206 protein-coding genes, 8 tRNA genes, 1 other RNA gene and 5 pseudogenes (2 of these 220 running past the window's edge) are annotated in these 230,686 nt (G+C 41.9%); 106 read left to right on the forward strand and 114 right to left on the reverse strand.

Annotated elements, in window-relative coordinates; genetic code table 11:
* The 4 genes from E0H77_RS01360 to E0H77_RS01375 form a co-directional block, all read left to right on the forward strand.
* A protein-coding gene (locus E0H77_RS01360) for a hypothetical protein (protein ID WP_131374407.1) crosses the window boundary here: on the forward strand, window positions 1–202 show its 3' end. Its footprint begins 452 nt before the window's first position; 202 of the gene's 654 nt are visible here — the last part of the coding sequence; the start codon falls outside the window, past its left edge; it ends in the stop codon at window positions 200–202.
* A gap of 131 nt (window positions 203–333) precedes the next feature.
* Complete coding sequence (gene rodA, locus E0H77_RS01365) at window positions 334–1,476, forward strand: rod shape-determining protein RodA (protein ID WP_131374409.1); 1,143 nt, start codon at window positions 334–336, stop codon at window positions 1,474–1,476.
* A gap of 14 nt (window positions 1,477–1,490) precedes the next feature.
* Window positions 1,491–2,492 carry a lytic murein transglycosylase B gene (gene mltB / locus E0H77_RS01370; protein WP_131374411.1) on the forward strand — a complete coding sequence of 334 codons (1,002 nt, stop codon included), beginning with the start codon at window positions 1,491–1,493 and terminating at the stop codon, window positions 2,490–2,492.
* Window positions 2,493–2,781: 289 nt separating this feature from the next.
* A complete protein-coding gene (locus tag E0H77_RS01375; RefSeq protein ID WP_131374413.1) occupies window positions 2,782–3,390 on the forward strand; it encodes a septal ring lytic transglycosylase RlpA family protein in 609 nt (202 codons plus the stop codon).
* Window positions 3,391–3,789: 399 nt separating this feature from the next.
* Here E0H77_RS01375 and tsf read toward each other — a convergent pair whose 3' ends face one another.
* Entirely contained in the window at window positions 3,790–4,665 is an 876-nt protein-coding gene (gene tsf, locus E0H77_RS01380; RefSeq protein ID WP_131313784.1) for a translation elongation factor Ts, read from the reverse strand.
* 144 nt (window positions 4,666–4,809) lie between these two features.
* Window positions 4,810–5,562 carry a 30S ribosomal protein S2 gene (gene rpsB / locus E0H77_RS01385; protein ID WP_131313785.1) on the reverse strand — a complete coding sequence of 251 codons (753 nt, stop codon included), beginning with the start codon at window positions 5,560–5,562 and terminating at the stop codon, window positions 4,810–4,812.
* A 207-nt stretch (window positions 5,563–5,769) separates the two neighbouring features.
* Here rpsB and map point away from each other — a divergent pair, with 207 nt between their 5' ends.
* Window positions 5,770–6,600, forward strand: coding sequence for a type I methionyl aminopeptidase (map, locus tag E0H77_RS01390; RefSeq protein WP_131374414.1), 831 nt, complete (start codon window positions 5,770–5,772; stop codon window positions 6,598–6,600).
* Window positions 6,601–6,855: 255 nt separating this feature from the next.
* A complete protein-coding gene (locus E0H77_RS01395; protein ID WP_131374416.1) occupies window positions 6,856–7,161 on the forward strand; it encodes a hypothetical protein in 306 nt (101 codons plus the stop codon).
* Window positions 7,162–7,366: 205 nt separating this feature from the next.
* On the opposite strand, the gene E0H77_RS01400 is transcribed toward E0H77_RS01395, so the two are convergent.
* Window positions 7,367–8,971 carry an isocitrate lyase gene (locus tag E0H77_RS01400; protein ID WP_131374417.1) on the reverse strand — a complete coding sequence of 535 codons (1,605 nt, stop codon included), beginning with the start codon at window positions 8,969–8,971 and terminating at the stop codon, window positions 7,367–7,369.
* Window positions 8,972–9,492: 521 nt separating this feature from the next.
* On the opposite strand from E0H77_RS01400, the gene E0H77_RS01405 reads away from it, so the two are divergent.
* Window positions 9,493–10,482: a LysR family transcriptional regulator gene (locus tag E0H77_RS01405; protein ID WP_131313789.1), complete on the forward strand. Its 990-nt coding sequence runs from the start codon at window positions 9,493–9,495 to the stop codon at window positions 10,480–10,482.
* Between the two features lie 119 nt (window positions 10,483–10,601).
* Window positions 10,602–11,927 carry a polyamine export protein PaeA gene (gene paeA / locus E0H77_RS01410; protein WP_131313790.1) on the forward strand — a complete coding sequence of 442 codons (1,326 nt, stop codon included), beginning with the start codon at window positions 10,602–10,604 and terminating at the stop codon, window positions 11,925–11,927.
* A gap of 32 nt (window positions 11,928–11,959) precedes the next feature.
* Here paeA and E0H77_RS01415 read toward each other — a convergent pair whose 3' ends face one another.
* Window positions 11,960–12,436 carry a hypothetical protein gene (locus tag E0H77_RS01415; protein WP_131374419.1) on the reverse strand — a complete coding sequence of 159 codons (477 nt, stop codon included), beginning with the start codon at window positions 12,434–12,436 and terminating at the stop codon, window positions 11,960–11,962.
* Between the two features lie 339 nt (window positions 12,437–12,775).
* Entirely contained in the window at window positions 12,776–14,305 is a 1,530-nt protein-coding gene (gene lysS / locus E0H77_RS01420; protein ID WP_131374421.1) for a lysine--tRNA ligase, read from the reverse strand.
* A gap of 262 nt (window positions 14,306–14,567) precedes the next feature.
* On the opposite strand from lysS, the gene E0H77_RS01425 reads away from it, so the two are divergent.
* The gene (locus E0H77_RS01425; protein WP_165491472.1) at window positions 14,568–15,080 is read left to right on the forward strand and encodes a YqiA/YcfP family alpha/beta fold hydrolase; all 513 of its coding nucleotides are present in this window, start codon (window positions 14,568–14,570) and stop codon (window positions 15,078–15,080) included.
* A 49-nt stretch (window positions 15,081–15,129) separates the two neighbouring features.
* Here E0H77_RS01425 and E0H77_RS01430 read toward each other — a convergent pair whose 3' ends face one another.
* Window positions 15,130–15,681, reverse strand: a complete 552-nt coding sequence (locus E0H77_RS01430; protein WP_131374425.1) for an adenine phosphoribosyltransferase — start codon at window positions 15,679–15,681, stop codon at window positions 15,130–15,132.
* A gap of 401 nt (window positions 15,682–16,082) precedes the next feature.
* Here E0H77_RS01430 and rubA point away from each other — a divergent pair, with 401 nt between their 5' ends.
* From rubA to E0H77_RS01470, 8 genes are all read left to right on the forward strand, one after another.
* Window positions 16,083–16,247 (forward strand): rubredoxin RubA, encoded by a 165-nt coding sequence (gene rubA, locus E0H77_RS01435; protein WP_131313795.1) that lies wholly within the window; start codon window positions 16,083–16,085, stop codon window positions 16,245–16,247.
* Window positions 16,248–16,310: 63 nt separating this feature from the next.
* Window positions 16,311–17,486 (forward strand): NAD(P)/FAD-dependent oxidoreductase, encoded by a 1,176-nt coding sequence (locus E0H77_RS01440; protein WP_131374427.1) that lies wholly within the window; start codon window positions 16,311–16,313, stop codon window positions 17,484–17,486.
* Window positions 17,487–17,508: 22 nt separating this feature from the next.
* Window positions 17,509–18,447, forward strand: coding sequence for an alpha/beta fold hydrolase (locus tag E0H77_RS01445; protein ID WP_131374429.1), 939 nt, complete (start codon window positions 17,509–17,511; stop codon window positions 18,445–18,447).
* A 15-nt stretch (window positions 18,448–18,462) separates the two neighbouring features.
* The gene (oxyR, locus tag E0H77_RS01450; protein ID WP_131374431.1) at window positions 18,463–19,365 is read left to right on the forward strand and encodes a LysR family transcriptional regulator OxyR; all 903 of its coding nucleotides are present in this window, start codon (window positions 18,463–18,465) and stop codon (window positions 19,363–19,365) included.
* Between the two features lie 242 nt (window positions 19,366–19,607).
* Window positions 19,608–20,402 carry a ChbG/HpnK family deacetylase gene (locus E0H77_RS01455; RefSeq protein WP_131374813.1) on the forward strand — a complete coding sequence of 265 codons (795 nt, stop codon included), beginning with the start codon at window positions 19,608–19,610 and terminating at the stop codon, window positions 20,400–20,402.
* Window positions 20,399–21,370: a glycosyltransferase family 2 protein gene (locus E0H77_RS01460; RefSeq protein ID WP_131374433.1), complete on the forward strand. Its 972-nt coding sequence runs from the start codon at window positions 20,399–20,401 to the stop codon at window positions 21,368–21,370. Before E0H77_RS01455 ends, E0H77_RS01460 begins: the two co-directional genes overlap by 4 nt.
* Window positions 21,370–21,753: a GtrA family protein gene (locus tag E0H77_RS01465; RefSeq protein WP_131374435.1), complete on the forward strand. Its 384-nt coding sequence runs from the start codon at window positions 21,370–21,372 to the stop codon at window positions 21,751–21,753. Before E0H77_RS01460 ends, E0H77_RS01465 begins: the two co-directional genes overlap by 1 nt.
* 9 nt (window positions 21,754–21,762) lie before the next feature.
* Window positions 21,763–23,400 carry a glycosyltransferase family 39 protein gene (locus tag E0H77_RS01470; protein ID WP_131374437.1) on the forward strand — a complete coding sequence of 546 codons (1,638 nt, stop codon included), beginning with the start codon at window positions 21,763–21,765 and terminating at the stop codon, window positions 23,398–23,400.
* Window positions 23,401–23,498: 98 nt separating this feature from the next.
* On the opposite strand, the gene gyrA is transcribed toward E0H77_RS01470, so the two are convergent.
* From gyrA to E0H77_RS01490, 4 genes are all read right to left on the reverse strand, one after another.
* The gene (gene gyrA / locus E0H77_RS01475; protein ID WP_131374438.1) at window positions 23,499–26,195 is read right to left on the reverse strand and encodes a DNA gyrase subunit A; all 2,697 of its coding nucleotides are present in this window, start codon (window positions 26,193–26,195) and stop codon (window positions 23,499–23,501) included.
* Window positions 26,196–26,587: 392 nt separating this feature from the next.
* The gene (locus tag E0H77_RS01480; RefSeq protein ID WP_131374440.1) at window positions 26,588–27,520 is read right to left on the reverse strand and encodes an FAD-binding protein; all 933 of its coding nucleotides are present in this window, start codon (window positions 27,518–27,520) and stop codon (window positions 26,588–26,590) included.
* 17 nt (window positions 27,521–27,537) lie between these two features.
* Complete coding sequence (locus E0H77_RS01485) at window positions 27,538–28,287, reverse strand: electron transfer flavoprotein subunit beta/FixA family protein (protein ID WP_004903756.1); 750 nt, start codon at window positions 28,285–28,287, stop codon at window positions 27,538–27,540.
* A 406-nt stretch (window positions 28,288–28,693) separates the two neighbouring features.
* Window positions 28,694–29,299 carry a LysE family translocator gene (locus E0H77_RS01490; protein WP_131374442.1) on the reverse strand — a complete coding sequence of 202 codons (606 nt, stop codon included), beginning with the start codon at window positions 29,297–29,299 and terminating at the stop codon, window positions 28,694–28,696.
* A 114-nt stretch (window positions 29,300–29,413) separates the two neighbouring features.
* On the opposite strand from E0H77_RS01490, the pseudogene E0H77_RS01495 reads away from it, so the two are divergent.
* Window positions 29,414–29,909: pseudogene (locus E0H77_RS01495) on the forward strand (Lrp/AsnC family transcriptional regulator).
* 3 nt (window positions 29,910–29,912) lie between these two features.
* Here the strand turns inward: E0H77_RS01495 and xerC are convergent.
* From xerC to E0H77_RS01530, 7 genes are all read right to left on the reverse strand, one after another.
* On the reverse strand, window positions 29,913–30,824 hold the full coding sequence (xerC, locus tag E0H77_RS01500) for a tyrosine recombinase XerC (RefSeq protein WP_131374444.1): 912 nt from the start codon (window positions 30,822–30,824) through the stop codon (window positions 29,913–29,915).
* Window positions 30,825–30,840: 16 nt separating this feature from the next.
* Window positions 30,841–31,662, reverse strand: a complete 822-nt coding sequence (locus E0H77_RS01505) for an enhanced serine sensitivity protein SseB C-terminal domain-containing protein (protein ID WP_131374446.1) — start codon at window positions 31,660–31,662, stop codon at window positions 30,841–30,843.
* 248 nt (window positions 31,663–31,910) lie between these two features.
* A complete protein-coding gene (gene dapF, locus E0H77_RS01510; protein ID WP_131374448.1) occupies window positions 31,911–32,756 on the reverse strand; it encodes a diaminopimelate epimerase in 846 nt (281 codons plus the stop codon).
* Between the two features lie 6 nt (window positions 32,757–32,762).
* Window positions 32,763–34,013 carry a diaminopimelate decarboxylase gene (lysA, locus tag E0H77_RS01515; protein ID WP_131374450.1) on the reverse strand — a complete coding sequence of 417 codons (1,251 nt, stop codon included), beginning with the start codon at window positions 34,011–34,013 and terminating at the stop codon, window positions 32,763–32,765.
* A gap of 15 nt (window positions 34,014–34,028) precedes the next feature.
* Window positions 34,029–34,235: an LPS translocon maturation chaperone LptM gene (gene lptM, locus E0H77_RS01520; RefSeq protein WP_131374452.1), complete on the reverse strand. Its 207-nt coding sequence runs from the start codon at window positions 34,233–34,235 to the stop codon at window positions 34,029–34,031.
* A gap of 103 nt (window positions 34,236–34,338) precedes the next feature.
* A complete protein-coding gene (locus E0H77_RS01525; protein WP_131374454.1) occupies window positions 34,339–35,736 on the reverse strand; it encodes an amino acid permease in 1,398 nt (465 codons plus the stop codon).
* A 322-nt stretch (window positions 35,737–36,058) separates the two neighbouring features.
* A complete protein-coding gene (locus tag E0H77_RS01530) occupies window positions 36,059–37,471 on the reverse strand; it encodes an amino acid permease (protein WP_131374455.1) in 1,413 nt (470 codons plus the stop codon).
* Window positions 37,472–37,696: 225 nt separating this feature from the next.
* On the opposite strand from E0H77_RS01530, the gene radA reads away from it, so the two are divergent.
* Window positions 37,697–39,082 carry a DNA repair protein RadA gene (radA, locus tag E0H77_RS01535; RefSeq protein WP_131374457.1) on the forward strand — a complete coding sequence of 462 codons (1,386 nt, stop codon included), beginning with the start codon at window positions 37,697–37,699 and terminating at the stop codon, window positions 39,080–39,082.
* A 170-nt stretch (window positions 39,083–39,252) separates the two neighbouring features.
* Entirely contained in the window at window positions 39,253–40,206 is a 954-nt protein-coding gene (locus tag E0H77_RS01540; protein ID WP_131374459.1) for a Tim44 domain-containing protein, read from the forward strand.
* A gap of 53 nt (window positions 40,207–40,259) precedes the next feature.
* On the opposite strand, the gene E0H77_RS01545 is transcribed toward E0H77_RS01540, so the two are convergent.
* The gene (locus E0H77_RS01545; RefSeq protein ID WP_131374461.1) at window positions 40,260–41,444 is read right to left on the reverse strand and encodes a S1C family serine protease; all 1,185 of its coding nucleotides are present in this window, start codon (window positions 41,442–41,444) and stop codon (window positions 40,260–40,262) included.
* A gap of 188 nt (window positions 41,445–41,632) precedes the next feature.
* Here E0H77_RS01545 and E0H77_RS01550 point away from each other — a divergent pair, with 188 nt between their 5' ends.
* The 4 genes from E0H77_RS01550 to E0H77_RS01565 all read left to right on the forward strand — a co-directional run bounded on the left by E0H77_RS01550 (window position 41,633) and on the right by E0H77_RS01565 (window position 43,493).
* Window positions 41,633–42,391, forward strand: a complete 759-nt coding sequence (locus E0H77_RS01550) for a Nif3-like dinuclear metal center hexameric protein (RefSeq protein ID WP_131374464.1) — start codon at window positions 41,633–41,635, stop codon at window positions 42,389–42,391.
* Between the two features lie 150 nt (window positions 42,392–42,541).
* Entirely contained in the window at window positions 42,542–43,168 is a 627-nt protein-coding gene (locus E0H77_RS01555) for a superoxide dismutase (RefSeq protein WP_131374466.1), read from the forward strand.
* A 169-nt stretch (window positions 43,169–43,337) separates the two neighbouring features.
* A tRNA-Asn gene (locus tag E0H77_RS01560) sits at window positions 43,338–43,413 on the forward strand.
* Between the two features lie 4 nt (window positions 43,414–43,417).
* A tRNA-Asn gene (locus tag E0H77_RS01565) sits at window positions 43,418–43,493 on the forward strand.
* 344 nt (window positions 43,494–43,837) lie between these two features.
* Here the strand turns inward: E0H77_RS01565 and phoA are convergent.
* A complete protein-coding gene (gene phoA / locus E0H77_RS01570) occupies window positions 43,838–45,256 on the reverse strand; it encodes an alkaline phosphatase (RefSeq protein ID WP_131374468.1) in 1,419 nt (472 codons plus the stop codon).
* A gap of 195 nt (window positions 45,257–45,451) precedes the next feature.
* On the opposite strand from phoA, the gene E0H77_RS01575 reads away from it, so the two are divergent.
* Together E0H77_RS01575 and E0H77_RS01580 are read left to right on the forward strand one after the other, a co-directional pair.
* Window positions 45,452–45,527 (forward strand) — tRNA-Asn (locus tag E0H77_RS01575).
* A 153-nt stretch (window positions 45,528–45,680) separates the two neighbouring features.
* Complete coding sequence (locus tag E0H77_RS01580) at window positions 45,681–45,950, forward strand: hypothetical protein (protein WP_131374470.1); 270 nt, start codon at window positions 45,681–45,683, stop codon at window positions 45,948–45,950.
* 48 nt (window positions 45,951–45,998) lie between these two features.
* Here the strand turns inward: E0H77_RS01580 and E0H77_RS01585 are convergent, their stop codons facing one another.
* The 3 genes from E0H77_RS01585 to glnA form a co-directional block, all read right to left on the reverse strand.
* Window positions 45,999–46,427 (reverse strand): organic hydroperoxide resistance protein, encoded by a 429-nt coding sequence (locus tag E0H77_RS01585; protein ID WP_131313820.1) that lies wholly within the window; start codon window positions 46,425–46,427, stop codon window positions 45,999–46,001.
* 88 nt (window positions 46,428–46,515) lie between these two features.
* On the reverse strand, window positions 46,516–46,950 hold the full coding sequence (locus E0H77_RS01590) for a MarR family winged helix-turn-helix transcriptional regulator (protein WP_131374472.1): 435 nt from the start codon (window positions 46,948–46,950) through the stop codon (window positions 46,516–46,518).
* A 107-nt stretch (window positions 46,951–47,057) separates the two neighbouring features.
* Complete coding sequence (gene glnA / locus E0H77_RS01595) at window positions 47,058–48,467, reverse strand: type I glutamate--ammonia ligase (RefSeq protein ID WP_131313822.1); 1,410 nt, start codon at window positions 48,465–48,467, stop codon at window positions 47,058–47,060.
* 767 nt (window positions 48,468–49,234) lie between these two features.
* On the opposite strand from glnA, the gene E0H77_RS01600 reads away from it, so the two are divergent.
* The 5 genes from E0H77_RS01600 (at window position 49,235) to folE (ending at window position 53,230) form a co-directional block, all read left to right on the forward strand.
* On the forward strand, window positions 49,235–49,819 hold the full coding sequence (locus tag E0H77_RS01600) for an anthranilate synthase component II (RefSeq protein ID WP_131374475.1): 585 nt from the start codon (window positions 49,235–49,237) through the stop codon (window positions 49,817–49,819).
* Between the two features lie 8 nt (window positions 49,820–49,827).
* Window positions 49,828–50,877, forward strand: coding sequence for an anthranilate phosphoribosyltransferase (gene trpD / locus E0H77_RS01605; RefSeq protein ID WP_131374477.1), 1,050 nt, complete (start codon window positions 49,828–49,830; stop codon window positions 50,875–50,877).
* Between the two features lie 9 nt (window positions 50,878–50,886).
* Entirely contained in the window at window positions 50,887–51,693 is an 807-nt protein-coding gene (trpC, locus tag E0H77_RS01610; protein WP_131374479.1) for an indole-3-glycerol phosphate synthase TrpC, read from the forward strand.
* 210 nt (window positions 51,694–51,903) lie between these two features.
* A complete protein-coding gene (locus E0H77_RS01615; RefSeq protein ID WP_131374481.1) occupies window positions 51,904–52,590 on the forward strand; it encodes a Smr/MutS family protein in 687 nt (228 codons plus the stop codon).
* A gap of 91 nt (window positions 52,591–52,681) precedes the next feature.
* On the forward strand, window positions 52,682–53,230 hold the full coding sequence (gene folE / locus E0H77_RS01620) for a GTP cyclohydrolase I FolE (protein ID WP_171063183.1): 549 nt from the start codon (window positions 52,682–52,684) through the stop codon (window positions 53,228–53,230).
* A 23-nt stretch (window positions 53,231–53,253) separates the two neighbouring features.
* Here folE and E0H77_RS01625 read toward each other — a convergent pair whose 3' ends face one another.
* Window positions 53,254–54,036, reverse strand: coding sequence for a DUF817 family protein (locus E0H77_RS01625; RefSeq protein ID WP_171478298.1), 783 nt, complete (start codon window positions 54,034–54,036; stop codon window positions 53,254–53,256).
* A gap of 51 nt (window positions 54,037–54,087) precedes the next feature.
* On the reverse strand, window positions 54,088–55,161 hold the full coding sequence (hemE, locus tag E0H77_RS01630; RefSeq protein ID WP_116728408.1) for a uroporphyrinogen decarboxylase: 1,074 nt from the start codon (window positions 55,159–55,161) through the stop codon (window positions 54,088–54,090).
* A 186-nt stretch (window positions 55,162–55,347) separates the two neighbouring features.
* Here hemE and E0H77_RS01635 point away from each other — a divergent pair, with 186 nt between their 5' ends.
* Together E0H77_RS01635 and E0H77_RS01640 are read left to right on the forward strand one after the other, a co-directional pair.
* Complete coding sequence (locus tag E0H77_RS01635; protein WP_131374485.1) at window positions 55,348–56,598, forward strand: L,D-transpeptidase family protein; 1,251 nt, start codon at window positions 55,348–55,350, stop codon at window positions 56,596–56,598.
* Between the two features lie 78 nt (window positions 56,599–56,676).
* Window positions 56,677–57,297, forward strand: coding sequence for an alpha/beta fold hydrolase (locus E0H77_RS01640; protein WP_131374487.1), 621 nt, complete (start codon window positions 56,677–56,679; stop codon window positions 57,295–57,297).
* Between the two features lie 21 nt (window positions 57,298–57,318).
* Here E0H77_RS01640 and sohB read toward each other — a convergent pair whose 3' ends face one another.
* From sohB to E0H77_RS01675, 7 genes are all read right to left on the reverse strand, one after another.
* Complete coding sequence (gene sohB, locus E0H77_RS01645; RefSeq protein WP_131374490.1) at window positions 57,319–58,281, reverse strand: protease SohB; 963 nt, start codon at window positions 58,279–58,281, stop codon at window positions 57,319–57,321.
* A 146-nt stretch (window positions 58,282–58,427) separates the two neighbouring features.
* Entirely contained in the window at window positions 58,428–59,243 is an 816-nt protein-coding gene (gene pstB / locus E0H77_RS01650; protein ID WP_171478299.1) for a phosphate ABC transporter ATP-binding protein PstB, read from the reverse strand.
* Window positions 59,244–59,351: 108 nt separating this feature from the next.
* Window positions 59,352–60,743, reverse strand: coding sequence for a phosphate ABC transporter permease PstA (gene pstA, locus E0H77_RS01655; protein ID WP_416240498.1), 1,392 nt, complete (start codon window positions 60,741–60,743; stop codon window positions 59,352–59,354).
* Window positions 60,734–62,113: a phosphate ABC transporter permease subunit PstC gene (gene pstC, locus E0H77_RS01660; RefSeq protein WP_131374496.1), complete on the reverse strand. Its 1,380-nt coding sequence runs from the start codon at window positions 62,111–62,113 to the stop codon at window positions 60,734–60,736. Before pstC ends, pstA begins: the two co-directional genes overlap by 10 nt.
* A gap of 85 nt (window positions 62,114–62,198) precedes the next feature.
* Window positions 62,199–63,230 (reverse strand): substrate-binding domain-containing protein, encoded by a 1,032-nt coding sequence (locus E0H77_RS01665; protein WP_131374498.1) that lies wholly within the window; start codon window positions 63,228–63,230, stop codon window positions 62,199–62,201.
* A 323-nt stretch (window positions 63,231–63,553) separates the two neighbouring features.
* A complete protein-coding gene (locus E0H77_RS01670; protein ID WP_131374500.1) occupies window positions 63,554–65,086 on the reverse strand; it encodes a pyridoxal phosphate-dependent decarboxylase family protein in 1,533 nt (510 codons plus the stop codon).
* The gene (locus tag E0H77_RS01675) at window positions 65,086–66,459 is read right to left on the reverse strand and encodes a diaminobutyrate--2-oxoglutarate transaminase (RefSeq protein WP_131313913.1); all 1,374 of its coding nucleotides are present in this window, start codon (window positions 66,457–66,459) and stop codon (window positions 65,086–65,088) included. The genes E0H77_RS01670 and E0H77_RS01675 overlap by 1 nt, the downstream gene beginning before the upstream one ends.
* Before the next feature lie 462 nt (window positions 66,460–66,921).
* Here E0H77_RS01675 and E0H77_RS01680 point away from each other — a divergent pair, with 462 nt between their 5' ends.
* Both E0H77_RS01680 and E0H77_RS01685 read left to right on the forward strand, forming a co-directional pair.
* Entirely contained in the window at window positions 66,922–67,623 is a 702-nt protein-coding gene (locus E0H77_RS01680) for an SIMPL domain-containing protein (protein WP_131374502.1), read from the forward strand.
* Window positions 67,624–67,654: 31 nt separating this feature from the next.
* Window positions 67,655–68,020 carry a hypothetical protein gene (locus E0H77_RS01685; protein ID WP_131374504.1) on the forward strand — a complete coding sequence of 122 codons (366 nt, stop codon included), beginning with the start codon at window positions 67,655–67,657 and terminating at the stop codon, window positions 68,018–68,020.
* 43 nt (window positions 68,021–68,063) lie between these two features.
* Here E0H77_RS01685 and E0H77_RS01690 read toward each other — a convergent pair whose 3' ends face one another.
* On the reverse strand, window positions 68,064–69,158 hold the full coding sequence (locus tag E0H77_RS01690) for a fatty acid desaturase family protein (protein WP_131374506.1): 1,095 nt from the start codon (window positions 69,156–69,158) through the stop codon (window positions 68,064–68,066).
* Between the two features lie 14 nt (window positions 69,159–69,172).
* Window positions 69,173–70,243: a ferredoxin reductase gene (locus E0H77_RS01695; protein ID WP_131374508.1), complete on the reverse strand. Its 1,071-nt coding sequence runs from the start codon at window positions 70,241–70,243 to the stop codon at window positions 69,173–69,175.
* 160 nt (window positions 70,244–70,403) lie between these two features.
* Here E0H77_RS01695 and fabR point away from each other — a divergent pair, with 160 nt between their 5' ends.
* From fabR to E0H77_RS01740, 9 genes are all read left to right on the forward strand, one after another.
* Window positions 70,404–71,090: an HTH-type transcriptional repressor FabR gene (gene fabR, locus E0H77_RS01700; RefSeq protein WP_131374510.1), complete on the forward strand. Its 687-nt coding sequence runs from the start codon at window positions 70,404–70,406 to the stop codon at window positions 71,088–71,090.
* Between the two features lie 151 nt (window positions 71,091–71,241).
* Entirely contained in the window at window positions 71,242–72,258 is a 1,017-nt protein-coding gene (locus tag E0H77_RS01705) for an AI-2E family transporter (protein ID WP_131313925.1), read from the forward strand.
* Window positions 72,259–72,411: 153 nt separating this feature from the next.
* A complete protein-coding gene (locus tag E0H77_RS01710) occupies window positions 72,412–72,801 on the forward strand; it encodes a carboxymuconolactone decarboxylase family protein (RefSeq protein WP_131374512.1) in 390 nt (129 codons plus the stop codon).
* A gap of 646 nt (window positions 72,802–73,447) precedes the next feature.
* Window positions 73,448–74,830 carry an adenosylhomocysteinase gene (gene ahcY / locus E0H77_RS01715; RefSeq protein WP_131374514.1) on the forward strand — a complete coding sequence of 461 codons (1,383 nt, stop codon included), beginning with the start codon at window positions 73,448–73,450 and terminating at the stop codon, window positions 74,828–74,830.
* Between the two features lie 163 nt (window positions 74,831–74,993).
* Window positions 74,994–75,830, forward strand: coding sequence for a methylenetetrahydrofolate reductase [NAD(P)H] (metF, locus tag E0H77_RS01720; protein ID WP_131374516.1), 837 nt, complete (start codon window positions 74,994–74,996; stop codon window positions 75,828–75,830).
* Window positions 75,831–75,852: 22 nt separating this feature from the next.
* On the forward strand, window positions 75,853–76,566 hold the full coding sequence (locus E0H77_RS01725) for a 16S rRNA (uracil(1498)-N(3))-methyltransferase (protein ID WP_131374518.1): 714 nt from the start codon (window positions 75,853–75,855) through the stop codon (window positions 76,564–76,566).
* Window positions 76,567–77,078: 512 nt separating this feature from the next.
* On the forward strand, window positions 77,079–79,514 hold the full coding sequence (locus E0H77_RS01730; RefSeq protein WP_228258275.1) for a bifunctional diguanylate cyclase/phosphodiesterase: 2,436 nt from the start codon (window positions 77,079–77,081) through the stop codon (window positions 79,512–79,514).
* Window positions 79,515–79,661: 147 nt separating this feature from the next.
* Window positions 79,662–81,935: an NADP-dependent malic enzyme gene (locus E0H77_RS01735; protein ID WP_131374522.1), complete on the forward strand. Its 2,274-nt coding sequence runs from the start codon at window positions 79,662–79,664 to the stop codon at window positions 81,933–81,935.
* Window positions 81,936–82,015: 80 nt separating this feature from the next.
* Window positions 82,016–83,260, forward strand: a complete 1,245-nt coding sequence (locus E0H77_RS01740) for a multifunctional CCA addition/repair protein (RefSeq protein WP_131374524.1) — start codon at window positions 82,016–82,018, stop codon at window positions 83,258–83,260.
* A gap of 308 nt (window positions 83,261–83,568) precedes the next feature.
* Here the strand turns inward: E0H77_RS01740 and epmA are convergent, their stop codons facing one another.
* Together epmA and E0H77_RS01750 are read right to left on the reverse strand one after the other, a co-directional pair.
* Window positions 83,569–84,543, reverse strand: coding sequence for an EF-P lysine aminoacylase EpmA (epmA, locus tag E0H77_RS01745; RefSeq protein ID WP_131374526.1), 975 nt, complete (start codon window positions 84,541–84,543; stop codon window positions 83,569–83,571).
* On the reverse strand, window positions 84,540–85,607 hold the full coding sequence (locus E0H77_RS01750; RefSeq protein ID WP_131374528.1) for a 4-phosphoerythronate dehydrogenase: 1,068 nt from the start codon (window positions 85,605–85,607) through the stop codon (window positions 84,540–84,542). Before E0H77_RS01750 ends, epmA begins: the two co-directional genes overlap by 4 nt.
* A gap of 423 nt (window positions 85,608–86,030) precedes the next feature.
* On the opposite strand from E0H77_RS01750, the gene E0H77_RS01755 reads away from it, so the two are divergent.
* Window positions 86,031–87,032 carry an MBL fold metallo-hydrolase gene (locus E0H77_RS01755; RefSeq protein WP_131374530.1) on the forward strand — a complete coding sequence of 334 codons (1,002 nt, stop codon included), beginning with the start codon at window positions 86,031–86,033 and terminating at the stop codon, window positions 87,030–87,032.
* Window positions 87,033–87,266: 234 nt separating this feature from the next.
* Here the strand turns inward: E0H77_RS01755 and E0H77_RS01760 are convergent.
* Together E0H77_RS01760 and E0H77_RS01765 are read right to left on the reverse strand one after the other, a co-directional pair.
* Window positions 87,267–87,356, reverse strand: a tRNA-Ser gene (locus tag E0H77_RS01760).
* A gap of 230 nt (window positions 87,357–87,586) precedes the next feature.
* Window positions 87,587–88,510 (reverse strand): annotated as a pseudogene (locus E0H77_RS01765) (LysR family transcriptional regulator).
* Window positions 88,511–88,618: 108 nt separating this feature from the next.
* Here E0H77_RS01765 and E0H77_RS13975 point away from each other — a divergent pair.
* The 4 genes from E0H77_RS13975 to argG all read left to right on the forward strand — a co-directional run bounded on the left by E0H77_RS13975 (window position 88,619) and on the right by argG (window position 92,449).
* On the forward strand, window positions 88,619–88,747 hold the full coding sequence (locus E0H77_RS13975; RefSeq protein ID WP_265937307.1) for a hypothetical protein: 129 nt from the start codon (window positions 88,619–88,621) through the stop codon (window positions 88,745–88,747).
* A 43-nt stretch (window positions 88,748–88,790) separates the two neighbouring features.
* On the forward strand, window positions 88,791–89,765 hold the full coding sequence (locus E0H77_RS01770) for a PDR/VanB family oxidoreductase (RefSeq protein WP_131374532.1): 975 nt from the start codon (window positions 88,791–88,793) through the stop codon (window positions 89,763–89,765).
* Window positions 89,766–89,795: 30 nt separating this feature from the next.
* Entirely contained in the window at window positions 89,796–90,851 is a 1,056-nt protein-coding gene (locus E0H77_RS01775) for an aromatic ring-hydroxylating oxygenase subunit alpha (RefSeq protein WP_131374534.1), read from the forward strand.
* Window positions 90,852–91,105: 254 nt separating this feature from the next.
* Window positions 91,106–92,449, forward strand: a complete 1,344-nt coding sequence (argG, locus tag E0H77_RS01780) for an argininosuccinate synthase (RefSeq protein WP_131374536.1) — start codon at window positions 91,106–91,108, stop codon at window positions 92,447–92,449.
* A 33-nt stretch (window positions 92,450–92,482) separates the two neighbouring features.
* On the opposite strand, the gene E0H77_RS01785 is transcribed toward argG, so the two are convergent.
* Window positions 92,483–93,742, reverse strand: a complete 1,260-nt coding sequence (locus E0H77_RS01785) for a GGDEF domain-containing protein (protein WP_228258276.1) — start codon at window positions 93,740–93,742, stop codon at window positions 92,483–92,485.
* 171 nt (window positions 93,743–93,913) lie between these two features.
* On the opposite strand from E0H77_RS01785, the gene pyrC reads away from it, so the two are divergent.
* The 3 genes from pyrC to E0H77_RS01800 all read left to right on the forward strand — a co-directional run bounded on the left by pyrC (window position 93,914) and on the right by E0H77_RS01800 (window position 95,686).
* On the forward strand, window positions 93,914–94,948 hold the full coding sequence (gene pyrC / locus E0H77_RS01790; protein WP_131374540.1) for a dihydroorotase: 1,035 nt from the start codon (window positions 93,914–93,916) through the stop codon (window positions 94,946–94,948).
* Window positions 94,933–95,592, forward strand: coding sequence for a ribonuclease T (gene rnt / locus E0H77_RS01795; protein WP_131374542.1), 660 nt, complete (start codon window positions 94,933–94,935; stop codon window positions 95,590–95,592). The genes pyrC and rnt overlap by 16 nt, the downstream gene beginning before the upstream one ends.
* An 18-nt stretch (window positions 95,593–95,610) precedes the next feature.
* A tRNA-Glu gene (locus tag E0H77_RS01800) sits at window positions 95,611–95,686 on the forward strand.
* 20 nt (window positions 95,687–95,706) lie between these two features.
* Here E0H77_RS01800 and E0H77_RS14020 read toward each other — a convergent pair.
* Complete coding sequence (locus E0H77_RS14020; RefSeq protein WP_416240499.1) at window positions 95,707–95,784, reverse strand: hypothetical protein; 78 nt, start codon at window positions 95,782–95,784, stop codon at window positions 95,707–95,709.
* 860 nt (window positions 95,785–96,644) lie between these two features.
* Between E0H77_RS14020 and E0H77_RS01810 the strand changes: the two genes are divergently transcribed.
* The 4 genes from E0H77_RS01810 to E0H77_RS01825 all read left to right on the forward strand — a co-directional run bounded on the left by E0H77_RS01810 (window position 96,645) and on the right by E0H77_RS01825 (window position 99,424).
* Entirely contained in the window at window positions 96,645–98,063 is a 1,419-nt protein-coding gene (locus tag E0H77_RS01810) for an amino acid permease (RefSeq protein WP_131374544.1), read from the forward strand.
* 107 nt (window positions 98,064–98,170) lie between these two features.
* Window positions 98,171–99,085 carry a lipase family protein gene (locus E0H77_RS01815; RefSeq protein WP_131374546.1) on the forward strand — a complete coding sequence of 305 codons (915 nt, stop codon included), beginning with the start codon at window positions 98,171–98,173 and terminating at the stop codon, window positions 99,083–99,085.
* Window positions 99,086–99,249: 164 nt separating this feature from the next.
* A tRNA-Glu gene (locus E0H77_RS01820) sits at window positions 99,250–99,325 on the forward strand.
* A 23-nt stretch (window positions 99,326–99,348) separates the two neighbouring features.
* Window positions 99,349–99,424 (forward strand) — tRNA-Glu (locus E0H77_RS01825).
* An 84-nt stretch (window positions 99,425–99,508) separates the two neighbouring features.
* Here E0H77_RS01825 and E0H77_RS01830 read toward each other — a convergent pair.
* The 6 genes from E0H77_RS01830 to E0H77_RS01855 form a co-directional block, all read right to left on the reverse strand.
* Window positions 99,509–99,931, reverse strand: a complete 423-nt coding sequence (locus E0H77_RS01830) for a DUF2726 domain-containing protein (RefSeq protein WP_416240500.1) — start codon at window positions 99,929–99,931, stop codon at window positions 99,509–99,511.
* Between the two features lie 230 nt (window positions 99,932–100,161).
* The gene (locus E0H77_RS01835) at window positions 100,162–101,745 is read right to left on the reverse strand and encodes a dipeptide ABC transporter ATP-binding protein (RefSeq protein WP_131374815.1); all 1,584 of its coding nucleotides are present in this window, start codon (window positions 101,743–101,745) and stop codon (window positions 100,162–100,164) included.
* The gene (locus tag E0H77_RS01840; RefSeq protein WP_131374550.1) at window positions 101,720–102,736 is read right to left on the reverse strand and encodes an ABC transporter permease; all 1,017 of its coding nucleotides are present in this window, start codon (window positions 102,734–102,736) and stop codon (window positions 101,720–101,722) included. Before E0H77_RS01840 ends, E0H77_RS01835 begins: the two co-directional genes overlap by 26 nt.
* Window positions 102,737–102,738: 2 nt before the next feature.
* Window positions 102,739–103,809 carry a microcin C ABC transporter permease YejB gene (yejB, locus tag E0H77_RS01845; protein WP_131374551.1) on the reverse strand — a complete coding sequence of 357 codons (1,071 nt, stop codon included), beginning with the start codon at window positions 103,807–103,809 and terminating at the stop codon, window positions 102,739–102,741.
* A 15-nt stretch (window positions 103,810–103,824) separates the two neighbouring features.
* A complete protein-coding gene (locus E0H77_RS01850; RefSeq protein WP_131374553.1) occupies window positions 103,825–105,645 on the reverse strand; it encodes an extracellular solute-binding protein in 1,821 nt (606 codons plus the stop codon).
* Window positions 105,646–105,736: 91 nt separating this feature from the next.
* Entirely contained in the window at window positions 105,737–109,216 is a 3,480-nt protein-coding gene (locus tag E0H77_RS01855; RefSeq protein WP_131374555.1) for a lytic transglycosylase, read from the reverse strand.
* 204 nt (window positions 109,217–109,420) lie between these two features.
* Between E0H77_RS01855 and dnaQ the strand changes: the two genes are divergently transcribed.
* The 3 genes from dnaQ (at window position 109,421) to nudC (ending at window position 113,279) form a co-directional block, all read left to right on the forward strand.
* Complete coding sequence (gene dnaQ, locus E0H77_RS01860) at window positions 109,421–110,758, forward strand: DNA polymerase III subunit epsilon (RefSeq protein ID WP_131374558.1); 1,338 nt, start codon at window positions 109,421–109,423, stop codon at window positions 110,756–110,758.
* A gap of 127 nt (window positions 110,759–110,885) precedes the next feature.
* Window positions 110,886–112,532, forward strand: a complete 1,647-nt coding sequence (locus E0H77_RS01865; RefSeq protein ID WP_131374560.1) for a chemotaxis protein — start codon at window positions 110,886–110,888, stop codon at window positions 112,530–112,532.
* Window positions 112,533–113,279 carry an NAD(+) diphosphatase gene (nudC, locus tag E0H77_RS01870; protein WP_131313996.1) on the forward strand — a complete coding sequence of 249 codons (747 nt, stop codon included), beginning with the start codon at window positions 112,533–112,535 and terminating at the stop codon, window positions 113,277–113,279.
* Here the strand turns inward: nudC and E0H77_RS01875 are convergent.
* The 3 genes from E0H77_RS01875 to E0H77_RS01885 form a co-directional block, all read right to left on the reverse strand.
* Window positions 113,276–114,166 (reverse strand): alpha/beta hydrolase, encoded by an 891-nt coding sequence (locus tag E0H77_RS01875; RefSeq protein WP_131374562.1) that lies wholly within the window; start codon window positions 114,164–114,166, stop codon window positions 113,276–113,278. The two genes, nudC and E0H77_RS01875, sit on opposite strands and share 4 nt — an antisense overlap.
* Before the next feature lie 9 nt (window positions 114,167–114,175).
* A complete protein-coding gene (locus E0H77_RS01880; protein ID WP_004753470.1) occupies window positions 114,176–114,844 on the reverse strand; it encodes a BON domain-containing protein in 669 nt (222 codons plus the stop codon).
* A 79-nt stretch (window positions 114,845–114,923) separates the two neighbouring features.
* Window positions 114,924–115,325, reverse strand: a complete 402-nt coding sequence (locus tag E0H77_RS01885; protein WP_131314001.1) for a YraN family protein — start codon at window positions 115,323–115,325, stop codon at window positions 114,924–114,926.
* 90 nt (window positions 115,326–115,415) lie between these two features.
* Between E0H77_RS01885 and rsmI the strand changes: the two genes are divergently transcribed.
* Window positions 115,416–116,258 carry a 16S rRNA (cytidine(1402)-2'-O)-methyltransferase gene (gene rsmI / locus E0H77_RS01890; RefSeq protein ID WP_131374564.1) on the forward strand — a complete coding sequence of 281 codons (843 nt, stop codon included), beginning with the start codon at window positions 115,416–115,418 and terminating at the stop codon, window positions 116,256–116,258.
* Between the two features lie 28 nt (window positions 116,259–116,286).
* On the opposite strand, the gene E0H77_RS01895 is transcribed toward rsmI, so the two are convergent.
* The 6 genes from E0H77_RS01895 to E0H77_RS01920 all read right to left on the reverse strand — a co-directional run bounded on the left by E0H77_RS01895 (window position 116,287) and on the right by E0H77_RS01920 (window position 122,494).
* Window positions 116,287–117,570: an MgtC/SapB family protein gene (locus tag E0H77_RS01895; protein ID WP_131374566.1), complete on the reverse strand. Its 1,284-nt coding sequence runs from the start codon at window positions 117,568–117,570 to the stop codon at window positions 116,287–116,289.
* Window positions 117,571–117,671: 101 nt separating this feature from the next.
* On the reverse strand, window positions 117,672–117,923 hold the full coding sequence (locus E0H77_RS01900) for a hypothetical protein (protein ID WP_131314007.1): 252 nt from the start codon (window positions 117,921–117,923) through the stop codon (window positions 117,672–117,674).
* Between the two features lie 140 nt (window positions 117,924–118,063).
* Window positions 118,064–119,296 carry an FAD-dependent monooxygenase gene (locus tag E0H77_RS01905; RefSeq protein ID WP_131374568.1) on the reverse strand — a complete coding sequence of 411 codons (1,233 nt, stop codon included), beginning with the start codon at window positions 119,294–119,296 and terminating at the stop codon, window positions 118,064–118,066.
* Window positions 119,293–120,501 (reverse strand): 2-octaprenyl-6-methoxyphenyl hydroxylase, encoded by a 1,209-nt coding sequence (gene ubiH / locus E0H77_RS01910; protein WP_131374571.1) that lies wholly within the window; start codon window positions 120,499–120,501, stop codon window positions 119,293–119,295. The genes E0H77_RS01905 and ubiH overlap by 4 nt, the downstream gene beginning before the upstream one ends.
* Window positions 120,502–120,520: 19 nt before the next feature.
* Window positions 120,521–121,843: a Xaa-Pro aminopeptidase gene (gene pepP, locus E0H77_RS01915; RefSeq protein ID WP_131374574.1), complete on the reverse strand. Its 1,323-nt coding sequence runs from the start codon at window positions 121,841–121,843 to the stop codon at window positions 120,521–120,523.
* 45 nt (window positions 121,844–121,888) lie between these two features.
* A complete protein-coding gene (locus E0H77_RS01920) occupies window positions 121,889–122,494 on the reverse strand; it encodes a UPF0149 family protein (RefSeq protein WP_131374576.1) in 606 nt (201 codons plus the stop codon).
* A 64-nt stretch (window positions 122,495–122,558) separates the two neighbouring features.
* Between E0H77_RS01920 and E0H77_RS01925 the strand changes: the two genes are divergently transcribed.
* The 4 genes from E0H77_RS01925 to E0H77_RS01940 all read left to right on the forward strand — a co-directional run bounded on the left by E0H77_RS01925 (window position 122,559) and on the right by E0H77_RS01940 (window position 125,526).
* A complete protein-coding gene (locus E0H77_RS01925) occupies window positions 122,559–123,116 on the forward strand; it encodes a hypothetical protein (RefSeq protein ID WP_131374578.1) in 558 nt (185 codons plus the stop codon).
* Complete coding sequence (locus tag E0H77_RS01930; protein ID WP_131374580.1) at window positions 123,113–123,400, forward strand: cell division protein ZapA; 288 nt, start codon at window positions 123,113–123,115, stop codon at window positions 123,398–123,400. Before E0H77_RS01925 ends, E0H77_RS01930 begins: the two co-directional genes overlap by 4 nt.
* An 89-nt stretch (window positions 123,401–123,489) precedes the next feature.
* A non-coding RNA gene (gene ssrS / locus E0H77_RS01935) (6S RNA) lies at window positions 123,490–123,675 on the forward strand.
* 495 nt (window positions 123,676–124,170) lie between these two features.
* A complete protein-coding gene (locus E0H77_RS01940; RefSeq protein ID WP_131374582.1) occupies window positions 124,171–125,526 on the forward strand; it encodes an amidohydrolase in 1,356 nt (451 codons plus the stop codon).
* Window positions 125,527–126,003: 477 nt separating this feature from the next.
* Here the strand turns inward: E0H77_RS01940 and E0H77_RS01945 are convergent, their stop codons facing one another.
* Window positions 126,004–127,410, reverse strand: a complete 1,407-nt coding sequence (locus E0H77_RS01945; RefSeq protein WP_131374584.1) for a DcaP family trimeric outer membrane transporter — start codon at window positions 127,408–127,410, stop codon at window positions 126,004–126,006.
* A 586-nt stretch (window positions 127,411–127,996) separates the two neighbouring features.
* On the opposite strand from E0H77_RS01945, the pseudogene E0H77_RS01950 reads away from it, so the two are divergent.
* The 4 genes and pseudogenes from E0H77_RS01950 to E0H77_RS01965 all read left to right on the forward strand — a co-directional run bounded on the left by E0H77_RS01950 (window position 127,997) and on the right by E0H77_RS01965 (window position 131,058).
* Window positions 127,997–128,616 (forward strand): annotated as a pseudogene (locus E0H77_RS01950) (1-acyl-sn-glycerol-3-phosphate acyltransferase).
* A 73-nt stretch (window positions 128,617–128,689) separates the two neighbouring features.
* Entirely contained in the window at window positions 128,690–129,616 is a 927-nt protein-coding gene (locus E0H77_RS01955) for a patatin-like phospholipase family protein (RefSeq protein WP_131374586.1), read from the forward strand.
* A 99-nt stretch (window positions 129,617–129,715) separates the two neighbouring features.
* Window positions 129,716–130,189, forward strand: coding sequence for an NfeD family protein (locus E0H77_RS01960; RefSeq protein ID WP_131314519.1), 474 nt, complete (start codon window positions 129,716–129,718; stop codon window positions 130,187–130,189).
* Window positions 130,190–130,203: 14 nt separating this feature from the next.
* The gene (locus E0H77_RS01965; protein ID WP_413773080.1) at window positions 130,204–131,058 is read left to right on the forward strand and encodes an SPFH domain-containing protein; all 855 of its coding nucleotides are present in this window, start codon (window positions 130,204–130,206) and stop codon (window positions 131,056–131,058) included.
* Window positions 131,059–131,096: 38 nt separating this feature from the next.
* On the opposite strand, the gene E0H77_RS01970 is transcribed toward E0H77_RS01965, so the two are convergent.
* Together E0H77_RS01970 and E0H77_RS01975 are read right to left on the reverse strand one after the other, a co-directional pair.
* Window positions 131,097–132,005 carry a polyprenyl synthetase family protein gene (locus tag E0H77_RS01970; protein ID WP_131374588.1) on the reverse strand — a complete coding sequence of 303 codons (909 nt, stop codon included), beginning with the start codon at window positions 132,003–132,005 and terminating at the stop codon, window positions 131,097–131,099.
* A gap of 22 nt (window positions 132,006–132,027) precedes the next feature.
* Entirely contained in the window at window positions 132,028–132,369 is a 342-nt protein-coding gene (locus tag E0H77_RS01975) for a zinc ribbon domain-containing protein YjdM (protein WP_131374590.1), read from the reverse strand.
* A 244-nt stretch (window positions 132,370–132,613) separates the two neighbouring features.
* Between E0H77_RS01975 and E0H77_RS01980 the strand changes: the two genes are divergently transcribed.
* The 3 genes and pseudogenes from E0H77_RS01980 to E0H77_RS01990 all read left to right on the forward strand — a co-directional run.
* Complete coding sequence (locus tag E0H77_RS01980; RefSeq protein ID WP_131374592.1) at window positions 132,614–133,969, forward strand: amino acid permease; 1,356 nt, start codon at window positions 132,614–132,616, stop codon at window positions 133,967–133,969.
* A gap of 122 nt (window positions 133,970–134,091) precedes the next feature.
* Window positions 134,092–134,167: transfer RNA gene (locus E0H77_RS01985), tRNA-Arg, on the forward strand.
* A 163-nt stretch (window positions 134,168–134,330) separates the two neighbouring features.
* Window positions 134,331–134,495, forward strand: a pseudogene (locus E0H77_RS01990) (Arm DNA-binding domain-containing protein); the annotation flags it as partial.
* Between the two features lie 55 nt (window positions 134,496–134,550).
* On the opposite strand, the gene E0H77_RS01995 reads toward E0H77_RS01990, so the two are convergent.
* From E0H77_RS01995 to mtgA, 4 genes are all read right to left on the reverse strand, one after another.
* Window positions 134,551–135,618 (reverse strand): ArsO family NAD(P)H-dependent flavin-containing monooxygenase, encoded by a 1,068-nt coding sequence (locus E0H77_RS01995; protein WP_131374594.1) that lies wholly within the window; start codon window positions 135,616–135,618, stop codon window positions 134,551–134,553.
* 193 nt (window positions 135,619–135,811) lie between these two features.
* The gene (arsH, locus tag E0H77_RS02000) at window positions 135,812–136,516 is read right to left on the reverse strand and encodes an arsenical resistance protein ArsH (protein WP_131374817.1); all 705 of its coding nucleotides are present in this window, start codon (window positions 136,514–136,516) and stop codon (window positions 135,812–135,814) included.
* Window positions 136,517–136,895: 379 nt separating this feature from the next.
* Complete coding sequence (gene ppk1 / locus E0H77_RS02005) at window positions 136,896–139,004, reverse strand: polyphosphate kinase 1 (protein ID WP_131374596.1); 2,109 nt, start codon at window positions 139,002–139,004, stop codon at window positions 136,896–136,898.
* Window positions 139,005–139,103: 99 nt separating this feature from the next.
* Window positions 139,104–139,781: a monofunctional biosynthetic peptidoglycan transglycosylase gene (gene mtgA / locus E0H77_RS02010; RefSeq protein ID WP_004899794.1), complete on the reverse strand. Its 678-nt coding sequence runs from the start codon at window positions 139,779–139,781 to the stop codon at window positions 139,104–139,106.
* A 69-nt stretch (window positions 139,782–139,850) separates the two neighbouring features.
* Between mtgA and E0H77_RS02015 the strand changes: the two genes are divergently transcribed.
* The gene (locus tag E0H77_RS02015) at window positions 139,851–140,663 is read left to right on the forward strand and encodes a rhomboid family intramembrane serine protease (RefSeq protein WP_131374597.1); all 813 of its coding nucleotides are present in this window, start codon (window positions 139,851–139,853) and stop codon (window positions 140,661–140,663) included.
* Here E0H77_RS02015 and E0H77_RS02020 read toward each other — a convergent pair.
* On the reverse strand, window positions 140,660–143,128 hold the full coding sequence (locus tag E0H77_RS02020) for an ABC transporter permease (protein WP_131374599.1): 2,469 nt from the start codon (window positions 143,126–143,128) through the stop codon (window positions 140,660–140,662). The two genes, E0H77_RS02015 and E0H77_RS02020, sit on opposite strands and share 4 nt — an antisense overlap.
* A gap of 2 nt (window positions 143,129–143,130) precedes the next feature.
* Entirely contained in the window at window positions 143,131–143,820 is a 690-nt protein-coding gene (locus E0H77_RS02025; protein WP_131374601.1) for an ABC transporter ATP-binding protein, read from the reverse strand.
* A 71-nt stretch (window positions 143,821–143,891) separates the two neighbouring features.
* Between E0H77_RS02025 and E0H77_RS02030 the strand changes: the two genes are divergently transcribed.
* Entirely contained in the window at window positions 143,892–144,491 is a 600-nt protein-coding gene (locus E0H77_RS02030; RefSeq protein ID WP_228258283.1) for an arylesterase, read from the forward strand.
* A 383-nt stretch (window positions 144,492–144,874) separates the two neighbouring features.
* Here E0H77_RS02030 and E0H77_RS02035 read toward each other — a convergent pair whose 3' ends face one another.
* Window positions 144,875–145,786: a DMT family transporter gene (locus tag E0H77_RS02035; RefSeq protein WP_131374606.1), complete on the reverse strand. Its 912-nt coding sequence runs from the start codon at window positions 145,784–145,786 to the stop codon at window positions 144,875–144,877.
* A gap of 121 nt (window positions 145,787–145,907) precedes the next feature.
* On the opposite strand from E0H77_RS02035, the gene E0H77_RS02040 reads away from it, so the two are divergent.
* Window positions 145,908–146,456 (forward strand): helix-turn-helix domain-containing protein, encoded by a 549-nt coding sequence (locus E0H77_RS02040; RefSeq protein ID WP_131374608.1) that lies wholly within the window; start codon window positions 145,908–145,910, stop codon window positions 146,454–146,456.
* On the opposite strand, the gene E0H77_RS02045 is transcribed toward E0H77_RS02040, so the two are convergent.
* Window positions 146,457–147,650, reverse strand: coding sequence for a sugar transporter (locus E0H77_RS02045; protein WP_131374610.1), 1,194 nt, complete (start codon window positions 147,648–147,650; stop codon window positions 146,457–146,459). It lies immediately after the preceding gene.
* 606 nt (window positions 147,651–148,256) lie between these two features.
* Here E0H77_RS02045 and E0H77_RS02050 point away from each other — a divergent pair.
* Together E0H77_RS02050 and E0H77_RS02055 are read left to right on the forward strand one after the other, a co-directional pair.
* The gene (locus E0H77_RS02050; protein WP_131374612.1) at window positions 148,257–148,994 is read left to right on the forward strand and encodes a phosphoadenylyl-sulfate reductase; all 738 of its coding nucleotides are present in this window, start codon (window positions 148,257–148,259) and stop codon (window positions 148,992–148,994) included.
* A gap of 173 nt (window positions 148,995–149,167) precedes the next feature.
* Entirely contained in the window at window positions 149,168–150,565 is a 1,398-nt protein-coding gene (locus E0H77_RS02055; protein WP_131374615.1) for a WS/DGAT/MGAT family O-acyltransferase, read from the forward strand.
* 58 nt (window positions 150,566–150,623) lie between these two features.
* On the opposite strand, the gene E0H77_RS02060 is transcribed toward E0H77_RS02055, so the two are convergent.
* From E0H77_RS02060 to E0H77_RS02085, 6 genes are all read right to left on the reverse strand, one after another.
* Entirely contained in the window at window positions 150,624–150,803 is a 180-nt protein-coding gene (locus tag E0H77_RS02060; RefSeq protein ID WP_004899765.1) for a PA1571 family protein, read from the reverse strand.
* Between the two features lie 128 nt (window positions 150,804–150,931).
* Window positions 150,932–152,386, reverse strand: coding sequence for a ribonuclease G (gene rng, locus E0H77_RS02065; protein WP_131314551.1), 1,455 nt, complete (start codon window positions 152,384–152,386; stop codon window positions 150,932–150,934).
* A gap of 38 nt (window positions 152,387–152,424) precedes the next feature.
* Window positions 152,425–152,991 (reverse strand): Maf family nucleotide pyrophosphatase, encoded by a 567-nt coding sequence (locus tag E0H77_RS02070; protein ID WP_131374617.1) that lies wholly within the window; start codon window positions 152,989–152,991, stop codon window positions 152,425–152,427.
* The gene (mreD, locus tag E0H77_RS02075; RefSeq protein WP_131374619.1) at window positions 152,979–153,470 is read right to left on the reverse strand and encodes a rod shape-determining protein MreD; all 492 of its coding nucleotides are present in this window, start codon (window positions 153,468–153,470) and stop codon (window positions 152,979–152,981) included. The genes E0H77_RS02070 and mreD overlap by 13 nt, the downstream gene beginning before the upstream one ends.
* Entirely contained in the window at window positions 153,457–154,314 is an 858-nt protein-coding gene (mreC, locus tag E0H77_RS02080) for a rod shape-determining protein MreC (RefSeq protein ID WP_131314554.1), read from the reverse strand. Before mreC ends, mreD begins: the two co-directional genes overlap by 14 nt.
* Before the next feature lie 14 nt (window positions 154,315–154,328).
* Window positions 154,329–155,375, reverse strand: a complete 1,047-nt coding sequence (locus tag E0H77_RS02085; RefSeq protein WP_004750884.1) for a rod shape-determining protein — start codon at window positions 155,373–155,375, stop codon at window positions 154,329–154,331.
* 131 nt (window positions 155,376–155,506) lie between these two features.
* Between E0H77_RS02085 and gatC the strand changes: the two genes are divergently transcribed.
* The 3 genes from gatC to gatB all read left to right on the forward strand — a co-directional run bounded on the left by gatC (window position 155,507) and on the right by gatB (window position 158,864).
* Window positions 155,507–155,818, forward strand: a complete 312-nt coding sequence (gene gatC, locus E0H77_RS02090; RefSeq protein ID WP_131374621.1) for an Asp-tRNA(Asn)/Glu-tRNA(Gln) amidotransferase subunit GatC — start codon at window positions 155,507–155,509, stop codon at window positions 155,816–155,818.
* Between the two features lie 92 nt (window positions 155,819–155,910).
* Window positions 155,911–157,389, forward strand: a complete 1,479-nt coding sequence (gene gatA, locus E0H77_RS02095) for an Asp-tRNA(Asn)/Glu-tRNA(Gln) amidotransferase subunit GatA (protein WP_131374623.1) — start codon at window positions 155,911–155,913, stop codon at window positions 157,387–157,389.
* Window positions 157,389–158,864, forward strand: a complete 1,476-nt coding sequence (gene gatB, locus E0H77_RS02100) for an Asp-tRNA(Asn)/Glu-tRNA(Gln) amidotransferase subunit GatB (RefSeq protein WP_131374625.1) — start codon at window positions 157,389–157,391, stop codon at window positions 158,862–158,864. Before gatA ends, gatB begins: the two co-directional genes overlap by 1 nt.
* Window positions 158,865–158,895: 31 nt before the next feature.
* Here the strand turns inward: gatB and E0H77_RS02105 are convergent, their stop codons facing one another.
* The 3 genes and pseudogenes from E0H77_RS02105 to E0H77_RS02115 all read right to left on the reverse strand — a co-directional run.
* On the reverse strand, window positions 158,896–160,071 hold the full coding sequence (locus E0H77_RS02105; RefSeq protein ID WP_131374627.1) for a hypothetical protein: 1,176 nt from the start codon (window positions 160,069–160,071) through the stop codon (window positions 158,896–158,898).
* Window positions 160,072–160,325: 254 nt separating this feature from the next.
* A complete protein-coding gene (locus E0H77_RS02110; RefSeq protein ID WP_131374629.1) occupies window positions 160,326–160,832 on the reverse strand; it encodes a hypothetical protein in 507 nt (168 codons plus the stop codon).
* Between the two features lie 50 nt (window positions 160,833–160,882).
* Window positions 160,883–161,248, reverse strand: a pseudogene (locus tag E0H77_RS02115) (LysR substrate-binding domain-containing protein); the annotation flags it as partial.
* A gap of 166 nt (window positions 161,249–161,414) precedes the next feature.
* Between E0H77_RS02115 and E0H77_RS02120 the strand changes: the two are divergent.
* The 3 genes from E0H77_RS02120 to E0H77_RS13720 all read left to right on the forward strand — a co-directional run bounded on the left by E0H77_RS02120 (window position 161,415) and on the right by E0H77_RS13720 (window position 162,714).
* Entirely contained in the window at window positions 161,415–161,969 is a 555-nt protein-coding gene (locus tag E0H77_RS02120; protein WP_004899739.1) for a chromate transporter, read from the forward strand.
* Window positions 161,966–162,487: a chromate transporter gene (locus tag E0H77_RS02125; protein ID WP_131374631.1), complete on the forward strand. Its 522-nt coding sequence runs from the start codon at window positions 161,966–161,968 to the stop codon at window positions 162,485–162,487. The genes E0H77_RS02120 and E0H77_RS02125 overlap by 4 nt, the downstream gene beginning before the upstream one ends.
* Before the next feature lie 65 nt (window positions 162,488–162,552).
* Window positions 162,553–162,714, forward strand: coding sequence for a hypothetical protein (locus E0H77_RS13720; RefSeq protein WP_165491474.1), 162 nt, complete (start codon window positions 162,553–162,555; stop codon window positions 162,712–162,714).
* 77 nt (window positions 162,715–162,791) lie between these two features.
* Here the strand turns inward: E0H77_RS13720 and sbmA are convergent, their stop codons facing one another.
* Window positions 162,792–163,988 (reverse strand): peptide antibiotic transporter SbmA, encoded by a 1,197-nt coding sequence (gene sbmA / locus E0H77_RS02130; protein ID WP_131374633.1) that lies wholly within the window; start codon window positions 163,986–163,988, stop codon window positions 162,792–162,794.
* Window positions 163,989–164,653: 665 nt separating this feature from the next.
* Between sbmA and lpxO the strand changes: the two genes are divergently transcribed.
* Window positions 164,654–165,559: a lipid A hydroxylase LpxO gene (gene lpxO, locus E0H77_RS02135; RefSeq protein WP_131374635.1), complete on the forward strand. Its 906-nt coding sequence runs from the start codon at window positions 164,654–164,656 to the stop codon at window positions 165,557–165,559.
* Window positions 165,560–165,710: 151 nt separating this feature from the next.
* On the forward strand, window positions 165,711–166,376 hold the full coding sequence (locus E0H77_RS02140; RefSeq protein WP_131374637.1) for a YajG family lipoprotein: 666 nt from the start codon (window positions 165,711–165,713) through the stop codon (window positions 166,374–166,376).
* A gap of 86 nt (window positions 166,377–166,462) precedes the next feature.
* On the opposite strand, the gene E0H77_RS02145 is transcribed toward E0H77_RS02140, so the two are convergent.
* Window positions 166,463–167,041, reverse strand: coding sequence for a DJ-1/PfpI family protein (locus E0H77_RS02145; RefSeq protein ID WP_131374639.1), 579 nt, complete (start codon window positions 167,039–167,041; stop codon window positions 166,463–166,465).
* A gap of 189 nt (window positions 167,042–167,230) precedes the next feature.
* Here E0H77_RS02145 and E0H77_RS02150 point away from each other — a divergent pair, with 189 nt between their 5' ends.
* Window positions 167,231–168,409: a YbfB/YjiJ family MFS transporter gene (locus tag E0H77_RS02150; RefSeq protein WP_131374641.1), complete on the forward strand. Its 1,179-nt coding sequence runs from the start codon at window positions 167,231–167,233 to the stop codon at window positions 168,407–168,409.
* Window positions 168,410–168,758: 349 nt separating this feature from the next.
* Here E0H77_RS02150 and E0H77_RS02155 read toward each other — a convergent pair whose 3' ends face one another.
* The 3 genes from E0H77_RS02155 to E0H77_RS02165 form a co-directional block, all read right to left on the reverse strand.
* Complete coding sequence (locus tag E0H77_RS02155; protein WP_131374643.1) at window positions 168,759–169,958, reverse strand: amino acid aminotransferase; 1,200 nt, start codon at window positions 169,956–169,958, stop codon at window positions 168,759–168,761.
* A gap of 79 nt (window positions 169,959–170,037) precedes the next feature.
* Complete coding sequence (gene cueR / locus E0H77_RS02160) at window positions 170,038–170,436, reverse strand: Cu(I)-responsive transcriptional regulator (protein WP_131374645.1); 399 nt, start codon at window positions 170,434–170,436, stop codon at window positions 170,038–170,040.
* Window positions 170,433–172,910, reverse strand: a complete 2,478-nt coding sequence (locus E0H77_RS02165; protein WP_131374647.1) for a heavy metal translocating P-type ATPase — start codon at window positions 172,908–172,910, stop codon at window positions 170,433–170,435. Before E0H77_RS02165 ends, cueR begins: the two co-directional genes overlap by 4 nt.
* 182 nt (window positions 172,911–173,092) lie before the next feature.
* Between E0H77_RS02165 and E0H77_RS02170 the strand changes: the two genes are divergently transcribed.
* Window positions 173,093–173,290 (forward strand): heavy-metal-associated domain-containing protein, encoded by a 198-nt coding sequence (locus tag E0H77_RS02170; protein ID WP_131374649.1) that lies wholly within the window; start codon window positions 173,093–173,095, stop codon window positions 173,288–173,290.
* A 388-nt stretch (window positions 173,291–173,678) separates the two neighbouring features.
* Here E0H77_RS02170 and E0H77_RS02175 read toward each other — a convergent pair whose 3' ends face one another.
* The 13 genes from E0H77_RS02175 to E0H77_RS02235 all read right to left on the reverse strand — a co-directional run bounded on the left by E0H77_RS02175 (window position 173,679) and on the right by E0H77_RS02235 (window position 188,264).
* Complete coding sequence (locus tag E0H77_RS02175; RefSeq protein WP_131374651.1) at window positions 173,679–176,114, reverse strand: glucose/quinate/shikimate family membrane-bound PQQ-dependent dehydrogenase; 2,436 nt, start codon at window positions 176,112–176,114, stop codon at window positions 173,679–173,681.
* 360 nt (window positions 176,115–176,474) lie between these two features.
* Complete coding sequence (locus E0H77_RS02180) at window positions 176,475–177,791, reverse strand: carbohydrate porin (protein WP_131374653.1); 1,317 nt, start codon at window positions 177,789–177,791, stop codon at window positions 176,475–176,477.
* A 65-nt stretch (window positions 177,792–177,856) separates the two neighbouring features.
* Entirely contained in the window at window positions 177,857–179,317 is a 1,461-nt protein-coding gene (locus tag E0H77_RS02185; RefSeq protein WP_131374655.1) for a right-handed parallel beta-helix repeat-containing protein, read from the reverse strand.
* 28 nt (window positions 179,318–179,345) lie between these two features.
* Window positions 179,346–180,197 (reverse strand): type I 3-dehydroquinate dehydratase, encoded by an 852-nt coding sequence (gene aroD / locus E0H77_RS02190; protein ID WP_131374657.1) that lies wholly within the window; start codon window positions 180,195–180,197, stop codon window positions 179,346–179,348.
* 51 nt (window positions 180,198–180,248) lie between these two features.
* The gene (pcaG, locus tag E0H77_RS02195; RefSeq protein ID WP_131374659.1) at window positions 180,249–180,878 is read right to left on the reverse strand and encodes a protocatechuate 3,4-dioxygenase subunit alpha; all 630 of its coding nucleotides are present in this window, start codon (window positions 180,876–180,878) and stop codon (window positions 180,249–180,251) included.
* A 17-nt stretch (window positions 180,879–180,895) separates the two neighbouring features.
* Entirely contained in the window at window positions 180,896–181,621 is a 726-nt protein-coding gene (pcaH, locus tag E0H77_RS02200) for a protocatechuate 3,4-dioxygenase subunit beta (RefSeq protein ID WP_131314575.1), read from the reverse strand.
* A 37-nt stretch (window positions 181,622–181,658) separates the two neighbouring features.
* Window positions 181,659–182,057, reverse strand: coding sequence for a 4-carboxymuconolactone decarboxylase (gene pcaC, locus E0H77_RS02205; protein ID WP_131374661.1), 399 nt, complete (start codon window positions 182,055–182,057; stop codon window positions 181,659–181,661).
* A 13-nt stretch (window positions 182,058–182,070) separates the two neighbouring features.
* The gene (gene pcaK / locus E0H77_RS02210; RefSeq protein ID WP_131374663.1) at window positions 182,071–183,426 is read right to left on the reverse strand and encodes a 4-hydroxybenzoate transporter PcaK; all 1,356 of its coding nucleotides are present in this window, start codon (window positions 183,424–183,426) and stop codon (window positions 182,071–182,073) included.
* Between the two features lie 41 nt (window positions 183,427–183,467).
* Window positions 183,468–184,253 (reverse strand): 3-oxoadipate enol-lactonase, encoded by a 786-nt coding sequence (gene pcaD, locus E0H77_RS02215; RefSeq protein ID WP_131374819.1) that lies wholly within the window; start codon window positions 184,251–184,253, stop codon window positions 183,468–183,470.
* Window positions 184,253–185,614, reverse strand: a complete 1,362-nt coding sequence (locus E0H77_RS02220) for a 3-carboxy-cis,cis-muconate cycloisomerase (RefSeq protein WP_131374665.1) — start codon at window positions 185,612–185,614, stop codon at window positions 184,253–184,255. Before E0H77_RS02220 ends, pcaD begins: the two co-directional genes overlap by 1 nt.
* A 2-nt stretch (window positions 185,615–185,616) precedes the next feature.
* A complete protein-coding gene (gene pcaF / locus E0H77_RS02225; RefSeq protein ID WP_131374667.1) occupies window positions 185,617–186,822 on the reverse strand; it encodes a 3-oxoadipyl-CoA thiolase in 1,206 nt (401 codons plus the stop codon).
* A gap of 91 nt (window positions 186,823–186,913) precedes the next feature.
* A complete protein-coding gene (locus tag E0H77_RS02230) occupies window positions 186,914–187,567 on the reverse strand; it encodes a 3-oxoacid CoA-transferase subunit B (RefSeq protein WP_004750828.1) in 654 nt (217 codons plus the stop codon).
* Between the two features lie 10 nt (window positions 187,568–187,577).
* Window positions 187,578–188,264 carry a 3-oxoacid CoA-transferase subunit A gene (locus E0H77_RS02235; RefSeq protein ID WP_131374669.1) on the reverse strand — a complete coding sequence of 229 codons (687 nt, stop codon included), beginning with the start codon at window positions 188,262–188,264 and terminating at the stop codon, window positions 187,578–187,580.
* Between the two features lie 276 nt (window positions 188,265–188,540).
* On the opposite strand from E0H77_RS02235, the gene pcaU reads away from it, so the two are divergent.
* Complete coding sequence (gene pcaU / locus E0H77_RS02240; RefSeq protein ID WP_131374671.1) at window positions 188,541–189,365, forward strand: IclR family transcriptional regulator PcaU; 825 nt, start codon at window positions 188,541–188,543, stop codon at window positions 189,363–189,365.
* Between the two features lie 437 nt (window positions 189,366–189,802).
* Here the strand turns inward: pcaU and E0H77_RS02245 are convergent, their stop codons facing one another.
* A complete protein-coding gene (locus E0H77_RS02245; protein ID WP_131374673.1) occupies window positions 189,803–190,162 on the reverse strand; it encodes a COG3415 family protein in 360 nt (119 codons plus the stop codon).
* Between the two features lie 103 nt (window positions 190,163–190,265).
* On the opposite strand from E0H77_RS02245, the gene E0H77_RS02250 reads away from it, so the two are divergent.
* Both E0H77_RS02250 and E0H77_RS02255 read left to right on the forward strand, forming a co-directional pair.
* A complete protein-coding gene (locus tag E0H77_RS02250) occupies window positions 190,266–191,597 on the forward strand; it encodes an APC family permease (RefSeq protein WP_131374675.1) in 1,332 nt (443 codons plus the stop codon).
* Window positions 191,598–191,618: 21 nt separating this feature from the next.
* Window positions 191,619–193,037: an NAD(P)/FAD-dependent oxidoreductase gene (locus E0H77_RS02255; RefSeq protein WP_131374677.1), complete on the forward strand. Its 1,419-nt coding sequence runs from the start codon at window positions 191,619–191,621 to the stop codon at window positions 193,035–193,037.
* Window positions 193,038–193,106: 69 nt separating this feature from the next.
* Here E0H77_RS02255 and acpP read toward each other — a convergent pair whose 3' ends face one another.
* From acpP to E0H77_RS02280, 5 genes are all read right to left on the reverse strand, one after another.
* The gene (acpP, locus tag E0H77_RS02260) at window positions 193,107–193,343 is read right to left on the reverse strand and encodes an acyl carrier protein (protein WP_004750816.1); all 237 of its coding nucleotides are present in this window, start codon (window positions 193,341–193,343) and stop codon (window positions 193,107–193,109) included.
* Window positions 193,344–193,434: 91 nt separating this feature from the next.
* Complete coding sequence (gene fabG / locus E0H77_RS02265; protein WP_131314923.1) at window positions 193,435–194,169, reverse strand: 3-oxoacyl-ACP reductase FabG; 735 nt, start codon at window positions 194,167–194,169, stop codon at window positions 193,435–193,437.
* Window positions 194,166–195,152: an ACP S-malonyltransferase gene (fabD, locus tag E0H77_RS02270; RefSeq protein ID WP_131314924.1), complete on the reverse strand. Its 987-nt coding sequence runs from the start codon at window positions 195,150–195,152 to the stop codon at window positions 194,166–194,168. The genes fabG and fabD overlap by 4 nt, the downstream gene beginning before the upstream one ends.
* Before the next feature lie 155 nt (window positions 195,153–195,307).
* Window positions 195,308–195,490, reverse strand: coding sequence for a 50S ribosomal protein L32 (gene rpmF, locus E0H77_RS02275; protein ID WP_004750811.1), 183 nt, complete (start codon window positions 195,488–195,490; stop codon window positions 195,308–195,310).
* Window positions 195,491–195,567: 77 nt separating this feature from the next.
* Window positions 195,568–196,125 (reverse strand): YceD family protein, encoded by a 558-nt coding sequence (locus E0H77_RS02280; protein WP_004901751.1) that lies wholly within the window; start codon window positions 196,123–196,125, stop codon window positions 195,568–195,570.
* A 95-nt stretch (window positions 196,126–196,220) separates the two neighbouring features.
* On the opposite strand from E0H77_RS02280, the gene E0H77_RS02285 reads away from it, so the two are divergent.
* The 5 genes from E0H77_RS02285 (at window position 196,221) to rluB (ending at window position 200,129) form a co-directional block, all read left to right on the forward strand.
* Complete coding sequence (locus E0H77_RS02285; protein WP_131374679.1) at window positions 196,221–196,883, forward strand: elongation factor P hydroxylase; 663 nt, start codon at window positions 196,221–196,223, stop codon at window positions 196,881–196,883.
* Window positions 196,884–196,967: 84 nt separating this feature from the next.
* Window positions 196,968–197,585 (forward strand): L-threonylcarbamoyladenylate synthase, encoded by a 618-nt coding sequence (locus tag E0H77_RS02290; protein WP_131374680.1) that lies wholly within the window; start codon window positions 196,968–196,970, stop codon window positions 197,583–197,585.
* A 181-nt stretch (window positions 197,586–197,766) separates the two neighbouring features.
* Complete coding sequence (locus tag E0H77_RS02295) at window positions 197,767–198,558, forward strand: segregation and condensation protein A (protein ID WP_131374682.1); 792 nt, start codon at window positions 197,767–197,769, stop codon at window positions 198,556–198,558.
* Window positions 198,555–199,142: an SMC-Scp complex subunit ScpB gene (scpB, locus tag E0H77_RS02300; protein ID WP_004901766.1), complete on the forward strand. Its 588-nt coding sequence runs from the start codon at window positions 198,555–198,557 to the stop codon at window positions 199,140–199,142. The genes E0H77_RS02295 and scpB overlap by 4 nt, the downstream gene beginning before the upstream one ends.
* A gap of 42 nt (window positions 199,143–199,184) precedes the next feature.
* The gene (gene rluB, locus E0H77_RS02305; RefSeq protein ID WP_131314929.1) at window positions 199,185–200,129 is read left to right on the forward strand and encodes a 23S rRNA pseudouridine(2605) synthase RluB; all 945 of its coding nucleotides are present in this window, start codon (window positions 199,185–199,187) and stop codon (window positions 200,127–200,129) included.
* Window positions 200,130–200,470: 341 nt separating this feature from the next.
* On the opposite strand, the gene bioD is transcribed toward rluB, so the two are convergent.
* The 7 genes from bioD to nadA form a co-directional block, all read right to left on the reverse strand.
* Window positions 200,471–201,118 carry a dethiobiotin synthase gene (gene bioD / locus E0H77_RS02310; RefSeq protein WP_004901772.1) on the reverse strand — a complete coding sequence of 216 codons (648 nt, stop codon included), beginning with the start codon at window positions 201,116–201,118 and terminating at the stop codon, window positions 200,471–200,473.
* Window positions 201,115–201,891, reverse strand: a complete 777-nt coding sequence (gene bioC, locus E0H77_RS02315) for a malonyl-ACP O-methyltransferase BioC (protein ID WP_131374684.1) — start codon at window positions 201,889–201,891, stop codon at window positions 201,115–201,117. Before bioC ends, bioD begins: the two co-directional genes overlap by 4 nt.
* A complete protein-coding gene (locus E0H77_RS02320) occupies window positions 201,882–203,039 on the reverse strand; it encodes an 8-amino-7-oxononanoate synthase (protein WP_131374686.1) in 1,158 nt (385 codons plus the stop codon). The genes bioC and E0H77_RS02320 overlap by 10 nt, the downstream gene beginning before the upstream one ends.
* The gene (gene bioA / locus E0H77_RS02325) at window positions 203,026–204,321 is read right to left on the reverse strand and encodes an adenosylmethionine--8-amino-7-oxononanoate transaminase (protein WP_131374688.1); all 1,296 of its coding nucleotides are present in this window, start codon (window positions 204,319–204,321) and stop codon (window positions 203,026–203,028) included. Before bioA ends, E0H77_RS02320 begins: the two co-directional genes overlap by 14 nt.
* A gap of 80 nt (window positions 204,322–204,401) precedes the next feature.
* Entirely contained in the window at window positions 204,402–205,130 is a 729-nt protein-coding gene (locus E0H77_RS02330) for an alpha/beta fold hydrolase (protein WP_131374690.1), read from the reverse strand.
* Between the two features lie 88 nt (window positions 205,131–205,218).
* Window positions 205,219–206,790: an L-aspartate oxidase gene (nadB, locus tag E0H77_RS02335; protein ID WP_131374692.1), complete on the reverse strand. Its 1,572-nt coding sequence runs from the start codon at window positions 206,788–206,790 to the stop codon at window positions 205,219–205,221.
* Window positions 206,765–207,916: a quinolinate synthase NadA gene (gene nadA, locus E0H77_RS02340; protein ID WP_165491483.1), complete on the reverse strand. Its 1,152-nt coding sequence runs from the start codon at window positions 207,914–207,916 to the stop codon at window positions 206,765–206,767. The genes nadB and nadA overlap by 26 nt, the downstream gene beginning before the upstream one ends.
* 271 nt (window positions 207,917–208,187) lie before the next feature.
* Between nadA and E0H77_RS02345 the strand changes: the two genes are divergently transcribed.
* The 3 genes from E0H77_RS02345 to E0H77_RS02355 all read left to right on the forward strand — a co-directional run bounded on the left by E0H77_RS02345 (window position 208,188) and on the right by E0H77_RS02355 (window position 210,940).
* Window positions 208,188–209,138 carry an NUDIX hydrolase gene (locus tag E0H77_RS02345; protein ID WP_131374694.1) on the forward strand — a complete coding sequence of 317 codons (951 nt, stop codon included), beginning with the start codon at window positions 208,188–208,190 and terminating at the stop codon, window positions 209,136–209,138.
* Between the two features lie 296 nt (window positions 209,139–209,434).
* On the forward strand, window positions 209,435–210,283 hold the full coding sequence (nadC, locus tag E0H77_RS02350) for a carboxylating nicotinate-nucleotide diphosphorylase (RefSeq protein WP_131314938.1): 849 nt from the start codon (window positions 209,435–209,437) through the stop codon (window positions 210,281–210,283).
* Window positions 210,284–210,376: 93 nt separating this feature from the next.
* A complete protein-coding gene (locus E0H77_RS02355) occupies window positions 210,377–210,940 on the forward strand; it encodes a peroxiredoxin (protein WP_131374696.1) in 564 nt (187 codons plus the stop codon).
* Between the two features lie 43 nt (window positions 210,941–210,983).
* Here E0H77_RS02355 and ftn read toward each other — a convergent pair whose 3' ends face one another.
* From ftn to E0H77_RS02385, 6 genes are all read right to left on the reverse strand, one after another.
* Complete coding sequence (gene ftn / locus E0H77_RS02360; protein WP_004901792.1) at window positions 210,984–211,448, reverse strand: heteropolymeric bacterioferritin subunit Ftn; 465 nt, start codon at window positions 211,446–211,448, stop codon at window positions 210,984–210,986.
* Window positions 211,449–211,688: 240 nt separating this feature from the next.
* Complete coding sequence (gene ligA / locus E0H77_RS02365; protein ID WP_416240501.1) at window positions 211,689–213,734, reverse strand: NAD-dependent DNA ligase LigA; 2,046 nt, start codon at window positions 213,732–213,734, stop codon at window positions 211,689–211,691.
* Window positions 213,735–213,794: 60 nt separating this feature from the next.
* Window positions 213,795–214,760: a cell division protein ZipA C-terminal FtsZ-binding domain-containing protein gene (locus tag E0H77_RS02370; protein ID WP_131374698.1), complete on the reverse strand. Its 966-nt coding sequence runs from the start codon at window positions 214,758–214,760 to the stop codon at window positions 213,795–213,797.
* 1 nt (window position 214,761) lies between these two features.
* The gene (smc, locus tag E0H77_RS02375) at window positions 214,762–218,214 is read right to left on the reverse strand and encodes a chromosome segregation protein SMC (protein ID WP_131374700.1); all 3,453 of its coding nucleotides are present in this window, start codon (window positions 218,212–218,214) and stop codon (window positions 214,762–214,764) included.
* A gap of 11 nt (window positions 218,215–218,225) precedes the next feature.
* Window positions 218,226–218,921 carry a GntR family transcriptional regulator gene (locus tag E0H77_RS02380; RefSeq protein ID WP_131374702.1) on the reverse strand — a complete coding sequence of 232 codons (696 nt, stop codon included), beginning with the start codon at window positions 218,919–218,921 and terminating at the stop codon, window positions 218,226–218,228.
* A 29-nt stretch (window positions 218,922–218,950) separates the two neighbouring features.
* Complete coding sequence (locus E0H77_RS02385; RefSeq protein ID WP_131374704.1) at window positions 218,951–219,772, reverse strand: sulfite exporter TauE/SafE family protein; 822 nt, start codon at window positions 219,770–219,772, stop codon at window positions 218,951–218,953.
* A gap of 27 nt (window positions 219,773–219,799) precedes the next feature.
* Between E0H77_RS02385 and E0H77_RS02390 the strand changes: the two genes are divergently transcribed.
* From E0H77_RS02390 to E0H77_RS02405, 4 genes are all read left to right on the forward strand, one after another.
* Window positions 219,800–220,561, forward strand: a complete 762-nt coding sequence (locus tag E0H77_RS02390; RefSeq protein ID WP_165491475.1) for a biotin--[acetyl-CoA-carboxylase] ligase — start codon at window positions 219,800–219,802, stop codon at window positions 220,559–220,561.
* A gap of 12 nt (window positions 220,562–220,573) precedes the next feature.
* Window positions 220,574–221,326: a type III pantothenate kinase gene (locus tag E0H77_RS02395; RefSeq protein WP_131374708.1), complete on the forward strand. Its 753-nt coding sequence runs from the start codon at window positions 220,574–220,576 to the stop codon at window positions 221,324–221,326.
* Window positions 221,326–222,030, forward strand: a complete 705-nt coding sequence (locus E0H77_RS02400; protein WP_131374710.1) for a toxin-antitoxin system YwqK family antitoxin — start codon at window positions 221,326–221,328, stop codon at window positions 222,028–222,030. The genes E0H77_RS02395 and E0H77_RS02400 overlap by 1 nt, the downstream gene beginning before the upstream one ends.
* Window positions 222,031–222,095: 65 nt before the next feature.
* Window positions 222,096–222,794, forward strand: coding sequence for a hypothetical protein (locus E0H77_RS02405; protein ID WP_131374711.1), 699 nt, complete (start codon window positions 222,096–222,098; stop codon window positions 222,792–222,794).
* 40 nt (window positions 222,795–222,834) lie between these two features.
* Here the strand turns inward: E0H77_RS02405 and ffh are convergent, their stop codons facing one another.
* Window positions 222,835–224,247: a signal recognition particle protein gene (gene ffh / locus E0H77_RS02410; protein WP_131314949.1), complete on the reverse strand. Its 1,413-nt coding sequence runs from the start codon at window positions 224,245–224,247 to the stop codon at window positions 222,835–222,837.
* A gap of 145 nt (window positions 224,248–224,392) precedes the next feature.
* Here ffh and E0H77_RS02415 point away from each other — a divergent pair, with 145 nt between their 5' ends.
* Entirely contained in the window at window positions 224,393–225,199 is an 807-nt protein-coding gene (locus E0H77_RS02415; protein WP_131314950.1) for a cytochrome C assembly family protein, read from the forward strand.
* Window positions 225,200–225,270: 71 nt separating this feature from the next.
* On the forward strand, window positions 225,271–226,209 hold the full coding sequence (locus E0H77_RS02420; RefSeq protein WP_131374712.1) for a tRNA-dihydrouridine synthase: 939 nt from the start codon (window positions 225,271–225,273) through the stop codon (window positions 226,207–226,209).
* Here E0H77_RS02420 and E0H77_RS02425 read toward each other — a convergent pair.
* On the reverse strand, window positions 226,186–227,091 hold the full coding sequence (locus E0H77_RS02425) for a LysR substrate-binding domain-containing protein (RefSeq protein WP_131374713.1): 906 nt from the start codon (window positions 227,089–227,091) through the stop codon (window positions 226,186–226,188). The two genes, E0H77_RS02420 and E0H77_RS02425, sit on opposite strands and share 24 nt — an antisense overlap.
* A 96-nt stretch (window positions 227,092–227,187) precedes the next feature.
* Between E0H77_RS02425 and E0H77_RS02430 the strand changes: the two genes are divergently transcribed.
* The gene (locus tag E0H77_RS02430; RefSeq protein ID WP_131374714.1) at window positions 227,188–227,772 is read left to right on the forward strand and encodes a glutathione S-transferase family protein; all 585 of its coding nucleotides are present in this window, start codon (window positions 227,188–227,190) and stop codon (window positions 227,770–227,772) included.
* 42 nt (window positions 227,773–227,814) lie between these two features.
* Here E0H77_RS02430 and E0H77_RS02435 read toward each other — a convergent pair whose 3' ends face one another.
* A complete protein-coding gene (locus E0H77_RS02435) occupies window positions 227,815–228,819 on the reverse strand; it encodes a DUF1176 domain-containing protein (protein ID WP_228258278.1) in 1,005 nt (334 codons plus the stop codon).
* 136 nt (window positions 228,820–228,955) lie between these two features.
* Between E0H77_RS02435 and E0H77_RS02440 the strand changes: the two genes are divergently transcribed.
* Together E0H77_RS02440 and yccS are read left to right on the forward strand one after the other, a co-directional pair.
* Complete coding sequence (locus tag E0H77_RS02440; RefSeq protein ID WP_131374718.1) at window positions 228,956–229,750, forward strand: hypothetical protein; 795 nt, start codon at window positions 228,956–228,958, stop codon at window positions 229,748–229,750.
* Between the two features lie 151 nt (window positions 229,751–229,901).
* Window positions 229,902–230,686, forward strand: the 5' portion of a protein-coding gene (yccS, locus tag E0H77_RS02445; protein ID WP_131374720.1) for a YccS family putative transporter. It continues 1,396 nt past the right edge of the window; the window shows 785 of its 2,181 coding nt (coding positions 1–785); the start codon lies at window positions 229,902–229,904; the stop codon falls past the right edge of the window.

Here is a 230,686-nt window from a genome sequence, read left to right on the forward strand (position 1 = left end):
TGCCGAAGCGACTGTACGACATTATATGCATGACTTTAATCACACCCTCGATTTAGGCATGATTAAACGCAAAGCCTCAGATTTGGGCTGTGCTGCTGTCATTAAAGCTGTTCATATTGCAATTGATAAAATTATCCCACATTTAAATAAACATGAGCTCAAAGCACTCGCTGAATATCATAATGGTTTATTTTTCCACTAAGCTGACTGTTCAGCTATCGAAAACCTAGCTTAGGCTAGGTTTTTTTATTGCTAAATGTGCAAAGAGATTGCCTAAAAAGGCCAATATGTTAGCATTCGCACTTGCTGCTTATTACTCGTTTTTAATCCATTATGGCACCAAGTCCACAGTACAAATTTTTACGTCAAGCACCCCGTGATGGCTTAAGTACAGCCATGCAGCCTTCACGCTGGCAAAGGTTACATATCGACCCTTGGCTATGCTCATTTCTAATTCTTAATGCCCTGCTTGGACTCACTGTTTTATATAGTGCTTCTGCCCAAGATATCGGTATGGTTAGCAAGCAAGCATTGAGTTTTGGTTTAGGTTTTCTGGTAATGCTCGGCATAGCACAGATTCCACCCAAAGTGTTTCAATCTTTTTCCCCCTATTTTTACTTATTTGGTGTGCTTTGCTTGGCTGCGGTGAAGGTCGTCGGTGAAGTGCGTATGGGTGCCCAGCGCTGGATTGATATTCCAGGAATTGGCAGTGTGCAGCCAAGTGAATTTATGAAACTGGGTATGCCGATGATGGCTGCATGGTTTCTGACTCGTCAAGCATTACCTCCTAATATTAAAACGGTCATTATCACCTTAGTATTGATTGTCATTCCTTTTGTACTGATTGCTGAACAGCCCGACTTAGGTACCTCACTCTTAGTTCTAGGTAGTGGTGTTTTTGTTTTATTCCTCAGTGGTTTATCCTGGAAAATTATTGCTGCCGCATTTGTAGGAGCTGGGATATTTATTCCTGTTGCGTGGGAGTTCTTATTGCATGACTACCAACGTCAACGGGTACTGACCTTGCTCAACCCAGAAGCTGATGCGCTCGGCACAGGCTGGAACATTATTCAGTCGAAAACTGCGATTGGTTCGGGTGGTTTTTCGGGTAAAGGTTTTCTGCAAGGCACGCAATCACATTTGCACTTTTTACCTGAAGGTCATACCGACTTTATTATTGCCGCATATTCAGAAGAATTTGGCTTAATTGGCGTGATCATTTTGGTTTTATTGTATTTTGCGATTATCTGCCGCACATTCCAAATTGGGATGCAGTGCTTCCACAATTATGGTCGCTTACTTGCAGGTGCTTACGGATTGTCGTTTTTTATATATGTCTTTGTAAATGCAGGCATGGTCAGTGGTATTTTACCTGTAGTGGGCGTGCCTTTACCATTTATGAGTTATGGCGGCACCGCAATTATTACTTTAATGACAGCTTTTGGCATTGTCATGTCGATTCATACTCATCGTTAACTCGGATTCACATTATGTGGCAACAAAAATTACATAAAATTTGTCAGTTTCTTGCAATTGCAACTACAGCAGTATTTTCTACTTCATTTTGTCAGGCAAATGATTTTATTAACAATACCAATTATGAAAACTTCAAACTTAAAACCATGCAGCAATACGGTTTAAGTGCCGAACAAATCGATCGTGCCATGTTAGGTGCACAAAATCGCCCGAATATCTTAAAAATCATGGAGAGTCCTGGCGAGAGCAAACCATGGTATGCCTACCGCGAAATGTTCATGACTGAAGGCACTATTCAACGTGGGGTACGCTTTCGCGATCAATATTCAGATGTTCTCAACCGCGCTGAACAACAATTTGGTGTACCAAAAACCGTTATTTTGGGAATTTTGGGCGTGGAAACAGGTTTTGGCAATAACAAAGGTACAATCATCACACGTGACGCTTTAGCTACCCTTGCCTTTGGTTATCCACGTCGTGCCGATTACTTTACGAATGAACTAGGTTCCCTGATTGCATGGACATATAAAGAAGGCTATTCAATTACCAGCATTACAGGCTCATATGCAGGTGCAATTGGCTATCCGCAATTTATGCCAAGTAACATTGGTAAGTATGGCGTCGATTACGATGGTAACGGGCATATTGACCTACGTAACTCGCCTTCTGATGCCATTGGCTCAATCGCCAATTATCTTGCTCAGCAAGGTTGGCAACGTGACCAGCCGATTGGTTTTCAAGCACGCTATACAGGCAGCACACCAGATGTAGTGATTGCCAAAGATTTAACTCACCCTACCCCTTACGGTGCATTAAAACAACAAAATATCGCGCCATTGAATCCGCTCATAAAAATTGATGATTTAGAGCTCGTTAATGTCATTCAATTGCAAGATTATAATGCTGCAATCTACTATATTACCTATCCCAATTTTCAGGTCATTACGACCTATAACAAAAGCCGAATGTATGCAACAGCGGTGTGGCAATTGGGTACAGAAATCATGAATAGATAGCAACAAAATATTGCAAATTAAAATAGTCAAGTATTTTTTTGATAAAAATGCCTTAAATTTGGCTAATATTAATCAAATGTTACAATTCTGTTTATTTTTTAACCGCATAATGTAGCATTTCCACTGTTTTTGTAATTTTTCGCCACCCAACACTAGACACCTTACTGGTCACATGAATATTATCCCTAGCGTCGAATACAGTTGAACACATCAAGTTTTAGGCAGGTTGTATTGATTTTCAAGTAATTACTTGAAGATAACAATGCCTTAACTTAAGGAGATAATATTTATGCGCTTTCCAGTGAAATCACTGCTCGCTATTACATTTTGCGTATCGCTGACGCAAACGCATGCTGACATGGTACAGTCATCGTCTTTAAATAATGACAATGACAGCTCTAGCCTCGCAGCCCGCGTCATCAATAAAGATTCTACAAAAGCAATTTATCACCCTAACTTAAACGGTCTTTCAATTACTGAACGTTCTGGCGATAAAATCCGCCGCCAAACTCTGGCAGCAAAAGTTGAAGTACCAGAAGATGAACCTTCTGTGATTGATCGTTTAAACAATGTTGCTTCAAACACCGTACGTAAATTCACTCAAACAGGTATTGCCTCTTGGTATGGTCGCCAATTCCATGGTCGTAAAACTGCCAATGGTGATACTTTCGATATGAATGCAATGACTGCTGCTCACCGCAGCCTACCACTGAACTGCTATATCCGTGTGACCAACAAAGATAATGGTCGTAGTGTTGTGGTTAAAGTTAACGATCGTGGCCCTTTCCACGGCAACCGAGTTCTTGATTTATCTTATGCTGCAGCAAAACAAATTGGTGTTACAAATTCTGGTACAGCACGAGTTAGCATTGAGCGTGTAGACGGTCCAAATTCTTAAAAAATATCTCCTCACTGTTTTTGACATTCAAAGCCACAATCATGTGGCTTTTTTTATCGGCAAAATCGGGCTATTTTGCAGCTATCGGACTATTTATGTCCAACCCCTCACTTACTTATCTCTTATTTCGCCTTATTTTGCGTTTTTTACAGCAAAAAGCTTCTATTGCCTACAATCCTAGCTTAATTTTTTAAATCATCGAAATATGCGATTTTAAGCGCAAATAAATAGCATTGATTTTTTATGCCTTTTAATTGTATTTTTTTGATTGGTTTTTCCATATTTGAATTTCTGAAATTTATATCACATCACCTAGAAATTATGCTTTAACACGCATTTTTATTGCTTAATGCAGGCATAAAAAAAAGCCCCAAAAGGGGCTTTTTTGCGGCGCTAAAATTATTTAGCAGCAGCTTGAGCAGCAGCAACTTCTTCAGCGAAAGAAAGTTCAGCTTTTTTCTCAATACCTTCACCCACTTCAAAGCGAGTGAATTGAGCAATAACAGTACCAGTCGCTTTCAAGACTTCAGCAACTTTTTTGTCGTTGTCGATAACATACATTTGACGCTCAAGTACAACTTCGTTCAAGTATTTTTCAACTGAACCAGTTACCATTTTCTCAACGATGTTTGCTGGTTTGCCAGATTCGATTGCTTTTGCTTCAGCAATTTCTTTCTCTTTAGCAACAAGCTCAGCAGGAACAGCTTCAGCAGTTACTGCAACTGGGTTGAACGCAGCAACGTGCATTGCAACGCCTTTACCAGTTTCAGCTTCACCAGTGTAAGATACAACAACACCGATTTTTAAACCGTGTCTGTAAACTGCAAGGTTTTCACCTTCAACAATTGCAGCACGACGAACCTGAATATTTTCGCCAATTTTTTGAACAAGTGCAATACGTGCTTCTTCAACAGTTGCGCCATCTTCAAGTTTAAGTTCTGCAATTTTCGCAGCATCAGTTTCGCCAGCAGCAAGAGCAGCAACAGCAACACTTTTAGAGAAGTTTGCAAAGTTTTCATCTTTAGCAACAAAGTCAGTTTGACAGTTTACTTCTAAAAGAATTGCTTTATTGCCTTCTTGAGCAATTGTGATCGCACCATCAGCTGCAATGTTACCTGCTTTTTTAGCAGCTTTTGCTTGACCAGATTTACGTAGGTTATCAATCGCTAACTCGATATCACCATCCGCTTCAGTCAAAGCTTTTTTACATTCCATCATCGCAAGACCAGTACGGTCACGTAATTCTTTAACCATGCTTGCAGTAATTGCAGTCATGTTAATCTCCTAAATAAGGTAGAAAATAATAAATCTTTTTTTAACAAAAACGGCCCAAAGTGTTCTCTGGACCGTTTTGCTTTCTTGACGCTTAATTTGCCACGATTACATGTCGCAAAAATGACAAGCCTGCGTCAAAACGCATTAAGCCTCTGGAGCTTCTTTAGCAGCTTCTTCAACTTTAGCTTGAGCATTTGCTTGTGATTGAGCGTACTCTTTACCAGCAATGATCGCATCAGCCATAGAAGCCGCGTAAAGTGTAACCGCACGAATTGCATCGTCATTACCAGGAATAACGTAATCTACGTTGTCTGGGTTAGAGTTTGTATCAACGATACCAATTACAGGAATACCAAGATTTTTAGCTTCTTTAATCGCGATTGATTCGTGGTCAACGTCAATTACGAATAATGCGTCAGGTAAACCACCCATGTTTTTAACGCCGCCTAAAGCACGTTCAAGTTTTTCCATCTCGCGAGTACGCTCTAAAGCTTCACGTTTAGTAAGCTTAAGGAAAGTACCGTCTTGAGATTGAGTTTGAAGGTCTTTCAAACGGTTAATTGATTGACGAAGAGTTTTCCAGTTCGTCAACATACCACCTAACCAACGGTGATCAACATACGGCTGACCAGCACGTTGCGCTTGTTCACGGATGATGTTAGATGCAGCACGTTTAGTACCAACGAACAATACTTTGTTCTTTTTGCTAGCAAGATTGTTAACAAAGTTCAACGCATCATTTAACGCAGGAACTGTATGCTCAAGGTTGATGATATGAATTTTGTTACGCGCACCAAAGATGTATTGACGCATCTTTGGATTCCAGAAACGAGTTTGGTGACCAAAGTGCGCGCCAGCTTGTAGAAGGTCGCGCATGCTTACGTTGTAATCTGCCATTTTCTTTACCTTAAAGTTTGGGTTAAGCCTCCATATATCCGCATTCTCCACCTCGAAAGGCACCCAGAGAAATGTGTCGATATATGTGCGGATTTTGTTGCCCCATCCAACAAAGCCCGTGAAATTTATTCACGAAAAAGCATTTGATAAAATGGGCGGCTATTTATACCATAGTCACACATAAATTTCCAAAAGTTTTTAGAGATCATGAACAGTACTTACGAAGCTCCACGCCGCCTGATTAAAACACCTGACGAAATTGAAAAAATGCGTGTGGCGGGACGACTGGCGGCTGAAGTTTTGGATATGATCAAACCGCATATCCAACCTGGAGTAAGCACTCTAGAATTAGATACGATTTGTCATGATTATATTGTAAATGTTCAAAATGCGATTCCAGCATGTTTAGGATACGGCGCAGCACCTGGTCGTCCCGCTTTCCAACACACCATCTGTACTTCTGTGAATCATGTGGTGTGTCACGGTATTCCATCAACAGATAAAATTCTAAAGAAAGGCGATATTCTCAATATTGACGTGACTGTCATTAAAGATGGTTATCATGGCGACACCAATATGATGTATATCGTGGGTGGTGAAACATCTATTTTAGCCAACCGTTTATGTCATGTTGCACAAGAAGCGATGTATCGCGGTATTGAAGCAGTAAAACCTGGTGCCTATATTGGTGATGTTGGCGCGGCAATTCAAAAATATGTTGAATCTGAACGTTTTAGTGTTGTACGTGAATATTGTGGACATGGCATTGGTACAGTATTTCATGACGAACCACAAGTATTGCACTACGGTACAAAAAATACAGGCATGCGCTTAGAAGCTGGTATGACATTTACAATTGAGCCTATGGTGAATGCAGGTGTTTGGCAAACCAAAACTTTAGGTGACAAATGGACTGTCGTCACTAAAGATCATAAATTATCTGCTCAATATGAACATACAATTTTGGTCACACCAACAGGTGTAGAAATTTTAACTGCCCGCCCTGAAGAAAATTTATCGCGTTTTAACCAAGCGTAATTTTAAAATGAGCACAAAAGATGTCGATTCTCTTGTGCTCTTTATCTAAATAAAATCCGATAATATCAAATTTTATAAAAACAGGAACAAAGTCTCGTTTTTAAAATAAATTTATTACTTATTAACAGTATTATGTTTTAAATTACTTTTTGTTACTTTATTTAAACAAAAAACAGGTGATTTAAGAAATATGTCATATAATTACGTTATCTAGATATGCTTAGAATATTGCAGCCTTAAAATAACCCCTTCATCATGAAACTTTTATTAATACCGCTAATTTCTTTGTGCCTATCTGCCTGTTTATTTACCAACACCAATGAAGTCAAGCGCTCCGAGCTCCTGCTCTCGCATTTCAGTTGTCATAATTATGCAAACAGTATTAGTCCAATTAATAGCTTTCATGAACAGACATTAACCACAACCAAACAGAAAGCGACCGATTATATTCAGCATTATAAAGATGGTGACAAGCTATTTAATATTCCTTTAGATGATGTCATCAATCAGCAATACAAATTATATAAAGAAGCATGTCAATCTATCGGTGGCGTCTTATAAAACACCAATAAACTGAAATTAATTAATTCAGTTTTTAGAATATAAGACCTCTTGCATTATTGTGTACATTCTCTTTGCATTTCTCCCATAAGCTCAGGGATAAATCAAACGAGTTTATGAAAAGCTTAATATAAAATCAAAATCCTCAAATGATTCAAACCAAAATAAAAAACCCTGCATTTGCAGGGTTTTTTATTGTCAGCACTTAGTGAGCTGAGAATTGGTTCATTGTGTTTTTAGAATCATCACCAGCTTTAAGCGCGTTTTCACCAGCGAAGATTTCTTTATGGTCATCACCGATGTCCGAACCAGCCATTGCTTGGTGTTTTACACAAGCGATAGTGCCACGGATTTCTTTACGTTGTACGCCAGCAACATAAGCTAACATACCTTCGCTACCGAAGTAACCTTGCGCTAATTCATGAGTAGAAAGAGCAGCAGTGTGGTAAGTCGGAAGTGTGATCAAGTGATGGAACACACCTGCTTCACGAGAAGCATCAGCTTGGAACGTACGGATTTTCGCATCAGCATCAGCAGCTAATTCAGTTGCATCGTACTCAGCGCTCATTAATTTAGCACGGTCGTAAGCAGATACATCTTTACCTTCAGCAACCCAACGGTCATAAGACTGTTGACGGAAGTTTAAAGTCCAGTTGAATGATGGGCTATTGTTATAAACAAGCTTCGCATTTGGAACCACTTCTTTCACACGGTTCACCATGTGAGCGATTTCATCAACGTTTGGAGTTGCAGTTTCGATCCAAAGTAAGTCTGCACCGTTTTGCAAGCTAGTAATACAGTCAAGTACTACACGATCAATTTGAGTCCCTTCACGGAACTGATACAAACCAGAAGCTAAACGTTTAGGACGGTGTAATTTACCATCACGTTTGATCAGGATTTCATCATCAGTTGCTTCAGAAATATCAATTTCAGTTGTATCTAAGTAGCTGATGTACTGAGAAGCAATATCACCTGGCTCTTTAACCACTGGGATTTTTTGAGTCAAGTCAGCGCCTTCAGAGTCAGTACGCGCAACGATAATACCTTCATCAACACCCATTTCTAAGAATGCATAACGAAGTGCGTGGATCTTAGAGATAAAGTCTTCGTGTGGAACAGTTACTTTACCAGCTTGGTGACCACATTGTTTCGCATCAGATACTTGGTTTTCAATTTGAAGCGCACAAGCACCAGCTTCGATCATTTTCTTAGCAAGCAAGTAAGTTGCTTCTTCGTTACCGAAACCAGCATCGATGTCAGCAATAATTGGCACAACGTGAGTTTGGAAGCCATCAATTTGAGCAGTAATTTCTGCAACTTTAGCAGCATCACCAGCTTCTTTTGCTTTGTTCAAAGCACGGAACAAATCATTTAATTCTTTCGCGTCAGCTTGACGTAAGAAAGTGTAGATTTCTTCAATAAGCGCTGGAACTGAAGTTTTTTCGTGCATAGATTGGTCAGGAAGTGGACCAAACTCTGAGCGAAGTGCTGCAACCATCCAACCAGAAAGGTAGATATAACGTTTGCTAGTTGTACCGAAGTATTTTTTGTTAGCAATCATTTTTTGTTGTGCAATAAAACCATGCCAGCAACCTAATGATTGAGTGTATTTGCTAGAATCGGCATCGTATTCAGCCATATCACGACGCATAATTGCAGCTGTATATTTAGCAATATCCAAACCTGTTTTGAAACGGTTTTGCAGTTGCATGCGTGCTGCATCTTCTGGGCTGATATCTGCCCAAGTATTACCGAATTTTGCCTTCAATTCACGAATTGCATCAATCGCTGTTTGGTATGTAGTCATGATTGGTTCCTTTTAATTTTAGGATTTTCATAACGCATCATGATCAAATTCCGTCTTACTGGATTGTTTGGTTTTTGATCATTTCCGCCTGATGAACACAGATTAGAACGTAAAAAAAATTAAATCCAATATCCTTGACTGATCCCCACTATTTATTAAAAAAATACATAGATCAAAGTCGTATTATAATCGTAATGATTATTATCAAGTTATTGAAATAAAAAGAGTTAATAAAAAACACTTTTTATAAAAAATGATGATTTTTTAATCTTTTTAATCATTCGACTAAAGTATGGTAGCTTTGATAGATAGATTCAACCTGTATTTAAAAGCTTTTTGTTGCTGTTTTTTTCAGTAAAAATATCTTTATATGCCTTATTAAGAAGATTAAAAATAAAACTAAACTAAATCCTTTCACAATCATAAAGATTCAGCGTTTTTTTGGATATTTTCACACAAAAGCTTTTGCTTATGGCATAATTTACAACTAATTTCATACGGTTATATTCGGTATTTGTTCTATGAATTTGGAGCGGGTTGACCTTAATCTATTAATCTATCTTGACGTACTCTTACGTGAGAAAAATGTAACTCGTGCTGCTGAGCAACTTGGTGTTACCCAGCCCGCTATGAGTAATATTTTACGCAGATTAAGAACTCTATTTAATGATCCGTTGCTCATTCGCTCATCTGAAGGTATGACCCCCACAGAGCGCGCTTTGGAGCTGCAACCTCGTATTCGAGATGTGCTTTCTGATCTTTCCATGATTTTAGAGCCACGTACTGAATTTCGACCATATACGAGCAATCGCGTCTTTCGTATTATGACGTCTGACTATGCTGAAGCGACTTTAGTCCCCCGTTTAGTCAAAGCCTTACGTTCTGAAGCACCCAATGTCGTTCTTGACTTTCTTACTCCAAGCGATGTGTCTTACCGCGATATGGAACAAGGCAAGGTCGATCTGGCAATTAATCGCTTCAACGAAATCCCTCAAAGCTTCCATCAAGTCTTGGTTTGGCGCGATAGCTTTTCTTGTTTAGTCAATCCCAAACACCCGAATGCCAACAACCTCAACTTAAAAAACTATCTTGATGCACATCATATTTGGGTTTCTAAGACAGGTATGGGCATTGGTTTTGGTGTTAACCCTGACAAACAGGCAGGTTTGGGCTGGATTGATCAGGCTTTAGAACGTATTGGTCAAAAACGTAAAATTTCCGTCTTTACCCGTCATTATCAAATGCCTGCTTTGCTCGCTAAAAATGTTGACTTAATTGCAACACTACCAAGCCGCATTGCACGTTTACAAGCAAAAAGCCAGGAACTGGTGATTAAAGACCCTCCATTTTATATTCCAGAAATTGAATTAAAAATGGCATGGTGTCCTTTATTGCATCATCACCCTGCTCATCGCTGGTTACGCCAACTGATTCTTTATGTTGCTCGCCAAATGATTGAAGAAGAAAATCGTGAATTTCTTATGAACAATTCACAATTTTCACAGTATTAATCGCTGTTTATCATCTTATTCAACGATTTATTATGATCAGGTGATATTCCAGTATCACCTCTTCTATTTTTGTGTTAAAAAATATTTGATAATGAATAATCTATAATGACAGGTGCAATGTGAGTCTGTTTCAGAACATCATCATCATCATCCTATTAATTGCTGGTGCAGGTTTCCTTGCTCTAACCGAAATTGCTCTCGCGGCCGCACGTAAAGTTAAACTGAAAATTTTGGCTGAAGCTGGTGATGAACGCGCACAACAAGTTTTGGATTTACAAGAAAATTCCGCCGATTTTTTTGCCGCTTCTCAAATCGGTTTAAATGCCGTTGCAATTTTAGGTGGTATTTTAGGTGAAGGCGCTTTTCGTCCCTATTTCGTTAATCTGGTAACCCATTTTTATACAGGGCAATGGGCAGAAACCATTAGTTTCGCTCTATCCTTTACATTAGTTACTTCACTATTTATTTTATTTGCCGATCTTATGCCAAAACGCCTGGCAATGATTGCACCCGAAAAAATCTCGATTGCTCTAATTAATCCGATTCAGGTGTTTATTAAAGTCTGCAAACCATTGGCATGGGTGATTAATGCGATTGCCAATTTGTTGTTTCGCCTCTTTAAGGTCAACACCACGCGCGAAGACAACATTACTTTTGATGATATTTCTGCCGTAATGGATGCAGGCGCACAAGCAGGTGTCTTGCAAAAACAGGAACATCACTTTATTGAAAATGTTTTTGAGCTTGAAGAGCGTAATGTACATTCGAGCATGACAACTCGTGAAAATGTTGTGTTCTTTACCTTAAATGAGTCAGAAAACAGTATTCGACAAAAACTGGCAAAATATCCATTTTCCAAGTTTTTAGTCTGTAATGAAACCATTGATCAAGTGATTGGTTATGTCGATGCCAAGGATATTCTGGTTCGAATCCTCAACAATCAATCCATCAACCAGCTCAATGAATCTACCATCCGTACTGTTCCTACTCTCCCCGATTCGTTGACCCTCTCAGAAGTACTAGACCGTTTTCGTGCCAGCAAAGAGAAATTTGCAGTGGTGATTAACGAATATGCATTTGTGGTTGGGGTCATTACCCTGTCAGACATCATGATTACGGTTATGGGAGACTGGGTTACCACCATTGAGGAAGAGCAGCAAATTATTAAGCGCGATAATAATTCGTGGTTAATTGATGGTGGCACTCCGATTGAAGATATGAAACATGCGCTGGGTATCGATGACATGCCTGACGAAGAACATTATGAAACACTCGCAGGTTTTATGATGTATCAGCTCCGAAAAATTCCTCGACCTGCTGACAGCGTGGAATTTGGAGGCTATAAGTTCGAAGTTGTCGATGTTGACCACTTCAAGATTGACCAGCTTTTAGTGACTCGAATTATAGAAAAATCTGAATCACTGATCGAATCCGAAGAATCTTAAAAGAAAAACCGCCTCATTGTAGGCGGTTTTTTTCAGGCATGCAGTGCAATTAGAGCATCCAAAACCATCTCATAATGTAGCTGAATATCTTCTAGCAAAATTGTATAGGTATTATCAAATTGAACCATTGGGAAACCCTCTTTCCAAAATGGAAAAACGTTGTCCAAATCATGAGTTACAATCGCATCTTCATATACAATACTTTGTGCAATCCAAGATAAAATTTGTGCCGTTTCAGCTCCATCTATCGCTGTATAATCAATATCATGCTGTTTGAATACACGCACGCGGTCTTTTTTATAGCGTACTTTTTTTGCTTGCCCAGAATTCAAATCAAATGCCAACATCACCGCTTGTAATAGGTGATCTTCAAATGCCTGATTTAATTCAAGCAGAGCCTGTTTGTAACTTTCCTGACGTTGTGCTTTATTGCTACGCTGTAAGACTTGATTGGCTGATTTTGCCAAATCGACCTGTTTCAAGGAGATCAGTTGTTGCTGAAGGCTCATTTTATCTTTCCAAAAAATAAGCCATAAATTATACGTCGCATCGGGCTGACAAGCATCATGTATTTTTAAATTCTCGTTCCTTTTCTACTATAAACAAGCACGTACCTGTAAAAAATCCACCAATCTACAATCAAAAGCCAATTTGATTCTATTAATCCAAACCCATGAAATTAAATAAAAATCATTTAAAATTCCATGTACGCTAGCAAAATATTTTTATACATAACATCATGTCGCTACTAAAGAAAAATCCTGTCTGTTTATTCAAAAAACATGCTGAGCATCCATAAAAAATCCCCCTGATATGCAGGAGGATTTTGACGAGCGAATTAGCTAAAATTAAGCATCTTTACGGCGCATGTGCGGGAACAACAATACATCACGGATACTTGCAGCATTGGCGAATAGCATCACCAAACGGTCAATACCAATCCCTTCACCTGCTGTTGGTGGCAAACCATATTCTAATGCTTCAATGAAGTCAGCATCGTAATGCATTGCTTCATCATCACCTGCATCTTTTTCAGCCACCTGCGCTTGGAAACGCTCAGCTTGGTCAATCGGGTCATTTAACTCGCTAAAGCCATTTGCCAGCTCACGACCACCAATAAAGAACTCAAAACGGTCAGTAATATGTGGGTTATGGTCATTACGGCGTGCCAACGGAGAAGTTTCCGCAGGATATTCAGTAATGAAAGTCGGTTGACGCAATTGTGTTTCGACAGTTTCTTCAAACACGATGGTTTGCAATTTACCCAAACCAAAACCTGGTTTCACTTGTTCTTTCAACTCTTCACGCACAAAGTTTGCCAAGAATTCACGATCATTGACATTGTCTGGTGTAAATGTTGGATTGTGCTCAAGAATCGCATCAAACATTGAGATTTTCTTGAATGGGCCTTTGAAGCTATAAACTTCATCACCATACGGCACATCAGTTGAACCTAAAATATCAACTGCTAGTTTTTCTAGCATATTTTCAGTTAACTGCATCAAATCTTTATAATCTGCATACGCCTGATAGAATTCAATCATGGTGAATTCTGGGTTATGGCGAGTAGATACCCCTTCGTTACGGAAGTTACGGTTAATCTCAAATACACGCTCAAAACCACCCACAACAAGGCGTTTCAAATACAGCTCAGGCGCAACACGCAAATATAAATCCATATCCAACGCATTGTGATGAGTAACAAATGGACGAGCTGAAGCGCCACCTGGAATCACATGCATCATTGGTGTTTCAACTTCCATGAAACGCTGAGCTGCCAAGAAATTACGAATACCCGCCACAACTTGCGCACGAATCTCAAACGTTTTACGTGTTTCGTCATTGACGATCAGGTCAAGATAACGCTTACGATATTTCGCTTCAGTATCACTTAAACCATGAAATTTATCTGGAAGTGGGCGTAAAGATTTGGTTAATAGTTCAAATTCTTCCAAGTGAACATACAAATCGCCTTTACCCGAACGGCCAATGTAACCACTTGCCGCAACAATATCACCCAAATCCAAAGATTTAATGGTACTTAAAGTGTCTGCTGGCAAACCTTTACGGTCTACATAAAGCTGAATACGACCAGTCATGTCCTGCAATACAATGAATGAACCACGGTTCAACATCACACGACCTGCAACTTTCACATAAACGTGTTCACCCGCTTCAATCGCAGCTTTATCTAAATCTTTAAACTGCTCTTGTAAGTCGCCTGCATAATGCTCACGCTTAAAGGTATTTGGCCAAGGGCTTGTACCCGCCTCTTTAGCACTTTCCTTGATTTGCTTTAACTTGGCATGACGCTGTGCAATTAAATCGTTTTCGGAAATAATGGGTTCAGAAGTCGATTGAGCGTTGTGTTGCGTCATCTCTGCCTCGAAAAAGTAGTTGAAAAATGAAGTCCCATAGCATAGCAGAATTCACGCTTTTTTCGAAAGAATTCTTAAAAATCAGTTCAAAAAATCAGCCCAGTTATGCAACTTTAGTCTAAAACAAAATCTTTTTAGACCTTTCGCTAGCTCACAGAACTCCTCAAGCAACGTAAAATATGGCAGAAACCGCGAACATTTTAAGACCAAATGCATGTTTCTAGCTGACTTTTCTACATTATCCTGTGATGAAACCAACTCGATGAAGATGAATAATGCCAAAATTCTATTCCTGCACGGATTAGATTCATCTAAGGAATCCAATAAATTCCATGCAATTCAAGCAAAACAAAAATTTTGTATAGACGTAGATTATCGTAATTTAAGTTTTCAAACGGTTGAAATGCTCTATCGAAACATTATTGAAAAAATTAAACCTGATTTGTTGGTTGGACATGGCGTGGGAGGATATTGGGCACTGAGAATGTCTTATCAGTTTCATCTACCAGCAATTGTGGCTAACCCAAGTCTTGCACCAAAATTTCGCGATGATTACCCTGCGCTTGAAGAAAAAGATCTCGACCATGACATTCCACAGCTCGCCTATTTAGAACTGGGCGATGAAATGCTAGATATGTACCAAACACAGCAAATTCTAGAGCGTTTCATGATCGTACACACCTATGCAGGTGGTTATCATCGCCTTGAATGCCCAGAAAATATCAATATGCTCATTCAACAGTTTGAGCAAAGTTTTTACTTACCCCACAAATAAAAAATGCCGATCTCAAATCGGCATTTCTTGACATTTAAAGTCTGACTTCCTAAGCAACCGCTTCTTCTTGTTGCTCAGGTTTTTCACTTTCACGCACCACAGACCAAACATCCAGACCTATTTCTTTATGTTCGCTGTCCAAATCCAATAAAATGGTTGCACCCAAAACATTGAGCTGACATTTTTTTGCCAAAGTCTGCACTGCTTTTAATGTGCCACCTGTTGCCAGAATATCATCAACCAAAATCACATTTTGGTTCGGCTGAACATCGGCAGACATTTCAAGTTTATCTAAACCGTATTCTAGGCTATAGCCCACACCCACAACTGGCGGCGGTAATTTTCCTGCCTTACGCACTAAAATTAAACCTTTGTTTAAACGTTGCGCCAAGAAACTTGCCAACACGAAACCACGAGCTTCTACAGCAACAAAGCTGTCCACAGCTTCAATTTTGTCTGCTGGGATACTTGCAACCAAAGCATCAGACAATGCAGCAATTTGATTCACCAACAACGGTGTCAAATCATAAAAACAAATCCCAGTTTTTGGGAAATCTGGAATGGTACGAATATGAGACCAAAAAGTTTGAGCGAAGTTCATGGCAGGAGAATTTTAAGCTATCTATTTGAGCTAATTTTAACCAATTAAATCCAAAAAAACTATTATTTTTTATCCAATAAACTTTTTTAAGCAATAAACACAAAATAAGTTATTGATTTATATTTAAATTTATTTTTATATAAATAAAATCCCGATAATATTTTATGTATTTTTATTTTTTTTGCATTACAACCTTAGTCTATAACCTAAAAATAGACGTTTCATCCTGTTGTATCACCCATTTTTTAAAATGCAATCTTCCAAGAATTTCTTTACTTTACAGTATAACAAGGTAAAAATTTCAGGATAAGAACCTGTAAACTATAATGATCAGGCTTCCCCTTATAACAGTACCGCTGACAGGCATTTTTTGGTTACCCATCAGCATTTTGGAGATACTCATGAAAAAATATCAATGCATCGTTTGTGGATGGATTTACGACGAGGCAACAGGCTGGCCAGACGATGGCATCGCTCCTGGAACAAAGTGGGAAGATGTACCCAATGACTGGACTTGCCCAGACTGTGGAGTATCCAAAGCAGATTTTGAAATGATCGAAGTATAAAGCCGCTCAAGACCATGTTTGAACATGGTCTTTTTACTTAAGAAAAACATTTTGGAGAATATTATGCAGCCTATTGTCATTGTGGGTTCGGGTATGGCGGGTTATACCCTTGCACGTGAATACCGAAAATTAAACAAAGAACAAGAACTGATCATGATCTGTGCTGATGATGCAGCAAGTTATGCCAAGCCAACATTGTCAAATGCCTTGGCAGGCAATAAACAGCCCGCTCAAATCGCACTTGCAGATGCAACCAAAATGGCTGAGCAACTGAACATGCGTATTGAAACCCATGCTTGGGTGAATCATATTGATGCTGAACAGCATCAATTAAGCTATGTACAAAATCAGCAGACGGTTGAACTCAATTACAGCAAATTGATTTTAGCTGTGGGGGCAAATCCAATTCGTTTAGCAATTGCTGGCGATGGTAGTGATGATATTCATGTGGTGAATTCCCTCACCGATTACCGCACATTTCGCGAGCAACTTGACCAAAAACAAGATAAACGGATTGCCATTTTAGGTGCTGGGCTGATTGGCTGTGAATTTGCCAATGATTTACAGCATGCAGGCTATCAAACGACTGTCATTGATTTGGCGCCACAACCGCTTGGTCGCCTATTGCCACAATATGTTGCTGAAGAATTCCAAAAGAAATTACATGAGAGTGGTATTAAGTTTATTCTTGGTACAACCGTTGAGAAAATCAGCAAAGTTAAGCAACATTACGTCGTCACACTAGAAAATGGTCATAGCCTTGCAGCAGATCTCGTGTTGTGTGCGGTGGGCTTACAACCCAATATTGATATTGCCAAGCATGCCAAGATTGAAACCAGTCGCGGAATTCTGACCAATAGTCTAATGGAAACCAATCAGCCCGATATTTATGCTGTCGGTGACTGTGCCGAAGTGAACGGACTTTTATTGCCATATGTTATGCCAATTATGCAACAAGCACGTGCCTTGGCAAAAACTTTGGTGGGTCAGCATACTCATGTTCACTACCCTGCTATGCCAGTTGCAGTTAAAACGCCTGCCGCACCACTCACTGTATTGCCAGTCCCGCACAATGTCGACGTGAACTGGGAAACTGAACATTTTGAAGATGGCATGTTATCTAAAGCTGTCGATAGTGAAGGAACCATTCGTGGCTTTGTACTGCTTGGTGCAACCGCAGCCAAACAGCGTTTAGCGTTGACCAAACTGGTACCTGATTTAATTCCACCACAAGCATAATCAGACTTTATGGATGCTCACAATGAATCAGAATATTGTGTTTAGCCCATCACCATATAGTAAATATATGCGTGAAGCGCAAGTTGATCTCGGCAATTGCATACAATTGCACATTGAAATGGGTGGCAACCCCGAGCATCCATGTATTTTGCTGATTATGGGTTTAGGTGGACAACTGATTCTTTGGCCAGATTTTTTTTGCAAATCACTGATTGATCAAGGTTTCTGTGTCATTCGCTTTGATAACCGAGATATTGGTTTATCTAGCAAAATTACCACAGAGCCGCAAAACTCCCATCATTTACTCAGCATGATGGCACGTTTTAGTGTCGGACTTAAAAATCATGGTGCGCCATATACTTTGGAAGACATGGCCGATGATGTTGGTTTATTACTTGATAAACTGGAGATTACTCAATGCCACCTGATTGGAGCTTCGATGGGTGGCATGATTGCCCAGATTGTGGCAGCCAAATATCCAGAAAAAATTAGCAAGCTAGGGTTACTGTTTACCAGTAACAATCAACCACTTTTACCTGCGCCAGGGATCAGACAGCTTAAAATGATGATCAGTAAGCGCCCAACGCAAGAAGATGAAATCATTCGGCAGAATGTACAGCTTTACAAGATTATTGGGTCACCAAATTATATTAATGTCGAAGAAATCCGACTATTTGCACGCAAATCTTATTTTCGCAGTTACTACCCAAATGGTGTATTGCATCAATTACTGGCAATATTATGCACAGGGTCATTACTCAAATGGGATCAACAAATTCAACAACCTACGTTAGTCATACATGGTGCAAGTGATCATTTGCTCCCCCCTAAACATGGTCGAACTGTTGCAAAAGCAATTAAATCAGCAAAATTTGAATTAATTGCTGGAATGGGGCATGATATTCCACCACATTTTATCCCTCAATTGAGTGGTTTATTCGCACATCACTTTAAACCTTAAAAGTATCAGGACACTATGGCTGCATTACCCTCTTTAAGACAGCTTTCTTATTTAGTAACACTGTCTGAAACATTGCATTTTACCGAGGCAGCACGTCGCTCTTTTGTAACCCAGTCGACTTTATCTGGCGGCATTATGGAGTTAGAACGTTTACTTGGTGGTGTTTTGGTTGAACGCGATCGCCAAAATGTACGTTTAACACCTTTAGGGGAACAAGTGGTTGCGCGGGCCCGTGTTTTACTTGCCGATGCTCAAGATCTCATGCGGCTTAGCCGAGAAATGAGTGAACCACTCACTGGTGATTTACATTTAGGGATTATTCCAACCATTGCTCCCTTTATTTTGACGCAGTTGCTTGATGAAGTGCATCATTATTTACCCAAAATCCAGTTACATCTGCATGAAGCACAAAGTGAAAAGATTGTTGAAAAACTGGAACATGGTAACTTAGACATGATTGTCTTGGCACTGCCATTTGATACACGCGGGCTAAAAGTTGCCGAGATTGCCAAAGAAAATCTGGTCTTGGTACATCATAAAGCAGATCAGCAATGTATCCGCGCAAGTAACCTTGATGATCTTGACCTCTCTCGTTTGATGTTGCTTGAGGAAGGTCATTGCTTACGCGATCATGTCTTGAGTGCTTGCCCAATTGGTGAACGTAAAAATGACCACCGATTAAAAGCCAGTTCCCTGCCAACTTTAGTTGAAATGGTATCGTCGAACCTAGGTTATACCTTATTGCCTGAAATTGCCTTGCAACGTCCGATGTTACAATGCCATGCGGATTTGCAAGTCAAACATATTGAGGCAGCACCAGTGCGTACCATCGCATTAGTTACCCGTAAAAGCACACCATTACACAATGAATTTAATGTTTTGGTTGATGTTTTAAAGAAAATCGTACTGTCTCAATAATTCATATTCCCCATTCTAAGGTTACATGACTTTAGAATGGGACTATACAGTTCGGATTTCCAATCTGTTTAGGTCATCTAAGTTCATCACTTAAATCACTTTTTTCGCTCTGTAGCAACATTACTCAACATTTTCTCTAGTTTACACTTAAGTTGTTCTTAAGGGATACTGAGCATATTAGACACATCTTTTATTTTGTAGATATTTGATATGATTTATAATAATGCAAGCGAGTGTCTAAAATGACACATGTCTGCTACTGCGCCGATGATTTTGCTTTACATCCAAGTATTTCTACAGCAATCATTGAGTTGATTGCACAACAGCGGCTGCACGCGACATCTTGCATGACCCAATCATCTGACTGGTCACAAGCGGCACAGCAATTAAAACCTTATGCTGCTCAAGCTGATTTAGGGTTACACCTCAATTTTACTCATGCTTTTGATGACCATACTATGGCTTTTCCTTTAAATACCCTGATGGTGAAGGCATGGTTACGGTTACTTGACCGCCAACAGATTCGCGATAGCATCGCCCAACAATGGAACGCTTTTATCGAAGCACTAGGGCAAGCACCTGACTTTATTGATGGACATCAACATGTTCATCAGTTTCCAGTGATTCGCGAAGTACTGATAGAGTTTTTAAAAGAACAGAATTTTAAAGGCTGGGTGAGAAATCTTCGACATACGCTTGTGGTTTCGCCATATCAGTTTAAAACATATATGCTCATGCAATTAGGTTCAGTAACTCTTAATCACTTATGTATGCAAAATAAAATTAAACAAAATCAATTTTTTGCTGGAATTTATGATTTTCAGCAGATTGATTATGCTCATCTGAACCAAAAATGGTTAAGCCAAGCGCAAGACAATCTTTTAATTATGTGTCATCCTGCCCAGTATTTAATAAAAAATACTGATCCAATTACAATAGCACGGCTACAAGAATATCAGTATTTAACATCTGAACAATTTGCAATTGACTGTCAGACTTATCAAATTACTCTCTCACGTATCGGAGTAAGCGCATGAGAACAAATCCAGTTCTATCTTGTGTGATTCCTGCTTATAACGAAGCGGGAAATTTACCCCAGTTTATTCCAGCTTTGGCTGCTAAATTGGACCAGCTAGACCTTGCTGGTTATGAAATCATTGTGATTGATGACGGTAGTAAAGATAATACCTTAGCTGTTTTGTATAGTCTGGTTGAGAATTATCCTCTACGTGTACTGGAACTCTCTCGTAATTTTGGTAAAGAAGCTGCACTCAGTGCAGGTTTAGATCATGTTACAGGAGATATTGCATTATTGATTGATGCCGATTTTCAGCACCCGATTGACGAAATTCCGACCATGCTCAATTTATGGCGTAATGGCTATGACATGGTGTATGGTATTCGCAGCCGTAATACCGAATCTTGGCTCAAACGCCTTTTCACCCATGCTTATTATAAATTAATGAGTTTTAGCACTTCAGTTGAAATCCCTGAAAATGCAGGGGATTTTCGTCTGATTGACGCCAAGGTAGTCACTGCCATCCAAAATCTACCTGAAAAAAACCGTTATATGAAAGGTTTGTATGCATGGGTAGGTTTTAAAAGTATTGGACTACAATTTTCTGAACAAGAACGTCAGCATGGTACATCGAGTTTCAACTTCAAGTCCTTGTTTAACCTTGCCATCTCTGGATTAACAGGCTTTTCAGATTTACCGCTAAGAGTCAGTACTTATCTGGGCGCATTGCTCGCATTTATGGCGATGGCATATGGTATCTGGATTATTCTTGAAACACTCATCGAAGGCAGTAGTGTTCCAGGTTGGGCAACGCTAGTTGCAGGCATGACATTACTCGGTGGAATCCAGTTGCTATTTATTGGTATTCTTGGGGAATATATCGGACGTATTTATACTGAAGTCAAAAACCGCCCTAAATATATTGTTGCAGCAGAGTACTCTAAAGCCAAAAATTCATCATCCACATCTGATAATAAGACCCCCTAATGCTTGCTCATGTTCTTACATTTGCTCGTTTTGGTATCATTGGTGTGCTTGCGGCATTAACGCATTACGCTATTGTGATCCTACTGTTCGAGCGAGGGCATATTGCTTTAGCATATGCCAATCTGATTGCTTTTTGTCTTGCTTTTTGGGTGAGCTACTTCGGGCATCGACATTTTACATTTCAAGCCCAAGAACTTTCACATCGGCAAACCTTACCTAAATTTTTTATTGTTGCAACTTTAGGTTTTGTGTTTAATGAAAGTTTATTGCTTATTTCACATCACTATCTAAATATTTCACTATCCATTTTGGTCATTATTGCAATTTTTCTCACTGCAATTTTCACCTTTTTACTGAACCGATTTTTTGCATTCCAGCATTGAGGCTATGTTATGCAACCTTTACTTAGATCATCTAAATTATTACTGATTCTGCTACCGATCTGGCTCTTCATCACTTCAATCATCCGACCAATGTCTATACCAGATGAAGGGCGTTATGGTGATATCAGTCGTGCCATGTTTGAAACTGGTGACTGGCTCACCCCACGTATCAACGGCTTTCCATTTATGCATAAACCTCCTCTCTTACACTGGCTCAGTTCAGGTTTGATGGAAATTTTTGGTGTGCATTTATGGGTATTACGTTTAGTTCCTGTACTCGCTGGCACTCTGATGCTGGTCAGTTTATTTTTCTTTGTCCGCAAATATATCAATGAACGTGTTGCCCAACTCAGTGCATTGGTTTTAGCAACCAGCCTACTGTTTTTTGGCAGCAGTCAGTATGTTAACCACGATTTACTGGTTGCAACGTGGATGACACTGACCGTTTTCTGTTTTGCCGATTTTACTTTGTCTGGGAAAAAATCAATTTTATTTCTAGGCTATGTTGCCTGTGCTTGCGGCTTTTTGAGTAAAGGGCTGATTGGTGTACTGGTTCCAGGTATGGTGATTTTGCCGTGGGTAATTTATTGTAAAGAATGGAGAAAAATCCCATATTTACTTAACCCACTGGGTATTTTGCTCTTTATTTGCCTAGTCGGCCCATGGCTGTATTTTGCTCAACACCATTATCCAAATTTTTTAAACTATTTCTTTATTGACCAACAATTTAGCCGCTTTAGCTCATCAGGATTCAACAATAAACAACCTTGGTTTTTTTATCTGGTTATCTTATTGATCAGTTTCTTACCTTGGTTACTCGTGACAGGCTTTAAAGGTGCGAAACAACATATTCGTACTGTCGTTCCATCGCCAATTCTTGCTTTACTGCTCTGGTGGTTCGTTTCTGTCACAATCTTTTTTTCAATTCCGCCATCAAAATTAGCAGGTTATATTTTACCTGTCGTTGCCCCACTGACGATTCTCATCACAGCATGGGTTCAGCAGAACCTAACCCTACCTAAAAATAAATTACAGATTTTTGGTGTTTCAATTTTTGTATCCTTAATGGGACTCACTATATTGATTGCACCACATGTCATGAAAGGAAATCATGAATTTTACTTGCAACATATTGGCAGTATTTATTTACTCGGCACAATTTTAACAGCTAGCCCATGGGTGTTTCTGGCATGTTATAAAACCAAAAAGATCTCTTTTTTACAAGCGACGGTACTTAGTCTACTGGTGCTATGTTCAAGCGTTCCTTTTGCAGTTCGATTGTTCGATACGAAAACCAATTCTGACCAGTTACAATTTCAGCAATATTTACATGGCAAGACGCAGTTAGTGTTCTATCGCTACTACTTTTATGATGTGCCATTTTTACTGGATTGGAAATCACCTATATATTTGGTAAATAACTGGGATGCTGTTGGGGGAGATAATTCGGCTGTAGAAATTAAAGATGGCTTATTATTTGAACCCGAGTTAAAACGCAATTTATGGAACGATGCGACCTTTGAGCAGGCTTTAAAAAACAAACAGCCTTTGATTGTGATTAGTCGCCCAGGTGAGTTTAAATCGCCTGACCCTCAGGTTAAAGTATTGCATCAACGTAATTATGACGTGTTTATATTTAATCAATAATGAAAAAGAGGAAGCCTAGGCTTCCTCTTTTTATTTTGATCTGTATGTTTCATTCTGAAATAAGTGTCAACCTATTTCAGAACGGGACAGATCTGAATTTATTCTTCTGTGCTATCTACTTCTTCAGTTTCAACAGATTCATTCACTTCGCTGATGTCGAGTTCAATTTCTTCTTCAACTGCATCAATAGCTTCAACACCAACAAGTGTTTCATTTTCACCTAAACGAATCAAACGAACACCTTGTGCATTTCGTCCTGTGGTTGCCACTTCAGAAGCACGGGTACGCACTAAAGTACCACCATCAGAAATCAACATGAGCTCTTTGGTTTCATCAATTGCAACTACACCAACCAACTCACCATTACGCTCGGAAGTTTTAATGGCAATGACACCTTTACCACCACGTTTTTTGGTTGGGAAGTCATCGACTGGTGTACGCTTACCATAACCGTTTGCACTCGCACACAGCACTTCGCCTGTTTCAGGGACAACGACTAACGATACAATACGGCTGATAACATTCAAATCCGCACTGTCTTCAACATCATCCGTATCATCATTTTCGGTTTCAGTTTCATCCACCTCAAGTACAGTTGCCGCAAGAGCGACACGCATACCACGCACACCTTTTGCAGTACGTCCCATTGCTCGCACATCAGTTTCAGCAAAACGAATAGCTTTACCTTCATTTGAGAACAGCATAATTTGCTGATTACCATCAGTAATCGCAACACCAATTAAGGTATCTTCTTCATTGAGCTCAATGGCACGCAAACCATTGGCACGAATGTTTGCAAATTGTGCCAATTCCACACGTTTTACTGTACCTGACGCTGTTGCCATAAACACGTAGTGATTTTCTGGGAACTCGGTCAACGGTAGAATCGCGGTAATCGTCTCATTGGCGTCAAGTGGCAACAAGTTAACCATTGGACGACCTTTCGCCCCACGCGAAGCTTGTGGAACTTCAAATACTCTCAGACGATAAACTTTGCCAACATTGGTAAAGCACAACACAGTCGCATGGTTAGACGCTACAATCAGATGCTGAATATAATCATCTTCTTTCATGCTGGTTGCAGATTTACCACGACCACCACGACGTTGAGCCGCATAGTCAGAGAGTGGCTGAGTTTTTGCATAACCCGTTTTCGAAACAGTCAGTACGACTTGCTCTTCTGGAATAAGATCTTCACGGCAGAAATCAACGCGAGATTCCACAATTTCGGTACGACGACCATCACCATATTGTTGCAAAATCAGTGCTAATTCTTCACGAATAACATTCATCAACAAGTTAAAATCATTCAAAATAGCTGTAAATTCAGCAATCTGAGATAAAATCTCACTGTATTCTGCATGAAGTTTATCTTGTTCCAGACCTGTTAAACGATGCAAGCGCAACTCTAAAATTGCGTTGACTTGAGTCGGTGACAAACGATAACGTTGATCAATCAAACCAAATGGACGATTTAGATCTTCACCCTCAATTTCATCTGGACGAACTGAAATAGCACCTGCTTTTTCTAGCAAGCTCACTACACCACCCGCAGCCCACTCACCTGCTTGTAAACGTTCACGTGCTTCTGCTGGGTTGGCTGAAGTTTTAATGGCTTCAATGATGGCATCGATATTCGCCAATGCAACCGTCAAGCCTTCTAAGATGTGCCCACGTTCACGTGCTTTACGCAATTCGAACATGGTACGACGTGTCACTACTTCCTGACGGTGGCGAATAAACGCAGCAATGATATCTTTCAGATTCATTAACTTTGGTTGACCATTGTCGAGACAAACCATGTTAATGCTGAACGAGTTTTCAAGCTGTGTATTCAAGAACAGATTATTGACCACAACTTCAGCGTTTTCACCACGCTTTAAATCTATGGCAATACGCATACCGTCTTTATCAGACTCATCGCGCAGCTCTGAAATACCTTCAAGTTTCTTTTCTTTGACCAGTTCAGCAATACGCTCAATGACTCTCGCTTTGTTGACCTGATACGGAATTTCAGTAAATACAATCGTGATACGTCCTGTTTTCTCATCTTCTTCAAAATGATACTTACCACGAATATGCAAACGGCCTTTACCTGTACGGTAAGCATCGACAATGCCTGATTTACCGTAAATAATGCCACCTGTCGGGAAATCTGGACCAGAAATATAATCCATCAAACCTTCAATGGATATATTTGGGTTATCGGCATAAGCAAGGCAGGCATGAATCACTTCAGTCATGTTGTGTGGCGCCATATTGGTCGCCATACCTACGGCAATACCCGCAGCACCATTGATCAGTAAATTTGGAACACGTGTTGGTAAAACTTGAGGAATACGCTCAGAACCATCGTAGTTATCTTCCCAATCGACTGTATCTTTCTCAAGATCTGCCAAGAGTTCATGAGCAAGCTTAGTCATACGCACTTCGGTATAACGCATTGCCGCAGCACTATCGCCATCGATGGAACCAAAGTTACCCTGACCATCGACCAACTGATAACGCAGACTAAAGTCTTGCGCCATACGGACGATGGTTTCATATACCGCAGAGTCACCATGTGGGTGATATTTACCGATCACATCACCGACGACACGGGCAGATTTTTTGTAGGCCTTGTTATAATCATTGCCCAACTCATGCATCGCATATAGCACACGACGATGAACAGGTTTCAGACCATCTCTCACATCTGGCAATGCGCGAGAGACAATCACGCTCATCGCATAATCAAGATACGAGTGCTTGAGTTCATCCTCAATGGCAATCGGTCGGATTTCCGATACGCTCATGCATACTCCTTATTATATTGACCATTTATCACCGATAAACAGCCAAAAAACTTGAAAAAAATTCAGAAAAAATTAGTGAAAAATTTATCACTAAAACTGAAAAACATAACGCGATATTTTAGCATATTCACCCACGCTTTGTTGTGTTCAGAGCAAATAGAATCGTATTTCCCTTATAAAATCGTTGCTTTTTTACACATACTTTTTCGCATTTTTTTGATGATGATTTTTTTGTCAAATTCCTCTAATTTGGAATGATTTTTCTGGCTAAAATCGGCATTTTGTTATTCTTGCATTAGTCAACTTCAAGCTCAACATAAGCCCTCTGAACACAAATTTCAGACATAAAAAAAACCCTGCTCGAAGCAGAGTTTTTTTTAAGGATTATCGAATTAAAGCTTAGATACCAGTTCAGGTACAACTTCGTTCAAATCACCCACTAACCAGTAATCTGCAACTGCATTGATTGGCGCTTCTTCATCCTTGTTGATCGCAACGATCACTTTAGACTCTTTCATACCTGCCAAGTGCTGAATCGCACCAGAAATACCAACCGCAATATACAAATCAGGTGCAACGATTTTACCAGTTTGACCGACTTGCATGTCATTTGGAACAAAACCTGCATCAACTGCCGCACGTGATGCACCTTGTGCTGCACCCAGTTTGTCTGCCAATGGATCTAGGACTTTGTGGTAGTTTTCACCTGAACCCACACCACGACCACCAGACACTACAATACGTGCTGCCGAAAGCTCTGGACGTTCAGTTTTCACGATTTCTTCTGAAACGAATTTCGATACGCCTGCATCGTTAGCTTCGCTCACTGCTTCAACAGCTGCTGCGCCGCCTTCTGCTGCAACCGCATCAAAAGCAGTGGTACGTACAGTCGCAACAATGATTGCTTCTTCTGATTGTACAGTGGCAATTGCATTGCCTGCATAAATTGGACGTTTGAAAGTGTTGGCTGCTTCAACTGCAATTACATCACTCACCATGCTCACATCCAGCAAGGCTGCAACACGTGGCAAAATGTTTTTACCTGTCGTGGTTGCTGCTGCCAAAACGTGGCTATAGCCTTTACCCAAATCAGCAATTAATCCAGCAACGTTTTCTGCTAGTTGGTTGGCGTAGACTGCATTGTCAGCAAGTAGAACTTTGCTAACGCCTGCAACTTTTGCTGCTGCATCGGCAACAGCTTGTGCACCTGAACCCGCTACAAGAACAGTGATGTCGCCACCAATTTTTTGCGCTGCTGCAACAACGTTTAAGGTTGCGCCATTTAAAGTTTGGTTGTCGTGCTCAGCGATGACTAAAATACTCATGATGTTATCCCTGCCTTTTAGATCACTTTCGCTTCATTTTTAAGTTTATCAACAAGCTCATCTACAGATTTCACTTGTACGCCCGCTTGACGTTCTGCTGGTGCTTCAACTTTTAAAGTTTTCAGCTTGCTACCTGTAGCTACGCCATAGTCCGCAGGAGATTTTGTATCCAACGGTTTTTTACGAGCTTTCATAATGTTCGGTAAAGCTGCGTAACGTGGTTCATTCAAACGTAAGTCAGTGGTAATGATTGCAGGCAAGTTCAGTTCAATTGTTTGTAAACCACCGTCAATTTCACGGGTAACTTGAACTTTTTCACCTTCAACTTTCACTTCAGATGCAAATGTAGCCTGACCTACACCCAAAAGTGCTGCCAACATTTGACCAACTTGGTTAGAGTCATCATCAATAGCTTGTTTACCCAAAAGAATTAATTGTGGTTGTTCTTGTGCCACAACGCCTTTCAGGATTTTCGCAACTTCTAAAGCACCTAACTCATCGGCTGTTTCAACCAAAATGCCACGGTCAGCACCAAGTGCCATAGAAGAACGAATTTGTTCCTGAGCTTCTTTTGCACCTACTGAAACCACCACGATTTCAGAAACAATGCCTTTTTCTTTTAAGCGAACCGCTTCTTCCACTGCGATTTCACAAAATGGGTTAATTGACATTTTTACGTTGGTTAAATCAACACCACTATTGTCCGGCTTTACGCGAACTTTAACGTTAGCATCGACCACACGTTTGACAGCAACAAGAGCCTTCATGTATTCCTCGGCTGTAGTATCCAATGATCTAGAAGAAAAGTGCGATACTTTTCAAAAATTCGTTTCGTTGCCTATCTTGCAATGCGTTTGGCATTTCGGTCAAGTCACAATTTCTTGACAAATACTGAAATTGCACTAAAAACGTGAATTGACCAGTTCAAAGAAAAGCGTTACGTGGCATATTCTACCTGAGTTTTTGTTAGTTTTTAAGATAAAAAACAATGATTTAAAAAATTAAACTTGCAGGTCATTTTTATAAAAATCATCAATTTTACTCATGATCAACATCAGAAATACCTACATCTATTGATAATAGAGACTGTAAGCAAATCCTGTGATCACGTCATAAATACAATATGCACACGCATAAAAAAGCCAGCAAAAAGCTGGCATGGAAAAATCAAAATTAATGTGCGATGAGCCACGTTGCTGCCAACATAATCATGCTCGCTGAGCAAGCATCGATCCATTTTTGTTTACGCTGATCAAAACCTGCTTTTTCTGTCACTTTGACCACAATAAATGACAGCACTAAATATACGATAATACATGAACTTATAAAAATTAAAGACAAGAGTAAGCCTTCAACCACAGGATTGCCTTTGCTATGCATAAATTGCGGCAAGATTGCAAAATAAATCAGCATGACTTTTGGATTGAGTAGTGAAGTGACAAAACCTTTGCGAATGGGGTTATGGGTATGTGCCGCAGATAACCGAATACCTTTACTCTGAAATGCTGAACGAAATAACTGAATTGAGAGGTACACCAAATATGCAACCCCAAAAAATCGAATCGCATTAAATAGCATCGGATAGGACACTATAATCGCAGAAATTCCCAGTGCAACCAGTACCGAATGTACCAAATAGCCAGAACACACGCCAAAAGTTGCCATCATGCCTGACTTAAAATCTTTACCCATCGCCTGTGAAAGCACAAATAACATATCGGGCCCTGGCGTTAATACCAGCGAAATGATGGTGAGTGTAAATAATGTAAAGTCAGACATCGCTTTTGCCTTTAAAACAACAAAATAAAGTCTCTATATTGTCCAAAAAAACCAATCAAATAGGGTTGCAAATATTCTATAATCAAAACAATTTTTCAAATTTAATTCTAATTTATGAAACAAATTAATAATTCTATATCAATAAAACTCGATCGTATCGACAAAAATATTATTCTACATTTGCAACAGAATGGGCGTATTCAAAATAATGATCTTGCAAAACAAGTAGGATTGTCCCCTTCATCGTGTTTACGGCGAGTAAAACTACTTGAGGAAGCTGGCGTGATTCGAGGTTATACCACGCTCGTTGATCCACAAAAGGTGGGGCTTTCTTTAATTTTATTTTCTCGGATTTGGCTGATTGGACAGGATGCCGAAACCATTGACTGTTTTATTGAAGCCATGAAAGAGTTACCACAGGTCATGGAGTGCTACATCATATTAGGAGAATGTGATGCCATGCTCAAAGTTGTAGTTCCCGACTTGGAAAGTTATCGTAAGTTTCAGTCTAGCCATTTGACCAAAAAAAAATGGGATTACCAGTGTGAAAACTGATTTACCAAGTCAATTTATTAAACAAAGCTATCAATTACCTTTAGATGAGTACTAGACCCTACTTCTGCGCACGGGGATGTGCTTGATCATAAATTTTCGCCAAATGATCAAAATCAATATGGGTATAGATTTGTGTGGTGTTCAAGTTGCTATGCCCGAGCATTTCCTGAATGCTACGCAGGTCACCACTTGCAGAAAGTAAATGACTAGCAAAACAATGTCTAAGCAAATGTGGGTGTAAATCAACACTGACCCCTGCTCGTAATGCTTGGGCTTTGACACGATTTTCAATCTGGCGCGGTGTTAGGCGCGTACCGCGTTGAGAAATAAAAATTGCGCTGCTTGGTTGTAAAGTCTGTCCCATCCAAATTGCTGCCATTTGCAGCCAGCGATGTAAGCTCTGCTTAGCTTTTTGTCCAAAAGGTACAATACGGGTTTTATCACCTTTACCCGTTACACGCACTTGTTGTCGCTCAAAATCAAGATCTTGCAGATTCAAGCTTTGTAATTCTGCCAAGCGCAGGCCACTGGAATAAAGTAGTTCCAACATGGCTTTATCTCTAAGCCAGAGCTGTTGCTCTAAAGGCTTTTCAGGTGCAGGCTGTTCCAAAATTTGTAAAATGGTTTCAATATCCAGCATACCTGGCAGCGCCCGTGGTTGCCGCTTTAAACGGAAATCTTTGGTTGGGTTTTGTGCAATTTGCTGTTGCTGTTCCACCCACTGCATAAACTGGCGAATTGCACTTAAAGCACGCTGTAAACTACTGGTCGCCAGTTGTTGCCGTTCTACTTTTTCTGCCAAGTATTCACGTAGGTCTGCCGAGGCAATATTATTAAGGTCTAATTTCTTGCGCTGGCAAAAATTGAGAAAATCCCGAACATCACGCTCATAAGCTGACAATGTATGCTCGGACTGCTGCTGAATTTTACGAGAATTCAGCCATATATGAAGCAATTCGAACATATCCATGAGATCGGCCTATTTATTAAGAAAAAAATCGAGTTAGCATACCACGGCGTTTTTCAGGTTGTTCACGCTGATAAAATGGTGTGGTTTCTTCACGCATATAACGACTCAGACCATCACTTTTTTGATCATCAATAATCGTCAAATCTACAAGGCTTGGTTGATCTAGACTTTCAAAGGCAACTTGGCCAACCTGCTGAATCAACTGATCCAATTGCAATGGTTGCTGCATATCCAGTTGCAAGCCAATCATTAAAGTCGGTTCAGCATCGCGCTGTGGGTTATGCATCAGTGCCAAATACGCTGTTTGTACCTGAGGTTTGGTTTGCAAGAATTTTTGCAGTTGTGACACCATTTTATAAGGGTATTCTGTCGGCTGTCCGAGTAAAACCTCAGTGTCTTGCTGGACTTCATAACTTTCAACTTGCCCCATATCAATCTGTAAGAGCTGACGAATTTCACTTGGGCTAAATTCTTTACCATAAGGCGACATCGGGTTCAGTACCAGTGTGTCTCCAAGCGTCATTTCAAAAAACTGCTGTGTCGGAAGATATAAATACGAATGTTCTTCTTGAATGGACTGCTGCAAGGTTTCTAGGGACAAGAAAAATGGTAATGCTTCAGTACCATCCGCTTTTTTCCATTTTTGTAAATGCAGTTCATCACCTTGTTGTAGGTGAATTTGCTCGGTTTGCATCGGCTGAGTCGTTCGATCTGTGACACCTAAGCAGTAAATATGCCCAATTAATAATTGTTGTAAGAATTCTGGGCGGTATGCAGGTTCTTTGGCTGCTTTTTCTAATAATTGCTCAAGTTGCTGTTCCTGCGTTTGATTTGGCATAATTTTACTCTAGGCAGTATGATTTTTTTAATATTCATAGTATGAAAAACTTCCACTACATAATCAAGCAGCTTCAAGGTCAAAAGATCGACTCGATAGCACGAATGATGTTTAAAGCACTTACGCATAAGATGATTGATAAAATTTGAACAAAAAAAATAAAATACGAAATCTGCGACGTTTATAAAAATAAGGTGAAATTTTAAACAACCCCAAACCAGACCATCATCTGGTTTGGGGATAACAATTTAGCTTTGGAAATAACGTAAATCAAAACGTCCGTCATAAACATTGGCTGTTGGGCCTGTCATCCAGACCACTTCACCATCACGCCACGCAATATGTAATGAACCGCCTGCAAGCTGGATTTCGACTTCATTTGCAAGTAAGCCACGGCGCATAGCGCTGACTGCTGCCGCACATGCCCCCGTACCACACGCTAATGTTTCACCGACTCCACGCTCAAACACACGTAAACGCGCATGTTTTTCATCCACAATCTGCATAAAACCAGCATTAACACGCTCAGGGAAACGCACATGTGATTCAATTTGTGGTCCAAGGTTTGCAACATCTGCTGTCAAAACATCAGGCACAATGGTGACTGCATGTGGGTTGCCCATATTCACAACATCAATCAACAGGTTCTGACCATTTGCCAGATCAAGACGATAAAGTTCTTCTTGCTCATCGGCAACAAATGGAATTTCTTGCGGTAAGAATTTTGGATAACCCATATTCACCCGCACCCAACCATTTGGCCCCAATTCAGGCTCAACGATACCTGCCTTGGTCTGTACCTTCATTTTAGTCTTATGTGTCAATTGACGTTCGTGTACAAAGCGTGCAAAACAACGCACACCATTACCACATTGCTCAACCTCAGAACCATCTGCATTGAAAATACGATACTTAAAGTCGACGTTTGGAAAATCAGGTGGCTCAACAATCAAAAGTTGATCAAACCCAATACCAAAATGGCGATGTGCCATACGCTGAATGGTTAAAGCATCTAAATAGGCACGCTGGCGAATCAGATCAATCACCACAAAGTCATTGCCCAAACCATGCATTTTGGTAAATTCTAACAACATCAACTATTACTCCTGAGGCAATAAACGCTCTTTTTCCCATAAAGATTCTATGCTTTCACGTTCACGAATGACATATGCCCGATCACCATCGACCATCACTTCAGCGGCACGACCACGACTATTGTAATTCGAGCTCATGACAAAACCATACGCCCCTGCACCCAACACAGCCAAGGTATCATTTTCCTGTAGAGCCAACTCGCGGTCTTTACCTAAAAAGTCACCCGTTTCACAAATTGCACCAACGACATCCCATACTTTAACTTCTGTGTCTTGATGTGGTGTTACAGACTGGATATCCATCCACGCTTCATACAACGACGGACGAATCAGGTCGTTCATAGCAGCATCGACAATTGCAAAGTTGCGATGATTGGTTGGTTTCAACAAATCAACTTTGGTCAGTAGTACGCCAGCATTGGCACTAATGCTTCGACCTGGTTCCATATAGACTTTTAAGCCCAATTTTTCTAAAGCAGGGCGCAATGCATTGGCATATTCAACAACGCTTGGCGGCACTTCATCTTTATAAGTGACACCCAGACCACCACCGATATCGACATGCTTTAACTGAATACCCAGCGTTTTAAGCTGTTCGATCATCAGCATAACGCGATCCAGCGCATCGACAAACGGCTGAGTTTCTGTCAGCTGTGAACCAATATGACAGTCAATGCCAACAACATCTAAATGTTCCAGACTGTGCGCATATTGATACGTTTCGAACACGCTATCACTTGGAATACCAAATTTGTTTTCTTTTAAGCCTGTCGAAATATAAGGATGAGTTTTAGCATCCACATCGGGATTTACACGTAAAGAAATCGGGGCTTTTTTACCTAAACGTGCTGCCACTTTTTCAATACGATCTAGCTCAGCATGTGATTCCACATTGAAACATGCAATTCCAACATTCAAGGCTTTTTCAATATCTGCTTCAGATTTACCTAAACCTGAAAATACCACTTTACTTGGATCACCACCTGCCGCCAAAACACGTGCAAGTTCACCACCTGTGACAATATCAAATCCCGCACCCAATTTTGCCAAGACATTTAACACAGCTAAATTTGAGTTTGACTTCACCGCAAAGCAGATTTGATGATCAATAAAGCTAAATGCCTGATCCATATCTAAATAATGCTTTTCAAAGCTGGCTTTTGAATACACATAAAGCGGCGTAGAAAATTGCTGTGCAAGCTGTTCCAAAGAACATTGTTCAGCATGCAAAACCCCTTGAATGCGGGTAAAACTCATGATAAATCCTTAAAATTACTGAACTTTAGAAGATGGTGTAGGTGCCGAGGTATTGACTTCAGATGCAGCATCTGGCTGTTCATGATGATGGTAAAGCAGATACTTTGGACGAGTATCCAAATTTGGATCGTTTGGTAACTGTAAATCTCCAGCCTGCCCACAACCCACCAAGCTTAGACCTGTCGCCAGCAAGCTAATCACAGCAATCATTTGACGCATCATAGACATCACCTGTATGTAAACTGAAAAGCAGTATACCTTGAACCCTGTTCTGACCAAAGTATTTCTAAAATAAAAAACGCCAGTTTTAAACTGGCGTTTTGCTTTAGTCTTTAGTGATTTTTTTGGGCCTAAAAAAGAAATACCCGATCAGCAAAATCAAGAACCAAATTGGGCTCACCTTTAGAGCTTTTAAAGTATCTGGCTCCAAAGACAAGACATAAATCATACAGATGAAGAAAATGATCACCACCCAACACGTTACCAAACCACCAGGCAATTTAAACTTGGACTGTTGGTGTAACTCTGGACGCGTTTTATAGTAGTTGATGTAACTCCAAATAATAATCAGCCACACACAAATAAACAGTATCGTTGACAGGGTGGTTGCGAGCGTAAAGGCTTCAATCGTATTGGGTACAAAATACTGAAGTGCCGCGCCACCAAGTAAACAAAATGCCGAGAAATATAAAGCATTGGCAGGCACTAAACGCGGACTTAATTTACCAAACAGTTTTGGCCCTTGCCCTTCACGCGACAAACCAAAAAGCATACGGCTGGTCGAAAACACACCACTGTTCATAGAAGACATGACTGAAGACAGCACCACCAAATTCATAATAATAGCTGCCGCCGCAATACCCGCATGACTAAACAAATTTACGAATGGACTGACAGTTGGATTAATCTTGTCCCACGGCGTGACTGACATCACAATCACCAATGCAAAAACATAGAAAATAATAATCCGCACAGGAATCGAGTTGACCGCTTTAGGCAAGTTACGTTCTGGATCGCGGGTTTCTGCTGCGGTTGTACCAACCAACTCCACACCGACAAAAGCAAAAATGGCAATCTGAAAGCCTGCTAAAAAGCCCGTCGAACCTGTTGGAAAGAAACCACCATTTGCCCACAAATGAGTAAATGAAGCAACCTCACCTGTAGGTGAAGTAAATCCTGTAAAGATCATCCATAAACCAACAGCGATGAGTACAACAATCGCAATAATCTTGACCAAAGCAAACCAGAATTCCATCTCACCAAACAGTTTCACGGTGACCAGATTCAAACCCATAATAAAGAAAATCGAGGCGACACAAATCAGAGCACTGTCTCCAGGGCTAAATGGATGTCCACCATTAAAAAATTGCAAATAGTTAATAATCGCAGATAGGTCAGCAATCCCGATGGTGATCCAGCACAACCAGTATGTCCACCCCACAAAATAGCCTGCCCAAGGACCAATTAAGTCCGTAGAAAAGTCTATAAATGACTTATAATTTAAATTGGAGAGCAAGAGTTCACCCAAGGCTCGCATGACAAAAAACACCATCAAACCAATAATCATATAAATAAATACAATCGATGGCCCCGCCAAACTGATGGTTTTACCTGAACCCATAAACAAACCTGTTCCAATTGCACCGCCAATTGCGATCAACTGCAAATGGCGGTTGGACAGGCTTTTACTTAGCTCATTGTGTTCGACTGACTGTTGTTTCATGTCATATTACCTTTCATTTGTGTTCACTCCCCCTTTGATGCAATACAGTCAAAAAGACAATAGCCCCTTATAAGACTCTATTGCAGGAATCTGTCATAAGATGATTTTGATTTTTCTAAAAAAGAACCAAGTTAGAGCAACTTTATAAATATGTATGTAATAAAAAGACTTACAAATTAAAATCGCACTGTATTATAACAAAGCAAGACCCCATTTTTGATCATATTGAACCAAAGTAGTGCGAATAAGGTTTTGTAATTTATATTTCTTATAAAAACTTAAACTCCCCAAGATGGAGAGTTTAAGTTCACTTCATGACGAGTTAAGCTTTCTTTTTCTTAAACATATAGCCAATAGCTAAAATCAGCAACCACAATGGGCTGATCAATAGTGACTGGCGAGTATCTGGTTCAAGTACCAAAATACCAATGGTGAAAATAAAGAATGCAATCACAACATACGACATCAATACACCGCCAGGCATCTTAAATATCGATTTTTCATGCAGCTCAGGGCGTAATTTGCGGTAACGAATATAGTTCACCATAATCAGGATCCATACCGATACGAACAGAATTACAGACAAAGTTGTTGCCAAAGTAAATGCGGTAATGGTGTCTGGTACAAAGAACTGAAGTACTGCACCACCCATAATACATGCGCAAGAGAACATCAAACCATTTGCAGGTACAGCGCTTTTTGACAATTTACCCAATTTTTTCGGTGCCTGACCATCTTTTGCCAAACCGTACAACATACGGCTGGTTGAGAAGATCCCGCTGTTCATTGATGACATAACCGATGACAAGACCACCAAGTTCATGATCACCGCAGCAGTTGGAATACCTGCCATCAGGAACAATTCAACAAATGGGCTCTTGTTTGGAATCACATGATTCCAAGGAATCACAGACATCACGACAGTCAATGACAATACGTAGAATAAAATCACACGTACAGGAATTGCATTGACTGCTTTTGGCAAGTTGATGTGCGGATCTTTGGTTTCAGCAGCCGAAGTTCCGACAAGTTCCACCCCAACAAATGCGAAAATCGCAATCTGGAAGCCTGCCAAGAAACCTTCAACCCCTTTCGGGAAAATACCCCCATGCGACCAAATGTTGCTTAAAGCTGCCACATCACCATTTGATGAATGATAGCCTGTAAACACCATAAATGCGCCCGCACAGATTAAAGCAATAATTGCTACAATCTTAATGATTGCGAACCAGAATTCAGTTTCCCCAAATAAACGTACTGTCAACAGGTTCAGGAACATTAAGAAAAGTACACAACCCGCACTAATTAACGCTTGCCCCGCAGGTGTAAACTGCATATCTGGTGGGAGCCAGAAAGTGAGGTAGTTAATTACAGCAGTCAGGTCAGCCATACCCGTAAGTACCCAGCCAACCCAATACGTCCAACCCACATAAAAACCTGCTTTTGGACCAATCAAGTCATAAGACATGTCCACAAAAGATTTATAGTTCAGGTTAGACAGGAGAAGTTCACCTAATGCACGCATTAGGAAAAAAACCATAATTCCAATAATAAAATAAATTAATAAAATAGATGGGCCTGCCAATGAGATGGTTTTACCCGACCCCATAAACAAGCCAGTGCCAATGGCACCCCCAATAGCGATTAACTGCAAATGACGATTGTGTAAATTACGTTGTAATTCATGAATCGAATCGTCAGGTGCGTTAATATCATTTAGCTCGTTAAAACTCATTGATAATTATCCATAACAGAGTTGCTGCTAACAAATAGCAATTAGCATTCCAATTCTAAAATTAGATGCCTAAAAAAAAGACATACGGCACAGACGTCCCAAAGACAACGCTTATAAAGTATGAGCCATACAAGATCGATTCCATGATCTCTAGTGTTTTTATCAGATGAACATGTTAATGTTAAGCCCATTTTTTAATTTTTTTATATAAAAAAGCACTAAATCATGAGTAAAGTTAAAACGGTCTATCGCTGTGAACAATGCGGAGCAGATCACTCCAAATGGGCGGGACAATGTTCTGAATGTGGTGAATGGAATAGTCTAGTTGAAATTCGTATAGAACCGAGCATTACTCATCGAGCAAAACCGGGATCATTTTCAGGTGGCTATGCAGGACAGTTAGCGCAAATTACCACACTCAACCAAATTTCCATTTCACATGAAACACGACTTGCGACAGGGATTGGTGAATTTGACCGTGTTTTAGGTGGTGGTCTGGTTACAGGTTCAGTGGTTCTAATTGGCGGTGACCCAGGGATTGGTAAATCGACGATTTTATTACAAACTGCCACACATATGGCAAGCCATAAAAATTCAGCGCTGTATGTTACGGGTGAAGAATCGCTTTCTCAGGTGGCATTACGCGCCCAACGCCTCGAACTACCCACCGATCAGCTCAAGGTCATGGCCGAAACCTGTGTCGAACGGATTTGTGAAGTGTTGGCTCAACAGCGCCCTGCTGTCGCCATCCTTGATTCCATTCAAACCCTCTATACCGAAACCCTGCAATCTGCACCTGGTGGTGTCTCACAAATCCGTGAATCGGCAGCTTTACTCACCCGTTTTGCCAAAAATAGTGGTACAGCTTTATTTCTTGTTGGGCATGTCACCAAAGAAGGCGCTTTAGCAGGTCCACGTGTTCTCGAACATATGGTTGACTGTGTGTTGTATTTTGAAGGTCAATCCGACTCGCGTTATCGTATGATTCGTGCGGTAAAAAACCGCTTTGGCGCAGTAAATGAGCTTGGGGTTTTTGGTATGACCGACAAAGGGTTACGTGAAGTTGCCAACCCTTCTGCGATTTTTTTAAGCCGTTATGATGAAGCCATTCCTGGCTCAGTGGTCATGATCAGTCGCGAAGGCACTCGCCCATTACTCGTTGAAGTCCAAGCGCTGGTGGATGATGCTCAAGGACAACCTCGTCGTGTGGCACTCGGTCTAGAACAAAACCGCTTAAACATGTTACTTGCAGTCATGCACCGTCATGGTGGTGTACAAACCACGGGGCAAGATGTTTATGTCAATATTGTCGGTGGTTTAAAAATTACTGAAACAGGCTCAGACCTTGCAGTATTGTTGGCGTGCGCCTCTAGTTTACGTGGCAAAGCCTTCCCACAACAACTTGCAGTTTTTGGTGAAGTTGGATTATCGGGTGAAATTCGCCCCGTTCCCAATGGACAAGAACGACTAAAAGAAGCAGTGAAACATGGTTTTAAATATGTGATTTTACCGCGTGGCAATGCACCACAAAAACCCATCTCAGGTGTACAGGTTATTGCGGTTGCGCGCTTACATGAGGCGCTGAATGAAGCCATGCAACTCAGCGAGTAATTTACCAAAAGGTAAACCATTAAGAGTTTATAGCTATAAATCCCATAAAACATGCTTCCCAAATTACACTTAAACTCAACAGCATAAAAGTTACTCGTTTACTATTGAAATTCGGCTCAAATAGCCGCATAAATGCAATAGAAAATCTGTATTTATTAGGAACACAATCAATGAACACACGCCAACGTGGCTTAGTTGCTGGTATTTTAATGGCAACATTGGTGATTTCACCATTGGCTGAAGCAAAACGTGCAGGTGGTGGTCGTAGCCACGGCATGACACGCTCCGTGACACCAAGTCAGCCACACCAACAACAACCAACTTCCTCTTACCAAGCACCACCAGCTCCAGCACCGCAACCACAAAAATCTGGTTCAAATTTGGGTAAAATGGTCGCAGCCGGTGCAGCCGGTGCAGCCGTTGGTGCATTAGCGACCCACGCTTTAGCCAATAATGACCATAATGGCACTGCAACATCCGCAGCACAGCAAAATGTCCAAGCTGAAAAGAAATCGGGTATTCCAGGCTGGATCTGGCTGATTTTACTCGGAGGAATTGGCTTCTTTATTTACCGTAAAATGAGTGCTAAAAAATCTGCAGCTGCAAATCCGTATGTATCTAATCAAGGTTCTGCACCATTTACAGGGCAGCCAAGCTCAACAAACGACAGCACCAATATTTTTGGTCAAAACGTGAATGGCAACAGCAATAATCAAAACGTTGGTGGAGCATACACCAGCAACGGTGGCCAATTACCGGACGGCACTGAGCCTGCTGCATTCTTGCGTATTGCACGTCAGCGTTTCAACCATATTCAGTCGATGAACAGTTCAAGTAATGTAGAAGAAATTCGCCGTTACTTAACACCTGAACTGTATAACTCCATGTATCAGGATATTATGGCAAACCGTGAACAGGACGTTGCCGAGTTTAATAACCTGAATGCAATGGTGGCAGGTTCTGCGAATGAAAATGGTCAATACATTGTTAGCGTGCGCTTCACAGGTACAGTATCTGAAGACCTCAACAGCTTACCGCAGCCATTCACTGAAGTTTGGCACTTTGTAAAACCTGTAGGTTCACAGCAAGACTGGCTTGTTGCGGGTATTCAAGTCGAAAACTAATTTTCCAAGTTAAAAAAATCAGTTGCTTGCAACTGATTTTTTTACATCTAAATTTAGCGTTTTGGTAGTGGAATATACTGCGCAGTGCTGTTTTTTAACTTGCGCTCCCCAACTTTCACTGCCAAGTCTAGCGCCGTACCTTTACGGTCAATTGCCAAATGAATGGTGCTGTTCGGTGCCTGTAAGGCAACGTAATTAATTAAATGCGATGCAGAAGTAATATCGTACTGATTTACTTTAAGAATCTTGTCCCCAATATGCACACCTGCATCTGCTGCTGGGCCATTTGCCAGTACACCAGCAACCGTAACACCTGTGCTATTGCCAGCAGATGACTGCCATTGAGCATCCTGTTTTGGCGGCATTAGACTAATTCCTAGCCAACCACGAATGACTCGACCATCTTTTAAAATAGCATCAAACACTTGCTGGCAAATTTTGGCAGGAATCGCAAAACCAATTCCGAGTGACCCCCCTGATTGCGAGAAAATGGCGGTATTGATACCAACCAAATTGCCCGAAACATCAATTAATGCGCCACCTGAATTACCTGGGTTAATTGCAGCATCCGTCTGAATAAAATCCTCATAGGTGTTAATCCCTAAATCTGAGCGCCCTGTTGCCGAGATAATTCCTTGTGTCACGGTTTGTCCCACACCAAATGGATTTCCAATGGCCAGTACTACATCCCCAACTTCATTGCCACTGAGTTTAAAAGGTACAACAGGCAGATTTTGCAGATCTATTTTAATCACAGCCAAATCAGTATCTGGGTCTGTGCCAATGACTTTAGCTTCCGCACGACGACCATCTTTTAGCCCCACAACAATTTGATCGGCCTGAGCAATAACATGATTATTGGTTAAGATATAGCCATCAGCACGCACAATGACACCTGAGCCTAAACTATTTTCATTTTTATTGAGTTCTTCTGGCGTGCGATTGCCAAAAAATTCACGAAATACAGGGTCATTGAGTAAGGCATTATCACTACGATTGACTTTTTGTGTGGTAAAAATATTCACAACCGCAGGCGCGGCAACTTTGACAGCATTACGATAAGACTGTACCCCTCCCTCCTGATTATGCTCTACCAATACTTGCTGCTTCTCGATTGGCATGGCTACACCATCGGATGCAACCACTACTTTGGACTTTTGCACCTTTTGCCATGCAGTAAAACCTAAAATCACAAAAATTAGTAAAATCCATGGCAACCATGTCACGGTTTTGCGCACGTTATTATCCTCTATCGGGTATCGTCTTCATTAACAAAAAAGTTTTTGGGTCAATATTGTAAAATGAAATATTCATGAAAAGCTAAAAACTTGGCAAGGTTTTGTCTAGCTTTAGTTACAATAAGCTTAATCAACTTCACAACAACAGCGATTTTAGGGCTACCCGATTGAACTGAATGAGGAATTTTATGGCGCAATTACAGGATATTTTACAGTGGTGTGATCAGACTTTACTTAGTGCTGAGTTTAAAGATTATGCGCCAAATGGTTTGCAAATCGAAGGCAAAGCAGACGTTAAAAAAATTGTTTGTGCAGTAACTGCTTCGTTAGATGCCATTGATGCTGCAATTGAGGCACAAGCTGACCTATTACTGGTGCATCATGGTTATTTCTGGAAAGGTGAACCTGCGCCGATTACAGGCATGCGTGGCGCACGTATTAAAAAGCTGATTCAACATGATATCTCACTTGTCGGTTATCATCTGCCTTTAGATGCGCACCCAAGTTTAGGCAACAATGCTGCCATTGCAGAACTTTTACAGTTTGAAAATATTCAGGCGCTCAACCCTGGTGATCGCCATCCGATTGGCAATATTGGCTATTTAAAACAAGCCGTTTCTGCCACGGCATTTAAGCAAAAGCTTGCCGAGGTTTTTTCTCGCGAGATTATCCATTTGCCCGCATCTACTGAAAAAATTCAGAAAATTGGTTTTTGTACAGGTGCAGCACAAGACTTTATTACTCAAGCAGCAGAACAAGGTTGCGATGCCTATATTTCAGGTGAAGTGAGTGAACGAACGTTTTATGAAGCACGTGAGCTAAACGTACACTACTTTGCTTGCGGGCATCATGCAACTGAGCGTTATGGCGTACAACGACTAGCTGAAGCGCTTAGCAAGCAATTTGATGTAGAAGCAATTTATTATGAACAAGACAATCCCATCTAAATAATATCTAAATCAGATTGAAAGAATTGTCATTGTATAAAACAGCACGTATATTGTATTTCATTGTTTATCAACCACGTTTTTTGTTGAAAAATACATTAAACTATTCACCACAAAATTTTCAAACCCAGCTCATGCAAGGAACGAAAGATGACAACGATTACCCTACCTGCTCTTCCATATGGTTATGATGCGCTTGAACCACACATCTCTAAAGAGACTTTAGAATTCCATCATGACAAGCATCACCAAACTTATGTAACTAACTTGAATAACCTGATTAAAGGTACTGACCTTGAAGGTAAATCTTTAGAAGAAATCATCGTTGCAAGTGCTGGCGATGCATCTAAAGCTGGTATTTTTAACAATGCTGCTCAAGTTTGGAACCACACATTCTACTGGAATTCTATTGCACCAAACGGTGGCGGCAAACCTACTGGCGCAATTGCTGCAAAAATTGATGAAGCTTTTGGTTCTTACGAAAAATTTGCTGAACAATTCGCCAATGCTGCTACAACTCAGTTTGGTTCAGGTTGGGCTTGGTTGGTTGCAGACAAAGTAAACGGTAACTTGTCTATCGTAAAAACTTCAAATGCAGACACTCCACTTGCACATGGTCAAGTTGCAGTATTAACCATTGACGTTTGGGAACACGCTTACTACATCGACTACCGCAATGCACGTCCTAAATACATCTCTACTTTCTTAGAAAGCCTAGTAAACTGGGACTATGCAAATGCAAAACTTGCTGGTCAAGCTGCTGGTGTAGAAAAATAAGTTTTCTTTGAAAACTTTAAAAAAGGCGTCATTTGACGCCTTTTTTAATAACAAAAACGACCTAAATTGAGTGTTTTTATAGACAAGTGATTATAAATCCAACAAATAAATTTATTTTTGATTTTTAACTTGACCTAACTGCCAGTAATCCATAGAATTCGCTTCAGATTCTCCAATAGCTCAGTCGGTAGAGCGACGGACTGTTAATCCGCAGGTCCCTGGTTCGAGCCCAGGTTGGAGAGCCACTATTCTTCCATAGCTCAGTCGGTAGAGCGACGGACTGTTAATCCGCAGGTCCCTGGTTCGAGCCCAGGTGGAAGAGCCAAGATTCGAGAAAGCCTAGCATGATAAGTGCTAGGCTTTTTCTTTATATAAAAATAGCCAATCATGAATGACCACTTTTTGTGATACATGAAAAAGTCTTATTTTGATTCACACCGCTCTATAACGTTTTTTATCAGAAAAAACAAATAATCCGTTCTATTCTAAAATAAGCCTACAGATCACACACAATAAAAAAATGCACAGATAAGCTGTGCATTTTTTCAACAACCAATTCTACTAGTAAGCTTGTTTCACAAACTCATTTTATTTTTCCTACTCTTGACTGGCATATATTTAAGCTTTACCCAGAGAGAAAAATAAGAACAGATACCACGATGAAAAAGCCTAGTAAATATTCAAAGCATCTCGCATAATAAAAAACAAATCCGTCTGATCAATTAAACCAGAAACATTCGCTGCACGTGGACCATAGGCTGCAATACGTACTTGTGCGCCTGTATGCTCCTGACTATTCCCCGTTGAAGTAGCATAATTGACTGCCATTGGCGACTGGTCTTTGGTCAGCAAGTTTGCGGTTTTCCCTGGACTATCGGCATCCACAGGAATAATCTGACTGGTATGTGCATGATCACCTGTAACAATAATTAAAGTATCACGATGTGTTTTAGCAAATGCCAGTGCCTCTTGGACTGCTTCATCTAAAGCCACAGTTTCACCAATCTGTCCACACGGATCGGCAGCATGGTTTTGCTTATCAATCGAACCACTTTCCACTTGCAAGAAGAAACCTTTTGGGTTTTTCTCAAGAAGCTGAATCGCTTTTGCAGTCATCATACGTAAACTTGGCACCTCTGCCCCACGGGCTGGATTGATTTGGCAACGCTGTGCAGCTTGTTTATTGCCATTCAACACAGCTTTAGGGCCAATCCAGCTTACAGGTAAATTGCCTTGCGCAAATAAGCCTAAAACAGGTTGCTGTTGATTGGCTGTGCTGAGTTGACTTAACTGATCAGCATTGGAAACCACTTTATAACCACGTGCCTGAGCCTGCGCCAATAAAGTCTGACCTTTATACTGCCCTGCCGTTGCCATTTCATTAAATGAGGTTGCGCCACCACCCAAAGTTACGTCGGCACGAGCATCGAGAAGTTGTTCACTAATTGAACCCAATCCACCATTTTCCAAAGCATTCGTTGGGCAGAGTTTTGCTGTTGAAGATGGTGAATAACATTTACGGTGGGTGACATGTGCAATCAGCGCTGCAGGCGTCGCATCCTGTAACTCGGTTGTGGTGACATTACCCGTTGCATAACCTGCACGTTTTGCCAATGCTAGAATTGATTCATGCGCTTTTGCCTGCACATCGACCCCAATTGCACCATTATAGGTTTTTATACCCATTGCCCATGCAGAAGCCGATGCTGCCGAATCTGTTACATAATCAATGGTTTTGTCTTTATTGACCGAATAGGTGGTATAGCTGCCTGTAAATGGCAAGACATCAATCCCCTTAAAATAACCACCTGCCCCCTCAACGTAATTACGGGCGATGGTAATTTCCGAGTCACTGGTACCATCCCCAATAAATAAAATCACATGCTTGACATGACGAGAGCTAATCGAAGCCTTGAGCGCCTCACTACGCTCTGCAGTTAGACGGGTTGCACCTGAAAACTGATCCAATTGTCCCTTAGCATGCGGAGCAATTAAACTGCTTTGAGATGCTGTGGTCTGCGGCAGGCTACTACATGCACTGACTGCGATTGCCACGCAACTGCTGAGTAAAAGTGGTTTTAAGTTCACAATGAGGCTCCTGTTATCTGTATTGTTTTGCCACTTGCTCTAAATTAGTGGATTTATATTGCAATTTGATTTAACTCTTAAGTGATATTACTGGCATAAATGATTATTTTTAAAACAGTTAAACTCAAAAAATCAAAAAATCGCATATAGAGGCTTGACCTCCAACCAAGTAATCCATAAAATCCTTACCCAGATTCTCCAATAGCTCAGTCGGTAGAGCGACGGACTGTTAATCCGCAGGTCCCTGGTTCGAGCCCAGGTTGGAGAGCCAGATTCTAAAGCCCATAAGTCTACTTATGGGCTTTTTTAATGCGGTTACCAATTCCTAGCAGAATTTGTTTTAACTCAGTGAAGTGATCCTCTAAACTAACGACCTAAGCACTGTGTCAGTCAGTTTCTTTTCGCCCCATTTAGGATATTTCCCATGTTAACACCACAAGAAATCCGAGCTCGCGATCGTAAGCGCTGGACAATTTTTGCTATCGCGCTACTTATTCCTATTGCGTTAGTGTTGTTACTGTTTATTGCAGCCTCTCAAGACGCCAAGACCAAAGCCCAGTATGATCAGGAACGTGCTGGATATGCTGAAAAATATCAACAACAAGACAGCAATGCATCTGCAGCAATGAGTTCTCAACAACAATTTGATAAACTCAAACAAGATCCTGAAGCAAAAACTGCTGATCAACACTAATAAAAAAGGCTTATCGAAAGATAAGCCTTTTTCGCACCAGATTAGATTTTATTCAACAATCTTTAAAGTCACGTCAATATTGCCACGGGTTGCATTTGAATACGGGCAAACGATATGTGCTGCATTGACAAGTTTTTCAGCTTCATCACGCGGCATCGCTGGCAAGTGAATATTCAATGTCACTTCAATGCTAAAGCCTGTTGGAATTGGACCAATACCCACTTCCCCTTCAATAAATGCATCTTTAGGCATATCAAATTTGTCACGTGCTGCAACAAATTTTAAAGCACCCAAAAAGCATGCCGAATAACCTGCAGCAAACAACTGTTCAGGATTGGTAAATGCACCGCCTGCACCTCCCATTTCTTTAGGCACACCCAACTGCACATCTAAAACACCATCACTTGAAACAGCGCGGCCATCGCGCCCACCTGTTGCTTTGGCTTTTGCAGTATATACGACCTGTTCTAATGACATGATTTCTTCCTTTAAATTAAGTATCACACAAATATATCGTACACGATATAAATACTCAGTCAATAACTCACAGCAACTAAACTGTAAATTATTTGATCAATTTAGCACGCAATTGTTCAAGCTGATGTTTCAGCTCAATTAAAGTTTGTAAATCACACTGACTGGTTTGCTGAATCAGTTCGGGAATTGCCTGTGCTTGTTGTTTTAATGCCGTACCCTGCTGAGTCAGACCAATCAAGACTTGTCGCTCATCTTGCTCAGAGCGCCGACGAGTAATCAACCCTGAATTTTCTAATTTTTTTAGCATTGGGGTCAATGTTGAAGATTCCAGATAAAGACGCTTACCAATTTCAGAAACAGTCAACTGATCTTGCTCCCAAAGCACCAGCATCACTAAATACTGAGGATAGGTAATGCCTAGAGGTGCAAGTAACTGACGATATTTTTGGTTAAATGCCAAGTTGGTAGAATACACAGCAAAACAAAGCTGGTTATCTAGTTTTAATAATCGCTCGTCACTCAAAAGCCTCTCCTCATTACACAACAGTTATTTTTCTTATTATAGCCAAGATCAGCAATAAAAAAGCCCGCACAAGGCGAGCTTTTTTCAGTATGAATACAGTCTTGAAATTACAAGCTGTAGTACATATCAAATTCAACAGGGTGAGTTGTTGTGTTAAGACGACGTACATCTCCCATTTTAAGGTCGATATAAGCTTCCAACATTTCTTTAGTGAACACACCACCTTTCAACAAGAATTCGTGATCCGCTTGAAGTGCTTCTAGCGCCATTTCTAGGCTGTGAGCAACTGTAGGGATTTTTGCTTCCTCTTCAGGAGGAAGGTCATACAAGTTTTTGTCAGCAGCTTCACCTGGGTGAATCTTGTTTTGGATACCGTCAATACCCGCCATCAACAATGCCGCGAAACCTAAGTACGGGTTCATCATTGGATCAGGGAAACGTGCTTCAATACGTTTGCCTTTAGGGCTAGAAACGTATGGGATACGGATAGAAGCAGAACGGTTACGTGCTGAGTAAGCAAGCATAATTGGTGCTTCAAAATGCGGAACTAAACGCTTGTACGAGTTTGTAGAAGGGTTAGTAATTGCGTTCAATGCACGAGCATGCTTGATCACACCGCCGATGAAGTAAAGTGCCATTTCTGACAAACCTGCGTATTCATCACCAGCAAACAAGTTCTTGCCATCTTTAGAGATAGATACATGAACGTGCATACCAGAACCGTTATCACCCACCATTGGTTTAGGCATAAAGGTTGCAGTTTTTGCATATTGGTGCGCAACGTTGTGAACAACATATTTGAACTGTTGTACTTCGTCAGCTTTAAGAACCATAGTGTTGAAACTTACACCGATTTCTAACTGGCAAGATGCAACTTCGTGGTGGTGAACTTCTACACGACCAGCGCCCATGATGTCTTCAATTTTGTTACACATCTCAGCACGCATATCGTGGTGAGAGTCTACAGGTGGAACTGGGAAGTAACCACCTTTAACACGTGGACGGTGACCTGAGTTACCTGACTCATAGTCTTTACCAGTTGACCAAGCAGCTTCTTCAGCGATCAATGTATGACGAGCGCCAGACATGTCGATGTCCCATTTTACTTCGTCAAATACAAAGAATTCTGGTTCTGGGCCAAAGAATGCAGTATCGCCAATACCTGTAGATTTTAAGTATTCTTCTGCACGACGAGCGATTGAACGTGGGTCACGCTCATAACCTTGACCAGTAGATGGCTCGATAACGTCACAAGTCACTACAACAGTTGGTTCAGCGAAGAACGGGTCGATAAAACCAGTTGCTGCGTCTGGACGCAAGATCATGTCAGATGCTTCAATGCCCTTCCAACCTGCAATTGAAGAACCATCAAACATTTTACCGTCTTCAAAAGTATCTTCATCAATTGAATCAGCAGGGTAAGTTACGTGTTGCTCTTTACCAATTGTATCTGTAAAGCGAAAATCGACCCATTTAGCGCCACTTTCTTTGATGAGTTCAAGGACTTTGTTCGCCATGCTCTATGCTCCAATCAAGTATTTTTATTGCACGTATGAGGTGCATGTTAGAAGTTGGACGTAATAAAGCAACTCCCGTGCCAACTTTTTTAACCTTAGCTAAACTATTGATAAATATATAATCAAAATAGATCTTAGCCAATTATTTCATCATCATTATACTGTGTGCAAAATGAAATGCACCATATTCAAACATTTTCTTATGCTTTACCTAAAAAACCATACAAAACGAACCAAAAAAGTGCAATTATTCTTTTTTGATTTAATGCAGTGCGTTTATAAGCTCATCACGCCTATTTAATTGCTATTTTTTTATACAGTAGCCTATTTTTTTGAACGTTTAATGTCAATTACAACAATTAACATCTCTACTTTTAGCAAATTGACCTGCGATTTGGGTTTAAAAACACCAAATTCGTAGGCAAAAAACCATAATGTAAATCTCAACAACACAGCCACTTCCCTATATTGTGCAGGTTTAGTGCATTGAAAATTTCACTAAAATGGCCCTCTCCACTCCCACCTTATTTACGTCAGGCATAGAAACTCTAATCTACTTTGATTAAATTCACAGACGACACTTGGTTGAGAATGCAACAATTCAGCATGAAATAGTTCAGCAAAAAATGGTTATTTTTTGCTATGATGATTTTCGCTATAGAAATTGCCTTTATTTTTCCTCTGACAATAAAGGTTTTTTATGTTCTATATCAGTAATTTTGGACTAAGCACATTTAACGTGCATGCACTTCAATAGGTTAAATATCATGCTTCTAATGATAGACAATTACGACTCCTTTACTTACAACATCGTCCAGTACTTTGGCGAATTAAATCAGGAAGTAAAAGTAGTTCGCAATGATCAAGTCTCATTAGAGGATATTGAACGATGGCAACCAAAGTATCTGGTGATTGGTCCTGGCCCTTGCTCGCCAACTGAAGCAGGTATTTCAATTCCTGCCATTCAGCATTTTGCAGGTAAAATTCCTTTGCTCGGCGTGTGTTTGGGGCATCAAAGTATTGGACAGGCTTTTGGCGGTAAAATTGTACGTGCCAAACATGTCATGCATGGTCGTTTATCTGAAATGTACCACAGCAATACTGGGATTTTTAGCGATTTACCATCACCATTTACTGCAACACGTTATCACTCTTTGGTGATTGACCAAGCAACATTGCCTGAGTGTCTGGAAGTCACCTGCTGGACGAAAGAAGCAGATGGTTCAATGGAAGAAATTATGGGTGTGAAACACAAGACATTGCCTGTTGAAGGCGTGCAGTTCCATCCAGAGTCGATTCTGAGCCAGCACGGACACAAAATTTTCCAAAACTTCCTTGATATTTATAAATAGCGATTGCCATGAATATTCAACAAGCTTTAAACCATATTACAAAAAACATTCACCTGACCCAAAGCCAGATGCAAGATGTGATGCGTAGCATCATGCAAGGTGAAGCCACAGATGCCCAAATTGGCGCATTGTTGATGGGACTTCGCCTTAAAGGTGAAAGCATTGACGAAATTACGGCTGCCGCACAAGTAATGCGTGAACTGGCCATTAAAATTGATGTGAGTGATGTTCCGCATTTGGTGGATATTGTCGGTACAGGCGGTGACGGACAAAACTTATTTAATGTCTCTACAGCATCTAGTTTTGTGATTGCTGCCGCAGGTGCAAGTATTGCCAAACACGGTAACCGCGGTGTATCAAGCAAATCAGGTTCATCAGATCTTCTTGAACAAGCAGGCATTCAGCTCAATCTCAACATTGCTCAAACAGAGCGCTGTATCCGTGAAATGGGCATAGGTTTCCTGTTTGCACCCAATCATCATACCGCCATGAAACATGCGATTGGCCCACGTAAAGAACTGGGTATTCGCACCATTTTTAATTTGCTTGGTCCACTCACCAACCCTGCTGGGGTAAAACGCCTCGTGATTGGCGTATTTTCTGACGAACTGTGCTATCCAATCGCAGAGGTTATGAAACAGCTTGGCGCTGAACATGTCATGGTGGTGCATTCCAAAGATGGTCTGGATGAAATTAGTCTTGCAGCAACCACTACAGTTGCTGAGCTAAAAAATGGTGAAATTCAGTCTTGGATCATTACACCTGAAGATGTTGGAATTGAATCGCAAAGTTTACATGGCTTAATTATTGACGGCCCTGAAGCCAGCTTAAAACTGATTAAAGATGCGCTTGGACGGAACAAATCAGAAATTGGGCAAAAAGCTGCCGATATGATTGCACTCAATGCGGGTGCAGGTATTTATGTCGCAGGTTTGGCAAAAAACTACAAACAAGGTGTTGCCTTTGCCCAAGATATTATCGACGGTGGTCAGGCGCTAGAAAAAATGAGCGTTTTTGCCGAATTTACAAAAACCCTGAAACAGATTGAAAGCGCATAAGGAACGGTGATGGTAGATATTGCAAACACAATTTTAGGTAAAATTGTTGATCGTAAAGTTGAGGAACTCGCCGCGCGCCGTCAAAAACATAGCCTGCAAGACCTTGAACAACTGGCCGCCCAAGCCACACCTGTACGTGGCTTTGCTCAAGCACTACGTTCTAAACGCCCAGGCGTAATTGCTGAAATTAAAAAAGCATCGCCATCCAAAGGTGTGATTCGCGCCAACTTCAACCCTGCTGAAATCGCACAGCAATACGAACGTGCGGGTGCAGCATGTTTGTCGGTACTTACCGATGTCGACTTCTTCCAAGGCGCAGATGAAAATATTCAAATTGCCCGTACCCACTGCACTCTGCCTGCATTACGTAAAGACTTCTTGATCGACCCTTACAATGTGGTTGAAGCCCGTGCTTTGCATGCCGATTGTATTTTGCTGATCGTGGCGTGTTTGTCCGATCAACAGTTACAGGAAATGTCTCAAACTGCATTTGAGCACAACCTTGATGTATTGGTTGAAGTGCATGATGAAGCTGAGCTTGAGCGTGCCCTGCAACTGGATGAACGCTGTCTTCTTGGTGTAAATAACCGCAACTTAAAAACTTTTGAAGTCGATTTAAATACTTCATTATGTTTGAAAAAATTGCTCGACCCTCAGCGTTTACTCGTTACAGAAAGTGGCATTGCGACCACTGAAGATGTCAAGATCATGCAAGAACATGACATTCACAGCTTCTTGGTCGGCGAAAGCTTTATGAAACAGCCTGATCCTGCGCAAGCATTCCAAGCACTATTTGGCACACCAAAACAGTTATAAAAGCATCTTGATACTAGCCGAATGTAGATCAGTCTAGATTCGGCTTTTTATATTTATCATTCGTCAAAACCATCTAAAATATTTCAAAGCATCCTCAACCCTACTTGAAAGCGATTTAGATTAAAAAATATGTCTGTGGCTTTTCATTTCTCACCCCACGCCATTTCGTACTATACTTAGCAAAATTTCACTTTTTTATGTTTTATTATCATGAGTAATAAAGATTCTGCGCTGTCAAAAGAGCAACAGTCCCTGCTCAAGCAGTTTAAAAAACAAATCACTCATCCACATACAACTCAATTGGCACAACAACAAGCTGCTGCCAAAACCAAAGTTGAAGAACCTGAGGATGACTGGGATTTATTTAAAAAAGCCACACAAGGTGTGCAAAAGTTAGACAACACCAATATTGCTAACCTAAATCGTAGCAAGCAAAAAAAACTTGATGCCCAAACACTGGCAAAACGTGTAGCAGCAGAAGGTGCGACCGAAAGTGAAAATGCAGAACTGTCAGATACTCAGGCTGCATTAAATCCCGTAGGCAGTCAGCAAACCTTAAACTATCGGGTTGCAACATTGCAGCACCGTGTGTTTGAAGATTTAAAAACAGGTAAACTGCGCTGGTTTGAAGCAGTTGACCTGCATGGTTGTACCGTAGAACAAGCACGCTCTGCGATTTTGCAATTGATTCAAATGGCAAAAGATGAAAACCAGAATGTCATTAAAATCGTACATGGCAAAGGTCCAGAAGCGATTTTAAAAACTTATGTAAATGGTTGGCTACGTCAGCATCGTGATGTATTGGCTTTTGTCAGCGCCCCTGAAAATCAGGGTGGAACAGGTGCGGTTTTGGTTTTACTGAAACGTGCTGAAAAAAATCCAAAGTATAAACAGTAAGCTGTTTTAATAATTAGTATCGGTCTTTCGCAAGTTTTCTGTTAAAATGCCGAGCTTGCTCAACCAGTGTAAGTGAACACCTGTTATGTCTATGCAGCAATCCTACGAAAAAATTCTCACCGCAGTTGGTGAAGATCTTCAACGTCCAGGCCTTAAAGATACGCCTGTTCGTGCGGCGCGCGCTTTTTCGTATTTGACTTCAGGTTATAATCAAACGCTTGAAGAAGTTACAAACAATGCTGTTTTCCCATCAGAAAACCGCGAAATGGTGTTGGTGAAAAATATCGAATTTTATTCGCTCTGTGAACATCACCTTTTACCATTCTATGGTCGTGTGCATATTGCCTATTTGCCTGAAGGACAAGTGTTGGGTCTTTCTAAATTTGCTCGGATTACTGAAATGTTTGCACGTCGTTTGCAAATTCAGGAAAATTTAACGCAGCAAATCGCTGAAGCAGTAGCAAGTGTGACTCATGCACGTGGCGTTGCCGTTGTGATTGATTCTGCACATATGTGTATGATGATGCGTGGTGTTGGTAAACAAAGCTCAACCACACGTACAGTTTCTTTCGTTGGTCAATTTAAAACTGACGAAGAAGTACGCCGCGAATTTTTACGCGTTGTTCCTGAAAGCTATTAAGCTCGATGACCCAAGGCAAGTATTTACTTGCCTTTTTTATCTGAGAGATGAACATCATAAATCCGCCAATTGCCTTGAGCATCGCGTTTACCCAAAATTTTCATGACCAACACTAAGCTCAACAATAACAATAAATACCACGAACCAATTTTACCCCACCAGACAATATGCCAGCCATCAATCTGACTTGGATAGACCCAAATATCATAAAAAGTACTAATATTTTCCGCAATCCAGATCAAAAATGCCAAAAACAGCAGCACAGGTAACATCGGCAAATGCCATGAGCTTTTTAAGACTTGGAAATTAACTTTGGTTTTCCAAAAAATCAGCACACTCCAGACAAATAAAATACTGCGAATATCCTGAATAAAAAACTTACTGATAAAGTTGATATAAGCACAGAGTGCCAATGCCAGCATGTTGATCAGGCTGGGTAACTTTTCAAATGAAATATAAAACAGCCGAATCGAGCGAGCAAAAAAACTACCAATTGCCGAATACATAAACCCGGCAAAGAGCGGGACAGTTAAAATTTTCAAGATCGCAGGTTCGGGGTACTGCCATGAACCAATTTTGGGTGCAGTCAGAACCAGTTCCATGATCATTGCCATAACATGAAACAAGGCAATCACTTTGGCTTCTTGCCATGATTCCATCCGAAAATACAGCATCAATCCTTGAATCAACACTGCACAGAAAAATAAATAATCGTAACGGTAAAAACCCAAATACGGGTGATGCCCCATTTTAAAACTCAAGGCAAAAATGATGAGTAATAAAATACCAAAAAGTGCAGCGGACATTGCACGCTGCACTACAGTATAAATAAAACGAACGGTGAGGTTCACGCAAATTTAGCCTAGATACTTGGCACTATATTCATGAACCGTATCCACAAACACTTTGGCATGATCTGGGTTGACCCACTGGGTAATTCCATGTCCAAGATTAGCAATATAGCCTGTTTTTTCACCATGCGCATAAGCATCATCTAACATGGCATGCACTGCTCTTTCTATCGACTTTGGCGAACCATATAAAATCGCAGGATCTAAATTCCCTTGTAGAGCCACTTGCCCATGTACCAGTTCACGAGCCGTTTTCAGTGACGTTGTCCAATCTAGCCCCAAAGCATCAGCACCCGTTGCCAACATCGGAATCAGCCATTGCCCGCCGCCCTTGGTAAAGAGAATCACAGGAATGCGCTGCCCATCTTTTTCGCGTTGCAAACCTGCAATAATTTTCTGCATATATTGCAATGAAAATTCCTGATACTCTCGATGCGCCAGTGAGCCGCCCCAACTGTCAAAAATCTGAATCGCTTGAGCACCTGCATCAATTTGTGCATTTAAATAATCAATCACCGACTCGGCCAGATGATCGAGTAAAGCATGCAATAGCTCAGGTTGGGCATACATCATCTGTTTGGTAAAACGGAATTCCTTACTTGATCCACCCTCAACCATATAAGTTGCCAGTGTCCACGGACTCCCCGAAAAACCAATTAATGGCACTTGCCCTGCCAATGCCGAACGAATGGTCGAAACCGCATCCATGACATAACCCAAGTCTGTTTTAGCATTGAGTTTAGGGAGCTGTGCAATATCTTGTTCGGTTCTGACTGTTTTATGAAATTTTGGGCCTTCGCCAGCTTCAAAGTACAAACCCAAACCCAAAGCATCGGGTACAGTTAAAATATCAGAAAATAAAATAGCAGCGTCCAACGCATAACGACGCAAAGGTTGCAATGTCACTTCACATGCAAAATCGGTATTTTTACATAAAGAAAGGAAATCGCCTGCTTGGGCACGTGTCGCGCGATACTCTGGTAGATACCGCCCTGCCTGACGCATCATCCAGACAGGTGTCGTATCAACAGGTTCACGTAATAGAGCACGTAGGAAACGATCATTTTTTAAAGTCGTCATATCCTTTCCATGAATCATCAAAAATTCACCTATCATAACAAAAAGCCCGTATTTTGAATAATCAACCCGCTTCTTATTTTTATAGACGCAATATAGATACGAAATAATTAATGCATCGGTTTATTATTTCTGTAATACTGACCGCGTTTTTTCATCATACATACATAATTCTTAAGGTTGAATTAGATGTTCGTTCGCTCATTACTCGCTATGAGTCTAAGCTACCTCATGCTAAATACTGCTTTTGCAGCTTCTAATGCAGAGCAACCATTAAATCCTAAAAAAGTAGCCTCAACGACTATTACCATTCAAGACCCAATCAATCCTCTTGCGCTTGATACCAAAGCGGCGTCTGAAGTTATGGAAGGTCGTAGTCCTGCAGCCTCTGAGGTTGCGTCGGTGACGGCGGCATCTGAAGTACAAATCACCCAACAAGAGCAGAACAATCTTAACCAAGTTACCAAAACGGTTAAAACGATTGATCAAAGTCCAGAGAAAACCACAGCGACATCAACAAAAAATAACGCTGCAAAACACGCATGGACACTTGATAATTTAAACAATATCCAATGGTATCCAAACATTGGTAAAGGGCAATTCCCTGTCTATGCACGCGCACAAGTCATGTTGAACAATAATCATGCTTCGCCTGGTGCAATTGATGGTAGCAGTGGCAAAAATACGCTCAAAGCCTTAGCTTCTTTCCAGCAAATGCAAGGCCTACCGACTACAGGTGAGCTTGATCAAGCGACTTGGAATGCTTTAATTGCGACTCAGAACAAACCTGCATTTATAGAATACAGCATTACTGAAGCTGACCTGAAAGGCCCATATGCGAAAAGCATTCCTTCAGACTATGCATTACAAGCGAAAATGCCAGGTTTGTATTACACTCGCGTCACCGAAATGCTAGGTGAAAAGTTCCATATGGATGAGGCATTTTTAAAACAGCTCAATCCAAAAGCAACTTTTAATAAAGTCGGTGAAAAAATTATTGTGACCAACATCCGCAATAATTTACCTGAAAATATTCATTTGATTGTGGCTCATAAAGGTGCAAAACAATTGTATTTGTTCAATGACCGTAACCAAATGATCGGTTCATTTCCTGCAACGATTGGTAGTAGTGATACACCATCTCCAACAGGAACATATAAAGTTGTTGGTGCCACCAAGAACCCTTACTACAGCTACTCTCCGAGTAACTTTGTACAAGGCAAAAACTTAAAACCTTTGACTCTACCACCTGGCCCAAATGCTCCTGTGGGTAATGTTTGGATTGGTTTGAGTAAGCGTTCATTTGGTATTCATGGTACACCAAATCCATCTGCAATTTCTAAAACAGCATCACATGGTTGTATTCGTTTAACCAACTGGGATGCCAATGATTTAGCAAGCAAAGTAAAAGCTGGCGTGACTGTAAAATTTATTGAATAATTTTTATAGCAATCCTTAAATAAGCTCAGAATTTCTGGGCTTATTTTTTATCAAAAACAATCAACAAGAAAAATACTTATGGACACGAAAATTCTTTTTCTGCCTGGTGCATCTGTAAGTACCCAGTTCTGGCAGCCTGTACAAAAAGATCTTGCCAAAGATTATCAAACCGACATCATTGGCTATCCTGGGTTTGGTCAAACTCCAGCCAATCCAGATATTCTGAATTTCCAAAAACTTACAGAGTATGTACTCAATCAGATTCAACAGCCATGCTATTTGGTTGCTCAGTCTATGGGTGGCATATTTGCAATAGCCGCAGCCCTACGTAAACCTAAATTAATTCGTGGTCTGGTTCTTCTTGCAACATCTGGCGGGATTGATCTTACTGTTTTTAAGGTGGCTGACTGGCGAGAAACCTACCGTCAGGAATATTTAAACGTGCCTGACTGGTTTATTACGGCACAAAGCAACTATCAAGATCAATTACACCAGATTCACTGCCCAACCCTTTTACTTTGGGGAGAATCTGATCCCATCAGCCCGATTGCTATAGGGCAATATTTACAACAACAACTTAGACAATCCGATTTGAATATCATTGCTCAAGGACAACATGATTTTGCAAAAATACATGCTTCCGAAGTCACTCAACTAATTCGAAACTTTTTAACACGACATAAAAAAGCCAGCATATAGCTGGCTAATGAGCATTAACAATTACAGTTTTGGATCTCGTAACTGTACCTGTGACTGGTTTGCTTTAGTCAATACATCAGTCAGTTTATTCATCATTGCGGGGATAAGCTGATCTGCAATTTGAGCTGCCTGTAAACCTAACTTTTCACCTAAAGTTGGTTTACGACGCGTACTAATCAGATACACATCATACTGCGGCAAAAGCTTCAAGATGACTTCATCTGAAGTTTGTAATTCATCAATCAAATTCAACTCTAGCGCATCCTGACCATACCAGTGCTCACCTGTTGCCACTTTTTCCACATTCAGTTTTGGACGATATTTTTCAACAAAGTGCTTAAACAGTGTATGGGTCTGTTGAAGTTCCTGCTCGAACTTGTCTTTCCCTTCCTGAGTATTTTCCCCAAACATCGTCACGGTACGTTTATATTGCCCAGCAGTATACAGTTCAAAATCAACGTGATGTTCACGCAGCAAGCGGTTAAAGTTTGGAACTTGAGCCACCACACCAATAGATCCAACAATCGCAAATGGTGCTGCAATAATTTCATTAGCGATACATGCCATCATATAACCACCGCTAGCTGCGACTTTATCGACGACAATCGTGACATGAAAACCTGCTTCGCGTAAACGTACCAATTGGGCCGCAGCTAGACCATAACCATGTACCATACCGCCTGGGCTTTCAAGACGAATCACGACTCGGTCTTGCCCTGCCTTTGCAGTTGACAAAATCAAGGTAATTTCTTCACGTAAAGCTGAAACAGCAGATGCCTGTACATCACCATTAAAGTCAACAATATAAACTTTTTGATTGTTCTTTTTGCGCTGCTTTGCCTCTTTGGCTAACTGTTTATTAAATTGTAACAATTCAAATTTTGATGCTGTACTTTGAATAATTTTCTTTCTTTGTTCATTAACACGTGCATTGAGATGGGTCACGTGAATTTCAGCAGGAATTTTGGGCAATTGAAATAGCATATCTTAGCCTAATACATAAAGTCATGACTTCAAGATGAGGGTTTCAGTAGTAAAAATCAATAGACAAACATGAATCACTACAATTCAATAAAAATCCCCATGTAAACATGAGGATATAATTAAAAATATTAAATTAAAATCAAAAATCAACCAAAGCGACCTGTAATATAAGCTTCTGTTAATTGATGGTCTGGCTGGGTAAAGACTTTTTCTGTTGAATTAACTTCAATCAAATCCCCCAAGTGAAAATATGCAGTACGGTCAGACACACGTGCTGCTTGCTGCATTGAATGCGTCACAATCGCAATGGTATATTGCGTCGACAAATCAGAAATCAATTCCTCAATTTTTGCAGTTGCAATTGGGTCGAGTGCTGAACAAGGCTCATCCATCAAAATGACTTCTGGGCTGACCGCAATGGTACGTGCAATGCATAATCGCTGTTGCTGACCACCTGACAGGCTCGTCCCTGGGTGGTTTAAACGGTCTTTGACTTCTTCCCACAAACCAGCTTTACGCAAGCTATTTTCTACAATTTCTTCCAAATCGTATTTATCACGTGCCAAGCCATGAAGCTTCGGGCCATAAGACACGTTATCAAAAATGGATTTTGGAAACGGATTTGGTTTTTGAAATACCATTCCGACCTGTGCACGTAACAATACGACATCTAGGCTCGGATCATAAATATCCTGTTCATCCAGTGTCACCTTACCTGTCACACGACAGCTATAAATCGTGTCATTCATGCGATTTAAAGTACGTAAAAACGTTGATTTACCACAACCTGATGGCCCAATAAAAGCAATCACTTCATTTTGATAAATGTTTAAATCAATACCTTTAATGGCTTCAGTTTCACCATAGTAAACATGCACATTTTCAGTGCTGATTTTCACTTCTTGCGCTGCTTTTTTCTTGCTGTTTTCGTGTTGGTCAAAGTAACCGATATGAACACTCACTGGACGATGTTCAGTACCTTCGTATGACGTATGAGATTCTGGAACCACCTGTATATCCTGTGTTTGTAATGAAGTCGTATTTGCTATATTCACTTTATTTTGCCCTGATTACCAACGAACTTCAAATTTCTTACGTAACCAGATTGCAAGGCTGTTCAACCCGATCATCATGACTAACAATACAATAATGGCTGCTTCGGTACGACCTTCAAAGAAGTTACGGAGTTCATTGCCCTGCCACAGAAAAATCTGTACAGGTAATGCAGTCGATTGATCCAATGGCGTAGCTGGGACACTCGCAACGAAAGCACTCATACCAATTAAGAGTAACGGTGCAGTTTCACCCAAAGCCTGCGCCACCCCAATAATCGCACCCGTTAAAATACCAGGCAATGCGAGTGGTAAGACATGATGCAAAACAGTTTGTATATTAGATGCTCCCAAGCCTTGGGCTGCTTGGCGAATCGAAGGAGGTACCGCTTTGAGTGCTGCACGTGTAGTAATAATGACAGTTGGCAGCGTCATTAAACTCAAAACCAAACCACCGACCATTGGTGCTGATAATGGCAAATGCATCCAACCCACAAAAATTGCAGCTCCCAACAGACCAAATACAATTGAAGGAACTGCTGCCAAGTTATTGATATTGACTTCAATAATATCGGTCAGGATATTTTTCTTAGCAAACTCTTCCAGATAAATCGCACTTGCCACGCCAATTGGAATCGCAACAAAGATCACGATCAGCATCATGAACAACGAGCCCATAAAGGCACCCGCCAAACCACTGGTTGCAGGTGAGCTGCGTGAATCACCATTGGTAAAGATCTTGACGTTAAAAGTACGCTCAAGCATATTTTTCTTTGCTAATTGATCGACCAGCTTACGTACTTCAGGACTCAGCTGTTGTTGATCATCGGGTAAACTACGATCAATCTTGCCAGCTAGCCACACATCCACATTAGCCTCAGCAAGGAACTTTAATTCCTCTTTTTTACCAATCAGGTTCGTGTCTTTAAAGACCATATCGCGGATACGAAAAGCTTCAGCACTTGCATAAATACTACGTAAATTATCTTCTTGCCCAGCAAGACTTGGATCTTTTGCAATCATGCCCTTAACGATCATGCTATCCCAGTCGACCATACTCATTTTCGTTTGCCAATCGACATAACGCTCTTGGTATTTGGCTGGAGATTCACCTGCTCGCTGGACGGGTTTTGCACCCACGTCAATCATCTTTGGATCAAAATACACAGGAACCGTCATACTGGTTTGCCAAAATGACGGTAAACCTTTATACAAAATACTACCGAACAATACCGCCACAAAGAATAAACCTGTCACAACTGCTGACAATCCCAACAATCGGAAGATTTTTTCTTTACGATGGCGCTTTGCCAAAGACTGGGTAATGATTCTTTTACGTTTTTCGCGTAACTCTGCAGCAATCTTCGGATCAACCGCAGGTTGCCGCATTGAAGTCATACTCATTCGTATTGCTCACGATACTTGCGCACAATGTACAGTGCAACAATATTAAGACCAAGGGTAATCACAAACAGCGTTAAACCTAATGCAAAGGCAACCAGTGCCTGAGGGCTTGCAAAGTCGGTATCGCCAGTTAACTGGTTCACAATGGTCACGGTCACGGTAGAAACAGCTTCTAGTGGATTAATCTGCAACAATGGGCTGTTGCCTGCTGCAAGTACCACAATCATGGTTTCACCAATTGCCCGTGATGTCGCCAGCAAAAATGCACCAATAATCCCAGGTAATGCTGCTGGTAAAACCACCTGACGAATAGTTTCCGAATGCGTTGCCCCCAAACCCAAAGAACCATCACGCAAAGTACGTGGTACTTGGGTAATAATGTCATCAGACAAAGATGACACAAATGGAATGATCATAATTCCCATGACAAAACCAGCCGTTAAAGCACTTGTTGCATTAATATCTACACCAATACTAGCGCCTAAATGCTTAAAGAATGGCCCAACCACCATTAAAGCAAAAACCCCATACACAATCGTTGGAATACCTGCCAAAATTTCAATGCTTGGTTTTGCCCATGCACGTAGTCTTGGAGAAGCATATTCAGCAAGATAAATTGCAATCATTAATCCAACAGGAATGGATACCAGTAAGGCAATTACACTGACCATGAGCGTCCCCCATAGCAATGGCAATAAACCATAACTGCCTTCTGCACTCCCTGTTGTGCTAAAGCCTGGGTTCCATTCGGTACCAAAGAAAAATGTACTTGGGCTAACAAAATGAAAAAAATGCAATGCTTCACTCAACATCGACAAAACAATACCAATCGTGGTCAGAATCGCAACACCTGAACATAGCGCCAAACTCATACGAATGACTTTTTCTACACCGTTACGGGCACGATATCTTTGACTGATGCATTTTTGAGCAAAAATAAGACCAATCATTGCCACACAGATCACGACTGCAAACTTGGCATATTCACCAATTTTTGCAAGCTGAGCATATTGTTCTGCGGCTTTTAGTTCATATGGCATGATCTGATCAGTAACACCAAATCCTGTAGCAATGGCTCGAACACGATCGAGTAAAACCCTTTTACTTGCATCATCTAGATTTGAAAGCACCGATGTAGGCACCCGATTAAATACCGCCTCATGCAGTAAAGTGGGTTCCAACAGATTCCAAATCGCCAAGATGAGGAAAGCAGGAATACCACACCACATTGCAACAAGGGCACCGTAATACCCAGGACGGGAGTGCAAACTAACGGAGCTATTGCCTTGCCCTGCCAACTGACGGCTCTTTTTTAAGCCTAACTGGTATGCAACTGCAATCAATGCCAGCAGTACACCCAAAAGAAGCAGATTCATCTTATCTCCGCTCGTTTTTACTTTGATACAAAGCCCAATCGGTCAACTCAAAACCCTAGATTGACCTAATTTTGAGCAAATCCAATTAGTTAACAGTTCGACCTGTTTGAAAATCTGCCAAAATTTTTGCACGCTCTGCATCAGACATTGCAATCAATCCAGCACGTTCAAGTTTTGAGCCTTTACCAGAAACGTGTTTATTTAAGAAATATTCAACGTACTGTGGTAAACCTTTCACAAGTTTCACATGTTCTCCTTTTACATAGAAGAATAATGGACGAGATACAGGATATTTACCATTCAAGATCGTTTTTTCACTTGGAACAACATTATTGACTGTTGCGACGCGTAATCGGTCACGGTTTTGATTATAGAAACCAAGACCAAATACCCCCACTGCACTTGGGGAAGTTTTTAAACGTGCCAATGTTTCTGTGTAGTCTCCTGAAATTTCTATCACGCGACCATCTTTACGAAAGCTAGAACATGCTTTTTTTTGTGCTTCTTTATCTAACTTTTTAAAGTAATCATATGCTTCACAGCCAGCATCCACCATTTTTTCTTGAAACACTTCACGCGTACCGTGGTTAGATGCAGGAATCACTAAAGTAATAGGTTCATTGGGTAAGCTTGAGTCGATCTGATTCCAGCGTGTATATGGGTTTGGAACTAACTTGCCTTTTGAAGGAAGTTTCTCAGCCAACGCTGCAAATACATGATACGGTTTTAATTTATAGGCTGGTTTTGAACTGTTTGATGCAAATGCGATACCATCATAACCGATTTTTATTTCTTGGATTTTATTCACGCCTGCTTTTTTACATGCTGCAATTTCAGTGTCTTTAATTTTACGTGATGCATTGGCAATATCGATAGTATTATCACCTACACCCTGACAAAATTGCTTCAAACCAGCAGATGAACCACCAGAACCAACAACTGGCACTTTAAACTGGGGGAAAGTATGTCCGAAGTCTTCTGCCACAATACTTGCATAAGGCAATACCGTAGAAGAACCTGAGATTTGAATAGTTTCGCGCGCTGCACGCGCGCCTGTTGCGAATATTGTTACTGAACAAGCAAATGCTAAGGCAAAATATTTTTTGCTAAAATTCATTCCCATCTCTCAATTTAATTTATACCAAGAAAACTGCTGCTTTTTTTGGTAAATTTATGCTGAATCTTTTGCATTTTGAGTTTTTTATATGACATTTATGTTACAAATTAAAGACTAATTTGTAATAATCTAGATTAGATTTAGTTTTTATAATTTTCATTAAAAATCAATAATAAATATAAATTAGATCAACTTAATCATGACGCTTGCTATCATCCAAGGCTTGATTTCACCAACATGAATCTACTTTAAATACGATTAATTTAATAAAAAAAGGTCACATCAGTGACCTTTTTCTACAACTTGATGGCAACTTATTTTAGTTAGTCAATCGCTGGAACATAAGTTCCTGCTGCAATTGCATCTTTAATACGATTAGCTTCAGCTAAAACCAATCCAAGTAAGTTTTGTACATTCTCAAGCGTTGCTACTGGGCTTAAAGTAGTCATTTTCAATGATTGAACATCACCTACTTTTGTTACACCAATATTTGCCTCACCACGTGCAAACAATTCATCTGCAACGTTTTGATTGAGGCTATCAAGAAACTCAGCAGGATAGCCTTCAGGCACAACACGGAACAAAACTGATGCGAATTGTGGTTCAACCAACAATTCAAGACCAGCAGTTGCTTTAATATAATCGGCAACTTCACGAGTCAACTTGACACCATGATCAATCATTGAACCATAAAGTTCTTCACCCAATGCTTCAACAGTCATCCACAATTTCAATGCATCAAAACGACGAGTCGTTTGTAATGACTTAGAAACAAGGTTTGGTACACCATGCTCTTCATCATAAGCAGAGTTCAGATATTCTGCTTCATAATGCATAAAGCGATAGTTGGCTTCGTCTTTCAACAAGAAAGCACCACAACTAATGCTTTGGAAATAGTGTTTATGGAAGTCTAGCGTCACCGAATCTGACAATTCAATACCATCTAGCATTGAACGGAATTCATTCGATAAAATCAGTGCGCCGCCCCAAGCTGCATCGACATGCATCCACGCACCATACTGGTTAGTGATGTCACGAATTTTCTTGAGTGGGTCAATTGCACCAGCGTCAGTCGTCCCAGCTGTTGCAACAACACAGGCTACGATTTTACCCTCAGCTTTCAAATGCGCCATGGTTTTTTCCAGCGCATCAACATCCATCTGAGCATTTTCGTTCACAGGAACAGTCACAACTGACTGAAAGCCCATGCCCATCATTGCCATGTTCTTTTGCACAGAGAAGTGTGCATTTTCAGAACAAATGACTTTGACATTTTTCAATGCATCAGCAGGTAAGCCATCACGCTGTACAGACCATTCCTGACCGTTTTCGCCTTTCCAGTTTTTCGCAATACACCAGTCGCGCGCAAGCAATACACCCATAAGGTTAGATTGCGTACCACCAGAGGTAAATACCCCTGCCTGACCTGTGCCATAGCCCACTTTTTGACGTAACCAGTCAATCAATTGAACTTCCATCAACGAACCTGCAGGGCTTTGATCCCATGAATCCATTGATTGGTTGGTCGCATTGATTAACACTTCCGCAATCTGGCTCATCACCATCGTCGGGCAGTGTAAATGTGCCAATGAATGTGGATGATGTACTTTTAAACTTTTATTGAGAAAAAGCTCAACCATACGTTGTAAAGACTGCTGTACACCTAAACCATCTTTAGATGGTTTAAAAGAAATTGCTGCGCGCAAATCTTTGATGCTGCCGCCTGTGTACATTTTATCATTTTGTAACCATGCTGAAACGGCTTTGACCGCTTCACCCATTGCTGACTGATAGTCAGCAATGGATTGAGCATCATTACAAAGTAAAGCTTTGCGATGTTGTGCAAAATCAACCATTAAGCACCTCGAACGGCAACAAGCGCCTCAGCAATTGCTTTCTTGAAGCGTGCAATAACTTCTACACACTCATCTTGAGTAATGATCAATGGGCAAAGTAAACGAATCACTGTACCGTTACGACCACCTTTTTCTAACAACAATTTGTTGTTAAAGCATGCTGTTTGAATCGCAGCAGCCAATTGCGCATCTGCAGGTAATGAACCCATGTGATCAGCAGCTTTACGCTCATCAACAATTTCAATACCTAACATTAAGCCACGACCACGTACGTTACCAATACATGGGAATTCTTGTGCCAATTTTTTCATTTCAGCTTGTAAGAAATCACCACGTTCTTGCGCATTTTGAGCTAGGTTTTGTTCTTTAATGACTTGTAAAGAAGCTAAACCTGTACCCATTGCCAATTGGTTACCACGGAAAGTACCCGTGTGACCCGCTGGTTGCCAAGCATCAAATTTACGTTTAATGCCCAATACTGCAAGTGGCAAGCTACCACCGACTGCTTTAGACATAACAACAACATCTGGCTCAATACCCGCATGTTCAAAGGCAAACATTTTGCCTGAACGTGCAAAGCCCGCTTGTACTTCATCAAGAATCAACACAATGTTGTGTTTTTCAGTTACTTCACGGATTTTACGAAGCCATTTTGTAGGTGCAATTACAACACCGCCTTCACCCTGAATCGCTTCAAGAATGACAGCAGCAGGTTTAGTCACACCGCTTTCAACATCTTCAATAAACTGTTCAAAGTAATAAGTTAATGCATCAACACCTGCTTCACCACCAAGACCCAATGGGCAACGGTATTCATGCGGGTATGGCATAAACTGAACACCAGGCATAAGGTTATTGACTGCATTTTTTGCACTCAAGTTACCCGTCATAGCCAATGAGCCATGCGTCATGCCGTGATAGCCACCAGAGAAGCTAATCACTGAACCACGACCAGTATAAGTTTTTGCAAGTTTAATCGCTGCTTCTGTTGCATCTGCACCAGATGGACCACAGAACTGTAAGCAATATTCTTCTTTACCGCCAGGCAAATAAGCCAATAAAGCTTCAGTAAAAGCATCTTTTAAAGGTGTCGTTAGGTCTAAAGTATGCAAAGGCAAACCACTTGCAAGTGTGTCTTGGATACTTTGAATAACCGCAGGGTGGTTATGACCTAATGCCAATGTCCCTGCACCAGCTAAACAATCAAGGTACTCAGTACCTTCAACATCAGTAACCCAACAACCTTGTGCTTTCGCTATCGCTAACGGTAATTTACGTGGATAACTACGAACATTCGATTCCATCTGACTTTGGCGAGTCAAGTAATATTCGTTGGTGGAATTGGTGGCAGGATTTACAGAAGTAACGCTCATATCGAATTACCATCTCTGATATGGGTTGAAAGAAATAAGTCTGGTGACTTGTGGTCCTTTGACTCGGTGCTTGTAGAATTCTAGTTAGACAAAATTTAGAACTTATAACTAGGAGGGCGATAATACCCTTTTTTCTATAAAAATAAAGACCTTTTAGCTCTTTATTTGGCCTAATTCATTGAAAAAAGCATTTATCTAATGAATTAGCTTCATTATTATGATACTCCATGACAATAATAAGAAAATCCTTCTCATCAGAAATATTTTTTTATCTTTAGACCAACAAAAGAATCAATTAAATATTCAACAATTAATCTACTGAATTTAAAAGACTTTATTTATAAAAATGAGATACAAAAACTTAAAAAGTATTACAAAGAAGCGACAATTTCACTTTAGATAATCCGTTTTATCCAATTAACATGAGTCAGACAACAAACACTCCAAATTCAAGGAAAATTTATGAGAAATTTGCTCGTATCTAGCTTACTTATTGCTAGCGTCAGTAGCCCTGTTTTTGCCGCAACCACTGAGGCATTAAACTACAATGTCATCAGCATTCAGGCTGTTGCTTCCCGCGAGGTTTCCAATGACCAAATTCAAGCTGTTCTTTATATTGAAAAGAACAATAAACAGCCTGCCGAACTGGCCAATCAAATTAATGTACTGATGAACCAGGCATTGGTAACTGCCAAAAAATATCCGCAAGTGAAAGTCAAAACTGGCGCACAAAGTACCTACCCTGTTTACGACACTGATAACAAAAAACTCAAAGAATGGCGCGGACGTGCTGAACTACAAATCGAAAGCCACGACTTTAAGGCCGCCAGTCAACTGATTAGTGAACTACAACAGAACTTCCAGACTGACTCGATTGGTTTTAGCATTTCTGATGAACAGCGCAGCAAAGTTGAAAATGAACTTATGCTTGAAGCATCTAAAAACTTCCAGCAACGTGCTCAGCTACTGACCCAGTCTTGGCACAAAACTGGCTACAATCTGGTTAACCTCAATGTAAACACCAACAGTAGTTATCGCCCAATCATGATGAGTGCAAGAACTGCCAAGTTTGCTGAAGTTGCTGCCGCACCAATCGCACAAGACATGAATGCGGGAGAATCTAAAATTAGTGTCAGCGCAAATGGAACAATTCAACTAAAATAAGGCTTTGAATTAGTCTAAGTGAAATAACCCGATGAAATCTTTCTATGCCAACCACATTTCCTGTAGCCAAGATGATGATGTTTTCACGATTGGTTTGGCAGATGATGAACTTGACCCGATTGATTTTGTCATCTTAAGCCGTATTGATGAGCCTGATATGGCAGTAAATCAACAAATTGGGCTTTTGGTCAACGAAACTGAGTTTGAGTTTCAGGACGTAATTGAATCTATTCGTTTTTTTGATACACAAATAGTCATTCAACTCGCAGCAGATAAAGTTGCGGAAGAGTTAGAGTACACTTCAATTCATATTGAACTGGCAGATCAAAATGAAGATTTGCCCCGCGCTATAAAACGTATGTTTGCAGGCTCAAGCGTACAGTTAAAATTTAATTAATAAAAAAGCGCAGTTTAGACTGCGCTTTTTTATGACTGCATGATTATTTTTTAAATGGTAGAGAGTATTTCAAAATACGTCCCAAAACTTGTCCATATTGTTTAAACAAGCTGGCATTGTTGTAGTTTAAACCATATTTTTTACATACAGCCTCTACTTTTGGCCCCATTTTGCGGTAGCGGCGTGCAGGAATTTCTGGGTACAAGTGATGCTCAATTTGATGGCTCAAATGTCCAGTCAAAATATGAAAGGCTTCAGAACCTGTTAAGTTCGATGAACCGCGAATTTGGCGCATATACCAGTGTCCGCGACTTTCATTTTCCAAGACGCTTTTTGGAAACACTTCTACATCTTTGGTGAAGTGACCACAGAAAATGATACTGAATGTCCAAGCATTACGAATACCATTTGCTGCGAGGTTTCCAAGCAATACAGGTACTGCACTTGGTCCTGCAACAAGTGGGAAAAACACATAATCCTTGAACAATTGTTTCGCGACTTTACGTTGTACCGGACGCATTTCTTGTATAAATTTGGCTTTGGTCTTACGCCCCATCATCAGTTTGCCGACTTCCAAGTTTTGGATCGCGACACCCCACTGGAACAGCAAACAAAATGGAATACTGTACAACGGTTGCAATAAATAGCTTTTTTTCCAACGCTGTTCTGGAAATAAACGGACTAAACCATAACCAATATCATCATCCATCCCTTTAATGTTGGTATAGGTATGATGTTTATAGTTATGAGTTTGACGCCAATTATCACTTGTACCGACATTATCCCATTCGTAGGTTTGTCCCATGAATTTCGGATCATTCATCCAGTCATATTGACCGTGCATGACATTGTGTCCGACTTCCATATTTTCCAAAATTTTAGACAAGCCTAACAAGCCTGTACCCAGTACCCACGCTGGTGGAAACCAGCCTGCGAACAATAAAGCACGACCTGCTAGACTGCTATAACGTACAACAGAGTACACACGGCGAATGTACTGAGCATCTTGCTCGCCCAAGTCATCCACAACTTCTTGTTTGATGGCATCTAGCTCTTGAGCAAGCGCCTCTAAATCGGCTTCACTGAGTTCGCGGTTTTTTGGATTTTTAAAATATTGTGTTTTTACTTGCATATTCATAGCAGATGCCTCTCTTAAAGATCTAACACAAGGTCAGTTTGTGCGGAGTTGACACATAAGCGTAGTAGGCTATTTGGTTCAGTATTTTCCGACTGATTATTTAAGTTTTTGGTTGCACCCGATACTTTATTACATGCACATTTATTGCAAATACCCATACGGCAACCGTGGGTTGGTTTGATCTGAGCCTGTTCCAGACCAACCAAAATTGGCTGGCCTTTAGCAACAGCAATAGTTTTATTGGATTTGCTTAAAGTAATATTTACAAAGCCAACATCATTGGTTTCTATATGTGTCAGGCTAAAAGCTTCACTTTTGAACAGTTTTGCGCCAGCAAAGACACTTTCTGCAGCATTGACAAACCCCGATGGGCCGCAAGCAAAGACAGTACGTTCAGCAAAGTCTGCAGCTAATGCTGTATGTTTCTGATTAATACGTTCAGCAGCAGGTTCATCACGCGTACATAGCGCGGTAAACTTAAAATTCGGATAGGTTTGTTGCCATTCTTCAAATTCTGATTTGAAAGCAAGACCTGTGGCATGTTGTGCCCAGTACATTAAATGAATGTCATAGTCCTGAAGGTGCCCAGACTGATGCAATCCTGCCAACATGCTATACATTGGGGTAATCCCACTGCCTGCTGCCAGTAACAACAACTGTTTTTGTGGCTGTTCGCTAACCAGCATATCCCCGTACGGCTGGCCAAATTCAAGGATATCACCCACTTGAGCTTGTTCACATAACCATGTACTCACCACACCGCCTTCAATTTTCTTCAAGGTCAGTTTTACATGATGGGCATCCAGCCGAGTCAAACTATAGGTACGTTCATAGCGGCGACCATGAATTTCTACGTGTACGGGATGATGCTGCCCTGCAACGCCATATTGCATACGTTGGTTACAATGAATGGTTAAACTCACGACATCATTGGCGATGGTTTGTTTTTTGACAATTCGCCCAAGTGTTTCATGAGTTGACCACAATGGATTGACTTTTTGAAGCCAAAAATTCACTGTGTTACTGTCATAGACACTGCCAGACAGAAAATCTAAAAGCTGTTTTTTACGTTGTATGACATGCATTGTGGTCATCTCTATTATATGACTTTCTAATTATTATACACATGTATATATATATGTATAGTATTTATGCAAGCAAGAAACAATTCTTTGCACTATTTCTTATCGTTCAGTTCTAAGGCTATAATCTTCAAATAAATCCGAGCTTGCCACATGAGTTTACATGCCCCCTTTATCGATAACTGCTATGCCAACTGATCACTCCCTTACAGCTCAAGCCAAAACACCTCTGCGTAGTGCTGGTCGTAAAGCCACGATTACTAAAGAAGAATTATTTCAGGCAACCTTAAATTTAATCGGGCCAGAAAAAAGTATTTCTTCTTTGAGTTTACGTGAAGTCGCACGTGAAGCTGGCATTGCACCCAACAGTTTTTATCGGCATTTTAAAGATATAGATGAACTTGCAATTGAACTAATTAATCGTGCTGGGGTCGTTTTACGTAAAATTATTCGTGAAGCACGCCTTAAAGCATCTAAACAAGAAAGCATTATTCGCACTTCGGTTGAAGTCTTTTTACAGCAACTCGACACCGATGACGGTAATCTAAGTTTACTGTTACGCGAAGGCTATACGGGTTCAATTTCCTATAAACGTGCGGTAGAGCAACAACTGAGCTTTTTTCAGCAAGAATTGCAAGAAGACCTGATTCGTTTAGAGCGTTTGAACCAAAACCGCCTGTTTCACCCAGATTTAGCGGCAAAAGCCATTACCCAGCTGGTATTTAATATGGGTGCAAAAGTCATCGATTTACCTGTAAATGAACGTAATGCGGTGGCACAGCAAACCATGATCATGATTCGGATGATTCTTGAAGGTGCGCGCCGCCTAAACGAAGCTAAAATTGGCTAAATATTTTTCATTCAGATAAAGCGTATTTTTTTATTTCTAAGTATTTCCGAAGCAGTTAGAATGACCTTTGTCTAGGATTAATACAAAATTCTGTGCAGTCTTATTGCATTTCCTATGGCGCTTCTTTTGCTAAATATCGGGTCAAACCAGCATGAATATCTTGAGCGACAGACAAAGCATTCTGGCAAGCTATATTCTTATTATATTATCTCTTTTGGCGATTATTCCTTTACATCTCCTGCCAAGTTTTTTTGCAGGCTTCCTGATCTATGAAATTATTCATAGTTTAAGCAAGGTGATTGATCGTTATATTGACAGTCATCGCGCAAAATTAATTATCAGTATTGTGCTGAGTATTGTGATTGTTTCTTTACTCAGTTTCCTCATTACCAGTTTGGTCAGTTTCGTGATTTATGATTTGCAAGGACCAGGACTGGCTGCGTTTAGTGAAAAAGTTGATCAAACTCTGATTTTATTACAACAGGAAGTCTCAAAATACATATCTATTTATATTCCAAACAGCGTGACCGATTTAAAAAATCATATTTTTATTTTACTTAAAGATAATGTGTCGGTTTTAAGGCATACAGGTTCAGATATTTTGCATAATTTTGCCACCATGGTGATTGGCTTAATTATCGGAATCTTAGTTTCTATTCATTCTTTTAACTATAAAGATGCACAACCAATATTTAAAACGGCGCTGATGCTACGTATTGAAAAACTGGCATTGTCGTTTAGAAACGTGGTTTTTGCACAAATTCAGATCTCTCTAATCAACACTGCACTGTTTATTATTTTTGTCTTTATTGCATTGCCATTATGCGGTGTACACCTGCCTTTTGCTAAAACCTTAACTATTTTGACCTTTATTTTTGGGCTGATTCCGATTGCAGGCAATTTAATTTCCAACAGCCTCATTATCATTTCAGGATTAACCATTTCATTACCTGTCGCTGCTGCAGCTTTAATGTATTTAATCCTGATTCATAAGCTTGAATATTTTATTAATGCCAAAATTGTAGGAAGTAAAATTAATGCGCATGCTTGGGAAGTGCTGCTTGCCATGTTGATTTTTGAAGCAATTTTTGGTTTTGGTGGACTGATTGCAGCACCGATTCTCTATGCTTATATCAAACTTGAAATGAAAGATGCCAAGTTAATCTAATCACAATAACAAAATCTCTTGTTGAACTGCACTCGAAAAGTTGGGCCACTGGCCGAATATGGAGAGTGCTTTTTTTAATGGACTCAAGCCTAATATATTGATGTTAATTTTCGGTGTATGGTGAGATTTTACTCACTTTATAGGTTAAGTAACATGGCACAGCAAGATTATGAAAATGGCTTAAAAGTTCGTACTGAAGTGATGGGTGAAGTATTTGTCAAACGCGCTCAAGACAATACGGTTGCATTTACCCAACCTTTACAGGACTGGATTAATGAACACGCTTGGGGTTCAACATGGCAACGTGAAGGAGTTTTACCGCGCAAATACCGCTCTTTAATTACCATCGCCATGTTGGTTGCACAAAAATCTCCAACCGAACTGAAAGGTCATGTGCGTGGTGCGCTGAATAATGGTTGTAGTATTGAAGAAATTCAGGAAACCCTATTACACAGCTTACCATACTGCGGTGCGCCCGCTACCCAAGAAGCTTTTCGTGCTGCGCTAGAAGTCATTCAGGAATATCAGGCAACTCAACCATAAATTCTTTCATAATCGATTATCCTGTTTTATTTCTCCCACTTCATAAGGAGAGACAAAATGGACTATTGAAAAAACCGAATCACTGCACTTGCAAATAAATACCAGATCACTGCACTGCTGAGGAACAACGTGTTGCTCAGTGGCTTTAAACTGGATTGAGCTAATCTTTTCCAATTGCGTTTAGACACTATAGTTATGCAGTACAGGTTTCAGAAACTTGATTTTATTGGTTCTGAGCAAGATTAAACAATCTGCTTGGCTCAAATCATTGTATGCAATTGCACTATAAATTTTAGGAAGCGATCAAGGGCAATATTCGGAATGGATCATTGTGGTTGATCATGCTGATTTTTCTTATCGCGTTATATCCTGTAGTACATGCATTTTCAAAATTTAAGCATGCTAACAAACAGATTGCGATTTTGAAGTGTTTTTAAGATTTACCTATCAGATATTAACCAATTTCACGTTGGAACTCGCTGCATTTCCAAGTACAATACTCCGCTAGTCGAGGGATGCTGCGACGTTTTACAGGTACAAAATGTAAAAGCGCCAGGCTCGACGATCGGTTAAATGTTCAATTTAGCCAACAACGGCATCCGCGAACTGAATGATCAACAATTGTTTTATTAAAAAGGAGATCGTGATGAACGCGGTTAATGCTTCATTTACAGATTATAAAGTTGCCGATATCAATCTTGCTGAATACGGCCGTAAAGAAATCAAACTTGCTGAAGCTGAAATGCCAGCCTTGATGGGCTTGCGTAAGCGCTATGCTGCTGCAAAACCACTCGCAGGTGCCAAAATTCTTGGCTGTATCCACATGACCATTCAAACTGCAGTTTTAATTGAAACTCTAGTTGAATTGGGTGCAGAAGTTCGCTGGACATCATGTAACATTTTCTCAACTCAAGACCACGCTGCTGCTGCAATTGCGGCACGCGGTATTCCTGTTTTTGCTTGGAAAGGCGAAACTGAAGAAGAATACAACTGGTGCTTGGAGCAACAAATCAATGTGAATGGCACACCTTGGGATGCCAACATGATCTTGGACGATGGTGGTGACTTAACTGCTGTTGTTCACGAAAAATACCCTGAATTAATTGCTAAAATTCATGGCGTGACTGAAGAAACGACTACTGGTGTACAACGTCTTCACGAAATGTTACGCGATGGCACGTTGAAAGTTCCTGCAATCAACGTAAATGACTCAGTCACCAAGTCTAAAAACGACAACAAATACGGTTGCCGTCACTCACTCAACGATGCCATCAAACGTGGTACAGACATGTTGCTTTCTGGTCGCCGTGCATTGGTGATTGGTTATGGTGATGTGGGTAAAGGTTCTGCACAATCTTTACGTCAAGAAGGCATGATCGTTCGTGTGACTGAAGTTGACCCAATTTGTGCAATGCAAGCTTGCATGGATGGCTATGAAGTCGTTTCTCCATACAAAAATGGCGCACAAACTGGCAAAAAAGAAGACATCAACCTTGATTTGCTTGAAAACACCGACTTGATCGTCACAACAACAGGTAACTACCACGTTTGTGATTCAGCAATGCTGGATACCTTAAAAGCAGGCGCTGTGGTGTGTAACATCGGTCACTTTGACACTGAAATCGACACCAACTACTTACGTGGTTACAAGTGGGTTGAAGTAAAACCTCAAGTACACCAAGTATATCGTTCAGAAAATGAAAATGATTACCTGATCTTGTTGTCTGAAGGTCGCCTTGTAAACCTTGGTAATGCAACAGGTCACCCATCACGTGTGATGGATGGTTCTTTTGCCAACCAAGTTTTGGCTCAAATGCATTTATTTGCTGAAAAATTTGCTGATCTTCCTGCAGCAGAAAAACAAGCGCACATCCGTGTTGAACTTCTTCCGAAAAAACTGGATGAAGAAGTTGCAGCAGCGATGGTTGCAGGTTTTGGCGGTGTATTGACTCAATTGACTCAAGTACAAGCAGATTATCTAGGTGTACCTGTTGAAGGTCCATTCAAATCTGACACTTACAAATACTAAGTTTTAGACCTCTCCTAACCTCTCCATTTAGGAGAGGAACTTTCTTGATTGAAGTGGGTCTTCTCCTGCGCAAACAATAAAAGCCAAGCTTAATTGTTTGTACAGGGAGATGGTTAGGATGAGGATCAATATTCAAGAACAGTATTTATAAAAAGGATTTGAAATGACCAAACGCGTACCGATTTCCTTTGAATTTTTCCCACCAAAAACCGATGCTGGTGCGGAAAAACTTCGTGCTGTACATCAAGATTTACAGCAACTGAATCCAGAATTCTTCTCCATCACTTATGGTGCAGGTGGTTCGACTCGCGAACGTACTCTTGCTGCTATCAGTGACTTTAATGGCAAAGGCACACCTGTAGCACCACACTTGTCATGTATTGGTGATGACAAAGCCCGTATCGCTGAACTTTTAGATTTATATAAATCTCAAGGTATTGACCGTATTGTGGCATTGCGTGGTGACTTACCATCAGGTCAGGTGGGTTTAGGCGAACTGCCTTATGCACAAGACTTGGTTCGCTTTATTCGTGAACATTCAGGCGATCACTTTAAAATTGAAGTGGCAGCATATCCTGAAATGCATCCACAAGCTGAAAGTTTTGACCTAGACATTCAACGCTTTGCGGAAAAAGTGCATGCAGGCGCCAATGCAGCCATTACTCAATTTTTCTTTAACCCAGATGCATACTTCTATTTTATCGAACGTATTGCCAAACTGGGTGTGCATATTCCAGTTGCACCAGGCATCATGCCAATTACCAATGCCAGCAACTTGATTCGCTTTGCTGATGGAACAGGTGCAGAAATTCCACGCTGGATTCGCAAACAGCTTCAGGCGTATGGCGATGACAGTAAGAGTATTCAGGCATTTGGTCATGAAGTTGTGGTCAAGCTTTGTGAACGTCTGATTGCTGGTGGCGCACCAAGCCTGCATTTTTATACCATGAATCATATCCAGCCAAATCGTCAGCTTGTGACGGATCTTGGACTCGCTTAATTTGTAACAGGTCACGAGCCCTATGAGTAATCGTTTTTTTATTGAAGCATCATTAACAGTGGGTCAGTCTATTGAGTTGACTGAAGTGGTGTTTCATCATTGGGTTCGCGTTCTACGTGCAAAATTAAACGATCAAGCCATCTTGTTTAATGGGCAAGGTGGCGAGTATTTGGTTGAACTCACAGAAATTAATAAAAAGAATGCTGTTATTCAGGTTCTATCTTTTGAACCAGCCAACCGTACGCCTCACTTTCAGGTTGTACTCGGACAAGTGATGAGTAAAGGTGACCGCATGGATTATGCGATTCAAAAAGCCACTGAACTCGGTGTACACCAAATTCAACTTCTAACCAGCGAACGCTGTGAAATGCGCCTAAAATATGACCGCGATCAGAAAAAAATCGATCACTGGCAAGCTGTTGCGATTGCCGCCTGTGAACAGTGTGGTCTAAATATAGTGCCAGAAGTGCTTGCACCCATTTCACTAGAAGAATGGTTTAGCCATTCCCTGCCTGCCACCAAGCTCGTACTTGCACCCGATACGAACGCTTTTGATATCGCTAAAGAGGCTACGCCTGATCTTGCGTTATTGATTGGCCCTGAAGGTGGCCTCAGTCAGGATGAGATTGCTCAAGCAAATGTTGCAGGTTTTAAAAACTGGTGTATTGGCGAACGTGTATTACGTACCGAAACCGCGCCCGTTGTCGCTTTAGCCATCTTAAATTATATTTTGTAGCACATAAAAAAATCACATTTCTATCGTATTCAGACATATACATTTGTCTTAAACAATACTATGTTAATACGATTACTTGCTATTTCGTTGATGAAAACGGACTTCGAATGCCATTTATGCAAAACGATGATTTTTCTAAAGAAATCGTATCGAGTCAGATTAAAAAATCAGCACACTATTTACGTTATTTGCTGGTAAGTACATTTGTTGTCTGTAATTTTATTTTTTTAAATTTTTATTTGAGATACCCAGATGAAGCTTATTACATCGGCATCTGGGCCCTATGTAGTAGTTTGTTCTTTATTCCTTGCTTTGTGTTCTTACACAAATTTGTGAGAAAAAAAACCCTTCGTATAACCATCATAGATTTAAGCAATAAATTCATTAGCATAGGGACAGGTTGTTCCATTGGCGCTGGGGTCTATTTACTACACATTTACCTACCTGGCAATTATTCCTCGATTCTATTTTATGACACGTTATATCTATCTTTAAGCTTAATCCTGAATTGCTTGATTTTCTGCCTAATTTATCTAACCCAACGTTTATCTTATTTTTTCTTAGTATTTGTCCCCGCAATTGCGCCGATTTTACTACTACAACCGATCAACCAGCAGATTTTTAACCAGTTATTTTATTTTGCTTTTGATTTTATTTTGGTGGTGATTTGTATTAGTGCTTTCGCACTCAACCGCATGCATCGAAAACTGGCAAAACTATTTATACGTAATGAGCAATTGATTCACAATGCCGAGCAACAAGTGCAATATTCACAGCGTGTTTGCAATGAATTACAACAAGAAATGCAGCACTCAAAAAATATTGAAACCCAACTGCAGGAATATTCCCAAAGCCTTCAGCAAACCATTCATGAGCGTACACACACGTTAGAAAAACAAAAACAAACGATTGAAATGGCCAATTCGATTGCCTCAGTGCATACATGGGAATGGAACATAATTAAGGGTACATTTGAAATCAATAATGCCCATGTTAAAAAACTAGAATTCCTTTCACTCGAAAAAGATCTCACCCAAGCCTTGCATCCTGAAGATATTCCATTATGTATAGAAAAATTACATCAGCACTTTAATCATGAAACTGAAATTTTTGAGTGTGAATATCGCGTTAGAGATGAAAATGATAAATGGGTGTGGGTGATTAACCGAGGTAAAGTTATTCAATACAATCCTTCAACATCAAAACCTATGATCATGATCGGGATTTTCCAAAATATTGATCGCCAGAAAAAAGATCATGATCGAATTCAGCAAGCGGCCAACATCATAACGCATGTGGAAACAGGAATTGTGATGCTGGACGAGCAATTACGTTATGTAGAAGCCAATCCTTATTTCTTTACCCTGTCCAATTTAACGCCCGAACAAGTTCTTGGAAAACAACTGTTTGAAATTACAGATAACTATCGTCCACGACAACGTAGCTTTCATTATTCAATTACTGAACAATTACTAAAAAATGCTGAATTTGATGCTGAGTTTGAAGAAAAATTTATTTCAGGCAAAGAGTTAAGTCTACGTTTACGCCTAAATGCGATTCGAGATAATAAGCAACGGATTGTCAACTATGTCGGTATTTTTTCTGACCTAACCAAGATAAAACAACAAGAGCGACGCGTTTCCTATCTGGAAAATTACGACATTGTCACGAATTTACCCAACCGTTTTTATTACAACTATAAAATCTATCAATTTTTAATTACCAATAGTGACACCATTCATCAACTTGCCATTATTCGTTTGTCTATTGATCGTTTTACTGCACTCTATGAATTTCTAGGCAATCAAAATACATCCGAATTACTCAAGCTCGTGGCTCAACGCCTACGCCTATGCAATCCAAATGCGTTAATGGTCGCCTATTTGAACCGCGATGATTTTGTCATCGTGTATGAGCTCAATCATGTTCAACCGAGCATCCAAACCATCTGTGAGCAGATTCGTCAGTATTTTCATCAGGCAGTTAAAATTGCAGAACAAGAACTGATTATTACGTTATCAATTGGCGTGGCAATTTATCCCGAACATGCCAGTCAGTTTGAACAACTCAATAACTGTGCACAACAAGCACTGAATCATGCGCGTCGCTTAGGCGGAAATACGATTCAGTATTACACCAAGTCACATGACAGCCTATATGACAAAGATGTAAATCTAGAAAATGAATTACGTCAGGCACTACGAAATAAAGAGCTCGAAGTTTATTTTCAACCCAAAATCCATATTCAGAATGATCAAATCATAGGCTTTGAAACGCTGATTCGTTGGAATCACCCAGAAAAAGGCTTACTGCATCCGACCCAATTTTTACCTGCAGCGCAGCAAACCAGCTTAATTTCCGATATTGGCGAATATGTTTTATTTACTGCAATTGCTCAACTGCGTGAATGGCAAGATCAAGGATTACCAGAGGTTTTTCTCTCGATCAATATTGATGCCCAACAGTTGTATCGCGGACAACTCGTAGAACATCTTGATACGGCACTGAACCGTTACCAAGTAGCAGGTAAATATGTTGAGTTTGAAATTACTGAAGCTTCATTGATTGAAAATAGCGAATATATTCATAATCTGTTACATCAACTCAAGCAGCGTCATATTCAACTGTCTTTAGACGATTTTGGGACAGGTTACTCATCAATGGCATACTTAACCGAGTTTCCATTTGATGTCTTAAAAATTGATAAAAGCTTTGTGCAGAATATGCACATGAAGCGTCACAATGCGATTATCAATGCCATTATTGCTATGGGTAAAGCCATGGATCTAAAAATTGTGGCTGAAGGAATTGAAACTCAAGAACAGCTTGATTTCTTGCGTGAAAAACAATGTGACATTGCGCAAGGCTTTTACTATGCAAAACCACTCAACAAAGCTGATGCTAGCCAGTATTTGCAGACTTTTCCAAGCAAATTCACACCATCATAACTAAAATTTATAGTGAACATCATTAACATAGGAATTTTTCGCTGCTTGTAACTGTGCGAAAACAAAAACAAATGATATAGTCAATTAGATTTTTTTTTGTGCCAGGACCGTTAAGTTACTGGATTAACTGTTGTAAATGAGATGCAAATGGACGACCAAACACTAAAACAGCAAGCTTTAAATTATCATGAATTTCCACGCCCAGGTAAAATCAGTGTTACGCCAAGCAAACAACTGGTTAACCAACGCGACTTAGCCCTTGCTTACTCACCTGGCGTTGCGGCGCCATGTTTAGAAATCGCGCGTGATCCTTCAACAGCAGCTAAATATACAGCACGTGGTAACCTCGTTGCCGTGGTTAGTAACGGTACTGCCGTTCTTGGTCTAGGTAATATTGGCCCACTGGCTTCAAAACCTGTGATGGAAGGTAAAGGTGTCCTGTTTAAAAAGTTTGCTGGTGTAGATGTCTTTGACATTGAAATTGCTGAAAACGATCCAGACAAAATTGTCGATATCGTAGCAGCACTTGAACCAACATTCGGCGGGATTAACCTCGAAGACATCAAAGCACCAGAATGTTTCTACATTGAGAAAAAATTGCGTGAACGCATGAACATTCCTGTGTTCCATGACGATCAGCACGGTACCAGTATTATTGTTGGTTCAGCATTACTCAATGCATTGAAATTAACAGGCAAGAAAATTGAAGAAATAAAAATTATTGCTTCAGGTGCAGGTGCAGCCGCACTTTCTTGTTTAAATTTACTTTGTGCATTAGGCGCACGTAAAGAAAACATTACTGTTGCCGACTCTCGTGGTCTATTAACCACGTCACGCGAAGGTCTAGACGACTCTAAAAAACATTATGTACAAGATATTCCACAGACTCAGTTACATGAAGTCATGGAAGGTGCAGACATGTTCCTGGGTCTTTCTGCGGCAGGTATTCTCACCAAAGACATGGTGAAGAAAATGGCGGCAAACCCGATTATTTTCGCTCTGGCAAACCCAGATCCAGAAATCTTACCTGAACATGCTCATGAGGCACGTCCAGATGTCATTATGGCAACAGGCCGTTCTGACTATCCAAACCAAGTCAATAACGCACTGTGTTTCCCATATATCTTCCGTGGCGCACTAGATGTTGGTGCAACAACCATTAATGAAGAAATGAAAATTGCCTGTGTACATGCGATTGCCCGTATGGCACACGTTGAAGCTGATGCCTCAACTTATGGTGAAAAATCGGCAGCTTTTGGTCGTGACTACCTGATTCCTCGTCCACTCGATCAACGTCTAATTTTGGAAATTGCACCTGCGGTTGCACAAGCAGCTATGGATTCTGGTGTTGCGACTCGTCCAATCGAAAACTTCGCAACTTACCGTCAACACTTGTCTGAGTTTGTTTACAACTCGGCATTTGTAATGAAACCAATTTTTGCACAAGCAAAAAGTGCACCGAAACGTATCGCTTATGCTGAAGGTGAAGATCTTCGCGTATTGCGTGCAGTACAAGTGGTCGTCGATGAAGGTTTGGCATTCCCAATTTTGGTTGGTCGAACTAAAGTCATTGAAGCGAACATTCAACAGTTGGGCTTGCGTCTAGAAAACGGTGAAAACATCGAAATCGTTGACCAAGAACAAAACCCATCATACGAAGAGTTCTGGAAAGACTACTACAATGCCATGCAACGTAAAGGCGTAACGATTGAGTATGCTCAACGTGAAGCACGTCGCCGCTCAACACTTATCGCAGCAATGCTGGTGAAATTTGGTCAAGCAGATGGCATGCTTTGTGGTACGTATAGTAGCTATGATATTCACTTGGACTTCGTGCGCAATGTGATTGGTTTAAAAGAAGGCATGAACAACTTCTTTACGCTTAATGCTTTAATGCTAGAAGACCGTAACCTGTTTATTGCCGATACCTATGTCAATACCAATCCAACAGCTGAGCAATTGGCTGACATGACAATTTTAGCAGCTGCTGAAGTTCGTCGTTTCGGTATTGAACCGCGTATTGCGTTACTTTCACACTCAAGTTTTGGTAGCAATCAGGACGATCCAAGCGCGCAGAAAATGCGTGAAGTGTATCGCTTACTTGCTGAACAAGCACCAGAGCTTGCAGTTGAAGGTGAAATGCATGGTGATGCAGCACTTGATGAAAATATTCGTCATTTTGCATTCCCGAACTCAAGCTTCAAAGGCTCTGCAAACTTGCTGATTATGCCAAACCTAGATGCAGCCAATATTTCATTTAACCTGTTGAAATCTACTTCAGGTAACAATGTAACAATTGGTCCAATCTTGCTTGGCGCTGCAAAACCAGTTCATATTTTAACACCAACAACAACGACTCGTCGTTTGGTGAACATGACTGCGTTAACAGTCGCTGAAATTCAGCAAGATCAACAAGCTTAAATACAATTTTAAGCCCACAGCTTAGACTTGTACAAACCTCTATTCTGTTGCATGATTGCTTCTAGAATAGAGGTTTTTTCATGCAAATTTATTTAGTAGGTGGTGCTGTCCGAGATCAGTTACTTGGACACCCCTATCACGAGAAAGATTATGTAGTGGTGGGTGCGACACCCGAACAACTCATCGCACAAGGCTTCCAACCTGTTGGGAAGGACTTCCCTGTTTTCTTGCATCCTGACACCAAAGATGAATATGCGCTTGCCCGTACTGAGCGCAAACAAGGACATGGTTATCATGGATTTGAATTTTTCACTTCACCAGAGATTAACCTCGAAGATGATTTAATTCGACGTGACCTGACTATCAATGCCATTGCACAGGATATTCAAGGTAACATCTATGACCCGTATGGTGGTCAGCAAGATCTTGAAAATAAAGTACTGCGTCATGTTTCTGATGCTTTTAGCGAAGACCCGCTGCGCGTGCTTCGCGTCGCGCGTTTTGCAGCACGTTATGCTGAATATGACTTTAAAATTGCCGATGAAACTTTGGCACTTATGACGCATTTAGCCAAATCTGGCGAGTTAAGTTGTTTAACCGAAGAACGTGTCTGGAAAGAAACCTCACGTGCGTTAATGGAAAAACATGCCGATGTATATTTTCAGGTCTTACGGGATTGTGGTGCATTAAAAATTCTGTTCCCTGAAATTGATGCCTTGTTTGGCGTTCCACAACGTGCTGAATACCATCCAGAAATTGACTGTGGTATTCATACCCTGATGTCTTTGCAACAAGCCTGCCAAGCCAACTATAGCCTAGATGTTCGTTTTGCAGTACTGATACATGATTTGGGTAAAGCATTAACGCCAGAAGATGTTTTACCGCGGCATATCTTGCATGAACAGCGCGGAGTTGAGCCTGTCACCGAACTGTGTGACCGACTCAAAGTGCCAGCCAGTACTAAGCAATTGGCAATTGTGGTTTGTAAAGAACACTTAAAATGCCATCAGGCATTTACCTTAAAACCAGGAACACTATGGCGTTTACTACAACGGCTTGATGTTTTACGTCGCCCTGAGCGCGTTGAGGCATTTATACAAGCATGTGAATGTGATGCACGTGGACGTTTAGGCTTAGAACTGCGTCCTTACCCACAAGCAGACTACCTACATGCAGCGATTGAATGTGTACGTAATATTAAAGCGCAAGATTTACCTGCTCACATTACAGGTGCAGATATTGGTGAAATGCTGATTCAACGGCGTATTGATGCGTTGGCACAGTTAAAACATGAACACATGAACCAACAACAGCCATCATTTTGATGGCTGTTGTTTACTTCGTGTGAGCTTAAAAAAAGCTCTCACTTCAAATATTTAAGAAAATAATCATAATTACAGAGTCTTACAATTTTGACTCATACGCCAACATTAACCTTCGGTTCGACCTGAGAAGCACTGCTTCGCAAGGCTTTCGGGAAAAGTAGGCAAAACCATCATCATCTGCAAAACTCGCTCAATACCATCTTTTATTAAAGAAATTGCAAAAACAGAATATTACAAATACTGATTTGGCTCGAAAAGTTGCAGATGCTATGTATCCAATTTCTAAAAATATTTTATAAAATAATTAATTAAGCAATATCCGCAGGAAATGTAATCACCTGCTCAAGCTTCAATTTATATTGAGCAATCATCAACAAACGGTCAATGCCCAAAGCAATACCTGAACATTCGGGCATGTGCGGTAAAGCAGCTAACAGATGTTCATCAATCGGCATTACCGTTAAGCCCTGCGCTGCACGTTCAGCATTGTCTGCCACAAAACGCTGACGCAACACCTCGGCATCAACCAGTTCATCATAGGCATTTGCCAGTTCCAAACCTTCAATATACACCTCAAAACGTGCGGCAACCTGTTCGCCATCTTCATCGGTTTTGACTTTTGCCAACGATGCCATTTCAGGCGGAAAGTCAGTTAAAAAAACGGGCGTATCAAAACCTAAACTTGGCTCGACCACATGGGAAAACAGTAAGTCCATATAGGCAAGTCGGTCATCACCCAAATCCAGATTTAGCCCGACACGACGTGCAGTATCTTTTAGCTGCTGTAATGTGGCTTGTAATGGATTGATATCTAGGCGATCCTGAAAGGCATGCTTGTAGCTCAGCACCATCGGGCGTAAGTCAGAAAAACGCTCTGCCAGACACACATTCAACAACACAGAAGTTTCATGCATTAAATCAGTTAGACTAAATGCAGGGCGATACCATTCCAGCATGGTAAATTCACTGTTGTGCTTGCGCCCATGTTCATCATCACGAAAGACTTTGCAGATCTGAAAAATTGCACCGCTACCGCTTGCTAGCAACCGCTTCATGGCAAATTCGGGTGAAGTTTGTAAATAATGGGTTTGCTGCTGGCCATTGACATGGCGTAATGCAGGCACTGAAGCCAAATGCACATCGGTCACAGCCGCTTGTGACAACACAGGCGTTTCAACTTCCAATACATCTCGCTCAGCAAAAAACTGACGAATGCGTTGATACATTTTGGCGCGGGCTTTGAGGGCTTGAACATCACAAGTCGGTTGAAAATTTTGACTCATGCCTGTGGCCCTCCATGTGCTGCCCATTCACGGCGCAATGGATAATTTTTACGTAAAGTATCAAACGCAGGTTGATGCACCCAACCATCGACCACACAGGCACGTAAATTGGCATCATCTTGTGCAATATCATAAATTTTTGAGAGATGCTGCACCAAGGCTTGTTTTAAGTCCTGCCCCTGAAAAAATTGTTCACAAACAGGTAACTGACTACGAAAATCTTTGTTGATTGTCAGCTGATATTTTTTACAAAATGCCTCGTAAATCATTTGTGTGCCACGTGCCTTACCTTCAAGACTATAGCCTGCGATATGCGGCGTGACCAAAGTCACCAAGTCGAGGAGCTCTTGTGAAATCATCGGCTCATGCTCAAACACATCTAGCACCACTTTACGCTGTGTTTGGCGAATGTCTGCCATGAGATCTTGTTCGGCAATCACAGCACCGCGAGAGCTGTTGATTAAAATCGTGTCAGGTGACAGTTGTGCCAAGCGCTGAGCATTGATTAAATGATAAGTTGCATACTGCCCTGTTTTCACCATTGGTACATGCAAAGAAACAGCATTGGCATGTTGTAGCAATGTACTTAAATCGACCTGTTCAATCTGCTCACACTGTACTAGAGGGTCGCAGCCCAAGACTTTCCAGCCCAGCAATTTTGCCATGGCTGCCAAACGTGTGCCGACATTGCCCAATCCAACAATTCCTAAACAAAAACTGTCTGCGGCATCAATCAGTTCGGGTTTGAGTTTTAACAGTGCCGTAATTACGTATTCAGCGACAGCCTGTGCATTGCAGCCTGCAGCATTTGCCCAAGTAATACCTTGTTGTTCCAGATAAGGAATATCGAGATGGTCTGTACCAATGGTGGCACTCGCTACAAATTCTACGGGTGTGCCCTGAAGTAATGCAGCGTTGACTTGAGTTACGGAACGTACAAGCAGTGCTTGAGTTTTTATAAGATTTTGCTGTGTCAGGGTTCGCCCTGCATGATGCTGAATATCTGCCAAATCGGCAAAGAAATAGTCTGTAAATGCCAGATTCTCATCTGCAACAATGTTCATGCATGATCACCACAATTTAAGATGGCTTCATGATAGCGTTCCTGTGGGCGTTAGGCTATAGATGAGTTCTTTCAATCCTAATCAGCAAAGATTCATACATCATTAATCTATAATGCTAAATTTTTTGTGTTAGACAATCATCAAAGTAGTATAGAAATTTTAATTAACCATACTAGAAGCTAAGAATAGCTCAGAATATGCAAGATAATTCGGGTTAGCTTTTAAAATCAACCATTGTGGTTACGCATAAATGAAAATCACATAAACTTGGTAAAGTCCACAAATTCCAATTCTCTGTATTTATATTATCAATACAGTGTATTTTCCTTGACGAATAGATTAAAAAAATAGCTCTTGCTAAGGTGAAATTGTATTTTGATTAAAAATACAGAGAACTAATCTTTTCATAGACAGGAACGCAAAATGATAAAATGGAATTTAAAATCAGCTAGTTATTTGATAATGTTCAGCATCTTTTCATGCTCTAGTTATGCAGGCAACCATATTCAAACAGCAAACGAAAATGCAAAAATAGAGTTGATTACTTTAGGCGTAGCTGGTGGGCCACTGCCACGCAAAGAGTCAACTCAAGTATCTGACTTGCTTGTCATAAACAATAAGCCTTATTTGATTGATGCTGGCGATAATGTTACGCGAAGAATTGTTCAGGCAGATTATGATTTTAAAAAGATTAGTCCGATTTTTATCACACACCCACATAGCGATCATACTTTAGGTTTAGCAACTTTATTAATTTCTCAATGGGAATATCAAAGACGGGAACTCGTTGATATCTATGGACCTTCTGGATTAAATCAAATTTCCAAAGGTATTTTTGAATTTGCAAAAGCCAATGAAGAAATTCGTTGGGCTGAAGGAAAAAAATCATCTCTAAAAGACTTAGCCAAGTTTCACGAGGTTGGAGAAGGATCAATCTATAAAGATCAAAATGTTACTGTTTATGCAGTAGAAAATAACCATTTTCATTTTTCTCCGAATACCCCACCCTATGGCAAATATAAATCATATTCTTATAAGTTTGTGACACCAACCAAATCCATTTTTTTTACAGGTGACACTGGCCCATCCGCAAACATGGAAAAGTTGATGAAAGGTTCAGATGTATTGGTTTCCGAAGTGATTTCGATTCCAGATACTATTGATGCATTTAAAAAAAGTGGGATTTGGCAAAAGAAAACCACATCTGAACAAGAAGGTATGATTAAACACTTTCAAGAAGAACACTTAACACCTGAACAGATTGGCATAATGGCGACTAAAGCCGGTGTAAAAACAATTATTTTGACGCACTTCACCCCTACAGTAAATGATCATGATAACTTTGAACGATATGCAGATAGAGTTAAAAAAGATTTTAAAGGTGATGTCCTAATATCAAAAGATCTACAAAAATTTAAATTCTAATTTAAATTTTTTTTATAAGCGCTCATTGCAAAATGAGCATTTATAACTATTTAAACTACTGCAGATATTATTTTCTGACGCTGTATTAAGCCTAAATAAATTTTCATTATGAAAACTAAAATCCTGCCAATTTATCAATTTTTATCTAAATAAATTCAAATTTTTAAATGGTATTAAGTCAAACTAATTTTATATAAAAAAAGCCCCTGCATCTCTGCAAGGGCTTTTAGAATTTGGCGGAAGCGGTGAGATTCGAACTCACGGAGGACTCACACCCTCGTCGGTTTTCAAGACCGGTGCATTAAACCGCTCTGCCACGCTTCCATGTGCGTAAGAATACAAAGACTCATCTTTGATTTCAAGAAAAATATTCATCCAGCTCAATCAAACGCATATTATTTCATCAAAAGCATTCTCATTCAGGCTATCTCTTTTATTTTAAAAGTAATTTGTATGAATTATCAGCAGCAGTTTCATCTGTTTTGAGATAAAAAACCACATCATCATGATGTGGTTTAAACGCATCAGCAAGCTATTTTAAACAGCCATATGGCTTAAATAGAGTCAAAATTTACCTGTTGCATGTTTTTCATGAGTTGCTGCATAAATAATTGCGCAGCGCGCGACAATTGACGTTTTGGCGCAACACACAGCGCCAGCGTAACAGGTTGAATGGCTGCATCCCGATACGGAATAAAGTACAATTCACCACGTTGTACATGGGTATACACATCGAGCCAACTCATTATGGCAATCCCGACATTTTTCTTGAGCAAAGACAGTATGATACGAATATCATTCGATTCAATTTTTTGCTGTGGTGACATTTGCTGGCGTTTATAAATCGCATCGACACGGTCATGAATGACTAAAGGTGCTTGCGCGATAATATGTCGATCTGCATGAGTTTGCGACAAACTTAATTTCGTTTGCTGTGCCAGCGGATGTTCAGGCGACATCACAAAACCCAGTGGCAGTTCAACAAAAGATAGTACATCTAAATGTGCATGCTGTACGGGATCGAGAATCATGCCAAAGTCTAGTTCAGCCTGCATAATCTGCTGAGCAATCTTCTGACTGTCCTGAATCTGGATTTCAAAATTCAACCATGGATGCTGCTGTTGTAATTCTGCGATGGTGTCAATCATAAAACCATCACTCAGCGCCGCAATTAAACCAAACTGAATCGAACCACGGTTTAAACCCTAAATTTCATCCAAACGGATACAGGTTTGTTGAAAGTCTTTTTGCCAACGGAGTAAATCGTTATATAACAGTTCGCCTGCCAAAGTCAGCTTTAAACCACTTGGTAAGCGCTGAAACAATGGCACACCAAACTGCTCTTCAGCCAGCACAATTTGCCGATGTACGGCAGATACCGAAATAACCTGTTGTTCTGTAGCTTTACGCAGACTGCCCGTTTTGGCTACTGCCATAAAATATTCTGTAAAGCGTGAAAACGGCATTGTGTTGTGCATAGGCATTCTAAAAATTAGAACAAAGAATCAAAATCATTGTAATAGACGAGAATGGATTTTGGAATCATAGTGAAAATGGCTCAAAAATAATTCTTATAGGCAGGTTCTATGAACTCACCAATTAGATCACAACAACTCAACCTACCTGCGCATTGTAGCTTTACTGAAGTCGACTGGTTAGTGATGTTTCGGCGCTGTTTAAAAAAAGTCGGTTTTGGCGAGTTCTTTTTGGTTTAAATCTTGCTAGCTTCTAGGTAGGTACAATAAAAAGGAAAAGCCCATGGAAAAATTAAAAGTCGTCGTCGACAGTATTTCTCGCCAAGGGGAAGGCAATCTGGCCATCACATTGATGCCTGTTCAGCCTTTAAACCTACCTGAATGGCAAGCAGGTGCGCATATTAATATCTATTTACCCAATCACCTGACTCGGCAATACTCTCTGACTGGGAGTCCTACCCAGCGAGAGCACTATGTGATTTGTGTTAAAAAAGAACAGATTTCTCGCGGTGGCTCGCAATATATTCATGAAGATTTACGCGTTGGGCAATATATTGAAATTTCGCCGCCTTGTAATCAATTTTCGCTAAAAGCCGCGGAACAATATTTGCTGATTGCAGCAGGGATTGGGATTACCCCGATTTTAGCCATGGCGGAACAACTCGAAGCTCAAGGTAAGCTTTTTGAGCTGTATTACTGCGTCAAAACACCGCTACACCTCGCATTTATAAACCGTTGGCGACAAGGCTTTAAGTTTGGCAAGATTCACGTGTTATACAGTTCGCTCGGTGAAAGCCTACGCGAGCAGCATCCTCCAAGCTTGCAACAGCCCCAACCGAACACACGTCTATATTTTTGTGGCCCACATAGCTTTATGCAGGATTATCAATCCTATGCCCTAGAATTGGGCTGGCAACCTGAACAGATTCATCTGGAAGCCTTTCATCCAGTACAAGTGCCAACATCACTATTCGATACAGCCACCAATACAGGCTTCAAAATTAAACTACAACGTTCAGGGCAAATTTTTCATGTACCTGAGCACCAAAGTATCGCTCATGTTTTGCTTAAAAATCGGGTCGATATTCCCTTATCCTGCGAAATGGGCATGTGTGGTGCTTGCCTGACCCGTGTAGTGGCGGGGGAAGTCGACCACCGAGATAGCGTACAAAGCGACAGTGAGAAAAACTCCAGTGAACAATACATTGCTCTGTGTTGTTCGCGAGCCAAAAGCCAAATGATTGAACTTGATTTATAACCAACAACATTCAACAAATTAGGGGGAGCTATGAACGCCATTCCAGTCACGCAATTGCTCAACAAACCATGTTACAGCCAATTTGACAGCAACGATTGGGATATTTTGGCACAGCACTGGTATCCTGTTGCTCGGGTTGAAGATATCAGCACCACGCCCCAACAAGTCATGCTGTTTGATGTCAAATTGGCATTGTATAAAACCGAAACTGGGCAGATTTGTTTAGTTCGCGACATTTGCCCGCATCGTGGTGTGCCACTCACCAAAGGCTGGGTAGAAGGCGAAGAAATTATTTGCCCGTATCATGGTTTACGCTATAACAGCGAAGGTAAATGTACACTCATTCCTGCACAGCCTGATTTGACTAAAATTTCAGATCGCTTTTCACTAACCAGTTTTCCTGTAGTAGAAAAATACGGACTGATTTGGACGAGCCTGCTTAGCCGCGATGAAGCTGAAGCCAATTTCCCTGTACTGGACACATGGGATCATCCTGAACATCAAGCGATTTTGCCACCATTTGTTGACATTGCAGGTTCCAGTGGTCGGCAACTAGAAGGTTTTATTGACGTGGCACATTTTGCTTGGGTACACCACAACGCCTTTGCCAATCGTGACAACCATGTTGTGCCCAAATATTCAACGATAAAAACGGATTATGGCCTACATACCGAATACATTAGCAATGTCAGCAATTATCCACATGGTTTACAGCATCTCGCCCCTGATGACTTTTTATGGAAGCGCACTTTTGACGTGTATCCGCCATTTTCAGCTATCTTAACCATTGATTTTCCAAACGAAGGTGTATTAAAAATCCTTAATGCCTGCTGTCCTGTATCTCACAACAAAACCCGCTTATTTGTACCACTGACCCGCAACTTTGACACTACGGGCGACTTACAAGCGGTGTATGATTTTAATGCCCAGATTTTTGCTGAAGATCAGGACATAATTGAATCGCAAAAGCCTGAAGAATTACCGCTCGATTTAAGCATGGAAGCTCACTTTGAAGCCGATCGTTCATCGACAACCTATAGACGTATTTTGGCAGATTGGGGATTAAGCAAACGCTATACTGTTTAATCAGCTTCTCTCGGCATTGTTTACATCCAGATTGGTGACCTGTCACGGATTTTTGCTTTTCAAGCTCATAAATTTTCGGCAAACTTAATTCGAGTGATTCTTCCCCCCTGTTTTTAGCAAAAACTCCTGTATGAAATCTGCGTTCAGCAGTATTTTTAGCAAAAACATCTGTGGTGAAAAGTGCTACAATAAAATGTTTACAAATTTTCAGGGTAGCCCAATTCGCGGCACCTATTCATAAGTTAGGACTAGCAATGACTGATAATGCAACAATCTTGCAGCATGTACCAGTAGGCAAAAAAGTTGGTATTGCCTTTTCTGGTGGTTTAGACACTTCAGCAGCTTTATTGTGGATGAAACAAAAAGGCGCTGAACCTTATGCTTATACTGCAAACTTGGGTCAGCCTGATGAAGATGACTACGATGCCATCCCGAAAAAAGCGGAAGCTTATGGTGCAGTTAAAGCTCGCCTAATCGACTGCCGCTTACAGTTGGCACTTGAAGGTATTGCTGCCATTCAGTGTGGTGCGTTCCATATCAGTACAGGTGGTGTGCCTTACTTCAACACGACACCACTTGGTCGTGCTGTAACAGGAACCATGCTAGTGACTGCCATGAAAGAAGATGACGTCAACATTTGGGGTGACGGTTCAACTTATAAAGGCAACGACATTGAACGTTTCTATCGTTATGGTTTGTTGACCAATCCTAGCTTAAAAATTTACAAACCGTGGTTAGATCAACAATTCATTGATGAATTGGGCGGTCGTGCTGAAATGTCTCAATTCCTGATCGACAACGGCTTTGACTACAAAATGTCAAAAGAAAAAGCGTATTCAACTGACTCAAACATGTTGGGCGCAACGCACGAAGCCAAAGATCTTGAATACCTCAATGCGGGCATCAAAATCGTAGATCCGATTATGGGTGTTGCGTTCTGGAAAGAAGAAGTTCAAATCAAACCAGAAGAAGTTTCTGTCACTTTCGAAGAAGGCATGCCTGTTGCATTAAACGGTCAGCGCTTTGAAAATCCTGTTGAATTGATTCTTGAAGCTAACCGTATTGGTGGTCGTCATGGTTTAGGTATGTCTGACCAAATCGAAAACCGCATCATTGAAGCAAAATCTCGTGGCATCTATGAAGCACCAGGTATGGCACTTCTTCACATTGCATATGAGCGTTTAGTGACTGGTATTCATAACGAAGATACCATCGAACAATACCGCATTAACGGTTTACGTTTGGGTCGTTTGTTGTACCAAGGTCGTTGGTTCGATTCTCAAGCACTTATGCTACGTGAAACTGCACAACGCTGGATTGCAAAAGCCATTACAGGTACTGTGACTTTAGAACTTCGCCGTGGTAATGATTACACAATTATGAACACAGAATCGCCTAACCTCACTTATGAAGCTGAGCGTTTGACGATGGAGAAAGGCGATTCAATGTTTACGCCAATGGATCGTATTGGTCAGTTAACCATGCGTAACCTTGACATTACCGATACACGTGCCAAATTGGGTATTTATACTGAAACTGGCTTGTTGTCTCTTGGACAAGGTTCTGCTGTGCCACAACTTGAAAATAAAAGCAAATAATTGATTTTATTTTAAACAAAAAGCCACCGATATTTAGGTGGCTTTTTGTTTTGGCTCAATATCATGATCTTCATCTGAAATCACATGCTGACAAATTTGGTGACGACCACAAGCTTTCGCCCGATATAGTGCCTGATCGGCAAAAGAGAGTAACTGATTTGCCGAAATAGGATATTCAACTGTATAAACTGCAAGCCCTAAACTAATCGTTATGTACTGACCAATCTCTGATTTTTCATGATGGATCTGTAATTCATCTACCGCTCTGGAAATTCTCGATGCTGCAAGATATGCCTGATCTACATCGGTATTCGGCAGCAGCACTACAAATTCCTCGCCCCCATAACGCGCAACAAAATCTTGATGCCGAATCGTGCGCTGAATCACCTGTGCAATGCACTTTAAAACCTGATCGCCTTGCAAATGCCCATAATGATCGTTATATGCCTTAAAATAATCAATATCGATAAATACAACTGCCAATGGGCAATGTTCAGCCTGCGCCAATGCATAATAACGTTCTAGTGCATCATCGAGGCTTCGACGATTCGCAATACTAGTCAAGCCATCATACTGACTCAACTTTAACAACTGATTGTTATAATTTTTTAAAATTTCCTGATTGACTTCAATTAACTTAGTCTTTAAAAAACTACCTTTCTCTTGGTGATTAATTACCTTGGTAATGGCAAAACCAATCAGGTTACTACCAAAAAATACCCGTAACAAAACTACCGAATCAAATGAAATATGCAAATAAAAAAGCATCGCAAAAATAGCAGCACTGGCAATCAGTCCTACAACAAACATATGCCGAGGTTTAACCCCAGTCATGATGTAACCAAAAATAAAAATAAAAATAATAAAAACGAATTGCTGTCTAAGTGACGATGTATATTGAGATAAAGTTAAAACAGCCGTCAGAAAAATTGCCCAGCCCACAACCAGCAATGCAAAATAACGAAAATACGTCTGTGCTTTGGGATGACGAGCCGCCAACACCAAAACCAGCAAACATATTCCACCATTGAGAGTACTCACTGCGCTACGCCAAAAATCATGTTGTAGATCAGTCAGTTGGATAATGGAATAATTACGAAAAGTAATAAATATGGCAAGGCACAAATAGATCATGCCACCAAGTTTGCAAAATTTTAGAAAACTATCTACAGCTCTTTTCTGATGATACACCCAAAATTCGGTTTCATATGGTTCAGGTAGGCAAGCACCTGCCCGCTGTTCATGCATGGCTAAAACAGTTTCAATACATTGCTTTTGTAATTTTAATGTCACTATGTTTTGATGATTGAGCATAATGAAATGAAAACCGACTTAGTTTAGCTTTAAAGTTAGCATACTTTTTATTAAGACAATGCTTTTCTTGGTAGATTTCTCTATCTTGAAAATTACCATTCTGCGGTAAATTGCATTATCATTTGTTTTATTTTTTAGCTTGAATATCCCTTGAAAACGATAACCCTTGTCCAGCCAGACGATTGGCATGCCCATCTGCGTGATGGCTTAGCTCTAAAACGCACAGTTCCAGATTTAGCCAAGCAATTTGCACGCGCAATTTGTATGCCGAATCTTGTCCCCCCTGTAAAAACAGTGGAAGAAGCTGAAGCCTACCGCGAACGTATTTTACAACATGTGCCAGAAGGCGTTCACTTCGACCCACGTATGGTATTGTATTTTACGGATCATACCCCACCAGGTGAAGTGCTTAAGATTAAACAATCTGCACACGTCAATGCCATCAAGCTGTATCCTGCTGGTGCAACCACCAACTCTGACAATGGCGTGAGCGACATCCGTAAGGTTTATGCTGTACTTGAGCAACTTGAAAAGCATCAGGTTCCGCTACTACTGCATGGTGAAGTGACCCAGTCTCATGTCGATATTTTTGATCGTGAAAAACGCTTTTTAGATGAAGTTCTTTCTCCGATCTTAAAGCAATTTCCTGAGCTTAAAGTCGTACTTGAACATATTACCACCAGTGATGCTGCTCAGTTTGTACTTGAACAAGACCGCAATATTGCAGCAACGATTACGCCACAGCATTTATTGTTTAACCGTAATGACATGCTCGTCGGTGGTATCAAGCCACATTTCTATTGTTTGCCAATTTTAAAACGTCAAAGCCACCAAAAAACTTTGCTTGAAGTCGCAACCAGCGGCAACCCAAAATTCTTCCTAGGTACTGACAGTGCACCACATGCCCAAAATGCCAAAGAAAATGCGTGTGGCTGTGCAGGTTGCTATAGTGCTCCAACCGCAATCGAACTCTATGCTCAAGCTTTTGACCAAGTTGGAAAAATTGAGCGTCTAGAAGGCTTTGCCAGCTTCTTTGGTGCAGATTTTTATGGGTTGCCACGTAACACCAGTACCATTACTCTAATAAAAGAAGACCAAGTGATACCTGAAAGCTTCGACTATCTAGAGAATCAAAAAATTATCCCGCTTCACGCTGGAAAAACCATTCATTGGAGAAAAGTGTGACCGACTCTACTGCACCCTTAATGGGTCAGCGCTTTCGTGGTTTTTTACCTGTAGTTGTTGATGTTGAAACTGCAGGCTTTAATGCCAAAACTGATGCTTTGCTCGAAATTGCCTGTATTCCGATTGTTTACAATGAACAAGGTGAGTTTGTACCAGGTAAAGCATTGCACGCACATATTAATCCGTTTGAAGGTGCGCATCTGGATCGTCGCTCGCTGGACTTTATTGGGATTGATCCATTTAGCCCACTTCGTGTGGCAATGGCAGAAGATGAAAAATCAGCGCTCAAGCGAATTTTCAAAGCATTAACCGAAGTACGTCGTGCTCAGCAATGCACGCATGCTGTACTCGTCGGTCACAATGCACATTTTGACTTGGGCTTTTTACAAGCAGCAGTTGCCCGTACAGGAACTAAAAACCAAAATCCGTTCCACAGTTTTTCCGTGTTCGATACCGTGACACTGAGTGCTGTGATGTTCGGGCAAACGGTATTGGCAAAGTCGTGTATTCAGGCAGGCATTGAATTCGATGGTAAAGAAGCTCACTCTGCTTTATACGATACACAGAAAACTGCTGAACTGTTTTGCTATATTTTAAACAAACTGTCACCGCACCTGCTTGACAGTTTTCTGGCGGATCAATAAGATACCGCCATCCTCAACGTCCCTATCGTCTAGAGGCCTAGGACATCGCCCTTTCACGGCGGTAACCGGGGTTCGAATCCCCGTAGGGACGCCATCTATTTAATGATTCAATCATTACAAAGACGCAAATAGTACCATCAAAAACGGTGTCATCAGCGTTAAGATAAATCTATTAAAAATTGCCAACTGCATATCACTGCTTTGACAGTTCTGCTTAATAAATGGCAAGGTTAAATCTATCGCTGTTGCGCACCACCTACCCTATTAGAGCTCTTGGTAAACTGCGCCAGCGTAAAAACTCCGATAGATCAAATACTAGTGTAAGTAAAGATTTCTCATCGTACTTTCTAGCCAACATTGAATTAAAACAACACCTCAGTAAATTGATAACCAATCAGCATCAATCATTATTAAACCCAATAGCCAATACGATGAAACTGCCAGTATTTTTGGATCAGTCAATACTTTTCAGTCAGCCTGCCAAAGATGAATGCCATCCAGATTGGGAAAACAGAACTCATCAAATGGTGAGAATCTAAAATTTCCCAAGAGCAATGTATAATCTTAAATTATTTTTATCTTTAAAAATTAATACTACTAAAAACCCAATTTGGTGAAAGCTTTTACTCAACATATTGAAAATAAATGAATCATGGTGACGAAGCCTTGCAGTTTTGACCCATATGTCAGGATTAACCTTCAGTTCAATCTGAGAAGTACTGTTTCGCAAGGCTTTCGGGATGAGTGGATCAGCACGTAAGGCCAACCATCTGGCGCACTCAAAATGTATTTTGAGGATGCTTATTGCAAACTCAGCTAGATATCATCATCTTTAATGTATTGAAAATACAATATCTTAAAAATGTAGTTCTGACCTTAAACATGCAGCTAACGTTTCGGTCTATCCTCTTCTTTCTACACATTTTATATCGGACTCGGGTTACTGTAATTCTTCGCTAATGACTCAGATTTAACAAAAACTGGGGGACTATTGCACATTTAACGGTTTTCTCTACAATAACTCGCTTCATTTTTTGTATTTCTCATTTCCCATGCAGTCATCTCACTCTCCGAATGATGCGTCGCATCAGGGCAATTCTGCGCCACTTAAACGCGCTATGAGTACTCGACACCTTGTTATGTTGTCATTAGGCGGTGCTATCGGCACAGGTCTATTTTTAGGGTCGGGTGAAGTCATTGCACAAACGGGGCCTGTAGGTGCCATTATTTCTTATTTCCTTGGCGGCATAATCGCGTATATGGTCATGCTGTGCCTAGGTGAACTGGCTGTACATATGCCTGTCTCAGGTTCTTTTGGCGAATATGCCAACAAATATATTGGGCCTGCCACAGGTTATATGATTACGTGGCTGTATTGGCTCACCTGGACTGCCACACTTGGTACAGAATTTACCGCCGCAGCACTGTTAATGCAGGAATGGTTTCCGCATGTTTCCATGTGGATTTGGACGGCAATTTTCGCTGCACTCATCTTTATTTTAAATATTAGCTCCACTCGAATGTTTGCCGAATCTGAATTTTGGCTGGCTTTGGTGAAAGTCGTAACGGTAGTAAGCTTTATTTTACTGGGTTTATTGGCAATTTTCGGGGTCGTTTCCTATCATGGTGAAACGCAAGCACCGTTGTTTAGTAATTTGCTGGCACAAGGCTGGTTTCCAAAAGGTTTAATGCCAATTTTTGCCACGATGCTGATTGTCAACTTTGCCTTCTCAGGAACAGAACTCATCGGGGTTGCAGCAGGTGAAACGGCTGATCCTGCACATAATGTTCCAAAAGCGATTAATGCTGCAATCTGGCGTTTGCTCATTTTCTTTGTGGGTACAATTGTGGTGATCTGTGCATTACTTCCGTACCAGCAGGCAGGGTTAAATGCAGCTCATGTAAGTAACAGCCCGTTCGTCACAGTCTTTAGCTACATGGGCATTCCATACGCTGAAGATATTATTCGCTTTGTGATTATTACCGCATTGTTATCTGCTGCAAACTCAGGCTTATACGCCGCATCACGCATGATGTGGGCATTATCGATCAAACGCCAACTCCCTGCCATATTTTCCAAACTGACCAAGCACGGCACGCCAATCGTTGCCATTATTGTCACCATGTTTGGAGCAATTCCAGGGTTATTATCGGAACAGTTCGCACCCGAAACCATTTTCAAAAATCTGCTGGGTGTTGCTGCATTTACCATGGTCATTGTTTGGACAGCCATCTGTGTCTGCCAGTTCAATTTTCGTCGCCAATGGTATAAAACTGGGCACACTATTGCCGATTTGCGCTTTGCTGCACCGTGGTTTCCACTCACGCCTATTTTAGGTTTTGTATTTTGCGTGATTACCTGCATCAGTATGACGCAAGACAGTTCCATGCTACCTGGTTTCTATAGTTGCCTGATTTTTATTACTTTGTGTTATGTAAGTCACTACTTCTTGTACCGAGACAAAGACTAATTAACGGACAACTGTGTTTTATTGTAAAAGTGTAGCTCTGCTACACTTTTTTTATATTGTTTTTATAATCAAATACAACGATTTATTAAAAAAATAAGCTGAATTCAATGAAAATAATTTTTATTCATGGCATTAAACAGCAAAATTTTGATGCACGCTCATTTCAAGAGTACTGGCTCAACGTGTTCAATACAGGCATGAATAAAATTGAGCCTGAGGTTAATGTCGATCAGCTTGATCTCGCCTTCCCATTTTATGGCGATATTTTAGATGTTTTTAACCATCGCAAAGCCATTAATCTGGAAACTCTACGCCCGAACTGGTCTTTTTTTGCCAGACTGCCTCGTATTCGCCAACAACGGAGCGATGCACTTAAACAGATATTCGAAGATATTCCTCTTTTGCCACATTATGATGCCCCCTACTCACTCAAAAATCGTTTTTTTGTGCTGTCACAACTTGCCAAAGACCGCATGCTCAAAGAAATGGTGATGTTACTCAATCATTTTCCAGATCTGCATGAATCATTAATTCAGCGTTTTTTGTGTGAGGTCTATTTATATTGGTATAACCCCGAATTCAAACAACAAGTACATGAACGCATTTTGTCCTGTTTTGAAGCCAACCAACGGCATATTGTGATTGCCCATTCGCTCGGGACAGTGATCGCTTACAATTTATTGCATGAACTGTCTGCTCACTATGAAATCAAGCGTTTTATTACGTTGGCATCACCTTTACCATTTAATGTTATTCAGAAGCATTTAACTCATCCTGTGCATCGACCAAAGGCACTCAGTGGTGACTGGCACAATTTTTATTCTCAAGATGACTACCTGACCACGTTTCCCATGCTCCCACCAATGTTTGATCTTCACCCACAAATCGACAATAAGCTAATTACAACATGTGTCGATAAACCTCATGAAATTACGGGTTATTTGCAGCACCCTCTGGTGATTCGGCGTATTTTAGAATTGCTGTATGACATGCCACAATTTCAGGCGCATGCCGCACCTTGACATGCTGCCATTTTTTCATTTTTAGGCCAAAAAATGCTCTAAAATCATAAAAATAGCATTTATAGATGATTTGTTATTCATTCATAACTATTTTTCATATTTTTTCAGAAAAAAGGTTTGACATACTTTTTAATTCCCCCTATTATACGCGCACCTTCTGATGTGTCCCTATCGTCTAGAGGCCTAGGACATCGCCCTTTCACGGCGGTAACCGGGGTTCGAATCCCCGTAGGGACGCCACTTAATATCAGAAGACTCTAGAAGTCCCTATCGTCTAGAGGCCTAGGACATCGCCCTTTCACGGCGGTAACCGGGGTTCGAATCCCCGTAGGGACGCCAAATTCGAAAAAGCCCAGTATTTATTTACTGGGCTTTTTCTTTTATACGACATATCTATTTCCTATATAGGAAATTCTGTATAAATTATTGATTTGCAAGCCTTGAGAAGTCTGCTTTGATCTGTTGAATATCAGGCGTACGCTTATATCGAATGACTTCATAGCCTGCTTCTGCAATGAGTGCATCTCGATTTTCATCTTTGGCTTCATTGCCTTGATGACTAGAATCATCCAATTCAACGACCGCAACAATGTTAAAATGTTGATCTAAAACTACAAAATCAGCAATTTTTCGATTAAACAAGTTGCGCGTTGCATATCCTTTTGCAGTCATGAATGCACTGAATGCGACTTGTGCCAAAACAATGTTTTCAGGCAATGCTTCTTTTAATCTTAAAAATGTAGGCTGCTCGTTCATCGTTAAAATGCGTTTGCCTTTAATCGGATTGCGTTCTCGTTGATTATTTTGCTTTTTTAATGAACCTAAAACCAACCAAAGCAAAGCCATTACAATAATTATTCCAAAAAACATCATCATCTTGTTTTTCCTTTATTTTTACGCGATTTTAAATTAAGTGTAAAACTTGGTCTAATCCAACCAAGTTAAAATTTATCTGTATCTGGCATCAAGCTAAAATGATTATACGATGTTAAAAACAGCATTGAATCTCTCAAACCAACACTTGTCCTATATCAAATATTCAAAGCCTTTACTCAACCTACATCTGTAGAGTATTTTCAATACTGACTGGCTGCAATTAACTGGCGTGTATATTCAGTCTGTGGTTGTAAAAATAATTGTTCCGTTGCCTGTCGCTCCACCACTTTAGCATGATGCAATACCATGACTTGCTGACATAGTGCCCGAACAATTTGTAAATCATGACTAATAAACAAGTAACTTAATTCAAGCTGTTGCTGTAATTGACGTAACAAATGCACAATGGCTTTTTGCGTGGTTCGATCCAGTGCTGAAGTTGGTTCATCCAAAATAATCAGTTTTGGCCGTAAAATAAGTGCGCGGGCCAGTGCCACGCGCTGACGCTGCCCACCAGATAACTGATGTGGGTAACGCGACTTGAACGCTATTGGCAATTCAACCTGTTCCAACGCCTGCTCTATACGCTGCTGCATTTCAGTTTGAGATAAGCTCAGCAAGCTCACACCTTCTGCAATGAGTTGTTCGACTGTCATACGCGGGTTCAAACTGCTGTATGGGTCTTGAAACACCATTTGAAAATTGCGACGCAAAGGGCGTAACTGCTTTTCATTACAATGATTCAGGTCTTGACCCAACAGAACGATTTGCCCATCGCTATCAACCAAACGTGCAATTGCAAGTGCCAATGAGGTTTTACCTGAACCACTTTCTCCCACAATGCCAATAGATTCACCTTCAGCCAAACATAAATCCAGGGGTTCAACTGCGACGACATAATCTTTCACCCGATTCAAGAAACCTTGTTTTATTGGAAAACGGACACCAAGCTGTTTTAACTCCAATAGTGTCTGATTCGATTGCACCGCTAAAGCATGACCAAAATCATGGTCGAGTAACTGTTGGGTATAAGCTGTTTTAGGCGATTCAAAAATTTGCTGAACTGAACCTGTTTCTTCAATTTTGCCACGATTTAGCACCACAATATCGTCAGCATAACGGCGCACCAAAGCCAGATCGTGACTAATCAGAATCATGGCCATATTGCGCTGTTGCTGGAGCTGTTTCAGCAATTGCAATACCTGTGCCTGCAACATCACATCCAGTGCTGTTGTCGGTTCATCAGCAATCAAAATTTCAGGTTCTAATGCCAGTGCCATCGCAATCATGACCCGTTGCCGTTGCCCACCAGAGAGTTCATGCGGATAGCGTTTGAGCTTTTGTTCTGGTTCGGGCATGCCCACATCTTCAAGCAACTGAATCACGCGCTGCTGGACTTGTTTCTTACTCAAACCTTGTAACAACAAACTTTCCCCAATCAGTTTTTCAACTCGATGTAGCGGATTGAGTGCAGTCATTGGCTCTTGAAAAATGATGGCGACCTTATGCCCACGCATGGCTTGCAACTGGGCTTGGGACATACTGAGCACTTCATGTCCATGCAACTGAATCGACCCCGTAACCTGCAAATGATGCGGCAACAGACCTAAGATTGCCAAGCTACTGATCGACTTGCCTGAGCCACTTTCCCCCACCAATGCCACCGTTTGCCCAGCATGCAAACTTAAATGAAAATCTTGTAATAATGGCTGCTCGGCATTGCCAATAGATAAATGCTCAATGGTCAGAATCGGAGATTTAGTTGCGTCTTGGGTCAAATGCATCACGCGCGGCCTCCCCGATATAAATCAATAACGATAAGACCAATGCCAGACTAAAAAAGCCTGACAAAGCCAGCCACGGCGCATTCAGATTATTTTTTCCTTGCAACAATAACTCTCCAAGAGAGGCTGCATCGGGAGGCAAGCCATAACCCAAAAAGTCCAGTGCTGTCAGTGCTGTAATATTGGCTGTCAGCATAAACGGTAACTGCGATAAACTTGAACTGAGAGCATTGGGTAAAATATGCCGCAAAATAATCCGACCATCCCGTACGCCCAGTGACCGCGCTGCCCGCACATAATCCAGATGCCGAGCACGTAAAAATTCAGCGCGCACCAAACCCACCAGTGTTGTCCAACCAAAAATCAACATAATTAAAAATAACCAGTACACATTTGGGGTAAACATACTGACCAGAATCATGACCATAAACAGCATGGGCAAACCACCCCAGACTTCAAGAATACGCTGCCCCAGCAGGTCGACCCAGCCACCATAGTAGCCCTGAATCGCCCCCACCAAAATACCCAGTATTGCCGAAAACAAGGTCAGGGCAAAACCAAACAGCAAAGACATGCGCAATCCATAGAGCAGTCGGGCAAATACATCTCGCCCCTGATCATCAGTACCCAGCCAGTTTTCCGAGGTTGGTGGCGAAGGTACAGGGACAGCTAGCTCTAAATTAGGAGTTTGATAGGAATAATACACAATTGGCCAGATTTGCCAGCCATGAGTATTGATCATCTGCTGTACTGCTGGATCACGATAATCAGCTTCAGTTTCGAATACACCACCAAAGGTCGTTTCGGGATAACTTTTCACAACAGGAAAGTAGAAATGCTGCTGATAATGCACCAGTAAAGGTTTGTCATTGGCGATCAGTTCCGCCATGCTCGACAGCACAAAAACAATTAAAAAAATGATCAGGCAAAAAAAACCAAGCCGATTTTGGCGAAAACGCTGAAGACCTTGCTGCAACAGGGGTGATGACATACTTACATCCCCCGCGCATCAAAATTAATCCGTGGGTCAATCACCTGATACAGCACATCACTCACCAAACGCAGCACCAGTCCCAGTAAGGTAAATAAAAACAGTGTTCCAAAGATCACAGGATAATCCCGCTGACTAATCGCCTCGAACCCCAACAAACCAATCCCATCGAGGTTAAAAATAATTTCAATAAAAAAGTTACCGACAAAGAACATGCCTACCAAGGCTTCAGGCAGGCTCGCAATCACAATCAACATGGCATTCCGAAAAATATGCCCATACAACACCCGATTTTCACTCAAACCTTTGGCTTGTGCCGCCAAGACATATTGTTTGCCCATTTCTTCCATAAATGAGTACTTGGTGAGATAAGTCAGGCTAGCAAAACCGCCCAGTACCATTGTCAGCAACGGCAGCGCCATGTGCCAAAAATAATCCTGAATTTTGCCCAGCAGACTCAATTGAGTAAAATCATCCGATACCAAACCCTGTAGCGGAAACCATTGCCAATAACTTCCCCCTGCAAAAAAGACAATCAACAAAATCGCAAAGACAAATGTGGGTACAGCATAGCCGACTGCCAGCAACAACGATGTGGTTTTATCGAACAGCATGCCATGACGTTTGGCTTTTTGAATTCCCAAGGGAATCGAGATCAGATAAATTAACAAGGTACTCCAAAGCCCCAGCGAAACGGTGACTGGCATACGTTCCCATAGCAACTGTGTAACTGGCTTGTCTTTAAAGAAACTAGTACCAAAATCAAAGCGCAAATAACCCTTGAGCATTTTCAGAAAACGGACATATGCAGGTTGGTCAAAACCATATTGCATCTTGATTTGCTCGACCATTTCAGGGCTTAAACCACGTGCGCCCTGATAGTGTGTATCGGCACTGGCAAGGGTTTCAGTACCAGCGACCGTTTTATTCACTCCCTGAAAACTTTCAGCTTGTTGAATCGCCTGCTCTACAGGGCCGCCTGGGGCAATCTGAATCACCACAAAATTAATCAGCAAAATACAAAACAACGTAGGAATAATCAGCAATAGCCGTTTCAAAATATACGTGCCCATCCGATCTCCTTATTCTTAATGCTGACGTAGATAAGCCGTGACTTTTTGTGCTTGTTTGGCATCCGTCCACCAGTAATCAATTCCCGATGAGAGTTTCGGTTTCACTGCTGGTTGACGATACATATTCCAGTAGGCATACCAGTTTTCACCTTTACCATAAGTCAAAATCTGATAATAGCCTGCACGCAACAGCCGATCGAGCACATGTGTATACAAAACCAGTTGCTGGCGATTGGGCGCTTGCACCAAATGTCGAATTGCAGCATCAATTGCAGGATTTTTAATCCCTGAATAATTGTAATTGCCAATCTGGTCTGCCGCCGCACTACCCCACATTTGAGACTGCTCATTGCCAGGTGTAAGACCTTGCGGAATTCCGCCTGTGGTCAGGTCATAGTCATAACGGCGCATCCGTTCCAGATACTGAGGAACATCCACTTGGCGAATGCTGACCGTAATCCCCAATTTCTTCAGGTTACGTACAAATGGCATTAAGGTACGTTGTAAACCATCCTGATGAATCAGAAATTCCAGATGAATCGGTTGACCTTTCAAGTCTAGCAATTGCTGATTTTTAACCCGATAGCCTGCCTCAAGCAAGAGTTGTCGTGCAATCAATAAGTTATTACGGTTAAAGCCACTGGCATCTGACACCGAATACTTCCAGTTAGCGAGAACACCTTGTCGCATAATAGGATCAAATTTTGGCAACCACGGTTTTAAACTTGCAAGCTCGGCAGCAGTCGGTTTCCCTGTTGCTTCCAGTTCGCTGTTGGCAAAGTAACTCTGTAAACGCTGATATTGCCCGTAAAACAAAGCTTTATTCTGCCATTCAAAATCATAGGCATAAGTCAGTGCCTGCCGAAAGCGAATGTCATTGAGTGGTGTACGGCGAGTGTTAAACATAAAACTTTGCGCGGTAATCGGGTTATGGTGCTGAAAACGATATTTCACGACCATACCCGACTGAAAGGCGGGAAAATTATATTGAGTGACCCATTTACGCGCCGTAAATTCTTCGTGCAAGGTATATTGCCCTGACTTAAATCCTTCAAAAGCAATATCCAGATTACGGTAGTAAATATATTTGAGCTGGTCAAAGTTATAGCGCCCACGATTCACAGGCAAATCTTTTGCCCAGTAATTGGGATTACGTTTATATGTAATACTGCGCCCTGGATCGATCTGCGCAATGCGATAAGGCCCCGAGCCTAAAATCGGCAGCATCGTCACACGGGTGAAATCCTTATGCTGCCAGTCTGCCTGTGAATAGATCGGTAAACTTGCCAATATCGAGGGCATTTCAGGATTATTCGGTGATTTAAAAGTGCATTTCACCTGATATCTGGACAAGACTTCTGTTTTAGCCAAATCGGCCAAATACATTTGCAGCCCAGGATTAGACTTGTGTTGAAACGTATCAAAGCTGAACTTTACATCCTGTGCCGTAACAGGCTGGCCATTGCTAAAGCGTGCTTTCGGGTTCAAATGAAAAATCACAAAATGCGTTTTTTCAGGATCAAACGTTACTTTCTCGGCCAGCAAGGGATACATTACGGCAGGCTCATCGAATGAACTAGACATCAAGCTATCAAATAGATAATTGACGCCATCGGTTTCGGTACCTTTGCCATTCATGCTGTTCAGGTTATCGAACGTGCCATTACTAGGGCGAATCAAATAGCCGCCTTTGGGTGCATTTGGATTCGCATACGGCATACTGAATGCATTGTTATATAAAGGGCGCGTATGAATCGCAATATAAGCTGTGGTCTGAACCTGAGCAGATACACTCTGACTCAGCAGCAGTGCACTTCCCCAATAAGCAAATTTCACGCAATTTCAACCTTGATGAATCTGCAGTAAAGTCACTGCACGTTATTGTTATAGCAAAAATCCCTCAGTTGAGGGATTTTATATCGCTGACTTAAGAATTTGGCACTTTCAGCGTACTTCCTAGACGCAATTGAGCATTTGGTTCCAGATCATTCATTTGCGCCAGTTCTTTGACATCCATATTGTATTTATTGGCAATACGAATCAGCGAATCGCCTGACTTGACTTTATAAGTCATCGTTTGCTTTGGAATCAAAATGGTTTGTCCACGGCGTAAGCCCGCTTTGGCATTCATGTCATTAATATCTGCCAATTCTTTGGCAGTTAATCTATAACGGCTGGCAATCGCATTGAGTGACTCGCCCGACTTCACTGCATAACTTTCTGTATTGGCAGTATTGCTGGATTTTGTCTTGACACTTACTGTAGTTGATGGCTTAGCACTGATTTTTTTCGCAGCCTCTCCAACAAGCTGAAGCTGCTGGCCTACATGCACCTTACCTGTACTCGACAAATCATTTAACTCTGCCAGATAACTGGTTTGCAGATGAAATTTCTTTGCAATACTGGCTAAGGTGTCGCCTTTTTTCACTGTATAACTGTCTGGCAGGCTGACATTATTTTCTGATTTTTTCGGCAATTCTTCAGTCAGTCTCAACTGTTGCCCTGCATGTACTTTACTTGCCGTAGAAAGGTTATTGATCTGTGCCAAATAACTCACTTGCAGATGATATAGTTTGGCAATACCTGACAATGATTCACCACGTTTAACCGTGTAAGTATCGGGTGTATCCACGCCATCACTCTCAACGACTTTAGGCATCTCACCAATAAGCTTCAAACGCTGACCAGGATGAATATTTGGAGATTTACCCAAATGATTTAACTCAACCAGCATCTCCTGCGCAATATCATATTTACCTGAAATTGAAGCAATCGATTCACCACGTTTCACAACATGATATTCAGGTATTTTACTCGCTTGGCTCGATGTTACTGGATTTGCCTTGAGTGAACCTACTGGGACTTTCAACGCTTGCCCCACAAAAATTGGAGCGTCTAGTTTTAGATCATTGAGTTTTGCCAGATCAGCCACTGACATATTCGCCTTATTGGCAATAATCCCTAACGATTCACCACTTTGAACCTTATAAGTCTCAGTTTTAATGGTTTTACTTGTACTGGTGTCTTGCGTCGTCGCTTGATCCAACTCACTACGATTGACCGTATGTAACGGTACATTAATTTTTTGCCCAACCAACAAATTACTGCCAACGCTCAACCCTGGAGTTAGATCTGCTAACTCTTGTACGGATAAGGCATATCGGTCTGCAATTACTTTTAAGTATTCGCCATGCTTAACGCTATAGACCTTGGTTTTAATTTTTGCAGTCTTGTTTTTATTCCGTGCTGCAACAGTTGAAGACTCTGCTGATTTATCAATTGGCTGTTTCAGTACTAGCTTCTGTCCAACCATGACATTACTGGTCACGGACAAGTTATTCCATTCAGCTAAATCTTTCAGGCTAAGGTCAAACTGATCTGCAATTCCAGTCAAACTGTCATTTGGTTTTACAGTATAGCTATTTGGATGGGCTGTCTTGCCACTGTTTGTCGTACTTGGCTGTTGTGGTTTGGCATCATATAAATACAAAACTGTACCAACAAATAACGGTGCATTCGGATCAATCTGGTTCCATTTGGCAATATCACGCCAAGACACGCCATTTTTCATGGCAATAATGGCTAAAGTATCACCAGCAACAACTCTATAATTACTTTTCTTACCTTGCGGTGCAACCACAACCACATCAGTAGCAGTTTTTACAACATTCTTACCTTGATTACGCTTGGCTTCATCTGAATCAGGAGAAACTGATTCTGCCAGTTCTTTTGGATAGGCAAAACTTTTACTGACTTCTTTACCCTGTTTTTCTGCGACTGACAAACTGGTCTGAATTGCGGTTAACTTGATCTTGCCATCATACGGGTCAACAATTTCTGTGCCTGCAGGTGCAATCGCTTTAATTTCATCAACAACCTGCTGTTTTTCGGTGGTTGTCGCTTGCGGTTGTAGCACTTGTGCCAGTGTTTGCGCTTTATTATCTTGCTGCTTAATTTCGGTCTGGATCTGTGTTTTTTCCTGATCTGAAATTGGCGGCTCAATTGAAATTGGGTTTTTAACATTACTTGCTGTCGTCACTGCAACAGGAATACGTGGCGCACTTGGAACATCAGCATTATTAGCAAATGCAGCTAAAGCATCTGCATCTTGTGGCGTGGTAATTCGACTGGTTTTGCTAGCTGTCGTCTGCGGCATGTTGGTGACGGTTTTTACTGTCGCTGGAGTACGGGTTGTCACACTCACGGCAGCATTGCTGCTCGGCTGATTCATCACAACGGCAGTTTTATTGTTCGTTTTAATTTCAGGAGGTGCTATATGCGTTGGTCTAAGCACCTGATCCGCTGGGCGTGAAACCGTGTTGTTACTTGCCCAAAACCCACCTGAACTTGGTCTTAATGCCAACAGGCGTTTATCCACCACAGGGCTAATATCTGATGGAATCAAAATACGTCCTGGGCTTACTGGGTCAACAGCATCACCCCGATAACCTGGGTTAAGTGCATACAATTCGGTACGGCTTAAACCCACTGTTGCAGCAATATCTGTTAATGATACGCCAGGTGTCACTTTAACTTCACGAAAGTGCGGACGGTTCGCGATTGACGGTAAAGTTACCCCATATTCTCTTGGGTTTTTAACAATTTGGGCAACTGCCAGAAACCGTGGCACATAGTTCATGGTTTCCTGTGGCAATTTCAATGACCAGTAATCCGTTGGCAAACCCTGTGCCTGATTGCGGTTAATCGCTTGCTGAATGCGTCCAGGACCTGCGTTATAGGCAGCCAGAGCCAGTTCCCAAGAACCGAACTGGTTATATAAACTGCCTAAAAACTCATAAGCCGCACGGGTCGACTCGACCACATCACGGCGCGCATCATACGTTCCGCTTTGCTGTAAACCATAAATACGCCCAGTACTTGGAATAAACTGCCATAAACCTGCCGCCGATGCAGAGCTGGTCGCAGCTGGGTCATACGAACTTTCAATCACAGGTAACAATGCCAGTTCGGTCGGCATACCACGGCGTTCGGCTTCTTTGACGGTATGATATAAATAACGGCTGGCACGCGCACTCATCCGATCCAAATATGGCTGGCGCGATACAAACCAGTTACGCTGTGCTTCAATACGCGGATCCCAATGCGTTTCATCCATCTTGAAGCCAACAGTCATTCGTTTCCAGACATCGCCATGTTTTAAAATTTGTAAGCGATCGCCTTCTACAGCACTCATATCGGTTGCAGACAATAAGTCTTCTAATGAGTCGAGTGAATCTGAATCTAGATAATCAGCACCAACTTGTTTGGATTTGCTTGGTTGCTTTGTCGTTGTTGTAGAGCTACAGCCTGTGCTTAAAACAATAGCGGCGACAGTTGAGCTTAAAAAAGAAATTTTAAAAAATTGCGGTGCAGAAAGTTGCCACAATGTTGTGGTAGTTTTAAACATAAATGATTCCAAACAAAATCGTGAGACTTGCAATATTCACATAGCCATTGTATTTAAGCATGTCGATCACACAAGGCTTATGCTACGCAGATATTCATATAAATGTTACAAGAAATTAAAAAATGTTCAGCAGTTACTGAATCCAGCTATTTTGCGCGTTAGAATAATGTAGTTTTGTAATTTATTGAGTTTGGGTTTTGTATCATGTCACAGACAATCACGCTTTACGTAGACGGCGCTTGCCGCGGCAATCCCGGTTTAGGTGGTTGGGGCGCATATATTTTAATTGATGACATACAACATGAACTTTGTGGCGGTGAAGCCGAAACAACCAATAACCGCATGGAGCTCACGGCTGCCATTGAAGGCATTAAATTTTGTGCCGCAGATGCCAAACTGATTATTTGGACAGATTCAAAATATGTCCAACAAGGCATTACAGAATGGATTCATGGCTGGAAAAAAAAGAACTGGAAAGACGTTAAAAACCCTGACTTATGGCAACAGCTTGATGCTGTTTGTCAAGGGCGTGAGATTGAATGGAACTGGATTAAAGGTCACGCGGGCCATGCAGGCAATGAAAAAGCCGATCAGCTTGCCAACCTCGGAGCTGACCAGACATTAGCCCTGCTCAAACAACCCGCTCAAGATAAAAAAAAGCCTGAAACCGATTGGCTTCTTAATGATCCCTTTGGCTTAGACTTTATAGAAGATGAACTGGCTAAAGAAGATGAAATACTTTCTGAACAGTTACAAGCAAGTTTGGTAGAGCCACAAATGGATACAGCAAAAGACACCAGTCTGCATCCACAGATCAAAATCACCACAGCAACACTCGAACAGCATGGGCCACGCCAACTCATTCTCGATACCGAAACGACTGGTTTTTACTATCAGGATGGTGATCGGATCATTGAAGTGGGCGCGGTTGAGATGATCAACCGTAAACTCACTGGCGGCTCAATTCACATTTATATCAACCCTGAAAAACCTGTAGGTGACTCGGTACAAGTCCACGGTATTAGCGATGAGTTTTTAGTTGATAAACCCAAGTATGCCGAAATTGCCCATACCCTGTTTGAATATCTTCAGGGGGCCGAAATTATTGCACATAATGCCAACTTTGATATGAACTTTCTTAACATGGAGTTTCAGCGAGTTGGTTTGCCTGCATTGTCTGAAGTGTGCGGGGTCGTTGATACCCTTGCTTTAGCAAAAAGCAAACACCCTGGGCAGAAAAACTCTCTCGATGCATTGGTCAGACGTTACGAAATTCCAGCACGCGACCGTACTTTTCACGGCGCGTTACTCGATGCGGAAATCCTGTCTGACGTTTACCTTGCAATGACAGGTGGACAGGTGTCTTTTGATATGGATGCCCTGTCGCATAATGACCAACAAACAGATACCTCTATTCGCCGAGTACAACTTAATGTTACCCTGCCTGTGATTCTACCTTCTGAAGAAGAAAATCAGGCTCATGAAAACTGGGTTCAGCAATATCAGGAGAAACATGGGGAACCTTGCTTATTTGCTAAATAAAATACAGTTTTCATGAAGGTAAGCTCTTTCACTGCCACTATTTTAAGTTATATTATTGTAAATAGCATCAGTGGCTTAACTCTCACTGCGACAAGACACAGCATAATTAAAGGACAGGTGCAGATTTATGTCTTACCAAACCTCAATTCATTTTGATTCAACCGCTTTATTAATTATAAAAAATGAGGTCGACAATTCAATTAAACTGGTTGAGTCTGCGGTCGCAACATTAGTTGAAGAACAGCAACTTCCTTTTGGAATTGATGACGCGCTTCTTCAACTTGAGCAATGTTCTCAAATCTTATTATTAATTGACCTTCCCGACATTGCAAAAATTGCTCAATATAGCGCCGAACTTATGCGCAAGATCATGAGCAATCCACAGCACATCATAACCAACGATATCAAGCATTTAAGTGAAAGTGTTGCCACTTTAAAATGCTATATCGAATTTAGTTGTGTCAAACAGGTCACCATTCCACAATTTCTATTGCAAAGCCTCAATCAGCTCGAACTTTCACTGAACAAACCACTCACTCGCGAAGGTTATCAGATTGAACAGCAACTTGGTGGTATGACTCCTGAGCTTGATCTTCCAGTGCAAGCTGCTCTTGAAAAAAGCGAACACATTCACCGCTTATACAAAAACTGCTTGTTAAAGTTGCTCACAAGAAAAACGCAAAAGTTAGATTTTGAAGGCTTTAAACTGGTCGGACAGTATATTTCGGGGATTGCCCAGCAAACCCAAAGTGAACAGTACTGGAATCTTGTACGGATTGTACTGACTCACTTGAATGATACGCTTTTGACCGAGCCACGTTTACGCATCCTGATCAATCTTGAAACTCAAATTGCTCAATTTTTAAAGCAACCACTCGGTTTTAGCATTTCTGTAGAAGATGTATCAGATATTCTAACCTTGTGTATTACGCAAGATAACCAGCACTCAGACTCTTTACGCCAACAGCTCAAGATCGGCGATGAAATTTTGTCTGATTCCGAACTGTATTTGTACCGAAAACAACTGTTTGGGCCAGATCAACAAACCATACATACTGTGTGTAACTTGCTTAACGATGAAATTACGGTTTTACATAAAGATATCGAGTTTAATTACACGAATTTTAATGACGAACGTGCATCAGAAATCAAGCAGCAACTGCAAAAGGTATGTCGCACATTAAATGTTTTAAACTTGCCGAGCACTAGTCAACAGCTTGCCGAGCCGCTTAAGCAGTTACATTCTGCACAAGATTTCCAAAATGAGCAGTTTACTCAAGCGCTCATGAATAGCTTACTGACTACGCTGAATGACTTAGGCTTATTGGTTCGCCAGTACCGTTCAAACTTACTGCAATATCCAGTCAATAACACCAATATTGCACTTGACCGTCTAGACAACGCCTACAAAACGTTGGTGTATGAATTGAAAGCCTTGGTTGATCTATCTAGCCAAAGCATAGTGAGCTATGCACAATCGTATGACAGCATCTTAATTGAAAATCTTGCCAGCCATTTTAAAGAGATTGCAGGTGCTGCCTTGTTCTTGTTGCACTACGAAAACTTGTATCACGCATTCCTAAATTGTGCTGTATTCATTGAAAAGCAAGTTGCCGCAGAAAAAGCCCTTGAGCCAGAACAAATCAGACATCTATTAGATGTTTGTGCAAGTGCTGATATGTTGATTGAAATGCTTCATCATCATCACCCAATCATGTACCGTATGTTTGATGTCGCATTTAACAGTAGCCAACAATTAAAAAGTGTAGCCTAAATGTCTGAATTATCAATTGCTTATATTTTTCAAAACCAACAGTTGTTAGTCGACCAAAATCTACAACTTCCAAAAGTTGAGAAATTGGCAAGTGATTTACTTTTTAACTCGGGAGATCAAGTGATTGCCCGAGACTTAAAAGAAGATGAAGTCATTCCTGAAGGCTTTCAGCTTATCCCGATTCGTCAGTTGATTACCCAATGGTCAATACAAGAATTCGAACAGGCTAGCCGTGCTTTACAACTCCTCGAATGGCGCAGAAACCACCGTTTCTGTAGCCACTGTGGGCAAAAAACTGATGCTCATGCGACCGAATACTGCATGGTATGCCCAGACTGTGGCTATCATCAGTATCCACGTATCCAGCCTTGCGTTATTACCATCATCACCAAAGGTAGCGACCAGCTTCTACTGGCAAAGTCAGTTCGTCAAAAAACCATGTATGGCTTAATTGCAGGTTTTGTTGAAGTGGGTGAAACACTTGAACAGGCGGTAGCACGTGAAACGCTTGAAGAAGTCGGTGTTCAGGTTAAAAATGTACGCTACTTATCGAGCCAGCCTTGGCCATTTCCAAGCAACCTGATGCTGGCATTTCATGCTGAATATGAGAGCGGTGAGATACAGTTACAGGAAGAGGAAATTCAGGATGCTCAATTTTTCCATTTTGAACAACTTCCTGAAATTCCACATGAAGGCAGTATTGCTTATCGCATGATTATGCATATTACCCAAGGGCAAGCGCTTTAATCTGAATGTGGCGGAAAAATCTGGTTGAGCTGCTCCAAAATTACCTGTTTGGTTTTAAAGTAGCGGCTAAACCAGCTCGACACCGTTGCAATAATACTAATATGCCCTGTTCGTGGAATCGTGAAGATTTCACTGTGATTACCCACCTCAGTTAAACGACGATGCATGTCAAAGGTATTGTAATCACCGACTAGATTATCTGCTGCAGCAAGCAGCAAAATATGCCGAATCTGATTGGATTCTACAAAATAATACGGCATGACTTCTTGATAAGGCACATGAATATCAAATGCAGGCTCTGCATACTGATCGCCTTTATAATCAAAATGATAAGGGCCTGCCACTCCCACAACGGCCTTAATCCCACCCCGACAAGCCAGATCATAACTTTGCGGATGATACAACGCAGACATGACATTAAAACTGCCTGCTGAATGCCCCATCAACACCAAATTTTCAGTTGAAATCTGAAACTGGGCTTGTTGTTGATGCAGATAATTCAGCGCCAGCACCAAATCATCAATATAACTGGGGAAAACATGCTGTGGTGCAAGATGATAATTGATGATCACAACATCAAAACCTTCCCGAGTAAAACTTTCCGCTAAAAACACATAATCGGCTTTATTGCCATGTGCCCAAGAACCGCCATGCACAAAAACCAATAATGGTCGGCTTAAACGTGGTTGTCGGGCGCGATACAGATCTAGGCGCTGCCGTGCCTTTAAGCCATACGCCAGATTGTGTTGTAACTCAAAACTGCGGCGTGATGTACAACGATTCAAGGTTTGACTTGCCAAATCATAGAAACGAAAATCAGCCAGCTTTTGTTTAGTCTGGCTGACGGTACGCAATAGGCTTTGACGCGTTCGGGATGAAATCAACATAACTCAGATTTATTGGTCATTATAAGGCGTTGCTGTCGCTGTTGTCGGGGACATGTTATTGGAGTCAACCGCAACAGGAGTTTGCACACTTGGTTGAACATTGGATGGATCAATATTATCAATCAAGGTTACAATTTTGGTCACATCCCCAACTTGGGATAATACACTGTTTAAGTCTGCAATTTCACCATTATTCAAACGCCCCATCACATACAGCACACCATTTTCCGTATGCACCAAGACTTTACTGTCTGAAACTACAGGGGCTTTTGCAATCAATGCACGTGCATTTGCAGTTACAGTAGCATCTTGCAAAATCGTTGAATAACTAATCTGGTTACCCACCGTAATATAATTATGTACCGATTTCACATCACTCATGGCTTTGACATTATCTTCAGCCAGTTGTTTTAAATGCTCGTCAGGGACTTGTCCAGTCAGCAAAACACTGCTATGAAAACTTTTGATATTCACACGCGACTGCTTAAAACGCGCATCTATTTTATATAAATTAATCAATGCAGTACGTTCAATTGATTTATCAATCACGATTTGCCCAAGCGAACGCGAACCGCTTTGTGTCCCCACAGGGGTTGTTCCCGTTCCTCCTGCAACAAAACTCGCACAACCCGATAAACTTGCAGCACATAATAATGCCAATACAATACGCTTAGACACTCAGAAAAACTCCTTTGTCACTATTTTCTTCTATCTTTCAATAATCTGCTTCGCAATCTCGATACAGCTTAAAGAACTCTCAATCCAAAGTAAATGCAGCTTCAATCCAGTCCAAATCATAAGTGAGCTGAGAAAAGTCTTGCTGTAGCATTTTTGCAATTTGTTGCTGCACTTGGATACAAATCACATCAAAACGACAGGCAAAATTTTGATAATCCAGATGGCACTGCAAAAAATGTTCAGCTGTTCGAATAATCTTGCGTTGCTTAGTCAAAGCAATACTTTCATTCGCCGCACCAAAAACCGTTGATGCGCGTGCTTTGACCTCTACAAAAATCAACTGCTCAGCATTCACCATAATCAAATCAATTTCACCATAACGGCAACAGTAACCTTGTACCAGTAGAGTAAACCCTTGTTGTTGCAAATAGTGCTGTGCCAACTGTTCCGCCCAAATTCCAAAAGCATTACTATTTTTCATATCAAATGATTAACTCTAATTATACGAAGGACTCAGATACACTGAAAAATCAGGTAAACTAGGCTTTTTAGTTATCGTGTCGGAGAATATATGAGTGCTCAGTTATTTGTTGTTGCAACCCCCATTGGGCACTTAGACGACATGACCTTTCGTGCAATCGAGGTTCTGAAGTCTGTGAGCCTAATTGCTGCCGAAGACACCCGCCAATCCGCACAGTTACTCAAACATTTTAATATTGAGACACCGCTCACTGCCTGCCACGATCATAACGAAGCCAATAAAATCCATCAACTCATTGAAAAATTAAAAAACGGGGAAAATCTTGCCCTGATTAGTGATGCAGGCACACCGCTGATTAGCGACCCAGGTTTTAAATTGGTACGTGCTGTACAAGAACACGGTATTCGGGTCACACCTATTCCAGGGGCATGTGCGGCAATTGCAGCACTGAGTGCAGTGGGTTTGCCAAGTGACCGCTTTAGCTTTGAAGGTTTTCTACCGTCAAAGTCTTCGCAACGCCTCAGCCAGCTCGAAAAACTCAAAGATGAAACTCAAACACTGATTTTCTATGAAGCGCCACATCGTATTTTAGAGTGTGTCAAAGACATGCAAGCTGTATTTGGTGCAGATCGTGCAGTAGGCTTTGCCCGAGAAATTACCAAGACTTTTGAAACCATTAAGAAAATGACGCTGGGTGAATTGGTTAAATTTATTGAGCAAGACCACAATCAGCAAAAAGGTGAAATTGTACTGGTTGTTGGTGGAGCATCCTCTGAAAAAGATCTCAGCCAAGCCAAACTGGACGAATGGCTACAACGCTTGTTGCAAGATGTCTCTGTTAAAGTCGCAGCACAAATGGTTGCTGACCTCACTGGCATAAAGAAAAAAATTGCCTATCAGCGTGCATTAGAACTGACTCAACCTCAAGATTAAGCATCTTATGAGCATTCACTCATGAAAACTAAAACAAGTGAATGCTCATCCAGAGTAATAATACCAAAACCAACATATGTAAGATTTGTACAGGTGCAAAAGCCAGCATATATTTAAAGCCGCCAGATAATCCCGCATTTAGGCTTTTGGCAAGGGCATGCATCAACAAACCTGCCATCAATGCAAATAATAAAACACCACCTTGTGCCGAATCTGGCGTACCTTGCAACACCAATGCAGCGATTGCTGCGTGAATCTCAAAAAATGAAGCCAAGACTGTTCCAGCGATAAGTCCTGCATGCCCTAATAACAAACCCAACCCATAGACTCCCACCTGAATGAGCGTCAGTACCACTGCAATAAAGCAGGCTTGCTTGAGGCTAAACATCCGTGAATTGACAGGATTTTCGTCAACATCATGTTCTTGGCTTTGCCCTCCCCATCGCAACAACCAAAGTGCTGCTAAAACTAAAATAGCTCCCGCAATCAAGCTCGGCAACAAAATCAGCTTGAACCAGACCCAGCTACAACTTGCAACGATTAGTAAAAGTTCAATCAGTGTGGATACGCACGAAACCAATGCCGCAGCTGCATGACGGATAGGATTCGCCTGCCCAGCGCGTACCTGAACCCCAAGACTGGCAATGGTTGCTGTACTCGACACAAAGCCCGATGCCAATGCCGATAAAAGCAATGCCTGCTGATTGGAAAATAAGCGCTGCGCAAGATGTGCCAATGCCTGTACTGCCAAAATAAGCACCAGCAACTTCACAATCAGATAAGGGTTGAGTACAGGCCCCCATAAAGGCTGATTCGGCATAAGCGGCAATGCAATGAGTGCCAAAGCCAAGAGTAATAAGCCATCACGGAGTTCTGTTTCAGTAATCCACTGACTGGCAATGCCATGCAAATCTTCTTTTGCCCATAAAATAATGGTTACAGTCACCGAAACGCTCGCCGCAATCGCAATATTCCACCAGCAGAGTGCCCCAATAAAATAGCTCATGCAAAATGCTAGTTCAGTGGTCACACCATGGTCTTCTTTTTGCACCCAAACCGTATACAATGCCAAACTGCCCACCAGTACCGCACCAATTGCACCGATTTCGATACCAAATGCAAAGCACAATACACCAAGCAATGCACTCAGACAAAAAGAGCGTAAACCAGCGAATTCTTGTTTTTGTTCTTGGAATTGATGTCGTTCACGCTCTAAACCAATCAGTAAACCACAGCCCAACGCAGCAGCCAGTACAGCGATCAGATCTTTGAATTCAACAGTTTCATATAATGTATGCAAAGGCAAATTCATGGCGTGTCCAAGTTATTTTTATAATGTCACACCCATTATGAAGTATTCTGACAAAAGTTGGGTAATAAAAAAGCACTAGATACGCTAGTGCTTTTTTATTTTTAGTCGTGTGTACCATCATCTGGTGGGACTTCAGTGATTCGCCCACCACGTGCTAGAAATGCAGCAACTTCATCTTCCAAAGCTTGGCGCTGTTTTAGTTTGGCCGTAACCGTCAGACTTTCTGCTTCTGCGAGATCTATATCACTGACATTATCTTCAGCAGTACTCGCACCTTTTTCAGCAGCTTTTGCTTCATCATCATCGACAACTGCATCATCTGCATCGTCGTAATTATTCATTTCATCCGTCATGAGTAACTCCCCAAATTATGCATTGTGTGAACTATTTTCAGCATTCAACGATTAGGGAGAAATGTATCAATCTATTCCTCAATCGCAAAGAGGGTAAATTAAAAAATTCTCAGTTTTTTAGACAAAAAACCACCGAGTAGTCACACAACTGCATAATGGGTTGATTTTAACGTACTCACACCACTAGCCTGCTGCATAAATAGATCTTTGGCAAATGGATAGTTTTGTACTTGTTTCAGACCTAAACTTCTCGCCCAAATCAATAAACTTAACTCAGAACTTTCCAACCAGCCAATTGCTGACATGCTGTGCATCATGGCTTCATTTTGTCCTTTGCGCAAATGTGCATAGCGGCGCAAGGTTTGCTCATGTGCCCAAACTCCACGTGACAGATCATGCAACAGCACATCACACAGTACCGCCGCATCCAGACAGCCGATATTCACACCTTGCCCAGCCAATGGATGAATCACATGTGCTGCATCGCCCACCAGTGCCAGACCGGCCTTCACATAATGTTCGGCTGAACGGGCTTTCAAGGGAAAATGTGCTCGAGCAGTCACATCCACGACCTCACCTAGCATGTGCAAACTTGCCTGATTCAGCAATTGCATAAATGCAGCATCATCGAGTTTGGCATATTCTTCTGCGTAGTCGTCAGGCAATGTCCAGACAATGGATTGCCAGTAACCCTGCTCTTCAGGCTTCAAACTGCACATTGGTAAATAGGCTAAAGGGCCTGTCGGCAAGAAAATCTGACGTGCAACATAATTATGTGGCTGCGTGGTTTTAATGGCACAGCTAATCGCAGCTTGACGGTAATCTAAAATATCCAGCCCGATCATGGCTTGGTCGCGGACAAATGAGTTTGCACCATCAGCACCAATGACCAGTTTGGCTTGTAGCGTACTGCCATCTTGTAAGGTAATCAGCCAGCCTTGCGGTAACTGTTCCAGACGTGCCACTTTGACCTGTGTACGATAATCCTGAATCGCTTGCTGCATTTTCTGCTGAATCGCCAGATTCAATACACTCGGCTCAACCATTGAACCAAGCCATTGCTCAGCAATTGGAAAACTTGAACTGGTTTGCCCAAAAGTAATTTCGCCATAGCCATTTTGGTTCCAGACCTGCATGCCTGTATAAGGCATATGCCGTGCCAGCAACTCCCACACACCAACATGTTCCAGTAAATGCATGGTGGCATGACTCAATGCCAACACTCGTGGATTAGGCTCAGCCAGCACTTTTTCTGCATCCAGAATTGGCGCTGCATCTAGCACGATTGCTTGTACCCCGCCTTGTGCCAGCAACAATGCCGTTAATCCACCGACCAACCCACCACCAATAATCACGACATCATGTTGGCTCATGCTTTTAACCCCATAGCATAACTGGCAATCAATGGTTTAACGCCAGGAATCACATCAAAGGCAATCAGCCCTGCATTACGCAATACTTTAAGTACAGGGTTATTGTTGCTAAAGCCACGTACAACGCTGTCACAGAACTTAATGACACGTTGCTGATCCTTTAAACGTGATTGCTCATAGGCCTTGAGCATATCTGCATCACCAATATCATCGGATACCGCCAATTGATGACGAATAAAACGTAGCAATACATCAGCATCACGCAGACACAGGTTAAAACCTTGCCCTGCCACAGGATGCAACGTATGTGCAGCATTGCCCATAATGACCACACGTCCAACAGCTTGCTGATGTGCTAACACTTGCGACAACGGATAACAAAAACGTTTGCCTGTTCTTTCAAAACGTCCCGCGCGATCACCATATGTTTGCTGCAAAGCATCCAGAAAATGTTGATCATTTTCTTCGCCAAGCCATTCGTGTTCTGTGCCTTTTTTTACAGGCCAAACCACAGAACGGCGATATTCGCCTGGTAAGGGTAACAATGCTAAAGGACCTAAAGGACTAAAGCGTTCAAATCCAACATGCTGATGCGGTTTTGAAGTCTGTACTGTAGTGACAATCGCAACCTGATCATAATCATGTTCATCGACACCCACCCCGAGCGCCTGACGACACAAAGAATCTCGACCATCCGCAGCGATGAGCAGTTTAGTGGTAAATTCTAGTTGCTCAGTACCACGCTGTGCCTGAATAGTCACTTGCTCTGCATCTTGAGTTAATGCCGTCACTTGCACCCCATCAATCAGTTCAATCAATGGTTGTTGGCGAACTTGTGTCAATAGCACTCGCCCAAGCCATGCATTTTCAATGACCTGCCCGAAGCTTTCGACGTTTTCCTGTTCAGCCACCAAACGTGCCTTACCAAAACTGCCTTGCTCGGTAATATGCACCTGCAAAATCGGCGTGGCATGTTGTTGCAGAGCCTCCCACAAACCCAACTGCTGATAAATCTGTACGCTACGACGTGACAAGGCACTATTTCGCGCGTCAAAACTGGAGTGATATGGAAGATCTTGTCCTTCAATAAACTGAGGATATTGAATCGCTTCGAGCAGTTTGACTGCAATATTGGTTTTTGCCAACATCAATGCCAGACTCAAACCCACCATTCCACCACCAACAATAATGACTTGTTGTTGCATTTTTGAGTTCCTCTTAGCCCTAACGTGCTTCGGCCATTAAATGTTCAATATCATCAATATCTTTGACCACATCTGAAGTCAGTACACGTGGTCCTTGCTGAGTCGCCACGACATCATCTTCAATCCGAATACCAATCCCGCGCCATTTTTCATCGACTGTTTCATCATCTGGAGCAATATAAAGCCCTGGCTCAACCGTCACCACCATGCCCGCTTCATAAGCGCGCCATTCACCTGCTGTTTTGTATGTACCCACATCATGCACATCCATACCCAACCAGTGACCTGTCCCATGCATGTAAAACTGACGATACGCTTCGGTTTCAAGCAGCTCGTTCAGCTCACCTTTGAGCAAACCCAAATCCAGCAAGCCTTCAGTGAGAATTTTAGTGGCGATACTATGTGGTTCACGGTAGGCGTGACCAATTTTTACAGCATCAATTGCCGCATATTGTGAAGCCAACACCACTTCATACAACGCTTTTTGCTCTGCTGAAAATTTACCGTTGACAGGGAAAGTTCGGGTAATGTCTGAGGCATAACATTCATATTCGCAAGCAGCATCAATCAGAACCAAGTCACCATCTTTAAGTGGCTGATTATTTTCCACATAGTGTAAAATACAGCCATTGGCGCCACCACCAACAATACTGTTATAAGAGGGTACACAGCCATATTGCCCAAAAATATAATTCAGTTCTGACTCAAGTGCATATTCCATCATGCCAGGGCGAACTTTTTGCATGGCACGCGTATGCGCTTTTGCACTGATTTTTGATGCAATCTGCATCAGTTCGATTTCCTGCATTGACTTGATCAAACGCATTTCATCAACAATACGATCCAGCTGGATCACCTGTGCAGGTGAACCATGCCCCTGACGCTGCTGTGCATCGGCTTTTTTTAACCATTGGCTAACACGTGCATCGAAGTCTGCCTGATGTCCGATGCGATAATACAGGTGCTCTTTGTCCAGCAGTTTTTCAATAATTTCTTCATCTAGCAGATCAATTGCATAGGCTTCATCAGCATCATAATCTTCAATCGCACCATCAATCCCTGCCCGATAACCATTCCAGATTTCAAGCTCGCGATTGCGTTCACGACAAAACAGGCTATAGCTATATTCATCACCCGACTCAAATGTTTCAATCACGGCTACAGCTTCAGGTTCAGGAAAACCCGTCAGATAAAAGAAACTGCTATCTGCACGAAACTTATAGTCTGCGTCACGATTACGGTATGCCACAGGGCTGGTCGCAATAATCGTAATACTGTTCGCTCCCATTTTTTTGGCAAGTTGGGCGCGACGCTGTTGAAAATCAATTTGAGTCAATTTCATGATGTTCTTCTTTATCAATATAATCAGATGCTACACATCATCCAATTAACTTGGACGATGTGGGGTAAACATTTCAACAACAGGACTTGCTTTTTGCTGTTTTTGTTGAAGCAGAGGAGTTTCTGAGATATCAACTTTCTTACGTCCAATAGAAAGACTCACAGGAATCAGGCGTACAAATTCGTACAATTCCTGATAGCTGATTTCACCTTCTTCATCGTTATCTGAATCTTCAAACTCAACTGCTGCAACTTCTTGTAAATGCTCGATCAATTCCATTTCATCTTTACGCAAATGTCCAGAAGCCAACCCAAAACCTAGCACCACACCTGCACACCAGTCAGCAAGGGCTTGTACGCGTTCTTGCAAGACATGTTCATCATCTGGCAGTAATGGTAAATAGTCGAGTTCATCTTCAGACAATGCATGAGCAACATCTTCTGCTTCATCACCAAGAAGCACCAACGCCTCTTCATTCGGTGCGGATATATTGAGTGTTGCTAAAATTTGTAACCATTCATCACGGCTTGGTGGTTGTGTCACACAAACTATACCGGTCAATAGCCCATGTAACTCACTTGGGCTTGAAACTTCCTCAACAGAAGAAAAATTACGTTCCCACTCCGACCAACCAGAAATATCGTCTTGCATTCGTTTATCCAATCTCTATACTTCGTATATATTACCTTTGTTTGCAGCACTGTGCGACCACGTTATGTTAGAAGAATTAAAGCGCCTTCAGGCACACATTGCGGTAGTGAAAAACCGTTTAGCACATTTTGAGCGTGAAAATACGTCTTTGCTTGCCTCAAAACAGCAAAGCGATGAACAATATCATGCACATTTGACGCAAAAAAATACCATCATCACGCAAAAGCAGGATGAGATTGACAGTTTGCAGGATCATTTAGGCACCTTGCAGTCTCAATATAAACAGCTCAATCAAGATGCAACCACTCTAGCCGATCGCTATAACCGTTTGGAAAAAAGCTGTACTGATCTCAAAAATCGTTTTCAGGAAATTCTTAACGAACGAAATGAGCTACGTGTCGTCAAAGAAAAACTGCAAAATGACTATAAACATGCCCAACAGGAAATTACATCCTTAAAGCAGGAACAGGAACGTCTGATTCAAAAGAACGAACAGGCGAAATCGAAAGTTGAAGCCATCATTCATCGTTTGTCTGTTCTGGGCACTGAACAGGATCAATACACGCAAGAAATTCAACAACTCGCAAATCCTGCGGAGCAAAATGAGGAAACTTCGCCATGAGTGAAGCCGTGACTGTCGAATTACGTATTATTGAACAGGTTTTTCGTCTCGCAACCACTGTTGAGAAAAAAGCTGATCTCGAAAAAGCGGCTGAATTACTCAATGAGAAATTTCAGGAATTTCGCCGTAATGCTCCTCGTGTTGAACACAACAAACTGGTGATTATGGTTGCTTTAGAGCTCATGCAGGAAGTTCTTGCATTGAATAAATCTCTACAAGAATATAGTCATTGCGAACGGATTCTAAACTCGTTATTAACTGAAGTTGAAGAAATGGTGGAATAACCGCACAAATCCTCAACACTTGAAAAACAACTTAACAATGAACTGGTATCAGGAATTTGCATCCTTCTTGTTATTGGTTATACTGTTTATAGTCTCTGAGATGTTTGCCAGCGCGTCGAATTCCCCTGAGCCGATATCTTTTTTTTAGGATTACGTTCTGCATATTTAGAGTGTATGCCTGCCCTAGAGCAGGAAACCCAGCAAGTATGCGTCGTGTCCACCTTGAACTTTAGGGTTCAAGGGTGACGACATGCAGCGGCATCTTCGGAGTACTATTATTTTATAAAAATCAAACATATCAATCTAATTATGTGATATGAATAAACTTAGTCATTTAGACTGTATTTACCGATAGTCCAATCAGTCATTAGAAATGATAGCAATAAAAACCTAAGCACTAACAATAAAAATTGACTTCGTAACCTAACATTTTCTTCTCCAATTTCCGTGGCTTATTCCAACACCAACCCTGGTGTTAATTTTTCAGGCAGGCTCAGGCTGTCGGTTTCCAACGATGCCCCCACACCACCAATCAACAGATCAGATTTCATTGATCAAAGTTCAATCTTTATCTAGCGTATATCTATAAATATCTACAAAAATAGACGATCATATTCGTACTAAAAACAATCATTATCCAGCCTCACATTCTTGTCACCCTTATATCTTTTGAGTATCCACACACAACCTATAAGGTTGTTTTATCTTACTATTTAGCTGACATAATATAATTTCGTATAAAGGAAGGTCAAAAGTACCAAAGGGAAAAAATGCTATTAAAATCAAAATTAATTTGTTTCATGACACCACTGCTTTTACTCAGTTCAAATACATTTGCTGACTGGGTGAAAGATGCATCTTTAAAGAATGAAGCAGAAACAATCCAATTAAGACACCACATTCATGCGCATCCTGAATTGGGAAATATGGAATTTCAAACCTCTGCGCTTGTACAAAAAGAACTCAAATCTTATGGAATTGAAGTTAAAACAGGCTTTGCTAAAACGGGAATCATTGGAATTTTAAAAGGTGCTCAAGCGGGGCCTGTAATGGCATTAAGAGCAGATATGGATGCGTTACCGATTGAAGAAAAAACAGGGTTGCCATTTGCCAGCAAACAAAAGGGAATCTATCAAGGAAAAGAAGTATCCGTCATGCATGCATGTGGTCATGATGCACACACAGCTATGCTACTCGGCGCAGCCAAAATATTAGCGAAGAATAAAGATAAAATTAAAGGAACCGTTGTTTTTGTTTTTCAACCTGCTGAGGAAGGCGGTGCAGATATTGATAATTTTAGCCAAGGAGATCAAATTGGTTCAAGAAAAATGATCTCAGATGGAGCACTGTCCAATCCTAAACCAGAGGTTATTTTTGGAATGCATGTAATATCAGGTCTGCAAAGTGGGCATATTTATTATAAAGATGGAGCCATCCTGAATAGTGCAGATAATTTAAGTATTCAAGTTAAAGGAAGACAGGCACATGGCTCCATGCCTTGGCTGAGTAATGACCCAATTGTAAGCTCCGCTCAAATTATCAACAACTTACAGACGATGATCAGTCGCCGTACAAATTTAACCGAAGGAATGGGTGTCATTAGTATCGGTAGTATCCAATCTGGAAATGCTGGAAATATTATTCCTGAAAAAGTTGATATGCTAGGAACGATTCGCTCTAATAATGAAAATATTAGACAAAATATTATTCAACAACTCCCTGAGATGATCAAATATACTGCATTAGCCAATCATGTCAACGCAGATGTCAAAATATCAGCTTATGCACCTGTGACTACAAATAATAAGGCTCTGACAGAGTTAATGATCCCCACATTTAAAGAAGTTGTTGGAGATGAAAAAACGCATTATTTAAAAAATAATGCAAGTGCCAGTGAAGACTTTGCTTATTATGGTCAATTGATGCCCTCTTTATTTGTGTTTATTGGGGCAACTCCAGCAAACCAAGATATGAGTAAAGCTGCACCTAATCATAGCCCGAATTTTATTGTCGATGATGCCACACTAAAAACAGGCGTTGAGTTACATGTGCGATTTATACTCGATTATCCTGATAGACGTGCAAATCAGTTAAAAACCAATACCCAAAACAATCCACTTTCATAAAAACTATCCCTGTAGCTGTGAACAATCTTCATTAGATCAAGATCTGTCACCATTTTCTGCTCTACGTCGATGGCTAGATCTTGAGAATGGTGAAAACCCTGTTTCAAGATTTCTATCTCGACTAAAATACCAACAATACTTCATCAGTTTTTAATTGATCCCTGCTCACTTCCAAATCAGCTGACTCATCACCTGTTTCTTTAGATAGAATCGGAGATGCCTGACCCAAGCTTTAAAGTATCACCGTCTAAAGAGACAATTCGTTGTTGCTATTGTCCAATCCAATTTGGAAATAAAGAAACCATCATTTCATGTTCTAATTGCTGACTATCTTCTTCAACAAAAAATACATCATTCAAACTGATACTAGTCGCTTATATCCTCACCTTCAGACTAAACCAAAAGATTTGACGCTAAAAAGAATAAAAAACCGCAGCCTTTCGGCTACGGTTTTAGCGTTACATCGTGTTCGTTAAATTAGAAGTTATAACGAGCCATCAAGCCTACACGAGAGTAATCACCCTTGTTGTCTGTAGTTGCTGTTGAACTTGCAAAAGTTTCACGTTGACCATAAGTGTATTCAACACCCAAATCTACGTCTTTAACAGGTGTGTAGAAGCTGTTAACAATGATGTTATACAAGTTCTTGTTCTGAGTTGGTGCAAGCTTAGCAAAAGTACTATCATTCTTATACCAGATTGCGCCAGCTGCTACAGTTGAACGGAATTTTGGTGACCATTTATGCGAGTAACCAAGCAAACCAGAATCGAACTCAGATTCACCAATATGGAGATCTGTACCAACGCGAGAAGCAACATATGCATCGTTTTGGAAGAACATATAGCGGTTATCACCTTTAACGTGATAGTAGTTCGCAAACACAGTATCGTTTGGTGTAAAGCTATATTTACCACCTACACCGACACCCCAACCCAACTTGGTTTTGTCAATGTTAGTACCGGTATTATCAGTTGCTGTTGCAGCAGAAATACGGTTTTCATGCAACATACCATGAACTTGCAACAAACCTTTTTTATCAGCAGTCGCAATATCATAACGTGCAGTTAATGCAGGTAAACGGTTACCACCTGAAGACGCAGTAGCAGCGCCAATTGTTCCAGATGTAGTACTTAACTTATCAGCATCACCACCTTCCAACGCGACTAACACTTTTTGGTTAGCAGTGATTGGTTGAGTATAACGTACTTGAACGTTACGTTTTGTACCACCACCCATTGCACCATTGTAGTCAACAGTTTCAGGCATAGTATCAACATTGACAAATGGAGATGTAGTTTGACCAACTAACCATTTACCCAAAGACAAGTAAGCATGACGCACACGGAATGAACCATCACCATTTGTGCTACTGCTACCCATGAAGTCAGCTTCGAGTTTACCAGTTAAGTCGCCATATTGTGTTGGACGAACAACATCGACACCAAGACGTGAAGTTGCCGCAGTCACATTCAGGTTATTTCGAGTACCATGTGCAGAATTCAAAGGTACTTTATTGGTATTGTTGGTAATACTTGTAGTATCAGAGTTTCCACCTTTAGTGTCATAAGTGCTGTCTGCACGAACGCTACCATAAACTTTAAGCTGGGTTTGACCATCTGCAAGTGTGATCCAACCTGGTTTAGTGCTTGATGCTGTTGGTGCAACTGGTGCTGGTTTAGCTGCAGCAATTTCTGCTTGTTGTTGCAATTGAACTGCTTGTTGCTGTTGTTGGCTAGAAAGGCTTTGAACCATTTGTTGAAGTTCAGAAACTTGTGCTTTTAAGTCAGCAACTTGTTGAGTTGTTGTTGCTGCTTGAGCAGAACCGATTGCGCCCCACGCTAAAGCCGCGCTTACTGAAAGTGCTAATGTTTTTACCTTAATCACAGTATTCTCCATCCAATAAAAAAGCTTGTTGTTTTGAAAGTATCGCTACTATTCCAAACTAAAGTAACAAAATTATGACAATCCCTTAATAAATTTAATCTTCCTTGCTTATTCGATATATTTCTATACAGCTTAAGTCGTAGAATTACACAAAAAATAACTTTAAATACATTTTTTTCCAAGACTTCTATTAAAAGAAAAGTGTAATTTTTTATTTTTTGTACATTTTATAAACACTTACTTTAAATTTAAATCTTATTTCCCATTTATTAATAAAAAATACATTCAAAAAAACAATAACACTATCATCTATAAAATTCTGCATATTTTATCAAAACACAGTCTCAAAAGTAGCAACATCGACTATAACTGAGCAAAACCATCATTAAAATAAATAAAATGACATTCTTTTGGGAGTTTCTATCATTAAAACGAGTGAGTAAACGGTCATTTTCTACCCAATCAAAAATACACATACAACATTGTATATTCGGTTGAGTTAAGCGCAAAATTTACGATTTGTAAAACCATGATTTGCCCATCAGTCTACAATGCCTTCTTGTCAAAATGGCCTTGATTGATCAATATGCAAGCCAAAAATTTTCCGCATCTGCCCTCTCAGTTACCTGCACGTGGTACAGCACACAGCCGTGCTTGGTTTCGCCAATTGTTCTTTCTACAAGGCTGGAGTTTTGAAGGAGAAATTCCTGACCTACCCAAAGGCGTTGCGATTTTAATGCCCCATACCTCCAATTATGATGCATGGTATGCGCTGATCGGGATTTTGGGTTTAGGGGTTAAAATTTCGGTTTTAGGTAAAGCCTCATTATTTAAAACACCGCTCAGACCATTACTTGAACAGGTTGATGTGATTCCTGTCCAACGCAACAGCAAAAGCGGCTTTACAGAACAAGCCATTCAGATTATGCAATCCCGAGAAAAATCTGGATTGGTCTAGCGCCCGAAGGTACACGCAAACGCGCGCAAGACCTTAAAACTGGATTTTACCGAATCGCCGTAGGTGCAAATGTGCCGATTGTGATGTTTACGCTGAACTACCAACAAAAAACTTTACGCTGTTTAGGCTATGTTCAACCAAGTGGTCACTATGAACAGGATTTAGCCAAAATTTTAAACTGTTATTGTGGGCAATTTTACCCAAAACATCTCGAATGGCTATCCGAACCCTTACGCAAACTTTTGTAAAAATACTGGTCAATCTTGGGATTTTTTGTTGATATAAGCACTCCCATTTTTTCATGCACATAATACTGATTATATGATATTTAAAATAACACGCTGGTCCTGCATTACCCTATTAGGCGTAGGGTTATTGGGATGTGATACAACAGGTTCTAAAAAAACATCAGCAACACTGATGACTAAACCACGCGAACCCGTCATTGCACTTGCTCTCGGTGGTGGTGGCGCTAAAGGTTTTTCACATATTGGCGTGATTAAAGTTCTCGAATCTCACGGAATTAAACCTAAAATTGTCACTGGCACGAGTGCTGGCAGTTTTGTGGGTAGTTTATATGCCAGTGGGAAAACTCCATATCAATTACAACAACTCGCCTTTCAGCTCAAAGAGTCAGATTTACGTGATCTGACCTTTAACCGTCAAGGCGTGGTACTGGGACAAAAGCTACAAGACTACGTCAACACCAATGTTGGTAATAAACTGATCCAGCAGTTCCCAATTCGCTTTGCAGCGGTGGCAACACGCTTGGACAATGGTAAAAAAACTGAGTTTATTCGCGGTAATGTTGGGCAGGCAGTTCGCGCGTCTTGTAGTATTCCAAATGTATTTGTGCCAGCAACTATTGCAGGGGTCAAATATGTTGATGGTGGTCTAGTCAGCCCAATCCCTGTGAGTACCGCAAAAAGTATGGGCGCAGATATTGTGATTGCAGTTGATATTTCTGCACGCCCAAGCAAAACTGGTGCAGGCAACATGTTTGGTTTACTCGATCAAACGCTTAATATTATGGGTCAGCAAAGCATTCAGCAAGAATTACAACAAGCCACGATCGTGATCCAACCTAAAGTGGGGAACTTAGGTGTACTTGATTTGAGTTCCAGCCAAAATGCCATTTTGGAAGGTGAACAAGCAGCACAAAGTAAAATTCCAGCCATAGAAACAGCGATTGCCAACTTTAAAAAATCGCCTGCGGCTCTACGACCTGCGCCCCGCCCACATTTCTAAAAACATTCAATAAACATATTTTTTAGCAACATCATCTGCTACATTAGTGTAGTAAATGATGTAATTTTTGTACATAAAACCAATAAATAGAGACAACTTATGCAGATTGTGTTGGAACCTTGGCACTGGTTTGTTTTAGGTATTGGCTTGATGCTAATTGAACTGGCTATCCCCACTTTTGCAGCGATCTGGTTTGGCCTCGCTGCCATTATAGTCAGTATTTTATATTGGATTTTTCCGTGGATGGGTTTTGCCACCCAAATCGTGACATGGACTGTTTTATCAATCTTATGCACCATACTTTGGTTTAAATTTATTAAACCTTTATCCATCGATAAAACCAAAGCAGGCTTACCCCGTGAAGCTACTATCGGACAAATTGGCATGGTGATTCAGACTGGGCTTAATCATGAGCAAATCAAAGTCCGATTTTCTTTGCCTATACTCGGTGCAGATGAATGGCTATGTCGCACGACCTCTAGTGTACAAGTTGGTGACCGTGTCATTGTGACCGATATTTTAGGTAATGACCTACTGGTAAAACCCTATTCTTCAAATTCTTCATCTTCATAACAAGGAAAATAATAATGAGCGCAAGTATTATTGTTTTAGCACTTCTTGCTTTTGTTGCAGTCACTATTTTTAAAGGTGTGCGTATTGTCCCTCAAGGCAACAAATGGATCGTGCAACGTTTAGGCAAATACCATATGACTCTTGGGCCAGGTTTAAGTATCATTATTCCGTATATTGATGATATTGCGTATAAAGTCACAACCAAAGATATTGTTCTCAACATCCCGTCTCAAGAAGTAATTACCCGTGATAATGCTGTTTTACTGATGAATGCCGTGGCATACATTAACCTGACCACCCCTGAAAAAGCAGTCTACGGTATTGAAAATTTTAATATTGCAATCCAAAATCTGGTACAAACATCACTACGTTCGATTGTCGGTGAAATGGATCTAGATGACGCCTTGTCGTCACGCGACCATATTAAAGCCAAACTCAAAGCTGCAATTTCTGATGATATTGCTGATTGGGGAATCACCTTAAAAACAGTAGAAATTCAGGATATTCAACCCTCTACAACGATGCAGGCTGCTATGGAAGCGCAAGCCGCAGCAGAACGTCAACGTCGTGCCACAGTGACTAAAGCCGATGGTGAAAAACAAGCTGCCATTTTGGAAGCAGATGGTCGTCTCGAAGCATCACGCCGTGATGCCGAAGCACAAGTGGTATTGGCAGAATCTTCTCAAAAAGCCATTGCGATGGTAAGTTCAGCAATTGGCGAACAGGAAATCCCTGTATCCTACTTGCTTGGCGAACAATACATTAAAGCCATGCAAGATATGGCAAAATCCAACAATGCCAAAACTGTGGTGCTCCCTGCCGATGTGCTCAATACCATTCGTGGCATTATGGGACGTAATTTAAAATAATTGATTTAAAAATAAAAAAAGCGGCTAAGCCGCTTTTTTTAATGTTGCCGCGCCAGTAAAAACTGGGTAATCGCATGCAATTGCTGTGCTTCTTCCCCAAAATGACTCAAGGCATGGAGCGCTTGATCATGCAATTGTTGTGCATACGCTTGTGCAGCATCCAAACCCAAAAGTGCAGGATAAGTCGATTTCTCAACTTCCAAATCTTTACCCGCAGTTTTGCCCAAGACTTCAGTTTCAGCTGTGATATCTAAAATATCATCCTGTACTTGAAAAGCCAGACCAATTGCCTGCCCAAACTGGCGTAACTGTGGAATCGCAACATCTGTGCCTTTAAAAATGGTCACAGCTGCCATCATGATTGCGGCCTGAATTAATGCACCTGTTTTATTACGGTGAATATTTTCCAGTGCAGCCTGATCAATCTGCTTTCCTTCAGCTTGTAAATCAAGCACTTGCCCACATACCATTTTCGAGCTAGCTGTTGCTAAAATCTGCATTTGCTTTAACACAATACCAGACTCAATGGCTGCACCCGTATCAAACAGACGGCTACCAAGTACTTCATATGCCATCGACTGCAACACGTCACCCGCCAGTAAAGCAGCATCTTCTCCAAATGCTACATGACAGGTGGGTTGTCCGCGGCGCAAAGAGTCATTGTCCATACATGGCAAATCATCATGTGCTAGCGAATAGCAATGGATCAATTCAACTGCAACCGCCGCACGGCGTACCGCAGCCGAATGCATATGCGGTTGTAAAGCCGCAGTTGCATAGCACAGCGCAGGACGCACACGCTTACCGCCTAACATCACGGCATGATACACCGCCCCTTTTAAAGGCTCAGGAAGTGCAAAAGCATCCAATGCTAGTGTTAGATCCTGTTGAATTTGTTGCTGTGCAGATTTTAAAACGTCTGCAGATATTGATGCGATTGTTGACACATCTGCCTCGGACATATTGAAATTACGCTTTTTTAACAAATTCTGATTTAAGCTTCATTGCTCCAATACCATTGATTTTACAGTCGATATTGTGACCATCACTCGCATCAGCAAGCAAACGGATGCCTTTCACTTTGGTACCAACTTTGACTACCAATGATGAACCTTTGACTTTTAGATCTTTAATCACGGTGACACTGTCACCATCTTGCAGTACTTGACCATGCGCATCGACGATCTGCTCAGCTTGCTCAGCGGCTGCCTCACCTTCTTTCCATTCATAAGAACATTCTGGGCAAATGAACAATTCACCATCAGCATAGGTGTATTCGGATTGACACTTTGGGCAAGCAGGAATTGTCATATTAATGATCTCAAAATAAAAAGCATTATCGCCTGATTGTTGTTTTTTTTCAAAAATATCTGAGCAATCATAGCAAAATACTCAACTCAGAGTAAAAATCGAGTAGTTTTTAGTCAAAAAATATTTATATTTTTCAAAAAGTTATACTACAAAAGTCGCACATAAACCAGTCATTCATAACGCTAGGCTAAATTATAGCAATCTATTACAATACACAATCTTGTGGATTACTGAGCATACCATTTTGAGTAACGAGTCATCGAAATTACAGCGTGGCTTAAAAAACAGACATATCCAACTGATTGCAATGGGTGGTGCAATTGGTACGGGTCTGTTTCTAGGTTCCGCACAAGTCATCCAATCTGCTGGGCCATCGATTATTTTAGGCTATGCAATTGGTGGTTTAATTGCATTTTTAATTATGCGCCAACTTGGGGAAATGATTGTTCATGAACCGACTACAGGTTCTTTCAGTCATTTTGCGTATAAGTATTGGGGAAATTTTCCAGGTTTTTTAACAGGCTGGAATTACTGGATTTTATATATTTTAGTGGCAATGTCAGAATTGACTGCCGTTGCAAAGTATATTAACTACTGGTGGCCCTTTATCCCTGCGTGGGTGTCGGTATTGTTCTTTTTTATTGTCATTACCTTAGTCAACTTAGGCAATGTCAAATTTTATGGTGAATCCGAGTTTTGGCTTGCCATTATTAAAGTTACAGCCGTGATTGCCATGATTATTTTTGGGATTGTATTATTGGTTACAGCTGATCCAAACTCAGGCTCAACCATTACCAATCTATGGACACATGGTGGTTTCTTCCCGAAAGGCTTTGATGGTCTATTTTACATGCTTGCCTTTATTATGTTTGCCTTCGGTGGGATTGAACTGATCGGTATGGCAGCGGCAGAAGCTGAGGAACCAGAAAAAACCATTCCGAAAGCGATTAATCAGGTAGTTTTCCGTGTTCTGATTTTCTATGTCGGCTCACTCACGATTTTATTATCGCTTGTACCTTGGGATAAGCTACAACTCGGTGGTTTAGATAAAAGTCCATTCGTGATGATTTTCAGTCAGTTAGGAATTGGCTGGGCTGCGAGTATTCTGAACTTCATTATTTTAACAGCGGCACTCTCTGTATATAACAGTGGAATGTATGCCAACAGCCGTATGTTATTTGGCTTGGCAGAACAAGGCAATGCGCCAAAAGTGTTCCTGAAAGTCAATAAACAAGGTACGCCAATTCCTGCTGTGTTATTTTCAGCGCTACTGATTTTTGCCTGCGTATTGTTGAACTACTTTGTTCCTGAAGGTGCTTTAGGTCATCTGATGTATATTGTAGTTGGGGCTTTGGTTCTTAACTGGGCAATGATTGCACTGACCCATTTGAACTTTAAAAAGGCAATGATTACCGAAGGAATTAAAACTAAATATCCTTCATTGCTATACCCTATCACCAACTATATTGTTTTAGCTTTTATTGTAGTTGTGCTTTACATCATGTGGATGCAAGGCTTTAAAGAGTCTGTGATCATGATCCCTATTTGGATTGCACTGATGTTTATGCTCTTTAAAATGCTTGCTGCTAAAAAATCTTGAGGAGAATGGGTTAGATATCATTTTATCTAATGAAAATCTGATTTTCTGAGTATTTTTAAAAAGTTATTGCCCCGCAATAACTTTTTTTTTATGAATGTTTGAGGTAGAGTAACGCCTAAGCTGCGGTCTTAGCTTAACTGGATAGAGCAGTTGCCTCCTAAGCGACCGACGTGGGTTCGAGTCCCGCAGACCGCACCATTTTATGGTTTATTTTTAACTTTTTCAGTCTACCCAAGACTTATTTTAAATATAAAATCAAAAACTTAAATAAAATAATCACTATCTATCTCAAGTGTAAATACCCTATTAGAATTTAGATTTTTTCGCGGTATTTTTTACGGTAAGACTACTGACTATAAAAATGCCAAAAATCACTATTCCACTTACAGATACAAAGATTAAGACTATCAAAGCTGATCCTGAAAAAATTCAGAAATTAGCTGATGGTCATGGTCTATTCCTCATTATTTCCAAAACTGGTGAAAAAACTTGGCGGTTTGATTATTCATGTCCTTACAGCAAAAAAGGAATTTTTTAAGAATTTATAGGGAGCGACTACCCGTAATATTGCTTAGGATCATTTACAGATCAGCCAAATAAGCCGCTATTTCATCAACTGTTGCTCTTGCTGTTCTCGACACACCAATTAATGTTGCTGAAGCTGTTCCTACCCATTCACCATAGCCAACCAACCATAAGTTATTCACTTTTAAAGAATGTGTACCTATGACTTTAACTGTGTTATCTGGTTCGACGACGTTCAGGCTTTTTAAATGATTGAGAGATGCTTTAAATCCAGTACACCAAATCACAGCATCAACTTCTTCGCTTGTACCATCCGGCCAAATCACTGCATTTGTTGTAAAAGATACAAAAGGAGCCCGACTCTTCAAAATACCCCTATCCCTTGCCTCTTTAACACTGTCAATCATCACGATGTTACCCAATCCACCAATCGGCTGATCGATGACTCGACCTTCCTGTTGTGCTTTGAGCCGTTCAGTTGCTCTTAAAAAGAGTACACGACCATCGACATCGTCAGGTAAAAATTGTGGTGGATTGGGTGTGACCCAAATTGTTTTTGCAACTTTAGAGACTTCAGCAAGAATTTGTGCACCTGAATTTCCACCACCAACCACAATGACTTTTTTATTTTTAAATGAATCTGCATTGATGTAATGAGCTGAATGCAACTGAATGCCTTGAAATTTTTCATGACCAGCATAATCAGGAATATACGGTTGACTCCATGTCCCCGTTGCGCTGACTACAGATCGAGCTCTCCAATATTTTTCTCCCGCATAAACATCTAAATATGCGCCATTCGATTCAACATGATCCACATGCACTGGACGAATAATTGGGAATTGATAACGTTGTTCATACGCAGCCAAATATTGTATGACTTCATCACGTGTAGGATAGATCTCTGCGGTTTTTGGCATTAGCCAACCAGACAGCGAACTCCATGTATTGGGAGAAAAAAGGCGCAATGATTGCCAAGTACGCTGCCATGCCCCACCAGCCTGATTTTGATCATCTAGAATAACGAATGAAATTTTTTTACGCTTTAAAAAGTAAGCCGTAGAAAGAGCAGCTTGCCCACCCCCAATAATGACCACACCAACCTCAGCCTGTAGTTGAGTCAACGCCTTTCTCCTCTATTGAATTATTCGTTTTATAATTAAAAATTCAACGGTGCAATCATATTCAGGATAGCTTCTAAACAATCTAACCCACCACTAAAAATCAAGCTTAACAACCTGAATTATTAAGCTTGCTCTCTGCATCTACAACAAAAGAAGCTTTTCAGAGATTTAATCGCCTTTACATTTCTAGAGTTTACAAACTCCGCTGATTTACCCGCTTTGAAAGTTCTTCTGCAGATTCTTTACGTTCTGAGTAACGGTCGGTGAAGTAGTTCACTTGTCCACGAGTCAGTAAAGTGAACTTAAACAACTCTTCCATCACATCAACGATACGGTCATAGTAGGACGATGGCTTCATCCTTCCATCCTCTTCAAACTCTAAAAATGCTTTAGGAATTGAGGACTGGTTTGGAATTGTAATCATCCGCATCCAGCGACCAAGAATTCGCATTTGATTTACGCTATTAAATGATTGTGAACCACCACTCACCTGCATCAGCGCCAGCGTTTTTCCTTGGGTTGCTCGAATCGCGCCACCTGCAAGTGGAATCCAGTCAATCTGTGATTTAAAGATCGAACTCATCGCGCCATGGCGTTCTGGTGAACACCACACCATGCCTTCAGACCATGCCAATAACGTATGTAACTCTTTTACTTTTGGATGTTCAGCATCTGTATCTTCAGGTAAAGGGAGTCCTTTAGGGTGAAATATTTTTACTTCAGCACCAAAGTGTTCCAAAATTCGACCTGCCTCAAGTACTGCTAAACGACTGTATGATCGTTCACGATTTGAGCCATACAACAGTAAAATACGCGGTGGGTGATCCAATTCTTTCGCTTGAACCTTTTCCAAAGTTGGTTGTTCAAGCAAATTCATATCTACATTCGGGAGAGTCATCGTGTCTTGTTGCATCAGCATGCTCAAATTAAAGAATTCTTATCGCTATCAAGTTTAAGATATAACTTGAATATGAAGTCTGCCTAACTGCGTAAATTTATTCAATACTGTTCATCAACCATCCATCTCATTCATATGACTTTTAAAATATCTCGTGAACAACTTATCTCAAAATAACTTTATGCAGTGCATTTTCGTTTCTACCAAACTGCATAAAACTCTACACAAAGTCCGCGAGCATACTGAGCCTATCGAAATAAAACTTTAAACATTCAACAGCACTAAATGCAGTATCTGAAAAATATAAGAAAAGCCTCAATCGAGGCTTTTCATTTGAGTATTTTGGGGAAAATAAATAATCCCCACAAGCTCTTTGTATTTAGCGGAAAGATTCAAGCAAGGTTTGCTGAGCATTGTACAATGGCTCGCCTTGTTTTGGCTGTACACGCACCCAAACCCCGTCACCTTGCAACAACCATGCCTGCTGATTATCTTGTAAATAATTGAGCAAACCAAACTGATAAATGCGTTTACGCAGTGCAGAATCTTCGATTGGGAAACAAGCTTCCACACGATTAAACAGGTTGCGGTTCATCCAGTCAGCACTTGAACAGTAAATTCGTGCATTACCCTGATTGGCAAAATAGTAAACTCGCGTATGTTCAAGGAAACGTCCAACAATTGAACGAACCCGAATATTTTCTGACAAACCAGGTAGTCCTGGGCGTAAGCAACAAATTGAACGAATAATCAAGTCAATCTGTACACCTGCTTGTGAAGCTTCATACAGTTTGTTAATGAGCTGAACTTCAGTCAAAGCATTCACTTTAATGATGATTCTTGCTTCTTTACCCGCTTTTGCGGATGCAATTTCATCATCAATACAACTGACAAGATGGCTATGTAAGGTAAATGGCGCATGTAACAGCTTTTTCAGCTTTGCCATTTTCCCCATACCTGTCAATTCTTGGAAAATGCGATGCACATCTTCGCAAAGTTCTTTCTCTGTCGTCAGCAAGCCATAGTCGGTATAAATTCGTGCATTACCCGCATGATAGTTACCTGTACCCAAATGCGCATAACGTACCAATTTATTGTTTTCACGGCGTACGACCAAAATCATTTTGGCGTGGGTTTTATAACCCACAATACCGTACACTACGACCGCGCCTGCTTCTTGCAACACATTAGCAACTTCGATATTGGACTCTTCATCAAAGCGGGCACGCAACTCAATTACCGCAGTAACTTCCTTGCCATTACGAGCGGCTTCTGCCAACACCTGTACAATCTCTGAATTTGCTCCACTACGGTACAAAGTTTGCTTGATCGCCAAGACCTGTGGGTCACGCGCAGCTTCACGCAGAAATGAAATCACTGGCGCAAAAGATTCAAACGGATGGTGCAGTAAAATATCTTGCTTACGCATTGCCGCAAAGATATTTTCAGACTTGGTCAGCACTTTTGGAATCACTGGCGTAAACGCATCATATTTTAAATGCGGGCGTTTGAAATTCGACAACAAGCGTGCCAGATTAACAGGGCCATCCACTTTGTAAAGCTGATCTTCATCCAGCTCAAATTCGTTCAGTAAGTACTCATAAATTTGTTTCGGGCAGTTTTCTGTCACTTCCAGACGTACCGCACGACCAAAACGGCGTGAGCTGAGTTCACCTTTGAGCGCTTTTGCTAAATCATCAACATCTTCATTTAAAGCCAGATCAGCATTTCGCGTGACACGGAACTGATAACATCCCGTTGCAGTCATACCAGGGAATAAATCAGAAACGTGTTCATGAATAATCGCTGACAACATGACATGGTGTTCTTTACCATCGGTCAATTCATCAGGCAAGCGAACTACTCGCGGCAATGAACGTGGCGCAGGGACAACCGCCAGATCAATTTGACGACCAAAGGCGTCTTTACCTTCTAAAGTGACAATAAAGTTTAAGCTTTTATTGACCAAACGCGGAAATGGGTGTGCTGGATCTAAACTAATTGGCGTGAGTACAGGCGCAACCTGTTCTTGAAAATATTTTTTCACCCATGCCGTTTGCGCAGGAGTTAACTCCCCACGGCGCAAGAAGCAAATATCCTCTTCACGTAAGCGCGCTAGGATTTCCTGATTTAAAATACGGTACTGACGTTCAATCGCGATATGCGCAGTTTTTGAAATCTGCTCTAAAACTTGCTTGGGAGTCAAACCATCTGGACTATGGCTTTCATTACCCAAAGTCAGTTGTTCCATGACACCCGCGACACGAATCTCAAAAAATTCATCGAGATTGCGTGAAAAAATGAGTAAAAAATTTAAGCGTTCAAGTAATGGGTGTAATGGATCTACAGCTTGTTCAAGCACCCGTAAATGGAAATCTAAAATCGAGAGTTCACGATTAATATAACGGTCGTTATAAGCATAATCTGCGGCAGTCACATTTTTGGCAACAGGTGCTGGCGTCGGCGCAGGAGATACTTCGGTATTCATATGTCGTTCCATACGTATTTTTCATGTTATTTAAGCAGTATGCTGCATATTTATGACAATTTCATAAAGTTTGAACATAAACTATGCAAATGAATATGTCTATGTTGGAATTTGGCTATATCGAATGTATTTGGCAATAAAACGCTTACGGAATCTAAATTTTTCATCTTCAGGATGTTGCTGATAATAACGTGGGTTCGGCAATAAAGCCGCCAAGAAGATCGCCTGTTCACGCGTCAGATTTTTGCTGCTTTTATGAAAATAATGACGTGATGCCGCTTCGACACCATAAATGTTAGCACCCAGTTCTACCGAGTTCATATAGACTTCAAGGATCCGTTGTTTTGACCACATGCGTTCCATCATCCATGTTGCAATCGCTTCTTGCCCTTTGCGGACGAAAGAACGCTGATTAAATAAAAACAGATTTTTTGCTAACTGCTGTGAAATAGTTGAGCCGCCCGCCACAATTCCATCTGCTTTTTCGTTACGTTGTAAGGCAACCTGCATGCCTTCAAAGTCAAAACCATGATGGTGCAAAAACTTGCCATCTTCCGCGGCCACCACGGCGTGTTTAAACTGATTACTGATTTCATCATAATCGCGCCACTTATGTTGTAGCGTTTCATCAGGATACTGAAATGCATCAATACGCATAAACATGCTGCGGTCTACAGGATGCGTTCGCCACCACAATAAACTGGCAAAGATCCAGAGTTGAACCACCATAAACAAAGTCATTAAAATCAAAAAAATACGCATGAACAATGTTTTCATGATGTGCAACTACTCCCAATCTCACCCGATATGTTAAGCTGAGTTTTTAAAAAATCGACACAGCATACCATGTCTGAGATGCAACAACCTCCGTTTTATCGCAGCAACCTTGATGTTCAACTTTGGTGGGTGACAGCCGCCTTAATCAGTATCAACGTTGGGTTGTATTTATGGCAAATTGCAGTCGGTGTCAATCCAAGTCAGCCGGGCATTGATGCTGCATTGGCTTGGGGAGCAGACTTTGCACCATTGACCTTTTTGTCTGAGCCAGCGCGATTATTTACCAGCATGTTTTTTCATTTTGGTTTTCTGCATTTGGCACTCAACATGTGGGCGCTGTATATTTTTGGCAGCCTTGCCGAGCAGATTTTCGGACGTTTTTATTTTCTAGGTATGTATATCTGCTGTGGTTTAGCAGGTAGCTTGCTGAGTAGTTGGCTAAATATTCACCATAGTTACTTGTACTTAGAAACCGCCAATACTGCCTTGCTACCAAGCGTCAATGCAGGTGCATCGGGCGCAATTATGGGCTTGGGCAGTGCCCTGACTGTCTTGTCATTATTTCCTAACCTGCCCAATGTGCCTTTTGTACTGGTGAAACGTAGTTTATTGCTCATTATGGGCATTAACCTAACCTTGGGTATGCTGATTCCCAACATTAACAATGCCGCACATTTAGGCGGTGCAATCATGGGCGTCGTGCAAAGCCTGATCTGGTATCGCTGTACGGTTCACGGGCGCAATACCCTTGGCAGTTTGCTCGGACTGAGTGTCGGGGTGATGCTGCTAATTGCCAGTTATCTCTATTGTCAGCATCTTGTCCAAGCAGGCTTGCTGCCCTTATGGCACCTAATCCTGAAACGGTTTGATATGCCTGCCTAGCTTTGCTCGCGCAGGCTTTTTAACGGGCTAATCAGCGTCAAATAAATTAGGCGGTAACGCCCAACCAATGCACACAAGATCGCCATACCGACAGGTAAACTCAGCCATAAACCAATGTGAAGTTGCAGACTTAACTGCAACTTAGAACTGGCAATGGCACTGATGACCTCGGCAAACAAACAGGCAACCAGACCCGATAGTAGCCCCATCATGGCAAATTCACGCGTCAGCATATTTTTGATTTGTGCCTGAGAACTACCAAAAGCGCGCATTAGTGCAACTTCTTTCTTGCGTTCATCCATAAGTAAATTCAGACACGCCAGCAACACCAAAATCCCAGAAACCGCCACCAAAATCGCCAGTAGCGTAACAATTTGCACCATGACATTGAGCAAATGTTTGATTTGCTCCAGAATCATGCCGACATCAATAAAGACTGTCGTACTATGCTGCTGAATTAACTGTAATAACTTGGCTTTGTCTCGATCTGGCACATAAAAACTGGCAAGGTAGCTGCCTGCATTTTCATCCAAAGTTTTCGGTACAAAAATAAAGAAAAAATTCGGACTGAAACTTTGCCAGTCAACCTGACGTAAATTCACCACTTTGGCATGCAGTTCACCTTCGGGCAATGCAAAAGTTAAGCGATCACCGACCCGAATGCCCAAACTTTCTGCTGTCTTTTCTTCTACGGAAACTTCACCAGCTTTTTGCAATTGCACTGTGCCTTGCGTAATAACATTATCGGCAGGATAGCTTGCAGACTGCGTCAGATTAAGCTCACGGCGTAAACTGTTATTTTGTTCAATTTGCTGTGGGGTAAATGCCTGATCATTATGGGCAATCAAGCGACCACGCACATTGGGATACAATGGAGTATTGCCCCAGCCATAGCGTTGCAGTTGTTGTTCAAAACTCGGCTTGTCCATGGGTGGCAAACCATAAATAAACTGGTTTGGCGTATTTGCGGGAAGCTGCTGCTGCCAACGCGATAACAAGTCTGTACGCAGTACCATCAACACCGAAATCAGACTTACCCCTAGTGCCAACGCTGTCATTTGCAACGCTGTTTGCGATGGCACACGCACATACATCGCCCAGTTGCTCTGACTGCGTTTAATCGCACGCAAAACCAGCCATAACATGCCATACATCAACAACCCTACGCCACAAACACTGAGCAGTACGAGCAAGGTCAGTTGAATCGCATGTGTCAACAACACACTAAATAAAATAAGGCTGGTTAGACCTGTAAAAAATGTCCAGACATAAACTCGCCCAAAAGCCGGAACTTGGCGAATCACTCGAATTGGCGGTGTCCGCAAGAGCTGATAAATATTGGGGAAAATAAACCCAAGTAAGACGATGGCACTGGTCAGGAAACCAATCGGCAAAGGTTGTAAAATACTGCTGAGCACTTCAATTTTCATCTGAAGACTCGGCACAAATTGCAGCATCAATTGTAACAACCCGATCCCCAATAATCCGCCTAAAATCCCCCCGATGCCTGAAGCAATCAGCATGACGATCAACAGCAAAATCATGATCGCACCGATAATCTGGCGCTGGCTTGCACCTAGGCAACGCAGTAATGCAATCTGATCCTGCGTTTGTTGCACATAACGGCGACTCGACAAGGCAATCGCCACGCCACACAGTAAAATCGTCAGCAAATTGGTGAGTTGTAGGAAAGTATCCAAATTTTCTAGCGGCTTGAGTAAACGGGTATTACCTTGTTTTGCCGTGCGTAATTGCAGATTATTATCGGCATTGGCAGGATCACGCTGTGAGTCACTGGCATGCGGATTTTTTAAGTTAAACCAGTGCTGATAATCCTGTACTGCCTGAGGCTGACCTGCCAGCAACAAGCGGTATTCAATCCGGCTGCCCGCCTGAATGGCATGCGTGCGTGCCACATCTTGCTGATTGATCATTACTGTTGGAGAGAAACCCGAAAAGCCTGTTTCCTGATTGCTATCTTGCTCAATCAATCCTGTAAATTTAAATTCAGCATCGGCAATAAACACCGCATCGCCCAGTTTGACGTGCAACAAGTCTTGGGCACGCTGACTCAACCAGACCTCTCCCGCCTGAATTTGTCGCGTAGCAGGGCGAATTTTTAAATTGCCTCGCAACGGAAATGCTTGATCAATTGCCTTGACCGTGACCATCACAAACTGATCTTGTGTATGTGCCATACTGCTAAAGACCGTCACCTGCGCTTGTTGCAACTGCTGTTGTCTTGCCTGCTGGGCATATTCGGCAGCAATCGGCTTGGTATCCGTGATCGCCATATCCCCACCCAGCAATTGCGCTGCCTGCAATAAAATTGCTTGCTGAATTTGTCCGTTACTGAACTTCAAGGCAGTTGTGGCACAAATCGCCAGACTGAGCGCTACAATCAACAGCCACACGCCCTGACTACGAAAACTCTGCTGCAATAAGGGTTTAATCAAATGATTCATCGTTACCCCTGTTGTTCACAAAGCTGCCCATCGTGCAAAATAAAATGCCGCTGACATTGCGATGCCAAATTCATGTCATGCGTCACCAATACCAGCGTGACCCCCATGTCCTGATTGAGGCGAAATAACAGCTGCTCTACTTCTTGTGCTGTTTGTTCATCTAAGTTTCCAGTCGGTTCATCGGCAAAGATAATTTTCGGTTCTGCCACCAGTGCCCGTGCAATTGCAACTCGCTGCTGCTCCCCACCCGACAGCACTTGCGGCGTTTGATCAATCTGACGTTGCAAACCCACCTGTTGCAGCAGTTTTTTAGCTTTAGCAACCGCACTGGCATAATGAAAATTGGGTTGTAACCGTAAGGGTAACAGCACATTTTCCAGTGCTGACAAATGGCTTAGTAACTGAAAAGACTGAAAAACAAATCCTGTATATTGCAAACGCAATTTTGCCCGCTGTTCTTCATTTAGCTCATGTACAGGTTGCTCACATAACCAAAGTTGCCCCGAACTGGCTTGATCCAGCGTTGCCAACAAACCCAATAAAGTTGATTTGCCTGAACCCGAACGCCCCGTAATCGCGACCTGCTCTCCTGCAAAAATTTCAAGCTGAATATCTTGTAAGATTTGCAGGGTTTTGTTTTGAAATTGAATTTGCTGGCTTAAATGCTGGGCGCGAAGAATCGGTTGTGGCATGATGCGAAACATCCATAAAAAATCATAGGACAAGCCAAATGCAAAACCATAAACACGCGGTCTATGTTTCTATGCTTGCATTCATTGGCATGGGCATATTGGGTATACATACAGCAACAGCAAAAACTGTGATGGTCTATGGTGATAGTATTAGTGCTGGTTATGGTTTGAATCCCGAACAGGGCTGGGTTCATTTATTACAAAAACGTCTTGAACAACAGTATCCGAAAAAACACAACGTGGTCAATGCCAGTGTCAGTGGTGAAACCACTTCAGGCGGGTTGGCACGTTTTCCTTTAGCCTTAAAAACTCATCATCCCGATGTTGTGGTTTTGGAGCTGGGTGGCAATGATGGTTTACGTGGACAACCGCCACAAATGTTGCAGCAGAATTTGGCAAAAATGATTCAACTGAGCCAGCAAACTCATGCCGAAGTGATTGTGCTGGGTATGAAGATTCCACCCAACTATGGCACAGCATACAGTAAAGCCTTTGAACAAAGTTATCGTACGGTGAGTCAACAATACAAAGTTCAACTATTGCCATTTTTCATGCAAGGCATTGCAGGCAATAATCAACTCATGCAAAAAGATCTGGTTCACCCTAATGCTAAAGCACAGGGTATATTGCTGAACAATGTCTATCCACTGATTCAATCTGCTCTTAAATAAAAAATACAGATTGCCATGAATGTTCCATAGATTTTCTCTCATACATTCATTTGATTTCTGTTGCACTTCATTGAAATAAATTTCAATGTTACTCAGAGAGAACCGCGGCGAGTAAAAATGATGAACGAAGCCGTTGGTTTAAATAACGGAATCATTTTGGCTCAATCAAACAATCTAAAACATGCTACATAGTCTTGGAAATGCCGAGTTCTGAAACAGCGTAATTTGTCGAGCTATCGCAATATAAAACAACAATCCAGTTTGCCATCACATAGATGGTTTAAAATGCGATCACTCAATTTTAAATATCGTGGTGCAACAGTATTTTCATAAAATATTTCATAAGGTTTTTCGTGTGATACTGAATTCAATGATCCGCGATATTAACTATGATCTTCATAAGCAACTTTAGAAGGCTTCTTTTTCCGACTCCACTTCATTTCACTTAAAATCACTCCAAAAACCACACACAATCCACCCAGTAATGCCATTGCCCCCAGACGCTCACCTGCCAAGCGCCCAAAAACACCCGCCCAAACAGGTTCACCTGCATAAATAATCGCAGCTTGTGAAGGGTCAACAGAACGTTGTGCCCAGTTCATGGTTAACTGAATCAGTGCACTCGCAAACCCTAATCCAGTGACCGTGAAGAATAAAGTCCAGCTAAAATGTGGAATGCTCATTTCCCCAACCATTGGCATACTGACAAATGCACAAAGTGAAGCAATCAATAACTGAATAACCGTGACGCATTGCGTATTGACCCGTCCTGCAAAGTAACCGATCAGAATGATTTCCATGGCAATCGCAATCGCACCAAATAAAGTAATCATTTGCCCCGCATTCAGCTGAATGTGTGAAAAATTATTATTCCCAGTCAATAAAATTAAGCCAATAAATGCAAAAGCTGCTGCACACCACATCATCGGTTTGGGTACTTTTTTAAAGATCAACAACTGTAAAATGGGTACCATCGGGACATAAAGCGCGGTTAAAAAGGCAGACTCACTACTCGAAATCGTTTGTAGACCAATGGTTTGCGCACCATAGCCAATCGCAATCATGATCCCAATGCATACTCCTGCGATAACATCATAGCGCGATATGCTAGCCAACACTTTCCAAGACAATACAGTCATAATGCCCGCCGCTGCTGCAAAACGGCAACCCACAAAAAACATCGGCGAACTGGCACTCAATGTATGCTGGACGATGAGAAATGTACTGCCCCAAATCAAGGTGATCAAGATTAAGGAAAGCTGCGGCGCATAAGTATGCAAAAAAGTTTTAGGCATGATTTTGAGCGAATTGTGCAATATACTGCACATCATATAATCATTAAGTTTTGTGCGCAATATATTGCACAAATATGCTAATCTTCCCCACGATTAATTCGCAGCTTTATGGTGTTCATGCATGAGTCAACAGGGAATTTTAGAATATGTCAGTGACAACCTGAAACGCTTACGCGAACAACACCAACTTAGCCAGCAACAATTGGCAGATCAGTCTGGGGTCAGTCGGCGTACAATTGCAGGCTTGGAATCAGGCGAAATGAATATCAGCCTGACCAAGCTGGCTGCGATTGCCAGTGTTTTACAGGTTTCTTTTGCCGAGTTAGTCAGCTCACCTACTGCAAAAAACCCACATATTCATCGTGTTAAAACCTGGCAAAGTGTAAATGGCAATAGCTTTGCCGAACTACACTGTTCTGCCCCTGCCCAGCAACAGGTTGAATTATGGACATGGTTACTTGCCAGTGGTGATGTTTATCAGGCAGAAGCTGATCCCGAAGGCTGGAGCGAACTGCTGTATATTGTGCAAGGTTCATTGACCCTGACGCTAGATGGTGTGCAACATCAGCTCAGTGCGGGTTCATCTTTTGTCTATGCCAGCTCAGTTCCCTACAGCTATGCCAATCTAGGAACTGAACCGTTACTATTTACCCGTACAGTTGCTTATTAATTAATGTAGTGCTTTTTTTGGCATAAAATCAGGTCGTTTGATCATTAGGAAACAGATCACACAACCGATTAAACCCAAAACACCACCAACCATTCCAATCAACTGTAAGCCATAATGCAAACTGACAATGCTGCCAAGCAACGCGCCGCCGCCAATTCCGACATTATATAGCCCCGAAAATAATGACATGGCAACATCTGTGGCATCAGGAGCTAATTGCAAAACTTTGGACTGCAATGCCAGACCAAAACTCATAATTGCCAACCCCCAAAATACGGTGAGTGTCATTAAACCCATCACATGAGTTGCCAATGGCAACAACAGCAACATTGAGATACTGATTCCCAGACTAGATGCAATCACAAAAGTTTTTGGTAATTTACGGCTAAATCGGCTAAACAAAACTGACGCCAAAATTCCTGAACCGCCATAAATCAACAACAGTGATGTGGTTTGTGCCGATTGAAAATGTGCAATATGCAAGGTAAAGGGTTCAATATAACTATAGCCCGTAAATTGCGCAGTAATTACCACAATCGTTGCCAAATACAATAAGAGCAATGCAGGGCGTTTGAGCAAGACAGGTAAACTACTCAATGAACCCGAGTTTTGACTTGGTAATTTTGGTAGCGTTGTCCAAAGAATAAGCATGGTCAACAGCGCCAAGCCTGCAATCAGTGCAAAGGTATTACGCCAGCCAAACAGCTCGCCAACAACACGCCCAAACGGAATTCCCAGCACCAGTGCCAGTACCGTTCCTGTAGAGAGTAATCCAAGTGCCTGCACCCCTTTTCCTGCGGGGGCAACACGCACAGCTAATGATGCGGTAATTGACCAGAAAATAGCATGTGCAAAAGCAATCCCTATACGGCTGATCAAGAGAATCATAAAATTACTGGCAATACTCGACAGCAAATGGCTCATCATAAACAATAAAAAGATCGACAATAATAATGCCTTGCGTTCCATATTGCGGGTCATCAGCATCATCGGTAATGAAGTCAGTGCCACCACCCATGCATAAATCGTCAGCATAATGCCGACTTCTATAGCCCGCATATGAAAACTTTGTGCAATATCACTGAGCAATGCAACAGGTACAAATTCCGTGGTATTAAAAATAAAAGCGGCTAAAGCGAGTGCAATCACACTAATCCAGCTTCCTTGCTGCGCTGGTTGAGTAGATATAGACATAACCATCTTAGAATTTGGGAGAGAAAGAAAAACAACTCCACAATTATACTGTTCAATAAAAAATGCTATGCGTCATTTCAATAAAAATTTGATGATTTTAGTTGGATTTTTGCAAAATACGAACAAGACACAGATGCTCTGCACCTTCGCATTTTTCTCCAATACATGACCTGCCTTAACTTTTCATCTCTATAAATAACAAGAAATTAAGAAATCACACTATTGGAACACTCAACAAGCAATCATGTTGTTTTAAACTCTTTAAGTGCTGCATCATCCACATGTCATGCTCTGGAATATCGTAAGTTTCATGCTTCTAATCGCTTAAATGCTATTTCTAAGCAAAATGATCAAAATGTTAGGTAAATAATATCGCTATTCAGGTCAAGGCAAATGATTTCTATCGATCTTTTCTCATATTGTTCGTTGTTCAAAATTTGAGGATCATAACGCCAGACCTGACGAATTTGATGTTATTACTTAAATCGATTTTACTTATAAGTATTTACCTTTTATTTATCTCTTGATTTTATGCTTTACTTTATTTCATTTTGACTTTATCTCTGTCTTATTAATAAGCATCCAAGCTGACAGCCAGGAATAACCATGACCGACACCATTCCCTCTATTGATCTGATTGATGCACTTGCTGCCGAATATGCAGACAAATCACCAAGTGAAATTCTTGAGCTTGCTTTAAACCAAAAGGGCGAAGTTGCCATTTCCTTCTCAGGTGCAGAAGACGTCGTGCTGATTGATATGGCCTATCGTCTGCGCAAACCATTTCGCGTGTTTAGCCTAGATACTGGGCGCTTACATCCAGAAACTTATCAATTTTTAGAAGCTGTTCGCGAATTTTATAAAATCGATATTGAAATCTGCTTCCCAGAATCTGAAGCAGTACAAAAACTGGTGACTGAAAAAGGTATGTTTAGCTTTTTTGCAGATGGGCATCAGGAATGTTGTGGTGTACGTAAAGTGCAACCACTTCGTAAAAAACTGGCAACGCTCGATGGCTGGATCACAGGTCAGCGCAAAGACCAAAGCCCAGGTACACGTCATGAAATTCCAGTGATTCAGGCCGATGTTGGATTTTCAGGTCCAGGTAAGCAACTCATCAAATACAACCCGCTTGCGAACTGGTCGAGTGCCGATGTCTGGAATTATATTCGCATGATGGAAATTCCGTATAACTCACTGCATGAGCGTGGTTTTATATCTATCGGCTGTGAACCTTGTACACGCGCTGTTTTACCGAACCAGCACGAACGTGAAGGTCGCTGGTGGTGGGAAGAAGCTACACATAAAGAATGTGGTTTGCATGCTGGCAACCTGAAAAAATGATTTGTTATAGACTTTTACAGATCGCCACTGCTTTGCAGTGGTTTTTTATTTATACTGATAGTTTGGATGTATGACTGATTTTTCAGTATATACTTATAACAAAAGTAAGCAAAAATAGAATGACAATCAGTAATATACTGGATAAATAGGCATAGGCAGTGAGGCACATCGTAATGCGACCATTACATCCAATCGACTTTATTTTTTTATCTTTAGAAAAAAGACAGCAGCCTATGCATGTAGGGGGGTTGTTTCTATTTCAAATTCCAAAGAATTCGCCTTCGACCTTTATTCAGGATTTGGTTGCCGATATTCGTAACTCAAAATGTAAACCCGTTGCACCTTTCAACAACACCCTAAATGGTCTATTTTGGGATAAAGATGACGAATTTGATCTTGACCATCACTTTCGACATATTGCTCTGCCTCACCCTGGGCGTATTCGTGAGTTATTGATTTATATTTCACAGGAACATGGCACTTTAATTGACCGCGCCAAACCGCTATGGACATGTACCATTATTGAAGGAATTGAAGGTAACCGTTTTGCGATGTACTTCAAAATTCATCATGCCATGGTCGATGGTGTTGCCAGTATGCGTCTGATGGAAAAATCCTTTGCCAAAGATCCGAATATTCATAGTATCGTACCGCCATGGTGCATTGAAAAGCGCCGCTCACAACAAGAAAACAAGAATCCCGTTCGCCGCTTGGGCAGCAAGCTAAGCCACTTAAAACAACAAATGAATATTGTGCCTGGCGTGTATCATGAACTGACTCAAGCTCTACATGACCGCCGCCACGACCCTGACTATGTTTCAAGTTTCCAAGCACCTGTCTGTATTTTAAATCAGCGTATTAGTGCATCCCGACGTTTCGCAGCACAATCTTTTAATCTGCAACGCTTCCGTCATATTGCCAAAGCCCTACAGATTACCTTAAATGATGTGATTCTTTCAGTCTGCTCAGGCGCATTACGTGAATACTTGATGAGCTTGAACAGCCTGCCTGCCAAACCACTCATTGCAATGGTGCCCACCTCAATCCGTTCAGATAATGACTCAGATACCAGTAACCGTATCACCATGATTCTTGCCAATCTGGCAACACATATCAGCGACCCGATTGAACGTGCGAAAATTATTTCACGTAGTGTCAGTAACGCCAAAACCCGCTTTAAGCGCATGACCCAAGATCAAATTTTGGGCTATAGCGCATTTGTATATGCTGCTGCTGGCTTGAATATTATTTCTGGGATGATGCCTAAGCATCAGGCATTTAACTTGGTGATTTCCAACGTCCCTGGCCCACGTGAACCTTTATACTGGAATGGCGCAAAACTAGAAGCTTTATATCCTGCATCAGTCGTCTTTGATGGTCAGGCATTGAATATTACGCTGACGAGTTATTTAGATAAACTTGAAGTGGGAATTGTGGCGTGTCGCAATACTTTACCGAAAGTACAAAGTTTACTCACGCTGCTTGAACAAGAAATTCAAAATTATGAACGCCACCTTGGCATGGAATCACGCTCTGAAGAGCAGAAAGCACATTTAAAACACGTTGGTTAAATCCAACTTTTCAATTTTTTTTACACAAATAAAAGGGCGTATAATTCGCCCTTTTATTTTAACTTTTTACTGTACGACATTGCTCAAGCAATTTAATACAAATATCTTGCACCATTGACGTGGTGATCTGGACTTCTTTACCGTGTTCATCGACCATATAACAATCGTTTTTAACAGGACGATGCTCTTTGTTCGTTTGAGTATGATTTGTCAAATTGTTATCTTCTCGCATATGCATATTTCAACTCCCCATCTGGCTAAGACTAAAGGCCTTTGGCTACTCACTTAAGTTTATAGTATTGAGAAATGCTCAATGAAAGTAAACAGCGAGTTGTAACAAGGCTTATGCGAAATTCTGTTACAAAATCAACTGAGAATGATATCGTATTGCTCTTGTGTATAGAGGTTTTCAACCTGAAATTTGATTACTCGGTTAATAAAGTGTTCTAAATCTGCCACTGCTGGCGCTTCGGCAGTTAACAATCTGTCAATCACTAATGGATTGGCAACCACCATAAATCCTGCCTGAGATTGATAAGCACGTGCATAGCGTAAAATTTCACGGAAAATTTCATAGCATACTGTTTCTGCTGTTTTTACAAAACCACGCCCCTGACAGGTTGGACATGACTCACACAGCAAGTGTTCAAGTGATTCACGGGTACGCTTACGCGTCATTTCTACAAGACCAAGCTCGGAAACCTGTGTAATTTTAGTTTTAGCATGATCACGCTCAAGCATACGCTCAAACTGCTTCATGACTTCATCACGATGCGTTGCTTCTTGCATATCAATAAAGTCAATAATAATAATGCCACCCAAATTACGTAACCGTAACTGGCGAGCAATCACCTGTGTCGCTTCCATATTGGTTTTAAATACAGTGTCTTCAAGGCTACGTCCACCTACATAAGACCCCGTATTTACATCAATGGTGGTCATGGCTTCAGTCTGATCAATCATCAGGTAGCCACCAGACTTCAATGCCACACGGGTTTGCAAGGCTTTTTGAATATCTTCTTCGACATTGTAAAGATCAAATAGCGGACGCTCACCTGGATAATGAATCAGGCGGCTTTGCATTTCTGGCATAAACTCATCAATAAAATCTTTGAGTTTTGCGTGAATTTCTCGTGAATCAATACAAATCTTGCTAGTCGATTCAGATGCCAAATCACGTACGATACGCTGATGTAATGGTAATTCTTCAAAAATCAGGGAAGGCACCGCAATAGTTTTTTGTTTGCGCTGGATATATTCCCAGAGTTTTGCCAGATAATTCATATCCTGTGCAATTGAGGCCTCATCAATTCCTTCAGCAGCCGTTCTCACAATCACACTACCCGGTAACTGATGCTCTTTCTGGATTTTTTCAATCAGTGTACGCAAGCGATCACGCTCTTGTTCTGATTCGATACGCTGAGAAACTCCAATATGGTTACCAAACGGCATTAAGACCAAATAACGCGAGGGAATTGAAAGATCGGTACTTAGGCGTGCGCCTTTGGTTCCCAGCATATCTTTCATGACCTGAACGGTCAGGATTTGCCCAGGCTGAAGGAGGTCAAAAACATTTGGCGTTGGCTGGTTACGTGACCAAACCATATCGTTAATATGTAAAAATGCAGTTCTCGATAAACCAATATCGACAAAAGCAGCCTGCATACCAGGAAGTACACGCACGACTTTGCCTTTATAGATATTGCCAACCAAACCACGTTTTACCGTACGTTCGACAAAAAGCTCATTTACTGTTCCATTTTCAATTAATGCAACGCGGCATTCCATCGGCGTGACATTAATCAGCAATTCATCTGACATAATAAACTCAAAACATTATAAGAATTCTTGTAAAGCGATCAGTTTGATTCATTAATCACTTTTAATAGCTCGATTGTTTCATGCAGTGGCAATCCAACCACATTGGTATAACTGCCTACAATACGGGGAATATACTGCGCTGCCTGCCCTTGTATGGCGTAAGCACCTGCTTTTCCCACAGGCTCACCTGTTGCCCAATAATTTTCCATATCATTCGGCGTAAGTGGTTGAAACTCGACTTGAGTCTGCACCACTTGATATAAAATCTGTTGAGCATTTGCAACACAAACACCAGTCAATACATCATGACAACGTCCTGACAGTTTTTGCCAAATGCTAAACGCATGTGCTTTTGATTCAGGTTTCCCGATAATTTCATGATCGACAGACAAACTGGTATCAGCAGCAATCACTGTTGCATCTGAAAACCTGCGTAATACTGCTTGAGCCTTGGCTTGTGCGAGCCGCGCAACATACTCAGAGGCTAACTCACCCTCAAATATGCTTTCGTCAATTTCAGGGCTAAATACCTCAAATTGTAAGCCAAGCTGTAAAAGCAACTCACGGCGACGTGGTGAGCTTGAAGCCAAAATCAAGCGCGCCATCTTTTCAAGCAATAATATAACATAGGCCAAGCAAAAACACTGCTGATTAATGGTGGCCAACGGCGCATGACAGGATAGTTAATACCCGCCATCACCTGTGTCACCCAAACAAAAATGACATAAGTCAGAATCGCAAGAATCGCAATAATCCATAAATTCAGAAAGGTTAGAACTCGACGTTCCCGAATAAAGTAACGTGCTGAAAAAGTGATAACCACATAAATCAGCGCATTTTGCCCAAGCGGTGCGTCAAGCAACAGGTCAGTAAAAATTCCTAGACCAAAAGCAAACCACACGCCGCACCATGCTGGCTGACACAGTACCCAAAACAACATGACTAGCAGTATGATGCATGGTCGCCATGCTGAGGCATCATAGGCCAATGGATATACCACCAGTACAGATGCCAACAACGTCGAAATCACAATCCAGATAAATGGATCTCTAGGTTTCTGAGGGCGATAATTAGCGACTAGCATAAGGTTGCTCCTTTGCTAGTGAGTCAGAAAACAGCACGACAACATAATGTCCGCCCGCAAGTTGTCCTGCTGGTGTGACATCAATCTGGGCAAATTCACCCGAATTATGTCGCTGAATTTTCGATACTGTACCGACCAGATACCCTGCAGGAAAATGCTCGCCCAAACCTGAACTATAGACACGATCCCCAACAACGAGATCTGCACTGGTTGGAACATATTGCATTTGCAAAATTCCAGAATCACCTGTACCTGACACAATTGCACGCATACCTGTGCGCTCAATCCGAATGGATAGCGAGCTTTCTTTATCAGACAATAAGAGCACACGAGCACTATGCGAGTAGACGTTAATAATCTGCCCCATAATCCCGTGATCATCTAACACTGTTTGCCCCTGATAAAGACGGTCAGCTTTACCTCGGTTAATCACAATAATATGTCGTAATGGATCGACATCAGTCCCAATGACTTCAGCAATTGCCATACGACCATCAATAATTAAAGGCGTGTCGAGCAGACCACGTAAACGGGCATTTTCGGCTGAAAGTTCAGAAAGTTTTTGCAGGCGTACTTGCGCTTGTAACAACTCAGCATGCATTGCAGTATTTTCACGACGCAGTTGTTCTTCAGACTTGGTTTGTTGATTCAGCCACTCTCGCGACATGACTGGATAGCTTGCAAGGGCATAAATGGGATTATATGCCGCGTACAAGACATCCCTTGCAGGTTTCACTACATGAGGCATGCGCCAATCAAAGAAAAGCACGAGCAAACACGTAACGACTGCAATAATGAATGAGCGAAAAGATGGCGGTTGTCTTGAAAAAATATTCGGTTGCACCGCCCTGTCCTATTTTATCCTACAAAAAGCATGTCATGGTTTGGGTTATCAAAGAACTCAAGGACTTTTCCACCACCGCGTGTCACGCAAGTTAAAGGATCTTCAGCCACAACCACTGGCAAACCAGTTTCTTGTGCCAATAATTTATCCAAGTTACGTAGTAATGCACCACCACCTGTCAAGACGATACCACGTTCGGCAATGTCTGAAGAAAGCTCAGGAGGTGTTTGCTCAAGTGCAGATTTTACCGCACTCACAATGCTTTGTAGAGGATCTGCAATCGCTTGCATCACTTCTTCAGAAGTCACTGTAATTGAGCGAGGTACGCCTTCTGCCAGATTACGGCCACGCACTTCAATTTCAAGTTTCTTGGTGTGTTCATCTTCAACAGCCATACCCACTTCTTTCTTAATGAGTTCGGCAGTCGTTTCACCAATCACGCAGCCATGTGCTTTACGAACATAGTTAATAATCTGTTCATCAAAGACATCGCCACCAATACGTAAAGAATCTGCGTATACACAACCTTGTAAAGAAATGATGGCAATTTCTGTCGTACCACCACCAACATCGACCACCATAGAGCCACATGCCTGTTCAACAGGTAAACCAGCACCAATTGCAGCAGCCATAGGTTCTTCAATCAGACGAACATCACGGGCACCAGCATTGTAGACTGCTTCACGAATGGCACGGCGTTCAACCAGCGTTGATTTGCATGGCACACAGACCACAACACGCGGCGCGGGTGGGAATAAGCGTTTTTCGTGCACTTTGCCAATAAATTGGTTTAACATGGTTTCGGTGACTTCAAAGTCTGCGATCACACCATCCTTCATTGGTCGAATTGCAGAAATATTGGCAGGGGTACGACCTAGCATTTGTTTCGCATCTAGACCAACGGCTGCAACAATTTTTTGTGAACCACTGTGGCGAATTGCCACCACCGTCGGCTCATTCAAGATAATGCCCCGTCCTGGTGCATAAATGAGTGTGTTAGCTGTACCTAAATCAATCGCAAGATCTGGCGAAAACAAGCCAATTAGTCGTTTTAAAATCACGGGTCGTACTCAGTTTTTACAAATGTGGACGCAAGGTCGCAACTTTAACTAAATGTGATGATTTGAACAAGTCAATCGCTTATCATATAGCACGATATTTTGAAATTTTTTGATACTGACAAGGTGATGTTATGTCTACATCGGATGCTCAGCATTCAGATCTAAATGCTCAAACCGTATCGCAAATTGCCAATCTTGCACGTTTATCGTTCAATGATACGCAATCTGCAGAGTACGCACAAAGTCTAAATAAAATTTTAGGCATGATGGAAACCTTAAAAGGCATTGATACTACTAGTATTGAGCCATTAAAAAGCCCATTTGACCACCCACAGCCTTTACGCCCTGATGTGGTAACTGAAACAAACCACCGTGAAGAATATCAAGCTGTTGCACCTGCAACTCAGGATGGCTTGTATCTCGTACCACGTGTGATCGAATAATCTTTTGTTTCATTTTGTAAATACTAGCACTTTTGTCGTACTTTCCGACGGAATAACCAAATCGTGCTACTTTTTAGACCAGATTTTAAATTATGACTAATTTACATCGTCTCTCTATTCGCGAATTGTCAGAAGGTTTGCAACAAGGCAAATTTTCCTCTCGTGAACTGACACAACATTATTTAAAGCGTATTGAAAAAATTGACGCTCAGGTAAAAAGTTATGTCACCGTAACGCCTGAGCTTGCACTTAGCCAAGCCAATGCTGCCGATGCCGCGATCAAAGCAGGCAATGCAACTGCACTCGCAGGGATTCCTCTCGCCCATAAAGACATTTTTTGTACCCAAGGTGTGCGCACCTCTGCGGGCTCAAAAATGCTCGACAACTTTATTTCACCTTACGATGCCACTGTCGTGACCAAAGCCAAAGCAGCAGGTCTGGTCACTTTGGGTAAAGTGAACATGGACGAGTTTGCGATGGGTTCAACCTCTGAAAGCTCATACTACGGCGCAACCAAAAACCCTTGGAACTTGGATTACGTGCCTGGTGGTTCTTCTGGTGGTTCTGCAGCGGTAGTTGCAGCAGACCTTGCACCGTTTGCAACAGGAACAGATACAGGCGGCTCAATTCGTCAACCTGCATCATTTTGTGGTTTGACGGGTTTAAAACCGACTTATGGCCGCATCTCTCGTTTCGGGATCATTGCGTTCGCGTCATCTTTAGATCAAGCAGGCCCAATGGCACGTTCGGCTGAAGACTGTGCTTACCTGATGAATGTCATTGCAGGTCACGATGCAAAAGACTCAACTTCTGTAGATAAAGAGGTTGATGACTATGTTGCCAACCTGAATGCAACTTCGGTGAAAGGTTTACGCATTGGTATTCCTAAACAGTACTTCAATGTTGCAGGTTTAGCCGCTGACGTTAAAGCACGTGTTGAAGAGTCTTTGAAGAAACTTGAAGACATGGGCGCAATCTTAGTCGAAGTTGACCTAAATATGGTTGAAGCTTATGTGCCAACCTATTACCTAATCGCACCTGCTGAAGCTTCTTCAAACTTGTCACGTTATGACGGCGTGCGTTATGGCTACCGCTGTGAAAACCCTGTGGACTTGATGGACTTGTACAAACGTTCTCGTTCAGAAGGCTTCGGTGAAGAAGTGAAGCGTCGTATCTTGATTGGGACTTATGCGCTTTCTGCAGGCTATTACGATGCTTACTATGTCAAAGCACAAAAAGTTCGTCGTCTGATTCAGCAAGACTTCCTGAAAGCCTTTGAACAGGTCGATGTGATTGCTGCACCTTCTGCACCAACCACCGCCTATAAGATCGGTGCTAACCTCAGCCCAACAGAAATGTATTTGGGTGACGTGTACACCCTTGCTGTGAACTTGGCAGGTCTGCCAGCGATTAACGCACCTGTAGGTTTAGATGATCACAACTTGCCTGTCGGCTTGCAGTTGATTGGTAACTACTGGTCTGAATCACAATTGTTGTCGATTGTGCATCAATACCAACAAAACACCGACTTCCACACCCAACGTGCGGCAATTGCTGAGGAGAATGCATAATGGCACAAGCTCAAAAAAAGCCTAAATCAAACCTGATTGATGGTTGGGAAGTGGTGATCGGGATTGAGATTCATACCCAACTTGCAACCAAATCTAAAATCTTCTCAGGCTCATCGACTGAATTCGGTCAAGACCCAAACACCCAAGCCAGCCTTGTAGACTTGGCGATGCCTGGTGTTTTGCCTGTGCTCAATGCTGAAGTGGTTGATCTTGCAATTCGCTTTGGTTTGGGGATTGATGCGTACATCGACCAAGCTTCTGTGTTTGCCCGTAAAAACTATTTTTACCCTGACTCTCCCAAAGGTTACCAAATTAGCCAGATGGACAACCCGATTGTGGGCTTGGGTCATATCGACATTCAACTTGAAGATGGCACAGTGAAACGCATTGGCGTAACTCGTGCGCACCTTGAGGAAGATGCAGGTAAATCGGTACATGACCAGTTTGAAGGCATGTCAGGCATTGACTTAAACCGTGCAGGAACACCTTTACTTGAAATCGTGTCTGAACCTGACATGCGTTCGGTGGAAGAAGCGGTTGCATACATTAAAGCGATTCACACACTTGTACGTTGGCTCGGTATTTCTGACGGTAACATGGCAGAAGGTTCATTCCGCTGTGACTGTAACGTATCTTTGCGTCGTCCAGGTCAACCGTTTGGTACACGTTGTGAATTGAAAAACCTCAACTCATTCCGTTTCATTGAACAAGCGATCAATGTTGAAATTGAACGCCAAATGGAAATTTTGGAATGGGATGGCACGATCGATCAAGAAACCCGTTTGTTCGACCCTGTGAAAATGGAAACGCGTTCAATGCGTTCTAAAGAAGAAGCGAACGATTACCGCTACTTCCCTGACCCTGACTTGTTGCCTGTGATTATTGCAGATGAGCAAATCGAAGCAGCTCGCGCAGCATTGCCTGAGTTACCTGCGGCACGTCGTGAACGTTTTGTCGCTGACTTTGGCGTGACTGAGTACGATGCGCATGTCCTTACGCTTTCTCGTGAAATGTCTGACTTTTTTGAGGCAGTGGTTGCAGCAGCAGGTGGTGAGGCTCAAGGTAAAGTGTCTGCAAACTGGGTCATGGGTGAATTCTCAGGTGCTTTAAACAAAGCAGGCTTGGACTTGGCGGCTTCTCCTGTATCTGCTGGGCAACTTGGTGGCATGATTGCACGTATTGTGGACAACACCATTAACGGCAAAATCGCTAAGCAAGTGTTTGGCTTTATGTGGGAAGAAGGCAAAACTGCCGATACCATTATTGCTGAAAAAGGCTTGAAGCAGGAAACTGACACAGGCGCGATTGAAGCGATTATTAAAGATGTACTTGCAGCCAATGAAAAAATGGTTGAAGAGTACAAGTCTGGTAAAGAGAAAGCCTTTAACGGTCTTGTTGGTCAAGTGATGAAAGCTGCAAAAGGCAAAGCCAACCCAGCTCAAGTGAATGAATTAATGAAAAAATTGATTGGTTAAGCTGATCTTTTCTAAATAAGAAAAACCCGCTTTAGAGCGGGTTTTTTAGTATTTCAATAATAGCTAATATATTACGATTGAGTTCTCTTATATGACTAAAAAACTTTTCAACCAAATTATCTCCAGCAATTTTTGATTCAATGATCTTATGATCAGCTTCCGTTCTATTTTTTTGCAATAGACGTATACTCTCAGTAAACTCGTTTGTAACACCAATTTTCACTTCAAATAATTGCATTAACTGCATAGAACTTAGAGGTCTGCCTGATTCTTGATGCTGAAAATCTTGATCTAAACAAGCTTGATTATTTTTAAGATATGCCTTTAATGTTTTCTGATTAATATTATCTGGCCCCACTAACTTAAATAATTCACTACAACTATCAAAATAAGCTTTGAATGTATTTTCTACAGGAGGTCGACAATAAATATTATCTGTTTTATTTAAGATATTACCTTCGAAAAATGAATTTAATAATTCTATATTTTTAGTTAAATCTAATAAATCATCCTCGTATTCAACCCAAGCACCTTCATAATTTCTATTAAAAAATCTCTCATAAGCTTCATCATTAATATGAAAATCTAATTCATTACTATTTAATTCATGAGAATGCCAATGTCTTTGTTCAAAATCACTCATGTTCGCTAAATCTTTATATATAGCAACAACCACAGATTTATTATTAGCCAACATTTTTCTACCATGACGAACATGAATATATCTCTCATCAGGAGTTTCATCAGATGCAATATAAATATGTCCACCTGATCTAGAATCATCAACTTCATAATATTCTGGATAATCAAAATATCTTGATAAAACAGACTCATCAAAACACACTTGCCCTAACTGATGTGCTCCAATATGTAATCTTTTCTTATACTCAGGAATATTTTTTCTTACTAAGTCAGTCGAATAAAAGAAATCCTCTAAGATAGCACTTGATGGGAAATATATATGTACAGTAATAGGCGTAAAATCAAAACTAGACTTATCTCCATCTATAGATATTTCACAAAGCTCTACATTTGGATTCATTGAACCACGCCCACTAGCTACTAAACTTTCAATTTCCTTCATAACAATAAGATTATCAACTCCAATTTTTTGAGCAATCTCTGAACTAGAAGTACCGCCAAAAGACTTATTCCAATTATCTATTGAAATTTTCTCAATATTTTTCTTCACTTTTTTAAAATCCAAGAGTATGTCCTCATTATTTTAACTTTAAATTAAATTTAATATTTAGAAATACATCTCAAAATTTTTAATCATTAATTCTAATATTTAAGATGAATTCAAATTCCAAAGTCCTTTTTTATGCATGATTTCTGAATCCCTCTCTTTGCGAAGCTTCACTTCTCACCTTTAAAAAGGGAGACTTTGTCATATGATTAATTTGATCCGTGACATTCCCTCTCCTTTTTTAAAAGAGAGGGCTAGGGAGAGGATTAAAACTACTTCCCTCTTATCACACCCAACTGATTCCAAATATCAGGTGTCAAAAACGTCACCACCAACTTATTCATATCCACGTAACGCAACAAACCATTGAGCTGCTGCTTCACCTCAGGATTTTTAATAATTTCCTCACCCGTAATCTGTCCCAACTGCTGGAAGCTCTCTCCGACCGCTTGCACGCCTTCCGCCTGTATCACCGCTTTGGTCTGAGTCGAACATTGATCGACCAAAATTCGTTGCAACACCTGCGCCACGTTTTTATCCAGTGCAGTTTTTTGCTCGTCTGTCACATGACTAAACTGTTTTAAATCGGGATGGTTCGATAACGACACAAACGTCCACTGCAACACTGCAGTTTTATCAGTTGCAGTGGTCGATTTCATCAAGCAATCACTGAGCCGATCAACGGTTGGACTGGCCATCGTGACTTGAGTTGTGCCAAAAACTGCGGCTGCCATCAAAAGTACTCGACTCAAAGATACATGTTTACGTTGTGTGGACATTCTTAAACTCCATTCGGTGATTGGCTTCTTTTTAGCATACGACATGATGCTTAGGTGTTATGACTCTGTATCGATCTGGCAGGTGCAGCCAGCAATTCCAGTACGTGCTGTACCCGAACATTTGCATCTACCCGATACACCGCATAAATCGGGGCAATACACGGCGACTCGGCTTTGAGCGTCTTATATACAATTTGTTTATTCCAAAAACCCTGAATTGAAGCAGGCACAATCGACACGCCAATGCCTGCGGCAATCAGATTTAGGCTCGAGGTTAAACGTGGCGCTTCTTGGACAATATTGGGGCTAAAACCTGTCTGATAACAATGCGCTAAAATATTATCGAATAAATCCTGTCCTGCCAGTCGCCGATATAAGATGAACTCATACGGCTCTAAATCGAGCAAGCGATTTGCCGCTTTAGAAATATACTTTCTTCAACCACGGCAACAAAGGCATTAAGTTTATGAATCTCAATCATTGCTATACTTTTTAGGCATGGTTTAAGGTAAAAATAGCATTTGTCAATATAGCATAGCCCCTGCATGCTATACACATCTTGGGACAGGTTAAGGTGATCTGGTGAGCGAACAAGTACTCAACATACCAACATGCAAAGCATTGTTTTTAGGTTTCTTAAAATTGGGATTGATGGGTTTTGGCGGTGTTCTGCCACTTGCGCATCGTATGATTGTGGAAGAAAACCGTTGGTTAAGTACAGCTCAATTTACCGACCTGCTTGGGGTCTGCCAGATTTTACCAGGTGGAAATATTATTAATATGTCCGTGGCGATTGGCATGGAGTTTCATGGCGTCAAAGGTGCGCTCTGTGCCATTTTAGGCTTAATCTGTGCGCCGACCATTATCGTATTGCTGATTTATCAGATTTATAGCCAGTTTCAAAATTTACCTGCAGTACAGCATGCGATTCAAGGTTTGGCTGCAGCGGCAGCAGGCCTGTTATTTTCCACAGGTTTAAAAATGCTTAAACCGATTGCCAAAAGTTATTTGACAGCCAGTAGTATTGTGCTGACCTTTATGCTCATGGTCGTGGTGAAAATACCATTGTTATTTACCCTGATGATTTTGCTGGGTCTAAATATGTGGGTTTTAAGTTTGGGAGCAAAACGCGCATGATTTGGGTGTTATGGTCACTGGCATTGGTATTTGCAGAGTTATCCTTACTGGCATTTGGCGGCGGCAATGCGATTTTGCCTGAAATGCAGTATCAGGTGGTTTATGTCCACCATTGGCTGACTGCTGAAGAATTTAATGCCCTGTTCGCAATGGCACAAGCAGCACCTGGCCCAAACATGATGATTGTTCCTCTGATTGGCTGGCATGTTGCAGGGACAGCAGGTTTACTGGTGACTTCAATTGCCAAGTTTGCGCCATCTTCGGTGATTACGGTTTATGCACTCAAGTTCTGGCGACAAGTCAAAGATCATCCTTTACGTTCACGCTTTGAAAAAGCCCTAAAACCTGTGACCGTTGGACTGGTCTTGGTCAGTGCATGGCTGATTGGTTCGGCATCAGCACAAAATCTTTTATTGGCTGTCATTATTTTGGCAACAGCAGTACTGGGTTTATTTAAAACAGTGCATCCACTTTGGATTATGTTGCTGGGTGCAGTGTTGGGCGTGTGTTTCTTATAAATTTATGTCACACTGATGAACATGATCAAATTGCTGTTCTGTACATTTTTATATTCAGGTGGCTTATGCAAGATCCGATATCAGAATCTCAAAATAACGAAAATGAATCTTCTTTTTGGAAAAATAATTGGATAGATGTATGCGAAGTATGCATCGAATTTTTACATAATTTATTGATGGGTGCTGTACGCGTTATTGCTCATGGATTAGCAAAAATTTTTGATTAAGCCTTTTTTTGATTACTGCACAAAAAAAGCCAGTCAATATTTTGATTGACTGGCTTTTTTTCACGATAACTTTTTAATTATTTATGCAAAATCGACTCAAACGCTTTTAGACGCTTATAAATCGAAAGCAGTTCAATAATGGTTTTCCATGAGCTAATCAAATACTGAAATGACTCACGAACTTTATCGAACACGTTACCAATCTGGTTGAGTAAACCCAAAGTCATTTTGCCTGCGGCGATGGATGGGAACAGCACCACAAGGCTATACAAGACATCGAGCTGCATGTACCACGTACTCACCAAGTTAAAGTAAGTATAGTGAAAATACAGACGGAAATAGTTTTTACGGACATGACCGAACAACTCTCTAAGTGTCGCAGGCTCTGCACGTTCAATACAGTCTTCACCATACACCAGTTCTTTACGGTAAGCGGCTTCAACCCTTTGATTATTAAATTCTAAACCAGGTAATTTAATACCGACAAACATTAACAGGAATGTACCAAAAGCCGCCCATACCACTGCTGCGTACACTAAAGAATGTTTAATTTCACCAATGATTGGCAATGCAGGAACATGTGCCGAAAGCTGAAATAAAATCGGTAAAAAGGCGATTAGGATCATAATCGCTTTGACAAAGCGGACACCTAAATCTTCCATCGTGGTTGCAAAACGCATGGTATCTTCTTGTACCCGCTGTGATGCGCCTTCTATATTGCGTAATTTTAACCAATGCTCGCTGTAATATTCATTCATGGCAGTACGCCAACGGAAAATATAATGACTCACCAAAAATGAGTTCAAAACTGCAAATGTTACCGCAACCATGGCAATGTATAAGAACGTTAATGTCCCCATATACAGCTCTTTGATGTCGCCACCGCCACTTCCCAGCATTTTCTGGATCATGTCCCAAAATGGACCATACCATGCATTGACCGCGACACTGACTTGCACACCAAACCAAATATTAAACAAAATAAGGGCGGATCCCCAGACTGACCAACGTTGCCATTTGTTGTCTGAGAAAAAATGCCAAAAACCTGCAAAAATGGCGGTTGCAACCAAGAACCAGATATAGAACCATAAAAATGCAGGCGACCAAAAGCGACTCACGCCGACCGCCGACGGTGCTTCTGCATAACCTTGTGCCCAACCCAGTAAAGTGCCCCACGCCTTTCCACCTGCATACCACAAGATCAGGTTAAACGACAGCCATGCGACAACTGAAAGAAAAAATGCACGTGGTGCAGGAAAAAACGATTTAAACATGCTGTGGGGATATTCCATCTAATTTTGAAATTCTGCCTGAGCCGATTATAACTGTTTAAGCTGAGGACCTGTTGCAAAAACAGTGTAAGTAACGCTTAGGCATGATGTTTTTATTTTTTGTAAACCTCAATCAAAAAAGTACAAATATGTTCATCTTTATTCATGAGCAATTTAAAACACATTCGGTTTTTTTCATCAGGATTTACATACAGTCTCTTTGTTTTTTCCCTGAGCAATACAAATCTATTTCAATAAAGTACAAGAGCCATAAAATGGCTTAATCAAAGAAGTCTGTTTTATTTTTAGATTCTGAATACTATCGGATTCACTCCATTGTCTACATGGGCAATCAAATGCAGATGTGATATCAGATTGGCGTAGCCTATCAAAAATAAGCCTAAAAAAGGAAATTCATTTTTGTAATTCTGCCTATTGCTTGTCACTTTATCGCGTCACATCTTTGCATCGTTACAAATTCCGTGTCATTTTTAGGACATTGTTTTGCAAGTTTATTGCTGTATTTAATCGAAAAATCCATTATTTTTTACAATTTACTGATGATGATTCTGACAAATTCAGTTTAAAATCCGCCAACAACCTGATTCTGCTAGAATGAACTAAAATACAATCTGCATTGATTGTGATTATGGTGGTGATTCTTTTTTATGTACGCGATTATTATTGTAACGATTTTTGTGATTAGCTTGCTCTATACCTATTTTCGGGGGAAAGAGCGCTTAAAGCTGTCACGCCAACTATTTGATCATTCAACCTTTTTAGGTCCAGTCAATATATTTATGACGGGCTTTTCCCGTTTGCCTGCTCAACCGTTTTACCCAGTTGAAGACTTCCCTGAGCTGAAACCACTACAGGATAACTGGCAGATCATTCGTGACGAAGCCATTGCATTACAAAGCCAAATTAAAGCGGCCTCAAGTAACAATGACGCAGGTTTTAATACTTTCTTTAAGCGTGGCTGGAAGCGTTTTTACCTAAAATGGTATCAGGACAGCCACCCTTCAGCTCAACAACTTTGCCCAAAAACTGTCGCAATCTTAGAGAAAATTCCATCCGTCAAAGCCGCCATGTTTGCCGAATTACCTTCAGGCAGCTACTTGGGTAAGCACCGTGACCCCTATGCAGGTTCAGTACGTTATCACTTGGGGTTAAGCACACCCAATAGTGATGAGTGTTTTATTGAAGTTGATCAGGAGCGCTATAGCTGGCGCGATGGTGAAGCGACTGTATTTGATGAAACCTATGTCCACTGGGCACAAAACAAGGCAGAGCAAACCCGTATTATTTTGTTTTGCGATATTGAACGTCCAATGAAATGGCAATGGGCACAAAACTTCAATCACTGGTTTGGTCGCAATGTCATGTCGGCATCCGCGTCACCCAACGATGCACAAGACCAGACGGGCTTTATTAACCGTATTTTTAAATATTTTTATGCGATTCATGCCAAAGGCCGCGAGCTAAAAGCTAAAAACCGTCGTATGTATTATTTAATCAAATGGATTTTGTTTTTAGTGATTATTGGTGTCATTTTATTACCAAGTTTATTGTAAGTATTTAAAATACAAAAATTTTAACCGCATTGAAAGATGCGGTTTTTTATATCCTTTTTTAGAAAAATAACACATCAATCGTGTTTCATAGATCACTTTAAATATATTATGATGAATTAATATACAATTTTAATAACAATGGAAAATGATTATGCAAAAAATATTTTTAAATTTGACCTTACTCTTATCTGTAACGCTCACTGGCTGTGCTACGTCACGAGGACTAATTCAACTGCCAGCAACGACACCCCTTCCAGTCACAACGCCACAACAAAGCAATCAACATACAGCCGTGATTGCACTGGTTGAAGATGACCGTATTTTTCAGGAAGCGCCGAAAACCCCAGATATTCCGTCATTAAAAGGTGGTCTGGCACAAGCAACCCAAGATGAAAAAGCCCGTGCAGTCGCACGCAAGCGCAATGGTTACGGGCATGCTTTAGGCGATATTTTATTGCAAGATGGGAGTGTGACTCAGGTTATACAACAGCGCGTAGAACGTGCCTTAACCCAATCAGGTTATCAGGTCGTCCCAAATACCGATGCCAATAAAGCCACTGCAAACTTGGTTCTTACTGTAAAAATTAATAAGTTTTGGTCTTGGTTTCAACCTGGTTTTACCTCGATTAAAATTCACTCTGAAATTGACAGTGATGTGATCAACAATAAAACTTCTCCTCAACCCATTCATATTTATAGCAAAGTGACCAATTCTGGCCAAATTGCCAATGGCAGCAAATGGATTGCCAACATCAATCAGGTTCTAGATGATTATGAAGCCCAATTGATTCGTGAGCTAAAAAAACAACAACCTTAACTTAAAATAGAATGACAATGTGTTACGACAAAAAACAGGCTGCATTGCAGCCTGTTTTTCCAATCTGATCTTTTTCAAGATCGCTTTTAAATCCGAATTTCAGCACCAAGCAACTTCACAAATTGCGCCAACCAAGCAGGATGTGCAGGCCATGCAGGTGCAGTCACCAAGTGCCCATCGGTTACGGCGTCTGTCACTGCAATATCGGCATAGGTTCCACCTGCGAGTTTAACTTCTACAGCGCAGGCTGGATACGCAGAACAGGTTTTTCCTTGCAATACATTCGCAGCAGCCAATAACTGTGCTCCATGACAGACCGCTGCAATCGGTTTTTGCGCAGCATCAAATGCTTGTACAATTTCTACCACACGTGCGTTCATGCGTAAGTATTCAGGCGCACGTCCACCCGGAATGACTAAACCAACATAGTTTTCAGGATTGACTGCATCGAAGTTGTAGTTAATGGCAAAATTATGCCCACGTTTTTCACTATAAGTCTGCTCACCTTCAAAATCATGAATCGCGGTCGCGATATGATCTCCTGATTTTTTATCTGGGCAAACGGCATGCACCACATAGCCCAATCCTGTCAAAAACTGAAAAGGCACCATAGTTTCATAATCTTCTGCATAATCGCCAACGAGCATGAGTAGCTGCTTGCTCATATTATTCTCCGTGTTGTTTTTGGATGATTTTTTAGACAATAGCATACTGCACTGAAAAATGGATTTTTGCCTGTATATCTTTATGTAATGTTGATCCTGTCCATTTTTTATACTGGTTCTTTTCCCGAGTTATTTACCGTATGCTATAAAAAATAGGAAAAATCACATATAAATGCTGAGGGATAAGCAATGGCATCTGTAGATCATTCACTGCGTTATCAGGCTTATGGTTATATTGCTGCAGGGATTAGCAGTTTAATGCTCGTACATGCCATTGGGCGTTTTGCCTTTACCCCGCTATTACCCTATTTCATCCAAGATCATCTCATCAGTATTAACCAAGGTGCAGACCTCGCAACCAGTAATTATTTAGGTTATTTGATTGGGGCATTAATGGCGGTCTATTTAAACCGACCTGATCGACTGAAACGTTATGTCTGCTTTGGTTTAGTGATCAATGCCGCACTAACCATACTGCAATGTTTGAGCGCTGCTTATATACCACTGTTATTGCTACGCCTTGCCAATGGCATGAGTAATGGCTTGGTGTTTGTGCTTGCGCCTGCCCTGATTTTGGAATGGCTCAGTGAACATCAACTGACGCGTTTAAGTGGTCTCGTGTACTTTGGTGTAGGTTTGGGATTAATCGTCAGCGGTATTTTGGTGGACTGGACAGCTCCGTTTTTTACGGGGCAATGGCGCTGGCTGCCGATTGCCATCGCTTGTATTCCGCTGCTGGTATTTAGCCTATATCAAATCTCAAAAATCCAGATTCATCCGAAAGTTAAAACAGCATATGCAAGCCAAAAACTGTTTGATACCAACAGTACACCACTGTTTATTTCTTATATTGGCGCAGGTCTGGGTTATATTTTACCGATGACCTTTTTGCCTGCTTTAGCACATCAGGTTGGTGGTGAGCATACAGTTTTAGTGAAAAATGTTTGGTTAATTACCTCGCTGTCCTGTTCACTGTTTATTCCCATCTGGAACAGTTTGGGTACGCGTTGGGGAGATCGTCAGGCTTTGCTTGGTTCATACTGGATACAAGCGCTCGGCGTGTTACTGATTTTGCTTATGCCGAATATTTGGGGTGTTTTAGGCTGTGCGGTCTTTGTCGGTGCTGGATTTCTTGGCTCAGTCATGTGTACCCAGCGTTTGGCGCGTTTTTTCCAGCCACATCAAGGGCCGAAACTTTCCGCAGCCATGATTACCATTTATGCAGGTGCGCAGTTATTTGGCCCATGGTTAGCAAAACTCTGGATTGAACATGGTGGTTCATTGCAACAAAGTTTTGCAGTGGGTTTATTGGCTTTTATTTGGGGACTGTTCTGGACATGGCGTACCCCGAAAAAAATGACTGTTTAATTTTTTAGAACGAAGCTCTGTTATTTTTAAATTAACGATTTTATATGATACGCGGAAATGTCATCCGTAATTGTCCGAGGTAAGATGTCTTTTTAAAAAATAATGTTTCTGCGACTTATTTATTAGATGTAAGCATTCCCCGAGTTTTGCGGAAGAAAACACTACTCCCAAAAAGGTTTTCCTTGCGAAGCTTCGCTTCTCATTTGGCGAAACAAAAGAACAGGAAAAATCCCGAAACGTAACTTCACAAAGGGTTTGTGATAGTACACGAACTAAAGTTAAGGGGTTTATAAAAACCCCTTAACTGATTTGTATCAACCTAATATGGTCATTTTGGTTTTTACACCGATTAACGTGTCAAAACTTTGGCAATTGATTCAGCCACATAATACACGTTTTTCTGGTTCAAACCTGCAACACAGATACGACCACTGCGAAGCAAATAAATGGCGAATTCTTCACGTAAAATGTCAGCTTGCTCGCCTGTTAAGCCTGTGTAACTGAACATACCACGTTGTTTCACCAAGTAGCTAAAGTCACGACCTGGTACACGTTGAGTTAACTCATCACGCAAGATGGTACGCATTTTGGTAATGCGGTCACACATCTCTTGCAACTCTTCTTGCCAGTCCAGACGTAGTGCATCATCACGCAATACGGTATCGACTAAAACAGCACCTGTCGTTGGCGGACTTGAATAAATTTTACGGACAGTGGCTTTGAACTGCCCCAAGACATGTTCAGCTGACTCAGTCGATTCACAAATTGCAGTCAACCCACCAATACGCTCGCCATACAACGAGAAGATTTTTGAGAATGAGTTGCTGAGCAAGAATTTTGCACCTGCACGGTCTAGCGCACGAATTGCATAGGCATCTTTATCGAGATCTTCTGCAAAGCCTTGATATGCAATATCCAGAAATGGAATGAGGTTGCGTTCAAGTAATACGGCGATCACTTGATCCCATTGCTCAGGAGTCAAATCTGCACCTGTCGGGTTATGACAGCAAGGGTGTAACAACACAACATCTTGCTCTGGAATTTGTTTTAAGCACGCCAACATCTCGTCAAATGCAACGCCATTGGTGTTGGCATCAAAGTATGGATACTCCGCTACTTCAAAGCCTGAACCTTGGAAAATCGCAATGTGGTTTTCCCATGTTGGACGGCTGACCCACACTTTAGAGTTTGGGAAATATTTATGCAGGAAGTCTGCACCGACTTTCAGCGCACCTGAACCACCCAAAGTCTGAATGGTCACTGCACGTTGTTCTGCACGCGCTTGGCTGTCTGCACCCAATAACAATTCTTGGGTAATATCGCAGTAAGATTTTAAGCCTGACATTGGCAAATACAGCTTGGCTTTATCCACGTCTTGATTGGTGCGCAGTGCAGCTTGTTTCACAGCATTTAACTGCGGCACAATCCCTTCTTCGGTGTAATACAAACCAATACTTAAATTGACTTTATTGTTGCGTTCGTCTTTTTGGAATTTTTCCATTAAAGTTAAAATCGGGTCGCCTGCATAAGGCTCAACATGCTGAAACATAGACTATCTATCCTGATGGTTGCCTTAGCATTATAAACACAGATCGCACCATTTTGACGCTGATTTTTTAGCCAACTATTCAATCCTTTTGTCCATGTTCGATCTGTTCAAGAATCGGACAATCTGCGGTTTCATTCCCCGCGCAGCAATCTGCGGTGTGCTGCAAAATTTCCACCATGTTTTGCAATGCTGCGATACGCTGCTGTAACTGCTGGATATGTGCCAGTGCCAACTGTTTGACTTCAGCACTCTGTCGCGACTGATTGCGCCATAAACTGAGTAATTCCTTGATTTGCTCCACTGAAAAATCCAGTGTTCGCGCATGACGAATAAAACGCAGGGCTTGAAGATCTTGGGTGTTATAAACTCGATAACCTGCACTGGTGCGTTGAATATTGGGCAACAATCCGACTTCTTCATAGTAACGAATCATCTTGCTCGACAACCCTGTCTGTTTGGCAACTTGCCCGATATTCATGCAAAAACTCCCCGAAAGCGTTTTAAGCGCAAGGCATTGCCCAACACAAACACCGATGACATACCCATGGCAAATGCCGCAAACATCGGTGACAGTAAAATGCCATAGGCTGGATACAATACCCCTGCTGCCACAGGAATCAGCGCTGCGTTATATATAAATGCCCAAAACAGGTTTTGGCGAATATTGCGAATGGTGGCTTGGCTCAGTGCAATCGCATTGCTCACTCCTTGCAGGTTGCCAGACATCAGCACCACATCGGCAGATTCAATCGCAACATCCGTTCCTGTTCCCACGGCAATACCGATATCGGCTGCTGCCAAAGCGGGTGCATCATTAATACCGTCTCCGACAAAAGCCAATTTGCCATATTTCTGCTGCAACTGCTGTACGGCGTTGACCTTACCTTCTGGCAACACTTCAGCAATCACTTCATCTATGCCCAACTGCTTGGCTATCGCCTGTGCCGTAACATGATGATCACCAGTAATCATGGCAACTTTTAAACCCAGTTTATGTAGATTTTGAATTGCACTGTAGCTGCTTGGCTTAATCGGGTCAGATACCACCAGCATCGCCACTAACTCTCGATCAATCGCGGCATAAATCGGGGTTTTACCTTGCTCCGCCAACTGCTGTACCTGTTCAGAAAAGACTTCGACATTTAAACCCAATTGCTGCATTAAACGGGCTGCACCCAAATGAATCTGCTGCTGATTGACGGTTGCTTCAACGCCATAACCCGTCAATGCCTGAAACTGTTCAACAGCTAACAACTCTAGTCCTTGCCGCTGTGCATGTTGCACAATCGCCACTGCAATTGGGTGTTCTGATTTGGCTTCTACTGCTGCTACAACCTGTAAAATGTGTTGAGTTTGATTTGGATCAAGCGCTATAAAATCGGTCAGTGTTGGTTTACCTTCAGTGACGGTTCCTGTTTTATCTACTGCAACAATTTGAGTTTCCTGCAATTGCTGTAAGGCTTCACCCTGTTTAAATAAAACTCCTAGTTCCGCACCACGCCCTGTACTGACCATAATTGAAGTTGGTGTTGCCAAACCCATTGCACATGGGCAAGCAATAATCAGCACCGCAACCGCATTGACCAAACTCAGGCTTAAGGCAGGCTCAGGCCCGATGAAAAACCACACGACAAAAGTCAGGAGTGCCAAGCCCATCACCACAGGCACAAACCACATGGTCACTCGATCCACCAAAGCCTGAATCGGTAACTTGGAACCTTGTGCCTGCTCCACCAAACGAATAATTTGTGACAAAACAGTATTCGCACCAACGGCAGTGGCTTGAATGGTCAGCGAACCTTGTTGGTTAATCGTACCTGCCACCACGGTCATACCTACATTTTTCGCCACAGGAATCGGTTCGCCCGTGATCATGGATTCATCGACAAAACTTTGTCCTTCGATCACTGTTGCATCAACAGGAATTTTCTCCCCTGGTTGAATCAGTAGTTGCATCCCCAGTTGTACTTGTGAAATTTCAACTTCTTGCACTTGTCCATCTTGAATAACCCGCGCAGTTTTTGGCTGTAAACCGAGTAAATGCTGAATCGCTTGCGAAGTGCGTCCTTTGGCTTTGGCTTCCAAATAACGACCAAGCAGAATCAGGGTCACAATCACCGCTGCCGATTCAAAGTATACATTTACATTGTTCTCAGGGAGCCAAGTCGGTGCGAAGGTCGCTACGCAAGAAAAGCCATAGGCAGCCAGCGTGCCTACCGCAACCAGTGAATTCATATCGGGGGCAAAGCGCAATAAGGCAGGAATGCCCTTTTGATAAAAACGTCGTCCTGGGAAAATCAACACCAGCGTGGTCAAGACAAATTGTAGCCACCAACTGTTTTGCATGCCGATGTGCTGCATCACCCAATGATGAAAGGCTGGAATTAAATGCCCACCCATTTCCAGAATAAACACAGGCAAGCTTAAACATGCTGAAATCAATAAGTCACGTTTTAACTGGTTGGCTTCCTGTTCACGGCGTTCGCCCAGTTCATTGCTCGGCTGCGTTGTATGCTGCGGCTGTAACTGTGCCTCATAACCTGCTTTATGTACGGCGGTGAGTAAAGCACTCGCATCGGTTAAATGTGCATGTACCGTGGCTTTTTCTGTCGCAAGGTTCACTGTCGCATCACTAACACCTTCAACTTTTTTTAAGGCTTTTTCAACTCGTCCAACACATGAAGCACAAGTCATGCCCTGAATATTTAACTCAAAAACCTGTTCGGGTTGACTACGAACCTCATAGCCTGCACGTTCTACCGCATGCACTAAAGCTTCACGCGATACAAGCACATCGCTATGGATCATGGCCTTTTCAGTCGCTAAGTTCACCGCAACATCAGCGACACCTTCCACTTTTTTTAAAGCTTTTTCCACCCGCCCTACACACGAGGCGCAGGTCATGCCTTCGATCTCAAGCGACTGATGATATTGATGTTGTGACTGACTCATACTGTTTCCTCATGCTGTAAACAGGGATTGTATTGATCTTAAAAATACAGGTTTTAGCTTAAACCTTGACATAATGGCAAGGTCAAGATACAGATTTAAAATATTCTGATTTAAAGCCACTTGACCTTACCATGAGGGTAAGCTTTACAATACAATTCTCTTCTTCAAATCAGGCAGCAATCATGAAATTTGAAATTGCCAATATGACTTGTGGCGGCTGTGCCCGTAGCGTTACAGCAACTATTAAAGATCTTGACCCCAATGCACAGGTCAATATTGATGTTGCAAGCAAACTGGTCGACGTCCAAACCAGTGCCAGTGTTGAACAACTCACTGAAGCTTTAACAGAAGATGGTTTCCCACCTGTTCTGAAAGCATAATGCTTCAGCTTGAGCTTTTGGGTATGACACGTCGCATACCCAAATCTTTTAATTTTAATTATGGATTTGATCCTGAATTAAACTTCTCTATTCCGCGGTCTTTTATCTCATAACAAGGGTCTTTTCTTAATACTCATGCCATGTTCTCCATCTGGATGGATAATATGTATCTATAGCATGTCTGCAACAAATAACGTCCTCACAAATCTGCACTTTTGTACTGTGTTTTAGTTGTTCTGTTGAAATCATGATTATTTTTAGATTTATAAGTTTTTCTGTGCCGCGTTAGATTCTATTCATATCCATAAAAAATGGGCTGATCACCAAGATCAGCCCATTTTTGTTGAGTCTCTGGTCTAGCTGCAAGCAACTAGACACAGCGCCTCACTTATTTTTTGTCAGGCAACGCATAAGCCACTACGTAGTCACCATGATCTGGTGATTGACGCGCACCGCCTGCAGAAATCACGATGTATTGTTTTCCTGTTTTTGGTGAAATGTAGCTCATTGGCGTACCTTGGCTACCGACAGGCAAGCGTGTTTTCCACAACTCTTTCCCTGTTGATGAATCAAAAGCACGTAAGTAATAGTCTTGTGTTGCAGCGAAGAACACCAAGCCACCTTGAGTTGCCATTGAACCACCAATGGTTGGCATACCAATCGGTGCTTTCAAGCCCATTTTGAAACCTAGAGGTCCAGTGTCTTCGACTGTACCCAATGGTACTTGCCACGCGATTTGACGAGTTTTCATGTCAATCGCAGTCATGGTACCAAATGGCGGTTTTTGACATGGGATACCCAATGCTGACATGAAGCGGTTTTTGTTGACTTTGTACGGTGTACCTTTCATTGGTACAGCACCCATACCTGTGTTGACTTTCTCGCCACCACTCGCTTGGATTTTAATGTCTTCAGGCGTTTGTTTAATCAACTGAATCCATAAACCTAAACGCATGTCGTTCACAAACATATAACGATGTGTTGGGTCAAACGAGATGCTACCCCAGTTCATGCCACCCAAAGAACCCGGGAAGCTGAGAGAAACATCAGTACCTGGTGCAGTGAACAAACCATCGTAACGCATAGATTTAAAGTTAATACGACACATCAACTGGTCAAATGGTGTTGCGCCCCACATGTCAGACTCTTTTAAAGTCTGATTGCCAAGTTGTGGCATTTCAACTGAACGCGGTTGGTTTTTTGAATATTGTTCGTCTGGAATGTCTGCAACTTTTACAGGTTGCTCAACCACTTTGGTCAGTGGTTTACCTGTAACACGGTCAAGGACAAAGAACTGACCAGATTTCGTACCAATCACGACAGCAGGTTTAGTTGTGCCATCTTTCATTGGGAAATCGACCAAGCTTGGTTGCATTGGTAAGTCAAAGTCCCAAAGGTCATTATGTACAGTTTGGTAAACCCATTTTTCTTTCCCTGTTGTCGCATCAAGCGCCAACACAGAAGTATTATATTTGTGATCTAGTGCATTACGGTTCCCACCCCAAACATCTACCGATGAACTGCCCATTGGCAAGAATACAGTATTCATTTTCGGGTCATAAGACATTGGCGCCCAAGAGTTTGCGGAACTACGTTTGTAAGTTTCGCCTGGTTTTAACACATAGTTTGGATTTGGGTTACGTGCATCAAATGCCCAGCGTAATTTACCTGTGATCACGTCATAACCACGGATTACACCCCCCGGCATATCTGCGGCAACGTTATCGGCAACTCGACTCCCCACAACCAGTGTTGTACCTGCCAGTGTCGGAGCAGAAGTGACTTCAAAGCGAGGGGCTTTCGTACCACCTCCCATGCCTTCTAGCAAATTCACAGTACCATGATCACCAAAGTCTTCACAGCGTTGACCATTGTCGGCATTAATCGCAATTAAACGTCCATCTGGTGTATTTGTATAAACACGACGAGGACAAGCTGTATTGTTGGCAACTGCGGTTACAGGTGTTGCACCTGCCAATTTTGGTTGTTCGATGGCTTGCGTTGAATCAAAATAAGCAACACCACGACAGCGTTCCCATGCATCGGCTTTTGAATTCACTCCCGCTTTCCACAACTGTTTACCCGTGTCTGCATCAACCGCAATCACGTTGTTATGTGGGGTACACAAGAACACTTTATTGCCGACTTGTAATGGTGTTTCCTGATCTTCTGCGCCATTCCCCGTACCTGTGGTCATGTCACCTGTACGGTAAGTCCATGCTACTTTCAGGTCTTTGACGTTATTGCGGTTAATCTGATCTAATGCGGCAAAACGACTACCACCTGCATCACTACCATAGTGATCCCAGTTTTTTTGCTGTTTTGTTGCATCTACAGGAACTAAAGGCAATGCCTGACCTGATGCTGCAACGGTCGGATGCGGTTGGAACATTTGATACAATGCCACCAACATCCCCACAAGAACGACCAAACCTGAACCATATGCAGGTGCTGTACACCGTGCTTTTTGCTCATAACAGCGTAAGCTCGGCAGCGTCAACATGATGGCAACAAATAACCCAGATGGGAACATGAGGTTAGAGAACAAGCCCCAGAAATCCCAACCTTTGTCGAACAAAGACCAAATCAGCGTTACAACAAATACACCCGCATAAATAAACCCACTGAGTGCTTTTCTTCTCAACATGAGAATAGCCGCAAGGGTAATAAAAATCCCTGCGAGTAAGAAGTACCAAGAGCCACCGAGACCGATCAGCTTGCCACCACCAATCACATAAAATAAACCTGTAGCCAGCAATGCCAATCCTAAGATCGCACACCATATCTTAAATATGGGGTGTGGCTGAGTATATGAATCAGACATACAACTATCTCCAGTTTTGATGTCAAATCAGTTTTCCATCTGATACAGAACAGCATCTTGTGATGCTGCAACCGATTTGCACAATGCGCCAAAACAAAAACCAAAAAATCGCCTTTACACCACTTGGCATAAAAACGGCTTCACTCCTTCGTTATAGCCACGATGATTCCTTTCATCTTGATGAGACTGATAAGATTTTTTAGTAAAAATTTCATCAGCACAAAAAGTAGCGCAGTTTAAAAACAGTCGTTTTGAATCTATACACAATCCAAAACCGAAAAAGAATGCGCGATCGTCGAAACTATGGTGAGATCTTGCTGGGCATTGACCTCTGAAAGCCCAGCAAGCCCTAAGTCCAGATTAGAAATTTACACGAACACTTAAACCTGCAACCCAAGCATCATCAACTTCTTTCACCCCTGCTGGTTGGTAGATATATTGCAAGTTTGGACGGATCATGACCGCAGGTGACCATTGATAGGTATAGTTTAATTCCACATTCAACTCGCTGCGTTGTATTGGAACATAGTTGCTTGCGGTCGGATTATAAGAGAAGTAACCACGGCTAATGTCGGTTGCAATTTCTTTGTCACGGGCACGGTTATTGACATCATAGCGCGCGAAACCGAGTGCAATAGTGTCGGCTGGACGGCTATCAAACATACCCTTGTACCAAAATGCTAACTGTTGGGTGCTTTGGACAAATGTGGTGGCTTTGTCATTGAATACGGCATTGAAACCGACATACAAACCACGTTTCGAGTCATCACCGCGTTGGGTCAACTGTTGCTGTGAGTTCAACCAGAAACTGTGTTTGCCATCATGGACTTTACCTGCGGTTTTGATGTCTTTGGCTTCAGCCGTTGAGTACAATGCACCGATTTTATATTCACCAGGTAAGCCATTGAGCTTTGGTTTCCATGCCAACTCAACAGGAATCGTTGCACCCTGAACATTGTTCATACCAAGATTAAAACCATCGCTGGCGGACTGGGTTTTAATGTTATCTGGATTAACTTCATAAACCCCGACACCCAGCGACCACTCAGGTGCGAATTGGTATTTGACATTGGCTGCCCATACACTGACTGGCCAGTTATACCAGATTGAACCAATCGACTTGCCCAGCTGACCACCACAAAGCAGCAAGTTCTGGAACTCACATTGTGAGCTGTTAAAGTCATCTGACATACCCATACGACCTGCTTTGATTTGAACCTTGTTGTCATCAAAGCCTTTTTTCACCCATGCTTGGGTCAAACGCCATATTTTTCCACGTCCATAAATCTCTTGTGAATTACCTAGCGTGGTAGAACGAGGGTCTTTAATCCGTTCATTGGTTAGCGCATTACCATCACGTTTGGTAATCATGATGCCTGCTGTTGTATCATTCCAACCTGCGATTTTATTTAAATCGAAATTTGCCCCAAGGGTCAGCTGTGATGCAACAGTAGCCGTATTGCTATCATTGTAGCCGCCATCAATATTGGTCGCAGCTTGACTCATGATAGATGCGGTAAACTTGTAGCCTTTATCTTCTAGTTGTTGACGGTTACCATTCCAATCCCCCAATAACCATTGACGATCTTGTGACCATGGCTCATTTGCCAAAGCGGCATGGCTACATAAAATTGCGAGTGAAACTGCACTCATTTTAATTAAATTAACTTTTTTCATATTTGCTTATCCTTAGCCTAATCGGGTTAGGCACTCTAACCTGATGTCAAAGTGCCTATATTTCATCATTTTAGTTTTACTGGTTGGCTGAGTTCTGAACTTGCACCGAGATGATCTGTGATATTTGCGGTGTAATTGGCAAATTTCTCGGTTGGTTTCCAAGTCAAAGTGGCTTGACCTTGTGCGTTGGTTGCAACTGTTGCTGCACCTACAAATTGTTCTGCTTCTTTAGACTGTGCGTTGCGGTTACCAAAGAACTCCACGCGGTAACGCTGGTTCGCCTGACCTTTGAAACTCACCATAAGCTGCCCCTGATGTGCAGTCAGTTTAGGTGCTTGAATCCATTGGTTTGGCTGAGCATTACAACCTTGCTGAGTTGGCTCAGTACAGGTTTTTTGCAGATTCTTCGGATCAATCACCACACCGCCACCGCGCGAACCAACAAAACCTTCGTGTTCAAGTGCTGGCACACCAAACACGATCGCACCCAGACGCTGATTCGGCACACAAGAACCACCCGCTTCACAGCGTTTGATGTCTTTACCGTTGTCCCAAATCTGGTTTTTGGTCAATGTAATGTGTGCATTGGCATCTTTTTCTGAACGCAGTGCGATACCAATACGGTTACCATGCACTTTGTTGCCGTCAAAGATGTTGCCATCGCCAGTTAGGTTGAAACCTGTTGAATTGGCAGTCAATTCGTTATAGGCCACGTAGTTGCGCTTGCCCCAGTTAATTTGCAAACCATCTGAATAGTTTTCAAATTTGTTGCCGACAACTGCGTTGTCATTGCCCCACAAGATTTCAATGCCTTGTGATGGCTCTGGGTTGGCTTTGGTGTTGGTAAACAAATTATTGGCAATCAGGTTAAACGCTGCGCCACGAGTCAGCTCTAAACCATCACCATTATCCTGAAGGATATTGTCCAAGAATTTATTATTGTTGGTCGTGGTTGAGGTTGGATTACCCTTGCCATCATCTCCCGTAAACATCACCCCAGCGCCACCGTAGTTATTGCTAATACGGTTATGCTGAATCAGGTTATTGCTCGAACGGTTGACCAAAATACCAATACAGAAACGATGAATATCCAGACCTTTCAGGACAACATGATGTGTATCACGTAGTACCAGACCCGGCAAAGTCATCGTGCGTACGTTAGTACCATATTGCCCAGGCATAGCACCTGGACAGGCTTTTGCCCCTTCGCCCTGAATATAGTTAGAACCATCAATGGCAATAAACTCGCCCGTTTTGTCCCATTGTGTTCCAATGATTTTTACAGGGCCTTTAATTTCAGGAAGTGGTGAATTTACCTTAATGCTATAAGGTGCTTTACCCACTGCCTGAATCAAGATTTGATTGTCATCTGATGGATTGGCATTGGACTGTTCAATTGCCCAGCGCAATGATCCCTGATTCTGGTCATCCTGATAGCGATCAACCACGTAGGTTGAAGCAGCCGCCCAACCTGAAGCCAATAGTCCTAAACTTAGTGCGGTCACTCGTAAAGAAATTGCTTTCATTCCAGATATTCCTTTAATTCAGTTTTTATTATGGTGTGGGTTGTACAGTTTGTAAGAACTGGCGAAGCTGGGTCACATCAATTTGACCTGGTGCTGAAGCCTGACCAATCATGCCGAAACTTAAGCTCCCTCCTGAACTTGCTGTTGCAATTCTGGAAATCGTGCCCAAGCGTCCCATTGACATGGTTAACAATGGTTTTTTGCTTTGTTGACTCACTTTTAATGTTGCGTTCATCAAGGTAAACACATCGGCTTTAGACTGTGGCATGACTGCAATTTTTAAAATATCTGCGCCCATTTGGTCTTGTTTTAGCAGACGATCAACAATTTCCTGCTCGCTTGGTGTTTTGGCAAAATCATGATTCGACATCACCACCAAAACATGTTTTTCATGTGCCAAATCCGTCACTTTACGCACGACTTTCGCATCACGGAACATTTCAATATCAAGCAATTGCATAAACGGTTTTTTCAAATACGTGCTATAGATTTTGCCGTATTCTTCATCACTGACTTTAAGTTTACCGCCTTCGTTGGCAGTACGAATTGTTGCAAGGAGTGGTTTGTCTTTTAAGATTTGATTGAGCTGCTGTCCTAATGCAATCACCTGTTTGGTATCAGTTGCAAAGTTCAACAAATCAATACGGAATTCAGCAATATCTGCATTCGGGTTGCTGGCAATCACTTTTGCCTGCGCAATCGCCTCATCAGCAGTTTGTGCTGTAATCGGCACAATGGTCTTCACTGGCATCACACCAATATCAACATTTTTCACGACATAATGATCTGCCGTCAATGGTTGTGCCAACGCAACGGATGCTGCCCCCAACATGCTGCATGCTAGTGCCATCTGAAGTACTTTGTGTTTGATGTTCATCATTACCATTCCTTGTGTAATGTCGCTGTGTGGCATAACCACACAGCGTACAGCTTAGATATCAAAAAATACGGTTTCGTTTTCGCCTTGGATACGAATATCAAAGCGATAAACCACCTGACCATCACGCTCTTCACGTTTAGCCACCAAAGTGTTGCGACGTGGCGCCCACTCAATACCTGTCAAGATTGGGTCTTTGGCATTCGCTTCAGCTTCATCTTCAAAATACACACGGGTATTGAGACCTAAGTTGATACCACGTGCAAAAATGATTAAAGCAATATGCGGTGCTTGCTGTGTACCTTTGCGCCCTGGAACTGCACCTGGTTTAATGGTGTCAAAGTGCCATACGCCAGTCTGGAAATCAGCACCTGCACGCCCCCAACCTTGAAAATGTGGGTCAGCAGTTTTGCCCTGAATGTCGGCTTGGCTTGGGTAAACGCCATTGGCATCGGCTTGCCAGATTTCAACCAACACATCACGAAGCGGCAAACCTAGACCGTCAAAAACCTGACCTTCAAGGCGAATACGTTCGCCCTGAGTGTGTTCTTGCAAAAGATTGTTATTGAAATTGTTGTCAAACACTTCAATGTTGGCTTGTTTTGGCAACAGACCAATATGTACGTAAGGGCCACCTGTTTGAGATGGGGTTTCTGCTAATTCTTGAAAATTCCAGCCATTCATTTTTTCTACTCCATCCATTAAGTTAAATCATTTTCGAAGTACGTTGCACGGCGCCCACGCAAGGTGATGTCGAAACGGTAGCAACGGCTATCTGCTTCAATAAAATTGCTCTTATCTTCTAAAGCAATCAGGGCACGACGTTGTTCTTCTAAAGGAATCGTTTTAATAATTGGACAAGAATCAATTAATGTATCGCCTTCAAAATAAAGCTGTGAAATCAGGCGCTGTGCCCAACCATCTGCAATTAAAGAGAAGTGAATATGCGCAGGACGCCATTCATTGATACGGTTACGCCACGGATATGGGCCTGGCTTGATGGTACGGAAAACAAAGTAACCGTTTTCATCGGTCAACATACGACCACAACCACCAAAGTTAGGGTCAATCGCACCAATAAACTGATCATTTGGATGGCGATAACGACCTGAAGCGTTGGCTTGCCAAACTTCAAGTAATGCATTTTTTACAGGGCGACCAAACTGATCGCGCACATAACCATGCACAATGACTCGTTCACCAACTGGCAAACCATCTTTTGCATAATTTAAGATTAAGTCGTTATCTTTAGGGCCAAACTGATTTGGACTAAAATGTGGTGCTGTCACTTCAGTAAGCGTTTCCGCAATTGAAATCAAGGCATTGCTTGGCGAACGTAACACACTGGTTTTATAGCCTGGTGTATGTGCTGGCGGATGATGATCTGTATTACGCTGTGCGTAGGCACCCCAAATAATCTGAGACATCATATTTCTCCTTTAAATTTTAAAAAAATTGCATCCATTACGTTTGCTGGCTAGGTGAAATTCCTAGCTCTTTAAATACCTCTTCTGCCATATGCATCGCGGCATTTGCTGCTGGCAAACCTGCATACAATGAACAGTGAAGAAATAATTCTTTGAGGTCATCTTGAGTGACACCATTGTTAAAGCAGGCACGAATATGCATACGTAACTCCGCTTCACGACCAAGTGCCAACAACACCGCCATAGTCACCAGACTACGGGTATGGCGTGGCATGCCAGGGCGAGACCACACTTCACCCCAAGCAAAACGGCTAATAAAATTTTGAAAGTCGCTATTGAAGTCATTCAGGTTTTCAATCGAACGGTTGACGTGCTTTTCGCCTAAAACTTCCGTGCGAACTTGAATACCTTGTTTGTAGCGTTCATCATCATTCATAAGAAAACCCTCATTAGGTTGCATCAGTATGTGCAACCAGTGATTTGACAAAAATAGACACTGCGGCAGCGGTCGCCGGAATCAGCAACATGCTCAGAATTGCAGTAAATGACCAGTGTTGACCTAAAAGCACTGCGCCAATCCATGCTCCAAACACCGCACCGAAACGCCCGATCCCTGACATCCACGCCACACCTGTTGCACGGCATTGGGTTGGGTAAAAACGCGCACTGAGTGCTGGCATAGAAGACTGTGCACCATTGATTGCAACACCTGCGCAAAGCACCAAGACTGCAAGCAATATCGGGCTACTCAGGCTTTGACCCACGGTGAATGCAAAGACACCAGCCGCCAAATAAAACCCTGCAATAATGCGGTTCGGGTTAAAGCGATCCATAGCCCAGCCAATAAACAACGCACTAAGCACACCACCGAACTGGAACAGACCACCAATAAAGGCTGCACGTTCCATACTCGCGCCAGTTTCACGCATCAAGGTTGGCAACCAGCTGGTGAGCAGGTAAATCATCACCAAACCCATGAAATAGGTGAGCCAAAGCAATAACGTGCCTTTGATGTATGTTGGCGAAAAGAGCATCGAAAACACGTTTTGCTTTTGCTGCCCTGCACTTTTTTCTTCAGGCACATGAAACTCAGTCACGTTCTGAACTTGAGTTGGTGCAATACGGCTCAAAATTTTGCGAACTTTTTCGCTATTGCCACCACGAACAATCAAGAAGCGATAAGACTCTGGCAAGAAACCAACCACGAAGAAGGTCAGAATCATTGGGCTCCAGCCACCAAACAGGAATAAGCTGTGCCAGCCAAAGTGTGGAATCATCCAGCTACTTAAAAAGCCGCCAATCGCCATACCCAAGTTGTAACCACAGAACATACAGGTCACGAGTAATGAACGAATGCGCGTTGGACAATATTCAGAAAACAGTGTGGTGGCGTTTGGCATAGCTGCCCCCAACCCGATTCCGGTCAAGAAACGCAAAACAACCAAAGTATCGAGATTGTTGGCATAAGCACAGCCGATGGTAAAACCACCAAAAATCAGCATGGAAAATGACAGTACCGCCTTACGACCAAAACGGTCAGCTGTTGGCCCTGAGACCAATGCACCGATGATCATGCCGCCAAGTGCAGCACTCATCACAGGACCCAACTGAGAACGGTCAAGCCCCCAGTCCTGTGCCAATGCAGGGGCAATAAAGCCCATGGCAGCAGTGTCGATACCATCTAGAAAAACAATGAAAAAACAAATTGCAGCAATCATCCACTGATAAGCACTTAATGGTGAATCATTAATTAGTGCTTGTGCATCCATGCTCACATTCGGGCGAGAGGTATCCTGAGACGCCATAGTTGCCTCCTTAGGCGAAAATCCTTTTAAAACAGTGGGCTTTATGAAATCACTTCAATAAAGCGCTGAAGAGCCTGAGTAAATCCTTCGGGTTGTTCAATATTTGATAAATGTGATGCGGGCAAAATACTGAGCTGACTACGGGCAATGCGTTGCTGCATAAACTCAGCATCAGCAACCGTAGTAATCGGGTCAAATTTACCTGCAATCAGTAAGGCTGGAATCTGAATATCGGCAATCTGTTCACGCAAATCTTCATGTGCCAAAGCTCGGCAGGCATTGGCATAACCTTGTGCTGGTGTATTGGCTAAACTTTGAATCGTTTGCTGCGCCAAGGCGTCTTCCTGATAGTCAAATTCACTGCTAAACCAACGGCTATGCGTCGATGCAACCAAATCTGCCAAACCATTTTTCTCAACCGCTTCAGCACGTGATAACCACGCTTCTGCTGTTCCAATTTTTGCTGCGGAGTTGGCAACTGTAATGCTGTAAAAACGTGCTGGAAGATAAATTCCCAAATACAGTGCAGTTAAACCACCCATGGAAATTCCGCAAAAATGCGCTTTCTCAACCTTCAAGCCATCAAGAATATCGATCACATCTTCTGCAAGGTTTTGCACAGTTGTCTCTGCGATGACATCGCTTTGACCATGTCCACGAGTATCATAAGTAATCACTTTGAACTGCTTTTTCAGTTCAGCAACCTGTGGCTGCCACATAGCATGATCGGTTCCCAACGAATTGGAAAAAATAATGGCAGGTGCATTCTCAGGACCTTCCACATAAACCGATAAATGCTTGCCTTGACGATTGGTAATCGTGATCATCACTTTGCCACTCCTGTCTGTGCTTCCTGCAAAACTGCATCAATTTGTGCCTGAATATTGCCTAAATAAGATTCAGGTTTAAAAATCGTCGAAATTTCTGCTGTAGAAAAATTATTTTTGACGTCATCAAGTTCAGCGATGACCTCTTTTAAGTGTTTTTGCTCAGCCACCGCAGTTTTGCATGCTGCTTCCACCAGATGATGTGCATTGAGGCGTCCCATTTTCGGTGCCAATGCCATCATGACTGCTTCAGCCATAATCAAACCTTGGGTACAGTCCAGATTGCGCTGCATGTTGCTCGGGTTAACTTCCATCCCTTGTAAAACGTCCAAGGTACGAGACAGTGCACCTGCGCAAAGCTGAAAAATCTCAGGTAACACCAACCATTCGGCATGCCATGCGCCAAGACTGCGCTCGTGTTCCTGTACCATGCTTTGATAAATGCTGGACATTAATGCAGGTACACGGTTTGCGGCTGCAAGTACCGATGCCGCTGCAACAGGATTGCGTTTATGCGGCATGGTCGATGAGCCGCCGCGACCTGTTGCAGTTGGTTCAAACACTTCAGCAATTTCTGTCTGCATCATTAAAGACCAGTCACGTGCCATTTTGCCTGTGTTGCCGACAATCATGCCAAGGACACTGGCAATCTCCACGATACGGTCACGCTCACCATGCCAAGTACAGATTGGTGTCGCCAAATGGAGCTGTTGGGCAAATGCTTCGACAACTGCGGAACCCTGATCAAGCAGTGATGCCAATGAACCCGCTGCACCGCCGAGCTGAACAGCCAGTACGCGGGCTTTCATTGCCTGAATCCGATCCAAATCACGTTTAAATGCACTTGCCCAACGAGCAAACTTGTGACCCAGCGTAATTGGCAAAGCTTGTTGTAGCCATGTCCGCCCAATCATCACCTGATCACGATAAACTTGTGCCTGCGTCAATGCCGCTTGGTAGTTTTGCTGCACGCTGTGTTCAACATGCTGCAACGCATCACGGCACTGTAAAATACAGGCGGTATCTAAAATATCCTGACTGGTTGCCCCCCAGTGCACAAAACGTGAGGCAGCTTCATCTTGCTGTTTCACAATTGCAGTCAACTGTTTTACAAAAGGAATTGCGATATTGCCTGCAAGTCCTGTCGCGGTTGCTAACGCATCAAAATCGATCTGTTCCAATGCTGTTTTTTGTGCAATCGCTTCAATCGAATCTGCCGCAGATTGAGGGATTACCCCAACCTGCGCTTGAGCTTTTGCCAGTGCCACTTCAGCTTGAATCATGTAAGAAATCAAAGACTGATCACTGAAAACTTCAGTCACATCATCCTGATAAAATAAGCTGGCATATAACTGGCTCATAGTTAAACTCGCTCAATAATCAAAGCAATACCCTGACCAACACCGATACACATTGAACATAACGCGTACTTGCCGCCTGTCTGCTCAAGCTGGTTCAGTGCTGTAGTCACCAGACGCGCACCTGAAGCACCGAGTGGATGACCCAGTGCAATCGCACCCCCGTTTGGATTGACCCGTGCATCATCATCCGCCAGCCCCAAATCACGGGTACACGCCAAAGCCTGTGCAGCAAAGGCTTCGTTCAGTTCAATCACATCCATCTGTGCCAAAGTCAGGTTGGCCTGTTTCAGTAATTTCTTGATCGCAGGCGCTGGGGCAAAACCCATGATGCGTGGTTCAACACCCACGGTGGTTGCCGCAATAATTTTGGCACGGGCTTTCAGTTCGTATTTTGTGATGGCTTCATCTGACGCAATCAGCAATGCGGCTGCACCATCGTTAATGCCTGAAGCATTGCCAGCAGTCACTGTACCTTCGGCGTTGACCACAGGTTTGAGTTTGGTCAAGGTTTCCAACGTGGTTGAAGCGCGTGGATGTTCATCGGTATCAATCACGATGGCATCACCTTTGCGCTGTGGAATCGTCACAGGCACGATTTCGTTGGCAAAGTAACCTTTGGCTTGTGCTGCAGCAGTACGTTGCTGGCTGGTTAAAGCAAACTTGTCCTGATCTTCACGGCTAATGTGGAACTGTGCCGCCACGTTCTCTGCAGTTTGTGGCATGGTGTCCACGCCATACATTTCTTTGAGTTTCGGATTGATAAAACGCCAGCCCATGGTGGTATCTTCAATCTTTTGGGTACGTCCGTAAGCGGTTTCCGATTTGCCCATCACAAATGGGGCACGGCTCATGCTTTCCACACCACCCGCGATGATCAGATCGGCTTCACCCGCTTTAATGGTACGTGCTGCCATGGCAATGGCATCTAAAGATGAACCACATAAACGGTTAATCGTGGTGGCTGGCACTTGGTACGGTAAGCCTGCAAGTAGAGATGACATGCGCCCGACATTACGGTTGTCTTCACCGGCTTGGTTGGCACAGCCATAGATCACGTCATCGACCTGTTGCCAGTCCACGCTTGGGTTACGCTGCATCAGGGCTTTGATTGGTAAAGCACCGAGGTCATCGGCACGAACTGTGGCTAGACCACCGGCATAACGACCAAACGGAGTACGGATGGCATCGACAATATAAGCATTTTTCATTTTTTAATCCTGTCTTTTAAATCCCCCTTTATCCCCCTTGACTCAAGGGGGATACTCCTCCCTTTTTAAAAGGGAGGCTGGGAAGGATTATTTATCCTTGAGTCGCGTCGATTAGTGTTGCACCCGTCATTGCCTGTAGCTCGTCAAAGCTTAAGCCTTCGACTTTCTCCAGTACTTTTAGCCCTTCAGGTGTGACATCAATTACACACAGGTCGGTATAGATCCGGTCTACACATTTCAGACCTGTTGCAGGATAAGTCAGTTCTGCCACAATCTTGGGTTCACCCTGTTTGGTGACATGATCAGTGGTGATAAAGACTTTTTTCGCACCCACAGCCAGATCCATCGCGCCACCCACGGCTGGGATGGCATTCGGTGCACCGGTATGCCAGTTAGCCAAATCACCATTGGCTGCAATCTGGAAGGCACCGAGGACTGCGATATCAAGGTGACCACCACGCATCATGGCAAACGAATCGCCATGATGGAAAAACGCGCCGCCTTTGAGCATGGTCACGAATTCTTTACCGGCATTGATCAGTTCAGGGTCTTCTTCACCTTCTGCTGGTGGTGGGCCAAATGCCAACAAGCCATTTTCAGAATGCAAAAACACGTCTTTGTCTGCAGGCAGGTAGCTGGCGATCTTGGTCGGTAAGCCAATGCCAAGGTTGACATAAGCGCCATCAGGAATGTCTTGAGCGACACGTTCAGCAATTTGGTCACGGGTTAGTTTTTTATAGCTCATGTCAGTCTCCTTATGCGCTTGTCAGTGGTGAAGTGGGTTCAACCTGAACCACATGCTGCACAAAGATGCCTGGGGTAATGATGTGTTCAGGATCAAGTGCACCCAGTTCAACCACTTCAGAGACTTGTGCGATGGTGACTTTCGCTGCCATGGCCATGATTGGGCCAAAGTTACGTGCGGATTTACGGTAAACCAGATTGCCCCAGCGGTCGCCCTGCTGTGCCTTGATCAAGGCAAAATCAGCATGGATTGGATATTCCAGCACATAGTCTTTACCATCGATATGGCGGGTTTCTTTACCTTCAGCCAGTAAAGTGCCATAGCCTGTCGGGGTAAATACCGCGCCTAAGCCCATACCTGCAGCCTGGATACGACAAGCGAGGTTGCCTTGTGGCACCAGTTCCAGCTCGATTTTGCCTGCACGGTACAGTTCGTCGAACACCCAAGAGTCAGACTGGCGCGGGAAAGAACAGATGACTTTTTTCACAGCACCTGCTTTGAGCAATTTCGCCAGACCGTAGTCGCCATTGCCCGCATTGTTGCTGACAATGGTCAGGTCTTTGATGCCCAAATCCAGTAAGCCATCAATGAGTTCAGCAGGTTGTCCTGCCGTGCCAAAGCCACCAATCATGATGGTCGAACCATCTTTAATTTGTGACAGAACCTCGCGAAATGAGGTCGCACTTTTATTTATCATTGGATAACTCCACTGTGCATCATAAAATGATTAATTGATTGGAACTAAAAATTGGGCAGGATGAAGTAAGTCGCTTTCAACTTTGTTACCCAATCCCGAGTAATTTAATTAGATTTCCTTTGTCTGCTCATTTTTTATAATTTTCGCCTAAACATCTAGCAGTAAAACGCGTAATTGTTCGATGAACATCCATATTGTTCGACTATCGAACAATAGTTATTATTTTGAACATCCTAGAAAATAATGCTTGGTCAAGCACTTTACATGGTGGATTAGATGGAAGAAATAGAGCAAAAACCAACCAAAACGCTGCAAAACCCAGAAAATAAAAAAATAATTCGCCATGAAGATTTTATTGCAGGCATGGGCAAAGGACTGGCAATTTTAGAAAGTTTCGGGAATGATCGGCATCGTTTAAATATCTCTATGGCAGCAGAACGTACAGGTTTGACTCGCGCTGCTGCACGTCGGCATTTACTGACCTTAGAGTATTTGGGCTATTTAGAATATGATGGTCATTATTTTTATTTGGCTCCAAAAATTTTAAAATTTTCAGGCGCTTATTTAAGTGGCGCACCATTACCAAAAATTTCACAGCCATTGCTTAATCTGCTGACCAACCAAACTTCTTTAATCTTTTCAGTCATGGTACTCGATGGTTACGAAGCGATTACCGTTGCCCGTAGTGCGGCACACCAGCAAACTGACCGAGTCAATCCGTATGGCTTACATTTGGGAAATCGCTTGCCCGCCCATGCAACCTCTGCAGGTAAAATCTTACTGGCACATTTGGAACCAGAGCAGCAACTTGAGTGGCTAGAAAAATATCCCCTCAAGCGTTTAACCAAATATACATGTGTCGATAATGCTGAATTTTTGCAATTACTAAGAGAGTTAAAAGAACAGGACTGGTGCTACTCCTGTGAAGAACATGAGTTGGGCGTACATGCCTTGGCTGTTCCCATTTATAATGGCAACTCCAAAGCCGTTGCCGCACTCAATATTGTGTCACCGACCATGCGTACAACACGCGAGTATCTGATTCAGCATATTTTACCGTTGTTGCAAGAAACCGCACGGGAACTCCGCAATGTACTTTAAGTACATTGATATCTGGCTATTCGATCCATCCCACACTATTTTTGACTCCGTGGGTCTAGATAGAACCCTGCAAATTTAGCCATATCTTCACAATCAACTCCCCAAAACATCCCTGTTGCACTCGCAACAGGCATTTTTTGCTTACTTATAGACAGGTTTATTTTTATAAATTTACTTTTTTATTCTAAATAATGTACTTTTTAATAAAAATAAGTTTACTTTTTTATAATTTAAAACTTACTTTTTTACATTAATACATTTACTTTTTAAATCATTTAAATTTACTTTTCTATATTAATAACTTTACTTTTTAAATCATTTAAATTTACTTTTTTATAATTTAAAACTTACTTTTTTATAATTTAAAACTTACTTTTTTATTAAAAATAATAAACGTTTTTAGTTTTTTAAATATCCTATTTCATCACAATTTATATTCATGCATAAAACCGACCACGACGACGACGCAAGCCTAAAACATGAATTGCCCGCACTAAAACAGCATACGAAACGCTATAGCCAAACTCTTTTTCAAACTGTGGAATTAAATCACTAATATTTTGAAATTTATTATTTTTTATAAAGTTTTGGAAAGCTTCCCAGTCTTGAATATGTGCGGGTGCTCCCCGTTTTTTACTTGGTTTAGGTTGCAGGCTTCCTGTCTCTTCCTCAAGCTTGATCCATGCATCCAGAGTGACTCTAGAGATATTAAACTGTTTACATACAGCTACTTTATAATCAGTTTTCTTATAAGCATCCAAGGCAGCTTTTCTGATTTCAATTGAATATTTCGGCATATTAACTCTCTCAAAAAAAATATTAATGGCACACTTTATGCACAAATAAAAATATGTTTATATATTTCCCTACAGGGATTATTATTGTTACAAGGATTAGATTATGCTGCAAGATGATATTCATTTAAAAAAGTTATCGCTATGGCAAGTGATTGTGGTCGGGGTTGCTTATATGACACCAATGACCGTGTTTGATACTTTCGGCATTGTTTCTGGAACAACCGAAGGACATGTACCTCTAGCCTATTTGTTTGCATTGGTTGCCATGCTACTCACCGCTTTTAGCTATGCTCGCTTTAGCCGTGTATCTGAAAAGCCAGGCTCAGCTTATACCTACACAGCGGAAAGCTGTGGTTCATCTCTAGGTTTTTTTGTCGGATGGTGTGCTCTTTTAGACTACATTTTGTTACCACTGATCAATGCTTTACTCTGTGGTATTTATCTGGAAGCAATTTTACCAGGTGTCCCTTACTGGGCATGGGTGCTGATTGCCGCTAGTGTGGTTACTTTTATTAACCTTTTTAAAGTCAACTTGTTAGCTAACTTAAGCTTAATCTTTGTACTCGCACCTGTACTGTTAATGGTGTTCTTTGTTTACTTGGTCATTCATGGCGTGAGTAGCACTCAAGGCTCTGAACATGTTTTAACCCTTGCGCCACTGTTTCATGGAAATACTCATCTACTGCCTCTTGTTGCTGGGGCATCCATTTTGTGTTTTTCATTCTTGGGGTTTGATGCCGTTACAACACTGTCCCATGAAACCAAAGATCCTAAACGCAATATTCCACGTGCCGTAATATTAACAACACTGATTGGCGGTGTGATTTTCTTTACCGCAGCGTGGTTTATCCAACTGTATTTCCCAACCAATGCACAATTTAAACACCCTGATGAAGCACTCCCTGAAATTGTACTGTATGTGGGTGGTGCACTATTTCAATCTGTGTTCCTAACCGGGCAAATCATGAATACTGTTGCTTCTGGCTTAGCCAGTCATGCCAGCGCTTCACGCCTAATTTACATTATGGGTCGTGATGGTATTTTCCATAAAAAAACCTTCGGCAGTATTCACCCACGCTTTGGAACACCGCTTTATGCGACCTTGTTTATTGGGCTTGTATCTTTAAGTGCAATTTTCCTTGATCTTGCTCAAGTGGTAAACCTGATTAGTTTTGGGGCTTTGGTTGCCTTTACTGCAGTTAATTTTTCAGTCTTTATGCAATTCTATGTGCGTAACAAGCAGCGCCAAGGACTAAAAAATAAATTTTTTAATGCCATACTCCCACTCATTTCTGTTGCCGCCATTGTGTGCTTATGGATGAACCTTGAAAAATCTGCACTGAGTTTTGGTGGCATATGGCTTGGGGTTGGCATTATGTTCTTTATCTATAAAAAAGCAAAAAAACAATCAATTGCGATTAGCAATGCTTATTAATTCAATCAAGTGAGTATCAAAATGCAAAAACTGGTTAAGAAACCTAACTTGCTGGAAGATGTTGAATTTAAAGTCAGTATCAACCAGTTGAACGACAAGGACTGGAACTGGGTTAACCCTAATAAGGTGCAAATTGAGAGTCCAGCCAACTACTACGAAAGCTCTTTGGCTGAATGGCAGACCTTCGATGCACTCAATAGCAATACAGAATGTGATGTTGTCGTGATTGGTGCTGGGCTTTTGGGCTCATCGACTGCACTGCATCTGGCGGAACAAGGTGTTGAAACTATTCTGCTCGATAAAGACCGTATTGGCAGTGCTGCTTCTGGGCGCAATGGCGGGCAGCTCACTCCTGGGCTTGCACGCTGGGAAGCAGAGGAAATGATTGAACACTTTAGCCATGAAGATGCCAAGCGCCTCTGGAACTTCACTTCTGTTGAAGCCATGCAATTGATTGACAATATTGCTGCCAAATACCAGCTAAATTTACAGCGCAAACGCGGCCATATTACCGCAGCTGTGCATGAAGGGCATTTGGTTGCCTTAACGCAAGGCTCAGATGCACGCAAATATTTAGGTGAAAATCACACTCATGTTGTCGGAAAACACGAGCTATTCGACCATATCAAATCAGACAGTTATTTTGGTGGGCTAATTGACCGTTTAGGTGGGCACATTCATCCGTTAGCGCTCAATCGAGGAATTGCTTACGGCTTCTTGCAAAATGGTGGCACCATCTACGAATGTACCGAAGTGACTGAAATTGAAGAACGTGATGACGGCATTTATGTGCATACAGCTCATGGTACGATCAAGGCACGTAAAAGTGTCGTGATTGGGGTGCATCATGCATCTTTCAAATTATTACCGCAGCATAATCAAACCACGATTCCTTTTTATACCTATGTCTGCACCACCGCACCGCTCGAAATTGATTTAAGTGAACTATTACCAAGTGATCATCCTGTGTATGACACCCAGTTCCAAATTGACTACTATCGCGGAGTCAGCAAAAACCGTCTGCTCTTTGGAGGGCAAGGTACAGGAAGTTGCTGGAGCCCAGAAAAAACCTACCAATACTTGCTAGGACGCATTAACAGCGTTTTTCCGCAGCTTAAACAGGTTGAACTCGACTTTGTCTGGAGTGGTACAACTGACTTAACTGTAAATGGAGCAACCGACTGTCGTAAATTTGGCAATAAATTCCCAATTTATGCAGTACACGGCTGGAGTGGTCATGGTGTTGCACAAACAGTTCGAATTGGTAAAGCCATTGCCGATGATTTTGTTGGACAAGCTCAAGATTTTGAAATGCTCACTCAAATTCAACATAAAGACATTACCTTTGGCCGAGCATTAGCACCATTGGTGATTCCTGTAGCAAAAGGTGCTTATGGTTTAGGTGCCATGATGAACCCTGGCAAGATGGTTTCTTTCTAATTGTAAGTATCCTGTTTTATTTATAATAAAAAAGCCGCTTAAGAGCGGCTTTTTTATATCTACAACTTATTAACCAAGTTTTTTAGTAACATAGTCAATTGCAGATTGAACAGTTGTGATTTCGTTTGAATCTTCATCAGGAATAGTGATGTCGAAGTCATTTTCGAAAGACATAACAAGTTCAACGAGATCTAAAGAATCCGCACCCAAATCATCTGTGAAAGATGCTTCGTTTTTGATTTCTTCAGCACGTAAACCTAATTGTTCAGCGACTGCTTGCTTTACACGTTGTTCGATATCGCTCACAGGAATTCTCCTCATTTCATTGCGTATGGCGTTTTTTAATGCCGTTAGTTTAATTGAATATAAAAAATTTTAAAAGTTTAATAGCTTAGGATTAAGCCATGTATAACCCACCATTTACATGTAACACAGTACCTGTAATGTAACTGGATTTTTCACCCGCAAGGAAGCTGACCGCATTTGCGATGTCTTGAGGTTCGCCTAGACGACCAAGTGCAACTTGCTCACTCATTTTCTTACGAATTTCTTCACTCAACTGGTCAGTCATTTCAGTTGCAATAAAGCCTGGCGCAACACAGTTCACCGTAATTTGACGGCTACCCATTTCTTTAGCTAGGCTACGACTGAATGCCTCAATCCCTGCTTTAGCAGCAGAGTAGTTGGCTTGACCAGGGTTTGCAAAATGTGCAACCACTGAACTAATATTGATAATGCGACCAAAACGTGCACGGGTCATTCCCTTCAATACACGTTTAGATAAACGATAAACAGCTTTCAGATGGATGTTTAAAATATCATCCCAGTCATCTTCTGACATACGCAATAATAAGTTATCACGAGTAATGCCAGCATTATTGACCAATACAAGCACTGAACCATATTTTTGTTCAATATCTGAAACCAATTGGTCAATTGCTTCAGCATTGCGCACATCAAGCACAGCACCTGCACCATTTTCGGCAAATTGCTGAGTTAATTTTTCTGCGCCAGCTTCAGAAGTCGCTGTACCTACCACAAAAAAACCATCTTGGATGAGTTGTTGAGCAATCGCAGCACCAATACCACGGCTCGCGCCTGTAACTAATGCGACTTTTCGTTCTTGTGTCATGCAATTTTTCCTTCAGCCACTAAAACAGCATTTAGGGCATCTTCAATGCGACTCTTACTATCAATCGCAAATGTTTTTTCAATGTTTGGTAAACGTTTTGCCAAATTGCTCAATACTGTACCTGGACCACATTCAACAATATAACCAATACCTTGATCTTGTAGATATTGCATGGTCTTCGTCCATTGTACAGACTGGTACAATTGTGCAGTTAAAGCTTGACGTAGCTGAGCAACATCAGTCGCTGCCTGAGCATTTACATTTTGTATTACAGGAATACGTGGTAGCTCAATGGCAGTTTGTTCCAAAGCCTGTGCAAATTGCTCAGCAGCCGGTTTCATCAATGAACAATGCGATGGCACAGACACAGGTAATGCAATTGCCTTGCCATTTTGGGCTTTCGCTTCTGCCATAACTGTTTGTACAAGCGCTGTTGTGCCTGCAATTACGACCTGACCCTGTGAATTATAGTTAGCCGCTTCAACTGACCCCTCAGCATTAGCACTAACTTGTTGGCAAAGTGCAACGACTTGGTCATCAGCCAAACCCAAGATCGCAGCCATGGCACCCTGACCTTGAGGCACTGCTGTTTGCATCAATTTACCGCGTAAATTGACCAATTTCACTGCATCTGCCAAGCTCATCGCTTCAGCCGCAACCAAGGCACTATATTCGCCTAGCGAGTGACCTGCCAAATATTTAGGCGCAACACCACCCAAATCCAACCAAGTACGCCATAACGCAACACTTGCAGTTAACAATACAGGTTGAGTATTTTCTGTTTGATCTAACCCTTCGCCTGTTTGGGCAATCTGCCACAAATCAAAACCTAATGCTTCAGAAGCTTCTGCAAAAGTGTTCTGAACACCACTAAACTGCTCTGCAATTTCGGCGAGCATGCCGACTTTTTGTGAGCCTTGACCAGGAAACACAAATGCAGTTTTAGTTGCTTGAACTACTTGATCGAGTCGTTTAGCAGACATATAAGAATCCTTTTTTGTCTTCTCTTGAAGTTCGGTAATGCAATTTAACATTAAATTTCACGATTTTTAATTGCCAAATACAACATTTCATTCAATAAAAAAAGGGAGCTTGCGCTCCCCTTTTTGTCACTAAGCCAAGGCTTAATGCAAACCGATTATTCAGCAGATACTTTAGCGAATAATTGGCGACCACGGTATAAACCGTCTTTAGTTACGTGGTGACGACGATGAGTTTCACCAGTAGCTTGGTCTACAGTTAATGCATTCTCGGTTAAAGCGTCATGTGAACGGCGCATGTCACGGCGAGAGCGACTTTTACGGTTTTGCTGAACAGCCATGATGGCTCCTTACAGAAATCGAAAAAATGGATCAGAACAAATTCAGTTGCCTTGACTGGAAAGTATAACATACTTTATCAGTTAAGTTTACCCTTCAAACTTGCTAATACGTCAAACGGGTTGTCCCGTTTTTCTTCAACAACGTCCTGCACGGTCGGTCGGTGCTTATGCTCACAAACTGTATGTTTAGGAGACAATGGCACCAACAATAACAATTCATCTTCAAGTAAAGAAAGTAAATCAACAGTAGCAGGTTGATCAATCGACCCTTTTGTTGACGACTCACTTTCACCCAAAACGATGAAATCAGCATCCTCATCCAAGCGCTCTATCAGTGACTCATCATCGATTAGTGCTAAATGAACGTCTAAAACTAAATCAACCCCAACAGTATCCAAACAACGCTGGCATTCCATTGGAAGTTGGGTCTCAACGTGTGCACTCAACCAAACTATTCGGTGATATGCATCCATTGATAGTTTACAGTCTACTTGAACCCATTGATTTTCAATCGATCCAGTGGATTCACGAGCGATTCGAACAAAGCTTGACAGGGGCAGTTTTCCTGACCATGTATAGCCTTGTTCAGCCCATTTAAACGGCTCAATTTTTGCCGGAAAGGTATTTGCTGACATAATTAAGGCGACAATTCTACAAATTCATCTGAACTCTGTCAAAGTTTAAGATACAATTTTGCACTTTGAAACAGAACTATCGGGTAAATTAAGTTATGCATTTGTTGCAGCCGCAACCTAAAGTTAACACGTCATCACTTGTTCACACCCTGCCTAACTTGGATTTCACTTTGTCTTTAGACCAAGTACAACGCTTGGCATGGTCAACATGTCAGAGTGAGGCATCGCAAGTAGATTGGCTTATATTACACTTTAATCAGTGGTTTTCCCATCACAATGTGATTTTATTCAAGGGCGAGAACGAACCCGAATATTTTCCTGCAACAGACCACGAACCTGCAAAAATCCAGTTTGCGCATGGTTTTTTCAATAGTGCATTACATGAAATCAGCCACTGGACAATTGCGGGAGCAAAACGCCGCCTGCTCGCAGACCTTGGTTATTGGTATGCACCCGATGGGCGTACACAAGAACAGCAAAATTTATTTGAACAAGTTGAAATTAAACCACAAGCGATTGAGTGGTTATTTGCAGTTGCCTTTGGTCGGAAATTTCGTGTGTCTTTAGATAATCTCACTGGTGACGGCGGAGATGGAATTCGTTTTAAAGACAATGTATATGCACAAGTTCAGCATTACTTCTCTGGCGAAGCACGCCTGCCTTGTGATGCAGCACATTTTATTGCGTGTATCTGTTTATGCACGCGCAATGGCAAAAGTTTACATGCAGATGAGTTTTGTCGCGAAATGTTAGATTAAAAATTGTTTGATAATAAACAACATTGCACCCTTTTACGGAACCGTTTCATAATATAGCCATGCACAGCGCTTAGGAGAACAACAATGTTGCATTTACGAATTCATCCTGAAAATCCACAACCCCGACTCATTCAACAGGCGGTTGAGCGTATTCGTGCTGGGGATGTTGTTGTTTATCCCACTGATGCTGCATATGCAATCGGTTGCCAAATCGGAAATAAAAGCGCGATGGAGCGGATTGCTCAAATTCGGAATCTGGGTGACAAACACCAATACGCGATTATCTGTAGCGATTTGTCTGACATTGCGACCTTTGCTAAAGTCGATAATGCCACCTATCGTTTACTTAAAGCGAATACTCCAGCAGTGACCACTTATATTTTACAGTCAACCAGCGAAGTTCCACGCCGATTGATGCACCCAAAGAAAAAAACCATTGGTTTACGTGTGCCAAGCAATCCGATCTGCCAGATGTTACTTAAAGAGCTTGGTGAACCTTTATTGACCAGTACACTCATTCTTCCTGGTCAAAGTGACCCGCTCGATGATCCTTATGACATTGAAATGCAACTCGGTAAACGCATTGATGTGTTTATTGATGGTGGTTTGGGTACACTGACCACAACCAGTGTTGTCGATTTATCAGGTGATTCGCCTGTTGTGATTCGTCATGGTGTCGGTGATGTCAGCATGTTTGAATAGCGACAATTTTAACCTTTTATGATTTTTATCGGAAATATTGTGTATTTTCGTTTCATTCGAGGTGCGAATGTCATAAAATGGTAAACTTTATGGGGTGTTGAAAATTATTTTATTTTCTTCCCCGTCATTTTACGCTGTAGACTCCTCATGCCTTTGAAAATTCGCGTGGCCTAATATTGCAATGAATCAAGTGCTTCACTCCACGATGGAATCTGCTCCACACATTCGTGTTCTGGATGAATGGCAAGAAACCATTCCTGAAGATTTATATATCCCTCCTGCCGCCTTTGAAATTTTACTCGAGCACTTCGAGGGACCACTCGACTTTTTAATTTACCTGATTCAAAAAAATGGTTTTGACTTGCTCCAGCTCGATATTGCACCGATTGCCAACCAATATTTACAATATATGGATGCAATGAAGTCACTCAATATCGAGTTAACCGCAGACTATATGGTCATGGCAGCATTATTGGCAGATCTAAAATCGCGTCTGTTATTGCCAAAACCCAAAAATATCGAATTAGAAAAAGACCCAAAACAGCAACTAATTGACCGTTTAGAAACTTATTTACGTATTAAAAAGGCAGCCGAACGTCTTGGGCAATTTCCTATTCTTGAACGCGATACCTTTAATATCAATGTCAGTTTAGGGCAAAGCACTGCTGTTTATGAAGGTTACAGTGTCGATTTACTCAAAGATGCACTGTTTTGTGTCTTTAACCGCCCTGAACCCGTTGTTCATCAAGTTCAACAAGAGCCCGTTTTACTTGAAGAACGGATTGCTTATATTGAACTGATGCTTGAATCTGGGAAAGTTTTAAACTTTTCTGCCTTACTCAAACCAAGTCAAGGTAAAATGGGTATGGTCGTGACCTTCATGGCAATTTTAGAGCTTACCCGCCAGCAAAAAGTTCAGATTGTTGCCACAGGTATTGAAGCACCGCTTGCAATTCAGGGAGTCGCTGCATGAGTGTGAATAGCATGACCATGTCGATTGATGAATTGCATCATGAAGTTTTAATGCAATTAGAAGCTATTATTTTTGCCAGCGATGCCCCTGTGTCGATTGCTCGTTTAAAAGAAGCTTTTCAAAATCAATATACCAAACAACAATTACATCAATATTTGCAGCAACTGGCTGTGTTACAGCATGGCCGCTCTATTGAGCTGATTGAAACCGCACAGGGCTTCCGTTTTCAAGTCCGCGCCAAATATCGACAGGTGATTACCCAGACTTGGCCAGAACGACCAACGCGGTTATCACCTTCTCTACTCGAAACTCTGGCTGTGGTCGCTTATCATCAGCCAGTAACCCGTGCAGATATTGAACAAATTCGTGGAGTGAGCAACAACAGTCAAATTTTGCGTACATTATTTGACTTTAACTGGATTAAAGAATCAGGTTTTCGCGAACTCCCTGGACGACCGGCGCTGTTGATTACAACGCCCCAATTTTTGAATGCTTTTGGTTTAGCTTCGCTAAGCCAATTGCCTCCCCTGCAGGATGCCAAGGAAGCTTTCATGACACTTGATGCCCAAGCAGCAAAGTCGTGAATAGGTGGACTGTTGATTGATTAATTCTAAGGTTATGCTGTCATGAGTGAAAAACTACAGAAGGTTTTAGCGCGTATTGGTTTGGGTTCTCGCCGTTATATGGAAGAAGTCATTGCCGCTGGTCGTGTAAGCGTGAATGGTAAAATTGCCCAAGTGGGTGAACGCATCGAACCAACCGATGAACTGCGTATTGATGGTCGTAAAGTTCAATTCCAAATTGAAGATGAAATTCGCCGCCGCGTGTTGATTTATTACAAACCAGAAGGCGAAATCTGCTCACGTAACGACCCAGAAAATCGCCCGACCGTGTTCGAAAATTTGCCACAAATTAGCAACGACCGTTGGGTTATGGTCGGTCGTTTGGACATTAACAGTACAGGTCTGCTGTTGTTCACAAACGATGGTGAACTCGCGAACCGTTTAATGCACCCTTCAAATGAAATTGAACGTGAATATGCGGTGCGTGTCATGGGTGAAGTCACCAAAGAAATGCGCAACAATTTGCTTAAAGGTGTCACCCTTGATGATGGCCCTGCAAAATTTGAATCATTTTCTGACTTGGGTGGTGAAGGGATTAACCGCTGGTATCAAGTTGTAGTGAAAGAAGGACGTAACCGTGAAGTACGTCGTCTATTTGAATCTCAAGGCTTAAAAGTGAGCCGTTTGTTGCGTACCCGCTATGGCTCAGTCATGTTACCGCGTGAATTACGCACAGGACGTTGGATGGAACTCGATAAGCAAGATATTGACAATTTGGTCAAACAGGTTGAATTGAAACCACGCCAAGGTACAGGTTTATATGGTATGGCAAAACGTCGTGCCGAGCGTATGACTGAAAAACCAATGGCAGCACGTCGTGGTGGTTTCCTCCGCCAACAGCGCCGTGATAGCGATGCCCCACAGCAACCACAACAGCAAGCGAATCCTTCTAGCAGTAATGGTGGACAACGTAAGCCAGCTGGTCAAGGCAAAAACTTCAAAAAATAATGTGATTACTCACCTTTATGCCTTGATTTGAGGCATAAAGGTTCTTCCCCCACATCACATATTTTTAGAATAAAATTAAAATTTCATCACTTATTTATGGTTTCTCGTTCACGAGAGTTAAATCCCCCAAACTCTGGTTCGGTTATATTCTAGTATCCTATCCAATATCCTGATATCGATATAATCTTAAACAAGTGGCCTTACAGCAAAATTTGACCGAAGTGCAGCATGATTTAAAAATGGCACAACAACAGATCGAAGCACTCAAACAAATGAACCACTAAAATTAAAAACAGCCACAAAAAAAGATGAGCCATATGACTCATCTTTTTGACTTGCAATCACGCTACTAGAACAGGTACATCAATCCACACGGTATCAGGAAAATGTTCTGCCAAATAGGCTTTGAGCAACTGCCGCGTATCTTTGGCAATGATCTCATCTTGTGAGTCATCATTGAGATTATAAGCCAATGCATACAATGGAATCTGACGCGCTTTTAAGGCTTCAAGACTCAGTAATGTATGATTGATGCTGCCCAAACGTCCTGAAGACACCAATACGACAGGATAACCTTGCTGTTTCACAAAATCGATGGTCAGCAAACGGCGAGTTAAAGGCACCATTAAACCACCTGCACCTTCCAGTAACACGACGTCATAGCGCTGTGCCAAAGTTTCAGTCGCGGCATTGATTTTGGCAAAATCAATTTCACGTCCATCCAGTTCACTGGCCAAATGCGGCGATGCAGGATAAGTAAAAATTTCAGGCATGGTCAGCTTTTCATGATCTTCTGGCAACCAGCCTGTCGCCATGATTTCACGGTGCTTTTCCAGATCTTCAGACACATCAACATTGCCCGTCTGAATCAATTTCTGGGTAATGACTTTTTGCTGTTGCTCTGCCAAGGTTTTCGCCAAAAATCCCGTGGCGAAGGTCTTCCCAATTCCTGTATCAATACCGCTGATAAAATAAATTTGGGCGCTCATGTCAACCTCCGAGCAATGATATAAATAGGATGATAAGTCAGTGGATACTGCTGTTGTGACTGTATTGATTTGAGCTGTGCATAATCTGCATAGAACTGCTGCAAACGCTGCTTTGTCCATGCAAAGTCACGATTGGTTGCGGTGACGCCTGTAGCTTTCAGATGTTTCAGCACATCACGTGGCTGCGCAAACTCAAGTTCAATCAGTTCCTGTTCAGCATGCATCACTTCAAAACCTTGCTGTTCAAGCAAAGTTTGTAACTGTTCTAATGAATAGTAATCTAAGCCCTGACCAATCAATTGCTTGATTTGCCATAGGTTCTTTGAACCAAAAGTTGAAAAACACAACCAGCCTTGCGGGTTTAAAGCAGCATGAATTTTCGCAAAAACAGCCGATAAATCCTGCATCCATTGCAATGCAGAACTCGACACCACCGCCGCAAGTGCATTTGGAAAGGTAAGTTTTTCAGCATCACCGATACAGAACTCAACCTGCTGTTCAGGGAAAAATTCTATTACCTCAGCATACAGGTCATTGACGACATAATGCTGTACAGCAAACTGTTGCTGTAACAAGCGAGTCAGTGTCCCTGAGCCACAACCGATTTCGAAAATTCGCGGCAACTGCTCAGGGCAAAACTGTTGCATTAACTGCGCCAGATGTTCACAGATCTGCTGCTGTGCCACAGCTTGTAGCGTATAGGTTTCACGGGCTTTGGCAAAACGCTGCTGGATCACGCTTTTATCGAGTGAAGTCATCTGATTCACAACCATTGTACCAAGGCTTCAAGCGCGTCCTGCTGGGTTTGTGCCGTTAGCGACACCCGTAACCGCGCAGCATTTTTCGGAACTGTTGGCGGGCGTACAGGCATGACATAAAAACCATGCTGCTGTAACTCTTTAGCTTTCGCAACGGCTTGATCACTCGCACCAATCACAATCGGCACAATATGCGTGGTCGATGGGCTGTCATAACCACGTGCCAAGACTTGCTGCTGTAAATAATGACTGGTCTGTGCCAAATGTTGACGCTCAGCAGTTAAACCTTGCATGTGTTCAAAAATAAATTTCGTCCATGCAATATTCACAGGCGGCAAAGCGGTACTAAAAATCAGCGGGCGCATGCTATTAATCAAATAGGCTTTAATGATCGGATCACACAGCAAATAGCCACCGACTGAAGCAATGGCTTTACCAAATGTACCGACCAAGAAATCAACCTCTTCGATACAGTGATGCTGCTCTGCACAACCCAAGCCACGTGCACCACGCACGCCAATCGCATGGGCTTCATCGACATACAGCATGACTTTGGCAAATTGGCGTTTAATCGCCACCAATGCCGTTAGATCGGTTTCATCCCCATCCATACTGAAAATACTTTCAGTCACCACAATAATCCGCTCAATCTCGGCATCATCGTGATATTTTTCAAGCAGGCTGTGTAAATGTTGCAAATCATTATGACGATAACGTACATATTTGGCAGCACTCAAACGAATGCCATCAATCATACTAGCATGTACCAGTTTGTCTGCCAAAATCAGGGTTTTACTGTCTGCAACCGCAGGTAAAATCCCGACATTCATATGATAGCCACTATTGAACAGTAGCGCCGCACGCCCAGAAAAAGCCTGAGAAAGACTTTGCTCCAAGTCGGCATATTCGGGAAAGTTTCCTGTCAGCAGACGCGATGACGAGCTGCTTAAATAGCACTCTGCTACTGGATACTGGGCAAAAAACTGCTCGCGTAAATTTACTTCTGCGGCAAGTCCCAAATAGTCATTGGATGACAGGTTCAGCATCTGCTGCCCTGCAATTTCGATGTACTGCCCGTGCTGACGGTTTTCGGTAAATTGGCGATAGTTGCCTTGTTGTTTTAACTGGTCAAGCTGTACTGCATAGTGTTCAAGCAGGGACATTCGCTTCTCCTGAGGTTATTTCTGCGACCACCGCTTTGAGTTCACGTAATAAAAATTCTAATTCTTCGGGGCGAATCACATAAGGCGGCATCAGATACACCAGTTTGCCAAATGGACGCACCCAAATCCCGCGCGCGACAAATTGCTGTTGCAAACTTGCCATATTGACCGCTTCAGTGAGTTCTACCACACCAATTGCGCCAAGCACACGGACATCAGCAACATGTTCCAAGTCCGCAAGTGGTGCCAAGCCTTGTTTTAAATGTTGTTCAATACGCTGAATATTGGCTTGCCAGTCTTGGGAAAGCAACAATCTAGTACTCGCCACTGCCACCGCACATGCCAATGGGTTTGCCATAAAGGTCGGGCCGTGCATAAACACGCCTGCCTCGCCTTTGGAAAGGGTTTCTGCTACATGTCGCGTGGTCAAGGTTGCAGCCAGTGTCATATAACCGCCCGTTAGACCTTTCCCAATACACATAATGTCAGGCTCGACCCCCGCATGTTCCCATGCAAAGAGTTTACCTGTGCGCCCAAAACCTGTGGCGATTTCATCAAAAATCAGCAAGATATTATATTTCTGGCAAAGCAGTTTGGCTTGGCGCAAATATTCAGGATGATAAAAACGCATCCCGCCTGCACCTTGTACAATCGGCTCAATAATCAGTGCCGCAATATTTTGATGCTGCTGCTCCAAGGTTTGCGCCAGTTCAGCAATATCCTGAGCATCCCATTCACCATCAAAACGGCTTTGCGGCGCTGGAACAAAATAACGAATCGGCAAACATGAACCGAAAATCTGATGCATACCCGTAACAGGGTCACAGACCGACATGGCATTCCATGTATCGCCGTGATAGCCCGAACGCGTGGTAATAAAATTGGTTTTTTGCTGCTGCCCTTGCGCTGTCCAGTACTGCACTGCCATTTTCAGTGCAACTTCAACTGACACCGAACCCGAGTCTGCATAGAAGATTTTATCTAGCGATGGCGGCACAATTTCAAGCAGTGCCTTACCCAGCTCAATCGCAGGGTCGTGGGTAAATCCACCAAACATGATATGTGACATGCGTTGTAACTGATCGGTGACTGCCTGATTCAGCACAGGATGATTGTAACCATGAATCGCACACCACCAAGACGACATACCATCGATAAGTTGACGACCATCATCCAGTTCAATGGTCGATGCAAAAGCTTGCTTAACCTTAAATGTGGGTAATGGATTAATCATTGATGTATATGGATGCCATAAGTGTTGTGCATCAAATAAATCTGTCATCCAAAACCACCTTTTTTAACATCAATGGCACTGATGTTAATCCGTTTCTGGCATGGATGCCATTGCCAGATCAGTCAAATTCAGGCAAACGACGCTTCAGTCAGAAATTGACAAATTTGTTCAGCGGCAAGCACTGGATGGGTCACAGGAAAGGCATGACTTAGTTCTGGCAACATCGTGATATGTGCTGCTTTAGCAGAAAAATCAGGGACTTTTTGTAAAATCTGGTAAGGAACAACTGCATCCTGTTCGGTAAAGATAAAACAAGCCGAATTGGCATATTGCAACCATTTATCGACCAAGTTTAAATCCTGCAACAGGATCAAGCCTTGCAATAACAACTCATTTTCTGGGGGATTGGCAGTATTTTGCAAAGTGAGCCAGTGCTGTTTCGCCTGTGCATCACCACGACAAATGTTCAGATAAAAACGCTTGAGAGTCGCTTGAGGATTTTGCTGAAAGGCTTGGAAAAACTGAGTAAATTCAGTTTCAGGCATGGCACAAGACCAGTTTTCTTGTACCACAAAACACGGATTACTCGCCAAGCTAATGAGTATTTTTTGCTGTCCTGTGAGTTGTTGATAGGCATCGACCAGTAACAGTGCCAATTGTCCGCCTAGTGACCAGCCGATGACGACATCCACTTCAGCAACACGGGCAAGCATCTGGTGTTTTTGAGTAGGGTCAAACCAGTCAAAAATATCCGCCAGTTCCACCCGATGCCCAACTTGCTGTAATGCCTGTTGCAATGGCATCAGGGGTGCAGTTCCTACACCCCAACCTGTAATCAGCAAGATTTCCTTTGGCATCGCTCTGTTCTCATCTACAACAATATGCGTAGCAGTATAAGACAAAGCTTTTATGATCGATGTGCAAGATCTACCATTTTTAGCGTGACTAGCACACTAAAGAGGTTGCCTCTGGCTGTGGTACGGCTTGCTGAGCAGGAGCAGCGATCATACTCATTTTTGCTTCAGCCAAGGTCTGCGGACAGTCACGATTAAAATGTGTTCCGCGACTTTCCTGACGTTGTAAGGCACTATGCACCATCAGCATTGCAGTCAAAAGCATTGGATATTGCTGCTCGGTGATGAGCCACCAGTGATTGAGCTGTGCATACAAATACTGCATACCTGCAAAGTCACGCTGAATACCAAAATACTGGGTCATTTTTTGCTGCAATGTTGCAACATCAAAATCATCTTCCAGTTCAAACTGTGCAGAAACAACTGTGAAATCTGGTTGCACCAGTTCCGCTTCAGCTTTCGGGACTTGCCACTCATCTTGCTGAACAATCGCGTGTGCAACATCACGCCCCATCACCATACATTCAAGCAATGAGTTACTGGCTAAACGGTTCGCGCCATGTAAACCTGTACATGCCACTTCGCCGATCGCAAACAGGTTTTCAATATCGGTATGCCCAATCGCATCGGTTAACACACCACCACAAGCATAATGCGCGGCAGGTGCAACAGGAATTGGCTGCTGACTAATATCTAAACCTTGCTCAAGACAATGCTGATAGATCGATGGAAAATGCTCGGTAATAAAAGCTTTTTCCAAGTGAGTCATATCCAACAAAACTGGCTGTTGCTGCTGTTTCTGGATTTGATCGGCAATCGCACGTGCCACAATATCACGAGGTGCAAGTTCTAGGCGTTCATCATAGGCAGGCATAAAACGCTCGCCTTGCTGATTACGTAAAATACCACCTTCGCCACGCAACGCTTCAGAAATCAGAAAGGTTTCACTGCCTTTGAGTGCCAATGCAGTTGGATGAAACTGGATAAATTCCAGATTTGCCACACGGCAACCTGCTTGCCATGCCAGTGCCACGCCATCGCCTGTTGACGTTGCTGGATTGGTGGTCAGTTCAAATAATTGCCCAGCACCACCAGTGGCTAAAATCACATATTTGGCAAAAACTTGTACAGATTGCTGCTCTGCATCCTGTAACTCGGCACCATAGCAACGCTGATCTTCAACATACAGTTGCTGTAAGCGATGTTCAGTCAAACAGGTTACATTACTTTTTGCAGCCAGTTGCTGTTGCAGCGTTTGCGTGACTGACCAACCTGTATGATCAGCAGCATGCACAATCCGACGCTGCCCATGCCCACCCTCACGGGTTAAATGTAAATTTTGATTGTGCGAAGTAAATGGCACGCCAAACTGGCATAACCAGTCGATTGCAGCGGCAGCATTGGATAAAATGTGGGTGGTATTCTCCACATGACAGAGTCCCGCACCTGCGACTAATGTATCTTGAACATGTTCAGCAACGGTGTCTTGCGGATCGAGTACCGCAGCGATACCACCTTGTGCCATATTGCTGGAACAGGTGTTTAAATCCTGTTTTGCGAGTAAGGCAATTTTGAACTGTTCAGGCAAGGACAGGGCAACGGTTAAACCCGCTAGACCTGCCCCAACAATTAAAACATCATAATGCTGAATATTTTGCTTCATGTTGCGTTGCCAGCCATTGTTGAAATTGGGCTAAACCCGCACCCAATTGTTGCTGTTGATGGTAGTTTTTGTAGGCTTCAGAGAAATCTAGCATCCGTTGGATTGGTGCTCGTGCTTCTTCAATCAGCGCGGCATCAAGTTGAACTTGCTGACTTTGATTGCGTAAAACTTCTGCACAAGCTGCCAAACCATTCATGGCCATCCACGGGCAAAATGCACAAGATTTACAAGTTGCACCATTGCCTGCTGTGGGTGCAGCAATAAAGGTTTTATGTGGAGCTTGTTTTTGCATTTCGTGCAAAATACCCTGATCGGTTGCCACAATAAACTCATGCTCTGGGCGCTGTACCGCAGCATTGAGTAATTTACTGGTTGAACCCACCACATCGGCTTGAGCCACAACTTCAGCAGGTGATTCTGGATGCACCAGTACAATCGCTTCAGGATGCTGCTGTTTTAGATGCGTCAGTTCAATGCCCTTAAACTCGTTATGGACGATACATGAACCTTGCCAGAGCAGCATGTCTGCGCCTGTTTTATTTTGGATATATTGGCCAAGGTGACGGTCAGGCCCCCAAATGATTTTCTTGCCCTGACTGTGCAAATACTCAACAATTTCAATCGCAATAGATGACGTTACCACCCAATCCGCATGTGCTTTGACTTCCGCACTGGTGTTGGCATAGACCACTACTGTACGGTCTGGATGCGCATCACAAAACTGTTTAAATTCATCGGCTGGACAACCCAAATCTAGAGAACAAGTCGCTTCTAAATCAGGCATGAGTACCGTTTTTTGCGGGCTGAGGATTTTGGCAGTTTCTCCCATAAAACGCACGCCCACCACCAATAAAGTATCGGCAGGGTGATTTTTACAGAACTTTGCCATTTCTAGTGAGTCGCCGACCATGCCACCTGTTGCCAAGGCTAAATCTTGCAACTCAGGTTCAACATAGTAATGCGCTACCATCACAGCGTTATGCTGTTTTAAAAGTTCGCGAATTTGTTCTTGGTATTGTTGAATTTCTGTCGCATTTAATGCTGCGGGCACTTTTGCCCATGCTTCATGCAAGGTACAGGCATTGCTTTGCTGCGCCTCAGCTGCAAACTCAATATGTGTCTGCATATAATCCAAGCTTGGCTTTTCATAAGGATAGCTAGCCAAATGTTCCTTCATAACGGCATTCCAACAATCAATATGCGCACAATTATGCTCACAATGAGTATATAAATTCAAACTCTTTTTGCTCAAAAAGAGTATAATCACCCATAAATGATTGTTGTTTATATATTTATTTTTTATATAACAAAACTGCTTAGAGAATATACGTAAGGATTTTGTTTCATCCAATATTTCTCATACAATGAACCCGATAGCAACAAAGATAAGACCAAAGATGCAGTCACATGTCCATTTAGAACTTTCTACGTCCCAGGAAACCGCGACTGAACTGGTTGCCGTTTTAATTGCGGTGACCAACTTTTCCGCACGGGTACTCACTATTCAAGATGGTACACTTTTACCTTTTGGGCCACTGACCCCAATTCACCATTCATTACAAGCAGGTGCACGTGCTTGGGTTCAACAACAAACCGAGCAACCTTTGGGGTATATGGAACAACTGTATACCTTTGTCGACATCAAACGCTCGCAAGACTCTGGGCATCCTGTGGTATACATTAGTTACTTAGGACTGGTAAAAGAAGTCGATGAACAAAACCTAAAACTCGCAGCAAAATGGCATGACTGGTACGAGTACTTCCCATGGGAAGATCGTCGTAGTAAAGATGCGGAACAAGTTTGTCAGAAAATTTTGCCTAAAATTCAAAACTGGGTAGACTCTGCCGCCTCTGTATACCTGCGCCAAGCACGGCAACAACGCATGAATTTATGCTGGGGACTCTCCAATTACGATTGGCTGGAAGAAAACACCTTACTCCGCTACGAGCTCATGTATGAAGTCGGGCTAATTGCCGAATCGCCATACTATGATGGTCGCCTGCCTGAATCGATTACAGGTAAAGCCATGCATAACCATCACCGTCGTGTTTTAGCCACAGCCATGTCACGTTTGCGCTCTAAATTACAATACCGCCCAGTGATTTTTGAGTTAATGCCACCCGAGTTTACTTTGTATCAATTACAACAAAGTATTCAAGCGCTCAGCGGTGTGGAATTACATAAACAGAATTTCCGTCGCCTGATACACAACCAAAACTTAGTTGAACCTACAGGCAAAGAAGCTATTCCAGAGCGTGGTCGCCCTGCACAACTTTACCGTTTTAAAGAAAATGTCTTACAAGAAAGTTTACTTTCAGGCTATAAACTTCCCATTATGAACAACTAAGCTTCTAATTTTGATCACTAGTTAAATAGCAAACCAAGAAAATTTGCTATTTAACTCAAAATTAGCATAAATCCCAAACTTCAAAAAATCCAACCCAATCAAAAATAGATAAAGCATTGAAATAAATTAAAAATTCTCAAAACACTACACTTTAAATTTTATCAATTATTCAAAAAAAATTAATATTTTTTACAAAAATCAAAATTATGCCGTTTTTTAAGCCAAAAAATTAATATTTGCGTGTTAGATAGTGAACAATATATACTCCGTTTGAGCATATATTGGAGAGATTCGTCATGCGTTATGCATTGCCAGATGTGTTAATTCAACCACTGGTTCAATCCGCATTAAGGGAAGACTTGGGACGACGCGGAGATATTACTTCCGAAGCAACAATCGACTCACAGCAAAGTACTGAATTACATATTATTGCCCGTGAATCTGGAATTGTTTGTGGTGTTCAACTGGCCCGCCTTGCCTTTGCACTTATGAACCCAGCAATTGAGTTTACAGCACAACTGCAAGATGGAGATGTCTTGAACAAAGGCAGCATCATTGCCAGTATTCGAGGTAATGCACGAGCAATTTTGAGTGCTGAACGTACTGCTTTAAATTTTCTGACCCATTTAAGTGGCATTGCCACCACCACACATGAACTGCAAAGCAGTATTTCACATACGGCTGCAAAAATTACCTGTACCCGTAAAACCATTCCTGGTTTGCGTGATGTTCAAAAATATGCAGTGCGTGTCGGCGGCGGACGCAACCACCGTATGGGACTTGATGATGCGATTTTGATTAAAGACAACCACATTGCGCTGGCAGGTGGTGACATTATTCAAACTATTCAGCGTGCCAAAGCTTATGCAGGACATTTAATTCCTGTTGAGGTTGAAGTGGATACGCTTGAACAGCTCGAACAAGTCTTGCAAGAAGGCGTATCTTTAGTTTTGCTAGATAATATGAGCCTTGAGCAATTACGTACAGCCGTGGCAATGTGTCAAGGCAAAGCGCAAACTGAAGCCTCCGGCGGAATTACCCCAGAAACTGCACCAAGTATTGCGGAAACAGGCGTCGATTTCTTGGCACTTGGCTATGTCACCCATAGCGCACGTTATTTGGATATTGGCTTAGATTACCTTTAACTTAAGTCAAGATAGCTTGTAACAAAAATTAGGCGTTGCAAGCTATCGCATATCCTCTAGAATGGATGACATCATGTCATTTAGAGTGAGATTATGACCGTCTTGCATACACTCTTTGCCAGCTGTACTGTTGCAGGTTTAATAACATTGAGTCCTTTCGTTCTTGCCAAAGAAAGTGACAATTTACTCACCGCAATTCAAAAACAATGGGTCGGACAAAAAGCACCAGCCTTCAAATTACAAGATCAACAAGGTCAGTGGCATCAATTATCTCAGTATCAAGGTCAATGGGTCGTCCTGTATTTTTACCCGAAAGACAACTCACCAGGTTGCACTCAAGAAGCCAACCAATTTAAAGCCCTTTACCCGCAGTTTATTAAAAGCAATGCCGTAGTTTTGGGTGTTAGTCTAGATGATGTTAAATCACATCAAAAATTTTCTGAAAAACTGAATTTGCCTTTTCCTATTTTGGCAGACCATCAACAAACTCTTGCCAAACAGTTCGGCATTATTCGGAATTTAGGTTTTATGCAGATTGCCAAGCGCGAAAGCTTCCTGATCGACCCGAAAGGTACAATTGTTTATCATTATACCAGTGTCGATACGCAAACTCATGCCGCGCAGGTTTTGCAAGACATACAAAAATTTAACCCATAAAAAAAAAGCAGCCATCGAGGCTGCTTTTTTATCGTTGAATCGTTTAAATCTGCGATTGAATATAATTTTGTAGCCCGATCAGTTCGATCAGGCGCATTTGTTTTTCCAGCCAGTAAGTATGGTCTTCTTCGGTATCTGACAACTGCTGACGCAACATGTCACGGCTAATATAATCGCCTTTCTCTTCGCAAAGTTTAATACCTTGAACCAATTTTTCACGCACATGATATTCGAGTGCAAGATCAGCTCTTAGGCAGCTCACCACATCGGTTCCAACATCAACCTCGTCTCGCTGCATATTGGGTGTGCCACCTAAAAATAGCACACGACGAATAATGGCATCCGCATGCGATGCTTCTTCATGCATTTCATGATCAATGCGTTCGTAGATTTTGCTTAAACCCCAATCATCGTACATACGTGAATGGATCAGGTATTGATCACGAGCAGCCAGTTCGCCACCGATCAACATATTTAAATAGTCTATGACTTCTGGATTGCCACGCATGGTGAATTTCTCCTGTGAAGATAAACTTTAGTATGCAAGGTTTATAGTAAAAAAGCAAAAATTAAGATTTATAAGTATATGATTTTTCATAACATTAAAATGAGAAACATACGCATTTATATTTTAACTTGGCTTATTTTCTAATCTAAAAATAAGCCCTTAAGTATTTTTAAGGGCTTATTTGCACAGCAGCTGAAGTTACAAATTTCAACATTCTGTCATCAAAAACCAATCTGCTTTTTATTCAGGAATGATCTGCTGGCCATATTCAGCCATTAAGGTTAGAAATTCAGATTCGCTCATGACCTGTATGCCAAGTTTTTCAGCTTTTTCCAGTTTGGAGCCCGCTTTTTCACCTGCAACTACACATTTTGTTTTACTTGACACACTACCACTCACACGCGCACCGAGTGCCTGTAGCATTTGAGTGGCTTGATCACGCGTAAATTGCTGCAATGTTCCTGTCAGCACCCAGCTTTCACCATTTAAGGGTTGGCGTGTCGGCGCAGTAGGTGCATCCCATGTCAAACCAGCATCCAGCAGGCGCTCCACTACTTCAATATTATGCTGTGCCTGAAAGAAATCCACGATCCATTCTGCAGTAATATCACCAACATCTGGGGTTTTCTTTAGCGTTTCAATATCGGCTTGACGCAAAGCATCAAAAGTCTGAAAGGTATTGGCAAGCATCCGTGCAGTTGTTTCCCCCACACCACGAATTCCTAGTGCATAAATAAAACGCGCCAGTGTGGTTTTCTTGCTGGCATCAATCGCATCAAACAGATTTTGGACTGATTTCTCACCCATTTTTTCAATGCCAAGCATCGTCTCGCGGTGTTGATGCAACTGGTAAATATCAGACACGTCATTGAGCAAATTCAGATGAAGTAAAGACTCAACCCAACGATCACCCAAGCCTTCAATATCCAGTGCCTTACGCGAAACAAAGTGACGAATGGCTTCAATACGCTGTGCCGCACAGTACAAACCACCTGAACAACGCGCCAAAGCCTCACCTTCTGGCATGACTACAGGCGAATCACAGACTGGACACTGGCTTGGCAGCGCAATTTCTACCGCGTCATTTGGGCGAAATTCAGGCCAGACTTTTTCAACTTTTGGAATAACGTCCCCTGTACGATAGACACTCACGGTATCGCCTACACGAACATCCAAGCGGTGAATTTCGCCGATATTATGCAAAGTCACATTCGAGACCGTCACTCCACCAACAAACACAGGATTTAAGCGTGCCACAGGCGTTAATGTCCCTGTACGCCCAACTTGCCAGTCGATTTGATCAACTGTCGTTAGTGCAGCAACCGCAGGAAATTTATAGGCAGTTGCCCAGCGTGGTTCACGACTTAAAAAACCTAATTGCTGTTGCTGTTTCAGGCTGTCGACTTTAATGACCATACCATCAATTTCGACAGATAAATCGGGGCGTTCCTGCTGAATCTGCTGATATTTTTCTTGAACTTCCTGAATCGACTGACATAAAAATTGACGTTCAGCGATTTCAAAGCCTATTTTGGTCAGCCATGCCAAACTTTCATGCATCGATGCCAAGCCATGCTGTGGCTCGCACTGCGCAATTCCATAGGCATAAAATGCCAAAGGACGAGATGAAGCAATTTCGGGGTCAAGCTGACGCAAGCTGCCTGCCGCAGCATTACGTGGATTGGCAAAAGTTTTTTCACCATGTGCTTGCTGATCAGCATTAAGTTTTTCAAAACCCGATTTTGGCATTAATACTTCGCCACGGACTTCGAGCAACTCTGGAATTTCAATGTCTGTGCTGTATAAAAATTTAGGTAGATTACGAATGGTTTTGACATTTTGGGTAATATCCTCACCTGTTTCGCCATCACCACGAGTTACACCACGGACTAAAATCCCATGTTCATACCACAAAGAAATCGCAAGACCATCCAGTTTTAGCTCCACATCATACAAAACGTCTTGATTTGGCAAACGTTCTTCAACACGACGTGCAAAAGCGAATAAATCTTCTTGGTTAAATACATTGCCAAGCGACAACATGGGGACAGCATGAGTCACACTTTCAAATTTGCTCAGTGCCTGCCCACCTACTTTCTGGGTTGGAGTATCTTGCTGAGTCAGTTCAGGATATTGCTGTTCTAATGCCTTGAGTTGATGGAAGAGTTGATCGTATTCACTGTCTGAAATGCTGGGTTGATCCATCACATAATAAGCATGATTATGTTTTGCCAGAATTTGAATCAGTTGTCGCATCTGCGCAATGACTGCGGTTGTATCCACCATAAAAAATTCACCATATAAAAGGGCGGACATAGTCCACCCTGAATCTAAAATCAGCGCTTTTTAGTTGCTCTGTGTCGCTTGCGGTTTGTAATCAATGATTTGATGACGCCAGTGTTCTTTGAGTTGCTGAGTCAGTTCACAACTGTTTTCATCAAATACTTTCCCATCGATATCACGAGCAATCAGATTAGCGATACTGACCATCATATCAAAACCGGCTTGTGAGTGTGGGTTTGGCAACGTCAAGAAAAAGGCAAAGCCCTGTACTTGCTCAGCAGATAAAGTTTCCAAGTCAAAACCAGCTGGGCCTTCATCAGTAACACGCAATACGGAGAACATCAGTGGACTTTCTTCTTCGGTATTTTCATAGCGATGGAAGCAAGATAACTCACCAAAACGCAGACCGTATTTGAGTAAAACTTTCAAAGCACGATCACCCGACAATACACGGCGTGGGTTCGGATAAACATTTAAGGCAAAAATATATTCGGCATTGGACAAGGCGCTTTCATCATCATAGCGCTGCTGTTCATGCAAATGCATGTCCAAAATCGAGCTTTCTTCTTCAAACTCTGCAATCGCAACGGTTTCAATGTCTGGATTAAGGCTAAGTGTGGCGGCAGGCTCAGCTTTTTTCTCATCATTATTGGTAACGGCTGGCTCAGTTTGTTCTACAGTTTCAGATTGCTTTTGTTCTTGCTCTTGTGCAGGCTTCTCAGTTTTTTCCAGAACAAGTTGACTTGGCTCAGGCTCTGCTTTTTTTGCCGATTCAGCCTCATGAGCAGTGCTAGTTTCCTCTGAATCATCGGCATCTAAATGTGGCTCAATACGTTGCTCTAATTCCTGTGCAGCCGAAAGCTGATCACGCACAAAACGAGGAATCACAGGCTGATGAGTTTCAGGGTTAATGTGTAATTCCGATTCGAGCGAAGGCACATATTCTTTCGGCTTTCGTAACAGCAAAAACAACCCCAATAAAATAATCGCAACCGCGATCACAATACCTACGATTGTGGTGATTTCCATACTATGACTCCGCAACTAACCCGTATTCTTTCGCTTCTTCTAAATTCACAGTGACCAATTTTGATGTTCCTGGCTCAGGCATTGTAACACCCAATAAATCCGTCGCCATGGTCATTGCCAGTTTATTATGTGTGATGTAAACAAATTGTACCTGTTCGGACAATTCTTTGACCAAATTACAAAAACGCTGCACGTTAGCATCATCTAATGGTGCATCGACTTCATCCAGCACACAAAACGGTGCGGGATTGAGACGAAAAATAGCAAATACCAATGCCAACGCTGTCAGGGCTTTTTCTCCACCCGACAATAATGCCAGAGAACTGTTACGTTTCCCTGGCGGTCGAGCCATCAGTTTTACACCTGATTGCCAGTCATCTTCCAGACTTAAACTGGCTTCCCCACCATTAAACACTTTTGGAAATAAATCCTGCAACTCATGATTGATCTGTTCAAAGGTTTGCATAAATAACTTACGCGTTTCCTGATCAATACTTTTCATGGCCTGCTGCAACTGATCCACAGTATTTTGCAAATCCTGCATTTGGTGAGTGAGTTCATCATAACGCCCAGCAACTTCTTCATATTCCTGCGATGCTGCCAGATTCACCGCCCCGATTTTATCAAACTGCTGTTGGGCTTTTTGTAGTTGTGCCTGATGCGCCACCAGTTCAATTTCAACGCTTTTCAGTGGTTCAGCATTTAACTGTTCTAACTGCTCGGTATAATGTGTCAGGTCAGATTTTGCAGCTTGCCATGCCAGTCGTTTTTGCTCAAGCAATTCACGTACTTGTTCATCCTGCTGCTGTAGCTGATGACGCTGCTGGGTTAAATGCTGCTGCCTTTCTTGAACTGTATTCAGTTCAAGCTGCCATTCTTTCCACTGTTTTTCCAGCACCGCTGTTTGCTGTTGCTGCTCTTCGAGTTGCGCTTGCAAACTGGGTAATTCAAGCTGTATAGGTTGTAACACACTTTGCGCTTGCTGAAGTTGCTGCACACACTGTGCATATTGGCTTTTGATAAAACTTAAATCTTTTTCAAGCAGTTCAATCTTTTGCTGTCGCTGTTGCAACTGCTGTTTGCTGTCTTGTAACTGACTTTGCACTTGCTGGCGCTGGCGCTGCTGCTGTTCACATTGCTCAGCCAGTTCATCCACCTGCAACTGTAAGGTTTTATAGTTTGGTAATACCTGTTCCAGCTTGATTGCCAGCGCATGCAGATCAATCTCCAGATCGTCCTTTTGCATGGCATCTTCTTCAATTTGCAGGTCTAGCTGCTGTAACTGCGCCTGCAATTGTTGTTGTTGCAAGGCAAAAGCCTGTTGTGCACTATGCAATTTTGCCAACTGAACATCAAGCTGTTGTTGTTGCTGGCGTAGATTTTTGCTGTACTGCTGCTGCTCTTGAATCTGCTGTTGGGTTGCTTTTAACGTCTGTTCTGCCAAAGTACTATGCTGTTGCAGTTGCTGTAATTGCTGCTGAACCTCTGCCAGTTCTTGCTCAATTTCCTGCAAGCGAATGCGATGGCTCAACGCGCCTTGTGCAGCCTGACTTTGTTCATCATAGAGTAGCCCGATCACCCAATCCTGCCCAAGCAAATAACCATCCAGACTCAGCAAGGTCTGCCCTGTCTGTAATTGTTTCTGCAAAGCCAGCGCCTGAGTAAAATCAGCTGCAATAGCAACCTGTTGCCACAGAGAATTTTGCGGATAGGCAATCCAGCTTGCCAGCGTCGGCAAACCTAACAGTTCAGTTTGCTGCATCACTTCAGAAATTTGCAGTTGTCGTGCCTGTTCTGGGTAAAATTGCTCTGCTTCAGGTCGCACATGAGCAGATAACCACTGCGCCAGATATTTTTCCACTAGCCCCGCATGTGCTTTGGCGACATCTTGCAATTGCAAAATTTGCATCAACTGCTGTGCGGTTGACTGCTGTTTCGGTTGCTGCTTAGTCATGAGTTTTTGCAGATTAGTTTGTTCTGCCTGCAAAATCTTGAGTTGTGACTGTTGAGCAGAAAGCTGTTGCTGCTGCTGTTGAAAGGCTTGTTGCTGCTGTTGTTTTTGCTGTTCAAGCCTCTGTAACTGTTGTTCAGTTTGCTGCACTTGTTCGGCGACACTGTGCTGTTGCTCGGTAAAATCTTCCAGTTCAGGTTGTGCAACCTGTGCTTTGACTTGCTGATATTGCTGTGACAGCGTTTCTTTTTGATGCTCTAAACGTAGAAGGTTTTTATTGAGCTGTTCCAGTTGTGACTGCATTTGCGCATGTTTTTGCTGTTGCTGCTCAACTTGGCTTTTGACCTGCTGATATTGTTGCAACGCAGTTTGATACTGTGCAGATAAGTCTGAATTTTGCTGCTGTTGCTGCTGATCATTCTGCTCAGCCTGTTGTACGCTTTCTGCCAATTGCTCACACTGTTCATGTAAGGTATCCAGTTGCATTTCGGTCAGTTGCAACTGCTCTTTCAACTGCGTTTTTTGTTGCTCGAGCTGAGAGATTTGTTGACTATTTTGCTGCTGTAACGCTTGTTTTTGTTCAACATTCAGTTGAATTTCAGACAGTTTTTTCTCGGCGGTTTGCCATGCTTGTTGTAACGGTGTGGATTGCTGAATCAGGCGTTGAAACAAACCACTGGTTTCGGTCAGGTCATGTTCAACGGTGCTAAGTTCTGAACGTACCAGTTTAAACTGCTCACCAGACTCAGTCATTTGCGCAGTATATTCTTGCTGCAAACGCTGGCTTTGCTGACATTGAAACGAGAGAATTTCAATTTTTAAAGTACGGATTTGCTGTTCTAATTGTTTGTACTGAACTGCGGCCTCGGACTGACGTTTCAGGGTTTTCAGCTGCGCTTTCAGTTCGTGGGCAATATCGTCCAGACGCTCTAAGTTTTGCGTGGTATGTTCCAGATGCTGCAAAGTTTCACGGCGACGTGCCTGATAACGGGACACCCCTGCGGCTTCTTCCACAAATACGCGCATTTCTTCAGGTTTGGCATCCACCAAACGGTTAATCATGCCCTGTTCAATAATCGCATAAGAACGTGGCCCTAAGCCTGTTCCCAAGAAAATATCGGTAATATCACGGCGGCGGCAACGCGTACCATTGAGAAAATATTCAGATTTTCCCTCTCGTGTCACCTGACGGCGCACCGCCAGTTCATTGTAGGCATTGTACATGCCACCGAGTTTGCCATAGGTATTTTCAAAGCGTAACTCGACGCTCGCCACCCCGACAGGCTTACGTTTGACGGTTCCCGTAAAAATCACGTCCTGCATGCTACCACCACGCAACTGGCGGGCACTTGATTCGCCCATGACCCAGCGAATCGCGTCAATGACATTGGATTTACCACAACCATTTGGCCCCACAATCGCACTACGGTTTGCTTTAAAATGTAATGTGGTACTGTCGGCAAACGATTTGAAGCCTGAGAGTTTTAAACTGCTTAAACGCATACTGTCCTAATTTAATGACGTGAGCGACGTGCCCATGCCAACTCAATCTGTTTCATTCGTGTCAGGGAGTCCAACACAAGCCCTCGCAAGTGTCGGCAAAAATCATGCATAAATAAAGTGGCTTGTTGCAAATTTTGGGTCAAAATAGCATCAATCATCCATTTTATGCGATTAAAGGTTTCCTCCAAATCACGTCGTGAGGTATTTAGGATTAAAAAATAGCAACGGCGCAGTGCAGGAAATAAGTCCTGAAAAAATTGAGTAAAATATAAATTATGAAACTGCCCTGCATGATTCAACAGGAAATAAAACCATAAATCATAAAATTGTTCAGACTGCATCTGTTTGACATACAATACTAACTGCTGCTCAAGCTGCTGAATTTTTTGTTTTTCACTAGATAGATCATGGTAAATAAAACATTGAATCAGTTGGCTCAGCAGCATGTCACAGCTTTCAAACAATTGGTTGACCTGCTCTGTGCTCATTTCGGTCACAATGGCACCACGACGCGGATAAATTTCAATTAAATGTGTGCGTTGTAGTAACAACAATGCTTCACGTACCGAACCGCGACTGACTTGCATATCTTTAGCAATCCGCAGTTCAGGAATACGTTCCCCTTCAAGCAACTCACCTGAAATAATTTGCTGTGCAATTTGATCGGCAATCTGTTCGGCAAGACATTGTGCGGGTTGCTGCAGCATGATTCACCTGTTTCATTTTTGATTTTGTTTTAATGCGTGGTCTGTAAAAGTTGTATCACACCCTGATAAATAAAATAACTCCCCACGGTAAAAAGTAAGCCGCTGAAACATCTTTTCAGTGTAGCGGGTGACAAGGCATGTGCCACTTTGGCACCAAATTTAGCTGTAACAAAGCTCATGATACTAATGCCAATAAAAGCATAAATATGGACATAACCAATTGCATGTGGAATGTGTATAGTCTGTTTTGCCCCGAACCACATAAAGCCAATTGCACCTGCAACTGCAATCGGAAAACCACAAGCAGCCGATGTAGCCACCGCCTTTTGGATCACTACACCGTGTTTGTTTAAGTACGGTACAGTCAGTGAACCGCCACCAATCCCAAAAATCGCAGAAGCTACCCCAATACCTGAACCCGCAAGTGCCTGTTGCCAAGCTGTTGGTAAATTCTTCGAAGTATCAACCTGTTGTTTTGCACCAAAGAACATGCGCTGTGACACCCAAAGCGCAAACACCCCAATAATGAGTTGCAAACTATGTCCTGATAAAACATCGGCAACGCCTGCCCCTAAAAATGAACCAATCACCAAACCTGGAGCAATATTACGCACCACCGACCACATCACCGCGCCTTTTTGATGATGCGCCATAATCGAACTTAAAGAGGTAACCATAATGGTCGCAAGCGATGTACCGAGTGCCATGTGCATAATGACATTGGGATCATAATGCTGCTGGGTAAACACCATATATAAAATTGGCACAATAATCAGACCGCCACCTACCCCGAACAGTCCTGCGGCAAAACCTGCAATTGCACCAATCAGTAAATATATGATTAACTCCATCTTATGTTTTCCCATGAATTGTTGATTATGGATGCGGATACTCGCCAATTACAGCAACTGTTAGAACAGTCGAACTGTACCCCTGATATTGTATTGCTCAAACACAGCACGACATCGACCAATGACGATGTGCGCGCACTTGCCCAGCAAGGCATGCATACTGCCCTTGTTTGCAGTGAAATACAAACCCAAGGTCGTGGGCAACATCAAAGACAGTGGCTGTCGCCCCAAGGCAACATCTATTTAAGCACACTCATTAACACCGAAACAGCGATTGATGGGCGTTTGGCACTTGAAGTTGCACTGAACCTGCTTCACATGCCTATACTGAAAGACTTTAATTTACAAATCAAATGGCCCAATGATCTATATAGTCATCAAGGTAAATGGGGTGGCATTTTAGTTGAGCCGATTTCTGCTCATCAGGCGATTGTCGGGGTTGGCATCAATATTATTACGCCGCCTGATCTGCAAAACCTTGATCAAGCCGTGACTTCATTAAGTGAATTGGGTTTGCACAATCGTAGTCGTATTGAACTGATTCACGACATCTATGTCGCGATTCAGCAGGCAAGTACATGGTTCAATCATGGCTGCTACAACTTGGCAGAACGCTTTAACCATGTAGCAATGTTTAAAGGACAATCGGTCAGTTTTGAGCATCAACAGGGTGTTGCTGAAGGGATATTCCTCGGGATTCAAAATGATGGCGGGATTGTACTCGATACGGCACAAGGTCAGACTGCGTACTATCAGGGACGTTTGCGCCCATTTCCTTCAGCACAGTAATCCGAGAGTATTATGCAAAATTTATGGCTCGATATTGGTAACACACGCCTAAAATACTGGATTACCCAAGGTCAAGAGGTCATTGAACACGGCGCAGAACTGCATTTGCAATCGCCTGCCGACTTGCTGCTGGGTTTAGTTCATCACTTTAAAGCGATGCAGATTAGCCGAATCGGAATTTCCTCAGTTCTGGATAAAAAAAACAATGATCGGATTAGTCGTATTTTAAAACGCCTCAACGCACCATTGGCGATAGCCAAAGTACAGCATGAATACGCAGGCTTACACTGTGGTTATGATGATATTCAGCAACTCGGGATTGACCGTTGGCTACAGCTTCTGGCAGTTGCTGCACCCGAACAGGATCTGTGCGTGATTGGTTGTGGGACGGCATTGACGATTGACCTGACCCAAGGCATGCAGCATTTGGGTGGCTATATTTTACCTAATCTATATTTACAACGTAATTCACTGATTCAAAATACCAAAGGCATTAAAATTCCTGATTCGGCATTTGAGCATTTGGAACCCGGACGAACGACCGTGGATTGTGTACATCATGGTATTTTGTTTGGGCTCATTAGCACCATTCAGAAAATTCTGGAACAATCGCCGCGTAAGCTGATTTTAACAGGTGGCGATGCTGCATTATTCGCCCGTTTTTTACAAGAGTATCAACCTGCTGTAGAAACAGACTTGTTATTAAAAGGGCTACAACATTATATTTCACACCACAAGAACAACGAATCAACAGAGGGATCATGATGAAAAGCAATTATAAAATTTTGTCTATACTGGCCTGTGGTCTCGCATTATCCGCTTGCCAAAGCACGACTGTACCCTCTGCACCTGCTCCAACCAGTTTAGGTAGTAGTGCAGCCTCCGAGCAATCGGTGATTGCCTACTTTTCTTCGATGCAGACAGGCGGCATTTTGTTGCTCAATAGTCGCTCTGCCGATGTATATCGGGTGTTAATCAAACATGACGAGCGCGGTTATTGGGTACAGGACTTTTATCAGGCATCACACCACCCACAGTCTAGCCCAGTCTTGCTGACCAACCCCGCAGATTTAAACAAGATTTCCCCGACATCGGTTGTCGGTGATTTAACTCTGTATTACCGTAATGGACAGGTCTATCAACGTGCAACGTATAATGCCCAGCATCGACCAATGGGTCAGGCAACCACTTATAATCCTCAAGGCAAGCTGATCGTACAGGAAGAAAACCGTGCTGATGGTTCGTATTCGGGGCGTTTTTGGTATGCAGAAACTCTGCATCAGGCGCTTAGCTTGGAGATGAATACCAAAAATCAGGTGACTATGGCAAAAGGTTGGGACCAACAACAGCATGCGATCCCTAGCAATCAGTGCTTTGCTGAAAAAACCTTAAATCCAAAAAATCAGCAAGATCAATGCTATCAGTTGCTGATACAGCTTTATCAAACGAGTGCCACCATGGCAGATTAAAGCTGTTCTTGCCCAAGTCAGATTTGGCTTGGGCATTTTTTATGCTATTTGAATGATGAACAACAATGAAAAAAATACTTTTAACTGCCCTATTGGCGTGTCATTTGGTCATTCCCATGACTGTGTCGGCAAAAACCATTAACAACATATTACCAACATCAAACTCGGTTCAAAAAAACCAGATTATTGCTTACTTTTCCCCAATTACTTGGGGCAATGAATATTCGGCCAAGGCCTTAACTAAAGGTTATTATCGTGTTTTTTTAGACAAAAATGCACAAGGTCAGTATCTGGTACAGGATTTTTATACCCAAACTCGAACCCCGCAGTCTGCTCCTTTCTGGTTGAGCAAGCCTGAAGATTTGCATAGTTTTGATCCCACTTCGGTCACAGGTGAGCTGAAACTATATTATGTAACGGGGGAAGTATTTTTTACGACTCAATACAATCAACAGCAGCAACTCATTGGGCCTAGCCAACTGTTGAATCGTCAAGGTCAACTGCTTTCACAAGAGACGATATATGCAGATGGTTCAACGCAAAGCGATTACTGGTATCACCCAAATGTACCTGCTTTAAAAGTAAAATTTGATTCAAATGGAAAAATTTTACAGGCGCAAGGTTGGGACACTGAAGGTAAAGCTATTGCGGCCAACGAATGTTTTGCTGAAAAAACGCTAGAACCTAAAAATCAACTAGATACCTGTTATTTGATCATGAACTTGCTGAATGATCGTAACCAAACACTTATTGAAGAGCCATAAAAAAGAGGCGCAATGTGCGCCTCTTTTTATACAGAAAATTTTATTTTTTCTGGTCGTTGCCACCAAATAATGGCCCCATACCACCGCCACCGCCACCGAACTGCTTTTGCATACCGCTGAGTGAACGCATCATTTTGCCCAAACCTGACGGATTGGCAAATTTCTTCATCATTTTCGCCATTTGTGCATGTTGCTTGATCAATTTATTGACTTCGGCGACATCCATACCACAGCCTGCTGCAATACGTTTTTTACGGCTTGGGTTCATTAAGTCTGGGTTACGGCGCTCTTTGAGCGTCATCGACAAAATGATGGCTTCCATCTTTTTAACTTGCTTTTCAGGATTGGCTTGCTGAATAGCTTGCTGTAAACCTGCACCGCTCATGCCAGGCAACTTATCCAAGAAGCCCATCATACCGCCCATTTTACTCATTTGCTCAAATTGCGTCAGCATATCTTCAAAGTTGAAGCTGCCGCCTTTTTGCAATTTTTTCGCCATTTTTTCGGCTTTTTCTTTGTCGAGTTTGCGTTCAACTTCCTCAACCAAAGACAATACATCGCCCATACCCAAAATACGCTGGGCAATACGTTCTGGGTGGAATGGTTCTAGGGCATCAAGTTTTTCACCCATCCCCAAGAACTTGATCGGCTTGCCAGTAATGGCACGCACTGAAAGCGCTGCACCACCGCGTGCATCACCATCAGTTTTAGTGAGAATTACACCCGTCAGTGGCAAAGCATCATTAAAGGCTTTTGCTGTATTTGCCGCATCCTGACCTGTCATGGCATCGACCACAAACAGAGTTTCAGTCGGTTTAACGGCCGCGTGTAATTCTTTAATTTCGCCCATCATGTTTTCATCGATGTGCAAACGACCTGCAGTATCGACAATCAACACATCAGCAAATTTAATTTTCGCCTGTTCAATCGCACGATTGACAATATCAATCGGTTTTTCATCTGCACTTGATGGAATAAATTCTGCACCAACTTCAGCAGAAACTGTTTCCAACTGTTTAATCGCCGCAGGGCGATAGACGTCGGCAGAAACGGTCATGACTTTTTTCTTTTGACGTTCTTTTAAGAAGCGCGCCAATTTTGCTGCAGTAGTGGTTTTACCCGCACCCTGCAAACCAGCCAATAACACTACCACTGGAGGTTTTGCTGCCAAATCCAGGCTTTGGTTTTCCTCACCCATCATTTTGGTCAGTTCGTCATGAACAATTTTGACAAAAGCCTGTCCTGGAGACAGTTGGCTCATGACTTCTTGTCCAAGTGCCTGTTCCTTAACTTTCGCGATAAACTCACGGGTTACAGGTAAGGCAACATCTGCCTCTAGAAGTGCCATACGCACTTCTCGCAGGGTGTCTTTAATATTGTCTTCGGTCAGTTGTCCTGTACCGGTAACATTTCTTAAACTCTGTGAGAGTCGTTCTGTTAAGGTGTCAAACATTGCAAATTCCGCTTAAAATGGTCTGTTGCAAAAAAATCTTTCTCAAAAATAGAAAATTTATGCATGAAATGCTATAGGATACTTGAGTTCACATCGAAATTATATCGCATAGCATGAATATTCATTATTCCAACAAAGGTTTGACATGATCAGTCTCCCCTTGGTGTACACGATACTGGCTTTAATCGCTTATACCACTGGTTTTTGGTACTCCTTTATGCACTTATTGGCGAAGCGTGAGCCAAACCGTTGGTTTATTGGCATCATTCTGAGCATAGGTCTGTTGTTACATGGCTATATTTTAGAACATGACATGTTAACAACACATGGGGTCAATTACGACGTTTTCAACTTAATGTCGTTTACTTCTGGTTTAATGCTGCTATTAAGCGCAGTATACAGCACCTATCGTCCCGTGATTGCCCTGAATTTACTGGGCATTCCTGTCGCTGCGACAGGGCTTATTTTTGGTTTTGCATTTAGCCATCCCGATCAGTTTACTGAAGAACACTCTCTTGGGTTGGATGTTCACATCATTTTGTCGCTGTCAGCTTATGCTGTATTGCTCATGGCCACCATTCAAGCAGTACTGATGTGGTTCCAAGACCGCGAACTCAAGAAAAAACAAAAACGCCTGTGGGTCAACTTGTTACCGCCTTTTCAAGTCATGGAGTCGCTGTTATTTGACATGCTCATGACAGGCTTTGTGGTCTTAACCATTGCTTTAGGCTTTGGGTTCTTCACCGTAGACAGCTTTTTGGGACAACATCTGGCACACAAAACACTGTTTAGTATTATTTCATGGTTTGTTTATGGGGTGCTGTTGGTTGGACATTTTAAATTTGGCTGGCGTGGGCAAAAAGCCATTCGCTTTACCCTGATCGGTTTTGCGCTACTGGCAGTCGGTTTTATTGGTAGTAAATTTATTCTGGAAATGATTTTAGGTCGTTAATCCTGCCCAATCACCCTAGACAGCGTTGTACAATTTGCGTATAACGCTGTTTTTATTTTAGGGCAATGCCATTGAAACTAATTCTTGCACCCATGGAAGGCTTAACCGATCCGATTATGCGTGATGTGCTAACGCATGTAGGCAGTTTTGACTGGTGTGTTACAGAATTTATTCGAGTCACCGATAGTCTGTTGCCTGAGCATATTTATGATAGCTACTGCCCTGAACTAAAAAATGGTGGTAAAACTGCTGCTGGTACGCCCGTACATGTGCAATTTTTAGGAAATAATCCCGACATGCTCGCAGCCAATGCCGTCCGTGCAGTTGAACTCGGCGCACCTGCGATTGACCTGAATTTTGGCTGTCCTGCCAAAACAGTGAATCGTCACCGTGGCGGTTCGGTATTACTCGATGAACCCGATGTAGTGCATCTACTGGTGAAAGCCGTTCGTGATGCGGTGCCTGCACATATTCCAGTGTCTGCCAAAATGCGCTTGGGTTATCTCGATGAAAACCACACCATGGACAACGCACATGCGATTGAAGATGCGGGTGCAAGCTGGCTCACGGTACATGCTCGCACCAAAGCTGATGGTTATACCCCACCTGCCTACTGGGAAAAAATTCGACCTATTCGCGAAGCACTAAAAATCAACGTAATTGCTAATGGCGAGATCTGGAATTATCAGCATGCACAGGCATGCCAAGCCCAGTCTGGCTGTGAAGATTTAATGCTTGGACGCGGTGCAGTGACTACCCCTGATTTAACCCAGTGTATTCGGCAAAAATCCGATCATGCACTCTTGTCTTGGCAAGATTTGGTTGAACTGCAAATTCGCTTTTTAAACGGCCCAAGTAAAACCGAAATTGGCATGGTCGGACGTTACAAACAATGGCTGGGCATGATGAGCAAAGCCTACCCTGAAGCCAAACAACTTTGGGATGAAGTCAAACGTATAAAAATCCTTGAAGATGTGATTCAGCAACTACAGCGCAGCACTCAAGGCTGAACTTTGTTCATAAACTGCAACTTGTTGTTTAAGCCAGTCTAAAAATAGATGGGTTTCAGGTTGTACGGTCTGCCCTTCGGGAATCACACTCCAATACGCCCACGGATATGCTGCTACAGTCTTCGAAATTTTCTTGAGCACACCTTGCTGCACCAAATCAAACACCACACTCTTACGCTCCAAAGCAATGCCTAAACCACGGCGCAACATTTCAATCACCACATTGGAGTCATTGACTTGCAATAAGGTCTGCTCAGGCAAAGTCAATTGAGTTTGTTCACACCACAAATTCCATGCTTCCATTGATGAAATTATAGGGGTTTCAATAATCTGCTGATCAGAAAAATACAGTCGTCCCTGTTGGAAATCGGTAGCTGCGACCACCCATAATTCATCATAGAACAAGAGATCTTTCTGCGCTGCCGCCCGCCAGTCGCCATTACCCATACGAATCGCGATATCTGCATGTTGTTCAGTCAGATCACTAACTGTTAAATTAACCTGCAATTTTAGTCGAATCTGTGGGTACTGTTGGCGAAAATCTAGCAGCCGAGGCGCAAGCCAATGTGCGGCAAAGGACGGTAAAGTTGCAATCACCAGTTCAGCCTGACGAGGATTACTTTTGAGCTGAAAGGTCGCATCTTCCAGTGATTTCAATGCATCACGAATTTGAATCGCATATAAACGTCCATCTTCTGAAACCATAATTTTCTTGGCTTGGCGCTGTAATAACTGTCGCCCCAAATAAGCTTCCAGTGCCTTGATCTGCTGACTAATGGCCGAATGTGAAACATGCAGTTCTGCTGCGGCTTGAGTAAAACTCCCCAATCGACTAACTGCTTCAAAGCTTTTCAGCATCTGTAATGATGGCAATTGTGCCATGTAAGTCTTCCTTACAGCCTGTGTTAGAAATACGAAAATCACCAGCAAATTATCTGTGTAAACTAATAAAAACCTTATGAAACACAGAGATTCACCATGAAACTTTATGGAATACTTGATTCACCTTTTGTACGGCGTGTTGCGATTAGCCTAGCGAGCCAACAGGTCAATTTTGAGCTGATTCAATTATCGGTCTTTTCCACTTTTAACGAATTTTCCCAAATCAACCCTGTAGTCAAAGCACCGACCCTGCTGTTGGAAGATGGCACGTATCTGATGGATTCGACTCTCATTCTGCAATATCTTGAACATCAGCAAAAGCTTAGCTTCTTTGCATTATCAGCTCAAGGTTATCAACTTTTGGGCCTGATTTTAGCTTTGGCAGAAAAAGCCGTGCAATATGTCTATGAAACTCAGTTGCGTGAAGAAAAACTACAAAATCCTGTATGGAAACAACGGGTCTTACTCCAAGCTGAAAAAGCTTGCCAAGCCATTGAACAGCAAATTCAAGGCTATCCATTTAGCCTAACAGATCAGGTCTGTATCAGCCTTGCAATTGTTTGGACATTTATCCAGAAAAAACTCACAGGGCTGATTGCTGAAGTGAACTATCCACACATCACCCAACTACAGCAACAGATGGAACAGACTGAGGTTTTTCAGCGCTATGCCTATCCGTAGGCTTAACCAATTGAGGGATGCTTTGCTTCACATCCCTCACACTTATTTCACCTGACTGACATAACTCGGTAAATCCCATGCCCCGCCCAATTGAATCATACGACACATGCCTGTAGTCTCATCTGAGCTTTTCATAAAGTTTTGACCATTCCAGACCCACTGAGCATGCCACCAGCAATCTCCCAAACCGCGACCTTTTTGTGCCGCATCAATTACACCATTTTCATAGCCTGAAGCACTCACAGTAATCAGTTGCGGTTTATACGGTTTTTGCTGCTGAACAATCCAGTAGCCATAGCCTTCGTTATACGCTCCGCGCCAGCATAAACCACTGACCAGAAAACGTTTATTGGGTAAGACTGCTTCAACTTGTGGCTCAAACTTGGTGTATTCATTATTTTCAGTCAGGCTGGAACATTCCTGATCATCGGATTTGTTTTTTGCTTGCTGCACTTTCAAGTTTTGGGTCAGAAGACTCCAATCCACTTGTTTTTGCCAAAGCTTTAAATTGGCGACTGGAATTTTCTGTTGATGAATAATCGGCATCGGCAAGGCAGGCAAAACCGACTGTTCAGAGTGATTGCCCACACGAATCAATGCAGATGGCGTATTTAACCGACCTTGCTGTTCATCAACTTTCAGTAAGACTGCATTTGCCCCTGCACTTGACAATTCCCAGCGCGATTTACCTGCAGCAAAATAAATGCGTTGACTGCCTTTTAACGCATTTAACAATGCACGTGTTTGCATTGCATTTAAATCACCACCTGCATCTTTAAGGGGAATTCTGCCTAATTTTTGCTGACCAACCCAGAAATCGACCGCTTTAGGAATTGGTGCATCTTCTGCATCCCCGACATCGGCAAGTTGAACTTGTGTAGTGACTGGCTGATTTACCCCTGCTTTACGGGTCAGCAACACAGATACCCTTGATTGGGCTTCATCAGCTGAATAACCCGCAACACGACAGGTTCGGGTGTTATCACAGACCATTTCCCAGTCTTTATACTGAAATGACCGATCATCGGCATGGGAAAAGACGCTCATACCACTACTCAGCAAAATACCAACAGCTATACTTTTTTTCATTTTCACTATTTTTATCAGATACAAAAAAGCTGATTATGCAGAAAACGATTACTTTTATGCTGTAACAAAATTGCAAATTAGCTGAGAATAAATCATGTTGCCCATTTTAAAAACAAGCTTCATTTCAGGCAGCCTATGCCTTGCCATAAACTCTATCGCACATGCGGATTGGTCAGAAAATGAAACCCAGCAACTTAAATTCTGTACCACACTCGCAACAAAAAACAGCCAAGCACAGCAGCACTATCAAAAAGCGCAATATCTACAGGCACGTAAAATTTGGACTGAACAAGTGGGCTATCTGGAAAGCTGTTTACGCTTAAAGGAAGATCCGAGTGACTTAGCCAAACAGATATTTACCGCGAAAAATTCAGCCTATTTGAGCCAAAACAGCCTAGATACCTTATACAACAGCATTGCCCTGACCTATATCAAAACACATGACTATGGCAAAGCCAAAGCATGGCTAAGTCTTGCCCCAAAATCGGCAAAAACCGCATTTAATTTAACACTGATTCCACAACAAATTATAACAAAGAGTCTTGCAGGTGAATACTGGATGTACGCAGGTTTAGGTGCTTGGCAAACTTATACCGTCAAGGCTCAAACAAACCAGCAATATTACATTCATTTTGAAGGTTTATATTTTGGTTTAAATGGTCTGCTGTATGGTCCAAATTTGGGAGAATATGAATATCAAAGCAAGATTCAACAACAGCAATCCACATGGACTTATCCAGATCCGCTTGAACAGGAATTTTGTCGCATTCAACTCAAATTTCAGGGCAATCAACTTCATGTCACCACAAAAACCAATGGTTCACCTGACAGCAGTTGTGGCTTTGGGCACAATGTCACAGCCGATGGTGAATATATTAAAGTTTCCTAAAAATACTGTAAAAATAACAGTGAGCTAATTTTAATTCGGAACAGTAAAGACAAGTTCATCATCTGCAACGTATAATTTTATCTAGGTAAAATATTCGTGCAAACTGTACATTTTTTATCACAAAGCACTTTTTGACTAGGGAAAATACAACTTGAATCTTGGGCTACATCGCATTCGCCGAGTCACTTACAATGCATCGCTGATGTATAACTTCCGTATGGCTATTGCTTTTATCGGAACAGCTTTTGTGCCTTATTTTCTGCATTTTCAACTGGCGACCATTCCTCTGACTTTAGGCGTGGTTGCAGCAGGTTTAAGTGACATTGATGACCGCTTTACCGTACGGATTTTAAACCAGTTTTATACCTACTTTGGTTTTTTTGTCGCCGCGAGTTCAGTACAGTTACTCTTTCCCCATCCTGTGTTTTTTGCACTCAGCCTGATTGTCGCTTGTATTGTACTGATTTTACTGGGCTCACTGGGTCGGCGTTATTCCACCATTTCTTATGGCTGTCTGGTGGTGTCTGTATATGCCATGCTTGGCGTGCATTTGTTCGATGAATGGTACATGCAGCCGTTGCTGCTTGTAATAGGTGCAATCTGGTACGGTATTTTATCAACAATCAGTTTTTTGCTGTTTCCGATTCGCCCTGTCCAAGTCAAACTGGCACAAAGTTATGCCTGTCTTGGTGATTTTCTATTTGCCAAATCCAACTTGTTTGATGTTGATATGACACCAGAGAGCTATCGGCAAAGCATGATTGACCTGTCGATGGAAAATGGCAAATTAATTGCACTCTTTAACGATATGAAAACTGCATTGTTGACTCGCCTCAAAGGTGACCGTGGGCAAAAAGATACTCGCCGTAGTCTACAATATTATTTTGTGGCGCAAGATATTCATGAGCGCGCCGATTCTGCACATATTGACTATCA

Source organism: Acinetobacter brisouioides (assembly GCF_004331075.1).
Taxonomy (GTDB): Bacteria; Pseudomonadota; Gammaproteobacteria; order Pseudomonadales; family Moraxellaceae; genus Acinetobacter.

Excerpts from the sequence above, each read along its gene's own strand:
- arsH (WP_131374817.1), bottom strand. The coding sequence starts at position 136,516 with ATGACTCTCCCGAATGTAGATATGAATTTGCTTGAACAACCAACTTTG.
- E0H77_RS02020 (WP_131374599.1), bottom strand. The coding sequence starts at position 143,128 with ATGAATCATTTGATTAAACCCTTATTGCAGCAGAGTTTTCGTAGTCAG.
- E0H77_RS01445 (WP_131374429.1), top strand. The coding sequence starts at position 17,509 with ATGAATCAGAATATTGTGTTTAGCCCATCACCATATAGTAAATATATG.
- E0H77_RS02150 (WP_131374641.1), top strand. The coding sequence starts at position 167,231 with ATGGCATCTGTAGATCATTCACTGCGTTATCAGGCTTATGGTTATATT.
- E0H77_RS02245 (WP_131374673.1), bottom strand. The coding sequence starts at position 190,162 with ATGCCGAAATATTCAATTGAAATCAGAAAAGCTGCCTTGGATGCTTAT.
- nadA (WP_165491483.1), bottom strand. The coding sequence starts at position 207,916 with ATGCAGACACATATTGAGTTTGCAGCTGAGGCGCAGCAAAGCAATGCC.
- E0H77_RS02345 (WP_131374694.1), top strand. The coding sequence starts at position 208,188 with ATGCAGTCACATGTCCATTTAGAACTTTCTACGTCCCAGGAAACCGCG.
- E0H77_RS01885 (WP_131314001.1), bottom strand. The coding sequence starts at position 115,325 with ATGAAAAATAGTAATGCTTTTGGAATTTGGGCGGAACAGTTGGCACAG.
- pcaC (WP_131374661.1), bottom strand. The coding sequence starts at position 182,057 with ATGAATGATGATGAACGCTACAAACAAGGTATTCAAGTTCGCACGGAA.
- E0H77_RS01640 (WP_131374487.1), top strand. The coding sequence starts at position 56,677 with ATGGACACGAAAATTCTTTTTCTGCCTGGTGCATCTGTAAGTACCCAG.
- pstC (WP_131374496.1), bottom strand. The coding sequence starts at position 62,113 with ATGAATCTGCTTCTTTTGGGTGTACTGCTGGCATTGATTGCAGTTGCA.
- E0H77_RS01550 (WP_131374464.1), top strand. The coding sequence starts at position 41,633 with ATGGCGCAATTACAGGATATTTTACAGTGGTGTGATCAGACTTTACTT.
- E0H77_RS02390 (WP_165491475.1), top strand. The coding sequence starts at position 219,800 with ATGGATGCGGATACTCGCCAATTACAGCAACTGTTAGAACAGTCGAAC.
- E0H77_RS01905 (WP_131374568.1), bottom strand. The coding sequence starts at position 119,296 with ATGAGCCAACATGATGTCGTGATTATTGGTGGTGGGTTGGTCGGTGGA.
- E0H77_RS02035 (WP_131374606.1), bottom strand. The coding sequence starts at position 145,786 with ATGCCTAAAACTTTTTTGCATACTTATGCGCCGCAGCTTTCCTTAATC.
- E0H77_RS02385 (WP_131374704.1), bottom strand. The coding sequence starts at position 219,772 with ATGGAGTTAATCATATATTTACTGATTGGTGCAATTGCAGGTTTTGCC.
- E0H77_RS02405 (WP_131374711.1), top strand. The coding sequence starts at position 222,096 with ATGAAAAAAATACTTTTAACTGCCCTATTGGCGTGTCATTTGGTCATT.
- bioC (WP_131374684.1), bottom strand. The coding sequence starts at position 201,891 with ATGGTTGTGAATCAGATGACTTCACTCGATAAAAGCGTGATCCAGCAG.
- E0H77_RS01815 (WP_131374546.1), top strand. The coding sequence starts at position 98,171 with ATGAAAATAATTTTTATTCATGGCATTAAACAGCAAAATTTTGATGCA.
- E0H77_RS01680 (WP_131374502.1), top strand. The coding sequence starts at position 66,922 with ATGAGAAATTTGCTCGTATCTAGCTTACTTATTGCTAGCGTCAGTAGC.
- E0H77_RS01625 (WP_171478298.1), bottom strand. The coding sequence starts at position 54,036 with ATGTCCGCTGCACTTTTTGGTATTTTATTACTCATCATTTTTGCCTTG.
- E0H77_RS01735 (WP_131374522.1), top strand. The coding sequence starts at position 79,662 with ATGGACGACCAAACACTAAAACAGCAAGCTTTAAATTATCATGAATTT.
- E0H77_RS02140 (WP_131374637.1), top strand. The coding sequence starts at position 165,711 with ATGCAAAAAATATTTTTAAATTTGACCTTACTCTTATCTGTAACGCTC.
- ffh (WP_131314949.1), bottom strand. The coding sequence starts at position 224,247 with ATGTTTGACACCTTAACAGAACGACTCTCACAGAGTTTAAGAAATGTT.
- E0H77_RS02145 (WP_131374639.1), bottom strand. The coding sequence starts at position 167,041 with ATGAGCAAGCAGCTACTCATGCTCGTTGGCGATTATGCAGAAGATTAT.
- rluB (WP_131314929.1), top strand. The coding sequence starts at position 199,185 with ATGAGTGAAAAACTACAGAAGGTTTTAGCGCGTATTGGTTTGGGTTCT.
- E0H77_RS01975 (WP_131374590.1), bottom strand. The coding sequence starts at position 132,369 with ATGACAATTCCTGCTTGCCCAAAGTGTCAATCCGAATACACCTATGCT.
- gatB (WP_131374625.1), top strand. The coding sequence starts at position 157,389 with ATGGCACAAGCTCAAAAAAAGCCTAAATCAAACCTGATTGATGGTTGG.
- rpsB (WP_131313785.1), bottom strand. The coding sequence starts at position 5,562 with ATGGCAGATTACAACGTAAGCATGCGCGACCTTCTACAAGCTGGCGCG.
- bioD (WP_004901772.1), bottom strand. The coding sequence starts at position 201,118 with ATGAGCGCCCAAATTTATTTTATCAGCGGTATTGATACAGGAATTGGG.
- argG (WP_131374536.1), top strand. The coding sequence starts at position 91,106 with ATGACTGATAATGCAACAATCTTGCAGCATGTACCAGTAGGCAAAAAA.
- E0H77_RS02435 (WP_228258278.1), bottom strand. The coding sequence starts at position 228,819 with ATGAGCGTCTTTTCCCATGCCGATGATCGGTCATTTCAGTATAAAGAC.
- lysS (WP_131374421.1), bottom strand. The coding sequence starts at position 14,305 with ATGACGCAACACAACGCTCAATCGACTTCTGAACCCATTATTTCCGAA.
- E0H77_RS02060 (WP_004899765.1), bottom strand. The coding sequence starts at position 150,803 with ATGCATATGCGAGAAGATAACAATTTGACAAATCATACTCAAACGAAC.
- scpB (WP_004901766.1), top strand. The coding sequence starts at position 198,555 with ATGAGTGTGAATAGCATGACCATGTCGATTGATGAATTGCATCATGAA.
- E0H77_RS01400 (WP_131374417.1), bottom strand. The coding sequence starts at position 8,971 with ATGACTACATACCAAACAGCGATTGATGCAATTCGTGAATTGAAGGCA.
- E0H77_RS01555 (WP_131374466.1), top strand. The coding sequence starts at position 42,542 with ATGACAACGATTACCCTACCTGCTCTTCCATATGGTTATGATGCGCTT.
- E0H77_RS01840 (WP_131374550.1), bottom strand. The coding sequence starts at position 102,736 with ATGTCATCACCCCTGTTGCAGCAAGGTCTTCAGCGTTTTCGCCAAAAT.
- E0H77_RS02355 (WP_131374696.1), top strand. The coding sequence starts at position 210,377 with ATGACCGTCTTGCATACACTCTTTGCCAGCTGTACTGTTGCAGGTTTA.
- E0H77_RS02330 (WP_131374690.1), bottom strand. The coding sequence starts at position 205,130 with ATGCCAAAGGAAATCTTGCTGATTACAGGTTGGGGTGTAGGAACTGCA.
- E0H77_RS02040 (WP_131374608.1), top strand. The coding sequence starts at position 145,908 with ATGAGTCAACAGGGAATTTTAGAATATGTCAGTGACAACCTGAAACGC.
- E0H77_RS02055 (WP_131374615.1), top strand. The coding sequence starts at position 149,168 with ATGCGACCATTACATCCAATCGACTTTATTTTTTTATCTTTAGAAAAA.
- trpC (WP_131374479.1), top strand. The coding sequence starts at position 50,887 with ATGGTAGATATTGCAAACACAATTTTAGGTAAAATTGTTGATCGTAAA.
- E0H77_RS01580 (WP_131374470.1), top strand. The coding sequence starts at position 45,681 with ATGTTAACACCACAAGAAATCCGAGCTCGCGATCGTAAGCGCTGGACA.
- pcaG (WP_131374659.1), bottom strand. The coding sequence starts at position 180,878 with ATGAATGGCTGGAATTTTCAAGAATTAGCAGAAACCCCATCTCAAACA.
- oxyR (WP_131374431.1), top strand. The coding sequence starts at position 18,463 with ATGGCTGCATTACCCTCTTTAAGACAGCTTTCTTATTTAGTAACACTG.
- E0H77_RS01740 (WP_131374524.1), top strand. The coding sequence starts at position 82,016 with ATGCAAATTTATTTAGTAGGTGGTGCTGTCCGAGATCAGTTACTTGGA.
- E0H77_RS02380 (WP_131374702.1), bottom strand. The coding sequence starts at position 218,921 with ATGCTGCAGCAACCCGCACAATGTCTTGCCGAACAGATTGCCGATCAA.
- E0H77_RS01670 (WP_131374500.1), bottom strand. The coding sequence starts at position 65,086 with ATGGTTGATTTTGCACAACATCGCAAAGCTTTACTTTGTAATGATGCT.
- pcaF (WP_131374667.1), bottom strand. The coding sequence starts at position 186,822 with ATGAAAAATGCTTATATTGTCGATGCCATCCGTACTCCGTTTGGTCGT.
- ubiH (WP_131374571.1), bottom strand. The coding sequence starts at position 120,501 with ATGCAACAACAAGTCATTATTGTTGGTGGTGGAATGGTGGGTTTGAGT.
- E0H77_RS02070 (WP_131374617.1), bottom strand. The coding sequence starts at position 152,991 with ATGGCGCGCTTGATTTTGGCTTCAAGCTCACCACGTCGCCGTGAGTTG.
- fabD (WP_131314924.1), bottom strand. The coding sequence starts at position 195,152 with ATGTCTGCTAAACGACTCGATCAAGTAGTTCAAGCAACTAAAACTGCA.
- pcaU (WP_131374671.1), top strand. The coding sequence starts at position 188,541 with ATGGAAGAAATAGAGCAAAAACCAACCAAAACGCTGCAAAACCCAGAA.
- E0H77_RS02185 (WP_131374655.1), bottom strand. The coding sequence starts at position 179,317 with ATGAAAGCAATTTCTTTACGAGTGACCGCACTAAGTTTAGGACTATTG.
- sohB (WP_131374490.1), bottom strand. The coding sequence starts at position 58,281 with ATGCTATTTCAATTGCCCAAAATTCCTGCTGAAATTCACGTGACCCAT.
- mtgA (WP_004899794.1), bottom strand. The coding sequence starts at position 139,781 with ATGAAAACATTGTTCATGCGTATTTTTTTGATTTTAATGACTTTGTTT.
- E0H77_RS01710 (WP_131374512.1), top strand. The coding sequence starts at position 72,412 with ATGGCACAGCAAGATTATGAAAATGGCTTAAAAGTTCGTACTGAAGTG.
- E0H77_RS01585 (WP_131313820.1), bottom strand. The coding sequence starts at position 46,427 with ATGTCATTAGAACAGGTCGTATATACTGCAAAAGCCAAAGCAACAGGT.
- ahcY (WP_131374514.1), top strand. The coding sequence starts at position 73,448 with ATGAACGCGGTTAATGCTTCATTTACAGATTATAAAGTTGCCGATATC.
- E0H77_RS01480 (WP_131374440.1), bottom strand. The coding sequence starts at position 27,520 with ATGAGTATTTTAGTCATCGCTGAGCACGACAACCAAACTTTAAATGGC.
- E0H77_RS01490 (WP_131374442.1), bottom strand. The coding sequence starts at position 29,299 with ATGTCTGACTTTACATTATTTACACTCACCATCATTTCGCTGGTATTA.
- metF (WP_131374516.1), top strand. The coding sequence starts at position 74,994 with ATGACCAAACGCGTACCGATTTCCTTTGAATTTTTCCCACCAAAAACC.
- radA (WP_131374457.1), top strand. The coding sequence starts at position 37,697 with ATGAGTAAAGTTAAAACGGTCTATCGCTGTGAACAATGCGGAGCAGAT.
- E0H77_RS01465 (WP_131374435.1), top strand. The coding sequence starts at position 21,370 with ATGCTTGCTCATGTTCTTACATTTGCTCGTTTTGGTATCATTGGTGTG.
- E0H77_RS02425 (WP_131374713.1), bottom strand. The coding sequence starts at position 227,091 with ATGGCACAATTGCCATCATTACAGATGCTGAAAAGCTTTGAAGCAGTT.
- E0H77_RS01375 (WP_131374413.1), top strand. The coding sequence starts at position 2,782 with ATGCGCTTTCCAGTGAAATCACTGCTCGCTATTACATTTTGCGTATCG.
- E0H77_RS01525 (WP_131374454.1), bottom strand. The coding sequence starts at position 35,736 with ATGAAACAACAGTCAGTCGAACACAATGAGCTAAGTAAAAGCCTGTCC.
- E0H77_RS14020 (WP_416240499.1), bottom strand. The coding sequence starts at position 95,784 with ATGCAGTTGGCAATTTTTAATAGATTTATCTTAACGCTGATGACACCG.
- E0H77_RS02290 (WP_131374680.1), top strand. The coding sequence starts at position 196,968 with ATGTTGCATTTACGAATTCATCCTGAAAATCCACAACCCCGACTCATT.
- E0H77_RS02280 (WP_004901751.1), bottom strand. The coding sequence starts at position 196,125 with ATGTCAGCAAATACCTTTCCGGCAAAAATTGAGCCGTTTAAATGGGCT.
- E0H77_RS01960 (WP_131314519.1), top strand. The coding sequence starts at position 129,716 with ATGCAGATTGTGTTGGAACCTTGGCACTGGTTTGTTTTAGGTATTGGC.
- ppk1 (WP_131374596.1), bottom strand. The coding sequence starts at position 139,004 with ATGAATACCGAAGTATCTCCTGCGCCGACGCCAGCACCTGTTGCCAAA.
- E0H77_RS01875 (WP_131374562.1), bottom strand. The coding sequence starts at position 114,166 with ATGTTGATTTCATCCCGAACGCGTCAAAGCCTATTGCGTACCGTCAGC.
- E0H77_RS01925 (WP_131374578.1), top strand. The coding sequence starts at position 122,559 with ATGTTAGAAGAATTAAAGCGCCTTCAGGCACACATTGCGGTAGTGAAA.
- folE (WP_171063183.1), top strand. The coding sequence starts at position 52,682 with ATGCAGCAATCCTACGAAAAAATTCTCACCGCAGTTGGTGAAGATCTT.
- E0H77_RS02285 (WP_131374679.1), top strand. The coding sequence starts at position 196,221 with ATGCATTTGTTGCAGCCGCAACCTAAAGTTAACACGTCATCACTTGTT.
- E0H77_RS01665 (WP_131374498.1), bottom strand. The coding sequence starts at position 63,230 with ATGAATTTTAGCAAAAAATATTTTGCCTTAGCATTTGCTTGTTCAGTA.
- E0H77_RS02295 (WP_131374682.1), top strand. The coding sequence starts at position 197,767 with ATGAATCAAGTGCTTCACTCCACGATGGAATCTGCTCCACACATTCGT.
- E0H77_RS01835 (WP_131374815.1), bottom strand. The coding sequence starts at position 101,745 with ATGCATTTGACCCAAGACGCAACTAAATCTCCGATTCTGACCATTGAG.
- E0H77_RS01440 (WP_131374427.1), top strand. The coding sequence starts at position 16,311 with ATGCAGCCTATTGTCATTGTGGGTTCGGGTATGGCGGGTTATACCCTT.
- gatC (WP_131374621.1), top strand. The coding sequence starts at position 155,507 with ATGTCTACATCGGATGCTCAGCATTCAGATCTAAATGCTCAAACCGTA.
- E0H77_RS01755 (WP_131374530.1), top strand. The coding sequence starts at position 86,031 with ATGATAAAATGGAATTTAAAATCAGCTAGTTATTTGATAATGTTCAGC.
- E0H77_RS01455 (WP_131374813.1), top strand. The coding sequence starts at position 19,608 with ATGACACATGTCTGCTACTGCGCCGATGATTTTGCTTTACATCCAAGT.
- lpxO (WP_131374635.1), top strand. The coding sequence starts at position 164,654 with ATGTACGCGATTATTATTGTAACGATTTTTGTGATTAGCTTGCTCTAT.
- E0H77_RS02175 (WP_131374651.1), bottom strand. The coding sequence starts at position 176,114 with ATGTCTGATTCATATACTCAGCCACACCCCATATTTAAGATATGGTGT.
- E0H77_RS01690 (WP_131374506.1), bottom strand. The coding sequence starts at position 69,158 with ATGAATATGCAAGTAAAAACACAATATTTTAAAAATCCAAAAAACCGC.
- pepP (WP_131374574.1), bottom strand. The coding sequence starts at position 121,843 with ATGAAATTGACTCAAATTGATTTTCAACAGCGTCGCGCCCAACTTGCC.
- E0H77_RS02255 (WP_131374677.1), top strand. The coding sequence starts at position 191,619 with ATGCAAAAACTGGTTAAGAAACCTAACTTGCTGGAAGATGTTGAATTT.
- E0H77_RS02395 (WP_131374708.1), top strand. The coding sequence starts at position 220,574 with ATGCAAAATTTATGGCTCGATATTGGTAACACACGCCTAAAATACTGG.
- E0H77_RS01900 (WP_131314007.1), bottom strand. The coding sequence starts at position 117,923 with ATGACGGATGAAATGAATAATTACGACGATGCAGATGATGCAGTTGTC.
- mltB (WP_131374411.1), top strand. The coding sequence starts at position 1,491 with ATGTGGCAACAAAAATTACATAAAATTTGTCAGTTTCTTGCAATTGCA.
- rodA (WP_131374409.1), top strand. The coding sequence starts at position 334 with ATGGCACCAAGTCCACAGTACAAATTTTTACGTCAAGCACCCCGTGAT.
- E0H77_RS01470 (WP_131374437.1), top strand. The coding sequence starts at position 21,763 with ATGCAACCTTTACTTAGATCATCTAAATTATTACTGATTCTGCTACCG.
- E0H77_RS01695 (WP_131374508.1), bottom strand. The coding sequence starts at position 70,243 with ATGCATGTCATACAACGTAAAAAACAGCTTTTAGATTTTCTGTCTGGC.
- E0H77_RS01615 (WP_131374481.1), top strand. The coding sequence starts at position 51,904 with ATGAGTAATAAAGATTCTGCGCTGTCAAAAGAGCAACAGTCCCTGCTC.
- E0H77_RS01415 (WP_131374419.1), bottom strand. The coding sequence starts at position 12,436 with ATGAGCCTTCAGCAACAACTGATCTCCTTGAAACAGGTCGATTTGGCA.
- E0H77_RS02165 (WP_131374647.1), bottom strand. The coding sequence starts at position 172,910 with ATGAGTCAGTCACAACATCAATATCATCAGTCGCTTGAGATCGAAGGC.
- pcaH (WP_131314575.1), bottom strand. The coding sequence starts at position 181,621 with ATGTCTCAGATTATTTGGGGTGCCTACGCACAGCGTAATACAGATCAT.
- E0H77_RS02015 (WP_131374597.1), top strand. The coding sequence starts at position 139,851 with ATGTCTGAGATGCAACAACCTCCGTTTTATCGCAGCAACCTTGATGTT.
- lptM (WP_131374452.1), bottom strand. The coding sequence starts at position 34,235 with ATGATGCGTCAAATGATTGCTGTGATTAGCTTGCTGGCGACAGGTCTA.
- fabG (WP_131314923.1), bottom strand. The coding sequence starts at position 194,169 with ATGACACAAGAACGAAAAGTCGCATTAGTTACAGGCGCGAGCCGTGGT.
- E0H77_RS01600 (WP_131374475.1), top strand. The coding sequence starts at position 49,235 with ATGCTTCTAATGATAGACAATTACGACTCCTTTACTTACAACATCGTC.
- pcaD (WP_131374819.1), bottom strand. The coding sequence starts at position 184,253 with ATGATCACGATTACCAATCGTCAAGGCAAGCATTTATCGGTTTATGTG.
- E0H77_RS01430 (WP_131374425.1), bottom strand. The coding sequence starts at position 15,681 with ATGAACTTCGCTCAAACTTTTTGGTCTCATATTCGTACCATTCCAGAT.
- fabR (WP_131374510.1), top strand. The coding sequence starts at position 70,404 with ATGCCCCCTTTATCGATAACTGCTATGCCAACTGATCACTCCCTTACA.
- aroD (WP_131374657.1), bottom strand. The coding sequence starts at position 180,197 with ATGATGAACATCAAACACAAAGTACTTCAGATGGCACTAGCATGCAGC.
- yejB (WP_131374551.1), bottom strand. The coding sequence starts at position 103,809 with ATGGGCACGTATATTTTGAAACGGCTATTGCTGATTATTCCTACGTTG.
- ligA (WP_416240501.1), bottom strand. The coding sequence starts at position 213,734 with ATGGTGGATACAACCGCAGTCATTGCGCAGATGCGACAACTGATTCAA.
- E0H77_RS01940 (WP_131374582.1), top strand. The coding sequence starts at position 124,171 with ATGCTATTAAAATCAAAATTAATTTGTTTCATGACACCACTGCTTTTA.
- dapF (WP_131374448.1), bottom strand. The coding sequence starts at position 32,756 with ATGTTGTTAGAATTTACCAAAATGCATGGTTTGGGCAATGACTTTGTG.
- dnaQ (WP_131374558.1), top strand. The coding sequence starts at position 109,421 with ATGTCACAGACAATCACGCTTTACGTAGACGGCGCTTGCCGCGGCAAT.
- rubA (WP_131313795.1), top strand. The coding sequence starts at position 16,083 with ATGAAAAAATATCAATGCATCGTTTGTGGATGGATTTACGACGAGGCA.
- nadC (WP_131314938.1), top strand. The coding sequence starts at position 209,435 with ATGCGTTATGCATTGCCAGATGTGTTAATTCAACCACTGGTTCAATCC.
- smc (WP_131374700.1), bottom strand. The coding sequence starts at position 218,214 with ATGCGTTTAAGCAGTTTAAAACTCTCAGGCTTCAAATCGTTTGCCGAC.
- E0H77_RS02430 (WP_131374714.1), top strand. The coding sequence starts at position 227,188 with ATGAAACTTTATGGAATACTTGATTCACCTTTTGTACGGCGTGTTGCG.
- E0H77_RS02220 (WP_131374665.1), bottom strand. The coding sequence starts at position 185,614 with ATGAGCCAGTTATATGCCAGCTTATTTTATCAGGATGATGTGACTGAA.
- E0H77_RS01425 (WP_165491472.1), top strand. The coding sequence starts at position 14,568 with ATGAAGATGAATAATGCCAAAATTCTATTCCTGCACGGATTAGATTCA.
- epmA (WP_131374526.1), bottom strand. The coding sequence starts at position 84,543 with ATGAGTCAAAATTTTCAACCGACTTGTGATGTTCAAGCCCTCAAAGCC.
- E0H77_RS02370 (WP_131374698.1), bottom strand. The coding sequence starts at position 214,760 with ATGGAAATCACCACAATCGTAGGTATTGTGATCGCGGTTGCGATTATT.
- E0H77_RS13975 (WP_265937307.1), top strand. The coding sequence starts at position 88,619 with ATGAACTCACCAATTAGATCACAACAACTCAACCTACCTGCGCATTGT.
- E0H77_RS01775 (WP_131374534.1), top strand. The coding sequence starts at position 89,796 with ATGAACGCCATTCCAGTCACGCAATTGCTCAACAAACCATGTTACAGC.
- E0H77_RS02320 (WP_131374686.1), bottom strand. The coding sequence starts at position 203,039 with ATGTCCCTGCTTGAACACTATGCAGTACAGCTTGACCAGTTAAAACAA.
- E0H77_RS02250 (WP_131374675.1), top strand. The coding sequence starts at position 190,266 with ATGCTGCAAGATGATATTCATTTAAAAAAGTTATCGCTATGGCAAGTG.
- map (WP_131374414.1), top strand. The coding sequence starts at position 5,770 with ATGAACAGTACTTACGAAGCTCCACGCCGCCTGATTAAAACACCTGAC.
- E0H77_RS01725 (WP_131374518.1), top strand. The coding sequence starts at position 75,853 with ATGAGTAATCGTTTTTTTATTGAAGCATCATTAACAGTGGGTCAGTCT.
- E0H77_RS01505 (WP_131374446.1), bottom strand. The coding sequence starts at position 31,662 with ATGCCAAATCAAACGCAGGAACAGCAACTTGAGCAATTATTAGAAAAA.
- tsf (WP_131313784.1), bottom strand. The coding sequence starts at position 4,665 with ATGACTGCAATTACTGCAAGCATGGTTAAAGAATTACGTGACCGTACT.
- E0H77_RS02400 (WP_131374710.1), top strand. The coding sequence starts at position 221,326 with ATGAAAAGCAATTATAAAATTTTGTCTATACTGGCCTGTGGTCTCGCA.
- hemE (WP_116728408.1), bottom strand. The coding sequence starts at position 55,161 with ATGACGACTTTAAAAAATGATCGTTTCCTACGTGCTCTATTACGTGAA.
- gatA (WP_131374623.1), top strand. The coding sequence starts at position 155,911 with ATGACTAATTTACATCGTCTCTCTATTCGCGAATTGTCAGAAGGTTTG.
- E0H77_RS02155 (WP_131374643.1), bottom strand. The coding sequence starts at position 169,958 with ATGTTTCAGCATGTTGAGCCTTATGCAGGCGACCCGATTTTAACTTTA.
- rng (WP_131314551.1), bottom strand. The coding sequence starts at position 152,386 with ATGTCAGATGAATTGCTGATTAATGTCACGCCGATGGAATGCCGCGTT.
- gyrA (WP_131374438.1), bottom strand. The coding sequence starts at position 26,195 with ATGAGCGTATCGGAAATCCGACCGATTGCCATTGAGGATGAACTCAAG.
- E0H77_RS01685 (WP_131374504.1), top strand. The coding sequence starts at position 67,655 with ATGAAATCTTTCTATGCCAACCACATTTCCTGTAGCCAAGATGATGAT.
- E0H77_RS01930 (WP_131374580.1), top strand. The coding sequence starts at position 123,113 with ATGAGTGAAGCCGTGACTGTCGAATTACGTATTATTGAACAGGTTTTT.
- E0H77_RS01530 (WP_131374455.1), bottom strand. The coding sequence starts at position 37,471 with ATGAGTTTTAACGAGCTAAATGATATTAACGCACCTGACGATTCGATT.
- E0H77_RS01955 (WP_131374586.1), top strand. The coding sequence starts at position 128,690 with ATGATATTTAAAATAACACGCTGGTCCTGCATTACCCTATTAGGCGTA.
- cueR (WP_131374645.1), bottom strand. The coding sequence starts at position 170,436 with ATGAATATCGGGCAAGTTGCCAAACAGACAGGGTTGTCGAGCAAGATG.
- rpmF (WP_004750811.1), bottom strand. The coding sequence starts at position 195,490 with ATGGCTGTTCAGCAAAACCGTAAAAGTCGCTCTCGCCGTGACATGCGC.
- E0H77_RS02415 (WP_131314950.1), top strand. The coding sequence starts at position 224,393 with ATGATCAGTCTCCCCTTGGTGTACACGATACTGGCTTTAATCGCTTAT.
- E0H77_RS01635 (WP_131374485.1), top strand. The coding sequence starts at position 55,348 with ATGTTCGTTCGCTCATTACTCGCTATGAGTCTAAGCTACCTCATGCTA.
- E0H77_RS01770 (WP_131374532.1), top strand. The coding sequence starts at position 88,791 with ATGGAAAAATTAAAAGTCGTCGTCGACAGTATTTCTCGCCAAGGGGAA.
- E0H77_RS02180 (WP_131374653.1), bottom strand. The coding sequence starts at position 177,791 with ATGAAAAAAGTTAATTTAATTAAAATGAGTGCAGTTTCACTCGCAATT.
- E0H77_RS02025 (WP_131374601.1), bottom strand. The coding sequence starts at position 143,820 with ATGCCACAACCGATTCTTCGCGCCCAGCATTTAAGCCAGCAAATTCAA.
- nadB (WP_131374692.1), bottom strand. The coding sequence starts at position 206,790 with ATGAAGCAAAATATTCAGCATTATGATGTTTTAATTGTTGGGGCAGGT.
- E0H77_RS02045 (WP_131374610.1), bottom strand. The coding sequence starts at position 147,650 with ATGTCTATATCTACTCAACCAGCGCAGCAAGGAAGCTGGATTAGTGTG.
- nudC (WP_131313996.1), top strand. The coding sequence starts at position 112,533 with ATGTCTGAATTATCAATTGCTTATATTTTTCAAAACCAACAGTTGTTA.
- E0H77_RS01705 (WP_131313925.1), top strand. The coding sequence starts at position 71,242 with ATGAATATCTTGAGCGACAGACAAAGCATTCTGGCAAGCTATATTCTT.
- rsmI (WP_131374564.1), top strand. The coding sequence starts at position 115,416 with ATGAGTGCTCAGTTATTTGTTGTTGCAACCCCCATTGGGCACTTAGAC.
- mreD (WP_131374619.1), bottom strand. The coding sequence starts at position 153,470 with ATGCTAGTCGCTAATTATCGCCCTCAGAAACCTAGAGATCCATTTATC.
- xerC (WP_131374444.1), bottom strand. The coding sequence starts at position 30,824 with ATGGATATGTTCGAATTGCTTCATATATGGCTGAATTCTCGTAAAATT.
- bioA (WP_131374688.1), bottom strand. The coding sequence starts at position 204,321 with ATGACAGATTTATTTGATGCACAACACTTATGGCATCCATATACATCA.
- pcaK (WP_131374663.1), bottom strand. The coding sequence starts at position 183,426 with ATGGCGTCTCAGGATACCTCTCGCCCGAATGTGAGCATGGATGCACAA.
- E0H77_RS02440 (WP_131374718.1), top strand. The coding sequence starts at position 228,956 with ATGTTGCCCATTTTAAAAACAAGCTTCATTTCAGGCAGCCTATGCCTT.
- E0H77_RS02110 (WP_131374629.1), bottom strand. The coding sequence starts at position 160,832 with ATGTCCACACAACGTAAACATGTATCTTTGAGTCGAGTACTTTTGATG.
- E0H77_RS01395 (WP_131374416.1), top strand. The coding sequence starts at position 6,856 with ATGAAACTTTTATTAATACCGCTAATTTCTTTGTGCCTATCTGCCTGT.
- E0H77_RS01895 (WP_131374566.1), bottom strand. The coding sequence starts at position 117,570 with ATGAATTTGCCTTTGCATACATTATATGAAACTGTTGAATTCAAAGAT.
- E0H77_RS01810 (WP_131374544.1), top strand. The coding sequence starts at position 96,645 with ATGCAGTCATCTCACTCTCCGAATGATGCGTCGCATCAGGGCAATTCT.
- E0H77_RS02230 (WP_004750828.1), bottom strand. The coding sequence starts at position 187,567 with ATGAGCTATAAAAAACTAACCCGTGACCAAATTGCTGAACGTGTCGCT.
- E0H77_RS01865 (WP_131374560.1), top strand. The coding sequence starts at position 110,886 with ATGTCTTACCAAACCTCAATTCATTTTGATTCAACCGCTTTATTAATT.
- E0H77_RS02235 (WP_131374669.1), bottom strand. The coding sequence starts at position 188,264 with ATGATAAATAAAAGTGCGACCTCATTTCGCGAGGTTCTGTCACAAATT.
- trpD (WP_131374477.1), top strand. The coding sequence starts at position 49,828 with ATGAATATTCAACAAGCTTTAAACCATATTACAAAAAACATTCACCTG.
- E0H77_RS01540 (WP_131374459.1), top strand. The coding sequence starts at position 39,253 with ATGAACACACGCCAACGTGGCTTAGTTGCTGGTATTTTAATGGCAACA.
- E0H77_RS01675 (WP_131313913.1), bottom strand. The coding sequence starts at position 66,459 with ATGAGCGTTACTTCTGTAAATCCTGCCACCAATTCCACCAACGAATAT.
- sbmA (WP_131374633.1), bottom strand. The coding sequence starts at position 163,988 with ATGTTTAAATCGTTTTTTCCTGCACCACGTGCATTTTTTCTTTCAGTT.
- E0H77_RS01855 (WP_131374555.1), bottom strand. The coding sequence starts at position 109,216 with ATGTTTAAAACTACCACAACATTGTGGCAACTTTCTGCACCGCAATTT.
- ftn (WP_004901792.1), bottom strand. The coding sequence starts at position 211,448 with ATGCGTGGCAATCCAGAAGTCATAGACTATTTAAATATGTTGATCGGT.
- E0H77_RS01750 (WP_131374528.1), bottom strand. The coding sequence starts at position 85,607 with ATGAACATTGTTGCAGATGAGAATCTGGCATTTACAGACTATTTCTTT.
- E0H77_RS01460 (WP_131374433.1), top strand. The coding sequence starts at position 20,399 with ATGAGAACAAATCCAGTTCTATCTTGTGTGATTCCTGCTTATAACGAA.
- E0H77_RS02170 (WP_131374649.1), top strand. The coding sequence starts at position 173,093 with ATGAAATTTGAAATTGCCAATATGACTTGTGGCGGCTGTGCCCGTAGC.
- E0H77_RS02030 (WP_228258283.1), top strand. The coding sequence starts at position 143,892 with ATGCTTGCATTCATTGGCATGGGCATATTGGGTATACATACAGCAACA.
- E0H77_RS01830 (WP_416240500.1), bottom strand. The coding sequence starts at position 99,931 with ATGGCTTTGCTTTGGTTGGTTTTAGGTTCATTAAAAAAGCAAAATAAT.
- E0H77_RS01485 (WP_004903756.1), bottom strand. The coding sequence starts at position 28,287 with ATGAAGGCTCTTGTTGCTGTCAAACGTGTGGTCGATGCTAACGTTAAA.
- E0H77_RS01405 (WP_131313789.1), top strand. The coding sequence starts at position 9,493 with ATGAATTTGGAGCGGGTTGACCTTAATCTATTAATCTATCTTGACGTA.
- lysA (WP_131374450.1), bottom strand. The coding sequence starts at position 34,013 with ATGAGTTTTACCCGCATTCAAGGGGTTTTGCATGCTGAACAATGTTCT.
- glnA (WP_131313822.1), bottom strand. The coding sequence starts at position 48,467 with ATGGCGAACAAAGTCCTTGAACTCATCAAAGAAAGTGGCGCTAAATGG.
- E0H77_RS01965 (WP_413773080.1), top strand. The coding sequence starts at position 130,204 with ATGAGCGCAAGTATTATTGTTTTAGCACTTCTTGCTTTTGTTGCAGTC.
- E0H77_RS02125 (WP_131374631.1), top strand. The coding sequence starts at position 161,966 with ATGATTTGGGTGTTATGGTCACTGGCATTGGTATTTGCAGAGTTATCC.
- E0H77_RS02050 (WP_131374612.1), top strand. The coding sequence starts at position 148,257 with ATGACCGACACCATTCCCTCTATTGATCTGATTGATGCACTTGCTGCC.
- E0H77_RS13720 (WP_165491474.1), top strand. The coding sequence starts at position 162,553 with ATGCAAGATCCGATATCAGAATCTCAAAATAACGAAAATGAATCTTCT.
- E0H77_RS01920 (WP_131374576.1), bottom strand. The coding sequence starts at position 122,494 with ATGCAAGACGATATTTCTGGTTGGTCGGAGTGGGAACGTAATTTTTCT.